The sequence below is a fragment of the Pseudomonas sp. 910_21 genome (assembly GCF_052850735.1).
This window is the reverse complement of record NZ_VXCY01000001.1, coordinates 856,123-1,078,599: the sequence shown is the minus strand read 5'-3', so window position 1 is coordinate 1,078,599 and position 222,477 is coordinate 856,123. Positions and strand designations below refer to the sequence as shown.

General features: G+C 61.6%; 197 protein-coding genes, 3 tRNA genes, 1 other RNA gene and 4 pseudogenes (1 of these 205 only partly in view). 112 read left to right on the top strand and 93 right to left on the bottom strand.

Features of this window, described 5'->3' with window-relative positions; all coding sequences use genetic code 11:
• Positions 1-102: 102 nt before the first annotated feature.
• The 6 genes from recC to FW796_RS04945 all read left to right on the top strand — a co-directional run bounded on the left by recC (position 103) and on the right by FW796_RS04945 (position 11,794).
• The gene (gene recC, locus FW796_RS04970) at positions 103-3,555 is read left to right on the top strand and encodes an exodeoxyribonuclease V subunit gamma (protein ID WP_446439090.1); all 3,453 of its coding nucleotides are present in this window, start codon (positions 103-105) and stop codon (positions 3,553-3,555) included.
• Complete coding sequence (recB, locus tag FW796_RS04965; RefSeq protein WP_446439089.1) at positions 3,552-7,244, top strand: exodeoxyribonuclease V subunit beta; 3,693 nt, start codon at positions 3,552-3,554, stop codon at positions 7,242-7,244. The genes recC and recB overlap by 4 nt, the downstream gene beginning before the upstream one ends.
• Positions 7,241-9,322, top strand: coding sequence for an exodeoxyribonuclease V subunit alpha (recD, locus tag FW796_RS04960; protein WP_404938186.1), 2,082 nt, complete (start codon positions 7,241-7,243; stop codon positions 9,320-9,322). Before recB ends, recD begins: the two co-directional genes overlap by 4 nt.
• A gap of 116 nt (positions 9,323-9,438) precedes the next feature.
• Positions 9,439-10,020 (top strand): YfiR family protein, encoded by a 582-nt coding sequence (locus FW796_RS04955; protein ID WP_404939907.1) that lies wholly within the window; start codon positions 9,439-9,441, stop codon positions 10,018-10,020.
• The gene (locus FW796_RS04950) at positions 10,017-11,285 is read left to right on the top strand and encodes a diguanylate cyclase domain-containing protein (protein ID WP_346633727.1); all 1,269 of its coding nucleotides are present in this window, start codon (positions 10,017-10,019) and stop codon (positions 11,283-11,285) included. The genes FW796_RS04955 and FW796_RS04950 overlap by 4 nt, the downstream gene beginning before the upstream one ends.
• A gap of 14 nt (positions 11,286-11,299) precedes the next feature.
• Positions 11,300-11,794 (top strand): OmpA family protein, encoded by a 495-nt coding sequence (locus tag FW796_RS04945; RefSeq protein ID WP_015634043.1) that lies wholly within the window; start codon positions 11,300-11,302, stop codon positions 11,792-11,794.
• Positions 11,795-11,838: 44 nt separating this feature from the next.
• Here FW796_RS04945 and FW796_RS04940 read toward each other — a convergent pair whose 3' ends face one another.
• On the bottom strand, positions 11,839-12,789 hold the full coding sequence (locus tag FW796_RS04940; protein WP_337154236.1) for a LysR family transcriptional regulator: 951 nt from the start codon (positions 12,787-12,789) through the stop codon (positions 11,839-11,841).
• 148 nt (positions 12,790-12,937) lie between these two features.
• Between FW796_RS04940 and FW796_RS04935 the strand changes: the two genes are divergently transcribed.
• Together FW796_RS04935 and mmsB are read left to right on the top strand one after the other, a co-directional pair.
• The gene (locus tag FW796_RS04935) at positions 12,938-14,464 is read left to right on the top strand and encodes a CoA-acylating methylmalonate-semialdehyde dehydrogenase (protein ID WP_346633725.1); all 1,527 of its coding nucleotides are present in this window, start codon (positions 12,938-12,940) and stop codon (positions 14,462-14,464) included.
• Positions 14,465-14,474: 10 nt separating this feature from the next.
• Positions 14,475-15,365, top strand: coding sequence for a 3-hydroxyisobutyrate dehydrogenase (mmsB, locus tag FW796_RS04930; RefSeq protein WP_446439088.1), 891 nt, complete (start codon positions 14,475-14,477; stop codon positions 15,363-15,365).
• 116 nt (positions 15,366-15,481) lie between these two features.
• Here mmsB and FW796_RS04925 read toward each other — a convergent pair whose 3' ends face one another.
• From FW796_RS04925 to FW796_RS04915, 3 genes are all read right to left on the bottom strand, one after another.
• Positions 15,482-16,000 (bottom strand): RES family NAD+ phosphorylase, encoded by a 519-nt coding sequence (locus tag FW796_RS04925; RefSeq protein WP_346633723.1) that lies wholly within the window; start codon positions 15,998-16,000, stop codon positions 15,482-15,484.
• Positions 15,997-16,482, bottom strand: a complete 486-nt coding sequence (parS, locus tag FW796_RS04920; RefSeq protein ID WP_346633722.1) for a type II RES/Xre toxin-antitoxin system antitoxin — start codon at positions 16,480-16,482, stop codon at positions 15,997-15,999. Before parS ends, FW796_RS04925 begins: the two co-directional genes overlap by 4 nt.
• A gap of 125 nt (positions 16,483-16,607) precedes the next feature.
• Positions 16,608-16,952 (bottom strand): cupin domain-containing protein, encoded by a 345-nt coding sequence (locus FW796_RS04915; RefSeq protein WP_102861021.1) that lies wholly within the window; start codon positions 16,950-16,952, stop codon positions 16,608-16,610.
• A 275-nt stretch (positions 16,953-17,227) separates the two neighbouring features.
• Here FW796_RS04915 and kynB point away from each other — a divergent pair, with 275 nt between their 5' ends.
• The 3 genes from kynB to pdxR all read left to right on the top strand — a co-directional run bounded on the left by kynB (position 17,228) and on the right by pdxR (position 20,511).
• Positions 17,228-17,869, top strand: a complete 642-nt coding sequence (gene kynB, locus FW796_RS04910) for an arylformamidase (protein WP_346633721.1) — start codon at positions 17,228-17,230, stop codon at positions 17,867-17,869.
• Positions 17,870-17,974: 105 nt separating this feature from the next.
• The gene (gene kynA / locus FW796_RS04905) at positions 17,975-18,826 is read left to right on the top strand and encodes a tryptophan 2,3-dioxygenase (RefSeq protein WP_123723289.1); all 852 of its coding nucleotides are present in this window, start codon (positions 17,975-17,977) and stop codon (positions 18,824-18,826) included.
• A gap of 185 nt (positions 18,827-19,011) precedes the next feature.
• Complete coding sequence (gene pdxR / locus FW796_RS04900) at positions 19,012-20,511, top strand: MocR-like pyridoxine biosynthesis transcription factor PdxR (protein ID WP_446439087.1); 1,500 nt, start codon at positions 19,012-19,014, stop codon at positions 20,509-20,511.
• A gap of 14 nt (positions 20,512-20,525) precedes the next feature.
• On the opposite strand, the gene FW796_RS04895 is transcribed toward pdxR, so the two are convergent.
• The 5 genes from FW796_RS04895 to antA all read right to left on the bottom strand — a co-directional run bounded on the left by FW796_RS04895 (position 20,526) and on the right by antA (position 26,321).
• Positions 20,526-21,734, bottom strand: coding sequence for a benzoate/H(+) symporter BenE family transporter (locus tag FW796_RS04895; protein ID WP_446439086.1), 1,209 nt, complete (start codon positions 21,732-21,734; stop codon positions 20,526-20,528).
• 183 nt (positions 21,735-21,917) lie between these two features.
• Positions 21,918-23,318, bottom strand: coding sequence for an amino acid permease (locus tag FW796_RS04890; RefSeq protein WP_233323814.1), 1,401 nt, complete (start codon positions 23,316-23,318; stop codon positions 21,918-21,920).
• 79 nt (positions 23,319-23,397) lie between these two features.
• A complete protein-coding gene (antC, locus tag FW796_RS04885; RefSeq protein ID WP_446439085.1) occupies positions 23,398-24,420 on the bottom strand; it encodes an anthranilate 1,2-dioxygenase electron transfer component AntC in 1,023 nt (340 codons plus the stop codon).
• Positions 24,421-24,438: 18 nt separating this feature from the next.
• Entirely contained in the window at positions 24,439-24,930 is a 492-nt protein-coding gene (antB, locus tag FW796_RS04880; RefSeq protein WP_446439084.1) for an anthranilate 1,2-dioxygenase small subunit, read from the bottom strand.
• A gap of 2 nt (positions 24,931-24,932) precedes the next feature.
• Positions 24,933-26,321 (bottom strand): anthranilate 1,2-dioxygenase large subunit, encoded by a 1,389-nt coding sequence (gene antA, locus FW796_RS04875; protein WP_404938190.1) that lies wholly within the window; start codon positions 26,319-26,321, stop codon positions 24,933-24,935.
• Between the two features lie 336 nt (positions 26,322-26,657).
• Between antA and FW796_RS04870 the strand changes: the two genes are divergently transcribed.
• Complete coding sequence (locus FW796_RS04870; protein WP_446439083.1) at positions 26,658-27,671, top strand: AraC family transcriptional regulator; 1,014 nt, start codon at positions 26,658-26,660, stop codon at positions 27,669-27,671.
• A gap of 201 nt (positions 27,672-27,872) precedes the next feature.
• On the opposite strand, the gene FW796_RS04865 is transcribed toward FW796_RS04870, so the two are convergent.
• A complete protein-coding gene (locus FW796_RS04865; protein WP_102878281.1) occupies positions 27,873-28,346 on the bottom strand; it encodes an Lrp/AsnC family transcriptional regulator in 474 nt (157 codons plus the stop codon).
• Between the two features lie 188 nt (positions 28,347-28,534).
• On the opposite strand from FW796_RS04865, the gene kynU reads away from it, so the two are divergent.
• Together kynU and FW796_RS04855 are read left to right on the top strand one after the other, a co-directional pair.
• On the top strand, positions 28,535-29,785 hold the full coding sequence (gene kynU / locus FW796_RS04860; RefSeq protein ID WP_346633716.1) for a kynureninase: 1,251 nt from the start codon (positions 28,535-28,537) through the stop codon (positions 29,783-29,785).
• 110 nt (positions 29,786-29,895) lie between these two features.
• Positions 29,896-31,309, top strand: a pseudogene (locus FW796_RS04855) (amino acid permease); the annotation flags it as partial.
• A 708-nt stretch (positions 31,310-32,017) separates the two neighbouring features.
• Here FW796_RS04855 and FW796_RS04850 read toward each other — a convergent pair.
• The 3 genes from FW796_RS04850 to FW796_RS04840 form a co-directional block, all read right to left on the bottom strand.
• Positions 32,018-32,389: a MerR family transcriptional regulator gene (locus FW796_RS04850; RefSeq protein WP_346633715.1), complete on the bottom strand. Its 372-nt coding sequence runs from the start codon at positions 32,387-32,389 to the stop codon at positions 32,018-32,020.
• Positions 32,390-32,451: 62 nt separating this feature from the next.
• Positions 32,452-33,027, bottom strand: coding sequence for an NAD(P)H-dependent oxidoreductase (locus FW796_RS04845; protein ID WP_346633714.1), 576 nt, complete (start codon positions 33,025-33,027; stop codon positions 32,452-32,454).
• A 56-nt stretch (positions 33,028-33,083) separates the two neighbouring features.
• The gene (locus FW796_RS04840; protein WP_404938193.1) at positions 33,084-33,965 is read right to left on the bottom strand and encodes a LysR substrate-binding domain-containing protein; all 882 of its coding nucleotides are present in this window, start codon (positions 33,963-33,965) and stop codon (positions 33,084-33,086) included.
• Between the two features lie 214 nt (positions 33,966-34,179).
• Between FW796_RS04840 and FW796_RS04835 the strand changes: the two genes are divergently transcribed.
• Entirely contained in the window at positions 34,180-34,944 is a 765-nt protein-coding gene (locus FW796_RS04835) for a sulfite exporter TauE/SafE family protein (protein WP_446439082.1), read from the top strand.
• On the opposite strand, the gene FW796_RS04830 is transcribed toward FW796_RS04835, so the two are convergent.
• On the bottom strand, positions 34,934-35,248 hold the full coding sequence (locus FW796_RS04830) for a putative quinol monooxygenase (RefSeq protein WP_446439081.1): 315 nt from the start codon (positions 35,246-35,248) through the stop codon (positions 34,934-34,936). The genes FW796_RS04835 and FW796_RS04830 overlap by 11 nt on opposite strands.
• Positions 35,249-35,451: 203 nt before the next feature.
• Here FW796_RS04830 and FW796_RS04825 point away from each other — a divergent pair, with 203 nt between their 5' ends.
• The 8 genes from FW796_RS04825 to FW796_RS04790 all read left to right on the top strand — a co-directional run bounded on the left by FW796_RS04825 (position 35,452) and on the right by FW796_RS04790 (position 44,955).
• On the top strand, positions 35,452-36,042 hold the full coding sequence (locus FW796_RS04825) for an NAD(P)H-dependent oxidoreductase (protein ID WP_346633710.1): 591 nt from the start codon (positions 35,452-35,454) through the stop codon (positions 36,040-36,042).
• 75 nt (positions 36,043-36,117) lie between these two features.
• Positions 36,118-37,029 (top strand): LysR substrate-binding domain-containing protein, encoded by a 912-nt coding sequence (locus tag FW796_RS04820; protein ID WP_446439080.1) that lies wholly within the window; start codon positions 36,118-36,120, stop codon positions 37,027-37,029.
• A gap of 220 nt (positions 37,030-37,249) precedes the next feature.
• The gene (ggt, locus tag FW796_RS04815; RefSeq protein WP_404938195.1) at positions 37,250-38,917 is read left to right on the top strand and encodes a gamma-glutamyltransferase; all 1,668 of its coding nucleotides are present in this window, start codon (positions 37,250-37,252) and stop codon (positions 38,915-38,917) included.
• Between the two features lie 212 nt (positions 38,918-39,129).
• On the top strand, positions 39,130-40,575 hold the full coding sequence (locus FW796_RS04810) for a SulP family inorganic anion transporter (protein WP_346633707.1): 1,446 nt from the start codon (positions 39,130-39,132) through the stop codon (positions 40,573-40,575).
• A gap of 216 nt (positions 40,576-40,791) precedes the next feature.
• Positions 40,792-42,141 (top strand): GntT/GntP/DsdX family permease, encoded by a 1,350-nt coding sequence (locus FW796_RS04805; protein ID WP_346633706.1) that lies wholly within the window; start codon positions 40,792-40,794, stop codon positions 42,139-42,141.
• Positions 42,142-43,002 carry a MurR/RpiR family transcriptional regulator gene (locus tag FW796_RS04800; protein ID WP_346633705.1) on the top strand — a complete coding sequence of 287 codons (861 nt, stop codon included), beginning with the start codon at positions 42,142-42,144 and terminating at the stop codon, positions 43,000-43,002.
• A 1-nt stretch (position 43,003) separates the two neighbouring features.
• Positions 43,004-44,470: an N-acyl-D-amino-acid deacylase family protein gene (locus FW796_RS04795; protein WP_404938196.1), complete on the top strand. Its 1,467-nt coding sequence runs from the start codon at positions 43,004-43,006 to the stop codon at positions 44,468-44,470.
• 116 nt (positions 44,471-44,586) lie between these two features.
• Positions 44,587-44,955 carry a glyoxalase superfamily protein gene (locus tag FW796_RS04790; protein WP_123727367.1) on the top strand — a complete coding sequence of 123 codons (369 nt, stop codon included), beginning with the start codon at positions 44,587-44,589 and terminating at the stop codon, positions 44,953-44,955.
• Positions 44,956-44,961: 6 nt separating this feature from the next.
• Here the strand turns inward: FW796_RS04790 and gliR are convergent, their stop codons facing one another.
• The 3 genes and pseudogenes from gliR to FW796_RS04775 all read right to left on the bottom strand — a co-directional run.
• Complete coding sequence (gene gliR / locus FW796_RS04785) at positions 44,962-45,990, bottom strand: AraC family transcriptional regulator GliR (protein WP_404938197.1); 1,029 nt, start codon at positions 45,988-45,990, stop codon at positions 44,962-44,964.
• 172 nt (positions 45,991-46,162) lie between these two features.
• Positions 46,163-46,867: a methyl-accepting chemotaxis protein gene (locus tag FW796_RS04780; RefSeq protein ID WP_446439100.1), complete on the bottom strand. Its 705-nt coding sequence runs from the start codon at positions 46,865-46,867 to the stop codon at positions 46,163-46,165.
• Positions 46,868-47,068: 201 nt separating this feature from the next.
• Positions 47,069-47,947: pseudogene (locus FW796_RS04775) on the bottom strand (methyl-accepting chemotaxis protein); the annotation flags it as partial.
• Positions 47,948-48,441: 494 nt separating this feature from the next.
• Between FW796_RS04775 and pmrG the strand changes: the two are divergent.
• Positions 48,442-49,119, top strand: coding sequence for a lipopolysaccharide core heptose(II)-phosphate phosphatase PmrG (gene pmrG / locus FW796_RS04770; protein WP_446439079.1), 678 nt, complete (start codon positions 48,442-48,444; stop codon positions 49,117-49,119).
• Between the two features lie 53 nt (positions 49,120-49,172).
• Here pmrG and FW796_RS04765 read toward each other — a convergent pair whose 3' ends face one another.
• From FW796_RS04765 to FW796_RS04755, 3 genes are all read right to left on the bottom strand, one after another.
• Complete coding sequence (locus FW796_RS04765; RefSeq protein ID WP_123727372.1) at positions 49,173-49,757, bottom strand: DUF2589 domain-containing protein; 585 nt, start codon at positions 49,755-49,757, stop codon at positions 49,173-49,175.
• 75 nt (positions 49,758-49,832) lie between these two features.
• On the bottom strand, positions 49,833-50,489 hold the full coding sequence (locus tag FW796_RS04760) for a DUF2589 domain-containing protein (protein WP_346633700.1): 657 nt from the start codon (positions 50,487-50,489) through the stop codon (positions 49,833-49,835).
• An 81-nt stretch (positions 50,490-50,570) separates the two neighbouring features.
• On the bottom strand, positions 50,571-50,954 hold the full coding sequence (locus FW796_RS04755) for a transcriptional regulator (protein ID WP_102861053.1): 384 nt from the start codon (positions 50,952-50,954) through the stop codon (positions 50,571-50,573).
• Positions 50,955-51,122: 168 nt separating this feature from the next.
• On the opposite strand from FW796_RS04755, the gene FW796_RS04750 reads away from it, so the two are divergent.
• The gene (locus FW796_RS04750; protein WP_346633699.1) at positions 51,123-51,680 is read left to right on the top strand and encodes a pesticin C-terminus-like muramidase; all 558 of its coding nucleotides are present in this window, start codon (positions 51,123-51,125) and stop codon (positions 51,678-51,680) included.
• Between the two features lie 42 nt (positions 51,681-51,722).
• Here the strand turns inward: FW796_RS04750 and FW796_RS04745 are convergent, their stop codons facing one another.
• The 4 genes from FW796_RS04745 to FW796_RS04730 all read right to left on the bottom strand — a co-directional run bounded on the left by FW796_RS04745 (position 51,723) and on the right by FW796_RS04730 (position 54,916).
• On the bottom strand, positions 51,723-52,181 hold the full coding sequence (locus FW796_RS04745) for a hypothetical protein (RefSeq protein WP_446439078.1): 459 nt from the start codon (positions 52,179-52,181) through the stop codon (positions 51,723-51,725).
• Between the two features lie 85 nt (positions 52,182-52,266).
• Entirely contained in the window at positions 52,267-52,815 is a 549-nt protein-coding gene (locus FW796_RS04740; RefSeq protein ID WP_346633697.1) for a hypothetical protein, read from the bottom strand.
• 148 nt (positions 52,816-52,963) lie between these two features.
• The gene (locus FW796_RS04735; RefSeq protein ID WP_446439077.1) at positions 52,964-54,430 is read right to left on the bottom strand and encodes an ArnT family glycosyltransferase; all 1,467 of its coding nucleotides are present in this window, start codon (positions 54,428-54,430) and stop codon (positions 52,964-52,966) included.
• A 126-nt stretch (positions 54,431-54,556) separates the two neighbouring features.
• Entirely contained in the window at positions 54,557-54,916 is a 360-nt protein-coding gene (locus tag FW796_RS04730; protein WP_404938199.1) for a winged helix-turn-helix transcriptional regulator, read from the bottom strand.
• A gap of 106 nt (positions 54,917-55,022) precedes the next feature.
• Between FW796_RS04730 and FW796_RS04725 the strand changes: the two genes are divergently transcribed.
• Entirely contained in the window at positions 55,023-56,039 is a 1,017-nt protein-coding gene (locus FW796_RS04725; RefSeq protein ID WP_446439076.1) for a zinc-binding alcohol dehydrogenase family protein, read from the top strand.
• Positions 56,040-56,200: 161 nt separating this feature from the next.
• Here FW796_RS04725 and FW796_RS04720 read toward each other — a convergent pair whose 3' ends face one another.
• On the bottom strand, positions 56,201-56,689 hold the full coding sequence (locus FW796_RS04720; RefSeq protein ID WP_346633692.1) for a hypothetical protein: 489 nt from the start codon (positions 56,687-56,689) through the stop codon (positions 56,201-56,203).
• Positions 56,690-56,774: 85 nt separating this feature from the next.
• On the bottom strand, positions 56,775-57,245 hold the full coding sequence (locus FW796_RS04715) for a hypothetical protein (protein ID WP_346633691.1): 471 nt from the start codon (positions 57,243-57,245) through the stop codon (positions 56,775-56,777).
• Between the two features lie 365 nt (positions 57,246-57,610).
• Between FW796_RS04715 and FW796_RS04710 the strand changes: the two genes are divergently transcribed.
• A complete protein-coding gene (locus FW796_RS04710) occupies positions 57,611-57,928 on the top strand; it encodes a hypothetical protein (protein ID WP_011059155.1) in 318 nt (105 codons plus the stop codon).
• 47 nt (positions 57,929-57,975) lie between these two features.
• Here the strand turns inward: FW796_RS04710 and FW796_RS04705 are convergent, their stop codons facing one another.
• Complete coding sequence (locus FW796_RS04705) at positions 57,976-58,758, bottom strand: helix-turn-helix domain-containing protein (RefSeq protein ID WP_446439075.1); 783 nt, start codon at positions 58,756-58,758, stop codon at positions 57,976-57,978.
• Between the two features lie 115 nt (positions 58,759-58,873).
• On the opposite strand from FW796_RS04705, the gene FW796_RS04700 reads away from it, so the two are divergent.
• From FW796_RS04700 to FW796_RS04690, 3 genes are all read left to right on the top strand, one after another.
• The gene (locus tag FW796_RS04700) at positions 58,874-59,758 is read left to right on the top strand and encodes an EamA family transporter (protein ID WP_446439074.1); all 885 of its coding nucleotides are present in this window, start codon (positions 58,874-58,876) and stop codon (positions 59,756-59,758) included.
• A 156-nt stretch (positions 59,759-59,914) separates the two neighbouring features.
• The gene (locus FW796_RS04695; protein ID WP_346633688.1) at positions 59,915-61,555 is read left to right on the top strand and encodes an ArnT family glycosyltransferase; all 1,641 of its coding nucleotides are present in this window, start codon (positions 59,915-59,917) and stop codon (positions 61,553-61,555) included.
• 70 nt (positions 61,556-61,625) lie between these two features.
• On the top strand, positions 61,626-62,081 hold the full coding sequence (locus FW796_RS04690; RefSeq protein ID WP_346633687.1) for a GNAT family N-acetyltransferase: 456 nt from the start codon (positions 61,626-61,628) through the stop codon (positions 62,079-62,081).
• A 157-nt stretch (positions 62,082-62,238) separates the two neighbouring features.
• Here the strand turns inward: FW796_RS04690 and FW796_RS04685 are convergent, their stop codons facing one another.
• The 3 genes from FW796_RS04685 to FW796_RS04675 form a co-directional block, all read right to left on the bottom strand.
• Positions 62,239-63,294 carry a YkvI family membrane protein gene (locus FW796_RS04685; protein ID WP_446439073.1) on the bottom strand — a complete coding sequence of 352 codons (1,056 nt, stop codon included), beginning with the start codon at positions 63,292-63,294 and terminating at the stop codon, positions 62,239-62,241.
• Positions 63,295-63,396: 102 nt separating this feature from the next.
• Entirely contained in the window at positions 63,397-63,774 is a 378-nt protein-coding gene (locus tag FW796_RS04680) for a RidA family protein (protein ID WP_446439072.1), read from the bottom strand.
• Positions 63,775-63,800: 26 nt separating this feature from the next.
• Entirely contained in the window at positions 63,801-64,937 is a 1,137-nt protein-coding gene (locus tag FW796_RS04675; protein ID WP_446439071.1) for an NAD(P)/FAD-dependent oxidoreductase, read from the bottom strand.
• A 165-nt stretch (positions 64,938-65,102) separates the two neighbouring features.
• On the opposite strand from FW796_RS04675, the gene FW796_RS04670 reads away from it, so the two are divergent.
• The gene (locus FW796_RS04670; RefSeq protein ID WP_446439070.1) at positions 65,103-65,732 is read left to right on the top strand and encodes a helix-turn-helix domain-containing protein; all 630 of its coding nucleotides are present in this window, start codon (positions 65,103-65,105) and stop codon (positions 65,730-65,732) included.
• Between the two features lie 98 nt (positions 65,733-65,830).
• On the opposite strand, the gene FW796_RS04665 is transcribed toward FW796_RS04670, so the two are convergent.
• Complete coding sequence (locus FW796_RS04665) at positions 65,831-66,268, bottom strand: GNAT family N-acetyltransferase (protein ID WP_041774060.1); 438 nt, start codon at positions 66,266-66,268, stop codon at positions 65,831-65,833.
• Positions 66,269-66,561: 293 nt separating this feature from the next.
• The gene (locus FW796_RS04660; protein WP_015634094.1) at positions 66,562-67,110 is read right to left on the bottom strand and encodes a GNAT family N-acetyltransferase; all 549 of its coding nucleotides are present in this window, start codon (positions 67,108-67,110) and stop codon (positions 66,562-66,564) included.
• Positions 67,111-67,266: 156 nt separating this feature from the next.
• Here FW796_RS04660 and FW796_RS04655 point away from each other — a divergent pair, with 156 nt between their 5' ends.
• Positions 67,267-68,121, top strand: a complete 855-nt coding sequence (locus tag FW796_RS04655; protein WP_404938203.1) for a helix-turn-helix domain-containing protein — start codon at positions 67,267-67,269, stop codon at positions 68,119-68,121.
• 507 nt (positions 68,122-68,628) lie between these two features.
• Here FW796_RS04655 and ssrA read toward each other — a convergent pair.
• From ssrA to FW796_RS04620, 7 genes are all read right to left on the bottom strand, one after another.
• Positions 68,629-69,022, bottom strand: a transfer-messenger RNA (tmRNA) gene (gene ssrA, locus FW796_RS04650).
• A gap of 88 nt (positions 69,023-69,110) precedes the next feature.
• Positions 69,111-69,398, bottom strand: coding sequence for a hypothetical protein (locus tag FW796_RS04645; RefSeq protein WP_041115918.1), 288 nt, complete (start codon positions 69,396-69,398; stop codon positions 69,111-69,113).
• 213 nt (positions 69,399-69,611) lie between these two features.
• Positions 69,612-72,422, bottom strand: a complete 2,811-nt coding sequence (locus FW796_RS04640; RefSeq protein WP_446439069.1) for an FAD-binding and (Fe-S)-binding domain-containing protein — start codon at positions 72,420-72,422, stop codon at positions 69,612-69,614.
• A complete protein-coding gene (locus tag FW796_RS04635; RefSeq protein ID WP_446439068.1) occupies positions 72,419-73,090 on the bottom strand; it encodes a LutC/YkgG family protein in 672 nt (223 codons plus the stop codon). Before FW796_RS04635 ends, FW796_RS04640 begins: the two co-directional genes overlap by 4 nt.
• Positions 73,090-74,544, bottom strand: coding sequence for a LutB/LldF family L-lactate oxidation iron-sulfur protein (locus tag FW796_RS04630; protein WP_446439067.1), 1,455 nt, complete (start codon positions 74,542-74,544; stop codon positions 73,090-73,092). Before FW796_RS04630 ends, FW796_RS04635 begins: the two co-directional genes overlap by 1 nt.
• Positions 74,541-75,365, bottom strand: coding sequence for a (Fe-S)-binding protein (locus FW796_RS04625; RefSeq protein WP_446439066.1), 825 nt, complete (start codon positions 75,363-75,365; stop codon positions 74,541-74,543). Before FW796_RS04625 ends, FW796_RS04630 begins: the two co-directional genes overlap by 4 nt.
• Positions 75,366-75,507: 142 nt before the next feature.
• Positions 75,508-77,202 carry a lactate permease LctP family transporter gene (locus tag FW796_RS04620; protein WP_446439065.1) on the bottom strand — a complete coding sequence of 565 codons (1,695 nt, stop codon included), beginning with the start codon at positions 77,200-77,202 and terminating at the stop codon, positions 75,508-75,510.
• A 261-nt stretch (positions 77,203-77,463) separates the two neighbouring features.
• Between FW796_RS04620 and FW796_RS04615 the strand changes: the two genes are divergently transcribed.
• Positions 77,464-78,231 (top strand): GntR family transcriptional regulator, encoded by a 768-nt coding sequence (locus FW796_RS04615; RefSeq protein ID WP_053149011.1) that lies wholly within the window; start codon positions 77,464-77,466, stop codon positions 78,229-78,231.
• 81 nt (positions 78,232-78,312) lie between these two features.
• Here the strand turns inward: FW796_RS04615 and smpB are convergent, their stop codons facing one another.
• Positions 78,313-78,795, bottom strand: coding sequence for an SsrA-binding protein SmpB (gene smpB / locus FW796_RS04610; RefSeq protein ID WP_025131431.1), 483 nt, complete (start codon positions 78,793-78,795; stop codon positions 78,313-78,315).
• Between the two features lie 117 nt (positions 78,796-78,912).
• Between smpB and FW796_RS04605 the strand changes: the two genes are divergently transcribed.
• The 3 genes from FW796_RS04605 to FW796_RS04595 are packed head-to-tail and all read left to right on the top strand — an operon-like array spanning position 78,913 to position 81,065.
• Positions 78,913-80,316, top strand: coding sequence for a sodium-dependent transporter (locus tag FW796_RS04605; protein WP_346633742.1), 1,404 nt, complete (start codon positions 78,913-78,915; stop codon positions 80,314-80,316).
• Between the two features lie 7 nt (positions 80,317-80,323).
• Positions 80,324-80,758, top strand: coding sequence for a type II toxin-antitoxin system RatA family toxin (locus FW796_RS04600; RefSeq protein ID WP_346633677.1), 435 nt, complete (start codon positions 80,324-80,326; stop codon positions 80,756-80,758).
• Positions 80,751-81,065, top strand: a complete 315-nt coding sequence (locus FW796_RS04595) for an RnfH family protein (RefSeq protein WP_446439064.1) — start codon at positions 80,751-80,753, stop codon at positions 81,063-81,065. The genes FW796_RS04600 and FW796_RS04595 overlap by 8 nt, the downstream gene beginning before the upstream one ends.
• A 59-nt stretch (positions 81,066-81,124) precedes the next feature.
• Here the strand turns inward: FW796_RS04595 and FW796_RS04590 are convergent, their stop codons facing one another.
• Positions 81,125-81,652 (bottom strand): outer membrane protein assembly factor BamE, encoded by a 528-nt coding sequence (locus FW796_RS04590; protein ID WP_102861073.1) that lies wholly within the window; start codon positions 81,650-81,652, stop codon positions 81,125-81,127.
• 98 nt (positions 81,653-81,750) lie between these two features.
• On the opposite strand from FW796_RS04590, the gene fur reads away from it, so the two are divergent.
• On the top strand, positions 81,751-82,155 hold the full coding sequence (gene fur / locus FW796_RS04585; RefSeq protein ID WP_011059185.1) for a ferric iron uptake transcriptional regulator: 405 nt from the start codon (positions 81,751-81,753) through the stop codon (positions 82,153-82,155).
• A 94-nt stretch (positions 82,156-82,249) separates the two neighbouring features.
• Here the strand turns inward: fur and recN are convergent, their stop codons facing one another.
• Positions 82,250-83,923, bottom strand: a complete 1,674-nt coding sequence (recN, locus tag FW796_RS04580; RefSeq protein ID WP_346633675.1) for a DNA repair protein RecN — start codon at positions 83,921-83,923, stop codon at positions 82,250-82,252.
• A gap of 250 nt (positions 83,924-84,173) precedes the next feature.
• Between recN and grpE the strand changes: the two genes are divergently transcribed.
• The 8 genes from grpE (at position 84,174) to FW796_RS04540 (ending at position 94,674) form a co-directional block, all read left to right on the top strand.
• Entirely contained in the window at positions 84,174-84,740 is a 567-nt protein-coding gene (gene grpE, locus FW796_RS04575; protein WP_346633674.1) for a nucleotide exchange factor GrpE, read from the top strand.
• Positions 84,741-84,842: 102 nt separating this feature from the next.
• Positions 84,843-86,759, top strand: coding sequence for a molecular chaperone DnaK (gene dnaK, locus FW796_RS04570; RefSeq protein WP_123727411.1), 1,917 nt, complete (start codon positions 84,843-84,845; stop codon positions 86,757-86,759).
• Positions 86,760-87,080: 321 nt separating this feature from the next.
• Positions 87,081-88,205: a molecular chaperone DnaJ gene (gene dnaJ, locus FW796_RS04565; RefSeq protein ID WP_123727412.1), complete on the top strand. Its 1,125-nt coding sequence runs from the start codon at positions 87,081-87,083 to the stop codon at positions 88,203-88,205.
• Positions 88,206-88,215: 10 nt separating this feature from the next.
• Positions 88,216-89,022, top strand: coding sequence for a 4-hydroxy-tetrahydrodipicolinate reductase (gene dapB / locus FW796_RS04560; protein ID WP_015634113.1), 807 nt, complete (start codon positions 88,216-88,218; stop codon positions 89,020-89,022).
• A 257-nt stretch (positions 89,023-89,279) separates the two neighbouring features.
• Positions 89,280-90,416 (top strand): glutamine-hydrolyzing carbamoyl-phosphate synthase small subunit, encoded by a 1,137-nt coding sequence (carA, locus tag FW796_RS04555; protein WP_446439063.1) that lies wholly within the window; start codon positions 89,280-89,282, stop codon positions 90,414-90,416.
• A gap of 130 nt (positions 90,417-90,546) precedes the next feature.
• Positions 90,547-93,768, top strand: coding sequence for a carbamoyl-phosphate synthase large subunit (gene carB, locus FW796_RS04550; RefSeq protein WP_123727413.1), 3,222 nt, complete (start codon positions 90,547-90,549; stop codon positions 93,766-93,768).
• Positions 93,765-94,241 (top strand): transcription elongation factor GreA, encoded by a 477-nt coding sequence (greA, locus tag FW796_RS04545; protein WP_011059193.1) that lies wholly within the window; start codon positions 93,765-93,767, stop codon positions 94,239-94,241. Before carB ends, greA begins: the two co-directional genes overlap by 4 nt.
• A gap of 28 nt (positions 94,242-94,269) precedes the next feature.
• Entirely contained in the window at positions 94,270-94,674 is a 405-nt protein-coding gene (locus FW796_RS04540) for an MFS transporter (RefSeq protein ID WP_346633741.1), read from the top strand.
• Between the two features lie 12 nt (positions 94,675-94,686).
• Here FW796_RS04540 and FW796_RS04535 read toward each other — a convergent pair whose 3' ends face one another.
• Entirely contained in the window at positions 94,687-94,995 is a 309-nt protein-coding gene (locus FW796_RS04535; protein WP_102861082.1) for a YhbY family RNA-binding protein, read from the bottom strand.
• A 104-nt stretch (positions 94,996-95,099) separates the two neighbouring features.
• Here FW796_RS04535 and rlmE point away from each other — a divergent pair, with 104 nt between their 5' ends.
• The 18 genes from rlmE to FW796_RS04445 all read left to right on the top strand — a co-directional run bounded on the left by rlmE (position 95,100) and on the right by FW796_RS04445 (position 112,111).
• Complete coding sequence (gene rlmE, locus FW796_RS04530) at positions 95,100-95,729, top strand: 23S rRNA (uridine(2552)-2'-O)-methyltransferase RlmE (RefSeq protein WP_047283886.1); 630 nt, start codon at positions 95,100-95,102, stop codon at positions 95,727-95,729.
• A gap of 201 nt (positions 95,730-95,930) precedes the next feature.
• Positions 95,931-97,835 carry an ATP-dependent zinc metalloprotease FtsH gene (ftsH, locus tag FW796_RS04525; protein ID WP_060837486.1) on the top strand — a complete coding sequence of 635 codons (1,905 nt, stop codon included), beginning with the start codon at positions 95,931-95,933 and terminating at the stop codon, positions 97,833-97,835.
• A gap of 8 nt (positions 97,836-97,843) precedes the next feature.
• The gene (gene folP / locus FW796_RS04520; protein ID WP_446439062.1) at positions 97,844-98,695 is read left to right on the top strand and encodes a dihydropteroate synthase; all 852 of its coding nucleotides are present in this window, start codon (positions 97,844-97,846) and stop codon (positions 98,693-98,695) included.
• Between the two features lie 16 nt (positions 98,696-98,711).
• Positions 98,712-100,049, top strand: coding sequence for a phosphoglucosamine mutase (gene glmM, locus FW796_RS04515; RefSeq protein WP_199010586.1), 1,338 nt, complete (start codon positions 98,712-98,714; stop codon positions 100,047-100,049).
• Positions 100,050-100,115: 66 nt separating this feature from the next.
• Positions 100,116-100,871, top strand: coding sequence for a triose-phosphate isomerase (gene tpiA, locus FW796_RS04510; RefSeq protein WP_025131413.1), 756 nt, complete (start codon positions 100,116-100,118; stop codon positions 100,869-100,871).
• A 4-nt stretch (positions 100,872-100,875) separates the two neighbouring features.
• A complete protein-coding gene (gene secG / locus FW796_RS04505; RefSeq protein ID WP_015634120.1) occupies positions 100,876-101,259 on the top strand; it encodes a preprotein translocase subunit SecG in 384 nt (127 codons plus the stop codon).
• Between the two features lie 29 nt (positions 101,260-101,288).
• Positions 101,289-101,374 (top strand) — tRNA-Leu (locus FW796_RS04500).
• A gap of 96 nt (positions 101,375-101,470) precedes the next feature.
• Positions 101,471-101,547 (top strand) — tRNA-Met (locus FW796_RS04495).
• Positions 101,548-101,677: 130 nt separating this feature from the next.
• The gene (gene rimP / locus FW796_RS04490) at positions 101,678-102,136 is read left to right on the top strand and encodes a ribosome maturation factor RimP (RefSeq protein ID WP_041120545.1); all 459 of its coding nucleotides are present in this window, start codon (positions 101,678-101,680) and stop codon (positions 102,134-102,136) included.
• A 47-nt stretch (positions 102,137-102,183) separates the two neighbouring features.
• Positions 102,184-103,665 carry a transcription termination factor NusA gene (nusA, locus tag FW796_RS04485; protein WP_346633670.1) on the top strand — a complete coding sequence of 494 codons (1,482 nt, stop codon included), beginning with the start codon at positions 102,184-102,186 and terminating at the stop codon, positions 103,663-103,665.
• Between the two features lie 27 nt (positions 103,666-103,692).
• Positions 103,693-106,221: a translation initiation factor IF-2 gene (infB, locus tag FW796_RS04480; protein WP_346633669.1), complete on the top strand. Its 2,529-nt coding sequence runs from the start codon at positions 103,693-103,695 to the stop codon at positions 106,219-106,221.
• A 159-nt stretch (positions 106,222-106,380) separates the two neighbouring features.
• On the top strand, positions 106,381-106,782 hold the full coding sequence (rbfA, locus tag FW796_RS04475) for a 30S ribosome-binding factor RbfA (protein ID WP_016967778.1): 402 nt from the start codon (positions 106,381-106,383) through the stop codon (positions 106,780-106,782).
• 3 nt (positions 106,783-106,785) lie between these two features.
• Positions 106,786-107,703 carry a tRNA pseudouridine(55) synthase TruB gene (gene truB, locus FW796_RS04470; protein ID WP_058438936.1) on the top strand — a complete coding sequence of 306 codons (918 nt, stop codon included), beginning with the start codon at positions 106,786-106,788 and terminating at the stop codon, positions 107,701-107,703.
• A 115-nt stretch (positions 107,704-107,818) separates the two neighbouring features.
• A complete protein-coding gene (gene rpsO / locus FW796_RS04465; protein WP_011059205.1) occupies positions 107,819-108,088 on the top strand; it encodes a 30S ribosomal protein S15 in 270 nt (89 codons plus the stop codon).
• A 197-nt stretch (positions 108,089-108,285) separates the two neighbouring features.
• On the top strand, positions 108,286-110,391 hold the full coding sequence (pnp, locus tag FW796_RS04460; RefSeq protein ID WP_346633668.1) for a polyribonucleotide nucleotidyltransferase: 2,106 nt from the start codon (positions 108,286-108,288) through the stop codon (positions 110,389-110,391).
• A 119-nt stretch (positions 110,392-110,510) separates the two neighbouring features.
• Positions 110,511-110,586, top strand: a tRNA-Thr gene (locus FW796_RS04455).
• A gap of 282 nt (positions 110,587-110,868) precedes the next feature.
• Positions 110,869-111,390 (top strand): hypothetical protein, encoded by a 522-nt coding sequence (locus FW796_RS04450; protein ID WP_446439061.1) that lies wholly within the window; start codon positions 110,869-110,871, stop codon positions 111,388-111,390.
• 424 nt (positions 111,391-111,814) lie between these two features.
• Positions 111,815-112,111, top strand: coding sequence for a DUF6388 family protein (locus FW796_RS04445; RefSeq protein WP_185073817.1), 297 nt, complete (start codon positions 111,815-111,817; stop codon positions 112,109-112,111).
• A 40-nt stretch (positions 112,112-112,151) separates the two neighbouring features.
• Here FW796_RS04445 and nadC read toward each other — a convergent pair whose 3' ends face one another.
• Positions 112,152-113,000 carry a carboxylating nicotinate-nucleotide diphosphorylase gene (gene nadC / locus FW796_RS04440; RefSeq protein WP_346633666.1) on the bottom strand — a complete coding sequence of 283 codons (849 nt, stop codon included), beginning with the start codon at positions 112,998-113,000 and terminating at the stop codon, positions 112,152-112,154.
• Between the two features lie 363 nt (positions 113,001-113,363).
• On the opposite strand from nadC, the gene FW796_RS04435 reads away from it, so the two are divergent.
• The 5 genes and pseudogenes from FW796_RS04435 to FW796_RS04415 form a co-directional block, all read left to right on the top strand.
• Positions 113,364-115,592: a DUF1631 domain-containing protein gene (locus FW796_RS04435; RefSeq protein WP_404938221.1), complete on the top strand. Its 2,229-nt coding sequence runs from the start codon at positions 113,364-113,366 to the stop codon at positions 115,590-115,592.
• 63 nt (positions 115,593-115,655) lie between these two features.
• Positions 115,656-116,216, top strand: a complete 561-nt coding sequence (ampD, locus tag FW796_RS04430) for a 1,6-anhydro-N-acetylmuramyl-L-alanine amidase AmpD (RefSeq protein WP_346633664.1) — start codon at positions 115,656-115,658, stop codon at positions 116,214-116,216.
• Positions 116,213-117,049 (top strand): regulatory signaling modulator protein AmpE, encoded by an 837-nt coding sequence (ampE, locus tag FW796_RS04425; RefSeq protein WP_446439060.1) that lies wholly within the window; start codon positions 116,213-116,215, stop codon positions 117,047-117,049. The genes ampD and ampE overlap by 4 nt, the downstream gene beginning before the upstream one ends.
• A gap of 187 nt (positions 117,050-117,236) precedes the next feature.
• Positions 117,237-118,376 (top strand): annotated as a pseudogene (locus tag FW796_RS04420) (HAMP domain-containing protein); the annotation flags it as partial.
• Between the two features lie 339 nt (positions 118,377-118,715).
• Positions 118,716-119,234: pseudogene (locus tag FW796_RS04415) on the top strand (methyl-accepting chemotaxis protein); the annotation flags it as partial.
• 18 nt (positions 119,235-119,252) lie between these two features.
• Here the strand turns inward: FW796_RS04415 and FW796_RS04410 are convergent.
• Entirely contained in the window at positions 119,253-120,044 is a 792-nt protein-coding gene (locus tag FW796_RS04410) for a TatD family hydrolase (RefSeq protein WP_346633661.1), read from the bottom strand.
• A gap of 3 nt (positions 120,045-120,047) precedes the next feature.
• Positions 120,048-121,043, bottom strand: a complete 996-nt coding sequence (gene cra / locus FW796_RS04405; protein WP_446439059.1) for a catabolite repressor/activator — start codon at positions 121,041-121,043, stop codon at positions 120,048-120,050.
• Between the two features lie 302 nt (positions 121,044-121,345).
• Between cra and ptsP the strand changes: the two genes are divergently transcribed.
• The 4 genes from ptsP (at position 121,346) to FW796_RS04385 (ending at position 128,077) form a co-directional block, all read left to right on the top strand.
• A complete protein-coding gene (ptsP, locus tag FW796_RS04400) occupies positions 121,346-124,207 on the top strand; it encodes a phosphoenolpyruvate--protein phosphotransferase (protein WP_346633659.1) in 2,862 nt (953 codons plus the stop codon).
• Positions 124,207-125,148, top strand: a complete 942-nt coding sequence (gene pfkB / locus FW796_RS04395; RefSeq protein WP_041115950.1) for a 1-phosphofructokinase — start codon at positions 124,207-124,209, stop codon at positions 125,146-125,148. Before ptsP ends, pfkB begins: the two co-directional genes overlap by 1 nt.
• Before the next feature lie 11 nt (positions 125,149-125,159).
• Positions 125,160-126,902 (top strand): PTS fructose-like transporter subunit IIB, encoded by a 1,743-nt coding sequence (locus FW796_RS04390; RefSeq protein WP_346633658.1) that lies wholly within the window; start codon positions 125,160-125,162, stop codon positions 126,900-126,902.
• Positions 126,903-127,696: 794 nt separating this feature from the next.
• Complete coding sequence (locus tag FW796_RS04385) at positions 127,697-128,077, top strand: DUF6124 family protein (RefSeq protein ID WP_446439058.1); 381 nt, start codon at positions 127,697-127,699, stop codon at positions 128,075-128,077.
• 108 nt (positions 128,078-128,185) lie between these two features.
• On the opposite strand, the gene FW796_RS04380 is transcribed toward FW796_RS04385, so the two are convergent.
• The gene (locus FW796_RS04380) at positions 128,186-129,265 is read right to left on the bottom strand and encodes an MFS transporter (RefSeq protein ID WP_446439057.1); all 1,080 of its coding nucleotides are present in this window, start codon (positions 129,263-129,265) and stop codon (positions 128,186-128,188) included.
• 280 nt (positions 129,266-129,545) lie between these two features.
• On the opposite strand from FW796_RS04380, the gene FW796_RS04375 reads away from it, so the two are divergent.
• Entirely contained in the window at positions 129,546-131,087 is a 1,542-nt protein-coding gene (locus tag FW796_RS04375; RefSeq protein ID WP_446439056.1) for an alkaline phosphatase D family protein, read from the top strand.
• A 159-nt stretch (positions 131,088-131,246) separates the two neighbouring features.
• Here the strand turns inward: FW796_RS04375 and FW796_RS04370 are convergent, their stop codons facing one another.
• Positions 131,247-133,778, bottom strand: coding sequence for a PepSY domain-containing protein (locus FW796_RS04370; protein ID WP_446439055.1), 2,532 nt, complete (start codon positions 133,776-133,778; stop codon positions 131,247-131,249).
• A gap of 155 nt (positions 133,779-133,933) precedes the next feature.
• Positions 133,934-136,240 carry a TonB-dependent receptor gene (locus FW796_RS04365; protein WP_446439054.1) on the bottom strand — a complete coding sequence of 769 codons (2,307 nt, stop codon included), beginning with the start codon at positions 136,238-136,240 and terminating at the stop codon, positions 133,934-133,936.
• A gap of 208 nt (positions 136,241-136,448) precedes the next feature.
• Here FW796_RS04365 and FW796_RS04360 point away from each other — a divergent pair, with 208 nt between their 5' ends.
• Positions 136,449-137,129 (top strand): Fe2+-dependent dioxygenase, encoded by a 681-nt coding sequence (locus tag FW796_RS04360; protein WP_346633654.1) that lies wholly within the window; start codon positions 136,449-136,451, stop codon positions 137,127-137,129.
• Between the two features lie 3 nt (positions 137,130-137,132).
• On the top strand, positions 137,133-137,933 hold the full coding sequence (locus FW796_RS04355; RefSeq protein WP_446439053.1) for a tetratricopeptide repeat protein: 801 nt from the start codon (positions 137,133-137,135) through the stop codon (positions 137,931-137,933).
• A 119-nt stretch (positions 137,934-138,052) separates the two neighbouring features.
• Here FW796_RS04355 and wecB read toward each other — a convergent pair whose 3' ends face one another.
• The 6 genes from wecB to FW796_RS04325 all read right to left on the bottom strand — a co-directional run bounded on the left by wecB (position 138,053) and on the right by FW796_RS04325 (position 144,807).
• Positions 138,053-139,141, bottom strand: a complete 1,089-nt coding sequence (gene wecB, locus FW796_RS04350) for a non-hydrolyzing UDP-N-acetylglucosamine 2-epimerase (protein WP_346633652.1) — start codon at positions 139,139-139,141, stop codon at positions 138,053-138,055.
• A 366-nt stretch (positions 139,142-139,507) separates the two neighbouring features.
• A complete protein-coding gene (locus tag FW796_RS04345) occupies positions 139,508-140,671 on the bottom strand; it encodes a type III PLP-dependent enzyme (RefSeq protein ID WP_346633651.1) in 1,164 nt (387 codons plus the stop codon).
• 678 nt (positions 140,672-141,349) lie between these two features.
• Positions 141,350-142,507 (bottom strand): osmoprotectant ABC transporter ATP-binding protein OsmV, encoded by a 1,158-nt coding sequence (locus tag FW796_RS04340; RefSeq protein WP_346633650.1) that lies wholly within the window; start codon positions 142,505-142,507, stop codon positions 141,350-141,352.
• Entirely contained in the window at positions 142,504-143,157 is a 654-nt protein-coding gene (locus FW796_RS04335; RefSeq protein ID WP_346633649.1) for an ABC transporter permease, read from the bottom strand. Before FW796_RS04335 ends, FW796_RS04340 begins: the two co-directional genes overlap by 4 nt.
• 15 nt (positions 143,158-143,172) lie before the next feature.
• Positions 143,173-144,066 (bottom strand): glycine betaine ABC transporter substrate-binding protein, encoded by an 894-nt coding sequence (locus FW796_RS04330; protein ID WP_446439052.1) that lies wholly within the window; start codon positions 144,064-144,066, stop codon positions 143,173-143,175.
• Positions 144,067-144,090: 24 nt separating this feature from the next.
• On the bottom strand, positions 144,091-144,807 hold the full coding sequence (locus tag FW796_RS04325) for an ABC transporter permease (RefSeq protein WP_346633647.1): 717 nt from the start codon (positions 144,805-144,807) through the stop codon (positions 144,091-144,093).
• Between the two features lie 349 nt (positions 144,808-145,156).
• On the opposite strand from FW796_RS04325, the gene FW796_RS04320 reads away from it, so the two are divergent.
• Positions 145,157-146,740 carry a peptide chain release factor 3 gene (locus FW796_RS04320; protein WP_346633646.1) on the top strand — a complete coding sequence of 528 codons (1,584 nt, stop codon included), beginning with the start codon at positions 145,157-145,159 and terminating at the stop codon, positions 146,738-146,740.
• Between the two features lie 335 nt (positions 146,741-147,075).
• On the top strand, positions 147,076-147,321 hold the full coding sequence (locus tag FW796_RS04315; RefSeq protein ID WP_346633645.1) for a hypothetical protein: 246 nt from the start codon (positions 147,076-147,078) through the stop codon (positions 147,319-147,321).
• Between the two features lie 106 nt (positions 147,322-147,427).
• On the opposite strand, the gene FW796_RS04310 is transcribed toward FW796_RS04315, so the two are convergent.
• From FW796_RS04310 to FW796_RS04260, 11 genes are all read right to left on the bottom strand, one after another.
• The gene (locus tag FW796_RS04310; RefSeq protein WP_346633644.1) at positions 147,428-148,399 is read right to left on the bottom strand and encodes a peptide ABC transporter ATP-binding protein; all 972 of its coding nucleotides are present in this window, start codon (positions 148,397-148,399) and stop codon (positions 147,428-147,430) included.
• Complete coding sequence (locus FW796_RS04305; RefSeq protein ID WP_346633643.1) at positions 148,399-149,367, bottom strand: ABC transporter ATP-binding protein; 969 nt, start codon at positions 149,365-149,367, stop codon at positions 148,399-148,401. Before FW796_RS04305 ends, FW796_RS04310 begins: the two co-directional genes overlap by 1 nt.
• Before the next feature lie 10 nt (positions 149,368-149,377).
• The gene (locus tag FW796_RS04300) at positions 149,378-150,289 is read right to left on the bottom strand and encodes an ABC transporter permease subunit (RefSeq protein WP_011059232.1); all 912 of its coding nucleotides are present in this window, start codon (positions 150,287-150,289) and stop codon (positions 149,378-149,380) included.
• An 11-nt stretch (positions 150,290-150,300) separates the two neighbouring features.
• Positions 150,301-151,311, bottom strand: a complete 1,011-nt coding sequence (locus FW796_RS04295) for an ABC transporter permease subunit (RefSeq protein ID WP_346633642.1) — start codon at positions 151,309-151,311, stop codon at positions 150,301-150,303.
• A 73-nt stretch (positions 151,312-151,384) separates the two neighbouring features.
• Positions 151,385-152,980, bottom strand: coding sequence for an ABC transporter substrate-binding protein (locus FW796_RS04290; RefSeq protein ID WP_446439051.1), 1,596 nt, complete (start codon positions 152,978-152,980; stop codon positions 151,385-151,387).
• A 78-nt stretch (positions 152,981-153,058) separates the two neighbouring features.
• Positions 153,059-154,465, bottom strand: a complete 1,407-nt coding sequence (locus FW796_RS04285) for an OprD family porin (RefSeq protein WP_346633640.1) — start codon at positions 154,463-154,465, stop codon at positions 153,059-153,061.
• Between the two features lie 166 nt (positions 154,466-154,631).
• Positions 154,632-156,218 (bottom strand): ABC transporter substrate-binding protein, encoded by a 1,587-nt coding sequence (locus tag FW796_RS04280; RefSeq protein ID WP_346633639.1) that lies wholly within the window; start codon positions 156,216-156,218, stop codon positions 154,632-154,634.
• A gap of 307 nt (positions 156,219-156,525) precedes the next feature.
• Positions 156,526-158,151, bottom strand: a complete 1,626-nt coding sequence (locus FW796_RS04275) for an ABC transporter substrate-binding protein (RefSeq protein WP_346633638.1) — start codon at positions 158,149-158,151, stop codon at positions 156,526-156,528.
• A 113-nt stretch (positions 158,152-158,264) separates the two neighbouring features.
• Complete coding sequence (locus tag FW796_RS04270) at positions 158,265-158,702, bottom strand: hypothetical protein (protein WP_446439050.1); 438 nt, start codon at positions 158,700-158,702, stop codon at positions 158,265-158,267.
• A 263-nt stretch (positions 158,703-158,965) separates the two neighbouring features.
• Positions 158,966-159,529, bottom strand: coding sequence for a helix-turn-helix domain-containing protein (locus FW796_RS04265; protein WP_123727445.1), 564 nt, complete (start codon positions 159,527-159,529; stop codon positions 158,966-158,968).
• A 222-nt stretch (positions 159,530-159,751) separates the two neighbouring features.
• A complete protein-coding gene (locus FW796_RS04260; RefSeq protein WP_346633636.1) occupies positions 159,752-160,468 on the bottom strand; it encodes an SIMPL domain-containing protein in 717 nt (238 codons plus the stop codon).
• A 239-nt stretch (positions 160,469-160,707) separates the two neighbouring features.
• Between FW796_RS04260 and FW796_RS04255 the strand changes: the two genes are divergently transcribed.
• The 3 genes from FW796_RS04255 (at position 160,708) to FW796_RS04245 (ending at position 164,348) form a co-directional block, all read left to right on the top strand.
• Positions 160,708-161,970, top strand: coding sequence for an ATP-binding protein (locus FW796_RS04255; RefSeq protein ID WP_123727447.1), 1,263 nt, complete (start codon positions 160,708-160,710; stop codon positions 161,968-161,970).
• On the top strand, positions 161,963-162,523 hold the full coding sequence (locus FW796_RS04250) for a response regulator transcription factor (protein WP_025132017.1): 561 nt from the start codon (positions 161,963-161,965) through the stop codon (positions 162,521-162,523). The genes FW796_RS04255 and FW796_RS04250 overlap by 8 nt, the downstream gene beginning before the upstream one ends.
• Before the next feature lie 97 nt (positions 162,524-162,620).
• Complete coding sequence (locus tag FW796_RS04245; RefSeq protein WP_346633635.1) at positions 162,621-164,348, top strand: ABC transporter ATP-binding protein/permease; 1,728 nt, start codon at positions 162,621-162,623, stop codon at positions 164,346-164,348.
• 97 nt (positions 164,349-164,445) lie between these two features.
• Here FW796_RS04245 and FW796_RS04240 read toward each other — a convergent pair whose 3' ends face one another.
• Entirely contained in the window at positions 164,446-164,637 is a 192-nt protein-coding gene (locus FW796_RS04240) for a hypothetical protein (RefSeq protein WP_446439049.1), read from the bottom strand.
• Between the two features lie 13 nt (positions 164,638-164,650).
• Positions 164,651-166,291 carry a phospholipase gene (locus tag FW796_RS04235; RefSeq protein ID WP_446439048.1) on the bottom strand — a complete coding sequence of 547 codons (1,641 nt, stop codon included), beginning with the start codon at positions 166,289-166,291 and terminating at the stop codon, positions 164,651-164,653.
• Positions 166,292-166,457: 166 nt separating this feature from the next.
• Between FW796_RS04235 and FW796_RS04230 the strand changes: the two genes are divergently transcribed.
• Positions 166,458-167,399: an AEC family transporter gene (locus tag FW796_RS04230; protein WP_346633632.1), complete on the top strand. Its 942-nt coding sequence runs from the start codon at positions 166,458-166,460 to the stop codon at positions 167,397-167,399.
• 67 nt (positions 167,400-167,466) lie between these two features.
• Here the strand turns inward: FW796_RS04230 and FW796_RS04225 are convergent, their stop codons facing one another.
• The 6 genes from FW796_RS04225 to gatC all read right to left on the bottom strand — a co-directional run bounded on the left by FW796_RS04225 (position 167,467) and on the right by gatC (position 172,633).
• On the bottom strand, positions 167,467-167,847 hold the full coding sequence (locus tag FW796_RS04225; protein WP_346633631.1) for a carboxymuconolactone decarboxylase family protein: 381 nt from the start codon (positions 167,845-167,847) through the stop codon (positions 167,467-167,469).
• Entirely contained in the window at positions 167,844-168,908 is a 1,065-nt protein-coding gene (locus tag FW796_RS04220; protein WP_446439099.1) for a calcium/sodium antiporter, read from the bottom strand. Before FW796_RS04220 ends, FW796_RS04225 begins: the two co-directional genes overlap by 4 nt.
• Positions 168,909-168,958: 50 nt before the next feature.
• Complete coding sequence (locus FW796_RS04215) at positions 168,959-169,348, bottom strand: septal ring lytic transglycosylase RlpA family protein (protein ID WP_446439047.1); 390 nt, start codon at positions 169,346-169,348, stop codon at positions 168,959-168,961.
• A gap of 73 nt (positions 169,349-169,421) precedes the next feature.
• Positions 169,422-170,867: an Asp-tRNA(Asn)/Glu-tRNA(Gln) amidotransferase subunit GatB gene (gene gatB / locus FW796_RS04210; protein WP_011059248.1), complete on the bottom strand. Its 1,446-nt coding sequence runs from the start codon at positions 170,865-170,867 to the stop codon at positions 169,422-169,424.
• 10 nt (positions 170,868-170,877) lie between these two features.
• Positions 170,878-172,329: an Asp-tRNA(Asn)/Glu-tRNA(Gln) amidotransferase subunit GatA gene (gatA, locus tag FW796_RS04205; protein WP_346633630.1), complete on the bottom strand. Its 1,452-nt coding sequence runs from the start codon at positions 172,327-172,329 to the stop codon at positions 170,878-170,880.
• A gap of 16 nt (positions 172,330-172,345) precedes the next feature.
• The gene (gatC, locus tag FW796_RS04200) at positions 172,346-172,633 is read right to left on the bottom strand and encodes an Asp-tRNA(Asn)/Glu-tRNA(Gln) amidotransferase subunit GatC (protein ID WP_317071465.1); all 288 of its coding nucleotides are present in this window, start codon (positions 172,631-172,633) and stop codon (positions 172,346-172,348) included.
• A gap of 210 nt (positions 172,634-172,843) precedes the next feature.
• Here gatC and mreB point away from each other — a divergent pair, with 210 nt between their 5' ends.
• From mreB to tldD, 8 genes are all read left to right on the top strand, one after another.
• A complete protein-coding gene (mreB, locus tag FW796_RS04195; protein ID WP_002555108.1) occupies positions 172,844-173,881 on the top strand; it encodes a rod shape-determining protein MreB in 1,038 nt (345 codons plus the stop codon).
• Positions 173,882-174,023: 142 nt separating this feature from the next.
• Positions 174,024-175,121: a rod shape-determining protein MreC gene (gene mreC, locus FW796_RS04190; RefSeq protein ID WP_346633738.1), complete on the top strand. Its 1,098-nt coding sequence runs from the start codon at positions 174,024-174,026 to the stop codon at positions 175,119-175,121.
• Entirely contained in the window at positions 175,121-175,612 is a 492-nt protein-coding gene (gene mreD / locus FW796_RS04185) for a rod shape-determining protein MreD (protein ID WP_123727456.1), read from the top strand. The genes mreC and mreD overlap by 1 nt, the downstream gene beginning before the upstream one ends.
• A 43-nt stretch (positions 175,613-175,655) precedes the next feature.
• A complete protein-coding gene (locus tag FW796_RS04180) occupies positions 175,656-176,261 on the top strand; it encodes a Maf family protein (RefSeq protein WP_346633629.1) in 606 nt (201 codons plus the stop codon).
• A 56-nt stretch (positions 176,262-176,317) separates the two neighbouring features.
• On the top strand, positions 176,318-177,775 hold the full coding sequence (rng, locus tag FW796_RS04175; RefSeq protein ID WP_123727458.1) for a ribonuclease G: 1,458 nt from the start codon (positions 176,318-176,320) through the stop codon (positions 177,773-177,775).
• Positions 177,776-177,850: 75 nt separating this feature from the next.
• Positions 177,851-181,654, top strand: a complete 3,804-nt coding sequence (locus FW796_RS04170) for a YhdP family protein (protein ID WP_446439046.1) — start codon at positions 177,851-177,853, stop codon at positions 181,652-181,654.
• A gap of 58 nt (positions 181,655-181,712) precedes the next feature.
• Positions 181,713-182,552 carry a carbon-nitrogen hydrolase family protein gene (locus FW796_RS04165; protein ID WP_346633627.1) on the top strand — a complete coding sequence of 280 codons (840 nt, stop codon included), beginning with the start codon at positions 181,713-181,715 and terminating at the stop codon, positions 182,550-182,552.
• 26 nt (positions 182,553-182,578) lie between these two features.
• On the top strand, positions 182,579-184,021 hold the full coding sequence (gene tldD, locus FW796_RS04160) for a metalloprotease TldD (protein WP_041115974.1): 1,443 nt from the start codon (positions 182,579-182,581) through the stop codon (positions 184,019-184,021).
• A 48-nt stretch (positions 184,022-184,069) separates the two neighbouring features.
• Here the strand turns inward: tldD and yjgA are convergent, their stop codons facing one another.
• Positions 184,070-184,591: a ribosome biogenesis factor YjgA gene (gene yjgA / locus FW796_RS04155; protein ID WP_123727460.1), complete on the bottom strand. Its 522-nt coding sequence runs from the start codon at positions 184,589-184,591 to the stop codon at positions 184,070-184,072.
• Between the two features lie 108 nt (positions 184,592-184,699).
• Between yjgA and pmbA the strand changes: the two genes are divergently transcribed.
• From pmbA to FW796_RS04125, 6 genes are all read left to right on the top strand, one after another.
• Positions 184,700-186,046 carry a metalloprotease PmbA gene (gene pmbA / locus FW796_RS04150; protein ID WP_404938232.1) on the top strand — a complete coding sequence of 449 codons (1,347 nt, stop codon included), beginning with the start codon at positions 184,700-184,702 and terminating at the stop codon, positions 186,044-186,046.
• A gap of 236 nt (positions 186,047-186,282) precedes the next feature.
• The gene (locus FW796_RS04145) at positions 186,283-186,678 is read left to right on the top strand and encodes a FagA protein (protein ID WP_102861146.1); all 396 of its coding nucleotides are present in this window, start codon (positions 186,283-186,285) and stop codon (positions 186,676-186,678) included.
• The gene (locus FW796_RS04140; RefSeq protein ID WP_404938233.1) at positions 186,671-188,047 is read left to right on the top strand and encodes a class II fumarate hydratase; all 1,377 of its coding nucleotides are present in this window, start codon (positions 186,671-186,673) and stop codon (positions 188,045-188,047) included. The genes FW796_RS04145 and FW796_RS04140 overlap by 8 nt, the downstream gene beginning before the upstream one ends.
• Before the next feature lie 26 nt (positions 188,048-188,073).
• On the top strand, positions 188,074-188,523 hold the full coding sequence (locus FW796_RS04135; protein ID WP_404938234.1) for a hypothetical protein: 450 nt from the start codon (positions 188,074-188,076) through the stop codon (positions 188,521-188,523).
• Position 188,524: 1 nt separating this feature from the next.
• Positions 188,525-189,136: a superoxide dismutase gene (locus tag FW796_RS04130; protein WP_404938235.1), complete on the top strand. Its 612-nt coding sequence runs from the start codon at positions 188,525-188,527 to the stop codon at positions 189,134-189,136.
• Positions 189,137-189,169: 33 nt separating this feature from the next.
• Positions 189,170-190,063: a ZIP family metal transporter gene (locus FW796_RS04125; RefSeq protein WP_213664737.1), complete on the top strand. Its 894-nt coding sequence runs from the start codon at positions 189,170-189,172 to the stop codon at positions 190,061-190,063.
• Between the two features lie 29 nt (positions 190,064-190,092).
• Here the strand turns inward: FW796_RS04125 and FW796_RS04120 are convergent, their stop codons facing one another.
• The 10 genes from FW796_RS04120 to FW796_RS04075 form a co-directional block, all read right to left on the bottom strand.
• Positions 190,093-190,365, bottom strand: coding sequence for an HPr family phosphocarrier protein (locus FW796_RS04120; protein ID WP_041115979.1), 273 nt, complete (start codon positions 190,363-190,365; stop codon positions 190,093-190,095).
• A gap of 16 nt (positions 190,366-190,381) precedes the next feature.
• Positions 190,382-191,239, bottom strand: a complete 858-nt coding sequence (rapZ, locus tag FW796_RS04115) for an RNase adapter RapZ (RefSeq protein WP_011059266.1) — start codon at positions 191,237-191,239, stop codon at positions 190,382-190,384.
• 2 nt (positions 191,240-191,241) lie between these two features.
• The gene (gene ptsN / locus FW796_RS04110) at positions 191,242-191,706 is read right to left on the bottom strand and encodes a PTS IIA-like nitrogen regulatory protein PtsN (RefSeq protein WP_011059267.1); all 465 of its coding nucleotides are present in this window, start codon (positions 191,704-191,706) and stop codon (positions 191,242-191,244) included.
• A 12-nt stretch (positions 191,707-191,718) separates the two neighbouring features.
• Positions 191,719-192,024, bottom strand: coding sequence for a ribosome hibernation-promoting factor, HPF/YfiA family (hpf, locus tag FW796_RS04105; RefSeq protein WP_016966642.1), 306 nt, complete (start codon positions 192,022-192,024; stop codon positions 191,719-191,721).
• Positions 192,025-192,149: 125 nt separating this feature from the next.
• Positions 192,150-193,643 (bottom strand): RNA polymerase factor sigma-54, encoded by a 1,494-nt coding sequence (locus FW796_RS04100; protein WP_102861151.1) that lies wholly within the window; start codon positions 193,641-193,643, stop codon positions 192,150-192,152.
• 182 nt (positions 193,644-193,825) lie between these two features.
• Positions 193,826-194,551, bottom strand: a complete 726-nt coding sequence (gene lptB / locus FW796_RS04095; protein WP_011059270.1) for an LPS export ABC transporter ATP-binding protein — start codon at positions 194,549-194,551, stop codon at positions 193,826-193,828.
• The gene (lptA, locus tag FW796_RS04090; RefSeq protein WP_123727467.1) at positions 194,551-195,096 is read right to left on the bottom strand and encodes a lipopolysaccharide transport periplasmic protein LptA; all 546 of its coding nucleotides are present in this window, start codon (positions 195,094-195,096) and stop codon (positions 194,551-194,553) included. The genes lptB and lptA overlap by 1 nt, the downstream gene beginning before the upstream one ends.
• The gene (gene lptC, locus FW796_RS04085; RefSeq protein ID WP_346633622.1) at positions 195,083-195,655 is read right to left on the bottom strand and encodes an LPS export ABC transporter periplasmic protein LptC; all 573 of its coding nucleotides are present in this window, start codon (positions 195,653-195,655) and stop codon (positions 195,083-195,085) included. The genes lptA and lptC overlap by 14 nt, the downstream gene beginning before the upstream one ends.
• A 9-nt stretch (positions 195,656-195,664) precedes the next feature.
• Complete coding sequence (locus tag FW796_RS04080; protein WP_346633621.1) at positions 195,665-196,189, bottom strand: KdsC family phosphatase; 525 nt, start codon at positions 196,187-196,189, stop codon at positions 195,665-195,667.
• Positions 196,189-197,163, bottom strand: coding sequence for a KpsF/GutQ family sugar-phosphate isomerase (locus tag FW796_RS04075; RefSeq protein ID WP_346633620.1), 975 nt, complete (start codon positions 197,161-197,163; stop codon positions 196,189-196,191). The genes FW796_RS04080 and FW796_RS04075 overlap by 1 nt, the downstream gene beginning before the upstream one ends.
• Before the next feature lie 264 nt (positions 197,164-197,427).
• Here FW796_RS04075 and FW796_RS04070 point away from each other — a divergent pair, with 264 nt between their 5' ends.
• From FW796_RS04070 to hisC, 10 genes are all read left to right on the top strand, one after another.
• Entirely contained in the window at positions 197,428-198,237 is an 810-nt protein-coding gene (locus FW796_RS04070) for an ATP-binding cassette domain-containing protein (RefSeq protein WP_123727471.1), read from the top strand.
• Positions 198,237-199,034 (top strand): lipid asymmetry maintenance ABC transporter permease subunit MlaE, encoded by a 798-nt coding sequence (gene mlaE, locus FW796_RS04065; RefSeq protein ID WP_123727472.1) that lies wholly within the window; start codon positions 198,237-198,239, stop codon positions 199,032-199,034. Before FW796_RS04070 ends, mlaE begins: the two co-directional genes overlap by 1 nt.
• The gene (gene mlaD, locus FW796_RS04060; RefSeq protein ID WP_011059277.1) at positions 199,034-199,501 is read left to right on the top strand and encodes an outer membrane lipid asymmetry maintenance protein MlaD; all 468 of its coding nucleotides are present in this window, start codon (positions 199,034-199,036) and stop codon (positions 199,499-199,501) included. The genes mlaE and mlaD overlap by 1 nt, the downstream gene beginning before the upstream one ends.
• Before the next feature lie 11 nt (positions 199,502-199,512).
• The gene (locus FW796_RS04055; protein ID WP_346633619.1) at positions 199,513-200,166 is read left to right on the top strand and encodes an MlaC/ttg2D family ABC transporter substrate-binding protein; all 654 of its coding nucleotides are present in this window, start codon (positions 199,513-199,515) and stop codon (positions 200,164-200,166) included.
• Positions 200,163-200,468, top strand: a complete 306-nt coding sequence (locus FW796_RS04050) for an STAS domain-containing protein (protein ID WP_346633618.1) — start codon at positions 200,163-200,165, stop codon at positions 200,466-200,468. The genes FW796_RS04055 and FW796_RS04050 overlap by 4 nt, the downstream gene beginning before the upstream one ends.
• Positions 200,469-200,585: 117 nt before the next feature.
• Entirely contained in the window at positions 200,586-200,825 is a 240-nt protein-coding gene (locus tag FW796_RS04045) for a BolA family protein (protein ID WP_011059280.1), read from the top strand.
• Between the two features lie 22 nt (positions 200,826-200,847).
• Positions 200,848-202,113 carry a UDP-N-acetylglucosamine 1-carboxyvinyltransferase gene (gene murA / locus FW796_RS04040; RefSeq protein ID WP_102861160.1) on the top strand — a complete coding sequence of 422 codons (1,266 nt, stop codon included), beginning with the start codon at positions 200,848-200,850 and terminating at the stop codon, positions 202,111-202,113.
• A gap of 126 nt (positions 202,114-202,239) precedes the next feature.
• Complete coding sequence (gene hisG, locus FW796_RS04035; RefSeq protein WP_011059282.1) at positions 202,240-202,875, top strand: ATP phosphoribosyltransferase; 636 nt, start codon at positions 202,240-202,242, stop codon at positions 202,873-202,875.
• 154 nt (positions 202,876-203,029) lie between these two features.
• Complete coding sequence (gene hisD / locus FW796_RS04030) at positions 203,030-204,358, top strand: histidinol dehydrogenase (protein ID WP_011059283.1); 1,329 nt, start codon at positions 203,030-203,032, stop codon at positions 204,356-204,358.
• Between the two features lie 2 nt (positions 204,359-204,360).
• Complete coding sequence (gene hisC / locus FW796_RS04025) at positions 204,361-205,413, top strand: histidinol-phosphate transaminase (protein WP_446439045.1); 1,053 nt, start codon at positions 204,361-204,363, stop codon at positions 205,411-205,413.
• Positions 205,414-205,509: 96 nt separating this feature from the next.
• Here hisC and FW796_RS04020 read toward each other — a convergent pair whose 3' ends face one another.
• The 3 genes from FW796_RS04020 to algW form a co-directional block, all read right to left on the bottom strand.
• Positions 205,510-206,238, bottom strand: coding sequence for a DUF4198 domain-containing protein (locus tag FW796_RS04020; RefSeq protein WP_404938237.1), 729 nt, complete (start codon positions 206,236-206,238; stop codon positions 205,510-205,512).
• A gap of 12 nt (positions 206,239-206,250) precedes the next feature.
• On the bottom strand, positions 206,251-208,356 hold the full coding sequence (locus FW796_RS04015) for a TonB-dependent siderophore receptor (protein WP_446439044.1): 2,106 nt from the start codon (positions 208,354-208,356) through the stop codon (positions 206,251-206,253).
• 85 nt (positions 208,357-208,441) lie between these two features.
• Positions 208,442-209,596, bottom strand: a complete 1,155-nt coding sequence (gene algW / locus FW796_RS04010) for a Do family serine endopeptidase AlgW (RefSeq protein ID WP_346633613.1) — start codon at positions 209,594-209,596, stop codon at positions 208,442-208,444.
• A 102-nt stretch (positions 209,597-209,698) separates the two neighbouring features.
• Here algW and FW796_RS04005 point away from each other — a divergent pair, with 102 nt between their 5' ends.
• The 3 genes from FW796_RS04005 (at position 209,699) to cysN (ending at position 213,530) form a co-directional block, all read left to right on the top strand.
• Entirely contained in the window at positions 209,699-210,457 is a 759-nt protein-coding gene (locus tag FW796_RS04005; protein ID WP_123727477.1) for a Nif3-like dinuclear metal center hexameric protein, read from the top strand.
• Positions 210,458-210,704: 247 nt separating this feature from the next.
• Positions 210,705-211,622, top strand: coding sequence for a sulfate adenylyltransferase subunit CysD (gene cysD / locus FW796_RS04000; RefSeq protein WP_011059289.1), 918 nt, complete (start codon positions 210,705-210,707; stop codon positions 211,620-211,622).
• Positions 211,623-211,631: 9 nt separating this feature from the next.
• A complete protein-coding gene (gene cysN / locus FW796_RS03995) occupies positions 211,632-213,530 on the top strand; it encodes a sulfate adenylyltransferase subunit CysN (protein WP_346633612.1) in 1,899 nt (632 codons plus the stop codon).
• Positions 213,531-213,657: 127 nt separating this feature from the next.
• Here the strand turns inward: cysN and FW796_RS03990 are convergent, their stop codons facing one another.
• Genes FW796_RS03990 through FW796_RS03980 form a run of 3 tightly spaced genes read right to left on the bottom strand, consistent with a single transcriptional unit; the run spans position 213,658 to position 217,059 of the window.
• The gene (locus FW796_RS03990) at positions 213,658-214,563 is read right to left on the bottom strand and encodes an acyltransferase (RefSeq protein WP_346633611.1); all 906 of its coding nucleotides are present in this window, start codon (positions 214,561-214,563) and stop codon (positions 213,658-213,660) included.
• On the bottom strand, positions 214,564-216,663 hold the full coding sequence (gene pta, locus FW796_RS03985) for a phosphate acetyltransferase (protein ID WP_346633610.1): 2,100 nt from the start codon (positions 216,661-216,663) through the stop codon (positions 214,564-214,566).
• 57 nt (positions 216,664-216,720) lie between these two features.
• The gene (locus FW796_RS03980; protein ID WP_346633609.1) at positions 216,721-217,059 is read right to left on the bottom strand and encodes a DUF3565 domain-containing protein; all 339 of its coding nucleotides are present in this window, start codon (positions 217,057-217,059) and stop codon (positions 216,721-216,723) included.
• Between FW796_RS03980 and FW796_RS03975 the strand changes: the two genes are divergently transcribed.
• The 3 genes from FW796_RS03975 (at position 217,028) to FW796_RS03965 (ending at position 219,407) form a co-directional block, all read left to right on the top strand.
• Positions 217,028-217,513: an FKBP-type peptidyl-prolyl cis-trans isomerase gene (locus FW796_RS03975; protein ID WP_123727481.1), complete on the top strand. Its 486-nt coding sequence runs from the start codon at positions 217,028-217,030 to the stop codon at positions 217,511-217,513. The genes FW796_RS03980 and FW796_RS03975 overlap by 32 nt on opposite strands.
• Positions 217,514-217,634: 121 nt before the next feature.
• A complete protein-coding gene (locus tag FW796_RS03970) occupies positions 217,635-218,117 on the top strand; it encodes a glutathione peroxidase (RefSeq protein ID WP_102861170.1) in 483 nt (160 codons plus the stop codon).
• 186 nt (positions 218,118-218,303) lie between these two features.
• On the top strand, positions 218,304-219,407 hold the full coding sequence (locus tag FW796_RS03965; protein WP_402890618.1) for an NADH:flavin oxidoreductase: 1,104 nt from the start codon (positions 218,304-218,306) through the stop codon (positions 219,405-219,407).
• On the opposite strand, the gene FW796_RS03960 is transcribed toward FW796_RS03965, so the two are convergent.
• Together FW796_RS03960 and cysZ are read right to left on the bottom strand one after the other, a co-directional pair.
• On the bottom strand, positions 219,404-220,684 hold the full coding sequence (locus FW796_RS03960; RefSeq protein WP_446439043.1) for a glycosyltransferase family 4 protein: 1,281 nt from the start codon (positions 220,682-220,684) through the stop codon (positions 219,404-219,406). The genes FW796_RS03965 and FW796_RS03960 overlap by 4 nt on opposite strands.
• Positions 220,685-220,729: 45 nt before the next feature.
• The gene (cysZ, locus tag FW796_RS03955) at positions 220,730-221,479 is read right to left on the bottom strand and encodes a sulfate transporter CysZ (protein ID WP_346633606.1); all 750 of its coding nucleotides are present in this window, start codon (positions 221,477-221,479) and stop codon (positions 220,730-220,732) included.
• 310 nt (positions 221,480-221,789) lie between these two features.
• Here cysZ and trxB point away from each other — a divergent pair, with 310 nt between their 5' ends.
• Positions 221,790-222,477, top strand: partial view of a thioredoxin-disulfide reductase gene (gene trxB, locus FW796_RS03950; RefSeq protein WP_060837566.1) — the 5' portion only. 275 nt of this gene lie beyond the right edge of the window; the window shows 688 of its 963 coding nt (coding positions 1-688); it begins with the start codon at positions 221,790-221,792; the stop codon falls past the right edge of the window.

Sequence of the window (222,477 nt, the reverse complement as noted above, 5' to 3'; positions counted from 1 at the left end):
TGCAGCAGTTTCTCTTCCGCTGTTTGCTCGGTCCGGCTGCCACCACCCCGTGACAGTGCTAAGGTTCCGGCCTAGCTTTTTGCATTCTCCAAGGAAGCCTTTATGCCGGACGCTTCGTCCCTCAACCCTGGTTTCATGGTGGTTCACGGTAACCGCCTGGACGAGTTGCGCAGCCTGGTGGTCAGCTGGATGCGGCGTTACCCGCTGGCCCCTCTGGAAAATGAAATCGCCCTGGTGCAGAGCAATGGCATCGCCCAATGGTTGAAGTTGGCCCTGGCTGAAGATCCTGAAGAGGATGACTCCGGCGGCTGTGGCATTGCCGCCGCCATCGATGTGCAGTTGCCCGGCAGCTTCATGTGGCAACTTTATCGCCTGGTATTGGGCCGGGACGAAATCCCACCTAAATCCCTTTTGGACAAAGCCCCGCTGACCTGGCGTCTGATGCGCCTGCTGCCAGAACTGATCGATGAGCCCCACTTCGAACCCCTGCAGCGCTTCCTGACCCACGACAGCGATTTGCGCAAACGCTACCAACTGGCAGAGCGCCTTGCCGACCTGTTCGACCAATACCAAGTCTATCGGGCCGATTGGCTTGAGGACTGGGCCGCTGGACGGCATTCACTGCGTAACGTTCGTGGCGAAGCCAAAGCCCTGACCCCGGCCAACTGCTGGCAAGCCGAACTGTGGCGAGCACTGCTTCTGGATGTGGGTACCGAAGGCATGGCCCAGAGCCGAGCCGGAGTCCACCAACGCTTTATCGAGCGGATCCATAACCTGGACCAAGCTCCCATTGGCCTACCGTCACGGGTGATCGTTTTCGGTATTTCTTCCTTGCCGGCCCAGGCCCTGGAGGCTTTGGCCGGATTGGCCCGTTTCAGTCAGGTGCTGCTCTGTGTGCACAACCCCTGTCGCCATCACTGGGCGGACATCGTTGCTGACAAAGATTTGCTGCGCCATCAGTACAAGCGCCAGGCGCGCAAAGCCGGTATGCCACTGGCCCTGGACCCGCAAACCCTGCACCAGCACGCCCATCCGCTGCTGGCCGCCTGGGGCAAGCAGGGACTTGATTACATCAACCTGCTAGACAGTTACGACGACCCGAACAGTTATCGCACGGCTTTCCGCGATGGCCGCATCGACCTGTTCAGCGACAGCCAGCCACGCACCATGCTCCAGCAACTGCAGGACGATATCCTCGAACTGCGTCCCCTCAACGAGACCCGCGAACTGTGGCCCGAAGTCGATCTCCAGCAGGACCAGTCAATCCGTTTTCACGTTGCCCACAGTGCCCAGCGCGAAGTGGAAATCCTCCACGACCAGCTCCTGGCGCGCTTCAGCGCCGAGCCCGACCTGCGACCTCGCGACGTCATCGTCATGGTCCCCGATATCGACAGCTACGCCCCGCATATCCGTGCGGTATTCGGCCAGTTGGAGCGTGATGACCGGCGTTTCATCCCCTTTACCCTCACCGACCAGGGCCAGCGCGGTCGTGACCCGTTGCTGATCGCCGTCGAACACCTGCTCAAACTCCCGGATAGTCGTTTCCCTGTCAGTGAGATTCTCGACCTGCTGGACGTCCCAGCATTGCGTGCGCGTTTTGGTGTCGATGAAGCCGACCTGCCCACCTTGCACCGCTGGATCGAAGGTGCCGGCATCCGTTGGGGCATGAACGCCGAGCAACGTGCCGAACTGGGGCTGCCCCAGGAGCTTGAGCAAAACAGCTGGCGTTTCGGCCTGCGACGAATGCTCCTGGGATACGCGGTCGGTCGTTCCGATGCCTGCGACGGCATTGAGCCTTATGACGAAATCGGCGGCCTGGATGCAGCGCTGATCGGCCCCCTGGTCGCACTGCTGGATGCCCTGCAGATTGCCTACCAGCAGCTCACCCAGCCAGCTGTGCCGGCCCAATGGGGCGAGCGTCTGCAGCACTTGCTGGAGCAGTTCTTCCTGGCCAGCACCGAACATGACGACTACCTCCTGGGCCAGCTCGAGGACCTTCGGGAAAACTGGCTGGAAACCTGCGACTCCGTCGGTCTGCAAGATGAGTTGCCCCTGACCGTGGTGCGGGAAGCCTGGCTGGCGGGCCTTGATCAGGGCCGCTTGTCCCAGCGCTTCCTTGCCGGCGCCGTGAACTTCTGCACCCTGATGCCGATGCGTGCAATCCCCTTCAAGCTGGTGTGCCTGCTGGGCATGAATGACGGTGACTACCCCCGGGCGCAACCGCCCCTGGACTTCGACCTGATGGGCAGCGACTACCGCCCCGGGGACCGTTCACGACGCGAAGACGACCGCTACCTGCTGCTCGAAGCTTTGCTCTCGGCCCGGGACCAACTCTATGTCAGTTGGGTTGGCCGCAGCATCCGCGACAATAGCGAACGGCCTGCCTCTGTGCTGATCGGCCAGTTGCGCGATCATCTGGCCGGCGGCTGGCGACTGGCGGACGCGCAGCAATCCCTGCTCGATGCCCTGACCCAGGAGCACCCGCTGCAGCCCTTCAGTGCCCGCTACTTTCATGACAATGATGTCCTGTTCAGCTACGCCCGGGAGTGGCAGGTACTGCATCAGGCCCCGGCAGAAACCGCCGCCACCGAACGCCTCGAGCCTTACGTACAGGATGAACCCTTGAGCCTGGCCCAGTTGCAGGATTTTCTGCGCAACCCGGTACGGCACTTCTTCAGCCAACGGCTCAAGGTGTTTTTCGAGGCCATGGAAGCTCCCTTGGCTGACGAGGAGCCTTTTGTCCTCGACGCCCTGCAACGCTACAGCCTCAGCGACAGCTTGCTGGAGGCTGCATTGAGCGATGCCGCGCACCCGGATCAGGCCTTGCAGGCCCAGGCGCAAAGGCTGCAGGCCAGCGGTCTGTTGCCCATGGCCGGTTTCGGTGAATGCCTGCAGCGCGAACTCATGGAGCCCCTGCCGGACTTGCTGCAGCGCTACCGGCAACTGCTGGATCTATGGCCAACGCCGGTCACCAGCGCATTGCCTGTCAGCCTGGAATTGCAGGGCGTGCGCCTGGAAGGCTGGTTGAGCCACCTGCATCAACGGGCGGATGGCGGGCTATTGGCCGTGACCACCATTCCCAACGGCATAGGTTCGATCAAAACCCGCAAATGGCACCGCCTGATCAAGCCCTGGATCAACCACCTGCTGGCCTGCGCCAGCGGCTACTCCCTGACCACCGCGTTGGTGGCCAGCGATGACAGCCTGTTGCTACCGCCTTTGGAACAGGATCAGGCTCGGGCGATCCTCGGCAACCTGCTGCAGGCCTGGCAATCGGGCATGCGCCAGCCACTGCCGGTGGCCGTCAAGACCGCCTTCGCCTGGCTGGGGCAGACCGACCCGGACAAAGCCGCCGCCGCGGCCCGCAAGACCTACGATGGCGATGGCCAGAACAGTGAAGGCGAGCGTCGGGAAAGCCCGGCACTGGCTCGGCAATTCGCCGACTACAACGCCCTGATTGCCGATGAAACCTTCAGCGGCTGGGCCGAGACACTCTATCGGCCCCTGCTGGACGCTCCCTGGCGTTCGGCCCTCGGCGAGGAGGCCGGCTCATGACTCAACAAGCCCCCCTGGCCCTGGCTTTCCCGCTACGGGGCAGCCAACTGATCGAGGCCAGTGCCGGTACCGGCAAGACCTTCACCATCTCCGCGCTCTACCTGCGTCTGGTGCTGGGCCACGGCGGCGACTCCGCAGGCTTTGGTCGCCAATTGCTGCCGCCGCAGATCCTGGTGGTGACGTTCACCGATGCCGCCACCAAGGAATTGCGCGAACGCATCCGCACCCGTCTGGCGGAGGCTGCACGCTTCTTCCGTGATGAGACCAGCGCCCCCGACAGCCTGATCGTCGAGCTGCGCGAGCAATATCCCGCCGAACAATGGGCCGCCTGCGCCAACCGCCTGGACATCGCCGCGCAGTGGATGGATGAGGCCGCAGTCTCGACCATTCACAGCTGGTGCCAACGCATGCTCCGCGAGCACGCTTTCGACAGTGGCAGTCTGTTTACCCAGACCCTGGAAACCGACCACAGCGATCTGCTGGGTCAGGTGTTGCGCGATTACTGGCGGTTGTTCTGCTATCCGATGCAGGGCGATGCGCTGAACTGGGTGCGCTCCAACTGGGTCGGTCCGGCCCAATTGCTGCCTCGGGTACGCGCGATGTTCGGCAGCGAGCGTCGTGAGCCGTCGGAACAGACCCCCAGCGAATTGATCGAAGCCTGCCTGCAGGAACGCCGGGAAGCCCTGGTACAACTCAAGGCACCCTGGCGGCAATGGGCGGTGGAGTTGCGGGATATCTGCCTGCAAGGCGTTGCCAGCAAGAGCGTCGACGGCCGCAAGATGCAGGCCCGCTTCTTCGAGCCCTGGTTTGAAAAGATCATTGCCTGGGCCGAGGACGAATCCGTCGAGCAGTTGGATATTGGCACCGGCTTCACCCGCCTGACTCCAGACGGGATGAGCGAAGCCTGGAAAGGTGAAGCTCCGCAGCACCCGGGGCTCGATGCCATGGCGGGACTCAAGGCCAGCCTTGACGCCTTGCCCAGCCCCGACGCCGCAGTCTTGCAGCATGCTGCGCAGTGGGTCGGTGCGCGTTTTGAAGAAGAGAAGCGTCGCCGCGCCGAAATGGGCTTTGACGATATGTTGCTGCGTCTGGACAACGCCCTGCAAAGCGACGGTGGCGAGCGTCTGGCGACTCTGATTCGCGAGCAGTTCCCGGTGGCCCTGATCGACGAGTTCCAGGACACCGATCCGGTGCAGTACCGGATCTTCGAAAGCATCTACCGTATCGAGGCCAACGACCCCGAGACCGGGCTGTTCCTGATCGGCGACCCCAAGCAAGCGATCTATGCCTTCCGTGGCGCCGACATCTACACCTACCTGCGAGCCCGCCAGGCCACCACGGGACGCTTACATACCCTGGGCACCAACTTCCGTTCCAGCCAGGCCATGGTCAGCGCGGTCAACCATGTGTTCCTGCAAGCCGAACAGCGGCAGCAAGGGCAGGGGGCCTTCCTGTTTCGCGAAGAGGATGGCGAGAACCCGGTGCCCTTCCTGGCGGTAGCGGCTCAGGGCCGCAAGGAACGCCTGCAGGTGGATGGCCAAGCGGTACCGGCGCTGAACTTCTGGCAACTGCCCTCGGAGCAGCCGCTGTCCGGGGCCCAGTATCGCCAGCAGCAGGCCGCGGCCTGTGCCAGCGCCATTGTCGATCTGCTCAATGGCGGTCAGCAGGGCCGTAGTGGTTTTGCCCGCGATCAGCAGGAACTCAAGGGGTTGTTGCCGGCGGATATCGCCATCCTGGTCCGCGACGGCAAGGAGGCCCAGGCGGTGCGCGGCGAACTAGCCGCCCGCGGGGTGCGCAGCGTGTATCTCTCGGACAAGGACTCGGTGTTCGCCGCCCAGGAAGCCCGGGACCTGCTGGTGTGGCTCAAGGCCTGTGCCGAGCCGGATGTGGAGCGCCCGCTGCGGGCCGCCCTGGCCTCCCTGACCCTGAACCTGTCCCTGGTGGAACTGGAGCGGCTGAACCAGGATGAACTGGCCTGGGAAGCCCGAGTCATGCAGTTTCGCGGATACCGGACGATCTGGCGCAGCCAGGGCGTGCTGCCGATGCTCCGACGCTTGCTCCATGACTTCCAGCTGCCCCAGGCGCTGATGGCCCGCAGCGACGGCGAGCGGGTGCTGACCAACCTTCTGCACCTGTCTGAATTGTTGCAGCAGAACGCTGCGGAACTGGACGGTGAACAGGCGCTGATTCGCCATCTGGCCGAGCATCTGGCGCTGTCCGGGCAGGCCGGTGAAGAGCAGATCCTACGCCTGGAAAGCGACGAGCAACTGGTCAAGGTGGTGACCATCCACAAGTCCAAGGGCCTGGAATACCCCTTGGTGTTCCTGCCCTTCATCTGCTCCACCAAACCGGTGGATGGCAGTCGTCTGCCGCTGCATTACCACGATGCAGCCGGCAAGGCCCAGGTCAGTTTGCGACCGACGCCGGAGCTGATCGCCCAGGCCGACGAGGAGCGCCTGGCGGAGGATCTGCGTCTGCTCTACGTGGCCCTGACCCGGGCCCAGCATGCCTGCTGGCTGGGAGTGGCCGACCTCAAGCGCGGCAACCACAGCAGCTCGGTGCTGCACTTGTCGGCCCTGGGCTACCTGCTTGGCGGCGGTGCTCTGTTGGGCGAGTCCAAGGGATTGCTGCGCTGGCTCCTGGACTTGCAGCAAGGCTGTGAGGCCATCGGTGTCAGCGAGCTGCCTGCGGCCGATGACCAGTGCTTCTACCCGCCGCGCAATGACGCCAGCCTGCTGGCCCCGCTGCAGCCGATTCGACGCGCGGCGGAGAACTGGTGGATCGCCTCCTACAGTGCCTTGCGCATCAGCGATACCTTGGGCGCAGGCAACACCGAAGCGCCGGAAAATCCCCAGGCACAGAAGCTCTTCGACGATGAGCGGCTGGACCCCGAGGCCCCTCGGGAAGTCGCCGCCAGTGGTGGCGATATTCACCGTTTTCCCCGGGGCCCGAATCCCGGCACCTTCCTCCACGGTCTGCTGGAATGGGCCGGGGAGGAGGGTTTTGCCGCCGCCCCTGAGGTGATCGAGGATGCCATCGCCCGCCGTTGCAATCGGCGCGGCTGGCAAGGCTGGATTCCGACCCTCAGCGATTGGTTGCAGCACTTGTTGCAGGCATCCCTGCCGGTGGGGGACGGGCAACCGCCAGTGGTGCTGGGGCGACTGACCCAGTACCGGGTCGAAATGGAGTTCTGGTTTGCCAGCCACAAGGTCGACGTGCTCAAACTCGACGAGCTGGTGCGCCAGCAGACTCACCAGGGCGCGCCTCGAGTCACCGCCGAGCCGGTGCTGCTCAATGGCATGTTCAAGGGCTTCATCGATCTGACATTCGAACATCAGGGCCGCTTTTACGTGGCCGACTACAAATCCAATTGGCTGGGCGTGGACGACGCGGCCTACACCGAGCAGGCCATGGAACAATCGATTCTCGACAACCGCTACGACCTGCAATACGTGCTCTACCTGCTGGCGCTGCACCGGCAGTTGAAGGCCAGGCTGGCGGACTACGATTACGATCGGCACATCGGCGGCGCCTTGTATCTGTTTTTGCGCGGCAGCCGCTCCGCGAGCCAGGGCGCGTACTTTGCCCGGCCGCCACGGCAGTTGATCGAACGCCTCGACCGCATGTTCCAGGGCCAGTCCGAGCCGCCCAAGACCGAGCCCGCCTGGGAACAGGGAGTGCTGTTATGACCCAGGATCTGTTTGCCGAGTTGGCCGAGCCGCCAGCGCCCCAGTTTGACCTGGCGCCCCTGTCTCGCGCCGAAGACCTGCTGTTGTTGCTTGAGCGTTGGGTCGAACGCGGCTGGCTGCGGGCCCTGGACAAGGCCTTCGTCGGCTTCCTCCATGAGCTGGACCCCGGCTGCGATCCGTTGGTGCTCATGGCCGCGGCTCTGACCAGTCACCAGTTGGGTCATGGGCACGTCTGCCTGGACCTGTTCGAAACCCTCAAGGAGCCGGATTTCGCTCTGTCGCTGCCGCCGGAAGGGGATTCGCAAGGCGGTGCCACGGTGCTGCCTTCCCAGGTGTTGGCGAATCTGGAGGGGGCTCACTGGTGCAAGGTCCTGGCCGGCAGCCGGCTGGTGGCCCTGTCGGCGGATCACGGCGAGGCATCCCAGCAGCGGCCGTTGGTGCTGTCCGGAAAACGCCTGTACCTGCGGCGTTACTGGGCCTATGAACGGCGGATCGACAACGCCCTGCGCCAGCGCCTGGCGTCGACGGAGGCGACTCCGGAGAATCTGGCCCAACGCCTGGACGGGCTATTTGGCCCGGCCAAGGCTGCAGGGCCCATCGATTGGCAGAAACTCGCCTGCGCGCTGGCTACCCGAGGCGCCTTCAGCATCATCACCGGTGGCCCCGGCACTGGCAAAACCACCACCGTGGTGCGTCTGCTGGCATTGCTCCAGGCTCCGGCGGTGGAGGCGCGCAAACCCTTGCGCATTCGTCTGGCGGCGCCCACTGGCAAGGCCGCGGCCCGCCTCACCGAGTCCATCAGCCTGCAAGTGCGGTCCCTGGCAGTCGCCGACGAGGTACGGGAAAAGATCCCCAGCGAAGTGACCACGGTGCACCGCTTGCTGGGCAATCGCCCGGGCACCCGGCATTTCCGCCACCACGCCGGCAACCGCCTGCCCCTGGATGTACTGGTGGTGGACGAAGCCTCGATGATCGACCTGGAAATGATGGCCAATCTGCTGGACGCCTTGCCCATTCATGCACGCCTGGTGTTGCTGGGAGACAAGGATCAACTGGCCTCGGTGGAGGCGGGTGCGGTGCTCGGTGACCTGTGTCGTGATGCCGAGGCCGGCTGGTACAACCCGCAGACTCGCGCCTGGCTGGAAGCGGTCAGCGCGGAGAACCTTGGCGCCAGTGGCTTGCAGGAAGACACCGGGCATCAGCATCCCCTGGCGCAGCAGGTGGTGATGCTGCGCCACTCCCGGCGCTTTGGCGAAGGCAGTGGCATTGGCCAGCTGGCGCGCTGGGTCAATCAACAGCAGGCCGAGGAGGCGCGGCGCCTGCTGGCGGCTCGCAGCCATGCGGACTTGTACGGCCTGAGCCTCAAGGGCGAGCAGGACCGGGCCCTTGAGCGGCTATTGCTGGAGGGCCACGGCGAGGGGCCACAAGGCTATCGGCATTACCTGAATGTGCTGCGCAGCCAGCGTCCGCCCGCGGACACCGTCCTGGAAGACCGCCGCTGGACCGATTGGGCGCGCAACGTCCTCCAGGCCTTCGACCGCTTCCAGTTGCTCTGTGCGGTGCGCAAGGGGCCGTGGGGCGTCGAAGGACTGAACCTGCGGGTCACTCAGGCGTTGTTCAAGGCTCGCCTGATCGACAGCGACCAGCAATGGTACGAAGGTCGTCCGGTGCTGATGACCCGTAACGACTATGGCCTGGGCCTGATGAATGGCGATATCGGCATCGCCCTCAAGCTGCCGGAACATGAGGGGCCGCAAGCCGGGCGTCAGGTGCTGCGGGTGGCCTTCCCGCGCAACGATGGCCAGGGCGGGGTACGCCTGGTGCTGCCGAGTCGACTCAATGACGTGGAAACTGTCTACGCCATGACCGTGCACAAGTCCCAGGGCTCGGAGTTCGCTCATACTGCGCTGATTCTGCCCGATGCCCTGAACCCGGTGCTGACCAAGGAACTGATCTATACAGGTATCACCCGGGCCAAGGATTGGTTCAGCCTGATCGAGCCTCGGGCCGGGGTGTTTGAAGAGGCGGTGCGGCGTAAGGTCAAGCGTCTTAGCGGGTTGATGCTGGAGCTGGACTGAGGCCTATGTCCCGCTCCAGTACCCAGCACCGTTTCGGGGCGCTGGGCTCGCTGCATTTTCCCGGGCTGTGCTATCGTTGCGGCATCATTTCCGTGAAATTCAAAGAGAATCCCTGCATGGACGTGGCTGTCTTCAGGACAGAGCGCATTTTGGGGTGGAGGCAGTGTGTACTGTCGACCATTCTTTGCCTGTTCAGTCTGTTTGCCATTGCGCAGCCAGAATCGTCAGCCTCCACCAGCCTGGCTGAACAGCGGGCCAAGGCGGTGACGCAAGTAGTGCTGGGCATCCTCAGCTACGCTCGCTGGCCGGTGGAACCTGCAGAACTGCGCCTGTGCGTGGTGGGCCCGACCGAATACACCGACGATCTGCTCAAGGGCACCACCCAGGCTACCGGCCGTCCGGTGCTGGTGCGCCGCCTGTTGGCCAGCAGCCCGGCAATCGTCAGTGAGTGCGACTCGATCTATGTCGGCAAACTGAGCAATGATGAACGCACCCGCCTGTTCAATTCGCTGACCGGCCAACCCGTGCTGAGCATCAGCGAGGGTGGCGATCAGTGCACCGTGGGCAGCCTGTTCTGCCTGCGGGTCAGCGACAACCAGGTGTCGTTCGAGGTCAACCTGGATTCAGTGGCCCGCAGCGGGGTGAAGATTCATCCCAGCGTGCTGCAACTGTCGCGTCGTCGCCCGGCGGCCCCATGAGTTGGTTCAAGCCCAACGCCCGCCCCACCCTGCGGTCGGTCATAGGTCGCGGCCACCTGATCGTCGCCCTGCTGGCGATCTCCATGGCCAGCCTGTCCCTGACCTTCCTCGGAGTCCTGGCACTGCGGGTTTATGCCGATCACAACCTGCACCTGATTGCCCGGTCCATCAGCTACACCGTGGAAGCTGCCGTGGTGTTCAACGACAGTGTGGTGGCCACCGAGGCGCTGGCCCTGATTGCCTCAACCGAAGAGGTGGCCGATGCCAAGGTCTATGACAGCCAGGGCCGTCTGCTGGCCAGTTGGCAACGTCCGCAAAGCGGTCTGCTGACCAATCTGGAAATGCACGTTGCCAGTGCGATCCTGGAAAAGCCCATCAGCTTGCCGATCCTTCATCAGAACCGGGAGGTGGGCAGCGTCAATGTCACCGGCCATGGCGGCAGCCTGCTGCGCTTTCTGCTCAGTGGTCTGGTGGGCATCGTGTTGTGCACCGCCTTGAGTGCCTGGATGTCGCTGTACCTGGCACGCCGGCAACTGCGAGGGATCACCGGGCCCTTGCGCAGTCTGGCGGAAGTGGCTCACGCGGCCCGGCGCGAGCGGGCCTTCGATCAGCGGGTGCCGCCTGCGGAAATCGCCGAACTGGACAACCTCGGCAACGACTTCAATGCCCTGCTCGATGAACTGGAAGCCTGGCAGACCCACCTGCAAAGCGAGAATGAAACCCTGGCTCACCAGGCCAGTCACGACAGTCTGACTGGCCTGCCCAACCGAGCGTTTTTCGAGGGCCGGCTGATTCGTGCTCTGCGCAGTGCCAACAAGCTCAACGAGCGTATGGCGGTGCTGTTTCTCGACAGCGACCGGTTCAAGGAAATCAACGACAACTTCGGTCACGCTGCCGGCGATGCGGTGCTGGTGGCGGTGGCCACGCGAATTCGTGCGCAGCTACGCGAAGACGATCTGGTGGCCCGTCTGGGCGGCGACGAATTCGCCGTGCTGCTCAGCCCGCTGCACCGGCTTGAAGATGCCCAACGCATCGCTGACAAAATCATCCACAGCATGGACGTGCCGATTCAATTGCCTGGCAACTTGTCGATCATGACGTCGCTGAGCATCGGCATTGCCGTGTACCCGGATCATGGCGTGACTCCCGGCAGCCTGTTGAACGCTGCCGATGAAGCCATGTACCAAGCCAAGCGCGGTTCGCGAGGCGGGCAACACACAGTGGGGGCGGAGCTCCCTATCGTTCAGGTACAAAACAGGAGCTAATTCCCTTGTTCTCAATGACGCAACGTTCGGTTCGACTGTTCAGCACCCTGGTATTCATGGCCCTGCTGGCCCTGGCGGGCTGCCAGAGTGTGCCGCCCAAAGGTCTGACCCCGAAACAGATCGCGGTACTGAAACAGGAGGGCTTCGAACTGACGGATGAAGGCTGGGCCTTCGGCCTGTCGGGCAAGGTGCTGTTTGGCAGTGATGTGGAAACCTTGAACCAGGCCAGCACCGAGATCGTCCAGCGCATCGGCAAGGCGCTGCTCAGCGTCGATATCCAGAAGGTCCGGGTCGATGGCCACACCGACGCTTCGGGCAAGGAAGCCTACAACGTGCAGCTGTCCGTGCGCCGGGCCAAGAGCGTGGTCAAGGTGCTGACCCAGGTCGGCATGCGTGAAGAAAACATCCAGTTGCGCGGTCTTGGCAGCAGTGAGCCAGTGGCCTCCAACAGCACCGTGGCCGGACGCACCGAGAACCGTCGGGTGTCGATCGTGGTGATCGCCGACTGATCGGCGACCCACATCGTTGCGGTTGTCGTTGCGGCCGCTAAGGATCAGGGGGCGGCGAACAGCATGCTGCGACTGTCCCCCATCAGCAGCGGCCGATTCTGCTCGGTCACCTCGCGGATGTAATCCCACAACAGGGTGATCCGCTTGAGCTTGCGCAGATCCTCCCGGCAGTACATCCAGAATTGCCGGGTCAGGTTGATCTCCTTGGGTAGCACCGGCAGCAGGCGCGGGTCCTGGGCGGCCAGGAAGCACGGCAGGATCGCCAGGGAGCGGCCCTGCTGCGCCGCCACGTACTGGGCAATGACGCTGGTGCTGCGCAGGTTGGCGCTGGCCCCGGGCACTACATTGGCCAGGTACAGCAGCTCGGAACTGAAGGCCAGGTCATCCACATAGCTGATGAATTGATGCTCGCTCAGGTCGCCGGGGCGGCGGATCGGCGGGTGGCGGTCGAGGTATTCCTGGGTGGCGTACAGCTGCAGGCGGTAGTCGCACAGCTTGCAGCACACGTAGGGCCCGTGCTCCGGGCGTTCCAGGGCAATGACGATGTCCGCCTCGCGCTTGGACAGGCTGATGAAGTGCGGCAGCGGCAGGATGTCCACCGAGATCGCCGGGTAGGCATCGAGGAAATGGCTCAGCTGCGGGGTGATGAAGAAGCTGCCGAAGCCTTCGGTACAGCCCATGCGCACATGCCCGGACAACGCCACGCCTGAGCCCGAGACCTGCTCGCACGCCATATGCAGGGTGCTTTCGATGGACTCCGCATAACCCAGCAGGCGCTGGCCCTCGGCGGTCAGAACAAAGCCGTTGGTGCGAGACTTTTCAAACAGCAGGGTGCCCAGGGCAGTTTCCAGCGAACCGATGCGCCGCGACACCGTGGTGTAGTCCACCGCCAGGCGTTTGGCCGCGCTGCTGGCCTTGCGGGTGCGCGCCACTTCGAGGAAAAACTTCAGGTCGTCCCAGTTCAGGGTGCTTAGCGAGGTGATGTTTTTTTGCATGATGGACCGGTTTTTATGTGCGTTCTTATTAGGTATTTGCACATCTATACTCCAAAAACCGTCCGACACCAACTCGCGACAGCCCCTCTTTCAAGGCGCTTGCCCGCCTTGGTTCCCTGCATAAGAACTCAAGAAGTCAGGAGACCCCATGAACGCATCCCTCAAGCCCGACGGCACTACCCTGCAACAGGTCAAACTGCTGATCGATGGTGAATGGGTCCAGTCCCAGAGCCAGGAATGGCACGACATCGTCAACCCGGCGACCCAGGAAGTGCTGGCCAAGGTGCCCTTTGCCACTACCGCTGAAGTCGACGCCGCGATCGCCGCGGCCCAGCGTGCCTTCCAGACCTGGAAACTGACCCCGATCGGCGCGCGGATGCGCATCATGCTCAAGCTCCAGGCCCTGATTCGCGAGCATTCCAAACGCATCGCCGTGGTCCTCAGCGCCGAGCAGGGCAAGACCATCGCCGACGCCGAGGGCGACATCTTCCGCGGCCTGGAAGTGGTGGAGCATGCCTGCTCCATCGGCACCCTGCAGATGGGCGAGTTCGCCGAGAACGTCGCCGGCGGCGTGGACACCTACACCCTGCGCCAGCCGATCGGCGTGTGCGCCGGGATCACCCCCTTCAACTTCCCGGCGATGATTCCGCTGTGGATGTTCCCGATGGCCATTGCCTGCGGCAACACCTTCGTCCTCAAGCCTTCCGAGCAGGACCCGCTGTCCACCATGTTGCTGGTGGAGCTGGCAGTGGAAGCCGGGGTGCCGGCCGGTGTGCTCAACGTGGTGCACGGCGGCAAGGAAGTGGTGGATGCGCTGTGCACCCATAAGGACATCAAGGCCGTGTCCTTCGTCGGTTCGACCGCGGTCGGCACCCATGTCTATGACCTGGCGGGCAAGCACGGCAAGCGCGTGCAATCGATGATGGGCGCCAAGAACCACGCCGTGGTGCTGCCCGACGCCAACCGCGAACAGACCCTCAATGCCCTGGTGGGCGCCGGCTTCGGCGCTGCCGGTCAGCGGTGCATGGCCACCTCGGTGGTGGTGCTGGTGGGCGCCGCGAAACAATGGCTGCCGGACCTCAAGGCCCTGGCGCAGAAACTCAAGGTCAACGCCGGCAGCGAGCCCGGCACCGATGTGGGGCCGGTGGTCTCCAAGCGCGCCAAGGCGCGGATTCTGGAGCTGATCGAAAGCGGCGTGAAAGAAGGCGCCAAGCTGGAGCTCGATGGCCGCGGCATCCAGGTCCCGGGTTACGAGCAAGGCAACTTCATCGGCCCGACCCTGTTCTCCGGGGTGACCCCCTCTATGCAGATCTACACCCAGGAAATCTTCGGCCCGGTGCTGGTGGTGCTGGAGGTGGACACCCTGGATCAGGCTATCGCCCTGGTCAACGCCAACCCCTTCGGCAACGGCACCGGCCTGTTCACCCAGAGCGGCGCGGCGGCGCGCAAGTTCCAGAGCGAAATCGACGTCGGCCAGGTGGGTATCAACATCCCGATTCCGGTGCCGGTGCCGTTCTTCAGCTTCACGGGCTCCCGTGGCTCCAAGCTCGGTGACCTGGGCCCCTACGGCAAGCAAGTGGTGCAGTTCTACACTCAGACCAAGACCGTCACCAGCCGCTGGTTCGACGATGACAGCGTCAACGACGGTGTGAATACCACCATCAGCCTGCGTTGAGGAGCCTGACATGAACATTGCATTTATCGGCCTGGGCAACATGGGCGCGCCCATGGCCCGCAACCTGATCAAGGCCGGGCATCAGCTGAACCTGTTCGACCTCAACCAGAGCGTGTTGGCGGAGTTGGCGCAACTGGGCGGGCACGTCGCTGCCTCGCCCAAGGCGGCTGCCGAAGGTGCCGAACTGGTGATCACCATGCTCCCGGCTGCAGCCCATGTGCGCAGTGTGTGGCTGGGTGAAGACGGGGTGTTGGCGGGGATTGGCCGCGGTGTCCCGGCGGTGGATTGCAGCACCATCGACCCGCAAACCGCTCGCGAAGTGGCCGCCGCAGCTGCCAAGCACGGCGTGGCCATGGCTGATGCGCCGGTGTCCGGCGGCACCGGTGGGGCACAGGCCGGGACCCTGACCTTCATGGTCGGCGCCAGTGCCGAGCTGTTCTCCACCCTGCAACCAGTACTGGCGCAGATGGGGCGCAACATCGTGCATTGCGGCGAAGTGGGCACCGGGCAGATCGCCAAGATCTGTAACAACCTGCTGCTGGGGATCTCGATGATCGGCGTCAGCGAAGCCATGGCCCTGGGGGATGCCCTGGGCATCGACACCCAAGTACTGGCGGGGATCATCAACAGCTCCACCGGCCGTTGCTGGAGTTCCGATACCTACAACCCGTGGCCGGGAGTGATTGAAACCGCTCCGGCATCCCGCGGCTACACCGGCGGCTTTGGTGCCGAGCTGATGCTCAAGGACCTGGGGTTGGCCACCGAGGCCGCCCGTCAGGCTCACCAGCCCGTGGTGCTGGGTGCCGTGGCCCAGCAGCTGTATCAGGCCATGAGCCAGCGTGGGGAAGGCGGCAAGGACTTCTCGGCCATCGTCAACAGCTACCGCAAGCCGCAATCGTAAACCGACGGGGGCGAGCGCCCTCGCCTCGATGCTTGCATCAACTCTTCGAACACAGCCCCTTCAACAGGGGCATTTGCGGGAATCTGCGTCGGGCAGGTTCCCGCTTTTTTGTGGGTTCAGTTCGGGCGATTGGCAGCGGTGTGCGCAGGAGGGTTGAGACGGGTGTCGAGGCCGAAGCGCTCCTGGATCACCACCTGATACAGCCCTTTGGCCAGCAACGGATTGATCAGGATGTTCCAGCTGTGCCGGGACACCGATGAGGGCACCAGCACGAATGGATGGTCGGCCAGCAACTGGTCGGCGAATTTCTGCTGGCCGGCACTGGGGATGCCCGGGGTCAGCCAGTTGGGATTGGGCAGACTGCGTTCATCCACGCGATAGATCGCCGACGGGTCCTGGATCAGGGCGCCGGTGAGGACATGGGGCACGTTATCGAGTGCGGCGAAGCCCTTGTGCACCGCCACTTCGAGAATCGCCGTGGCGGGGTCGGCGCTGCCATACACGGCCTTGACCCCTTTGGAGTTCCAGCGACCGCCGCACAGCTCGGCACCGATGCCACTGTCCCAGCTGTCGGCGTGCCGGGCGGCGTCCAGTCGCCAGAAATGAATCTCGCTGCTGCCCGGAATACTGATCACTGATAGACCCCGTATTCCAGGCGGGTGAGGAACTCGTCCACCAGTTCGAAGCCGATGGGGTTGGTCAGCAGATCCACCGGTTTATGGCCGTCGAGGCCCATCACCGGCTTGGCCATCCAGTCCTGTGCCTCTTCACTGCTGCCGAAGACGTCCTGGGCCTTGGCCAGCACCTGGGCAAAACGTACCGCGCGGGCACTCTGCTCCGGGTTCAGGGGTTCGTCCGGGGTTTTCAGGCGCCGATGCAGGGTGCGTTCGGAGAGGCCGATGATCTTGGCCAGCACCTGTTCGTCCTTGAGCATGGGCACCGAGGAGACGAACTTGATGATCGCCGTCAGGGGGATGCCTTCTTCGGTCAGGCGATAGATCGAAATGCGGTCGTCAAACCGTGCCCGGCCACCCAGGAGGATGTCCGAAGACTGTTCTTTCAATACCAGTTTGCCCCGCCGCTTGGGGGGGATGCCGGTGCCTGTCAGCGCAACCATGGGTGCTACTCCTGCCTTTGCCATTTGGCAGTGATTATATAGACATTTGGCGGGGTGCGTTGAGTTGAGTGGCAATGCCGGAAGGGGAGCCCGAGTCGAGCGGGCTCCCGGTGAGTGTGCGGGGTTCAGGCAAACACGAAGTACTTACGCACGGTTTCCACCACTTCCCAGGTGCCTTTCATCCCGGGTTCCACTACGAAGATATCGCCGGCACGCAAGTGGATGGGATCGCGGCCATCCGGGGTGATCACGCAGTACCCTTCCTGGAAATGGCAGTACTCCCACTTCTCATAGGCCACCCGCCACTTGCCCGGGGTGCAGATCCAGGTGCCCATGATCTTGCTGCCGTCCTCGCTGGTGTAGGCGTTGAGGTTGACGGTGTGGGGATCGCCCTCGAGTTTTTCCCATTTGCAGGCGTCGAGGACGGGCAGCGGATGGGTATCGCGCAGAACGGTAATGGGTTGCGACATGCTGTGCTCCTAGCGGGCAGAGAACTGAAGACGCACCCTATAGCGCCCGACGTTCAGGGGGATGTCTGTTCTCGACCTCGGGGTATCCAGAAGCGCAATGCGAGGGCCGCTATCGGTTGCGGATAACGGGCGGCTGACGGTTGAAACATTCCCTCGACAAAGGGCGGTTTTTTAGCAGGATTTGCGAAATATCTGACGATGCCCGAGTTATTTCGCAAGAATCTTTACCGGTATCGCTCGTATCATTCAGTCCGGAGTGACCGAGAGCCGCACGAATGGAAAATACACCACGCTGGTGGGATATCAGCCCGCCTTTGAGTACCGCGACCCCGACCTGGCCGGGGGACACGCCGTTCCAGGAGGAGCGCGTCTGGCAGTTCGGGCCCGAGTGCCCGGTGAATGTCGGGCGGGTGACCCTGTCGCCCCACACCGGCGCCCATGTCGATGCGCCCCTGCATTACCGGCCGGATGGCCTGCCCATCGGCGAAGTGCCGCTGGATGTCTACATGGGCCCGTGCCGGGTCCTGCATTGCCTGGACAGTGGCGCCCTGGTGCAGCCCGAAGCCTTGCTCGGGCGCCTGGACAACCTGCCTGCGCGAGTGTTGCTGCGCACTTATCCACAGGCTCCGCTGAGTGCCTGGGACCCGGACTTTACCGCCGTTGCTCCAGCCACTGTCGAGCTGCTGGCCAGCCTCGGCGTGCGCCTGATCGGCATCGATACCCCGTCCCTCGATCCCCAGCAATCCAAGACCATGGATGCCCACAACACCGTGGCCCGCCATGGCATGGCGATCCTCGAGGGCGTGGTGCTGGATGAGGTTGCCGAAGGCGACTACGAACTGATTGCCCTGCCACTGCGCTTCGCCCATCTGGACGCCAGTCCGGTACGGGCGATCCTACGTCCCCTGGCCGATTGATTCCTACAATAAATACACAGCTGGCCGTCCGCGCCGTTGTGCATCCCGCCCCGGGTTGCACAGCCTGCGGGTGGTAACCGCTGCCTGAGGCGAGGAGCCCACGCCATGAGCCAATGTCCTTTTTCAAGCAACCCACCGGATGAATGGCATAACGCCGAGCTGAATTTCTCCGATTCCATGAGCTACGGCGACTACTTGGACCTGGGGCGCATCCTCAGCGCCCAGCATCCGCTGTCGCCGGACCACAACGAGATGCTCTTCATCATCCAGCACCAGACCTCGGAGCTGTGGATGAAGCTGATGCTGCACGAGCTCAAGGCCGCCCGCGAGCAGGTGCGCCAGGGCCAGTTGCCCCCGGCGTTCAAGATGCTGGCGCGGGTCTCGCGGATCTTCGACCAACTGGTGCATGCCTGGGCGGTGCTGGCCACCATGACGCCGTCCGAGTACAAGTCGATCCGCCCGTACCTGGGCCAGTCCTCGGGTTTCCAGTCGTTCCAGTATCGGGAAATCGAATTCATCCTCGGCAACAAGAGCGCGGCGCTGCTGCGGCCCCACGCCCACCGTCCCGAGCTGCTGCAATCCCTGGAAGCGTCGATTGCCACTCCGTCCATGTATGACGAAGCGATTGCCCTGATGGCCCGCAGCGGCTTGAGCATCGACCCGGCGCGCCTGGCGCTGAACAGCACCACCACGACTCAGCATGACCCTTCGGTGGAAGCGGCCTGGCGCGAGGTCTACGCCAACCCTTCAGCCTATTGGGACCTGTATCAGTTGGCGGAAAAGTTCATCGACCTGGAGGATTCCTTCCGCCAGTGGCGCTTCCGTCATGTAACCACCGTGGAGCGCATCATCGGCTTCCAGCCCGGCACCGGCGGCACCGAAGGCGTGGGCTACCTGCGCAAGATGCTCGACACCGTGCTGTTCCCCGAACTGTGGCGGGTTCGATCCTCGCTCTGATCGTTCTGTTCACTTAAGCCAAAACGGCGCGCCCTCACCTGGGGACGCGCCGTTTTTGTTGGGCTTGCCTATTGCCACATTCTTCGTTCGCCGGTTGCGAAGGTTGCAGCGGCTGACACGAGAGTCGTTGTACCGATAAAGTGGCCGCCATTTATGCGCCACTTTCATCTGACCAGGCAGACCACATGTCCCGAACCTTCGAGCTTGAAACCCTGAAGATGCGGCTCAGCGACCCTGAGTTCGCGCCCCTGGACCTGCACCAGCGCATTCAGCGGGCCTTGCGTGGCCTGATCCTCGACGGCGCCCTGGGCCCCGGGTTGAAACTGCCGGCCAGTCGGGCCCTGGCCAAGTCGCTGGCGGTATCCCGGGACACCGTGGAGAACGCCTATGTGCAGTTGCAGCGCGACGGTTTTATCCAGCGTCGCGAAGGCTCGGGGAGTTATGTCTGTGAAACCATCGGTGCTCAGTTGCGCGGCTCGGCCCGCCGCCGCCAGCAGTTGCAGGGGCCGCCGGGGCACAGCCCAGAGCCTGGGGCGGGCTTGAGCCGGCGCGGCGCGCTGCTGTTGCAAAGGGGCGGCGTCAGCGATCAGCAGGCCGTCACCGCCTTTGCTACCGGACTGCCGGAAACCCGCAGCTTCCCGCTGGACGTCTGGGAACGCCTGCAACGCCAGGCGTTGAAGGATTACCGCGCCAATGTACTGCTGCATGGCGATCCCCAGGGCGCACTCCCCCTGCGCAAGGCCATTGCCGCCTACCTGAACCTGGAACGCGGAGCCAAGGTGCAGCCCGAGCAGATCCTGGTGCTGAGCAGTACCCGCCAGGCGCTGTTTCTGTGCGCGCAACTGCTGGTAGACGCTGGCAAGCCGATCCTGCTGGAGAACCCGGGCTACTTCGGCGCACGCAAGGCATTCGAGGCCGCCGAGGCGCGGATCGTGCCCATTGATGTCGACAGCCAGGGCATTCGTACCGACTTGCTGCGGGCCGACCGCAGTGGCGCCCGCTGTGTCTATGTGACGCCGTCCCATCAGTACCCCACGGGCGCCACCTTGTCCCTGGAGCGTCGCCTGGAACTGACCCGTTGGGCCGCCGAGCAGGAGAAATGGATCATCGAGGACGATTACGACAGCGAGTTCCACTACGACGGTTTACCCACCGCCTGTGTCCAGGGCCTGGACCCGTATCAGCGCACCCTCTACATCGGCACCTTCAGCAAGACCCTCTACCCGGGCCTGCGCATGGGTTACATGGCCTTGCCCTGCGAGCTGGTGAGCGCCTTCAGTGCTGCCCGCAGCATCATCGACGGGCACACGCCGCAGATCCTCCAGCTGACCCTGGCGCGGTTCATGGAAGAGGGGCACTACAACGCCCATGTGCGGGCCATGCGCAAGCTGTACGCCGGACGTCGGCAAGCCATGCTCGATGCCATCGGGCGGCATTTGCAGGGCATTGCCGTGGCCTTGCCGCCACCGGGCGGGTTGCAGATTCCTTGCCTGCTGGAGCCCGGCTGGAGCGAAGCGTTGACCCAGCAACGAGCCGCCAGGGCCGGTATCCAGTTGCCGGGGCTCAGCCGGCTCTATGCCGGTGAGCAGAAGCAGCAAGGCTGGTTGTTGGGCTACGCCTCGTTGAGTGGCCATGAGATCGAAGCGACCATGGCGCGCCTGGCCCAGGCCCTGAGAAAGGCCTAGTCAGACGCTGGCCTTCAGGGTTTGGCGGCACGGGCGGCCAGCAGATTGACCCGGCCATGGATCAGCAGGTGCACGGTCAAGCCGGCCACCAGTCCCCAGAAGGCGCCGCCGACCCCGAGCAGGGTGACGTTGGCCGCGGTGGCGAGGAAGGTGATCAGCGCCGTTTCCCGGGTTGCTCCGTCGGCCATGGCATTAGCCAGGCTGCCGCCGATGGCTCCCAACAGCGCCAGGCCCGCCAGGGTGGTGACAAAGGCCTTGGGCAGCACCGTGAACAGGGTCGCCAGGGTCACGCCGAAGGTTCCCACGAGGATGTAGAACACCCCGCAGGCAATGCCGGCGATGTAGCGCTTTTTCGGGTCCGGGTGCGCGTCCTCGCCGGTACAGATCGCCGCGGTGATCGCCGCCACGTTGAAGGCGTGGGCGCCGAACGGTGCCATCAGCAGCGAACCCAGGCCGGTGACCGTGAGCAGTGGGTTGGCGCTGGTGCTGTAGCCGTCATTGCGCAGCACCAGCATCCCGGGCATGTACTGGCCGGTGAGGGTGATGACGAACAGCGGCAACGCCACTCCGAGCAAGGCTTGCAGGGAGAACTGCGGCGCGGTGAATACCGGTACTGCCAGGCTCAAGTGCACGGCAGAAAAGTCGATCCGCTGCTGAGCGATGAGCAGCCCCAGGCCGATGACCAGGATGCCCACCACGGCAAAGCGCGAGGTGAAACGCCGCAGCAAGGCGTAGGACACCAGCAGCACGATCACCAGCAGCGGATCGGCACTGGCGCCGCCAAAAGCATTGATCCCGAACTGCAACAGGATGCCCGCCAGCAGGCCGGCGGCGATGCCCTTGGGGATCATCCGCACCAGTTTGTCGAAGGCCCCGGACCCGCCCAGAACAATGAAGCCCAGGGCCGAGATCAGGTAGGCACCGATCACCTCGGCATAGGGCGTGAACGGCATCACGGTGGCCAGGAACGCCGCGCCGGGGGTGGACCAGGCGGTGATGATCGGTGCCTTGTAACGCAGGCTCAGCCACAGCCCGGTCAGGCCCACGCCCACCGACACCGCCCAGACCCAGGAGGCCGTCTGGGCCGGTGACAGCCGCGCCAGTTCGGCAGCCTGGAACACCAGGACAAAGGTCCCGCCGTAGTTCACCAGCACTGAAATCAGCGCCGCCACGGTGGGCGAGAAAACATCGGTCCAGCGCAGGCTTGCTGCAGTTCTGTTCATAAGCCGCTCTCCATCGAGGAACAGGCTCCCTGGCTCATGTGCCGGGAGGGAGTCGATTCTAGATAGGGGGCGGACTGTTGTTTCAGGCCGCATTTGCCGTAATTGGCAGACCGCTTTTGAGCCGTCGACAAAAAAGCCCGACCTTGATCAGGCCGGGCTTTGGGGGTGTTGCAACCCTGAGCCTTAGTGCAGGGCGGGCTGCCCGGCCTTGCGGGCATGACTCAGGCGATAGAAGCCCCAGATCACCAGGACCCACACCGGAATCGCATACACCGAGGCGCGAATGCCCGGGATCATCCACATCACGCCGACGATCATCACCATGAACGCCAGGCACAGGTAGTTGCTCAGTGGCGACCAGAAGGCCTTGAACGACGGCACCACGCCTTGCTCGGCCATGGCCTTGCGAAAGCGCAGGTGGGTCAGGCTGATCAGTGCCCAGTTGATCATCAGTGCCGCCACCACCAGGGCAAACAGCAGCTCCAGTGCTTCGTGGGGCGCCAGGTAGTTGACCAGTACGCAGAGCAGGGTGATCAGCGCGGAAATGCCCAGGGCCAGAATCGGCACGCCTTGCTTGTTGAGTTTCATCAGCGCCTTGGGTGCATCGCCCTGTTCGGCCAGGCCGTAGAGCATGCGGCTGTTGCAGTACACGCCGCTGTTGTACACCGACAGCGCCGCGGTCAGGACCACGAAGTTGAGGATCTGCGCCGCCGCATCACTGCCGATCAGCGAGAAGATCTTCACGAAAGGGCTGCTGCTGTAGGCGTCGCCGCCGGCGTTGAGGCTCACCAGCAGTTCATCCCATGGATACAGCGACAGCAGTACCGCCAGGGCGCCGACGTAGAAGATCAGCACCCGGTACACCACCTGATTGATGGCCTTGGGGATCACTTTGCGCGGTTCCGCGGCTTCGGCGGCGGTGATGCCCACCAGTTCCAGGCCGCCGAAGGAGAACATGATGAAGGCCATGGCCATCAGCAGGCCGGTGCCGCCATTGGGGAAGAAACCGCCGTGGGACCAGAGATTGCTCACCGACGCCTGGCTGCCGCCGCTGCCGCTGAACAGCATGTAGCAGCCGAGGACGATCATGCCGACGATGGCCACCACCTTGATGATGGCGAACCAGAACTCGGCTTCACCGAAGAACTTCACGTTCATCATGTTGATCAGGTTGACCAGCACGAAGAACACCGCGGCGCTGACCCAGGTGGGAATTTCCGGCCACCAGAACTGCACGTACTTGCCCACCGCGGTGAGCTCGGCCATGCCCACCAGGACATACAGCACCCAGTAGTTCCAGCCCGCGAGAAAGCCGAAGTAACCGCCCCAGTACTTGTGGGCGAAGTGGCTGAAAGAACCGGCCACTGGCTCCTCGACGATCATTTCCCCCAGCTGGCGCATGATCAGGAAGGCAATGAAACCGGCAATCGCATAGCCGAGGATCATCGAAGGTCCGGCGGACTTGAGCACCCCGGCCGAGCCGAGGAAGAGTCCGGTGCCGATCGCCCCGCCCAGGGCGATCAACTGAATATGGCGGTTCTTCAAGCCACGCTTGAGTTCACCTTGCTTCAAGGTCTGATCCACTAAATTGCGCTCTCTTCTAGTTGTTATCAGGACCGATCCCAGGCTGAACAGGACCGATCGCGGCTGAATGCTGACGGAATCAGATATTACTCTCGGTAAACCGCTCGTAATACAGCTGAACGCGGTTAAGTTGCTGTTCTTGCAGCCAGATCCGGATCGAATCGACCATCGGTGGCGGCCCGCAAACGTACAGGTCAGTGTCGTTGTCCCGCAGTTCGCTGCTGTCCAGGTGCTCGGTGATGTAGCCGCGCTTGCCCGACCAATCCGGGTCGGTGTCGCTGATTACCGGGGTGAAGCGAAACGCCGGCAAGCGCTCGCCCAGTGCCTGGATACGCTCCAGTTCGCACAGATCGGCACTGTGGCGCACGCCGTAGTACAGATGCAGTGGTTGCTGGCAGCCCTGCTCGACGATCTGTTCGAGCATCGCCAATAGCGCCGACAGTCCGGTGCCGCCGGCCACTAGCACCAGCGGACGGCTGATCTGGCGCAGGTAAAAGGCCCCCAGCGGCGCCTCCAGCGCAATGCTGTCGCCCACCAGGCAACGCTCGCGGATGTAGTTGCTCATCACCCCGTCGGGTAGCAGGCGGATCAGGAACTGCAACTGGTTGTCCGCCCCCGGCCGGTTGGCGAAGGAGTAGGCCCGGCTGCTGTCGGTGCCAGGAATTCGCAGGCGCGCGTACTGGCCGGGGAGAAACTCCAGCGGTGCCTCGCTGCTGCCCAGGTCCAGGTGGAGGATGGCGGTGCTGTCCGACACTTGGCGCACATCGATCACCGAGCCTGTGCGCTGCAGCGGATCGGCGCTGTGGCACAGGCTGGAATCGAAGTCGAAGTAGAACGCCGCATCCGACTGCACCCGGGTCTGGCAGGTGAGCATCTTGCGTTGCGCCAGGTCCTGGGGCGAGAGGGCCTCCTCGTCCACATAGTCCTGGCTGTACTGGCCCGACTCGCAACGGCCCTGGCAGGTGCCGCAGACCCCTTCGCGGCAGTCCAGGGGGATCTTGATGCCGTTGCGCAGGGCGGCGTCGAGCAATATTTCATTGGCCTTGACCGGGAAGAACAGGGTCTTGCCGTCGGCAAAGCTGAACGCGACCTTGTGCGTCATGAAGAAATGTCCGTCGAGTCAGAGGTGGTAGAAATCGAGCACCGAGTTGATCGTGTCGTTGAGCAGCAGCACGTGCTTGCGCTGGATCAGCCAGCTGTCGCCGTGGGGCTTGAGGTCGTAGGTGGCGTGGCCATAGAAGTCCTCGGAGGTGGCTAGGCGATAGAACAGCGTGTGCCAGTTCAGGCGCACCTGCAGATGGCCGTTGTCGCCCTCGACGATCCGCAGGTTGCTGACCATGTGCAGGGTGCGCGGCATGGGAATGGTCGAGGCCGCCTTGCCGGTGCGCAGGCGGAATACCCGGTCCTCCAGCCCCGACCGGTTGGCGTAGTAGATCAGTGACATCTCGCGCTTCGGGTCCTGGGTGTAGACGTGTTCCGAGTCCCATTGCGGCAGGTGGAACTCGCTGTCCACGGCGAACAGCTGCAGGTAGGCGTCCCAGTCCTGGGCGTCGCAGAGTTCGGACTTGCGATAGAAGAATTGCTCGATCTGGTACTGCAATTGCGCATTCATGCTTACACCTCACGCAGTTTCAGGGGCTGGCGCTGCAGGCCGTCGAGGAGGAACTTCTGCCAGTTCCGGTGCTGGTTGACGTACAGCCCCTCATGGGTGATTTCGGTGCCGGTCATGGCCGGCTGGATGCCCAGGTTCTCGCTGTTGGCGGTGGGCCCGCTGACCCAGCGGTGATGGCCGCGCGAGACATCGCTCCAGCGCTCCAGGCGCCCCTGGAAACCGCGCTGGGCTTCGCGAAATTCCACCAGGTCGTCCGGCGTGCCCATGCCCGAAACGTTGAAGAAATCCTCGAACTGGCGGATGCGGTTTTCCCGGTCGGCGTCGCTCTCGCCCTTGACCCCGATGCACTGGCTGATGATCTCGGTCTTGTTCCAGGCAATGGGGCGGATGATCCGCAACTGCGAGCTGATCTGGTCAAGAAAGAACAGGCTCGGGTAGATGTTCAGGTTGCGCAGGCGGTGCATCATCCACTCGGCCTTGGCCTGGCCGTGTTCTTCCACCAGGCGCGGCATGATGCTGGCGTAACCGGAACGCACGGCCGGGTTGGGCATCTCGCTGAACAGCACGCTGTGGCCGTTGTTGAAGGCGAACCAGCCGTCGTCGGTGCTGGCGTCGCCGGCGCCCAGCTTGCTGTAGTCCAGGGTGGCGCTGCTGCCGGTGCCGTTGTCGCTGTTGACCTGCTGGCGGTGCTGCACCGTGGCCACGTAGTTGTAGTGCACGGTGCTGACGTGATAACCGTCCAGACCGTTCTCGTTCTGCAGCTTCCAGTTGCCGTCGTAGGTGTAGGCCGACTTGCCCGGCAGCACCTCCAGTTCACCGTCGGGGGACTGGGCGACCATCATGTCGAAGAAGATCCGTGCATCGCCGAGGAAGTCTTCCAGGGAATTGTCGGCAGCCACGTCCAGGCTGATGAAGACAAAGCCCTTGTAGCTGTCGATGCGGGCCTTCTTCAGGCCACGGGTGGCCTTGTCGAAACCCTCGTCGTATTCCCCCGGCGCCTTGACCTTCACCAGGCGCCCGTCGCTCTTGTAGCACCAGGCGTGGAACGGGCAGGTGAAGGTCGACTGGTTGCCCTTGCCTACCCGGGTCAGGGTAGTGCCGCGGTGCTGGCAGGCGTTGATCAGGGCATTGAGCCGGCCTTCGCCGTCACGGGTGATGATCATCGGCTGGCGCCCGGCACGCATCGTGATGAAGTCGTGATTGTTGGGCAGTTCGCTTTCGTGACAGGCGTAGATCCAGTTCTTTTCGAAGATCAGCTCCATCTCCAGATCGAACAGCTCGGGTTCGGTGAACATCTCCCGGGCGATCCGGAACACCCCGTCCGCGGGGCGAAAATCCAGGCAGCTGTGGATGAAGTCTTGCCACTGCTCGACGTTTCTTGCACCACTCATGAGTCGGTACCTTTTTTATTCAGACCAATCGGGTGCCGTCATTAGAGAGAGTGCAGGGCGCCGGTGGCTATCCGCTTAGTCGGCCAAGGCCATCCACAAAATTGCCTGGGTAGCCTCTACCCACAATCGTGCGGATAAGCGATCGACGGCTGCATCGCGGGGCGCTGATCGGCTACTGTGAGTCCTGCCAAAGAGGACGAGGGGGCGGGGTTATCCACTTAGTTGGCGATTGCTATCCACTGGGTTGGCAGCATCGTCGGCTGGCGCAAAACTTGCCCTGTCACACAAGACGCGCCGTCAGAGCGCGCTGAATAAAATTGCCGTGGGTGCGCCGTGATGAATAGCAAGGCTGATGGGCTGTTTCGCGAGATTCGGATCGATCGTTATGACCTCGAAGGGGCCAGGAACTGGATGGCGGGCATCTGCGGCCCCCACCGTCTGGAAACCGCGAACCCCGAACGCATCCGTTTTCACCACAGTGCCAATGTGCTCAGGTCGCGCTCCACGACCCTGGGCATCATCGAGTACGGCACCGATGTGGTGGTGGATATCGAGGACACCGAGCGCTTCAGCAGCTACAGCCTGAGCCTGCCCCTGTGCGGCGAGCAGGAGCTGAGCAAGGACGGCCGCCTGCTGCGCTCGGATCGTGGCCAGGGAGTGATCATTGCCCCCAACGAAAGCCAGGTACTGGCCATCTCCGGAGACTGCCGCAAGTTGCAGGTGGTGATCTCCCGGCCGGCCATGAGCGAGGCCCTGGAAACCTTGCTGCAACGTCCGGTGCAGCAGCCGCTGCGCTTCGAACCGGCCATGGATGCACTGCATGGCGCCGCCGCGGCCTGGTGGCGCATGGCCCATCACTTCATTGGCGAACTGGCCCAGGGCAACGAGCTCTACGAGCAACTGGCCTTCACCCGGGAAATCGAAAGCTCCCTGATCAAGGGCCTGATCCTGGCCCAGCCCAACAACTACTCCACGGAGTTGCGGGCGATGCTCGGGGTCAAGCTGCCGCATTACCTGGTGCGTGCCCGCCAGTACCTGCACGAGCATGCCCGGGAGGCGGTGCATCTGGAGGACCTGGAAGCCGCCGCCGGCGTTTCGCGCTTCAAATTGTTCGAGGCCTTTCGCAAGTACTTCGCCCTGTCGCCCATGGCCTATCTCAAGCGCCATCGGCTCAATGGCGTGCGCCAGGACATTCTCGAACGCGGCGCGGCGCGCAATATTTCCGAGATTGCCCTGGCCTGGGGTTTTACCCACCTGGGGCGGTTTTCCGCGGAGTACCGCAAGCTGTTCGACGAGGCGCCGAGCGCCACGGCCCAGCGCCACCAGGCGCGGCGCCCGGTGGGGTTCTAGGCTCTGTACGAAAACTACCTGCACTTCGATCAGACTGCGCACTGCGCGCCTTCGGCGCTACGTAGAAACAGGCTCGTGCGCGAGTCCGATCGAAATGCTCATTTAGGCCCCTAAAGTCGAACGCGACCCCGGCCGTTCCTCGCCTGTTTTTGCCTTGCCTGATCTTTGCTCGGCGAGTTTTCGTACAGACCCTAGGACGGGCTACTTGCGCAGCACCAGATCCAGCAGGCCGTCCTGTTCCTTGATCTTCTGCAAGACGATTTCCGAGCGGATGTCGGTGACCCCGGACGCGCGGTTCAGGTGATTGACGATGAAATCCGAGAAGTGCTTGAGGTTGCGCGCCCGGATGCGCAGCACGTAGTTGCTGGCGCCAGTGATCACGTAGGCGGCGACCACTTCCGGCCATTGCTGGACCTTGCTGATAAACGTCTCGTGCCAGCCTTCCACGTCCTGGCGCAGGGACACATGGACGATGGCTTCCAGCTCGATCCCCAGGCGCTCGGCGTTGAGCTGAGCGCGGTAGCCGCTGATGATGCCGTCGCCTTCGAGCATGCGCAGGCGGCGCAGGCAGGCGGAGGGTGAAAGGGCGACTTTCTCCGCCAGTTCCTGATTGCTGATACGCCCATCCTGTTGCAGGAAGTGCAGGATGCGCAGGTCGGTGGAGTCGAGGGTCATGGCTGGCATAAATCCGCGTTTTTTATTGGAGGATTAGAATTTTATTCGAGAGTAGTACGGTAACGCGCTGCACTTTGCACGAAAATTCTCCGCGGCTTCGTCCATTATTTCCTGAGTTTGCGGGTTGCCCAGACCCCGTGCCCGGCCCACGCAAGGCGGGCATGACATTGACCAAGACAGGACTTCCAATGATCGATAAAAACCACTGCCTGCGTCTCGATGAACAGGACCCACTGGCGCCGTTGCGCCAACAGTTCGCCTTGCCCGAAGGCGTGATCTACCTCGACGGCAACTCCCTGGGTGCTCGCCCTGTGGCCTCCCTGGAACGGGCCCGGCAAGTGATAGAGCAGGAGTGGGGCGACGGCCTGATCCGCAGCTGGAACAGCGCCGGCTGGCGCGACCTGCCCCAGCGCCTGGGGGACCGCCTGGCCCCATTGATCGGCGCCGGTAGCGGCGAAGTGGTGATCACCGACACCACCTCCATCAACCTGTTCAAGGTCCTCAGCGCCGCCCTGCAGGTGCAGGCCGAGCGCGCCCCCGAGCGGCGGGTGATCGTTTCCGAAAGCAGCAACTTTCCCACCGATCTGTACATCGCCGAAGGCCTGACCCGGATGCTCCAGCAGGGCTACTCCCTGCGCCTGGTAGACAGCCCGGAACAACTGCCGGCGGCGATCGACCAGGACACGGCGGTGGTGATGCTCACCCACGTCAACTACAAGACCGGCTACATGCACGACATGCAGGCCGTCACCGGGCTGATCCACGAAGCCGGCGCCCTGAGCCTCTGGGACCTGGCCCACTCGGCGGGCGCGGTGCCGGTGGAGTTGAACCGCAGCGGCGCCGACTACGCCATCGGCTGCACCTACAAATACCTCAATGGCGGTCCGGGTTCGCAAGCCTTCGCCTGGGTCGCTCCTGCCCTGTGCAATCTGGTGACCCAGCCACTGTCCGGCTGGTTCGGCCATGCCCGGCAGTTCGACATGGCCACCCATTACGAGCCCAGCAACGGCATTGCCCGCTACCTGTGCGGCACCCAGCCAATCACCTCCCTGGCCATGGTCGAGTGCGGCCTGGAAATCTTCGAACAGACCGATATCCAGAGCCTGCGGCGCAAGTCCCTGGCCCTGACCGACCTGTTCATCGAACTGGTGGAACAGCGTTGCGCCGGCCATGACCTGAAGCTGGTGACTCCGCGGGATCACGCCAAGCGCGGCAGCCACGTGAGCTTCGAACACCCCGAAGGCTACGCAGTGATCCAGGCCCTGATTGCCCGTGGTGTGATTGGCGATTATCGCGAGCCGCGGATCATGCGTTTCGGCTTCACCCCGCTCTACACCCGCTTCAGTGAGGTCTGGGAAGCGGTGCAGATCCTCGGTGAAATCCTCGATGAAAAAACCTGGGCCCAGGCGCAATTCCAGGTGCGTCACAGCGTGACCTGACCGGGCTCCTGCTTCCTGGTCGCCGCAGCCTGCGGTGATCAGGACAAGCGGCACAAGGATGGGCCGTCACATCGTTCATACGTGCACACAACAATAAAGAGGCACTCAAAGTGACCACCTCCAACAAGGGTTTCGAAGCGATTTCCAATCGCGAGCACGGCCTCAGGCGTCAGCTGACCGCCGGCCAGATGAGCATGATCGCCATTGGCGGGGCCATCGGCACCGGCCTGTTCATGGGCAGTGCCTACGCCATCGGCTATGCCGGCCCCAGCGTGCTGTTGAGCTACGCCATCGGCGCGCTGATCACCCTGCTGCTGATGGGCTGCCTGGCGGAAATGACCGTGGCCCATTCCACCTCCGGTTCCTTCGGCGCCTATGCCGAGTTCTACATCAGTCCCCTGGCCGGGTTCCTGGTGCGCTATGCCTATTGGGCGGCCATCGTGCTGGCGGTGGGCGCCGAGGTCACGGCCATTGCCATGTACATGAAGTACTGGTTCGCCAACGTCCCGGAATGGGTGTGGATCGTTTCCTTCTCCAGCGTACTGGTGCTGCTCAACGCCATCAGCGTGAAGACCTTCGGCAACTTCGAATACTGGTTCTCTACCATCAAGATCGCCGCCATCGTCGGTTTCATCCTCCTGGCGGTGTACGTGGTGTTCGGCTCCGGCAATCCTGACTACGGCGTGCACAACTACACTGCCCACGGCGGCTTCTTTCCCAATGGTTTCGAAGGCATGTGGATCGCGGTGATCGTGTCGATCTTCAGTTACCTGAGCGTGGAAATGATCGCGGTGGCGGCAGGGGAGGCCAAGGACCCGCAACGTGCGGTGAAGCAGGCGTTTCGCGCCACCATCGTGCGGCTGGTGGTGTTTTACCTGCTGACCCTGGCTCTGATGCTGGCCATCGTGCCCTGGGTCCAGGCGGGCAAGGCCCAGAGCCCGTTCGTTACGGTGATGCAGACTATCGGTATTCCCGGAGCCACCGGGGTGATGAACTTCGTGATCCTGATCGCGGCCCTGTCGGCGATGAACAGCCAGCTCTACATCACCACGCGGATGATGTTCAGCCTGTCCCGCGCCGGCTTTGCGCCAAAGTCCATGGGCGCCCTGAGCAAGACCGGGATTCCGCTGAATGCCTTGCTGCTGTCCAGCTCCGGTATCGCCCTGGCGACCCTGATCAACGTGCTGTACCCGGAGAGCTCATTCGTTCTGATGATGGCGATCTCGATGTTCGGCGCGATCTTCACCTGGTTCATGATCTTCCTCACCCACTACTGCTTCCGCCGTTATCACCAGCGTCAGGGTGAACAGCAACTGTCGTTTCGCATGCGTCTGTTTCCCTACAGCACCCTGCTGGGGCTGGTACTGATGGGAGCGGTGATGATCACCACCTTCTTCACCGAGGCGTTCAAGATGACCCTGGTGTTCGGCGTGCCCTTCCTGCTGTTGCTGACCCTGGTCTACTACCTGTGCTTCCGTAAGCCCAGGACGGTCGCCGGACTGTCCGAGGTCTGAGGCCACGCCTCCCGGATGTCCAGCAGCTTGGCCTGCTCTCGTACGTATAGCTCGTACGTATCGGTGGAGGCCGGTGTACCGGCCGATCACCCCATTCGTAGGCTTCGCATCTTGGTCGATACGATTCTCCGCGAGCTGAGCGATCTGCTGGACACCCGCTATGCGGACGCTGGGTGGCCGTCGATTCCGTCTGAGCGGATTCTCCGGGCATCGCGGGTGCAGGTTGTGTATAGCGTGCGTAGTGAGCGACTAAGGAGGGTGGTTAGGTCTCGCCACCTTGCGACGCTGGGTCACCTGGGCCTTAGCGGCTTACAATGTGATCCGCCTGGGCGCAATCGCTGGTTGGTGGCAGCCATCCCCTACTTGAGTTGTGGTGAGTGTCGCGCTTGCGACGAACGAGCTGACTTGAAAATCGAAAGCCTTCAAAGGTGCTGCGCATGACAAATTGGCAACGTGGTGACTTAGTCGAGCTAGACGGCCTTCTTGCGGTCGTGGTCGGCATTGAGGGGGACCCAAATGTCCCCGAGGAACACATCGCAGCTTGGTTTGGTGCCCCAAGTTGCATCCGAAAGTCTGAGGGCGGAGCTGGTGGAGCGAGTCCGGAGGTCTGGACGGTGCCAGCGTACTTGTTCGTGCGAGCCGCTGAGCCTGATTGGCGTCACTAATTAATTGAGTTTTCTATCGGAATGCACTTTTCTGCTCCTTTCTCAACGACCCGCTAGAGGCTGCCCAGGGGGCACTCCTCGCGAGCCTGTTGCAGGCTGGTCTCGAAGACTTCGAGCCGGCTCTGCAACTGCTGCAAGTCATCGATCTGTTGTTGCAGCTCGCGCCTCTTTTGCGCCAGGGCGGCCTGGGCCCGATCCCAGGGGAACGCCTGGCCCGCGTGCGTGGCGAACACCTGCTGCAATTCCTTGAGCTTGAAACCCAGCTGCTGGGCGCACTTGATGAACATCAGCTGTTCGACGCTCTGGGCGTCATACAACCGATAGCGGCCCTGGCGCGGCGCGGCCGGCAGCAGGCCGATGGCTTCGTAATGGCGGATGCTCTTGACTGTGGTCCCGGACAGTTGCGCGGCTTGGCCGATGTACATGAAAACTCCTTGTTCAGTACCGGTTGCGGGCGGTGGACGGCGTTGCGCATTATCCGGCGGATTCACAGCCTGGCAAGGTACTGCGCCTGCATCAGCCAATCGGCCTTGCGCTCTTCACTGGCGTCCAGCACCGGGCCAAAGGTCAAGGTGCGCAGCGGCTTGATGCCACAGAAGGCCAGGGTGGTGCGGCGCATCTGCTGCAAGCCGGGCATGCGATAGAACCAGCGGAAATACCAGGGCGGGGTGTCCATGGTCACCAGCAGGTGGGCGGTGCGGCCCTTGAGCAGTTGCTCGGGAAAGGCCTTGCCGGGGCGGTACTTGAAGGCGAAGCCCGGCAGCAGTACGCGGTCGAGAAAACCCTTCATCAGGGCCGGAATCCCGCCCCACCAGATGGGGAACACCCAGGTCAGGTGTTCGGCCCAGAGGATGTCGGCCTGAGCCTGTTGCAGATCGGTCTCCAGGGGCTGGATCTGCCGGTAGCCTTCGCGCAGCACCGGATCGAAGTGCAGGTCGCCGAGCCTGAGCTGGCGCACTTCATGACCGGCCTCTTGCGCTGCCTTCACGTAGCGCTCGCTCAATGCCGCGCACAGGCTGTGGCGCGAAGGGTGGCCGAGAATCACCAGGATGCGTTTGCTCATTGCCGTGGTCCTTGAGGAATAAACCTCAAGGCTAAAGTCTGCCCCTAAGGGGAGAGTCAAGGCGGCAGCAATGCCGCGCACAAACCTTGGGCATACAGCGGCAGTGCCGCGAAGTCGCGGGCGCACAACAGCAACCGGCGACGGGCCCAGGCTTCGCTCAAGGGGCGCGACTGCAAGGGCAGGTGACGGTTGCGCTCCAGGGCCGCCAGGGGCACCAGCGCCAGCCCGGCACCACGGGCCACCATGCGCAGCAGGGCGTCGAAACCTTCGGCGCGGATGCGCAGTTGCATGCGTCGTCCCAGGTGCAGGGCCTGTTCCTCCAGATACACCGCCAGGGCGCTGTGGCTGGCCAGGCCCACGTAGTCGTGGGCCAGGGTGTCGCTGAAACTGGGGGTGGGCTGCAGGCTCAGTGGGTGATCCAGGGGCATCACCAGGACCAGCGGATCATCACGCAAGGGTCGGCTCATCAGCCCCTGGATATCCACCGCGTCGGAGACGATACCCAGGTCTGCCGCGCCCTGGCGCAAGGCGTGGGTGATGCGCTGGCTGGGCAGTTCCTGCAGGTCGATATCCACCTGGGGATGGTTGCACAGGAAGTCCGCCAGCAACTCTGGCAGGTACTCGCTGAGGGCGGTGGTGTTGCACAGCAAGCGCACTTGCCCCTTGATTCCCTTGGCGTATTCGGCGAGGTCCTGTTGCAGGTGTTCGGCGTACAGCAGCAGCGTGCGGGCATGTTGGGCCAGGGCCTTGCCGGCGGGTGTCGGGCTGATGCCGCGGCGCCCGCGTTCGAGAAACTCGATGCCCAGGGAGGCTTCCATGGCGCGGATTCGAGCGCTGGCGGCGGCCAGGGACAGATGGCTGCGAGCGGCCCCGGCGGTGATGTTGCCGGCCTCGAGAACGTTCAGGTACAGCCGCAGGTCGATCAGATCGAAGTGCATGAATGATTCCCCAACCAGCAGTTTCTTATGCAGGAGCCGACTTGCCGGCGAAGAGGCCTTCGGATTTTGCACCGGGCTTGAGCGCGCCTTCGCTGGCAAGCCAGCTCCTACGGATGTGTGGGCAATAGGTTTTGTATGTGCCTATTGCCTGACAAGAGGCTGGCTCAGTATATGGCAGATTTCCAGCTCGGCGAGCAGGGCGCAGGATAGGCCCATGAACAGCTCTCTCGCGTTTTATCAGAATCTAGGCATGGCCCTTTCTCTGCTGGTCATCGGCACCTTCGTACTGGCCGGCATGGTCAAGGGGGTGATCGGTCTCGGGCTGCCCACCATTGCCATGGGCTTGCTGGGGTTGGCTATGGCTCCGACGCAGGCTGCGGCCTTGCTGATCATTCCGGCGACCCTGACCAACCTCTGGCAACTGGCCTTTGGCGGGCACCTGCCGGCCTTGTTCAAGCGTCTGTGGCCGATGCTGCTGGCGATTTTCGTCGGCACTGCAGCCGGTTCCCTGTGGCTGGGCCTCGATGGCGGGCATGGGGTGGTGCGGGGGCTGGGGGGCGCCTTGCTGCTGTATGCGCTGAGCGGTCTGTTGCTGCCGAGCTTGCGGCTCGCCCCTGTCCATGAGTGCTGGCTGGCACCGTTGTGCGGGCTGATTACCGGCGTCATCACCTCCGCCACCGGGGTGTTCGTGATCCCGGCGGTGCCCTATCTGCAGGCTCTGGGCTTGAACAAGGAGCAGTTGGTGCAGGCCCTGGGCCTGTCGTTCACCGTCTCGACCCTGGCCCTGGCCGCCGGCTTGCTGTGGCGTGGCGCCCTGGGCAGCGCTGAGCTGGGGGCTTCATTGCTGACCCTGGCCCCGGCGCTGTTGGGCATGTGGCTGGGGCAATGGTTGCGTCAGCGCATCAGCGCGCTGCTGTTCAAGCGGGCGTTCTTTATCGGCCTGGGGCTGCTGGGTGGGCATTTGTTGATCAGTGGCTAGCTGAGGTCGCGCTGAGCATGTCAATGGCGCGGATTTCGAAGTCCTGCTCCAGGTAGTCCATGCGGGCCTCAAGGAACTGCCGCATGTGCGGCAGGTTGGAGTGGATATCCAGCGCCTCCTGGGAGGCCCAGACCTCGTAGAAAATGAACAGGCTCGGGTCCTGCCGGTCCCGCAGCATGTGGTATTCGATGCAGCCTGCTTCGGCGCGACTGGCCGCCACGTGCCCGAGGAAGAAGGCTTCGAAAGCGTCGGCGCGCTCGGGACGGGTCTTGGCGTGGAGGATAAAGGCCTGGGGCGTGGACATGCTGTAAGCGCTCGCTGCGTTGGAGGATGTTGAAAATTCTAAGGCAACAATCCGCTGTCGATTCGTGCGTTTGAGTCAAATGTATTTTGAACAACCCGGGCTTATTCTCCGGCCCTTGCCTGATTACCCTGCCGCCATCGTTTTCAATCTTCACAGCCCGCCGCTACCGATGCGCAACGGGTTGTTCCCGATGAGGCTGGATCATGAAAAAAGTACTGCTGCTCAATGGCGCCAAGCAATTCGCCCACTCCGATGGCCGCTACAACGCTACCCTGCACGACACCGCCCTGGCGGTACTGGATCGTGGCGGCCTGGAGGTCAAGGTCACTCACATCGACGAGGGCTATGACATCCAGGAGGAAGTGGCGAAGTTTCTCTGGGCTGACGTGATCATCTATCAGATGCCCGGCTGGTGGATGGGGGCGCCGTGGATCGTCAAGAAGTACATCGACGAAGTCTTCACCGAAGGCCACGGCAGCCTCTACGCCAGCGATGGCCGGACCCGTTCCGACGCCTCGCAGAAGTACGGCAGCGGCGGCCTGATCCAGGGCAAGCAGTACATGCTGTCGCTGACCTGGAACGCACCGCAGCAGGCCTTCGACGACCCCAGCGACTTCTTCGAAGCCAAGGGCGTGGACGCGGTGTACTTTCCATTCCACAAGGCCAACCAGTTCCTCGGCATGAGCGGTCTACCGACCTTTCTCTGTGTCGACGTGATGAAGCGCCCGAACATCGAAGGCGACGTGCAGCGTTACGCGGAGCACCTCAAGGCGGTGTTCAATCTCCCGGGCTGAATCCGGCTACTATTGAGAGCCTTGAGGCCGGCCTCTGGTTTTGCGGGGGCCTACCACCGCTGATAAAGGACTCCTGTGAAAGCCCGATCCGACGAGTTGCAAGTGTTCGTCTGCGTCATCGAGTGCGGTTCGATTTCCGCCGCCGCCGAGCAATTGGCCCAGACCCCTTCGGCGGTCAGCCGCACCTTGTCGCGGCTGGAGGCCAAGCTCGACACCACGCTGATCAACCGCACCACTCGGCGCATGGACCTGACCGAAGAAGGGCGCTATTTCTTCGAGCAGGCCAAGCTGATTCTCGACCAGATGGACGAGCTCGAAGAGCGCCTGTCCTCGCGCCAGCGCAACCCGTCCGGGCGCCTGCGGATCAACGCCGCGGCGCCCTTCATGCTGCACGCCATCGTTCCCTACGTGGCCGAGTTCCGGAGCCTGTACCCGGATATCCAGCTGGAGCTCAACAGCAACGACCTGATCATCGACCTGCTGGAGCAGAGCACCGACATCGCCATTCGCATCGGCGTGTTGGCGGACTCGACCCTGCATGCCCGCTCCCTGGGCTGCAGCCCGCTGCATATCCTCGCCAGCCCGGACTACCTGGCCCGCCACGGCACGCCGCAAAGCGTGGCCGAACTGGCCGAACACACCTTGCTGGGCTTCACCCAGACCGAGACTCTCAATCACTGGCCATTGCGCCATGTGCACGGTGACCGCTGGCAGATCCAGCCGAGCATCAGTGCTTCCAGCGGCGAGACCCTGCGCCACCTGGCGCTGGAGGGGCAGGGCATTGCCTGCCTGTCGCATTTCATGACCATCGACGACATCCGCGCCGGGCGCCTGCAACCGGTGCTGGCCTCGTTCAACAGCGGTTATCGCCAGCCGATCAACGCGGTGTACTACCGCAACTCGCAACTGGCCCTGCGCATCCAGTGCTTCCTGGATTTCATCCAGGGCAAGCTGGCGGACTACGCCAACCCCCAGTTCCAAGGCTGAAGGCTTCCCCGTTCCCTGCCTGTCCCTCGTAGGAGCCGGCTTGCCGGCGAAGGGGCCCTCGGATTTTGCGCAAGTCTCGAAATCGCCTTCGCTGGCAAGCCAGCTCCTACGGTCATCCATGTTTGTGGGTTGGGACGGGTGTACTGCGATTGGCGATTGCCCAAACCCAGGTTCCGGGCCTATGTTCTTGCCGTTCGATAACAAGAAAAGGAAGGACCTTATGCGCATTCTGTTGTTCAAGTCCCTGGCCCTGACGGCCGCCATCGCCGCCAGCAGTTCGGCTTTTGCCGTGACCCTGGAAGGCGGTGCGGTGGCCGCGCCCAACCAGTACGGCGCCGATGTCGCGGCGCAAATCCTGAAGAAGGGCGGTAACGCGGTGGACGCCGCGGTGGCCACGGCCTTCGCTCTGGCAGTGACCTACCCCGAAGCCGGCAACATCGGCGGTGGCGGTTTCATGACGATGTACGTCGACGGCAAACCCTACTTCCTCGACTACCGGGAAACCGCGCCCAAGGCCGCGACCCGGGACATGTACCTGAATGAAAAGGGCGAGGTGATCGAGAACCTGAGCCTGGTGGGCGCCCGCGCCGCCGGGGTGCCGGGCACGGTGATGGGCCTGTGGGAAGCTCACCAGAAGTTCGGCAAGTTGCCGTGGAGCGAGTTGATCACTCCGGCCGTGGGCTACGCGAAAAACGGCTTCAAGGTGGCGGACAAGCAGTACCAGTACCGCGAGGATGCGTTGAAGCTGTTCAACGGCACCACCAACTTCGGCGACTACTTCGGCAGCATGAAGCCGGGTGAAACCTTCCGTCAGCCGGAGCTGGCCGCCACCCTGGAACGCATCGCCGACCAGGGCGCCAAGGAGTTCTACAGCGGCAAGACCGCCGACTTGCTGGTGGCACAGATGCAGGCCGACAAAGGCCTGATCACCAAGCAGGACCTGCAGGACTACAAGGTCCAGTGGCGCCAGCCGCTGCAGGTCACCTTCCGCGGCAACACCCTGTACACCGCACCGCCGCCCAGTTCCGGCGGGGTGGCTCTGGCGCAGTTGATCAGCATCAAGGAAGAGCGCGCTGCAGACTTCAAGGGCGTCGAGTTGAACTCGGCCAAGTACATTCACCTGTTGGCGGAAATCGAAAAACGCGTGTTCGCCGACCGCGCCGACTACCTGGGCGATCCGGCGTTCTCCGAGGTGCCGGTCAAGCAACTGACCGACCCGGCCTATCTGAAAAAGCGCGCCGCCGAGGTCAACCCGAATGCCATCTCGGCCACCGAAAAAGTGCGCCCCGGGCTTGAGCGGCACCAGACCACTCACTTCTCCATTGTCGATGCCCAGGGCAACGCGGTGAGCAACACCTACACCCTGAACTGGGATTACGGCAGCGGTGTGGTGGTCAAGGGCGCAGGCTTTCTGCTCAATGATGAAATGGACGACTTCAGCGCCAAGCCAGGCGTAGCCAACGCCTTCGGCGTGGTGGGTGGCGATGCCAACGCCATCGCCCCGGGCAAGCGCATGCTGTCGTCCATGAGCCCGAGCCTGGTGACCCGCGACGGCAAGGTCACCCTGGTGCTGGGCACCCCCGGTGGTTCGCGGATCTTCACCTCGATCTTCCAGGTGCTGAACAACCTCTATGACTACAACCTGCCCCTGGAAAAAGCCGTGGCCGCGCAGCGCGTGCATCACCAACTGCTGCCCAAGGACACGATCTACTACGACGCCTATGCGCCGCTCACCGGCAAGGTCGCCGATGAGCTGAAAACCATGGGCTACACCCTGGAAGACCAGGGTTGGGAGATGGGCGATATCCAGGCGATCCGGGTCAACGGCACCCAGCTTGAAACCGCTTCCGACCCACGCGGCCGCGGTGTCGGCAAGGTCGTCAAATAACCGCTGAACCCCGGTAGGAGCCGGCTTGCCGGCGAAAGGGCCCGTGAATCTGATGCCAGATCCAACGGCCTCTTCGCTGGCAAGCCAGCTCCTACATTCGTTGTGCAGGCTCCGACGGCCGGCTGGTCGCCGGAGGCTCAATTCCGTAACATTCCCCGCCTTCTTTCCGCTCTCCCAGGGCCGCGTCCGTCGGTCCGCCTATCAGGTCAATCATGAAAGCAAAACGTCTGCGTGCCGATGTCCTGGCCGGACTCACAACCTCGTTCGCCTTGTTGCCCGAATGCATCGCCTTCGCCCTGGTGGCCCATCTCAATCCATTGATGGGCCTGTATGGCGCCTTCTTCATCTGCACCCTGACGGCACTGTTTGGCGGTCGGCCGGGCATGGTGTCCGGCGCTGCCGGTTCCATGGCGGTGGTGATCGTCGCCCTGGTGGTGCAGCACGGGGTGCAGTACCTGCTGGCCACGGTGTTGCTGGGCGGGCTGGTGATGGTCGCCTTTGGCCTGCTGCGCCTGGGCAAGCTGGTGCGCATGGTGCCGCACCCGGTGATGCTGGGTTTCGTCAACGGCCTGGCGATCGTCATTGCCCTGGCTCAGCTGGAGCATTTCAAGAGTGGTGAGCATTGGCTCAGCGGCCAGCCGCTGTACCTGATGGCCGGGCTGGTGGCGCTGACCATGGCCATTGTCTACCTGCTGCCACGGCTGACTCGGGCCGTGCCGCCGGCCCTGGTGGCGATTCTCGGCGTGGGCTTGCTGGTGTACCTGCTGGGCCTGCCGACCCGCACCCTGGGTGACATGGCCCACATCGCCGGTGGCCTGCCGAGCCTGGCGCTGCCCCAGGTGCCGTGGAACCTGGAAACCCTGGGCATCATCGCGCCCTACGCGTTCCTGATGGCCATGGTCGGCCTGCTGGAAACCCTGCTGACCCTGAATCTCACCGACGAAATCACCGAGAGCCGCGGCTACCCGGACCGCGAATGCGTGGCCCTGGGCGCGGCCAATGTGGTTTCGGGAATGTTCGGCGGCATGGGCGGCTGCGCGATGATCGGCCAGACCGTGATCAACCTCAGTTCCGGTGGCCGCGGGCGCTTGTCCGGGGTGGTGGCCGGGGGGCTGATCCTGCTGTTCGTGCTGTTCCTGTCGCCGCTGATCGAGCGCATTCCCTTGGCGGCGCTGGTGGGGGTGATGTTCGTGGTGTCGCAGCAGACCTTTGCCTGGGCCTCGTTGCGGGTGATCAACAAGGTGCCGATGAACGACGTGCTGGTGATCCTCGCCGTGACCGTGATCACAGTGTTCACCGATCTGGCCATGGCGGTGTTCTGCGGCATTGTGATCGCGGCCCTCAACTTCGCCTGGCAGCAGGCCCGGGAGCTGTACGCCGATGCTCACCTGGAGGCCGACGGCAGCAAGCTCTATCACTTGCACGGCACCTTGTTCTTCGCTTCCACCACGCCGTTTCTCAATCAGTTCGACCCGGCGGGTGACCCGCAGCAGGTGACCGTCGACTGCCGCCACCTGAGCTTTGTCGACTACTCGGCCGTCGCCGCCTTGAAGACCTTGCGCGAGCGCTATGCCAAGGCTGGCAAGCAGCTACGGGTGCTGCATCTGTCGGAGCGATGCAAGAAACTGCTGAAACGGGCCCGGGTGCAACACGACTGAGGCCTGCGGGCGAGTGAGAGAGCTCGCCCGTTTTTCAGTGATAGGGGGTGAAAATACCCACTGCGGATTTTCATCGTCGCCGCTTTTGCATAGCTGTTCGCGACAAAGCCTGCCTCTTTACGAAAATTAGTTTCACTTGGCTTGAGACTCATCTCCTTAAGTGATTAATGAGTTTCACAACCATTCCAAAGTGACACTGTCTTCAAGGAGGAACCCATGGCTCCTGCATCGGGTTACTGGCTGCTGGGCTACGCCGCAGTCGCCATCATTGCGCTGATCGTGCTGATCGCTCGCTACCGACTCAATCCCTTTATCGTCATCACTCTGGTGTCCGTCGGCCTGGCGTTGATGGCCGGCATGCCGCCGTCCGGCGTGGTGGGTGCCTATGAAGCCGGGGTCGGCAAGACCCTGGGCCACATTGCCCTGGTGGTGGCCCTGGGCACCATGCTCGGCAAATTGATGGCCGAATCCGGCGGTGCCGAACAAGTGGCGCGGACCCTGATCGATCGTTTCGGCGAGCGCAACGCTCACTGGGCCATGGTGTGCATTGCCTTCCTGGTGGGGCTGCCGCTGTTTTTCGAAGTGGGTTTTGTGCTGCTCATCCCCATTGCCTTTACCGTGGCGCGGCGGGTGGGGGTGTCGCTGCTGATGGTGGGCCTGCCCATGGTCGCCGGGCTGTCGGTGGTCCATGCCCTGGTGCCGCCCCATCCGGGGGCGATGCTGGCGGTGCAGGCCTATCAGGCGTCGGTGGGGCAGACCCTGCTGTACGCGCTGCTGATCGGTGTGCCCACGGCGATCATTGCCGGTCCGGTGTATGCCCGGTTTATCGTGCCGCACATTCATCTGCCGGCCGAGAACCCCCTGGAGCGTCAGTTCATTGCCCGTGAGCCGCGCCTGCGCCTGCCGAGTTTCCGCCTGACCATGGCCACCATCCTGCTACCGGTGGTGCTGATGCTGATCGGTGGCTGGGCCAACCTGCTGGCGGAACCCGGCACCGGGCTCAATCAGTTCCTGCTGTTTATCGGCAACTCGGTGATCGCCCTGCTGGTGGCCACCCTGGTGAGTTTCTGGACCCTGGGGCTGGCCCAGGGCATCAACCGTGAATCGATCCTCAAGTTCACCAACGAATGCCTGGCGCCCACGGCCAGCATCACCTTGCTGGTAGGTGCCGGTGGTGGCCTCAACCGGATTCTGGTCGACTCCGGGGTCACCGAGCAGATCGTCGGCCTGGCCCATGAATTCCAGCTGTCGCCGCTGTGGATGGGCTGGTTGTTCGCGGTGCTGATGCGGGTCGCCACCGGTTCCGCCACCGTGGCCCTGACCACCGCTTCCGGGGTGGTGGCGCCGGTGGCCGTCGGTCTGGGTTATCCCCATCCGGAGTTGTTGGTGATTGCCACCGGGGCCGGTTCGGTGATTCTGTCCCACGTCAACGACGGTGGCTTCTGGCTGGTGAAGGAATACTTCAATATGACCGTCATTCAAACCTTCAAGACCTGGACCGTGCTGGAGACGCTGATTTCGGTGATCGCCTTTGGCTTGACCCTGGGACTCGCGGAGCTGTTGTAGATGGACATTCTTTATCAGATCCGTTCGCGCCTGGATGACTTCAGCGCCGGGGAAGGGCGGATCGCCCGCTTGCTGCTCGACGACGTGGGCTTTGCCGCCTCCGCCAGCCTCGACGAACTGGCCCAGCGCGCCGAAGTCAGCGCCGCCACCCTGTCGCGCTTTGCCCGCAGTGTCGGTTGCCGCGACCTGCGCCAACTGCGTTTGCAACTGGCCCAGGCCAGCGGTATCGGCAGCCGCTTTCTCGACCCGGCCGGGGCGCCCGAACAGTCCGGTTTCTACCGGCAGATCCTGGGCGATATCGAGTCTGCGCTGCATCAGCACCTGGCCGGTTTCGAGGAGGCACGGTTTGCCGATGCGGTGCGCTTGCTGGGGCGGGCACGGATGATCCACGCCTTCGGCATGGGCGGCTGCTCGACCCTGTGCAGCGATGAACTGCAGGTGCGCCTGGTGCGCCTGGGCTACCCCATCGCCGCCTGCCACGACCCGGTGATGATGCGGGTCACCGCCGCCGCCCTGGGGCCGCAACACGCAGTGATCGCCTGTTCCCTGACCGGCCTCACCCCCGAGTTGCTGGAACCGGTGGCCCTGGCCCGCAACTACGGTGCCGGCATCCTCGCCATTACCCTGCCCGAGTCACCCCTGGCCCAACTGGCGGACGTGGTGCTGCCCCTGCATAGCGCCGAAACCTCATTCATCTACAAACCCACCGCGGCCCGCTACGGCATGCTGCTGGCCATTGATGTGCTGGCCACCGAGCTGGCCCTGGCCCTGCCCGATGACAGCCAGGAACGCCTGCGGCGAATCAAGCTGGCCCTGGACCATTACCGGGGCGGCGACGACTGCCTGCCCCTGGGAGACTGACATGCGCTATGACACGTTGATTCGCAATGCCCTGATCATCGACGGCAGCGACCGCCCGGGCTATCCCGCCGATTTGGCGATCGGCGACGGTCGCATCCAGCGCATCGGCGAGCTGTCCGCCGCCACGGCCGAGGAAGAGATCGATGCGAGCGGCCGGGTCCTGGCCCCGGGCTTCATCGATGTGCACACCCACGACGACACCGTGGTGATCCGCCAGCCGCAGATGCTGCCCAAGCTCAGCCAGGGCGTGACCACAGTGATCGTCGGCAACTGCGGGATCAGCGCTGCGCCGGTGAGCCTCAAGGGCGATCCGCCGGACCCGATGAACCTGCTGGGTCAGCGCTCGATGTTTGTCTATCCACACTTTCGCGACTATCGCGCGGCGGTGGATGGGGCGCGCCCGGCGGTGAACGTCGCGGCCCTGGTGGGCCACACGGCGCTGCGCAGCAACCACCTCTCGGACCTGCATCGCACCGCCAGCGCCGCCGAAATCGCGGCCATGCGCGAGCAACTGCGCGAAAGCCTGGAGGACGGCGCCCTCGGCCTGTCCAGCGGGTTGGCCTATGCCAGCGCCTTCTGTGCCGAGACCGATGAAGTGCTGCAACTGGCCCAGGAGCTGACGGCGTTCGGGGCGGTGTACACCACTCACCTGCGCAGTGAATTCGAACCGGTGCTGGAGGCCATGGATGAAGCCTTTCTGATCGGCCGCGCGGCCCGGGCGCCGGTGATCGTCTCCCACCTCAAATGCGCCGGCGCCGGCAACTGGGGCCGCAGCCCACAACTGCTGGCGGCCCTGGAACAGGCGGCCCAGGACCATCCGGTGGGCTGCGATTGCTATCCCTACGCCGCCAGTTCCTCGACCCTGGACCTGAAACAGGTCACCGATGCCTATCGCATCACCATCACCTGGTCCACGCCGCACCCCGAACAGAGCGGTCGTGATCTGAGCGAAATTGCCGACGAGTGGGGCGTCAGCCTGCGGGTCGCCGCCGAGCGCCTGCAACCGGCGGGGGCGGTGTACTACGGCATGGATGAAAACGATGTGCGACGCATACTCGCCCATCCACTGTCGATGATCGGCTCCGATGGCCTGCCGGAAGACCCGTTCCCCCATCCGCGGTTGTGGGGTGCCTTTCCCCGGGTGCTGGGCCACTTCAGTCGCGACCTCGGCCTGTTCCCGCTGCACACCGCGGTGCACAAGATGACCGGGCTTTCGGCTGCACGGTTCGGCCTGCACCAGCGTGGCGAAATTCGCCAGGGGCACTGGGCCGACCTGGTGCTGTTCGACCCGGCGCGGGTGCGCGACGTGGCCGATTTCAAGCACCCGCAACAAGCGGCGGAAGGGATCGACGGGGTTTGGGTCAATGGCGTGCGCAGCTATGCCGAGGGCCAGGCCAACGGTCAGCGCTCGGGACGTTTCTTACCGCGGGAGGGGGATTTGCGCCGGGGCTTCGCATCCGCAGTCTGATTCTTTGATCTTCATCACAGTGATGGCGCTGTGCTATTAAAGAATCCTTGCGCGGCGCCGAAGTGCTGGGAATCGCCGCCTGTATAGTCGGCTTATTTCAGTCAGGGAGTCGTGCAATGAGCTTTGGCAAAACCACCCCCATCCTGCGGATCTTCGATGAAGCCAAGGCCCGGGAGTTTTACCTGGACTTCCTGGGCTTCAACCTCGATTGGCAGCACCGCTTCGAGGACAACTTCCCGCTGTACATGCAGGTGTCCCGGGGCGAGTGCGTGCTGCACCTGTCCGAGCATCACGGCGATTGCACCCCGGGCGCGGCGTTGCGGATCGAGACCGACGAACTGGAAGCCTTCCAGCAGCAATTGCTGGCCAAGGAATACCGGTTTTCCCATCCGCAGATCCAGGCCATGCCCTGGGGCAGCCAGGACATGACCATCAGCGATCCGTTCGGCAATCGGCTGGTGTTCACCAACGCCATCAGCGTCTGACCGGGCTCAGGCCTTGCCGGCGCTCAGCGCGGCCTGACGAAACTGTCCCGGGGTCAACCCGGTGCGGCTCTTGAAACTGCGGTGAAATGAACGCGATTCGGTGAAGCCCAGGCAATCGGCGATCCCTTGGATCGACAGCTCGCTGTGGCGCAGATAGTGCTCGGCCAGCTCCTGGCGCAAGTCATCGAGAATCTGTTGGTAGGACGTGCCGGCCTGTTGCAGCTGGCGCTGCAGCGTGCGCTCGGACATCTGCAGTTGTTCCGCCACCTGCTCCTTGCGCGGCAGGCCATCCTTGAGCAACTGGCGCAATACGTTCTGCACCTGCAACGCCAGGGGCGCATCGGCCAGCGCGGCCATCATCGCCTGGGCGTGATCCTCCAGGGTCTTGAGCAGCCGCGCATCGGCCTGGCGCAGGGGCAACTGCAGGTATTGCAGCGGCGCCACCAGGGCCGAGCAGGCTTGCCCGAACAGCACCGGACAGCCGAACAAGGCCTCGTACTGCGCCACCTCGGCCGACTCCGGCAGCGAGTGCTCGAACCACACTGCACTGGGTGAGAGCTGCGAGTCGGCGATCCAGCGCGCATACAGCAGCCAGGAGGCGAGCACGTTTTCCACCAGGTGCCGGCGAATGTCCGGGCGCCGATGACGACAGCTCCAGATCAGCCGCACCTGATCGCCCGCCACCTCGGCCCGGCTGGTGCCCATGTCCCCCACCAGCTTCTCGAACGGCATGATGCGGCCCATGGCCTCGCCCAGGGTGGCGCAGTTCATGGTGATGTAGCCCAGCACATTCCAGGAGTTGGGTTTGACGAAGCGCGCCGAATTGAGCCCGAACAGCGGATCGCCGGAATGCTGGCAGAAGTAGTCGAGCAAACGCTCATGGACCTCCACCGGCAGGCGCAGACTGGTGTCGTTCAACTGCGCGGCCTCAAGCCCCGCCGCCGCCAGCGCCGGTGCCGTGGCGATACCCAACTGCTCCGCATAGAGCAGATATTTGAGCAAGGGTGGGACCGAGGTAAAACCGAGGCTGGGCATTGGGGTTTCCTGGTGACAGATCCTTCGGACAGCAGGACGCAGACCCGGAAAGGTAAGGGCAAACCCTGATGGGTGTAAATGCTCGGCGCGAGGGATGGGTGCCTTTCGCCGGCAAGCCGGCTCCTACAAGGGTCTGTAGGAGCCGGCTTGCCGGCGAAGGGCGCGCCGCGGATCAGACGCGGAAGTGGCTGACCATCATTTGCAACTGGCCGCCCAGGCGCGCCAGTTCAACACTGGAGGCGGCGGTTTCGTCGCTGGCGGCGGCGGTCTGTTCGGACACGTCGCGCACGTTGATGATGCTGCGGCTGATCTCTTCGGCCACGGCGCTCTGTTGCTCGGCAGCGGCGGCGATCTGCTGGTTCATCGATTGGATGTTGGACACGGTGCGGGTGATGCTTTCCAGCGAGGCGCCGGCCTTGCGGGTCAGCTCGACGCTGCTGTCGGTGAGGCTGCGGCTGTTGTTCATCACCGTGGCCACTTGCTGAGTGCCGTTCTGCAGGCCGGCCACCAGTTCCTCGATCTCTTCGGTGGACTTCTGGGTGCGCTGGGCCAGGGCCCGTACTTCGTCGGCGACCACGGCAAAACCACGACCGGCTTCACCGGCACGGGCGGCTTCAATGGCGGCGTTCAGTGCCAGCAGGTTGGTCTGTTCGGCCACGGCCTTGATCACGTCCATGACGCTGCCGATCTTGTCGCTTTCCTGTTGCAGCACGGTCATGGCGTCGGTGGAGCGCACCACTTCACTGGCCAGGCGCTCGATCTGCTGGATGGCCTGGGCCACCACTTTGTCGCCTTCGCGGGCTTCACCGTCGGCGGCGGCCGCGGCCTGGGAGGCTTCTTCGGCGTTGCGCGCGACTTCCTGCACGGTGGCGGTCATCTCGTGCATGGCGGTGGCCACCTGGTCGGTCTCGACTTTCTGGCTGTTGACCCCGGCGCTGGTTTCTTCGGTCACGGCGGACAGTTCCTCCGCGGCGCTGGCGATCTGGGTCACGCCGTCGCGGATGCCACCGATCAGTTCGCGCAGGGTCACGCCCATGCGCACGATGCCTTGCTGCAGCACGCCCAGTTCGTCGCGGCGGGTCACTCGCAGGTTCTCGGTGAGGTCGCCGGAAGCGATGCGCTCGACCACGGCCAGGGTTTCCTGCAGTGGACGGGTAATCTGCCGGGTGATGATGACGGCAGCCAGTACGCCGACCAGCAGGGCCAGCAGGGTGCTGATCAATTGCAGGCTGCGGGCCTGGGCGCTTTCGATGTCGCGGCGCTCCAGCTGGATCTGGTAGAGGGCGTCGCTGCGGCTGACGATGTCGGCGCCCTGGTCGGTCATTTCCTTGCGCGCCTGCACGGCGTCGGTGAAGGCGACCTTGAAGGCCTGCAGCGAGCTGCGGTAGCCGCTCAGGGCCGTTTCCAGCTGTTGCAGGGCATCACGCTGGGTGATGCTGAAATGGCTCTTGAGCTGATCCATTTCGGCAATCGCCGCGTTGAGCTGGGTGACGGCTTTCTGTTCGGTGTCCGGGTTGTTGGTGGTGACGTAGCCGCGCACTTCATAGCGGGCTAGCTGGAAGGCTTCCTTGGCCTGGGTGATGGCCTGGAATTGTTCGAAGCGCTCGTCGCTCAGGGGCAGTTGCTTGACCCAGGTGTTGATGCCGTTGATCAAGTCATTGGCGCGTTCGGCGTTCTGGTTCATCGCCAGGCGCGCAGCGTCGCCAGTGCGGTAGGCGTTGCGCATCTTGTTCAGCGAGTCCTGATAGGCGCTGATGGTCGCGCCCAGGCCTTGCAGGAGCTTGATGTTTTCCGGGCTCTGGAACGAGGTCAGGAGTTTTTTCTGCTGGGCGCTGAAATCGTCCAGGGTGTTCTGCACGCCCTGGGCGGCGGTTTCGTCGCCGTTGGCCAGCATGTACTGCAGGCGGGTGACCCGCAGCTTGGTCAGGCCGCTGTTGAGCTGGGTGATATCGCTCATCCAGTTACTGCGGTCGATCAGGCTGCCCAGGCTGGTCCAGCCGGTCAGTGCCAGGACGCTGGTGAGGGCCAGGACCAGGCCGAAGCCCAGGCCCAGCTTAAGGTTGACGCTGATGTTGGCAAACCAACTGCTCATTGAATTCCTCCAGGAACGTAGCTCTTCTTGATCTTGAGTTGGCTGGAAGATTGTTGTTGTTGGTGACCAGCAAGGTGTTTTGTAGGGGGTGTATCGGCGGGATGTGCCATAGCTGAAACGATTTCGTCGGCATTGTCCCAAGACAATGTTTTAGGCGATGGACGGTTATTTTGCGGGATGAACCGCCAGTCCGTTGAGCTTTTTTTCACATTGATTTCACCGCTCCCCCACGCCGCCCACCCTAGAGTCGGTCCGGTTGCTGCCAGAGTGACCGGCAGCGCTCAATTGTCATCCGGGTTCTGTAGCCTCGCTACGTGCTGCTCAACACCTCGGATCATCCTCAAAGGGGCGGCAGGACTGTGGCTACAAGACTCGTGCTGGCGGTGGCCAAGCGTCCGCCTTTATGGCGTTCCCTGGTTCGTTACAAGAACACACTGGCGCTGCTGCTGGGCGGTTTGCTGCTGCTCCCCTTGAGTCTGTACCTGTTCAAGCCGGCGGCGGTGCCTGACCTGGCCCAGGGCAACGTGGCCGGGATCAAGGCCTTGACCAGCAGCTGGGCCAAGGGCGACATGATCGTCCTGGTGCGTCATGTGGAGCGTTGCGATCGTTCCAGTGCCGCCTGCCTCGGCCCGGCGGACGGCATTACCGATCGAGCGCGGGAGGTGGCGGTGAGCATTGGCGCGCGCTTCGAGCAGTTGGGCCTGGAACGCACCGACATCTATAACAGCCCTTCGACCCGTACCGCGCAGACGGCCGGCTATATGTTCAGCAAGGTCAGCAGTGGTGACGGCTGGCTGTACAACTGCAAGAACAGCATGCTGCGCGACGTGCTGGCGCATAAGGTAGCCGGCCGCAATCTGGTGCTGGTGACCCACAGTGAGTGCATGGACGAACTGGAGAAACAACTGCAACTGTCGACCCCGACCCTGGGTTACGGCGCCTCGCTGTTCGTGTCCACCGATACCCTCAACGGGGCGCCGAAAATGCTCGGGATGATCGAGGCCAGTGACTGGCGTTCGGTAAACCTCAAGCCCTGACGGCCCCGGGGAGCCGGCCGTCGCGGTCAGCCGGGCGAGGCGGGCAATCGGGCTCAGGGGGCCATCAGGTCCGGATCGGCGGGCGGGGTTGTCGCGGGGGGCAGCGTGCCGGGCGCAGGACTTTCATTGATCCGCTGCGGACTGATCAGGTTGGTGAACTCTTCGATCAGGCGCTGGATCGCTTCTGGCGGCTCGCAGTCGCGAAACTCCATGCTGATCTGTACTTCGTCCGGGTCGCGCTCCTGGCCTTCGCGCTTGCCGCTGCCGAAGGTGACGAAAAACTTCTCGCTCTGCAGCTCGCCATTCTCCAGGTCGTGGCTGGCTTTCTGCAGTTCGGTGCCCTGCATGCGCACCGACAGGTCGACGGTCATCTTGTGCAGGGCCAGGCCCTTGGGCGAGACCAGGGCAATCAAGGGGACGTTGATGATGTGCTGTTCGTTGAGCGCCACCTCGACCATCTTGGCCTTCATCGGCGTACCCAGGTCGTTGACGTTGTAGTCGAAGAACTGGTCGAACAACTTGATGTATTGCTGGGCGATCAGGTTGTGGGTCGCGGCGGCGGCCTGGTGCATGCCACGGGTGATGTGGCTCAGGTCGCTGGCGGACATGGGCTCCTTGCGACGGGAAAAAAACGCCATGGATCATGCTCCTTGTTCGATGGCTGAAGTGCCCCGCCGTGGCGGCGGGGCGGGTGGCTGGGTCAAGCGTGGCTGTCAGGGATTGGCGCCGCTTTTTTCCGCCGGTGCATCGGGCATTTTCAGCGCGTTGGCGGTGGGCAGCTTGTCGGTGTCGGTGGCGGTGGCACTCGGCAGCATCACCGGTTTGGTGGCGGCGTCGGTGAGGAAGTCGATGACTCGCATCAGGGCTTCCGGTGGGTCCTGGCGGATGATCTTGGTGCTGATGGCGTAGCGTGCCCGGGTGTCGGTCTTGCGGGTCTGCGTGGATTTGTGGCTCGCCGCGCCCTTGACCGAAACACTGAACGGGCCCCAGCCCATCTTCGCCTCGAAACTGCCGGAGGCTTCGGTGGAACTGGTGTCTTCAGCCATCTGGCTGATGGTCAGCTCGAACTCGATGGAGCCTTCCTCAATGGTGATGTTGGGGTGACTGATGGCCGCCAGCAGCGGGATGCGCATCGATTTCTTCACCGTACCCTTGTAGACGCCCTGGTCATCCACCAGGGTTTCGTCGTAGTCGAACTGCACCGATACCGCCTGGCCGTTCTGGATACACACACCCATGAGGAAGTCCGCATAGGCTTTGCTCGCGGCGACCTGCGCCTGGATCATTGCCATCAGCGGACCGGTGATCATCTTGTCCAGGGGCAGGGCGGCAATCACGCCGCCGATCAAGCCCTTGTCGATATCTGGCATGGTCAATCTCCTTATCGTTTATGCGCGAGTTGCGCCCTTGCACCTTAAGCAAGCCAACGCCGCCGATTCAGCGGGAATCGATTACCGGTGAGTGTTGGCTTCCAGGCGGCGGATGTTGCCGATCTGCCGCAGGCTCAGGCCGTACTTGTCCGCCAGGACGCTGCGGGAGATGCCTCCCAGGCTTTCCAGCTGGATGTGCTGGTTGCGGATCTGCCGGCAGAAGTGGTCGGCCTTGGGGATCTCCAGGGCCAATCCGGCGAAGCGTTCGATCAGGGCGTTGAGGGCATCGGGAGGCAGGATCAGCGCCAGCGAAGTGCGTTCGGCGTGCTTGGGGATGTACTTAGGACGGCCGCCGTATTCACGCGTCAGGCGGTAGGCGTTTTCCAGGCCGATGCAGTCGATGAGGGCCTGGAGCGAATGGGGTAGCTGGCGAATATCGATAAGGCTGAGGTCTTTCACGTCCATTTGGTACCTCCTTGGAATTATGGATACAGCTGGTTCGATCCTAAGGAGGTGTGTCGTCCTCTGTTCAGTGGGAAATTTCCCCCCTATTAAAGGGAACTATTACATTCTGACGTTGTATCGGTCGCTGGTGATGCACTGGATTTTCTTCAACTGGAGGAGGAAATCCCCATGTCACGCTATGCGATTGATTTCAGTTTTATCGCCGCTCTGGAGGGAGCTGGCATTACCCGCGGTTATGTGCCCAATCCGGACAAGAGCAAGAGTGGCGTCACGGTGGGCACCGGCTTCGATCTGGGGCAGCGTGGGGTGAAGGATCTGCAGGCGCTCAATCTGCCGGCGGATCTGGTGCGGCGCTTGACGCCCTATCTGGGCCTGACGGGGCCCAAGGCCAAGGCGTTTCTCGATGACCAGCCCTTGACCATCGGCAGCGACGAGGCCGAACTGATCGACGAGGCGTACAAGGCGCCCTTCGTCGATCGTCTGGCGGCGAGCTACACCAAGGCCAGCGGGGTGGATTTCGCTCAACTGCCGGCACCGATGCAGACCGTGATCGCTTCGGTGGCCTTTCAGTACGGCGACCTGGCCAGCCGCACGCCGAACTTCTGGGCCCAGGTGGTGGCCCGCGACTGGTCCAGTGCCCTGGCCAACCTGCGTAACTTTGGCGACAGCTACGGCACCCGCCGGCACAAGGAGGCCGATCTGCTGAGCTCGCAGCTCGGTTCATGATCCGTTGCCGCCCAGGCTACCGGCCTGGGCGGCTTGCCGGTTTCAGAGGCAGGGGATGATTTGCAGCAGGCTTGCGCTGCCCATGTAGCTGCTGTCGTCGGGCCGTGTACCGGTGGGCAGCGAGCGCCAATCCACCAGCAGGCACAGCGCCTTGAGGGACTTGCCCTTGGCCTGGCCGATGGGGGTGGAAAACTCATAGCGGTACTGCGCCTGAGTGGTGTTCTGCGGGGTCACGCTGCTGGCATTGATCAAGGTGCTGCGAGCCATGTCCGGCAGTTTGTCCTGGGTGATGGTGAAGCGCGGTTGTTCTCCCGCCGTATCGAAAACGCCCTGGTCCCGGGCGCGCTTCCACAGCTGTTGCCATTGGCTGCTGCCGGCGGTGGTGCTCAGGGTCGCGGCGTAGGCCTTCAGGGTTTCGGCTGGGGTGCTGGTGGTGTCCAGGGCGTGGGCGGCGCCGGCCAACAGGCTCAGTCCGATGATCAGTGAACGCAGAATCAACATGGGGCAACTCCTTTTCCAGGCCGCAAGGGCCCGACACGAACACAGGGAAGATCCCGGCGACAAGCTATCGCCGGGGGGGCAAGGCTCAGCGGGCGTCGAGGTAGTCCCAACGCAGGCCTTCCTTGTTGTTTTTCGCTGTCAGCTCCTTGGCCACGGTGTTCTCGATGGCGTTGACGTTGATGTTTTCCACTTCAAGGATATTTTTGTCCGCCAGTTGTTTGCGGAACTCGGCCTTGTTGGTGAGGAACTGGCAGGCGTGCCCCAGTTCATGCATCAGCACCAGGGCCGGGGACAGGCGCTCGACCCGATCACTGGCGAACAGCGCCAGGAATTTCTGGAAGTTGCTCAGATCCGGCTGTTTGTATTTCTTCTCGATGGCGTACACCTGGGACTTGAGGTTCCACACCACGCGGCCGGCGGAAGTGGTGGAGCTGGTTGCCGGTGGAATCCAGCGGTCGGTCTTGTCCGCCGCCGCCGAGTTGGTGACTTCCACGGTCAGTTCTTCTTTGACGGCGATCAGCTCGTCGAGGAGGAAGTTGGCCAGGTCGGATTGGCGCAGGTAGTGGCAGGCATCGTCGAAACGCTTCTGGGCAACGGCCTGATCCATGGTGGAGGTGGTAACGGTGATGGTCATGACTGACTCCTTTGGGGGGAATGCCCGTCGTTGGGCAGGAGTCATGGTTTCAAGGGCGGCAGGCGGGTATCAGCGGGAAAGGGTTCAAGGGGTATGGGCGGAGGGGATGGGCAAACGGCACCTGATTCAGGTGCCGTTTTTTTGCGCTTCAGCCAGCGGGCGCCAGGTTGACGAAGTAGTAGGCCTGGCGACCGACCATGATCGTCTGCTGGATCTGCAGCGGCGGCTTGGGCGCCTCGGCGCCACCGAGTACCGCCATGTGCTGCGGCGACTCGCTGAGAAAGGCCTTTAGCTGCGCCTCGGTCTGCAGGTCCTTGAGCAGGCGTCGGGTGTAGAACACGCTGGCCCCGGCGATGCGTTCGTTGGCTTGATACAGCGCCAGCTGATGACCGCTGGCCTGCAAGGCCATGATCTGCTCGGTCACCGGGACGAACGACAGTTTGCGATCGGCCTTGGGCGCGGCCCACTGCGCGTTGGCCAGATAGCCGCCGATTACCAGGGCCATGAGCGCTATCAGCAACCCTTTGCGCTGGCGCCCCACGGCACTCCAGAAACCCGTGCCCGGGGCTCGTTGGGCCAGGCGTTGGTAGAGCACCGCGCCATATTCCGCCGCCAGTACCGCCGCGGCCGGAGTCAGGGACATCAGGTACACCGTGCGCTTGCTCGACGCCAGGCACAGCAGGGTGAACTGCGCCAGCAACCAGAGGCTGAAAAACAGCAGGTAGCGGTTCTGCACCAGGGTTTTACGGAAGTGCCACAGCCCCAGGTAGACCAGGATGTTCCACGGCAGGAAGGCCTGGGGCAGCTTGGCCAGGTAGTAATAGAACGGCTCGTAGTGCCCGGCCTCTTCAAAGGAGCCGCCGAAGCGCCCGACGCTGTTGGTCCACAGCACTTCCCCCAGGGCCTGCAGGCCGCCGCGCTGGTAGAGCAGGTACAGCCAGATCATCAGCGGCACCAGCCCCAGCAGGGTCAGCAACCCGGGGCGCAGCCAGTGGCTGAAGGTGAAGCGCTTGTCGATCAGGCTGTCGGCCAGCAGGTAGGCGAAGATCACCACCCCCGGCATGGCCAGGCCCAGCACGCCCTTGCTCAGGGTGGCGATGGCGATGCCGACGGCGAACGCCAGCCAGGCCAGCAGCGCTGGTTGCTGCGCGGCCTGACGTCGATGGGCCTGGAAAAACGCCAGCAGGGCCAGGGTCACTCCCAGGCTGAGCAGGGCATCTTCACCCACGCCGCGCACGTTGCTCCAGTAACTGGCCATGGTCGCCAGCATCAGCCCGGCCACTGCGGCCAAAGTGGCTGGCCGGCCGAAGCGACGCAGCATGGCGTACAGCAGCATCACGCTGAACAGCCCGGCAAAGGCCGAGGCCAGGCGCACCGCCAAGGGCGTGCCGCCGAAGGCGCGGATGGCGCCGGCGTCGAGCCACAGGCTCAGGGGTGGCTTTTCCAGGAACGGCGTGCCGAACAGGCGCGGCGTCACCCAGTCATCATCCAGGTGCATTTCCATGGCGATCCCGGCGACCCGGGCTTCGGTGGAACCTTGCAACTGGTGGTTGCCCAGGGCGAAGAAGAACAGCAGGCAGGCCAGCAGGAACAACAGCGGAGCGGGTCGTGACATGAATTTTGCGCCGGCAGATCGAGGGGCGCAGCCGGAAGGCTGCGGGCAAGCGCAAAAGTATACGGAGGCAACTCTTAACAAATTGTGAACAAGTAGGGGGAAAAGGTGCGGTTCGGTCTTGACGACTCAGTCGGACCTGCTCGGGTGGTTTTGCTGTTGGCGGCTGATGCGTCCTCGACCCCAGGTCGACAGCGCCTCGATCACCGGTTGCAGGGATTGCCCTTCTGCGGTCAGGCGATACTCCACCCGCGGCGGCACCTCGGCATACACCGTACGCGACACCAGGCCGGCGGCTTCCAGGTCCCGCAGTTGCTTGGTCAAAAGGCGTTGTGAGATCCCCGGCAGACGCCGCTGCAGCTCGTTGAAACGCAGGAACTCGTTGGCCAGCAATTGATGCAGGACCACGCCTTTCCAGCGGCCGTCGATCAGGTCCAGGGTGACCTCCACCGGGCAGCCTGGAATGTCCTGGTAGTGCTTGTTCTTCATTGCCTGACGACCCTTTTGCGTAGCTGGTACGCAAAAGTACCGTACTTGTGCGAGTGGGGCATGAAGGATTTAAGTGTGCGCTTTGCGTCGTCAAGGAAGTGTTGCAATGAAGGCCATCGTCTACCTCAAAGGTTCGCACCTGTCTGATCCTCAAGCCCTCTGCGAGGTGCAACTGGAGCCGCCGCCACTGGAACCGCATGACCTGCTGGTGGCGGTTGAAGCGGTGTCGGTCAACCCCCTGGATACCAAGGTACGCGCCGGCAAGGTGGCGGTGCCCGACGGTGTGCGGACCCTGGGCTGGGACGCCAGTGGCGTGGTCCGCGCGGTGGGCAGCGCAGTGACCCTGTTCGCCCCGGGGGATGCGGTGTTCTATGCCGGCACCTTCACCCGGGATGGGGCCAATGCCGAGCTGCACCGGGTGGACGAACGCCTGGTGGGGCACAAGCCGGGCCGCCTGTCCTTCGCCCAGGCGGCGGCCATGCCACTGACCTCGCTAACCGCCTGGCAATTGCTCTTCGAGCGCCTGGGTCGGGTGCCCGGCGACCTCTCTGAGCAGGGCACGCTGTTGATTGTCGGCGGTGCCGGTGGCGTGGGCTCGGTGCTGATCCAGCTGGCGCGCCAGCTGACCGGGATGACCGTCATCGCTACTGCTTCGCGGCCGGACAGCCGCCAGTGGTGCCTGGACCTGGGGGCTCATCAGGTGCTGGACCATTCCCATTCGCTGGTGGCGCAACTGGCAGCCCTCGACCTGCCGTCGGTGACCCACATTGCCGCCCTGAGCCACACCGAACGGCACTATGCCGAGCTGGCCGAGATCATCGTGCCCCATGGCCACATCGCACTGATCGACGATCATGAGTTCTTCGATGCGGTGCCGCTCAAGGCCAAGAGCGTGTCCCTGCACTGGGAGATGGTATTCACCCGCGCCCTGTTCCAGACCCCGGACATGATCGAGCAGCACCGGATTCTTGAGCGGCTGGCGCAACTGCTGGATCAGGGTGTGATTCGCAGCACCTTGAGCGAGGTGTTCGGCCCCTTCACCGTCGACAACCTGCGCCGGGCCCATGCCCGCGTCGAGCAGGGCGGCTTGCTGGGCAAGGTGGTAGTGGCCCGCGACGCCTAGCCCTGCGCCTCCTTGTAGGCGCTGGCTGGGGTGGCGCTGATCTGGTGTTGGCTTGGTAGGCGCTGGCTTGCCAGCGAAGGCCTCATCACGTCTGGCGCAGGGCCGGAGGGCCTCTTCGCCGGCAAGCCGGCTCCTACGGGAGGGGGGGCAGGGAGGGCTGATCAGCGCAGGTGGCGGCCGCTGCGCCACCAGAAGATACCTCCCAGAAAAGCCCCCGAGCAGCCGAACAATGGCGCCAGCGGCAGGTAGCGCGGCAAACCGTCGGGTAGCGGTTCATCCTCGTCTCGGTCGGTGTAGAAGCTGGAGGGGGCCAGGCTTGCCACCACGGGAATGGTCGGCATCGCCGCCAGTGCCCCGCAGAACAGGTAGATCAGCACATTACGCCAGGCAAAACGCTGGGCCAGCCAGAAGAACAGGGCGCAGGGCAGGGCCGTGATAATGCCGATCAGCACGCCACTGACGACCAGGGTCAGCAGGCCCACGAATAGCGTCTGGAGAATGATGTCTGCGTTCAACGAGCCGGCGCCGGCCAGCATTGCCAGCATGATCAGCAAGGCCAGGACCACGGCCAGGGCCGTGACGCCGATGAAGTAGGCGGCGAACCAGTCTTCAGGGTGCACGGTGCGAAGGGCTGGAGTTTTTGCAGGCATGGGAGACATCGCTTCTTGAGGTGAGTGACAAGGCTGGGATCGTGGGCGCTTTCTTCGCCGGCAAGCCGGCTCCTACAGGAGGGAGTCAGCGCAGGTGCCGCCCGCTGAGCCACCAGAACATCGCTCCCAGAAAGGCCCCGCAACCAGCGAACAAGTGCGCCAGCGGCAGATAGCGCTCAAGGATGTTGACGCCGTACGGGAGGTTGAAAAAACCGGGAGACAGGCTCACCACCATGGGAATGGTGGGTAGGGCCGCCAGGGCTCCACCCAGCAGGTAGATCCACAGGTGGCGCCAGGTGAAACGCTGGGCCAGCCAGAAGAACAGGATGCAGGGCAGGGCGGCAACGACGCCTATCACGACCACGCTCACCAGCAGCACCACCACGCTGAAAGTCAGCGCGCTGGACAGCTCGCTCCACGGGTCCCGGCTGCTGATCTGCACGATCAGGTTGACCAACAGCGTCAGGACCACGGCCAGCGTCGCGACGCTGATGAAATAGGTAGCGACCCAATCAGAGGGCTGGACGGTACGAAGAGGTTTGGACGGCTGGGGCATGGGGGCAATGGCTTCAGGCAGAGGATGACCGGACCCAGGCTATCGGCAACAAGGTGTTTTGATTGTGGAGTTTGCGTGGTTTTTTCGCGGTGAATGCGCGTGACGGATGACGCCGGGGGAGCAAATCCCTTATACAGGCAGCGGCCCGTCGACAGTTCACGGGCCCGGTTTGCATCACCCACCCAGAAGGAGATGGACATGTTCAAGTTCCTGACTATGACCGAGTTGCCCCGTACCCCTGCGCATCGTGATTCAGGCTCCGTCAGCGGAGCGATCAATGCCTGGGAGCTGAAAAATCGGGCTCTCAATACGAAGGGGTTTGTCACATGTCCAAAGAATTACTCGGAGTTTCTGCTGTAGGGCTGATGGTGCTGGGCGAGTTCTGCGCCATCTACAGTGAGGTGGTGGTGGCGCGGCTGGCCCATTCCGGTAACACCTCGGGTGCCGAACTGGCGTTGCCGGTGCTGATCATGTGCCTGGGCGGTATCTGCCTGCTGGCGGCCTACTGGCTCGGCTATGTGGCGGTGGGTGATATCTGGATCATCACCGTGGTCTCGGTGACATCGCTGCTGCTCCTGGAGCCGCTGGTGATCTGGGCGCTGTTCCAGCAGGCGCCCGGCCGCGGTGCCTTGATCGGCTTTTGCCTGGGGGCGCTGGGGATGTTGTCTGCTGTGTTTCTGTAGCGGCGCGCAGGCCCGGCCTGGCAGGCAAGCTGCCGGGCCCGGGTCTTTCACACCCGGCCCTGGGCAAAGTAGCGACTGGGCGGCTCGCCCAATACCTTGCGAAACACACCGCTGAACGCGCTTGGGCTGCTGTAGCCCAGGTCGGTGGCAACCCGGGTGATGGGTTGTCCCTGGCCCAGGCGTTCCACTGCAGCCAACAGGCAGGCCTGCTGACGCCATTCGACGAAACTGATGCCGCTGTGTTGCCGGAACAGGCGGGTGAAGGTGCGGCGGCTCATCCCGGCGCGCTCGGCCATGGCATCGATCCCCAGCTCCAGCGACGGTTGTTCCAGCATTTCCCGGCAGACCCTGGCCAGGCGCGGCTCGGACGGCAGTGGGGCGTTGAGGCACAGCGCCGGCATGGCGGCGATTTCATGCAGCAGCAGGTTCATGAGCTGGCCCTGCGCGCTGTCCTCGGCGTAGAGAGCGGGGATGTCCACGGCTCGCAGCAGCAACTGGCGCAGCAGTTCCGACACCTCCAGTACCTGGCAATGTCCGGGCAAGCCCAGGTTCTTGATGGCCCGGGGACGCACATAGGTGTTGAGCATGGTCACCGGCCCGCTCATGTGCATGGCATGGGTCACCCCGGCCGGCACCCAAATGGCCCGCTGTGGCGGCACCACCCAGTTGCCCTGCTCGGTGTAGACGCTGATTACCCCGGTGGCGGCGTAGGCGAACTGCCCGCGTCGATGCTGGTGTTCGGCGAAGTGCTGGCCGTCCGCATAGTCGATGGCCGTGACCAGCGCATCTCGGGGGATGTTTTCGTAGGGGTCGATATCGATAGGGTGCATGGCCCGAATTTACTGATAGTTGACCTGATACTGCAAGCGGGCCATGGCTTCACGCAGCGATAGTGCGGCCCTGCCCCGGGATGTGCCCGGGGCCGCCTTTTGTGGATCGCGCGACATGCAGAAAAAACACCTGTTCCTGGCACTCCTGGTGACGGCCTTGTGGGGCCTGAACTTCCCCATCACCAAACTCGGCTTGGCCAGTGTCGATCCGTTGCTGCTCACCGCCCTGCGTTTCACCCTGGCGGCGCTGCCCTGGGTGTTCCTGGTGCCGCGCCCGTCAGTGGCGCTCGGCTGGCTGGCGGCCTACGGGCTGATATTCGGGGTGGCCATGTGGGCGCTGATCAACCTGGGGATCGATCAGGGTGTGGCTCCGGGCACGGCTTCGCTGTTGATCCAGTTCAGCGCCTTTTTCTCCCTGGGCTGGGGCGTGTTGCTGTTCGGCGAGCGCCTGCGTCTGCAACAGGTTCTGGCCACGGCCATTGCTCTGTGGGGGCTGCTGCGGATCATCGGCGACAGCCCTGGGCACGCCACCAGTCTGGGTTACGCCTTGCTGTTGGTGAGCGCGTTCAGCTGGAGTGTGGGCAACGTCATCATCAAGCACTGCGGGGTTCGAGAGGTGTTCGCCTTCGTGGTCTGGGCCAGCCTGTTTGCGCCGTTGCCGCTGCTGGCGTTGACCTGGATAAGCCATGGGAGTGCGCCGTTTCTGCAACTGGCCGGGCAGGTGTCCGTCAGTGCGGCCTTGTCCCTGATGTTCCAGGTCTATGCCGCAACGCACTTCTGTTACTGGGGCTGGAACCTGTTGTTGCGTGAGTATCCGGTCTCCCGGGTGGCGCCCTTGTCGCTGCTGATCCCGGTGTTCGGCATGGCCGGTTCGGTGTTGATCCTGGGGCAGCGGGTCGGGGTCGAGGAGGGCATATCCATGGGCCTGATCCTGCTGGCGCTGGCAGTGGGGCAGTTCAACTGGCGCCGGTTTACGACCCTGCGCCGCAGCTCCGTGTAACCGCAGCCTCGCGGACTCGACAGCGGCAACAGTCAGCTGGGCAGAACGGCGGCGTGGGGATTTTCATCCCTGTTCAGGCACCGTTCAGGGGCTGCGCGCGCAACATGTTCAGCCTTATGCCGCGCCCTTGGTGCGGCGCTTTCTGGTGGGGCGAAGATGGTTCGAGAAACGCGTTTAGGGATTGAGTCCTGGGGTATCTACCTGGTGGCCCTGTTGCTGTTCACCTTTGGCATCTGGGACGAGCAGCCCCAGGGCTTCGACGGCCGCTGGGCGCTATTTCTGCAGGAGATGTTCCGCCACGGCGCGAGCCTGTTCCCGACCACTTACGGCCAGCCGTATCCAGACTATCCGGGCACCGCGACCTTCTTCAGCTACCTGTTCGCCCAGGCCTTCGGCGCCCCCAATCACCTGGCCAATATCCTGCCCACCGCGCTGGCCTCGGCCGGGGTGCTGGCGCTGCTGTATCGCCTGCTGGCGCCTTCGGGGCGCACCTGGGCACTGCTCGCGGTGTTGCTCACGGCGCTCACCAGCCAGCTGTTGGACAAGTCCCGCTCGGTGTGTCTGGACCAGATGGTTTCGCTGCTGTGCCTGGGCGCTTTCTACCTGCTGCACAGCGGCGAGCAGCGTGGCTCGCGGCTGCGGCCACTGATGGTGCTGCCGCTGTTCGTGCTGGCCTTCGCCATTCGCGGGCCCTTGGGGCTGGTGGAGGTCTGCGGCGTGGTCTGCACCTATTGGCTGCTGGGCGAGAGTCGTACCCAGGAGGCGCGCCGTATCTTGTTCAAGCGCGTGCTTGGCTACGGTTTCAGCGGCCTGCTGTTGCTGGCTGCCTGTTGGTGGCTGTTACTGAAGCTGGCTTATGTCAGTGGCGGCGAGGCCTTTGTGCAGCAGGTCTACCACATGCAGGTGGGCGGGCGCCTGGATGAGAGTGGCGAGCCGTTCTACTTCTACTTCCAGTTGGCCCTGTACCGCTATTTCCCCGTGGTGCCCCTGGCCCTGGTGACGTTGTGGATGCTGCGCCGCCAAGTGTTCCGGCGCCATGCCGACCCGCAACTGCGCCTGGTACTGCGTCTTGGCGCCTGCGGCCTGATGATCCTGCTGGGCTTGTCGGTGCCACACTTCAAACGCGCCTATTACATCTTGCCCATGGTGCCGATGTTCGCCGCGGTGGCGGCCTATGGCCTGCTCATGATCCGGGGCAGGCTGGACAAGGTGCGCAGCGCCTACCTGTGGCTGGTGGGGTTGCTGCCGGGGGTGTGCATCCTGGTGCTGTTCGTCCTGCGTCACAACTGGCACAAGCACGGTTACTGGCCGCCGGTGTCCATGCCGTTGCTGATCGCGATCTTCGCCGTGTTGCAGCTGCTGGCACTGTATGGCTGGCGCAAGACCCTGGGCAGTTTCGGACGGCGTCTGGTGCTGCTCAGCGGCTTGGCCCTGGCGGCGCAATGGACGCTGCTGGTGGCGGTGGTGGACCCGGCCAAGGATCTGCAGTTCGACACTAAGGCCTTCGTTTCCCAGGTTGAGCAGTTGCGCCAGGCGAGCCCCGGGCCGCTGGTGTTCTTCAACCTGGGCCAGGACACCTGGGCGGTGCGCTACATGATGAACCTGGACCGTGACGAGCAACCGCTGTTCGTCAGCGGCGACGACCCCGGGCACCTGGATGCGCTGCCTCACGACTCCTGGGTGATCATCGCGCGCAAGGACCGGGGGCTGCTGGATAACACCTCGCTGGAGAATCAGCTGCCGGTGTTCGAAGGGCGGCTCAACGACAACCCCTGCCTGGTGTTCCAGTTGCAGTAAGTGCTTGGCTGCGCGTGGGATGGGCCGTATTTTTGACCACTGTGATCAACGCGACAACCAGGGAGTGGTCATGGAATGTCAGGTTCGTCCGGCCGTAGCAGCCGATGCCGCGCGGGTCAGCCAGGTGATCCTGGCGGCCTTGCTCACCAGTAATGCCCAGGACTATCCCGCCAGTGTGATCGAGCGGGTCAAGGCCAGTTTCACCACCGATGCCGTACGCCAACTGATGCAGCGCCGGCAGATGTTTGTCGCCCTGGTGGACGGCGAGTTGCTGGGCACCGCCAGCCTCGACGGGCGCGCGGTGCGTTCGGTGTTTGTCGACCCGGCGCACCACGGCCATGGCCTGGGCCGGCAACTCATGGCGGCGGTCGAGCAGGCGGCGCTGGATGCGGGCTTGACCTCGCTGGTGGTGCCCTCGTCGGTCACCGCCGAAGGCTTTTATGCCCGCTTGGGCTTTGTCCGGGTGCGCGAGCATTACGAGGGCGAGGAGCTGACGCTGATCATGGAACGGGCCCTGTCCTTGTAGGAGCGAGCTTGCTCGCAATGGGCGTTAACGATAACGCGGGTTCGCTGGGGAAATGCGGCGCTCTGGGGATTTTCGCGAGCAAGCTCGCTCCTACAGTGCCGGGTTGAACTCAAGGCACCTGGGATACGCCCCGGGTGCCTGCCCCATCGAACGGCGCCTACGCTACCACCACCCGCCGTGGTCGCAGCCAGCCGATCACCACCGCGGCAATCAGCAGGAACCCCAGGTAGCCGAAGAACGGATAGACCTGCCCCACCAAACTGATAAAGCCCACCAGGCTGCCGACAAACGCCAGGGTGCCGGCGGCTATCGAACCTAGGCGGAACTGTCGGGTGCCCGCTGGAAACAGCCGCGCAGAGAAGGAGTACAGGGTGCCCACGGCGGTGTTGAGGATCATGCAGAAGATGATCAGCGCCATCAGCAATCCAAGCGCCGGGGAGACTTCGCTGGCGATCGACAGCATGGGCATCGGCAGGTCCGCCACGCTGTCCAGGCGCGACAGCAGGCCCAGGCTCATCACCAGCATCAGCAGGCCCAGCAGCGCGCCGCCGAAAATGCCGCCCCACATTGCCTGTTTCTCGCCCTTGGCCGCGCCGCCCATGATTGCCAGGATCGGCACCCCGGCCACGATGTTGTAGGACACGTAGAGCAAGGCGCCCAGCAGCCAGTGGCTGGCGCCGGCTTCTTGCTTGGCCGCCAGTTGATTGAGTTCACCGAAGCTCAGGTCACGGGTGGCGGCGCCATACAGCGCGACGCCGACCGCGGTGATGATCAGGAAGGGCGTCACCGCGCCGATCATGCCGATGACCTTGTGCACGTCCAGGCACACGATGGCGACCACGATCAGGGTCACCAGCACGCTGCCGGCGATGGCCGGAATACCGAACTGCTGTTCCAGCAGGGCACCGCCGCCGGCCAGCATCACCACGGTCACGGCGAACATGAAGAAGGTAATCATCAGGTCCACCAGGGCGCCCAGGTGTTTGCCGCACAGGGCCTGCACCACGTCCTTGTGCGACGCCGCCCGCAGGCGGCTGCCCATGCTGGCCAGGGCCATGCCGAGGAAGGTGAACAGCGCGGCGCTGACCACCGCACCCGCCAGCCCCCAGACGCCGAAGTCGACGAACATCAACAGCAGTTCACGACCGGAGGCGAACCCCGCGCCGACAATCACACCGACGAAGGCGCCGGCGATCTTCAGACTTTCTTTCATGACGATTAGCCTCGATTTGTTGTTGTTATGTGGGGTGGACCACCCCGGCATTCATGGCCGTGGTGGTCCTGGGCATCGCACTTGAGGACTGGGGCGGGTGACTCAGTTTTCGCCGACCCAGGCCTGGACTTCGATCTCGACATCGACCCCCAGCGCCAGTTGGGCGCTGACGGTGGAGCGCACCGGGAAACCGTTCTTGAAGTGACGCTGGTAGACCTCGTTGAAGCCGGCGAAGTGCTGCATGTCGGTGAGCCAGACGGTGCTCTTCACGACTTGGTCGAAGCTGGCGCCGCACGTGGTCAGGGTTTCGCCGATGCGCGCCATGGCGGCCTCGGTTTGCACGCGGATGTCGCCGTGCACCACTTCGCCTTCGGCGCTCATCGGCACCTGGCCGGAGAGGAACAGAAAGCCGCCGACGCGGATCGCCCGGGAGAAGGGGTAGGGCAGGTGGCTGGGGTAACGCTGGATGTCATTGGACATGGCAAGGGCCTCGTGGGCTGGGTGGGTTAACGCAAGCGAGCGGGAGCCAGGGCCTGGGCATCGACGCCCTGGCTCAGCAGTTCTTCGGGGACCGGTTGCCCCAGCAGCAGGGCGCAGGCCAGTTGCGAGACGCCGGCCGCCGACTGGATGCCGTAGCCGCCTTGGGCGGCGAGCCAGAAAAAGCCTTCGCAGTTGTCATCCCAGCCCACCACCAGATCGCCGTCGGCGACGAAGGAGCGCAGGCCGGCCCAGCTGTGGCGCGGGCGGCGGATGCTCAGGGAGGTGACGTTCTCGATGTGGTAGATGCCGGTGGCGATGTCCAGCTCTTCGGGCATCACGTCCTGGGGCGGCACCGGGTCGGCATTGGCCGGGGAGCCGAGCAACTGGCCGGCATCGGGCTTGAAGTAGAAGCTTTCGTCGATGCCGATCACCGCCGGCCAGCGGCTGAAGTCTTCATCCGGCGGGCCGTCGAAAGTGAAGGCGCTGCGCCGGCAGGGCTGCAGGCCGATGGGGGCCACGCCGCACAGCTGGGCCACCTCATCGACCCAGGCACCGGCAGCGTTCACCAGATTGCGCGCCTGCAGGGAACGGCCATCGCTGAGTGTGAGGTTCCAGTGGCGGTCTTCGCGGCTGGCTTCGACGATCTGTATGTCGCACTCCAGCTGCCCACCGGCCCGGCGCATGGCCCGCAGGAAGCCCTGGTGCAGGGCGTGCACGTCCAGGTCCTGGGCGGCGGTTTCCAGCATCGCCCCGGCGACGGCGTCGGGGCGCAGGCAGGGTACCAGGGCCCGGGCCTGCTCGGCCGTGATCAGGCGCACATTGGCGGAGCGGGCGCGGGTTTCATCGTAGGTTTGCTGCAATTGGTCCAGCTGTTCCTCGCTGGCGACGTACAGACAGCCACGGGGTTCCATCAGCGGGTGTTCGCAGAAACCTTGCGGCGGCCGCTGGTAGAAAGCCCGGCTGGCGCGGGTCAGGGCCTGGATCTGCGGAGTGCCGTAGGCCTCCATGAACATCGCCGCCGAGCGCCCGGTGGCGTGATAGCCCGGCTGCGATTCACGTTCCAGCACCAGCACGCTGGCCTGCCCGGCCAACCGATAGGCCAGGGAAGCCCCGGCAATACCGGCGCCGATGATGACGAAGTCGAAGCATTGGTTTGCGTGCATGCCGGGGTTCCTGAATCGCTGGGAAATGACAGGGGTTAAAATTCTCACATACGAGAAATGTAAGATATGAGAATTTTCCAGTCAACCCGCAGTCATGGGTTAATATTTCGCCACGTGCCCCGGCCAGCGTCGCGGTTGCCCTTATTTGCCTGACAGAGAGCCCCAATGAGTTCCGACCGAGCCCAGCCCGCCTCGAGCTCCCACGCCCATCCACTGATCGACCGAACCCAGGTCGGCGCCCGCCTGCGGACCATTCGCAAAAACCAGAAGCTGACCCTCAAGCAGCTCTCGGAACGCTCCGGCGTGGCGCTGTCGACCTTGTCGAAAATGGAGCTGGCCCAAGTCTCGGTCAGCTACGAAAAACTCGCCGCCGCGGCCCGCGCCCTGGGCGTCGACATTGCCCAACTGTTCACCCCGGCGCCGAACCTGATCCAGACCGGCAGCGCCCAGGTGCAACCGACCGTGGTCAGCACCACCATCGCCGACGCCCCCGGCTACAGCACCGGCAACTACGACTACCACCCCATGGCCGGCGACTTCCCCGGACGCAGCATGACCCCCATGTACGCACGGATCTTTGCCCGCGAGCTGCAGCAGTTCGAGGATTACATCCGCCACCCCGGGCAGGAATTCGCCCTGGTGCTGTCGGGGCGGGTGCGGATTCAGTTTGAGACCGGAGAGGCGGTGAGCATCGGATCGCAGGAGACGGCGTACTTCAACAGCAGCGTCGGCCATATCTACCTGGCGGAAGGGGAGGAGGATGCGGAAGTGATGGTGGTGATGTCGGAGCGCTGAAGCCCCTGATCATCCTCTGCGCCCTCCTGAGTCATAGGCGGTTGGAGTTGAAGGTAATTAGAACTGTTGTGCAAAGCCCGGATTGTATTTGGTGCAGTTCAAATCCTGATCCTCGCCAGCATATCTTCGCCGTCTGCATCCATACCAACCTCGACAAACCCGAAACTGGAGTAAAACCCTTTAGCTACGATGTTGTTGGGGTTGTAGCAAATTTCAATTTCTTTCAAATCTGCGATCTGTTTTATTTCATGTAGGGCGAGGCCCAGCGCTACTCTACCGATGGATTTTCGCTGATGTTCTTTGTCCACCATAAAGCGCCAGATAGAAACTTTGCCTTTTGACTCTTGTACCCACATAAAGAAGCCTACAGGCTCTCCATCCGCGATTATGGCGCGTGTGAAGTAACCTGGGTTGTACGCAGCCTCAACGAGCGACCAGGTATTACTTGCCACGTAGTCTTCCTGCTCTTCAGTGACCTCCAGTTCACAAATCGCTTCATAGTTTTTTTGCGTTACTTGGGTAAGTGAGATTTTCATAAGTCTCCTGAACTGGGGTGTTGATAAGGCTCAATTAACTTTCACGGACATTCAGTTCCTCCTGCGCCTTCGCCAGCAGCGCGGCGAAAAGTGCGGCGCTGTCCTGCGGCAGGCTTCGCACTCTAGCTGTTGCAGTTCGCGGCAGTGCTGGGGCGGCGGGGGATTCCGGTTAGCTCTCCGTGCAGTTCCAAGTAAGGTTTGAACTCCTCTGCGGCGTTCGTGCGGTTTACGTCGTCACCAGACTGCGTCCGTCGGTTGTGGCCGCCGTACACCGGTACCTTTGGTTTGTGTCCTTACTCTTTCGTATGGTCCAGCCATTCTTGGTAGGTGATACGGCTAATGTGTTCTGTCCGATAGTCTTGGAGGAACTGGTTGTATTTGTTTTCTTCCGTGTGATGAAAGCGAAAGCCACACTTGGATTGAGCAGCATAGGACTGGATGTTGTTGGCGAAGTAACCACACCAAAGTGCTTTGAGATTCAGGTTTTCAAAGGCGTGTCGCATCACCTCACGCACGGCTTCCGGAGTCAGGCCTTTGCCCCAGTACGGCACACCGATCCAGTAGGCGATTTCACCTTCCTGCTCACTGATTTCAAAATTGCTGTTGCTGCCTATGAGAATGCCCACACAACCGACAGCACGGCGATTTTCCTTCAGTTCGACCGCGTACACCTCGGGGTGATTGAAGACCGTACGGATGATGTCGGCACTGTTCTCCACACTGGTATGGGGGGGCCAGCCAGCGATGGGACCGACTCGGGCGTCTTTGGCATATTCGTATAGATCGGCGGCGTCTGTGGCCTGCCAGGGGCGAAGCAAGAGTCGTTCTGTTTCAAGTGTCATGTCCTGTACCCGAATGGATTGGTTCGTTCGGGACAGAGTATTGAGAGACAGATCAGCGGTACACGCCAGTACCTCGGCTTTTTCGGTACTTTTCGAAACAGCTGCGCCAAGCGGTGATAGGATTTTGGCTCTTGTTTGTTGTAGCGCTGGGTCACTATGCATCACATTCCGAAACTTTCCGCTCCTGACGACTCGATGCGGATGGGAGAAACCACGCTAGCGGAAGGGCAAGGTTTACCGCTCTCCTTCGGTCACGCTTACTTGACGCTACTGGTATGCCTCTGCGGTAGTGCCCACTTCACACTTAACTTCAAAGAACATGCGGTTAGGCGCGGTGCTGTGATGCTGCTGGCTGAGGACACTATTGCCTTGCTCAAACGTCGCTCGCGCCGCTTCAAGGTGTTTTTCTGCCTTATGCCGAAAAGTTTTGCCGCAGAGGTTGCCTACCCACTGCCCAATACCTTGTTCGTATTTCTGCATGACCATCCTCATTGCGTTCCATCCAAGGACGACATGCCGCTGATAGAGAGCTGGGTGACACAGATGCGGAACATTGCGCAGACCTGTCCCACCTACCAACGCATCATGTTGCGCAATCAGCTGCAGAACCTCTTTTTGAAAATAGCCGAGCAACTTCCAGCCAACCAGATAGAAAACAGGGGATTCAGCCGGAAGGAAATGCTCAGTTGGCGCTTCTGGGAATTGATAGGCAAACATTGTGTGCGCCACAGAGATGTGAAGTTCTACGCCGACGCACTGAATATCACGCCGTTCTACCTGTCGCAGTTGACCAAAGCGTTTTTCAATGACACTCCCAAGGGCCTGATCGATCGGCAGGTAACCTTGGAGATCAAGGCTCTTCTTTCATACAGTGACTTGGCTATTGGCCGTGTGGCCGACGAATTGAACTTCGTCGACGCGTCTTACTTGTGTCGCTACTTCAAGCGCCAAACGGGAATTTCGCTCTCCCGTTATCGTAAGCACAAGAGGGAGGAGGGGGGGCAGGACTGACCTGCGGTCGAAATGGAGGAGGGAAGGCGCACTACATTTTGATTACATATATAGCGTTCGCTTGAGGTCGGCTGCCGCATTTCGCAGCAAGCAGCATTCGGCAGACTCTGTTGAGAATCGGGCTGCCTAAACGGATTGAATAGTGACCGGTTAAAACGCTTTTTTTGCAAACGACTAACTGAATTCTGAGTTCGGAAGCCTCTGCCGAAGTAAAGAGTTCGACTTCGGACGCATAATTTTCTTCTGCAGGAACCATGGGCGACTTTTTCAACGGAGTCAGCCAAATGCAGTCACTCGAATGCGTCTACTAAACCAGGGCGGTTCAGCACTCCATGACATCATTCGGTACTCCAAAAACTACCCCTGACGGGCTTGGAGTACCTTGTGGAATACAAGAAGGTGTGGATTTTGTCGGACGTCTGTGGACGCTAATAGACGCCAAGGCCCTGTATTTTCTGGATTTCAGGCACAAAAAAAGACGTCTGTGGACGTCTTTTCTTGTTCAGTTGGTGGAGCCGGGGGGATTTGAACCCCCGTCCGCCAGTACTCCGCTGTCGGTACTACATGCTTAGCCGTGTCTATTGAGTTAACCCTCAGCGACCCGACGGGCAGGGTGCTTTGGGCGAGTTGTGTAAGTTTTAGCCGCTTCGTCCACAACGTACTGCACGGCGATTCTGTTCTATATGACAATCATTTTGGGTTTACAGACATCCCCTGATGATTGCTGGACCCGAAGGTACCAGGGGGGAAGGGCTAAGGCTGCTTACGCAGCGAGAGCGTAATCCCCGTAGGTTTCGTCATTGGCAACTATAGGAAGTTGCAACAGTGGATTTACGAGTTCTGTTACCAACTCGGCATGCACCTAAAGTTTCGCAACCGGCGTCGAATCCTAAACGGCCCCGAACCTGTTGTGCATTACCAACAGGTGGGCGGAGTTTACGCTAACCGAGGCCAGAAGGCCAACCCGAAGGTTGGCCCAATGCATCGGCCTACTGATCGCCCTTTGTATTGTTCTGCAATTGCTGGATCGCCTGGGTGGTCAGGGAGATGCAGTTCTTGGTGCCTTCCTCGGTGCCTTTGGCGTGTTCGGCGGTGGCTTGCTGGACCTTGGCGTCGATGTCGCTGCTCAGGTCCGAGCTCATGACTTCGGTGCTGACTTTGGCATCCTTGATCTTTTGCAGGTTGATCTGGCACAGGTCCTCTTGCCCGGCGGCAAACACCGGGGAGGCCAGCATCGCGGCGGTGATGAACAGTCCAGCCAGTGCAGAACGCTTCATGGTTATCTCCTTGATCGCAGGGGCTCGGTGCCTCCGGTCAACGGGGCAGGCTGCCGAGTGGGGCTAAGCCCTTTGTTGCGGGCCTAGAAAATGGACTCTAGCCGCGCGCCGGGGTTCTGTTTTTTTTTGCGATGAAATGGAAAAGCCATGGGCGCCTTGCGCCAGGCACAAAAAAAGGGGCGAAAACGCCCCTTGGTTGCGCGGTTCGATGGCTCAGACCGCCTTGGCCCGAGTCACCCGATCCACCAGGTAGACCAGCCCGTGATAGTCGATCCCGCCATGCTGGCTGAGGCCGATTTCACAGGTGCGGCTGGTGGAAATGCCTTCGCTGCAATACTGCACCGCGTCCTTGAGGCTGCGCAGGGAGTGGGCATTGAGTTCCGGGGTGGTGAAGCCCTTGTCGCCGGCGAAACCACAGCAATGGATGCCTTCGGGGATCACTACGTTGTTGCTGCAACGCCGGGCCAGTTCGATCAGGGCCTGGCTCTCGCCCAGGTGCTGGGTGCTGCAGGTGACGTGCACTGCGATCGGCGCTTCCTGCGGCGTGAACTCCAGGCGCTCCAGCAGGTGGGTGCGGATGAAGCGCACCGGGTCGTAGAGGTCCAGGCGCACGTCCCCCAGGTCCTGCACCAGGCGCAGGGTGCAAGGGCTGGTGTCGCAGTAGATCGGGTCGAGGCCGCCCCGGCTGGCGTGGAGCAGGGCGCCGATCAGTTCCTGGCGCTTGTCCTCGGCCTGGGTGGCGTAGCCCTTGGAGGCGAACGGCTGGCCGCAGCAGAGGTTGTCCAGGTTGTCCGGCAGCACCACTTGATAGCCGGCCTTCTCCAGCAGGCCGCGGGTTTTCTCGTAGAGCGAGCTTTGCTCCTTGTCGCCCGCCGCTGGCCCCATGACCCGGGACACACAGGCCGCCAGGTACACCACCCGCGGCCGCGCATCGCTGACGCTCGGGCTGAAGCGAATGGCCTTTTCCGGCTGCGGCATGGCGTTGCTCCACTGCGGCACCCGGCCTTTGGACAGACGCGTCAGGCTCGCCGACAGCTTGCTCAGACGCGGCGCGCCCAGGAGCATGCGCGCACCGTTGGCCACGTGCAGGGTGAAGCGGGCGCCCTGCAAGGTGGTGGCGAAGTGTGAGCCGAGCCAGTCGGCGGTGCCGTTATGGGTGGCGTGTTCACTGCGCAGTTTCTTCACCAGTTCGCCGGTGTTGATACCCACCGGGCAGCGTTGGGCGCAGAGGCCGGTGGCGGCGCAGGTGTCGATGCCTTGGTATTGATAGGCCGCTTCCAGCTCGGACGTATCGATGCCGGCCCGTTTACGCGCCTGGATATCACGCCAGATGACGATGCGCTGGCGCGGGCTCAGGGTCAGCCCCTTGGACGGGCACACTGGCTCGCAGAAGCCGCACTCGATGCACTTATCCACAATCTCGTCGGCCGCCGGCAGTGGCTTGAGGTGCTTGAGGTGGATCTGCGGGTCTTCGCTGAGCACCACGTCCGGGTTGAGGATGCCGTTGGGGTCCAGCAGGCGCTTGAGTTGCCACATCAGCTGGTAGGCATCGCTGCCCCATTCCAGCTCGACGAAGGGTGCCATGTTGCGCCCGGTGCCGTGCTCGGCCTTCAGCGAACCGCCGAATTCCACCGCCACCAGTTGCGCCACGTCGTCCATGAACGCCTGGTAGCGGTTCACTTCCTCGCTGCTGTTGAAGCCCTGGGTGAAGACGAAGTGCAGGTTGCCCTCCAGGGCATGGCCGAACAGGATCGCTTCGTCGTAGTGGTGCTTGTCGAACAGCTCGATCAGGCGGTTGACGCCGATGGCCAGCTGCTCCACGGGGAAGGTCACGTCTTCGATGATCACCGTGGTGCCGGTCTTGCGCACCGCGCCCACCGCCGGGAAGGTGTCCTTGCGGATCGCCCAGAGCTTGGCGTTTTCCTGCGGGTCTTCAGTGAAATCCACCTGCTTTTCCACCGGGAAGGCGGCCAGGGAATTCATGATCTGCGCCAGTTGCTCGTGCAGCAGCGACGAGGATGCGGCGCGGGACTCGATCAGCAGCGCGCAGGCGTTGGCCGAGAGTTGCTGGACGAAGGCCGGCATGCCGGGCTTGTCCTGCACCGAGCGCAGGCTGCGGCGGTCGAGCAGTTCCACCGCCGACACCGGCTGGCTCTTGAGCACGGTCACCGCATTGCAGCAGGTGTCCACATCGGGAAAGACGATCAGCGCCGACGCCTTGTTCGGGTGGTCGATCACCGTGTCGTAGGTCACCGCGCTGATAAAGCCCAGGGTACCTTCGGAGCCCACCAGCAGGTGGCTGAGGATACCCAGAGGCTCGTCGAAATCCACCAGGGCATTGAGGGACAGACCGGTGGTGTTTTTCAGCCGGTATTTGTGGCGGATCTTCGCTGCCAGTTCGCTGTTGGCGCGGGTACTGCGGCCCAGTTCGGCCAGGCGCTCCAGCAACGGACCATGGCTGGCGCGGAAGGCGGCGATGCTGGCCTCATCCTCGGTATCCAGACGCGTGCCATCGGCCAGTACCAGGCGAATGCCGGCCAGGGTGTGGTAGGTGTTCTGTGCGGTGCCGCAGCACATGCCGCTGGCATTGTTGGCGACGATGCCACCGATCTTGCAGGCGTTGATCGAGGCCGGATCGGGGCCGATCTTGCGCCCGAAAGGTGCCAGCCAGGCATTGGCCTGGGCGCCGATCACACCAGGCTGCAGACGAATCTGCGTACCCTGATGGCGAATCTCCTTACCGTTCCAGTTATCCCCAAGAACGATCAGCACCGAGTCGCTGATGGCTTGCCCGGAAAGGCTGGTGCCCGCCGCGCGGAAGGTCACCGGCACCCGGTCGCGCTGGGCCAGCTGGAGCAGGGTCACCACTTCATCTTCGGATTCGACGCGAATCACCAGCTTGGGGATCAGTCGATAGAAGCTGGCGTCGGTGCCGAAGGCCAGGGTCGAGAGCGGGTCGTCGAAGCGCCGCTCCTGAGGGATCAGTTGCTGGGCATCACGCAGAAAAGCGGCCGGTAGGCTCATTGGTCCTCCAGGATCAGCACCACCAGGTCTTTCGGGCCGTGGGCGCCGTAAGCCAGGACTTGCTCGATATCAGCGGTCTTCGACGGGCCGGACACAAGAAGCGCGTTGGTCGGCATGCCGGCGGCCCAGTTCATCTGTTGCTGCACCTGATAGAAGTTGTCGCGGATCTCGCTGGCCTTGAGCAGGGCAAAATGCACCGGCGGCACCAGGCTCATCAGCCGCGGCTCTTCCCGGGTCGGCCAGAGGATCAGGCTGCCGGTGGCGGCGATGGCGCCCAGGGTGGTGGTGAGGCTGGCCGGGGTGTCGTTGAACAGCTCGGCTTTCCATTCTTCCACCGGGCGGTCGTAGGCCTTGAGCGCCGGCAGTTGCGGCCGCTCGGCCCAGTACTGGGTGACCCGCTGGCCGTGGGGCGTGCTCGGGGCGATCAGCAGGCTGGGCAACTGGCGTTCCTGCAGCAGGCGGGCCAGCAGCTCCGGCCAGTCGGCGGCGGTGCTCAGGTGGATTTCGGTGTGCACCGCTTCCATCTGTTTGCGCAGTTGCGGGATGCGTTGTTCAGCCGTGTAGGTGTAAGGCTCGGTGACCAGCGCCTCGTCGAAGTTATCCACAATCGGCGTGGTGCCGCTCAGGCTGTTGCGCAGTTTGGCGAGGATGTTGTGTTTCGCGCTCATCAGCGGTCTCCCTGCTTGTCCAGGTGCTCACGGGCCAGATCATGCAGCGACCGGGCGGCGGGTTTTGGCGCACTGTGGTTCTGCGTCCAGGGGCCGACCTTGCTCGGGGTGAGGGCGCGCAGCCGGGTGGCGGCCAGGGTGAACAGGCGATACAGGCGCGGTGAGCTGTTGAGGCGGGCCCAGGCGTTCCAGATGAAACGTTCCTTGCGCGAGTACTTGCTGCCCTGGCCGCGCATCACTTGATGTGGGCTGTCCGGGGCCTTGACGTTCTCTTCCCGCAGGCGCCGCAGCAACGCCGGAATCGGGATCTTCACCGGGCAGACTTCGCCACAGGCGCCGCACAGCGACGAGGCGCTGGGGTGATCGGGAACCTTGGCCAGACCGACCATGTGCGGGGTAATGATCTTGCCGATGGGGCCCGGGTAGACCTCACCGTAGGTGTGGCCGCCGACCCGGGTGTAGACCGGGCAGTGGTTCATGCAGGCGCCGCAGCGGATGCAGTTCAGGGTCTGGCGCAGTTCGCTGTCGGCAAACGCCTGGCTACGACCGTTGTCCAGCAGCACCAGGTGCACTTCCTGGGGGCCGTCGAGCTCATGCTCTTGGCGCGGGCCGGAGATCATGTTGACGTAGGTAGTGATGGGCTGGCCCAGGGCCGAGCGGGTCAGCAGCGACAGCAGGGGAACCACGTCTCGCAGGTTCTCGACGACTTTCTCGATCCCGGTGACGGCGATGTGCACTGGCGGCACGGTGGTGGACATGCGCCCGTTGCCTTCGTTTTCCACCAGCAGCAGGGTGCCGGTCTCGGCCACGGCGAAGTTGACGCCGGAGACGCCGATGTCGGCTTCGAAGAACTTCTGCCGCAAGACCTTGCGACCGATCTGAATGAGTTGGTCAACGTCCTTGGTGTACTCCACGCCGAGTTTGTCGTGGAACAAGGACGCGACCTGACCGGCATTCTTGTGGATCGCCGGCATAATGATGTGTGAAGGCTTCTCGTGGTCGAGCTGGACGATGAACTCGCCCATGTCCGACTCAAGGCATTCAATGCCTTGTTCAGCGAGGACATGGTTCATTTCCATCTCTTCGCTGACCATCGATTTGCCCTTGATCACTTGCCGCGCCTCGTGAGCGCGGATGATCGAGAGGACGATGCCATTGGCCTCGTCCACCGTTTCCGCCCAGTGCACTGTCACACCGTTGCGGGTCAGGTTCTGTTCCAGGCGCTCGAGCAGGTCGGGCAGCTTGGATAACGCCCGGGCGCGAATCGCGTTGCCCAGGGCGCGCAGGTGTTCTCTTTCGTGGGCATCGCTGAACGAGGCCGCACGCTTGGCCATGAGTGAATCCATGGCACTGCGAAAGTTGTTTCGCAGTTGTTGGTCACCCAGGGCCTGGTGGGCCCGGGTGCGAAAATCGTCCGCCAGCGTCGTGGTCGGAATCAGCTCTGGGGTTCTCATTGTGCACCTCCAGTACGTTGCCAGAGGAAGCTCGCCAGGTGCTGGCCGCGCAATGCATCTTGCTGTTTCTCCAGCGCGCCGTTGATGTTCATCAAGCAGCCGCAATCGGCACTCAGTACCTGATGCGCGCCGGATTCCTTCAGCGCCCGGGTCTTGTCCGCGACCATGGCGCCGGAGATGTCCGGCATTCGGACGCTGAAAGTCCCGCCAAAGCCACAGCATTCGCTTTCGTGGCTGTGTTCTACCCGTTCCACATTGCTCAGCTGTGACAGCAACTCACGGCCGTGCAGGTGGGTGTTCATTTCCCGGCGTGCCGAGCAGGAGGTGTGCAAGGCCACCTTGACCGGAGCGCCACTGTCCTTGAGCTGCACTTTGCACACGTGCAGGAGGAACTCGGCCAGTTCATAGGTGCGGGCGGCCAGGGCCTGCACTTGTTGCAACGTCTCGGGCTCGTCCTTGAACAAGTCCGCGTAATGCTCGCGCAGCATGCCCGCGCAGGAACCCGACGGCACCACCACCGGATAGTCGCCGGCAAACAGCGCCAGTTGCGAGCGGGCCACGGTGCGCGCCTGTTCGGTGTAACCCGAGGTGTAGGCCGGTTGTCCGCAGCAGCTTTGCCCTTGCGGGTACTCCACGCGAATGCCTTCGCGCTCCAGCAGGTGAATCGCGTCCATCCCGGCTTCGGGATAGAACAGGTCGACCACACAAGTGCCGAACAGGTAGACCCGCGACGGTTTCGCGCTGGGGTACTGCCGGGGTTCGGCCAGCGGCGGTGCGACACGGGTCGCATTGGGCACGGCGTTGTAGAAAAGCTCGCTCATCAGGCGTGTCTCCGGGTGGTCCCGGTTATTCGTCCGTCGCGGCGGCTGAAAGATAAACCAGCAAGCTTTCAGCAGCCTTGCAGACCGGGTGGTGAATGACTGACGCCGCGGGTGAGGGCGGCGTCGGCTCTTTCGGTGTCGCTTAGTGCACCAGCATGCCGGTGAACCAGTAGGCCTGGGCCAGGGTGATCAGACCGACAATAGTGGCAAAGAACAGGCTGTGCTTGAGGGTGAAGCGGAACAGGTCGGATTCCTTGCCCACCAGGCCGGTGGCGGCGCAGGCCACGGCGATCGATTGCGGCGAGATCATTTTGCCGGTCACGCCGCCACTGGTGTTGGCCGCGACCAGCAGGGTGTCATTGACCCCGATCTGGTGCGCGGTGGTGGCCTGCAGCGAACTGAACAGGGCGTTGGACGAGGTATCGGAACCGGTGAGGAACACCCCGAGCCAGCCAAGGAACGGCGAGAAGAACGGGAACGCCGCGCCGGTGGCCGCCAGTACCAAGGCCATGGTCGACGACATGCCCGAGTAGTTGGTGACGAAGGCGAACGCCAGCACCATGCCGATGGAGAGAATCGGCCAGCGCAGCTCGTAGAAGGTCTCTTTCAAAGTGGTCAGACCAGTTTTGAAGTTGATCTTCAGCACCAGCATGGAGATCAGCGCGGAGAAGAAAATCGCCGTGCCAGTGGCGGAGATCGGGTCGAGCTTGAATACCGCCGGGATGGCGGTGGGGGTGGTCACGATCGGCGCCATCTTGATCACCAGCTGATCCAGGTGCGGGATGGCGAAGTTGAACACCCAGCCGTACATCGAGCCGCCGGCCGCGAACATCGCCTTGAAGGGCTTGAGGGTCCAGATGGTCACCAGCACGGTGAGGATCAGGAACGGCGACCAGGCCTTGAAGATCTGGCCCAGGCTGTAGGGCGAAGCGACGGTGTTGCGTGGCTGACCGAAGCCGCCGACGCTGGCGGTAACGGCTGCGCTGGAGGTGGCACCGGCGATCTGTGCACCGGCGGTGCGCTTGGGCTGCCAGATTTTCAGGAACAGGGTCAGGGAGATCAGACTGGCCAGGGCCGAGGTGATGTCCGGCAGTTCCGGGCCGATGAAGTTCGAGGTGAAGTACTGGGTAATGGCGAAGCTCAGGCCGGCTACCAGCGCGGCGGGCCAGGTCTCTTTGACGCCGCGCAGGCCGTCCATCATGAACACCAGCCAGAACGGCACGAACAGCGACAGCAGCGGCAGCTGGCGGCCAGTCATGGCGCCGATCTTGAAGGCGTCGATGCCCGTCACCTGGCCGGCGACGATGATCGGAATCCCCAGGGCGCCGAAGGCCACGGGCGCGGTGTTGGCGATCAGGCACAGGCCGGCGGCGTACAGCGGGTTGAATCCCAGACCCACCAGCAGGGCGGCGGTGATTGCCACTGGTGCGCCGAAGCCTGCCGCACCTTCGAGGAAGGCGCCGAAGCAGAAGCCGATCAGCAGCACTTGCAGGCGCTGGTCGTCGGTGATCGACAGCACCGAGCTGCGGATGATTTCGAACTGGCCGCTCTTCACGGTCAGTTTGTAGAGGAATACAGCGGCGACAATGATCCAGGCGATGGGCCACAGACCGTAGGCAAATCCATAGCCAGCGGCAGCGAGGGCCATGTCGGCGGGCATCTTGAAGGCGAAGATCGCCACCAGGATCGACAGGGCCAGGGTGATACTCCCGGCGACGTGTCCTTTGAGACGGAACACGGCCAGAGCCAGGAAGAAGAACACGATCGGGATAACGGCGGCGAGGGCGGACAGGCCGAGGCTGCCAAGCGGGCTATAGAGCTGTTGCCAGGTTTGCATAATGGGGTGGCCCCTAATTGTTGTTGGTCAGGCACTGCGAGCGTCTTGGTAAATTGGTAAGACCAATTTACAAGCGCTGTTGGCTAGGGTAAAAGCCTTGTGCGTGGTGTGTCAATTTGCCGCCCTAAAACTTTTGTCGAATGCGCTATGGCGCGGGCATCTGATCGGTGCAAAAGGCCTCGTTCTGCTAGGTGTTGGCGCGCCGCGAATAGGCCAGAATAGAGCCCCCCGGCGAAGGGTCGGGAGGGTGGAGAGTGAGTTATGGGGTTTGATCAGATACGCCAGCGCCGTTTGTCCGACGATATTGTCGAGCGTCTGGAAGGGATGATTCTTGAAGGCACCTTGAAGGCTGGCGAGCGGCTGCCGGCCGAGCGGGCACTGGCCGAGCAGTTCGGTGTCTCTCGGCCCTCACTGCGCGAGGCGATCCAGAAACTCACGGCCAAGGGGTTGCTGATCAGTCGTCAGGGCGGTGGCAACTATGTGGTGGAATCCCTGGGCTCGACCTTCAGCGATCCACTGCTGCACCTGTTGGAAAACAACACGGATGCCCAGCGCGATCTGCTGGAGTTTCGTCATACCCTGGAGGCGTCTTGCGCTTACTACGCGGCGCTGCGCGCGACGGCGGTGGACCGTGAGCGGCTGACTCAAGCCTTCGAGGAGTTGCAGGATTGTTATTCCCGTTCGGACGATATCAGTCGTATCGAGGAAGGCGCGGCGGATGCCAAATTCCACCTGGCAATTGCCGAGGCCAGCCATAACGCGGTGTTGCTGCACACCATTCGCGGGCTGTTCGACCTGCTCAAGCGCAACGTGGTGACCAACATCGGTGGCATGTATAAACAACGCACGGAAACTCGCGACATGCTGATCAGTCAGCATCGCGATCTGTACCTGGCGATTATTGAAGGGCGCGCTGAGGAGGCTCGGGAAGTCTCCAGCCGGCACATTCTTTATGTGCAGGAGGTGCTTGAGGAAGTGCGTCAGGAAGTACAGCGAGTGGCCCGGGCCGAGCGGCGCAAGGGCATGTAATGCAAATCGCCGGCAAGTCGGCTCCTACCTGGGTTATGTAGGAGCCGGCTTGCCGGCGAAAACGACCTCAAGGCAGGAAGATCAGTCTTCCTTGCCCTTGGTCCGCACCGCGCGCTGCAGCTCACGATCGGAATCGCGCTCGCGTTCGGTATGACGCTTGTCGTATTCCTTCTTGCCCTTGCCCAGTGCGATTTCACACTTGATCAGGTGCTTGCTCCAGTAGAGCGAAAGGCACACGCAGGCGTAACCCTTCTGCTGCACGGCGGCAAACAGCTTTTCCAGCTCTCGCTGGTTGAGCAGCAGCTTGCGCGAGCGCGTCGGGTCGGCGATGACGTGGGTGCTGGCGGTGGTCAATGGCGTGAAGTGGCTGCCGAGCAACCAGGCTTCACCATCCTTGAGCAGCACATAACTGTCGACCAGCTGTGCCTTGCCTGCACGCAGACTCTTTACTTCCCAGCCGGCCAGGACCATGCCAGCCTCGAACCTATGTTCGATGAAGTAATCGTGACGCGCCTTTTTATTTTGCGCGATGGTCCCTGTTGGGTGTTTCTTCTGTTTAGCCATAGGGGCGGCATTATAGGGAGTTGCGCGCGCGTCGGCTACGGTGACGCAGCGTGCTTGAGCAGGTTGATTGAATCCCGGACAATGCGGCCTCTTTTTTTTCGGTTGGGCGCGTTAACGATGTCGACAGACAGGGTCTCTGTCCACGGCGGCTGGGCAAGCCGCTGGGTCTTTATACTCGCTGCAACTGGTTCGGCCGTGGGCCTGGGGAGCATCTGGAAATTCCCCTACATGGTCGGTGTCTATGGTGGTGGTGCCTTTGTCCTGGTGTTTCTGGCGTGTATTGCGCTGATCGGGTTGCCGGTGATGCTGGCGGAAACCCTGATTGGCCGTCGTGCGCGACAAAGTCCGGCGAATGCCCTGAAGGTGCTGGCCCTGGAGGCCGGGCACTCGGCCAAGTGGTCCTGGGGCGCCTTTGCCGGAATGATCACGGCGCTGCTGATTCTCTCCTTCTATAGCGTGGTGGGTGGTTGGTCCCTGGACTACATCATCGATATGGGGCGTGGCGACTTCCAAGGGGTTGCAGCGGACCAGGTCGGGGCATATTTCTCTGCAGTGACTGCCGATCCCTGGCGCCTGACTTTGTGGCACACGCTGTTCATGCTGCTGTCGGCCTGGGTGATTGCCAAGGGCGTCGTGGCCGGGCTTGAACGCAGTCTGCGGATCATGATGCCGCTGCTGTTCGTGATGCTGTTGGTGCTGCTGGGCTACAGCATGACCACCGGGCATTTCATGCAGGGCCTGCATTTCATGTTCGACTTCAGCCTGGACCGGCTATTGGATGGGCTGTTGCCGGCCATGGGGCATGCGTTCTTTTCCCTCAGCGTGGGGGTTGGCTCGATCATGATCTACGGGGCCTACATGCCCAAGCATTCATCCCTGGCCGGCACCGTGGTGGGGGTGGCGCTGCTGGATACCTTCGTTTCTCTGGTGGCGGGGATGGCCCTGTTCCCTATCGTATTCGCCGCCGGGCTGAATCCCAGCGAGGGGCCGGGGTTGATGTTCATCAGCTTGCCGTTTGCCTTCGGCAATGTGGCGTTCGGCCAGCTTATGGGCGTAGTGTTCTTTATCCTGGTGGCGATTGCGGCCTGGAGCTCGGCCATTTCCTTGTTGGAGCCGATGGTGGCTTATCTCGTCGAGAAGACTAAAATCCGCCGCGGCTGGGTGACATTCTGGCTGGCGTTCAGTTGCTGGTTCGTGGGATTGGGAACGGTGTTCTCTTTCAACATCTGGCAGCAGGCCAAATTCTTCGTGAACGAAGGCGGTGTTTTTCATCTCTATCGATGGGGCGCGGCCGGCGGTCTGGATTTCTTTGGCGTGATCGACTTTTTCACCTCGCGGATCATGTTGCCTCTTGGCGGTTTGTGCTTCGTGGTATTTGCAGGTTGGGTGATGGGCCGTGAGGCGGTTCGTGACGAGCTGTCACTGCGCAGTCCGCTGCTGTTCGCCCTGGCCTTGTTTTTGATGCGCTATGTGGCGCCCGTCGGCATTCTTGTGGTGTTTGCCGCCCAGTTGTGGAAATGAAGCTCACATGACGACCCATATTCAACGTTCGGCCCTTTTGCCCTATCCGGCGCAGTTCCTGTATGACCTGGTCAATGATGTGGCCCGGTACCCGGAGTTTCTTCCCTGGTGTTCTACTGCCGAGGTGCTGGAAAGCAGTGAACAGCGTATGCGTGCCAGTCTAGCGGTGGCCAAGGGCGGCATGAGCCAGCGTTTCGTGACCTGCAATACCCTGGTGCCGGGGCAGTCGATCGAGATGAATCTGGAAGAGGGGCCGTTCAATCAGCTGCATGGCCTTTGGGTGTTCAAGCCGTTGGGGGAGAAGGCCTGCAAGATCAGCCTCGATCTGTCGTTCGACTACGCCGGGCCGTTGGTGCGTGCCACCCTGGGGCCTCTGTTCAATCAGGCGGCCAATACCCTGATGGATGCATTCTGTCAGCGGGCCAAGCAACTGCATGGTTGAGCCTCTGATTGCCATAGAGGTGGTTCACGCTGCTGTCGACCGCCAGGTACTGGTCAATGTGCAAGTGCCCCAGGGTTCGACCCTGCTTGCAGCGCTGGAGGCTTCTTCTATAAAGGAGCATTTTGCGGAGCTGGATCTGGCGGAGTGTCCGCTGGGAATCTTCGGAAAGCAGGTTTCCGATCCTGGGCAGTATGTGGTTCAGGCTGGAGATCGAATTGAAATCTATCGTCCGCTGCTGGCAGATCCGAAAGAGGTGCGGCGTCTGCGTGCTGCCAAGGCGGCCGAGGCTCGTAAGCGTGAGCAGTGATCGTTAGCGACAGCCAATAAAAAGCCCGGGCATGCCCGGGCTTTTTTATTCGCCACAAATTATTGCGGAGAAGTATCCAGTGGTTCAGGTGTAGGCACTGGTACGGTTTCGACGCCATCCACATCTTTCTGGATCTGGTCCAGCAGCGAGCCTGGTTTGACCGGCTTCTCGGCTTTGGGCTTCTCGGCGTTCTCGGCAGGGGCGGTAACGGTGTTGCCGCTCTCCTTGCCCAGCAAGGCTTCGTCGCGGCTCACGCCTGGCATGAAGTCACCGGCCAAGCTGACCAGTTGGTCGTTGCCGTTGAAGATCAGGCTCACGCGTTCCTGTTGGCGTTCACCGCCACCAGGCTGCAGGCTGTAGAGATAATCCCAGCGATCGGCATGGAACGTGTCGGTCAGCAGAGGGTTGCCCATGATAAACCGTACTTGCCGTCGGGTCATTCCGGGGCGCAACTGGTCTATCATGTCCTGCGTGACGACATTGCCCTGCTGGATGTCGATTTTGTAAACCCCGGGGAATGAACAACCGGCGAGTGCGAGCAGTCCCACGAAGGTGAAACTGGTTAGCAAGAGCTTGGTGTTTTGCATCGGTGGGCGACTTCCACTATCTTGGCTGGGACAACGTAAACCCCGATCATACCCGCATTAAGAGAAGCTGCGAAGCAGCATCGGCGAGAAAGCTGACCATGGTTGAAAATAGCGAACTACGTAAAGCCGGCCTTAAAGTGACTCTGCCACGGGTCAAAATTCTACAAATGCTCGATTCCACCGAGCAGCGGCACATGAGCGCTGAAGATGTCTACAAGGCGCTGATGGAAGCTGGTGAGGATGTGGGTTTGGCCACGGTTTACCGTGTACTGACTCAATTCGAAGCAGCCGGACTGGTGGTGCGCCATAATTTTGATGGCGGTCACGCTGTATTCGAGCTGGCGGATGGCGGTCACCACGACCATATGGTCAACGTGGAGTCTGGCGAAGTGATCGAGTTCTTCGACGAAGAAATCGAAAAGCTTCAGAAGGCGATTGTCGAAAAGCACGGTTTCGAGTTGGTGGATCACAATCTTGTGCTGTATGTGCGCAAGAAGAAGTAAGCCCCTCACGCGACTTTCATAGTCGTGAAACGATCGAAGGCGACCTTAGGGTCGCCTTCGTGCTTTGTGTCTATATAAAAGCAGTGCTTGAGACTCAAGCCTTGGTGGTCACTACCATTTTCTTGGCGTGGGCCAGGGACTCCTTGGTCAAATCGATGCCGCCCAGCATTCGGGCAATTTCCTCGACCCTTTCATTTTTGCCCAGCTTGGAAACGGCGGTGTGAGTCGCGTTGTTGCCGCGTACCTTGTGCACGAACAGATGCTGATGCCCCTGGGCGGCGACTTGTGGCAAGTGGGTAACGGTCAGCACCTGGCCGCGCTCTCCGAGACGCCGTAGCAATTGGCCGACGATCTCCGCGGTCGGGCCTCCGATCCCGACGTCGACCTCGTCGAATACCAGGGTTGGAACGCGGGAGGTTTGCGCGGTAATCACTTGAATGGCCAGGCTGATGCGTGACAACTCGCCACCCGATGCAACCTTGGCCAGGGCCTTGAGTGGTTGTCCGGGGTTGGCGCTGACCAGCAGTTCAACCTGTTCCAGGCCATTGGGCAGCAGCTCATCGCTGGTGTTGGCTCGCAGTTCGATGGTGAAGCGCCCGCCAGGCATGCCCAGGCGCTGAATTTCCAGCTCCACTGCACTGGCCAGGCCAGTCGCCGCTTGCTGGCGCAATTGGCTCAGCTCCTGGGCTTTTTCCTGGTAGTGCCGGGCGAAGGACTGCAATTCTTCGCCAAGCCGCTCAATGGACTCATCGTTGGCGTCCAGGGTCTCTATTTCATCCAGCAAGGTCTGCTGCATGGCGGCCAATTCGAAGGGTTGGATGCGATGTTTGCGCGCCAAGGTGTAGATCGAGTCCAGTCGCTCTTCGAGTTGTTGCAGGCGTGCCGGGTCGGCATCGAAATGATCAAGAAAGCGATTTAGCTCACCCACCGCTTCTTCTACCTGGATCTGAGCGCTGGCCAATAGATTGGTGGCTTCCCCTAGCGAGCCCGATGCATTGCCGATGCTGGACAGGCGATTGAGGCTGACGGTCAACGCGTTGAGGACATTGCCGGAATCACTTTCGCTGCATTGCTCCACCACCTGCCGGCAAATGCCCAACAGGGTTTCAGCGTTGGTCAGGTTCTTGTGTTCCTGCTCCAGATCCTCGAGTTCGTTTTCCCCCAGGCCGAGGTTCTCCAGTTCTTCGAGCTGATAGCTGAGCAGTTGGTGACGAGCTCGTTGCTCATCGCCGGAGTTGGACAGGCGTTCCAGCTCCTGGCGGGTCTGGCGCCAGCGTTGGGCGGCCAACTGCACCTGGCGGGCGAGATCGGTAGCGCCGGCGTATTCATCCAGCAGGCGCCGGTGGGTATCGGTCTTGAGCAGTGACTGGTGCTCGTGCTGGCTGTGGATATCGATGAGCAGTTCGCCCAGGGCCTTGAGGTCTCCGAGCGGGCAGGGCGTACCGTTGATATAGCCACGGGAGCGTCCTTCGGCGGTGATCACCCGGCGCAGTATGCAGGGGCCGTCGTTGTCCAGATCGCGTTCGGCCAGCCAGCTGTGGGCCTCGGGAATATCCGCCAGGTCGAAGGTGGCAAGGATGTCGGCCTTGTCGGCGCCTGGCCGTACCACGCCACTGTCGGCGCGATCGCCCAGGGTCAGGCCGAGCGCATCGAGCATGATCGACTTGCCGGCGCCGGTTTCGCCTGTAATGACGCTCATCCCGCGATCCAGTTCCAGATCCAGGTGTTCGACGATGGCGTAATTGTGTACGGACAGGTGCACCAGCATTAAGGCCGCTCCCAAACTAGATGTCTGGTTATTTATACAGTGTTTTGTTTCGGGCTGACAATGCTTTCCCTTAGCTCGATTTGCTTGGTCGTTCTGGCTTTTTAGTGCGCCCGGTAATGTCTGCATACAGGATTTATCGGGTCGGAATGACTTTTGCTGTGGCTGCGGACTTGAACCCTGAAAATGCGACCCCATATAGCTGGGCAGAAGAGTGAGCCTGGCTCACAGACGATATTGAAAGGAGAATTTCATGGCTGACGAACAGACGCTGGATACGCAAAATCTAGACGCCAATCAGGCTCCCGAGACTTCGGGTGAAGACCTGACGGCTCGTGTACAAGTGCTCGAAGAGCAACTGGCTGGTGCGCAGGATCAGGCTTTGCGTGTTGCAGCCGATCTGCAAAACGTCCGCCGCCGCGCCGAGCAGGATGTGGAAAAGGCTCACAAATTTGCTTTGGAGAAGTTTGCCGGTGACCTGTTGCCAGTGATCGATAGTCTGGAGCGTGGCCTGGAACTGTCCAATCCGGACGACGAAAGCATCCGCCCAATGCGTGAAGGCATCGAGCTGACCTTGAAGATGTTCCACGACACCCTCAAGCGTTATCAGTTGGAAGCCATCGATCCTCACGGCGAACCGTTCAACGCTGAACAGCATCAGGCCATGGCCATGCAGGAAAGCGCGGATGTCGAGCCAAACAGTGTTCTCAAAGTGTTTCAGAAGGGCTACCAGCTCAATGGTCGCCTGCTGCGCCCGGCCATGGTCGTGGTCAGCAAGGCCCCTGCACCGATTTCGCCTTCGATTGACGAAAAGGCTTGAAAACGGCTGTAGAGCCCCCATTTATCAGTCAAGCGTTTAAGTGCTACCGCAGTTTGCCACCACAGCTGCGGCATCCAAATCCAAAGTTTCGGGAGAGTTAACATGGGCAAGATTATCGGTATTGACTTGGGGACCACCAACTCGTGCGTCTCCATTCTTGAAAACGGCAACGTAAAAGTTATCGAAAACGCTGAAGGCGCGCGTACCACGCCGTCGATCATCGCGTACGCCAACGATGGCGAGATTCTGGTAGGTCAGTCGGCCAAGCGTCAGGCTGTCACCAACCCGCACAACACCCTGTACGCAGTTAAGCGTCTGATCGGTCGTCGTTTCGACGAAGAAGTTGTGCAGAAAGACATCCAGATGGTCCCTTACAAGATCGTCAAGGCTGACAACAACGACGCCTGGGTTGAAGTGAACGGCCAGAAAATGGCTCCGCCACAGATCTCGGCTGAAATCCTCAAGAAAATGAAGAAGACCGCCGAAGACTACCTCGGTGAAGCAGTGACCGAAGCGGTCATTACTGTTCCGGCCTACTTCAACGACAGCCAGCGTCAGGCCACCAAGGACGCCGGTCGCATCGCCGGTCTGGACGTCAAGCGCATCATCAACGAACCAACCGCAGCCGCTCTGGCTTACGGCATGGACAAGGCCAAGGGCGATCACACCGTGATCGTTTACGACCTGGGTGGCGGTACTTTCGACGTTTCCGTGATCGAGATCGCTGAAGTCGATGGCGAGCACCAGTTCGAAGTACTGGCTACCAACGGTGACACCTTCCTGGGTGGTGAAGACTTCGACATCCGTCTGATCGACTACCTGGTTGATGAGTTCAAGAAAGAAAGCGGCATGAACCTCAAGGGTGACCCGCTGGCCATGCAGCGTCTGAAAGAAGCTGCTGAAAAAGCCAAGATCGAGCTGTCGTCGAGCCAGCAGACCGACGTCAACCTGCCGTACATCACTGCAGATGCCACCGGTCCTAAGCACTTGAACGTGAAGATCTCCCGCGCCAAGCTGGAATCTCTGGTTGAAGACCTGGTTCAGCGCACCATCGAGCCATGCCGTATCGCTCTGAAAGACGCCGGTATCGACGTCGGCGCGATCAACGACGTGATTCTGGTCGGCGGCCAGACCCGTATGCCGCTGGTACAGAAAACCGTAACCGACTTCTTCGGTAAAGAAGCCCGTAAGGACGTCAACCCGGACGAAGCTGTTGCCATGGGTGCTGCGATCCAGGGTGCGGTACTGGCCGGTGACGTGAAAGACGTGCTGCTGCTGGACGTCAGCCCGCTGACCCTGGGTATCGAAACCATGGGTGGCGTGATGACCGCGCTGATCGAGAAAAACACCACGATTCCTACCAAGAAATCGCAAGTGTTCTCGACTGCCGACGACAATCAGGGCGCAGTGACCATTCACGTGCTGCAGGGCGAGCGCAAGCAAGCCGCGCAGAACAAGTCCCTGGGCAAGTTCGACCTGGCCGACATTCCACCTGCTCCACGTGGCGTGCCGCAGATCGAAGTGACCTTCGACATCGACGCCAACGGCATCCTGCACGTAGGTGCGAAGGACAAGGCTACCGGCAAGACTCAGTCGATCGTGATCAAGGCCAACTCGGGTCTGTCGGATGAAGAAATCCAGCAGATGATCCGTGACGCTGAAGCCAACTCGGAAGAGGATCGCAAGTTCGAAGAGCTGGCCACTGCCCGTAACCAGGGTGATGCGCTGGTGCACTCGACTCGCAAGATGGTGGCTGACGCCGGTGACAAAGTAACTGCGGAAGAGAAGACCGCGATTGAAGCTGCCGTGGTTGCCCTGGAAGCCGCTGTCAAAGGCGACGACAAGGCTGCTATCGACGCCAAGGTCGAAGAACTGTCGAAAGTCTCGGCCCCGGTTGCTCAGAAGATGTACGCCGAACAGGCTCAGCCTGCTGAAGGCGCTGCACCGCACGCCGAGTCTGCTGAAAAAGCCGACGACGTCGTCGATGCCGAGTTCGAAGAAGTAAAAGACCACAAGTAATGGCTTGTTGGTCGGCCGGTTGACTGCCTTCGGGCGGTGACTGGTAGGATGTCGCCGCGCGGGAGCTTGCTCCCGCGTTGGCGTGTCTGGAGTCAGCGAATTTTGATGGCGTACAACCTTCGTTTGTGCGCTGGCGGTCGGGTCGGAGAAGCTCCTGCTTTCCGGCTGCGATGACCGCAATTATCGACCTGCAACCGGGTCGTCTATCCAAGACCAGGATCGTTGAATTGACGTGAGTTGGGTCCGGGCCTGTATTGGGGCTCAGCGAGTTTGGCAGAGCTCAGGAGGGTTTGCCGGACGTCCTTAAGAGTGCAAAGACTTATGGCAAAGCGTGACTATTACGAAGTATTGGGTGTGGAGCGTGGCTCCAGCGAAGCGGAGCTGAAAAAGGCTTACCGTCGCCTGGCGATGAAGCATCACCCGGATCGTAATCCCGGCGACAAAGCGTCGGAAGACATGTTCAAGGAGGCCAACGAGGCCTACGAAGTGCTGTCCGACTCCAGTAAGCGTGCAGCTTATGACCAATATGGTCATGCCGGTGTCGATCCGAGCATGGGTGGCGGTGGCGCCGGTTTTGGCGGTCAGAACTTCTCCGATATCTTCGGAGACGTGTTCAGTGATTTCTTCGGTGGCGGTCGCGGCGGTTCCCGTGGCGGCGCGCAGCGCGGTAGCGATCTGCGTTACACCCTGGAGCTGAATCTGGAAGAGGCGGTGCGTGGCACCACGGTGAATATCCGTGTGCCGACACTGGTCAATTGCAAGCCGTGCGATGGTTCGGGTGCCAAGAAAGGCTCGTCGCCTGTCACTTGCCCGACCTGCGGTGGTATTGGTCAGGTGCGGATGCAGCAGGGCTTCTTCTCGGTGCAGCAGACCTGCCCGCGTTGCCATGGCCAGGGCAAGATCATTTCCGATCCGTGCGATTCGTGTCACGGCGAAGGTCGGGTCGAAGAGTACAAGACGCTGTCGGTAAAAGTGCCGGCGGGTGTCGATACCGGTGACCGTATCCGTCTGTCCGGTGAGGGTGAGGCGGGGACTCAGGGTGGTCCGACCGGTGATCTGTATGTGGTGATCAATGTGCGCGAGCACGCGATCTTCCAACGTGACGGCAAGCACCTGTTCTGCGAAGTGCCTATCAGCTTCGTTGATGCGGCGCTGGGTGGCGAGCTGGAGATTCCGACCCTGGATGGTCGGGTCAAGCTGAAGATCCCTGAGGGAACCCAGACCGGCAAGCAGTTCCGGATTCGTGGCAAGGGCGTTGCTCCGGTGCGTGGCGGCGGTGCCGGCGACCTGATGTGCCGGGTTGCGGTGGAAACGCCAGTGAACCTGAGCCGTCGTCAGCGCGAGTTGCTGGAAGAGCTGCGCGGTTCGCTGGATGGCGACAATTCGCACTCGCCGAAAACCACGGGTTGGTTCGAGGGCGTCAAGCGCTTCTTCGGCGACCTGTAAGGAGTAATGCATGCGACGTATAGCAGTGATGGGCGCCGCGGGGCGCATGGGCAAGACTTTGGTCGAGGCTGTGCAGCTGCGCTCGCCGCTCTCCGGGCTGACGGCAGCTATCGTTCGTCCTGGCAGTTCGCTGGTGGGTGCGGATGCAGGTGAGCTGGCGTCCCTGGGGCGTCTTGGCGTGTCGATGTCCGATAGCCTGGAGAAGGTTGTCGATGAGTTTGATGTGCTGATTGATTTCACCTTGCCGGAAGTGATGCTCAAGAACCTGGCCTTCTGCCGTAAGGCGGGCAAGGCCATGGTGATTGGTACTACGGGTTTGGGTGCCAAGGAAAAGCAATTGCTGGCCGAGGCGGGCAAGGAGATTCCCATCGTCTTCGCTGCCAACTTCAGTGTTGGGGTGAACCTGTCGCTGAAGTTGCTGGACATGGCGGCTCGGGTGCTGGGTGATGATGCGGACATCGAAATCATCGAGGCTCATCACCGTCACAAGATCGATGCGCCTTCGGGCACAGCCCTGCGCATGGGTGAGGTGATTGCCAGTGCCTTGGGGCGCGATCTGCAACAGGTTGCGGTCTATGGTCGTGAGGGGCATACCGGTGCGCGTGAGCGCGAAACCATCGGTTTCGCCACTGTGCGTGGTGGTGACGTGGTGGGGGATCACACTGTGCTGTTCGCCACTGAGGGCGAGCGCCTGGAAATCACCCACAAGGCCTCCAGTCGCATGACCTTCGCCAAGGGGGCGGTGCGTGCCGCTCTCTGGCTGGATGGTCGTGAGGCAGGTCTTTACGACATGCAGGATGTGCTGGATCTGCGTTGAGATCCATCTGAAGTGGGGTTGAGGTTGTGCCTTGACCCCTGCTTCAAACCGCTAAGCGATGTTCTGTCGCATTCCTCTGCCTTTAAGGCTCATTAGCGGTGGACCGAAAAAGCCTTTTTCTGTAAGCTACAGCTTTAGTGTGTCCACTAAAAGCGCGCAGATAATTCGACGAAGAAGCGGGGTGACGTGTCTATACGTCATTCCGCTTTTTTGCAACCTGCGATCGCCCTTTCAGGCTCTATTTACGGGAGGTCTTCTTGACTAAGCCAGCCATACTCGCCCTTGCTGATGGCAGCATTTTTCGCGGCGAAGCCATTGGAGCCGACGGTCAAACCGTTGGTGAGGTGGTGTTCAACACCGCAATGACCGGCTATCAGGAAATCCTTACCGATCCTTCCTACGCCCAACAGATCGTTACCCTGACCTATCCCCACATCGGCAACACCGGCACCACGCCGGAAGACGCCGAGTCCGACCGCGTCTGGTCGGCTGGCCTGGTCATCCGTGACTTGCCGCTGGTGGCCAGCAACTGGCGTAACACTCTGTCTCTGTCCGATTACCTGAAAGCCAACAACGTCGTGGCGATCGCCGGTATCGACACCCGTCGTCTGACCCGCATCCTACGTGAGAAAGGTGCTCAGAACGGCTGCATCATGGCCGGTGACAACATTTCCGAAGAAGCGGCGATTGCAGCGGCTCGCGGCTTCCCGGGCCTGAAAGGCATGGACCTGGCGAAAGTCGTCAGCACCAAGCAAAGCTACGAATGGCGTTCGACTGTCTGGGATCTGAAGACCGACAGCCATGCCACCATCGAGGCTGCCGACCTGCCTTACCACGTCGTTGCCTACGACTACGGCGTCAAGCTGAACATCCTGCGCATGCTGGTGGAGCGCGGTTGCCGCGTTACCGTGGTGCCTGCCCAGACCCCGGCAAGCGAAGTTCTGGCCCTCAAGCCTGACGGCGTGTTCCTGTCCAACGGCCCGGGTGACCCCGAGCCATGCGACTACGCGATCAAGGCCATCAAGGAAATCCTCGAGACCGAGATTCCGGTATTCGGTATCTGCCTGGGTCACCAACTGCTGGCCCTGGCTTCCGGTGCCAAGACCCTGAAAATGGGTCACGGTCACCACGGCGCCAACCACCCGGTCCAGGACCTGGACACCGGCGTGGTCATGATCACCAGCCAGAACCACGGTTTTGCGGTGGATGAAGCTACGCTGCCGGGCAATGTCCGGGCGATCCACAAGTCGCTGTTCGACGGCACCCTGCAGGGTATCGAGCGTACCGACAAGAGCGCGTTCAGCTTCCAGGGCCACCCTGAAGCCAGCCCGGGCCCGAACGATGTGGCGCCGCTGTTCGACCGCTTCATCAACGAGATGGCCAAGCGACGCTAAGCGTTCGCCTTGAAAGTGTAGCGAGCAGCGCCTGAGGGCGGCCCCGGCGAGTCCGGCGGAATCCCCTCAGGCGCCTCAGAGAATGTTCAAGACGGCTTGCCGACTGACCTGCGGATTTGAGTGACAACCCATGCCAAAACGTACAGACATTAAAAGCATCCTGATTCTTGGCGCTGGCCCGATCGTGATCGGCCAGGCCTGTGAATTCGACTACTCCGGCGCCCAGGCCTGCAAGGCTCTGCGCGAAGAGGGTTACCGGGTCATCCTGGTGAACTCCAACCCGGCCACCATCATGACCGACCCGGCCATGGCCGACGCCACCTACATCGAGCCGATCAAGTGGCAGACTGTTGCCAAGATCATCGAGAAAGAGCGTCCGGACGCGCTGCTGCCAACCATGGGCGGCCAGACTGCTTTGAACTGCGCTCTGGACCTGGAGCGCGAAGGCGTTCTGGAGAAGTTCGGCGTAGAGATGATCGGCGCCAATGCCGACACTATCGACAAGGCTGAAGACCGTTCACGCTTCGATGCGGCCATGAAGTCCATCGGCCTGGCGTGCCCACGTTCCGGTATCGCTCACAGCATGGAAGAGGCCAATGCGGTCCTCGACAAGCTGGGCTTCCCTTGCATCATCCGTCCGTCCTTCACCATGGGCGGCACCGGTGGCGGTATCGCTTACAACCGTGAAGAGTTCGAGGAGATCTGCGCCCGCGGTCTGGACCTGTCGCCGACCAAGGAACTGCTGATCGACGAATCGCTGATCGGCTGGAAAGAGTACGAGATGGAGGTGGTCCGCGATAAGAAGGACAACTGCATCATCGTCTGCTCCATCGAAAACTTCGACCCGATGGGTGTGCACACCGGTGACTCGATCACCGTAGCTCCGGCACAGACCCTGACCGACAAGGAATACCAGATCCTGCGTAACGCCTCCCTGGCGGTACTGCGTGAGATTGGCGTGGAAACCGGCGGTTCCAACGTGCAGTTCGGCATCTGTCCGAACACCGGCCGCATGGTCGTGATCGAGATGAACCCGCGGGTGTCCCGTTCCTCGGCGCTGGCCTCGAAAGCCACTGGTTTCCCGATCGCCAAGGTCGCGGCCAAGCTGGCGGTGGGTTACACCCTGGACGAGCTGTCCAACGACATCACCGGCGGCAAGACTCCAGCCTCCTTCGAGCCGTCAATCGACTACGTCGTGACCAAGCTGCCACGCTTTGCCTTCGAGAAATTCTCCAAGGCTGACGCGCGCCTGACCACCCAGATGAAGTCGGTGGGTGAGGTCATGGCCATCGGCCGGACCTTCCAGGAATCCCTGCAGAAAGCCCTGCGAGGTCTGGAAGTCGGTGTTTGCGGCCTGGATCCGAAACTCGACCTGAGCAACCCGGAAAGCATGAACGTGCTCAAGCGCGAGCTGACCGTGCCGGGCGCCGAGCGTATCTGGTACGTGGCTGACGCCTTCCGTGCCGGCATGACCGTCGAGCAGATCTTCGGCATGAACATGATCGATCCTTGGTTCCTGGTGCAGATCGAAGATCTGATCAAGGAAGAAGAGAAGGTCAAGACCTTGGGGCTGTCGGCTATCGGCCGCGACCTGATGTTCCGCTTGAAGCGCAAAGGCTTCTCCGACCAGCGTCTGGCCAAGCTGCTGGGTGTGACCGAGAAGAACCTGCGTACTCACCGCCATAAGCTGGAAGTGTTCCCGGTCTACAAGCGCGTCGATACTTGCGCCGCCGAGTTCGCTACTGACACCGCTTACCTGTACTCGACTTATGAAGAAGAGTGCGAAGCCGCACCTTCGAGCCGTGACAAGATCATGATCCTGGGCGGCGGTCCAAACCGTATCGGCCAGGGTATCGAGTTCGACTACTGCTGCGTACACGCTGCACTGGCGCTGCGCGACGATGGTTACGAAACCATCATGGTCAACTGCAACCCGGAAACCGTTTCCACCGACTACGACACCTCCGATCGCCTGTACTTCGAGCCAGTAACCCTGGAAGACGTGCTGGAAATCGTCCGCGTCGAGAAGCCAAAGGGCGTGATCGTTCAGTATGGCGGCCAGACTCCGCTGAAGCTGGCTCGTGCCCTGGAAGCGGCCGGTGTGCCGATCATTGGCACCAGTCCTGACGCCATCGACCGTGCCGAAGACCGTGAGCGCTTCCAGCAGATGGTTGAGCGCCTGAACCTGCGTCAGCCGCCAAACGCTACTGTGCGCAGCGAAGACGAAGCGATTCGTGCCGCGACCAAGATCGGTTATCCGCTGGTGGTGCGTCCGTCCTATGTTCTGGGCGGCCGGGCGATGGAAATCGTCTACGAGGAAGAAGAGCTCAAGCGCTACCTGCGTGAAGCGGTGCAAGTGTCCAACGACAGCCCGGTGCTGCTGGACCACTTCCTCAACTGCGCCATCGAGATGGACGTGGATGCGGTCTGCGACGGCACCGATGTGGTGATCGGCGCGATCATGCAGCACATCGAGCAAGCCGGCGTTCACTCCGGTGACTCCGCGTGCTCCCTGCCGCCGTACTCGCTGCCGGCGCACATCCAGGATGAGATGCGTGAGCAGGTCAAGAAAATGGCCCTGGAGTTGGGCGTGGTTGGCTTGATGAACGTACAGTTGGCCCTGCAGGGCAATGAGATCTACGTTATTGAAGTGAACCCGCGTGCTTCCCGCACCGTGCCTTTCGTGTCCAAGTGCATTGGCGTCTCCCTGGCGATGATCGCGGCTCGTGTGATGGCTGGTAAGACCCTGAAAGAGCTGGGCTTCACCAAGGAAATCATCCCGAACTTCTACAGCGTCAAGGAAGCGGTGTTCCCGTTCGCCAAGTTCCCGGGCGTTGACCCGATCCTCGGCCCAGAGATGAAGTCCACCGGTGAAGTCATGGGTGTGGGCGATACCTTCGGTGAGGCGTTCGCCAAGGCCCAGATGGGCGCCAGCGAAGTGCTGCCGACTGGCGGTACCGCATTCATCAGCGTCCGTGACGATGACAAACCTCTGGTTGCAGGCGTTGCCCGTGATCTGATCAACTTGGGTTTTGAAGTGGTCGCTACTGCAGGCACTGCCAAGCTGATCGAAGCGGCCGGCCTGAAAGTGCGTCGTGTGAACAAGGTGACTGAAGGTCGTCCGCATGTGGTCGATATGATCAAGAACGACGAAGTCACCCTGATTATCAACACCACTGAAGGCCGTCAGTCGATCGCTGACTCTTACTCCATTCGTCGTAACGCCTTGCAGCACAAGATCTACTGCACCACCACCATTGCTGCTGGCGAAGCTATCTGCGAAGCGTTGAAGTTCGGTCCAGAAAAAACCGTGCGTCGCTTGCAGGATCTACACGCAGGATTGAAGGCATGAATAAATACCCAATGACCGTCCAGGGCGCTCGCGCCCTGGAAGAAGAGCATGCTCACCTGACCAAGGTCGTGCGTCCGAAGCTCAGCCAGGACATCGGTACGGCCCGCGAGTTGGGTGACTTGAAGGAAAACGCTGAATACCATGCTGCGCGTGAACAGCAAGGCATGGTCGAGGCGCGGATCCGTGATATTGAAGGCCGTCTGCAGAACTCGGTGGTCATCGACGTCACGACCATTCCTCATACTGGCAAAGTAATCTTTGGCACCACGGTCGAGATCGCCAACGTCGAGACCGACGAAAGCGTGACCTACCAGATCGTTGGTGAGGACGAGGCTGATATCAAGCTCGGTAAAATCTCCGTCGGCTCGCCGATTGCCCGCGCCTTGATTGCCAAGGAAGAGGGTGATGTGGTGGCGGTCAAAACGCCTGGCGGCGTTATCGAGTATGAGATTGTCGAAGTCCGTCACATCTGAAAGAAGGCGCCCGCTGCATGCGGGCGCCATGCTTTGGCAACTGACCCAGATGTTGTGGGTCGGCGGCTTGTGGTTATTGCATCTTGGCTTGCTTCCCGCTCTGAGCCAGATTGGCCTCGCCCCCTTGCTCATCGAAGAGATTTCGATGCTGCTCAGTGCGTTGTTGGTGGGCTTTTCGGCGGCGTGCCTGGTTCTGCAGGCGCTGGTACTGATTCAGTCCGAAGGGCTGAGAAGTCTTTGGCGTGATGTTCGAGGGCAACTGCTGTTGATGGCAATGTATGCGTGCGGGATGTATTTCACTGTACGAATTCTGTTGCCGGAAGCTCAACGCTGGCAGTTGTTCAGCTATCTGGTTCTGGGCTTTTCCGGCTTGATACTGGTGCTGCAGCCGGTGCCAGGATGGGGTGGAAGGGTGCGCCAGGCACACCCTTGACCCGAGTCGGCGTCAGTTGAAACGATGGACGTTCGACAATTGCTTGTTTACCTTGGCGTTCTTGCGGTAGATCAGCGCCATCTTGCCGATGACCTGCACCAGATCCGCTTTGCCGGCCTTGCACAGTTCGGCAATGGCTTCCAGGCGCGATTCGCGCTCGAGGATGTTGAGCTTGATCTTGATCAGCTCGTGATCGCTCAAGGCGCGTTCAAGTTCGGCTAGCACACCTTCGGTCAAACCGTTGTCAGCCACAGTCAATACTGGTTTCAGATGGTGGCCAATGGATTTGTACTGTTTCTTCTGCTCTTGAGTGAGCGGCATAATCTGACCCCTGCGTCTGATCTTGTAAAAAGCGGCGGCCAGTTTACCCGAGCGAGTCCGGGACCGCCCAGTTAATCACGACCCGTTTTATTTTGAGGTGGCCCGTGGCCCGTTCCAAAACTAGCCATAACTGGCTGAAAGAGCACTTCAACGACCCATTCGTCAAAATGGCGCAAAAAGATGGGTATCGTTCCCGTGCCAGCTACAAGCTGCTGGAGATCCAGGAAAAGGACCGCCTTATCCGTCCTGGCATGAGTGTTATTGACCTGGGGGCTGCCCCGGGAGGCTGGTCGCAGGTGACCAGTCGTCTGATTGGTGGTCAAGGGCGATTGATCGCCTCGGATATCCTGGAAATGGACAGCATTCCCGATGTGACCTTTATTCAAGGGGACTTCACCGAGGATGCGGTGCTGGCACAGATTCTCGAAGCAGTCGGAAATTCAGAGGTTGACCTTGTGATTTCCGATATGGCCCCCAATATGAGTGGATTAGCGGCCGTGGACATGCCTCGTGCGATGTTCCTGTGCGAATTGGCGCTGGATCTTGCGGGTCGAGTATTACGTCCAGGTGGTGATTTTCTTATCAAGATCTTCCAAGGTGAAGGATTTGATGAGTACCACAAGAGCGTTCGGCAGATGTTCGAGAAGGTGCAGATGCGCAAACCGACATCGTCCCGTGACCGTTCTCGGGAGCAATACCTGCTGGGGCGTGGCTTCCGTGGTCGCAGTGAGTAAGTAAGGATTTTGACTGGGGTGATAGGATTTTCGTATTTCGCCCCGTCAGATTAAACGCATATTGTGTAGTCTAAGTTTCACATAGGGTTACAGACAGCGCCTGCCAGAGCTGTAGGTAATGTAGTAAGTTAGGCCGGTGAATATCATGCGAAGCGCGCGCCAGTAGCGGAGCTTGCTTCAGAGGGTAGTTAATTGAACGACATGGCAAAGAATCTGATCCTTTGGTTGATCATCGCTGCCGTCCTTGTGACGGTGATGAACAACTTCTCCAGCCCTAACGAGCCGCAAACCCTCAACTACTCCGACTTCATCCAGCAAGTTAAGGATGGCAAGGTCGAGCGCGTAGCTGTTGATGGCTACGTTATTACCGGCAAGCGCAACGATGGCGACAGCTTCAAAACCATTCGTCCTGCCATTCAGGACAATGGCCTGATCGGCGATTTGGTGGACAACCATGTCGTGGTCGAAGGCAAGCAGCCTGAGCAGCAAAGTATCTGGACCCAATTGTTGGTGGCCAGCTTCCCGATCCTGGTGATCATTGCAGTCTTCATGTTCTTCATGCGGCAAATGCAAGGTGGCGCAGGTGGCAAGGGTGGGCCGATGAGCTTTGGCAAGAGCAAGGCGCGTCTGCTCTCTGAAGATCAGGTGAAAACCACTCTGGCTGACGTTGCTGGTTGTGACGAGGCCAAAGAGGAAGTTGGCGAGTTGGTGGAATTCCTGCGTGATCCAGGCAAGTTCCAGCGTCTGGGTGGTCGCATTCCTCGCGGCGTGCTGATGGTAGGCCCGCCGGGTACTGGTAAGACCTTGCTGGCCAAGGCCATTGCGGGCGAAGCCAAGGTGCCGTTCTTCACTATTTCCGGTTCCGACTTCGTCGAGATGTTCGTTGGTGTCGGTGCCAGCCGCGTTCGCGACATGTTCGAACAGGCCAAGAAACATGCTCCATGCATCATTTTCATCGATGAGATCGACGCTGTCGGTCGTCACCGTGGCGCCGGCATGGGCGGCGGTCATGATGAGCGTGAGCAGACCCTCAACCAATTGCTGGTTGAGATGGACGGCTTTGAAATGAACGATGGCATCATTGTTATCGCCGCCACTAACCGTCCTGACGTGCTCGACCCAGCGCTGCTGCGTCCCGGTCGTTTCGACCGCCAGGTGGTGGTTGGCCTGCCGGATATTCGCGGTCGCGAGCAGATTCTCAAGGTTCACATGCGCAAAGTGCCGATGGGCGAGGATGTTGCCCCGGCAGTGATCGCGCGTGGTACACCGGGTTTCTCCGGTGCCGACTTGGCAAACCTGGTGAACGAGGCCTCGCTGTTCGCGGCTCGTACCGGTAAGCGTATTGTCGAAATGAAGGAATTTGAACTGGCCAAGGACAAGATCATGATGGGCGCAGAGCGCAAATCCATGGTCATGTCCGAGAAAGAAAAGCAGAACACCGCTTATCACGAAGCCGGCCACGCCATTGTCGGTCGAGTCGTGCCTGAGCATGATCCGGTCTACAAAGTCTCGATCATCCCTCGCGGTCGGGCATTGGGCGTCACCATGTTCCTGCCGGAAGAAGATCGCTACAGCCTGTCCAAGCGAGCCCTGATCAGCCAGATCTGCTCGCTCTATGGTGGCCGTATCGCAGAGGAGATGACGCTGGGCTTTGACGGTGTGACCACCGGTGCATCCAACGACATCATGCGCGCCAGCCAGATTGCTCGGAACATGGTCACCAAGTGGGGGCTCTCCGAAAAACTCGGTCCGCTGATGTATGCGGAAGAAGAGGGCGAAGTATTCCTGGGTCGCAGTGCAGGCAGCCAGCATGCCAGCTTGTCCGCCGAAACAGCGAAACTGATCGACTCTGAAGTGCGCAGTATCATTGACCAGTGCTACGGCACTGCCAAACAGATCCTTACGGACAACCGTGACAAGCTGGACGCCATGGCGGACGCCTTGATGAAGTACGAAACCATCGATGCCGATCAGATTGACGACATCATGGCGGGGCGTACTCCGCGTGAACCTCGTGATTGGGAGGGCGGTTCGGGTACTACTCCTCCAGTAGTGCAAAACGAACGTCCGGAAACACCCATCGGCGGCCCTGCTGCCGACCACTAAGGTTTTAAATGACTTCTGTTCCTTCCTCCACCCGGTTGCCTTGCGGCAACCGGGTTCTTGATTTGGCCCGTGCGCATGTCATGGGCATCTTGAATGTAACCCCCGACTCCTTTTCCGATGGCGGTCGCTTCAGCCAGTTGGATGTCGCTTTGCGACATGCCGAGGCCATGGTTGCCGCCGGTGCTACGCTGATCGATATCGGCGGCGAGTCAACTCGGCCAGGTGCCCGGGCGGTATCGCCGCTGGAGGAGCTGGAGCGCGTTGCCCCTGTCGTCGAGCGAATTCATCGCGAACTGGACGTGGTTATTTCCGTTGATACCTCAACCCCGGCAGTGATGCGCGAAACTGCACGTCTGGGGGCGGGGCTGATTAACGATGTGCGTGCATTGCGCCGTGATGGCGCTCTGGATGCAGCAGCTGCCACAGGCTTGCCGGTGTGTCTGATGCATATGCTCGGGGAGCCGGGCGATATGCAGGACAATCCGCATTACCAGAATGTCACTCAGGAAGTGGGTATCTTTTTGGCCGAGCGAATGGTGGCGTGTGCGGCCGTCGGGATTGGCGCTGAACGGATTGTTCTCGACCCGGGCTTTGGCTTTGCCAAGACCCTGCAGCACAATTTGAGCCTGTTCAAGCATATGGAAGCCCTGCATGCCCTTGGGCGCCCCCTTCTGGTTGGGGTTTCGCGCAAAAGCATGGTTGGCCAAACCTTGAATCGACCTGTGGCTGAGCGATTGCACGGCAGTCTGGCGCTCGCGGCATTGGCGGTGACCAAGGGGGCGAAAATTATCCGCGTTCATGATGTCGCCGAGACAGTGGACGTTGTGCGAATGATTGCGGCAGTGGAATCCGCCGAATAAGAACGATGGAGTACTTATGACTAAGAAATACTTTGGCACCGACGGCATTCGTGGTCGTGTGGGCGAATTCCCGATTACTCCCGATTTCATGCTCAAGCTCGGTTGGGCGGCTGGCATGGCCTTTCGCAGCATGGGTGCCTGCCGCGTGTTGGTAGGCAAGGACACGCGTATCTCTGGGTACATGTTCGAGTCAGCTCTTGAGGCAGGACTGTCCGCGGCCGGTGCGGATGTAATGCTGCTGGGGCCGATGCCGACTCCGGCGATCGCCTATCTGACGCGCACTTTCCATGCGGAGGCCGGGATTGTCATCAGTGCTTCGCACAATCCCCATGATGACAACGGCATCAAGTTCTTCTCGGGTGAGGGCACCAAGCTGCCTGACGAGGTGGAGTTGATGATCGAAGAGTTGCTGGATGCACCGATGACCGTGGTGGAGTCGAGCAAGCTCGGCAAGGTGTCGCGGATCAACGACGCATCAGGGCGCTACATTGAGTTCTGCAAGAGCAGCGTGCCATCGAGCACCAGTTTTGCCGGCTTGAAGGTCGTCCTGGACTGCGCTCATGGTGCCACCTATAAGGTCGCGCCGAGTGTATTCCGCGAGTTGGGCGCACAAGTCACGGTTCTGTCTGCGCAGCCTAATGGCTTGAACATCAACGAGAACTGCGGTTCGACTCATATGTCGCAATTGCAAGCGGCGGTCCTGGCCGAGCACGCGGATCTGGGTATTGCCTTTGATGGCGATGGTGACCGGGTGCTGATGGTCGACCAGACCGGTGCAATTGTTGACGGTGATGAACTGCTGTTCATCATTGCCCGGGATCTGCATGAGCGTGACAAGTTGCAAGGCGGTGTGGTCGGGACGCTTATGAGCAATTTGGGGCTGGAGCTGGCTCTGGCGGATCTGGGCATTCCTTTTGTCCGGGCCAATGTAGGTGATCGTTATGTGATTGCCGAACTGCTGGAGCGTAACTGGTTGGTGGGGGGGGAAAACTCCGGGCACATTGTGTGCTTCCGGCATGCCACGACGGGTGATGCGATCATTGCAGCATTGCAGGTGCTGATGGCGCTCAAGGCGCGTGGTGAAAGCCTGGCCCAGTCACGCCAGGGGCTGCGCAAGTGTCCTCAGGTGCTGGTCAATGTTCGCTTTGCCGGGGGGGATAACCCGGTTGAGCATCCTGCCGTGAAAGAGGCCTGTGAGCGTGTCACTGCTGCGATGGCGGGGCGTGGACGGGTTCTGCTGCGCAAGTCCGGTACCGAGCCTTTGGTGCGTGTTATGGTCGAAGGTGACGATGAAGCACAGGTTCGCGCTTATGCTGATGAGCTGGCAAAACTGGTTGCTGAAGTTTCTGCCTGATTTCGGCTTGCCAGTGTTGTTTTGGTTGGGTAACATCTGCGCCCACTTTGACCGACGAGGTACAGCATGCGTCGCCCTATGGTAGCTGGTAACTGGAAGATGCACGGTACCCGCGCCAGCGTCGCTGAGCTGATCAATGGCCTTCGTCATCTGGCCTTGCCAAGCGGTGTTGATGTCGCGGTTTTCCCGCCTTGCTTGTATATCAATCAAGTGATTGATGGCTTGAAAGGTAAGTCGATTTCGGTCGGCGCGCAGAATTCTGCGGTGGAATCCATGCAAGGTGCGTTGACGGGCGAGATCGCCCCGAGTCAATTGGTGGACGCAGGTTGTTCCCTGGTGCTGGTTGGGCACTCCGAACGCCGCCTGATAATGGGCGAGCGGGACGCGACTCTCAACCGCAAGTTCGCGGCGGCACAGGCTTGTGGTTTGAAGCCGATTCTGTGTGTAGGGGAAACCCTGGAGCAGCGCGAAGCTGGGAAGACTCTAGAGGTTGTCGGGCGTCAGCTGGGCAGCATTATCGAGGAGTTGGGTGTTGGCGCGTTCGCCAATGCTGTTATCGCTTACGAGCCGGTCTGGGCCATTGGTACCGGGCTGACTGCAACGCCGCAACAAGCGCAGGATGTGCACGCAGCCATCCGCGCGCAGTTGGCGGCAGAGAATTCTGAAGTGGCACGAGGAGTGCGGCTTCTATACGGCGGCAGCGTGAAGGCGGCCAATGCGGTCGAACTGTTCGGCATGCCGGATATCGATGGGGGGCTCATTGGTGGAGCTTCCCTGAATGCAGATGAGTTCGGTGCGATCTGTCGCGCCGCGGGAAACTGAAAAAATGCTGGAAACAGTCGTAGTCGTTTTTCATCTGCTGGGTGCCCTGGGCGTAGTTGCTCTGGTTTTGCTGCAGCAGGGTAAAGGTGCGGATGCTGGCGCGTCTTTCGGTGCAGGTGCTTCAAATACTGTGTTCGGAAGCCAAGGTTCCTCTACCTTTCTTAGTAAGTTTACTGCTATACTTGCCGCCGGTTTCTTCATAACCAGCTTGGGGTTAGGTTACTTTGCTAAAGAGAAAGCTCATCAGCTGACTCAAGTAGGTTTGCCAGATCCAGCAGTGCTTGAAGTACCAAAGCAAAAACCGGCTTCTGATGATGTCCCGGTGCTCCAAGAGCAAAAGTCGGCCAATAGTGCGACTGACGTACCTCCAGCTCCAGAGCAGAAGTAAGAAGAGTTTCACGCAGTAACGTAGTCTATGCCGAGGTGGTGGAATTGGTAGACACGCAACCTTGAGGTGGTTGTGCCCATAGGGTGTAGGGGTTCGAGTCCCCTTCTCGGTACCAATTATCAGGAGAGCCCGCTGTTGCGGGCTTTCTTGTAGGTGGAAGGTTACATTGACCCAAAAAGGGATCAGTCGTATACTTCCGCCCCAGCTTTGTCGCGGGGTGGAGCAGTCTGGTAGCTCGTCGGGCTCATAACCCGAAGGTCGTCGGTTCAAATCCGGCCCCCGCAACCAGTTTTAGCGGAGCCCCTTTTCAGGGGCTTTTTGTTAGCTGGACACTTTATAACGCCGCTATTCAACGGCGTTTCCGGGATGGGCGCTTCGCCCATTTTTTATTTGCACAAGCATGCACGAGGGGGTTCAGGTGTCGAGCAAGCTAGAACAGTTGCAGGCCTTGTTGGCCCCGGTGGTCGTGGCCCTTGGCTATGAATGCTGGGGTATTGAGTTTTCGGCTCAGGGTCGCCACTCATTGTTGCGCGTTTATATCGATAAAGAAGGCGGTGTGCTGGTGGACGATTGCGCCATCGTCAGCCGTCAGATCAGCGGTGTTCTCGACGTAGAAGATCCGATCTCCGTTGAGTACACCCTTGAAGTTTCCTCTCCTGGCATGGAACGCCCACTGTTCACTCTTGAGCAGTTCGCCAAGTATGTCGGTGAGCAAGTGAAGATCAAGCTGCGCTCGCCCTTCGAAGGTCGGCGTAATTTTCAGGGCCTTCTCCGCGGGGTGGAGGAACAGGACGTCGTGGTGCAGGTGGATGACCATGAGTTCCTGTTGCCGATCGATATGATCGACAAGGCCAACATTATTCCCAGTTTTGACTGAGACGCGGATCCCGCGGATCCAATGGCTTGCGAAAGGCGAGGCGTACGATGAGCAAAGAAGTACTGCTGGTTGTTGAGTCGGTATCCAATGAAAAGGGTGTACCGGCAAGCGTGATTTTTGAAGCGCTGGAGCTGGCCCTGGCCACTGCTACCAAAAAGCGTTTTGAAGACGAAGTGGACCTGCGTGTGGAAATCAATCGCCACACCGGTTCCTACGAGACTTTCCGTCGCTGGACGGTGGTCGAAGAAGCCGATCTGGATGATCCAGCGGTGGAAACCTGGCCGAGCAAGGCCCACGAGACTCATCCCGAAGCCAAAGTCGGTGATGTGATCGAAGAAAAAATCGAATCCATCGAGTTCGGCCGCATCGCTGCACAGACTGCCAAGCAGGTCATCGTGCAGAAAGTTCGCGAAGCCGAGCGCGCACAGGTGGTTGATGCCTATCGCGAGCGCCTGGGAGAAATCATCTCCGGCACCGTGAAAAAAGTGACACGTGACAACGTGATCGTTGATCTGGGTAACAACGCTGAAGCGTTGTTGGCCCGTGAAGACATCATCTCCCGTGAGACTTTCCGGGTTGGCGTGCGTCTGCGTGCGCTGCTCAAGGAAATCCGCACCGAGAACCGCGGCCCGCAGCTGATCCTGTCGCGTACCGCACCGGAAATGCTGATCGAGCTGTTCCGTATCGAAGTGCCGGAAATTGCCGAAGGCCTGATCGAAGTAATGGCCGCCTCCCGTGATCCGGGTTCGCGCGCCAAGATCGCAGTCCGCTCCAAAGACAAGCGCATCGACCCGCAAGGCGCGTGCATTGGTATGCGCGGTTCGCGCGTCCAGGCCGTCTCCGGCGAGTTGGGTGGCGAGCGTGTGGACATCGTCCTGTGGGACGAGAATCCTGCGCAGTTCGTGATCAACGCCATGTCGCCGGCTGAAGTCGCGGCAATTATCGTTGACGAAGATGCCCATGCCATGGACATCGCCGTTGGCGCAGACAATCTGGCTCAGGCCATCGGTCGCGGTGGTCAGAACGTGCGTCTGGCTAGCCAATTGACTGGCTGGACCCTGAACGTGATGACCGAATCGGACATCCAGGCCAAGCAGCAAGCAGAAACCGGCGACATCCTGCGCAATTTCATCGACGAGCTGGAAGTTGATGAAGAACTGGCACAGGTGCTGGTAGATGAAGGCTTCACCAGCCTGGAAGAGATTGCCTACGTACCGCTGGAAGAAATGCTCAACATCGACGGCTTTGACGAAGACATCGTCAACGAGCTTCGCGCTCGGGCCAAGGATCGCTTGTTGACTAAAGCCATCGCTACTGAGGAAAAGCTGGCAGACGCCCATCCGGCCGAAGACCTGCTCTCGCTTGAGGGTATGGACAAGGATTTGGCGATGGAACTGGCGGTGCGCGGCGTAATTACCCGCGAAGACCTGGCCGAGCAGTCTATTGACGACCTGCTCGACATCGACGGCATTGACGATGATCGTGCCGGCAAGTTGATCATGGCCGCCCGAGCCCACTGGTTCGAGTAATTAGGCGCGGCCTGAGGAGAGAAGTGCATGACGCAAGTCACGGTGAAACAACTGGCCGATGAGGTCAAAACACCGGTAGAGCGCCTGCTGCAGCAGATGCGTGAGGCAGGTCTGCCGCACACCGCCGCCGAGGAACATGTGAGCGACAGTGAGAAGCAGTCGTTGCTGACTCATCTGAAAAGCAGCCACAAGGCGAAAGTGGAAGAACCACGCAAAATTACTTTGCAGCGCAAGACCACCAGCACCCTGCGTGTCGCTGGCAGCAAGAGCATCAGCGTTGAAGTGCGCAAGAAGAAAGTCTTCGTGCAGCGCAGCCCGGAAGAAATCGAAGCCGAGCGTCAACGCGAACTGGAAGAACGTCGCGCAGTAGAAAATGCTGCCCGTCAGAAGGCTGAAGAAGAAGCCAAGCGTCGCGCCGAAGAAGAAGCGCGTCGCCAGCCTGCTCCAGTTGCCGAAACTGCAGTCGCTGACGCGGTTGCAGCCCCGGCTTCTGCGCCAGTTGCCGCCGAGCCTGTGCAAGACGCCCCGGTAGCCGCTCCGGCTCCTGTGGCTGACGTGCGCAAGAAAGACGAGCAGCGCCGTCCGGACAAACCACGTGCAGACGATAACAATCGTCGCGGCAGTGGCGATGGTGAGCGCAAAAACGCTCCGCATCGTGCTTCGGTCAAGGAGAAGGCGCCTGCGCCGCGCGTTGCCCCACGTACCACCGACGAAGAAAGCGATGGCTTCCGTCGTGGTGGTCGCGGCAAGGCCAAGCTGAAGAAACGCAACGCTCACGGTTTCCAGAGCCCAACCGGCCCTGTCGTGCGTGAAGTGAAGATCGGTGAGACCATCACTGTTGGCGATCTCGCCCAGCAGATGTCGGTCAAGGCTGCTGAAATCATCAAGTTCATGTTCAAGCTGGGCACTCCAGCCACCATCAACCAGGTTCTGGATCAGGAAACTGCCCAGCTGGTTGCTGAAGAACTGGGCCACAAAGTGACCCTGGTCAGCGACACCGCCTTGGAAGATTCCCTGGCCGAGTCCCTGAAGTTCGAAGGTGAAGCGGTTGCCCGTGCGCCGGTCGTGACTGTAATGGGCCACGTTGACCACGGTAAGACCTCGCTGCTGGACTACATTCGTCGCGCCAAAGTCGCCGCGGGCGAAGCTGGTGGTATTACACAGCACATCGGTGCCTACCACGTAGAAACCGAGCGTGGCATGGTCACCTTCCTCGACACCCCTGGTCACGCCGCGTTTACCGCCATGCGTGCCCGTGGTGCCAAGGCTACCGACATCGTGATCCTGGTGGTTGCAGCGGACGACGGCGTGATGCCGCAGACCATTGAAGCCGTTCAGCACGCACAGGCAGCCGGCGTACCGCTGGTAGTCGCCGTGAACAAGATCGATAAGCCAGGCGCCGATCTGGACCGTATCCGCAGTGAACTCTCGGTTCACGGCGTGACCTCGGAAGATTGGGGTGGCGATACTCCGTTCGTACCGGTTTCCGCGAAAATGGGTACCGGCGTCGACGACCTGCTGGAAGCCGTCCTGCTGCAGGCTGAAGTACTGGAACTCAAGGCGACTCCTTCGGCCCCAGGTCGTGGTGTCGTGGTGGAATCCCGTCTCGACAAGGGCCGTGGCCCGGTAGCGACCGTGCTGGTTCAAGACGGTACCCTGCGTCAAGGCGACATGGTACTGGTCGGCTCGAACTATGGCCGCGTGCGCGCCATGCTCGATGAGAACGGCAAGCCAATCAAGGAAGCCGGTCCTTCCATCCCGGTCGAGATCCTCGGCCTGGACGGTACTCCGGACGCTGGCGATGAGATGAGCGTAGTGGCCGACGAGAAGAAAGCCCGTGAAGTGGCTCTGTTCCGTCAAGGCAAGTTCCGCGAAGTCAAGCTGGCCCGTGCTCACGCCGGCAAGCTGGAAAACATCTTCGAAAGCATGGGCCAGGAAGAGAAGAAGACGCTGAACATCGTCCTCAAATCCGACGTCCGTGGTTCGTTGGAAGCTCTGCAAGGCGCTCTGAACGGCCTGGGCAACGACGAAGTGCAAGTGCGTGTAGTGGGCGGCGGCGTCGGTGGTATCACCGAGAGCGACGCCAACCTGGCACTGGCCTCCAACGCTGTACTGTTCGGCTTCAATGTGCGTGCTGATGCCGGCGCACGGAAGATCGTCGAGCAGGAAGGTCTGGATATGCGTTACTACAACGTGATCTACGACATCATCGAAGACGTCAAGAAAGCCCTGACCGGTATGTTGGGCAGCGACGTTCGGGAGAACATCCTGGGTGTTGCCGAAGTTCGCGACGTGTTCCGCTCGCCGAAGTTTGGCGCGATTGCCGGTTGCATGGTCATCGAAGGTGTCGTGCACCGTAACCGTCCAATCCGTGTACTGCGTGAAGACATCGTTATCTTCGAAGGCGAGCTGGAATCCCTGCGCCGCTTCAAGGATGACGCTTCCGAAGTACGTGCCGGCATGGAATGCGGTATCGGCGTGAAGAGCTACAACGACGTCAAAGTCGGTGACAAGATCGAAGTCTTCGAGAAGGTCCAGGTTGCTCGCAGCCTCTAACTCGCGCACTTCAAGAGCCCTGGTGGCCCGTAGCATGTCCATGCACGGCATCGCCAGCGGCCTCTAAACGCAACGCCCGGTCTGGCTCCTGCCAGGCCGGGCGTTTGCCGCTTTCAGACCACACGGCTTTCGCCGTGAGGCAGTAACAGGTAACAAGACATGGCAAAAGAATACAGCCGTACCCAACGTATCGGTGATCAGATGCAGCGCGAACTGGCGCAGCTGATCCGTCGCGAAGTCAAAGATCCACGCGTCGGCCTGGTGACTATCACCGCCGTGGAAGTCAGCCGCGATGTCGGTCATGCGAAGATATTCATCACCGTGATGGGCCAGGAAAACGCCGAAGAGATCGCCCAGAGCATCAAGGTGCTGAACTCGGCGGCAGGTTTCCTGCGCATGCAACTGGCCAAGGAAATGAAGCTGCGCAGCGTGCCGCAACTGCACTTCCATTACGACGAAAGCGTGGCCCGCGGGGCGCACCTGTCGGCCCTGATCGAGCGTGCCGTGGCTGAAGACAGCCAGCATGGCGACGCGCCTGCCCCTGAAGACGCCAAGGAGTAAGCGGTGGCTCAGGTCAAGCGTATCCGTCGTAACGTCAGCGGCATCATCCTTCTGGACAAGCCGCTGGGCTTCACCTCTAACGCGGCCCTACAGAAGGTCCGCTGGTTGCTCAATGCCGAGAAGGCCGGTCACACCGGCAGTCTCGATCCGTTGGCCACTGGCGTCCTGCCGCTGTGCTTCGGCGAGGCCACCAAGTTTTCGCAATACCTGCTCGACTCCGACAAGGGTTACGAAACCCTGGCGCAGTTGGGCAAGACCACCACCACTGCGGACGCTGAAGGCGAAGTTTTGCAGACCCGCGAAGTGACCGTTGGTCGTGCCGATATCGAAGCGGTATTGCCGGAATTTCGTGGCGAAATCAAACAGATACCGCCGATGTACTCCGCCCTCAAGCGTGATGGCCAGCCACTCTACAAACTGGCTCGTGCAGGGGAAGTGGTGGAGCGCGAACCGCGTTCTGTTACTATTGCGCGCTTGGAATTACTCGCCTGCGAAGGCGACACTGCCCGCCTGGCGGTGGACTGCAGCAAAGGCACCTATATCCGTACCCTGGTGGAAGATATCGGTGAAAAACTCGGCTGTGGTGCTTACGTTGCAGAACTGCGGCGGACCCAGGCCGGACCTTTCAGCCTGGCCCAGACGGTCACTCTGGAAGAGCTGGAAGCAGTGCACGCCGAAGGCGGCAACGAAGCGGTTGACCGCTTCCTGATGCCATCGGACAGCGGCTTGCTGGATTGGCCGCTGCTGCAGTTCTCGGAGCACAGCGCGTTCTACTGGCTCAATGGCCAGCCGGTACGTGCCCCGGATGCACCGAAGTTCGGCATGGTGCGGGTACAGGATCACAACGGTCGCTTCATCGGTATCGGTGAAGTGAGCGAAGACGGGCGCATCGCGCCGCGTCGACTGATTCGGTCAGAATGACCGGACGAGGGTGGCTGTTAACAGGCACGGTCACTACTCATTTATAGATACAGGGATTTGTCCCTGGCCTGTTGAAACTGTTCTTGAACAGTTTCCTGATATAAGGATTGCCCACATGGCACTCAGCGTTGAAGAAAAAGCTCAGATCGTAACCGACTACCAGCAAGCTGTTGGTGACACTGGTTCGCCAGAAGTGCAAGTTGCACTGCTGACCGCCAACATCAACAAACTGCAAGGTCACTTCAAAGCCAACGGTAAAGACCACCACTCCCGTCGTGGCCTGATCCGCATGGTAAACCAGCGTCGTAAGCTGCTGGACTACCTGAAAGGCAAAGACCTGAGCCGTTACAGCACCCTGATCGGTCGTCTGGGTCTGCGTCGCTAATCAGCGATTGCGCTATGAGGTTGGTTGTTTGCCATGCGTCAGCGGTTTTTCCGCCGGCGTATGGCAGGCTTCCAGCCTCAAGTTTTATCTGCTGCACTGTTTTACCTGGACAATAAAGGCTGGGCCGATTCCCCGCATTGCCCAAGAATTTCGCAAGAAGCAAGTTTCCCCAAGAGCCACAAAGAAGGTAGGACACCGTGAACCCGGTAATCAAAAAATTCCAGTTCGGTCAGTCGACCGTAACCCTCGAGACTGGCCGTATCGCCCGTCAAGCCTCCGGCGCAGTATTGGTCACCGTTGACGACGACGTCAGCGTATTGGTGACCGTGGTTGGCGCCAAGCAAGCGGATCCAGGCAAGGGCTTCTTCCCTCTGTCTGTGCACTACCAGGAAAAGACTTACGCTGCCGGTAAGATCCCTGGCGGTTTCTTCAAGCGCGAAGGCCGTCCTTCCGAGAAAGAAACCCTGACCTCGCGTCTGATCGACCGTCCGATCCGCCCTCTGTTCCCAGAAGGCTTCATGAACGAAGTGCAGGTTGTCTGCACCGTGGTTTCCACCAGCAAGAAGACCGATCCGGACATCGCTGCGATGATCGGTACCTCGGCTGCCCTGGCCATTTCCGGCATTCCTTTCGACGGCCCGATCGGCGCCGCTCGTGTGGCTTTCCACGAAAGCACCGGCTACCTGCTGAACCCGACCTACGAGCAGCTTCAGGCATCCAGTCTGGACATGGTCGTGGCCGGTACCGAAGAAGCCGTCCTGATGGTTGAATCGGAAGCCAAAGAGCTGACCGAAGACCAAATGCTGGGCGCTGTACTGTTCGCCCACGATGAATTCCAGTCGGTGATCAAGGCTGTCAAAGAGCTGGCTGCCGAAGCTGCCAAACCTACCTGGGACTGGGCTGCTGCTCCAGAAGCCACCGAACTGCTGGGTGCTATCCGTGCCGAGTTCGGCGAAGCCATCTCCCAGGCTTACACCATCACCGTCAAGGCTGACCGTTACGCTCGCCTGGGCGAGCTGAAAGACCAGGTGGTCGCCAAGCTCTCCGGTGAAGAAGGCCAGCCTTCCGCTGCCGACGTTAAAGCCGCTTTCGGCGAGATCGAATACCGCACCGTTCGCGAAAACATCGTCAACGGCAAGCCACGTATCGACGGCCGCGACACCCGCACCGTACGTCCGCTGAACATCGAAGTCGGCGTACTGCCCAAGACTCACGGTTCGGCCCTGTTCACCCGCGGCGAAACTCAGGCCCTGGTGGTTGCGACCCTGGGTACTGCCCGTGACGCACAGCTGCTGGACACCCTGGAAGGCGAGAAGAAAGACCCCTTCATGCTGCACTACAACTTCCCTCCGTTCTCGGTGGGCGAGTGTGGTCGCATGGGCGGCGCTGGTCGTCGTGAAATCGGTCACGGCCGTCTGGCTCGTCGTTCGGTCCAGGCCATGCTGCCAGCCGCTGACGTGTTCCCTTACACCATCCGCGTAGTATCGGAAATCACCGAATCCAACGGTTCCAGCTCCATGGCCTCCGTTTGCGGTGCTTCCCTGGCGCTGATGGACGCTGGTGTACCGATGAAGGCACCGGTTGCCGGTATCGCCATGGGCCTGGTTAAAGAAGGCGAGAAGTTCGCCGTCCTGACCGACATCCTGGGTGACGAAGACCACCTGGGCGACATGGACTTCAAGGTAGCCGGTACCGCCAAAGGCGTCACCGCGCTGCAGATGGACATCAAGATCAAGGGCATCACCGAAGAAATCATGGAGATCGCCCTGGGCCAAGCCCTGGAAGCTCGCCTGAACATCCTCGGTCAGATGAACCAGATCATCGGGCAGTCCCGTACCGAACTGTCGGCCAACGCACCGACCATGATCGCGATGAAGATCGACACCGACAAAATCCGTGATGTCATCGGTAAAGGCGGCGCCACCATTCGTGCGATCTGTGAAGAAACCAAGGCTTCGATCGATATCGAAGACGACGGTTCGATCAAGATCTTCGGCGAAACCAAGGAAGCTGCAGAGGCCGCGCGTCAGCGCGTTCTGGGCATCACCGCGGAAGCCGAGATCGGCAAGATCTACGTCGGCAAGGTTGAGCGCATCGTCGACTTCGGCGCCTTCGTCAACATCCTGCCGGGCAAGGACGGTCTGGTGCACATCTCCATGCTGAGCGACGCTCGCGTTGAGAAAGTCACCGACATTCTGAAAGAAGGTCAGGAAGTGGAAGTGCTGGTACTGGACGTGGACAACCGCGGCCGTATCAAGCTGTCCATCAAAGACGTGGCAGCAGCCAAGGCTTCGGGCGTTTAATCACCCTTTAGCCTTACGCTGAACAAGCAAGCGCCCCGACTGGTTCGGGGCGTTTTGCTATCTGCGATAACAGCCTCTCGGTTGCCGGCCCAAGGCGCGGGTGCTAGTTTTTAGCCCACGCCGGTGTAGCTCAGTCGGTAGAGCAGCGCACTCGTAACGCGAAGGTCGCAGGTTCGATTCCTGTCTCCGGCACCAGATATCGAGTTTTGAGCGGTTTGCGAATGTACGGCCCCTCCAGCAAAGTCCGCCTAGCGCTGAATGAGTGCCCTCGAAAGATACTTCTCTAAGAAATGCCGGTAGGCAGGTTTAACTTGTTTTGAGTTCGTCGGTTGTATCCATAAGTCCTTATTGAAAGTCTCTGTGGCTTGTTCTGGAAGTTTTAGATGCTGCTGTTCTATTCAGTAGGCAGTGCTGTAGTTTGTTGTTGATTGAGCGGTATTGCCCATAATGACGCCCGGGAATCATGGAGTGTTCAGCGTGAAGAAGTGGAAGTTGGCGTTAATCGGAATAGTGTCTCTGGCCCTTGCAGCCTGTGAGAAAGCCCCTTCGTATGAGTTTGAGGGACAGTACTTTGCAACGGAGGGCGAAGAATGCACCACTCCAGCGAATGCGAAAGATCGTGAACAATATTATTTGGAAATAACCAAAGATGTACGGGGCACAGGCGTATTGTACTCAGCTAATTTTCCAACAGCTTCGAAGGCTGGGCTGCCTGTTGTCAGTGCGCAAAGCGTCTCACCCAATGACGATAACGAACTGATTTTTAACTTCTATGAGCCTAAGGCATCCGCGACACCTGCTGAAGCTAGAAGATTTAATATCGTGCTCTCCGTTATTCCTAATCAAGGCAAGGAAGGACACTTGTGGGTGACCAAGGCTGAAATGAATATTGCCAGCAATGGGACAGTTCAGAAGTACGACATCCTAGAAAATCTAAGAAGATTTTTCGAGCTCGGCAAGGCAGGCGTTTGCTTGAGAAAAGGAACAACTACGGGCTGAGTGCAAATAGCACTTTCTTGTGAACCGGCGTGAGCCAATCGCCAGAGGCCAAGGCCAAGGCCAAGGTCATGGGGATGAGGTATTCACCTGCCTTCGTGATTACCTTGGCGTTTGTAAGCTTTTCTTTGTCGTTGCCAATCTTGGTTTTCTAGGGCGTAACCTTGTTTCCTGAGGTTTCTGGCGAGTCTGTGTCTGGTGATGGTCCGCAAATCCGCCGATTTCTCTCTCATCGCTGCATCAGGTCATATAAATCGTCGGCCAAAGGTCCTATATTCGGTTTCTGTCTGAGTACCAGCATGCTGTTTTCAGATGATCCCGAATGGTTCTGAAGGCCAGATAAATCGGCGGTTGCAACGATTTTTTGCGGCAGAGAGATCCCAACGATCCAGATCCATCTTCCATTCCCACGATCAGAGAGAACGAGATGATTCCTAAAGAGGCAAGAATCGACGTAGCGCTTGAAAGGTACCTGGCTGCCACGCCTTCCTTGCAAGAAGAAATCAACGCCCTGAGCCCCGAAGAACAGAAGCAGCAGGCGCAATGGGCCTTTGAGGATGAGGCGGAGTCTCGCGGCATCGAGCCGTGGGAGCTGGTGCTCGATCTGGTGGCCGAGACACCGGAGGAGTTGAAGGCCATGCGCCTGGAAGTGCATCAGGAGGTTGCTGAAGCGCTGGGCATGGACCTTGAGGATTATCTGCAGCTCAACGAGATCGACAGTTGAACCCGACGCCAGCCTTAACCAGGCTGGCGTTTTTCATGGATCAGATGCTCAAGCGCATGGACAGGTCCAGGGCTTTCACATCCTTGGTCATGGCACCGATGGAAATGTAGTCCACCCCGGTTTCGGCAATCGGGCGCAAGGTGCTTTCGTTGATTCCCCCGCTGGCTTCCAGCTTGGCCTTGCCGGCATTCAGGCGCACGGCCTCGCGCATATCGTCCAGGCTCAGTTCATCGAGCATGATGATGTCGGCACCGGCTGCCAGCGCTTCCTTCAATTCCCCAAGACTTTCCACTTCCACTTCCACCGGCTTGCCCGGGGCGATCTTGTGGGCGGCGCTGACGGCCTGGGCGATGCCGCCACAGGCTGCGATGTGGTTTTCCTTGATCAGGAAGGCGTCATACAGACCGATGCGGTGGTTGTGGCAGCCACCGCAGGTGACCGCGTACTTCTGGGCCAGGCGCAGGCCGGGAAGGGTCTTGCGGGTATCCAGCAGCTTGACCTGGGTATCGGCGACAAAGTCGGCCAGATATTGGGCGCGGGTGGCCACGCCGGACAGCAGTTGCAGGAAGTTCAGCGCGCTGCGTTCGCCGGTGAGCAATGAACGTGCCGGGCCTTCCAAGTGGAACAGCGCCTGGTTGGGTACCACTCGCTCGCCGTCAGCCACTTGCCAGTGCACGGCAACCCGCGGGTCCAGCTGGCGGAACACCGCATCCACCCAGGCCGTACCGGCGATGACCGCCGCTTCGCGAGTGATGATGGTGGCTTTGGCCAGACGTTCGGCCGGGATCAACTGCGCGGTGATGTCGCCGCTGCCGATGTCTTCCAGTAACGCGCGGCGCACGTTGGCTTCTATTTCGGCGGTCAGGTCGGCGAGGCGTAGATTCGGCATAACGGGCTCCACAAACTAAGTGCGCCGATTATAGGGGCATGGGATCGGCGAACCCAAGGTGGCAAATGTCGGCGAGCCTTTGACGAACCTGTCTTTCGTCGCTTTGTCTGATGGGTATGAGTGAATTTTCTCGTTGGTCTGAGGGTTATTTCCGGATAGGCGACAGAGTCTGCTGGCGTAAGAGGGGACTTTTACAAGATAATATGACTTGTAATTGACGTCATAGCTTTGACGTATCTTTGGCTCCCCCTTAAATAAAGTGCAGTGGAATGCATTTGCTTCCGCTGAGAGCCGACTGTGAGCGTCGTCGGCTTGACTGAACCTTGATCTCGAACCGAAGAAACACCTTTCCAGGAGGCTTGGATGCACAACGACGGGAATGTAGTGCCTTTGCACAAGGCGGCTACAGATCAGGCGACCGCTTCGCCGCTTGCCCGCCTGCCGGTGATTCTGCTTCAGGTTCGAGACAAGGCCGCCCAGCAGTTGCGTCACGGTTTGCAGGAGTTGTTCGATAACGCCGACGACACGCTGTTCGAGATGGCCGATCGGGCACAGAACAACGTTGAGCAGAACACCCTGTTTGAAGCCATGCGCGACCTGCGCTTGAAGCGCAAAAGCATCGAACGCGGTTTTCTGGAGAAGTTTTTCGAAGCCTTCGCCGGTCTGGTGCAGTACGACCCGGCCCTGGTCATTCCCCATGCAGTGGCTTACGACCCTTCTCTTGACCCTTCCCAGGATGACCTGGAAAAGACCGTGGCCGTGGATGCCATGGTGGCCAAGGTTCTCAACCGGGACGGCTTCGCCCTCGGGCAACTGACGGCGCGCCTGGGCGTGCTGCTGGGCCGACGCTTGGCGGATGCGGAAAATCCTCTGGCTCCGGCGCTGCTCTGTGAGTACTTCCTCCAGGCCGGACGCAGCCTGGGGGTGGAGATCAAGGTCAAGTTGATCATCCTCAAGCTGTTCGAACGGTACGTGCTCAGCGATGCCGAACTGCTCTATGGCGAAGCCAATCAGCTGTTGATTGCCACCGGAATCCTGCCAGAGCTGATGCCGGCCCCAGCGCGTCGGGCCTCCGATCGAGCCCAGGCTGAAGCCCAGACCGCCACCGTCGATGGCAGTGGGCACAAGCCGGGCCAGAGCCCGCTCGACGAGAGCGTGCAGGAAGTCTTCGCGGCCTTGCAGACACTGCTCCTGCATGTGCGCGGCAGCGTTGCACCGACCCTGGAGGCCAGCGCCGAAACCCAACCGATTTCGACCCGTGACCTCATGCGCCTGCTGTCCCATTTGCAGCAGTACGTGCCGGCCCCCAGTGCCCAGGAAGATTTCGACCTGCGCAATCAGCTGGAACAACTGCTCACCCGGGTCAGCGTCAAGAGCGGCAAGTCCCGGGTCGTGGATGTTGCCGACGAGGACGTGATCAACCTGATCGCCATGCTCTTCGAGTGCATCCTCGACGACCGCAACCTGCCGGAGTCCCTCAAGGCGCTGATCGGACGCCTGCAGATTCCCATGCTCAAGGTGGCGGTGCTGGACAAGAGTTTCTTCAGTCGCGGCAACCACCCGGCGCGGCGCCTGCTCAATGAAATCGCCGCTGCCGCGATGGGCTGGGGCGGCTGCGATGATCATCAGCGTGACAGCCTGTACTTGCGTATCGAGCAGGTGGTGCAGCGCCTGCTGAGCGAATTCACCGACGACCCGGCGATTTTCTCCGAGTTGCTGGCAGACTTTCTTGCCTTCACCGCCGATGAGCGGCGCCGGGCGGAGTTGCTGGAGCAACGTACCCGGGATGCCGAGGAGGGCCGGGCCAGGGCGGAGCTGGCGAGACGGCGGGTGGAGCAGGCGCTCAACGAAGCGCTGCTGGGCAAGGTGCTGCCGCAGAAAGTGGTGGATTTTGTTCGCGATGCCTGGAGCCAGGTGCTGTTGCTCAGTTGCCTGAAGCACGGTGATGATTCTGCCGAGTGGCACACCGCCGAGGGGACCATGAACGAGCTGATCTGGAGTGTGCAACGCCACGAGCAGCCGGATACCGCGATGCGCTTGCTGGCCCTGGTGCCGGGACTGCTCAAGGGCCTGCGAGACGGCTTGAGCGGCGCTGCTTTCGATCCCTTCGCCACCAGCGAGTTCTTCAGCCAACTGGAGCTTCTGCATCTGCAGGCATTCGAGCGTGAAGCCCTGGCACCGCAACAGCGAGTGGTGACCCTGGAGGCCGAGCATACCGACCTGATAGTGGTGGCCCAGGAGATCGTCCTGCCCAGCGCCGAAGAAGGCCCCCTGGAAGCAGCGCCTCTGGTCCTGCCGGCGAATGACCCCAGCGTGCTGCAAGTGGAGCAGCTGCGCTTGGGGGCCTGGGTCGAGTTTCAAGAGGACGAGGACAATACCCTGCGCTGCAAACTGGCGGCGATTGTCCCCCATCCCGTGGCCAAGTACGTATTCGTCAACCGCACCGGGATGAAGGTCCTGGAGCGTACGCGCATGGGCCTGGCCCTGGAGTTTCAGCGTGGCTCGGTGCGGGCGCTGGACGATACCTTGCTGTTCGACCGAGCCCTGGAATCGGTGATCGGCAATCTGCAGCGACTCAATCACGGCAAGTGATCGCAACCCGAGGGGGTAACGCGGCATACTGGGCCACTCAAGGCTTTAGTTGAAGGAGTCGGTATGCGGCTGGACCCTGCCACGGGTTGGTGTCACGGCGTACGGCACTGCCCGTCAGTCAATTTCAATGAACGCCCGGCAGGCGAGATCTCCCTGTTGGTGATTCATAACATCAGTCTGCCGCCGGGGCAGTTCGGCACCGGCAAGGTGCAGGAATTCTTTCAGAATCGCCTTGATGTCACAGAGCATCCTTATTTTTCCGGGATCGCCGACTTGCGCGTGTCCGCGCATTTTCTGATCGAGCGTGACGGCGCGGTCACCCAGTTTGTCTCTTGTCTGGACCGGGCCTGGCACGCGGGAGTGTCGAGCTTCGAGGGGCGGGACACGTGCAACGACTTTTCCCTGGGCATCGAACTGGAGGGCACTGACGAACTGCCTTTCACCGACGCCCAGTACCGCTCCCTGAGTGCCCTGACCGAACAATTACAGGCGGCTTTCTGCGCCATCACACCACAACGGATTTGTGGTCATAGCGACATCGCCCCCGGGCGCAAGACCGACCCGGGCCAGGCTTTCGATTGGGCACGCTATCGTGCCGCCTTGGAGAAGGGGGAAGGACAATGAGTTTTCTGGTGTTGCTGCTGGCGGTGTGGATCGAGAAGTTCTCGGCCTTGCGTCAGCGGGTGCAGCGCGATGGCTGGTGGCTGAAGGAGTTGGCGCGCCTGGAGGCCAGCCCGCGTCTGGCGGGGCATCCATGGTGGCTGTTGCTGGTGCTGGTGTTGCTGCCGGTGGCCTTGCTCGGTCTTTTGCTGCTGGTGCTGGAACCTGTCACCTACGGGCTGCTGGCCCTACCGGTGCATTTGCTGGTGGTGATCTACGCCCTGGGCCGCGGCGACTTGCTCGGTGGCCTCGGACCGTTTCGCGATGCCTGGCGCCGTGAGGACCTGCAAGCGGCGGTGCATGTGGCCAAGCGTGATCTGAACATTGGCGCCGACAGTGGCGAGCAACTGCTGGAGCGGGTCCAGGGCTACCTGCTATGGCAGGCCTTCCAGAGCTTCTTCGCGGTGATTTTCTGGTATTTCCTGCTGGGTCCGGTGGCTGCCTTGAGCTATCGCTTGCTGGCCCTGGCTGCGGACAACGGCAAGAACCCTGCCCTGGTGGAGCGTGCGGCGCAGTTGCGCCATGCCTTCGACTGGTTGCCGGTGCGCCTGCTGGCGGCGAGCTTCGCGCTGGTGGGCAACTTTGTTGCCGTGAGCCGGGTGATGCTCCACGAATTGCTCAATTGGCACATCAGCGCTGCGCAACTGGTGGAGAAGGTCGGCCTGGTGGCCGCTGAAATTCCTCCTCCTTTGACCGGGCCCGAAGGTATCAACAGCCTGGACCGCATCTGGGAGCTGCTGCTGCGGGCGGCCGTGCTCTGGTACGCCGGTTTTGCCCTATGGACCGTTCTTGTCTGACGTGGCGAGGGTCCCCTGGATGCCGCGCTAGCGGTTAACTTTAAGTTACAAAACCTCCCCCGGAATTGAGCTATACAGACGGAGCGCCGAATAGTGGCTTTCTGCTGCCTTCGCCTGCCTGCCCATAACAATAAAAGAAAAGGGAGACTTCCTTGTGAAGAGCTTGCTCTATCCCGCTGTCGCGCTGATGAATCGCCTGAGCTTCGGCATGAAGTTCAGTCTGATCAGCGTGCTGTTCTTTCTACCCATGCTGGTGACCAACTTCTATCTGGTGCGCGACTCCTACCGGGAGTTCCAGGGCACCCGGGTCGAGCTGCAAAGCCTCGACTTGCTGGGCAGTAGCCTGAGCCTGCGCCGGGACCTGGAGACCCTCAACAATCTGGTGCAAATCAACGCCAGCCTCGGTCAGTCCGGCAAGGCCGGGGATCTGGAGGGCAAGATAGTCGCCCTGGAAAAGTCCGTGCTCGAGCGCATGCAGGCTCTTCAGGCTGTCACCGTCGATCCCCAGCAGGTCGAGGTGTTCAATGCCAAGCGCGATGAGCTGGTGGCGGCCTTCAAGGCCCAGCAGGTGGAAAGTTCGCTGCTGAACAAAAGCGGGCTGATCGGCAAGCTTCTGGGCAGCGCGCAGCTGTTCAGTCAGATCATCGCCAGCCAGTCGGGCCTCAGCCGCGACGGCCAGGGTGACATCCGCCAGCTCAGCGACCTGATCACCAGCATCACCCCGCAAGTCACCCAGACCCTCGGAGAAGGTCGGGCCATGGGCGCCTATTCCCTGGGCCAGGGCTTTCTCAACTCTTCATCCAGCACCCGTTTCGATGAACTGCTGGTGCAGATCGAAAAGCTTCAGGCCGAGTACGGGCTCAAGCTGCAGGATGCGCTGGGCTCCAGCCGCGCCGCCCACGACGCGCTGGACAGCCTCGCCAGTGCCAGCAAAGGCAGCCTCAAGCAGGCCAGCGAACTGTTCGAAGAGCAGGTGGTGATGGCCGATACCCTGGACGCGCCCTGGCAGGGTTTCTACGACCAGATCAGCAGCCTGATGGCACAGACCTATCAACTCAACGAAGGCACCTTGAAGTTCCTCGACATCGAGTTGCAAAAACGCCTGGAGCAGAACCGTAGCCACATGGTGCTGCTGGTGGCGGCCCTGGCCCTGGTGTTCCTCTCGATCGTCTATCTGTATGGCGGTTTCTATGCGTCGACCCGCACCACCTTGCGGCGTCTGGGAGCGATGATGGACAAGGTGGCGGCGGGGGACATGACCGTCACCTTCACCGCCCACAGCCGCGATGAGTTGGGAGAACTGGGCAGCGTGTTCAACGGCACAGTGCGCAAGATCCACGACCTGATCGAACGGGTCGGCCACACCGTCAGCGAAGTCGAGCGCCAGGCCGGGCAAGTGGAAAGCGTCTCGGCCCAGAGCAACCAGGCCGTGGCCGGCCAGCGCAGCCAGATCGAACAAGTGGCCACGGCCATGAACCAGATGTCCGCCACCTCCCAGGAAGTGGCTCGCAGCGCGGCGGCGGCGGTCAGCAGCGCCCATAGCGTCAATGATGAAACCATCAGTGGCCGCGGTCTGGTGGAGTCCCAGCAGGGCAGCATTGCCCGGCTCGCCAGCGAGATCGATCAGTCGGTGCTGGTGATCAACCAGTTGGCCAGCGACAGCCAGGCCATCAGTCGGGTGCTGGAGGTGATCAAGAGCATTGCCGAACAGACCAACCTGCTGGCCCTGAATGCCGCCATCGAGGCCGCCCGCGCCGGCGAGCAAGGCAGGGGCTTTGCCGTGGTGGCCGATGAAGTGCGGACCCTGGCCAAGCGGACTCAGCAATCCACCGAAGAAATCGAGGAGATGATCGGCAAGCTCCACGGCGGCGTCAGCGCGGCGGTCAAGGCCATGGGCAGCAGTCACGCCATGGCCAATGGCACGGTCGACCAGTCGGAAAAGGTTCAGCAGGCCTTGGAAAATATCCTGGGCGCGGTGGGCATGATCGTCGACCAGAACCAACAGATCGCCGCCGCCGTGGAGCAGCAGACGGCGGTGGCTCACGACATCGACCAGAACATTGTCGAGATCAATCGTGCCGGTGAACGCACCGCCGAGGGCGCGCACCAGACCGAGGATGCCAGCCGCCAGCTGTCGGCCCAGGTAGTGCAGTTGAAACAGCTGATTGGTGCGTTTCGCGTCTGACCGGGGAGGGGGCGATCGTTATGGCGCGCTTGAGGGCCAGCCGAACAGCTCGCAGGCATTGCGGGTGCTGGCGCTGGCCAGTTGCTCGGGAGCGATGCCGATGATGTCTGCCAGGGCGGTGCAGATCGCCGGTAAATGCTGCGGGCTGTTGCGCTGGCCGGGAAACATGGCGGGCGCCATGTCCGGCGAGTCGGTCTCCAGCACCAGGGACTCCAGGGGCAGGTCGGCGAGGACCTTGCGCAAGCGCAATGCCTGAGGCCAGGTAGCGGCGCCGCCCAGGCCCAGCTTGAACCCCAGCTTGATGTATTCCCGGGCTTCCTCGCGGCTGCCGGCAAAGGCGTGGATGATCCCGCCACGCTTGAGTTTGAACGCCTTCAAGGTGGCGATCACCGCCGCATGGCTACGCCGCACATGGAGCAGGGCGGGCAGCTGGAAATCGGCTGCCAGTTGCAACTGCGCTTCGAACAGCGACTGCTGGCGTTCGCGGTCCAGTTGCGCCAGAAAGTAATCCAGGCCGATTTCGCCCACCGCGCATAGCTGCGGATGCCCCGCCAGTCGCGTCAACCAGTCCCCCAGTTGCTTGAGGTCGGCGGGCTGATGATCGTCCAGATAGACCGGGTGCAGGCCAAAGGCGGCGTATAACTGTGGGTCGCACTGCACCAGATCCCAGACGCGCTGCCAATTGGCCTGATAGACCCCCAACACCACCATTCGCGAGACGCCCCGGGCGCGGCTGTCGGCCAGCAGCGCCTCACGGTCATTGTCGAAATCCGGAAAATCCAGATGGGTGTGGGTGTCGATCAGCTCCACGGTTCAATCCTGCTGGATACGCTGTTTGAAGGTCCGGGCAATGGCTTGGACGCCGGGCTGGTATTGCCCCTCTTCGATGGCGGCCAGGGCCAGTTGCAGGGCTTTCTCGGCGATCAGTGGGTGCTGTTGGGCCATGGCGTTGACCGGCAGCGGCAAGAAGTCCAGCAGTTGGGTATCACCGAAGGTGCCCAGGCGCAGCGGGCGGGATTTGAGCGGGAAGTCGTGCAAGGCGTCGAACACGCCCTGCAGCAGCACATAGGATGTGGTCACCAGGGCATCCGGCAGATGGCCCAGGCGCTGCAGCAGCTCTTCCATCAACTGCCGGCCGCAATCACGACTGAAGGCTTCGCCGTGCTCGATCAGCACTTCGCCACCGAAGCCTTGCAGGGCCTGGCGGAATCCGGCGGCGCGCTCCTGGCTGATGCTCAGCTCCGGGCGGGCGCCGATCAGCACGATCTGCTTGGGTTCGGGCTGCAACAGGCTCTGGGTCAGGTGCAGGCTGGCTTGCAGGTCGTCGCTGATCACCGAGCAGAACAGCTCGGGCGGCATCACCCGGTCGATGGCGATGATCGGCAGGCCCTGGGCCTGCAATTGCTGGTAGCTGTCATCTTCCGGCGGCAGGCAACTGGCGACGAACAGCGCATCGCAACGCCGAGCACGGAACAGCTGGAGCAATTGCCGCTCGCTGTCCGGTGCGTCGTCGGAGCTGGCGATCAGCAACTGATAACCCCGGGCCCGGGCGCCTTGCTCCAGCAACTTGGCGATCCGCGCGTAGCTGGGGTTTTCCAGGTCCGGGAGAATGAAACCCAAGGTCCGGGTGTGCCGGCTGCGTAAGCCGGCCGCCTGGGGGTTGGGCGTGAAGCCGTGTTCTTCCACCACCGCACGCACCCGTTCCACGGTGGCGTTGCTGATGCGTTGTTGTTCGGCCTTGCCGTTGATGACGTAACTGGCGGTGGTGACGGACACACCGGCCAGGCGAGCGATATCACTGAGTTTCAACCCGGGATTTCCTTGTTTTTGGTGCTTGCCCCGATATTTTCGCCAATCCTACCTGATCTGGGCAGGCGACCAACGTCGGAACCGGCAATCGACCAGAAGGACTACAAGGCACTGAGATTATCGAGTAACGTACCAATCTTGCTAGATTAAACGTTTCAGCTGGCGTATTTTCTAGGCAAAAGCGCAAACGGAAAATCACCCCTGCCAGGTAATGAGTCCCGTTTGTGGCCATAAAGACGCCTACGCTGCTTACTTAAAACAATACCTAGCGCCGCCACCTGCCGCGCTAAATAGGAGAAGCCATGCTCGAGCTCACTGTAGAGCAGATATCCATGGGCCAGTCGGCTGTGGATAAGTCCGCGGCGCTGCATTTGCTGGCCGACAAACTGGTGGCTGACGGCCTGGTGGCCGAGGGTTACCTGGCCGGTCTCAAGGCCCGCGAGGCCCAGGGCTCGACCTTTCTTGGCCAAGGCATCGCCATTCCCCACGGCACTCCGGAAACCCGCGATCAGGTCTTTGCCACCGGCGTGCGCCTGCTGCAGTTTCCCGACGGCGTGGATTGGGGCGATGGGCAGATCGTTTACCTGGCCATCGGCATCGCGGCCAAATCCGACGAGCATTTGCGACTCCTGCAACTCCTGACCCGCGCCCTGGGTGAAACCGACCTGGGCCAGGCCCTGCGTCGCGCCAGTTCCCCGGAGGCCCTGCTCAAGCTGTTGCAGGGTGCGCCCCAGGAACTGGCGCTGGATGCGCAGATGATCGGCCTCGGGGTGGCGGCGGAAGACTTCGAAGAACTGGTCTGGCGTGGCGCCCGTCTGCTGCGCCAGGCCGAGTGCGTGAGCAACGGCTTTGCCGCGGTGCTGCAACAGGTCGATGCGTTGCCCCTGGGCGACGGCCTGTGGTGGTTGCACAGCGAGCAGACCGTGCTGCGCCCGGGGTTGGCCTTTGTCACCCCGGACAAACCCATCCGCTACCTGGGCCAGCCCCTGAGCGGCCTGTTCTGCCTGGCCAGCCTGGGGGAGGCCCATCAAGCGTTGTTGGAACGCTTGTGTGCGCTGCTGATCGAAGGCCGAGGCCAGGAACTGGGCCGTGCCACCAGCCGCCGTGCGGTGCTGGAAGTGCTCGGCGGCGAGTTGCCGGCGGACTGGCCCAGCGCCCGTATCGCCCTGGCCAATGCCCACGGCCTGCATGCCCGCCCGGCCAAGGTGCTGGCGCAATTGGCGAAAAATTTCGAGGGCGAGATCCGCATCCGCATCGCCGACGGCAAGGATTCGGCCGTCTCGGTAAAAAGCCTGAGCAAGCTGCTGAGCCTCGGTGCCCGACGCGGCCAGGTGCTGGAACTGATCGCTGAACCGAGCATTGCCGCCGACGCTTTGCCTGCTTTGTTGGCGGCCATCGAAGAGGGGCTGGGCGAGGAGGTTGAGCCACTGCCGGCCGTCAGCGCCCCTCGGGAAGAACAGCAGGAAGTCGTGGTCCCGCTCAGCGCGCCGGCCTCCGGCAGCCTGATCCAGGCCATCGCCGCCGCTCCCGGCATCGCCATCGGCCCGGCCCATATCCAGGTTCAGCAAGCCATCGACTACCCGCTGCGGGGCGAGTCCACCGCTATCGAGCGCCAGCGCCTGCAGCAGGCCCTGGCCGAAGTGCGCCAGGACATCGACGGCTTGATCCAGCGCAGCCAGGCCAAGGCCATTCGCGAGATCTTCATCACCCACCAGGAAATGCTCGACGACCCCGAGTTGACCGACGAAGTGGACACCCGCCTCAAGCAGGGCGAAAGCGCTGAAGCGGCCTGGATGACCGTGATTGAAACTGCCGCCAAACAACAGGAAGCCCTGCAGGACGCCTTGCTCGCCGAGCGTGCCGCCGACCTGCGGGACATTGGCCGCCGGGTGCTGGCGCAACTGTGCGGCATCGAAACTCCCGCCGAGCCGGACCAGCCCTACATCCTGGTGATGGACGAAGTCGGCCCCTCGGACGTCGCGCGCCTCGATCCGACCCGGGTCGCCGGCATTCTCACCGCCCGCGGCGGCGCCACCGCCCACAGCGCCATCGTTGCCCGGGCCCTGGGGATTCCGGCCCTGGTGGGCGCGGGGGCCAGCGTGTTGCTGATCAAGTCCGGCACGTCCTTGCTGCTGGACGGCCAGCGCGGTCGCCTGCATGTGGACGCTGATAGCACGACCTTGCAACGGGCGGCCGAAGAGCGTGACAGCCGCGAGCAGCGGCTCAAGGCGGCCGCCGAACAGCGCCATCAACTGGCCCATACCACCGATGGTCATGCCGTCGAGGTGTTCGCCAATATCGGTGAAAGCGCCGGTGTCGCCGCCGCCGTGGAAAACGGTGCCGAGGGCATCGGCCTGCTGCGCACCGAACTGATCTTCATGGCCCATCCCCAGGCTCCGGACGAAGCCACCCAGGAAGCCGAATACCGCCGCGTACTCGACGGCCTCGCCGGGCGTCCGCTGGTGGTGCGCACCCTGGATGTGGGCGGCGACAAACCGCTGCCTTACTGGCCGATCGCCAAGGAAGAAAACCCCTTCCTCGGTGTGCGCGGCATCCGCCTGACCCTGCAGCGGCCACTGATCATGGAAGCGCAATTGCGCGCCTTGCTGCGCTCGGCGGACAACCGTCCACTGCGGATCATGTTCCCCATGGTCGGCAGCGTCGAAGAATGGCGTCAGGCCCGGGACATGACCGAGCGTCTGCGCCAGGAAATCCCCGTGGCCGACCTGCAACTGGGGATCATGATCGAGGTGCCGTCCGCCGCCTTGCTGGCGCCGGTGCTGGCCAAGGAAGTGGACTTCTTCAGCGTCGGCACCAACGACCTGACCCAATACACCCTGGCCATCGACCGCGGCCACCCGACGCTGTCGGCCCAGGCCGACGGCCTGCACCCGGCGGTGCTGCAACTGATCGACATCACCGTGCGTGCCGCCCATGCCCACGGCAAGTGGGTCGGGGTCTGCGGCGAGCTGGCGGCCGACCCGCTGGCGGTGCCGGTGCTGGTGGGCCTGGGGGTGGATGAACTCAGCGTCTCCGGACGCAGCATCGCCGAGGTCAAGGCGCGGATTCGCGACCTCAGCCTGACTCAGGCACAAACCCTTGCTCAACAGGCTTTGGCCGTCGGCAGCGCCAACGAAGTGCGCGCCCTAGTGGAGGCCATGTAATGGCGAAGATTCTCACCCTGACCCTCAACCCGGCGCTGGACCTGACGGTGCAGCTGGCGCGCCTGGATGCGGGGCAGGTCAACCGCAGCGACGCCATGCACACCCATGCCGCAGGCAAGGGCGTGAACGTGGCCCAGGTGCTGGCCGACCTCGGTCATCAACTGACCGTCAGCGGCTTTCTCGGGGAAAACAATCCACAGGCCTTCGACGCCTTGTTCGCCCAGCGCGGCTTTGTCGATGCCTTCATTCGTGTGCCCGGCGACACCCGCAGCAACATCAAACTGGCCGAAAGTGATGGGCGCATTACCGATATCAACGGTCCTGGGCCGGTGGTCAGCGCGGCTGCGCAACAGGCCTTGCTTGAGCGTCTGGAACAGATCGCTCCCGGGCATGACGCGGTGGTGGTGGCTGGCAGCCTGCCGCGAGGCGTCAGTCCTGAGTGGTTCCAGGCACTGCTGCTGCGCCTGAAAAACCTCGGCCTGAAAGTTGCCCTCGACACCAGCGGCGCCGCATTGCGCGCCGGTCTGGCCGCTGGGCCCTGGTTGATCAAGCCCAACACCGAAGAGCTGGCGGACGCCCTCGGCAGCCCGGTGGTGTCCGTGGCGGGGCAAGCCGAGGCGGCGCGCCTGCTGCGCGCCCAGGGCGTGGAGCACGTGGTGGTGTCCCACGGCGCCGAGGGGGTCAACTGGTTCAGTGCTGCACCGTCCTTGCAGGCCCTGCCGCCCAAGGTCAGCGTGGTCAGCACCGTGGGCGCCGGCGACTCGCTGCTGGCGGGCATGCTCCACGGCCTGCTCAGCGCCCAGCCGTTTGAACAGACCCTGCGCACGGCCACGGCGATTGCCGCCATGGCCGTGACCCAGATCGGTTTCGGCATCAGCGACAGGGTGCAACTGGCCCGGCTGGAGCAGGGGGTGCGCGTGCATCCCCTCCTAGAACAATAAGAGGGTTGCGTATGAAGTTAGCCATAGTTACCGCCTGCCCCAACGGCATGGTCACCAGCGTGCTCTGCGCTCGCCTGCTGGACGCCGCGGCCCAGCGCCAGGGCTGGAGCACCAGCGTTGAAGTGCACGATGAGGCGCACCCGGAACGCCAACTGTCAGCGGCCACCCTTGAAGCCGCCGAGTGGGTGCTGGTGGTCAGCACCGGGCCTGTGGATATGTCGCGCTTTGTCGGCAAACGGGTGTACCGCAGCAGCCCGTCCCAGGCCTTGCAGGATGTCGATGCAGTGCTGCGTCGCGGCGCCGAAGAGGCCCAGGTCCATGTGGCCAGCGAGGCCAGTGCCGAGCCCGTGGTCGAGGCGGGCAAACGCGCGCCGCGATTGGTGGCGATCACTGCGTGCCCGACCGGCGTGGCGCACACCTTCATGGCCGCCGAGGCCTTGCAGCAGACCGCCAAGCGCCTGGGCTACGACCTGCAAGTGGAAACCCAAGGCTCGGTGGGCGCCCGCAACCCGCTGAGCGCCCAAGCCATTGCCGAGGCCGACGTGGTGCTGCTGGCGGCGGACATCGAAGTGGCCACCGAGCGTTTTGCCGGCAAGCGCATCTATCGCTGCGGCACCGGCGTGGCCCTGAAACAGTCCGAGGCGACCCTGAACAAGGCCCTGGCCGAGGGCCAGCTGGAGTCCTCCGCGCCAGGCGCCCAGGCACCGGCCAAACAGGAAAAGACCGGGGTCTACAAACACCTGCTGACCGGGGTGTCGTTCATGCTGCCGATGGTGGTGGCGGGCGGTCTGATGATTGCCCTGTCCTTCGTCTTCGGCATCACCGCATTCAAGGAAGAGGGCACCTTGGCCGCGGCCTTGATGCAGATCGGCGGCGAGACCGCCTTCAAGTTGATGGTGCCGCTGCTGGCGGGTTACATCGCCTACTCCATCGCCGACCGACCAGGGCTGGCACCGGGAATGATCGGCGGCATGCTCGCCAGCACCCTGGGCGCGGGTTTCATCGGTGGCATCGTCGCCGGCTTCCTCGCCGGTTATGCGGCCAAGGCGATCAATAAATATGCGCGTTTGCCACAAAGCCTGGAGGCGCTGAAGCCGATCCTGATCATCCCGCTGCTGGCCAGCCTGTTCACCGGGCTGGTGATGATCTACGTGGTGGGCAAACCCGTGGCGGGCATGCTCGAAGCCCTGACCCACTTCCTCGACAGCATGGGCACCACCAACGCGATTCTGCTGGGCGTGCTGCTGGGCGGCATGATGTGCGTGGATTTGGGCGGGCCGATCAATAAGGCGGCCTATGCGTTCTCGGTAGGACTGCTGGCTTCCCAGAGTTATGCACCGATGGCCGCGACCATGGCCGCGGGCATGGTGCCGCCCATTGGCTTAGGGATTGCCACCTTCATTGCCCGACGCAAATTTGCCCAGACCGAGCGTGAAGCCGGCAAGGCAGCCCTGGTGCTGGGCCTGTGCTTTATCTCCGAAGGGGCGATTCCGTTTGCCGCCAAAGACCCGTTGCGAGTGATCCCGGCGAGCATCGCCGGCGGCGCCCTGACCGGGGCCTTGTCGATGTACTTCGGCTGCAAACTGATGGCGCCCCACGGCGGCCTGTTCGTCATGCTGATCCCGAATGCCATCAACCACGCCCTGCTGTATCTGCTGGCGATTGTCGCGGGCAGCCTGCTCACTGCGGTGGTGTATGCGGTAGTGAAACGGCCCGAGGCGGTGGAGCTGGCCCTGCAGCCCGCCTCTTCGTAGGAGCCGGCTTGCCGGCGAACAGGCCCTTGAGCCCTGTGCCATTCCGGCCCACGCCTTCGCTGGCAAGCCAGCTCCTACGGAGGAGAGCGCGCCACCGCAGTTCCGTAGGAGCCGGCTTGCCGGCGAATAGGCCCTTGAGCCCTGCGCCGTTCCGGCCGACGCCTTCGCTGGCAAGCCAGCTCCTATGGAGGAGAGCGCGCCACCGCAGTTCTGTAGGAGCCGGCTTGCCGGCGAACAGGCCCTTGAGCCCTGCGCCGTTTCGGCCGACGCCTTCGCTGGCAAGCCAGCTCCTACGGAGGAGAGCGCGCCACCGCAGTTCCGTAGGAGCCGGCTTGCCGGCGAATAGGCCCGCAAGCCCTGCGCCGTTCCGGCTGGCGAAGACGTCCCAAGCCGGGCTCGCCCTTTTTTCTCGCTGCTCAACCTCGGCGCACCTGCTATTGCAGGCTGCGCCCCGGGCTTATTGCGGCTTTCTCCAGCGGCTACCGTCGGCCAAGTCTCTTTCTTTTGTAAGGGGTTTCCGAGACACTCCTTGGCGCTTGCGGCTGGGTACTCGGCTCAATAGGCTCGGTTCGTCACTGAATATTCAGTGATCGGGTTTAGCCGCCTGATTCCAAGACACGCAAGTATTGCCCCTGTCCCGGTTGGCTTTTGACCTGCCGAGTTCTGTTATGGCAGCTGTGCGTGGGGCGCCCTTGGGTGCGCCGGATTTCTTGGACCGGTCTGCTAACCCGCGTACAGCTGCCACCTTACGTTTAGCAGCGTCAGGTGGTGGCTCCACCCCAAGGAGCTGCACCATGAAAAAGATCGTCCCCGATCCACCTGTTTGCCATCCTTCTTCCCGTCGTAATCCCGACCACGATTTGGCCAACGAAGTCGTTCGCCATGCACTGGCCAGCACTCGCGTAAACAGCTCGTTGATCGCGGCTCTCCACCACACCGCCGCGGGTCCGGCGGGCACCGATTCGCCCTTCACTGTCCGCCCCGGCATCAGTGCCGAAGAAGCCTTGCTCCACGTTTCCATGCTGCTCAAAGCCGCCGAAGAGGTGTCCGACGAGATCACCGAACACGCCAGCGGCATCGAGCGTGGCCTGATCTGGTCCCTGGTGCATTCAGTGGAAATGGCCCGTGGCGTGGTCGATGCCTTGCTTGATGGCAATCGTCGTTCTTCCAGCTGAGTCGCTGCTGCAGCGCAGGGAAGGCTTGCTCCCATTCGGATGGCTAAAGCGTTAGGGCATGGCCAGTGGGAGCAAGCGTACGCCAAGGTAGCGGCACTCAATCGGCCTTCATCGACGCAGCAGCAGGCCGACGAAAATCGCGCCGGCCACGCCCACGGTAATCATCAAGCCATGGGGGCTGAGGTAGGACACGCTGGCACCGGTTACCACAGGCCCTACTACGCTGCCCAAGGTGTAGAACAGGGCGATGGCGGTCATGGCCGTGGATACTTGCTGTTCGTCGACCCGGTCACCGGCCTCGATGACTGCCAGGGTGTTCATTCCGCCAATGGCGCCCCCCCAGACAAACACCAGCACGGTTGTCAGCCAGGGCACCGATTGGCTGAGCGGCAGCGCCAGGGCGCCGGCCAGGAGCAGCAGACCGCATACCCGTTGGCTGGTCTTGTAGGCGCTTTTGTCCGCCAACCAGCCGATGGGCAGTTGCAGCAGGGTGCCGCCCGCGCCGAACACTGTCACCAGCAGTGTGGCAGCGGTCAGCAGATAGCCGGCCGAGAGGCTGTACCCCGCAAGGAAAGACAGTGACGAGGTTTCGGCAAAACCCGCCAGGAAGGCCCCACACAACGCCACGGGAATGACGCGGAACAACTGGCTGCGGTGTTTTTCACGGGGTGTCTGTGGCTGGCAGTCGTGGCCTCTCAGAGTCAGGGCCAGAGCGGCGGATATGCAGATCAGCACGGCGCAGGCGTAATACGGGGCCGGGCCGTTGACGCCGAAGACCACCAGCAACAGTGGGCCAATGGCGATGCCCAGGCCCATGAGGGTTTCATGCACACCGATGGCTCGGCCGCGCTCGCTCTTCGAAGCGACGGCGACGATCCAGGTGTCGCAGGCGATCCAGCGCAGGATCAGGCCGATGCCCAGGACGAAGTTCAGGGCGAACAGGCCGATCAGATTGTGGGTCTGGCTCATGCCGATCAGGGCCAGGATGCTTAACAGCGCACTGAGCAGGTTGGCCCTGACCAGCCCCAGGTGCCCGAGCAGGCGCGGGACGACGCGGTACAGCAGTAGGATCGCCAGCCATGAGGCGCTGATGATCAGGCCGATCTGCGCCGGTTCCACGCCTTGCTGCTCCAGGGACAGCGACAGCAGCGGGGTGATGCTGCCGATCTGCACTACTTGGGATAGCACTGACAGGCTGTTGATTTGCGTTAGTACCCACCAGCGTTGCCTGTTGCTGTACTCGAGGCTCGGGTGTTCCATCGATAGAGGGCCTGGGGAGGTGGAAATATGCACCGCCTGGGGCCGTGCCTGAGCGCTCGGTTATAGCATCCACTGGCGGGGAGGTTTGGAATTACGAATTCTAATTTTATAGCTCGCAGGAATAGCCGGCACTGGAAAGAAGCCTCTGTCACACCCCCTTCATCCCCACTGACTAAGGTTGCCTTTTGACCATTGTCAGGGAGTCACCATGAGCGAGTTCAACCTCGGCCGTCGTCGGGTCATGCAAATCGCCGGGGCGGGGCTGTTGCTGCCGAGCCTGGCGCCGGCGGTGATCGCCTCGGTCAAGGATCGGCCGCAGCTCACCGATGGGGTGCAGTCCGGGGATCTGCTGGGGGATCGGGCGATGATCTGGAGTCGCAGCGACCGCCCGGCGCGGATGGTGGTGGAGTGGGATACGCGCAGCATGTTCAGCAACCCTCGGCGTTTCATCTCGCCCCTGGCCGATGCGCGGACCGACTTCACGGCGCGGGTGGAGTTGACCGGGTTGCCGGCCGATCAGGCGATCTTTTATCGGGTGACCTTCGAGGACGCCCAGTCTGGCGTGGTCAGTGAACCCTGGTTCGGCCATTTGCGCAGTGCGCCGGCGCAACGCCGGGATATCCGTTTTGTCTGGAGCGGTGACACGGTGGGCCAGGGCTTTGGCATCAACCCGGACATCGGTGGTATGCGCATCTATGAGGCGATGCGCCTGCGTCTGCCGGACTTTTTTATCCACAGCGGCGACACCATCTACGCCGACGGCCCGGTGCCGGCGCAGTTGACCGTGGAAGACGGGCGCATCTGGCGCAATATCACCACCGAGGCCAAGAGCAAGGTGGCTGAAACCCTGGACGAGTACCGGGGCAACTACCGCTACAACCTGATGGACGACAACCTGCGCCGCTTCAACGCCGAGGTGCCGCAGATCTGGCAGTGGGACGACCATGAGGTGGTCAACAACTGGTCGCCGAGCAAGCAGTTGGACGAACGTTACGTGACCAAGGACATCCAGACCCTGGTGGGCCGCGCGCGCCAGGCGTGGCTGGAGTATTCGCCGATGCGCCGGCAGAGCGCCGATGGTGGCGGACGGATTTACCGCAAGCTCAGCTATGGGCCGTTGCTGGACGTGTTCGTGCTGGATATGCGCAGTTATCGCGGCCCCAATGACGACAACCTCGGCGGCGAGAAACCCTTCCTCGGCCGTGAACAACTGGACTGGTTGAAGCGCGAACTCAAGGATTCTTCGGCCCAGTGGAAAGTGGTGGCGGCGGACATGCCCATTGGCCTCGGTGTGCCCGATGGTGAAGTCAGCCCCGGGGTGGCGCGTTGGGAGGCCGTTGCCAACGGCGACCCGGGGCCGGCCCAGGGGCGTGAGCTGGAGATTGCCGAATTGCTGGCGCATCTGCGCAAGCATCAGGTGCGCAACCATGTGTGGCTGACGGCGGACGTGCATTACTGCGCGGCCCACCATTACCACCCGGATCGCGCGGCGTTTCAGGACTTCGAACCGTTCTGGGAGTTTGTTGCCGGCCCGCTGAATGCCGGGAGTTTCGGGCCCAATGTGCTGGATAAAACCTTCGGCCCGGAAGTGGTGTTTCAGAAGGCGCCGCCTGCACAGAACACTTCGCCCTTTGCCGGCTTCCAGTTCTTTGGCGAAGTGCAGATCGATGGGCAGACGGCAGAGCTGAAGGTGATCCTGCGGGACCTGGATGGCGTGGCGGTGTACGAGCACAACCTGCAACCGGTGTAACCCTCCTCGACAACGCCCCGTCCCGGAGCCGGCTTGCCGGCGAATAGGGTTTTGAGCCTTGCGCCGTTCTGACGGGCGCCTTCGCTGGCAAGCCAGCTCCTACGGAGGATGCAGCACGATGGGTGTAGGAGCCGGCTTGCCAGCGAAGCGTCTGAGGCCTCAGTAAACGTCGCGGCGATAGCGACCCTGTTCGATCAGGCGTTCGACGTGGTCTGCGCCCAGCACTTCATTGAGCACTTGATCCACCCCCGACGCCATGCCCTGCAAGCTGCCGCAGATGTAGATCGCGGCGCCATCGTCCAGCCATTTTTTAAGCTCGTCCGCCGCCTGGCGCAGGCGGTCCTGGACGTAGACTTTCTCGGCCTGGTCCCGGGAGAACGCCAGGTCCAGGCGGCTCAGGTCGCCGCGGGTCAACCATTCCTGCAGTTCGTCCTGGCAGTAGAAGTCATGCTCGGCATTGCGCTCGCCAAAGATCAGCCAGTTGCGTTGCTGGCCCTCGGCGATCCGCGCCTTGAGCAGGCTGCGCAAGCCCGCCAGCCCGGTGCCGTTGCCCAGCAGAATCAGCGGGCAAGGTTCGGCCGGCAGGTGGAAGCCGCTGTTGCGTCTGACCCGCAGGCTGATGCTGGCGCCCACTGGCGCGTGTTCGGTCAGCCAGCCGGAGCCGATGCCCAGGCTGCCGTCGGCGTGGCGTTCCTGGCGTACCAGCAGCTCCAGGCAACCGTCGGCAGCAATCGAGGCGATGGAGTATTCGCGCATGCTCAAGGGCACTAGGGCGTCTACCAGGGCTTGGGCATGCAGCCCCACCAGATGGCTGCGGTTTTCCGGCAGTTGGCGGCTGCCCAGGGCCTGTTCGAGGCTTTCTTCCAGGCCGTCGAGCTGTACCTTGCTCTCACCGCAAAGGCCCAGGCCGTTGAGGAAGTAGTCGACCATCCATGGGCTGTTGCGTGGCATGACTTCCACCAGGTCGCCCGCTAGCCAGCTACTGGTGCTGGGGGCCAGCAACTGCAGCAGGTAGACTCCGGAACCGCTGCTTTCAGGGTTGAGCAGGGTGCGGGTGTTCAAGGTCCAGTTGTCGAAGGCCGGGGCCTGCCACAGGTCCACGGGAGCCTGTCCGGTCAGTTGGCCCAGTTGCTGTTGCCAGTGGCGCAGGGCGTAGGTGTCGCCGCTGTCCACTTCGATGGGGGCGAACAGGGTGTTGCCGCCCTGGCTCGACAGCCAGTCATGCAGGCGCCGGGCAAAGCCGCAGAAGTGCTGATACTGGCGGTCGCCGAGGCCGAGCACGGCGTATTGCAAACCCGCAAGCGGCAGCTCGCGGCCCAGCAGTTTGCGTTCGAAGCCCCTCGCGCTGTCCGGGGCTTCACCGTCGCCGAAAGTGCTGACTACGAACAGCGCGCGTTGGGCGCTGCGCAGATCCTGTTCGCTGAGGCTGGCCAGCGACTGGACCTTGGCGCTGACCCCGGCAGCTTGCAATTGCCCGGCCGTCTGCCAGGCCAATTGTTCGGCAAAGCCGCTCTGGCTGGCGAAACCGATCAGCCACGCCGAGCCATCGTCGGCGGCGCTTTCCAGGCCTTGGCGAGCGTTCTTGATCTGGCGCTTTTTGCGACGCCGGTCCAGGTACAGCAGCCAGCCGGTGACGAAGAACAGCGGCATGCTCAATGAGGCCAGGGTCAGCACTATGCGTCCGATCAGGCCGAAGTAGCTGCCCACGTGCAGGGCGTAGACGCTGGTGAGCAACTGCGACTTGAAGCTCTTGTCGGCGTAGCGGTCATGACGGCTGATGACCCCGGTGGCGGGGTCCAGGGTCAGCTGGTTCAGCGCTCGATCGTGGGGCGAGTCCTTCAACAGGTAGAACACCGTCGCCGGTTGACCGGCCACTGGCGGCATGCGGATGTTGTAGCCGCTGAGGTCCTTGCCGGCGGCGCTGTAGATGCTGCTCCACATGGCGTTGTAGTCCGCCAGCGGCGCCTGGCCCTTGGGCGGTGGGCCGCCGCGACCGCCGCGCTGGCGTTCACTGTGTGGCGAGTCGGAGAGCAGTTTGGTCAGGCCCTCTCTGTACCAATCGTAGGACCAGTACAGGCCAGTGAGGGCGAACAGCAGATAGAACAGCAGGCACCAAGTGCCGAACACCGCGTGCAGGTCCCAGTTGAAGCCGCGACCTTTCTTGGCCCAGTCCAGGGTCAGCCACACGCGCCAGTTGCCGACCTGGCGCGGCCAGCGCAGGTACAGGCCGGACAGGCAGAAAAAGATCAGGATCAGGGTGCAGGCGCCGGTGATCTGGCGGCCGGTGTCGCCGATGGCCAGGAAACGGTGCAGTTGCAGCATGAAGCCGAAGAAGTCCTGGCCGACGGCGTCGCCCATGAATTCGCCGGTATAAGGATCGAAGTAGCGCATCTGGCCACGACGTTCCCCCGGCGGCGGGGTGAAGAACACCCGTGCGGCGTTGCCACTGTCGGTTTCCACCCAGAGCATGGACACGGTCTTGCCTTCGGCGGCCTGGATTTTTTCCACCAGTTCGGCGGGCGGCAGCACTCCGGCGGGGAGCTTGTCGACTTGCAGCACCGATGGGTTGAGGGCGCGCAGGATCTCGTCCTGGAACGACACCGTCGCCCCGGTGATGCCCATCAGGGCCAGGATCAGCCCCGCGCTGATGCCGAAGAACCAGTGCAGCTGGAACAGGGTTTTCTTCAACACATCGACCGCCTTGTACGTCCAGAGAGGTGAAACACGGCGCGCATTATGCCGTGGGTTGTCGAGAAGCATTCTTTCTTACACGCAAAAGCCCCAGGCATTGAAATGCGCGGGGCTTGGCTGCCTGTGGCCGGGGCCACAGGAGGGGCTGCGTTGGATCAGAAGTGGAAGTTGGCACTCATCAGGGCGGTACGGCCGGCCGCCTGGTTGGCGAAGTGCGACGCGTAAGCCTTGTCGTAGTAGGTCTTGTCGGTCAGGTTCTGTACGTTCAACTGCAGGTCGACGTTCTTGGTCAGCTTGTAGCTGGCCATGGCGTCGTAGCGGGTGTAGGACGGTACGTACACGGTGTTGCCGGTGTCGCCGTAGACATCGTCGACGTAGAACGCACCGCCACCGACGGTGAGTTTCGAGGTGATGGCGTAGGTGCTCCACAGGCTGAAGCTGTTCTTCGGCGTGTTGGGCATTTCATTGCCTTTGGCCGAGGCCGCACCTGCGGTGATCACGCCGTTACGACCGGTCAAGCCTGGATCAACCAGCTCGCTCTTGAGGTAGCTGTAGCCAGCGAAGACTTGCCATTTGTCGGTGATCTTGCCGCTGGCGCCCAGTTCCAGGCCGTCGACACGGGACTCACCGGCGTTCTGGTAGGTCAGTGCGTCCACCAGGACGCGGGTGTTTTTCTTCTCGGTACGAAATACCGCCGCGGTGAGGGACATGCGGTCGTTGAGCACGTTCCACTTGGTCCCCAGTTCATAGTTGACCGTCTCTTCAGGTTGCAGGTCGCTGGTACTGGCGCCGGCAGCCAGGGGGTTGCCCTCGGCACCTTCGCCCACCAGCGCGCCGGCCGGGGTAGCCGAGGTGGCGTAGGAGGCGTAGACACTGCCGTTGTCGGTTGGTTTCCAGACCAGGCCGGCCTGCCAGTTCCAGAACTGGCTGTCGTCTTTGAGCTTGCTTCTGGCCTTGACCGTGGCAGTGGGGACCGCGTTGGTGTTGGCCACGGTGTCGAAGGTGTCGTAGCGCAAGCCGACGTTCAGCAGCCATTGCGGGTCCAGCTCGATGGTGTCGAAGACGTAGGCGGCACGGCTGGTGGCCTTGGTGTTGGTGCCGTTGTAGTTGCGTGCAACGCTGCCGGTCCAGGCGTCGTCCGGGTTCGGATTGCCCAGTGAGGTGCAACTGCCGCCGCTGTTGCCCACTTTGTTCGTGGTACAGGTCGGGTTGCTGTTGGGGCTGACGGTATAGCTGCTGACACGGGTTTCTTCGCCCGTGAACTCAAGCCCGGTGGAGTAATTGTGCTTGAAGCCCAGTGCGTGGAATTCGCCAAACAGATCGGTCTGGTTGGTGGTGGTTTCCGTGGTCGAGACGCGGCTGTTGGCGCGACGCCATACAGTGCCATAGCGGTTGACGTTGAACTTGCTGTCGTCCGGCTGGGTGAGGACATAGTCCTGCCCGGTGCTGCCGTGGCGCAGAGTGTTCTTGAGCGTCATGGTGTCGCTCAAGTCATGCTCGATGGAGAAGGTGCTGATGTCTGCGCGGGTCTTGCGGAAGTCGCGGTCCTTCAAACCGTAGAAGTTGCTGCTGTCGCCGCCGTCGGTGGGTTTGTCGTGGCCGTGGGCCGTGGCGCTCGCGGAACTGTAGCCGTAGGGAATGCCCGAATCCGGCAGGTCGTCGCTTTCCATGTGGTAGTAGCTGAGGTTGACCCGGGTCGGGGTGCCCAGGCCGAAGGTCAGCGACGGTGCCACGCCCCAGCGGTCGTAGTTGACGGCGTCACGACCCGCCACATTCTGTTCGTGGCTCATCAGGTTCAGACGGAACGCGGCACCCTCGAGGAACTGCCGGTTGACGTCCAGGGTGTAGCGTCGGGTCTGGTCGGAACCGTAGGTGAATCCACCGTTGAGGAAGTCTTGCTGCTTGGGCATCTTGCTGGTCAGGTTCAGGCTGCCGCCCGCGGAGCCACGTCCACCAAAGGCCGAGTTCGGACCTTTGCTCACTTCAATGGTTTCGATGTCGAAGATCTCGCGGCTCTGGCCACCGGTGTCACGCACACCGTCGAGATAGGTGTCGCCCTGGGCGTCGAAACCACGAATGAACGGACGGTCACCTTGAGGGTTGCCACCTTCACCGGCGCCGAAGGTGATGCCCGGTACCGTGCGCAGTGCGTCTTGCAGGGAGGTGGCAGCGGTGTCCTTGAGGACCTGCTGCGGAACCACGGTGACCGAGCGCGGTGTATCCACCAGTGGCGCGGTGTATTTCTGTGACGACGCCTTTTCCTCCTGGTAGGACGTGCTGTCCTGGGCCTCACCGGTAATGCTGGTGGCCTCCAGAGCAATGGCTTTGCCCGAGGTCTTCTGGTTGGTGTCTTCAGCGGCCTGGGCCATATGGCCCGCGGAGCCGGCGGTAATCGCCACGCCAATCGCAGACGCCAGCAGGCGTGGTGAACTGACAGCGGATGGTGGTTGTTGGCGTGACATGGTGATTCCCCTCCCCAAGGATTTGAGGCCGCGGAATATAGGGGAAAGAAACAATTGTTATCAATTGCGAAACATTACTATTCGCACTGAATTTACATTCTTTACAATTTATCCTTACGGTTTTTGCGTTCTCGTTCGTCTGTCGGGTTTTACACAGTCAATAAGAATCAATATCATTGACGGCCTTTCGCTGCTCAGGTACCTGGCCATGTTGCTGCATATCCCCGGCGTGTTCACCCGTGATGAAGTGGGGCGTATCCGTGAAGCCCTGGAGCAGGCGGACTGGGCGGACGGCAAGATCACCGCCGGGTATCAGTCGGCCAAGGCCAAGCACAACCTGCAGTTGCCCGAAGGCCACCCGCTGGCCCAGGAGATCGGTGCAGCGATGCTTGATCGCCTGTGGCAGAACCCCTTGTTCATGTCCGCCGCCTTGCCGCACAAGGTGTTCCCACCCTTGATCAATTGCTACACCGCCGGCGGCAGTTTCGACTTCCACATCGACAACGCCGTGCGCCAGCCCAAGGGCAGCCCGGAGCGGGTGCGCACGGACCTGTCGTCGACCCTGTTCTTCAGCGACCCCGAGGATTACGACGGCGGCGAGCTGGAGATCCAGGACACCTACGGCCTGCAGCGGGTCAAGCTGCCGGCGGGGGACATGGTGCTCTACCCCGGCACCAGCCTGCACAAGGTCAACCCGGTGACTCGCGGCGCTCGCTACGCCTCCTTCTTCTGGACCCAGAGCCTGGTGCGCGAAGACAGCCAGCGGGCCTTGCTGTTCGAAATGGACGGGGCGATCCAGGAACTGACCCGAGATATGCCCGAGCACCCTTCGCTGATCCGCCTGACTGGCACCTATCACAACCTGCTGCGTCGCTGGGTCGAGGTGTAAGCCGTGACTTTTCAACTTCGCCGCGAGGAAGTCCTCGACGGCGCGCAACTGAGCGCCATGCTCCAACAGAGCCCGGCCCGTGCGGCCCAGGCGATACTGGTGGCGGCCCGGGAAGGCCTGGTGGATGCCCAGGCGCTGCTGGGGCAGATCCTCCTCGATGGCCACGGTATCCAGCAGGATCAACCCCTGGCCTTGCGCTGGTTCGAAATCGCCGCCCAAGGCGGCCACCTGATGGCGCGCAACATGCTCGGCCGCTGCCATGAGCACGGGTGGGGTTGCCCGGCGGATGCAGCCAATGCTGCACGGCACTATCGCCAAGCCGCGGAAGCGGGGCTGGATTGGGGCTTGTACAACTACGCCAACCTCCTGGCCACTGGTCGTGGTGTAGAGCAGAACCATGCCTTGGCCCTGGACTGTTATCGTCGTGCGGCGGGCTTAGGCCATGCCAAGTCAATGAACCTGCTGGGGCGTTACCTGGAGGAAGGGGTGGTGTGTCCGGCCGATCCCGAAGCGGCGTGGGACTGCTACCGACGCTCGGCCGAAGGCGGGGATTTTCGCGGACAGTTCAGCTATGCGGCGGTGCTGGCGGATGCCGGTCGTATCGACGAAGCCGTGGATTGGCTGCAACAGGCCCTGGCTGGCGGCAATTTGAACTTCCTCCGAGTGGCTCGTTTTTCGTTGTTGAGCGCTGCTCATCCGGAGGTCAGAGATATGGCTGGGGAGTATTTTCAGCGCGCGGCTGAGCTGGGGGATAAGAGCGATAGAGCTGAGCTGGCTGCTTTTTCCAATGTCGCCAGGTATTGAGGGCAACACTGGCCTTGTTGGCCGGTAGATCTAAAGGTGGTTGCAGGGACGTTTTCCGTCCCTGAACAATCCTTGAGCTGCGAGTAAAGTGAGATACAGGCTGACCAGAAGGCGCGGTCTCAAGCTCCCATTATCAAGTGCTTGATAATTGCCTGGCTTGCACTTCCGTTCCCGTAGGGGGCGCTCTGGTCGCCGTTCTGGCCGTCCTTCAACTGTGCGAAAGCATTCAGGATACGAGCTTCGGATGCACCCACCACATGGTTCCAACCGAGGGCCACTGTTTCAACCCACTCGGTTTCATCGCGCATGGTGATGCAAGGAACCTGATAGAAAAACGCTTCTTTCTGGACGCCGCCGGAGTCGGTGAGAATCACCTTGGCTGCCTGTTCGAGTGCCACCATGTCCAGAAATGCCAGGGGCTCGACGATCGTGAGCTTTTCCAATAGATGTTGCAGCTTGTGGTCATTGACCAGTTTGCGTGTTCGAGGGTGCAGTGGCAGAACCACTGGTAGTTCTGTACTGATGGCTGCGAGTGCCGAGAGGATCGCATTCAGTCGTTCAGGCGAATCAGTATTTTCAGCGCGATGGCAGGTGGCCAGGGCAAAGCCCTTCTCGGACAGGCCCAGGGTGTCGAGGATTCGGCTGTTGCTCCGTGCCCGATCACGGTAGTAGAGGGCCACGTCATACATGACATCGCCGACGTTATGGACGCCTTGAGTGATGCCTTCCTGTGCCAGGTTATCGACTGCCACTACCGTTGGGCACAGCAGCAATGTCGAGACCCGATCGGAGAGAATCCGGTTGATCTCTTCCGGCATGCGCATGTTGAACGAACGCAGGCCAGCCTCGACATGAGCGACTGGAATATGCAGTTTCGCCGCTGCCAGCGCTCCTGCCAGGGTCGAATTGGTATCTCCGTAGATCAGAACCCAGTCGGGTTTCTCGTCCTGCAGGATTTGTTCGATGCCTTCAAGCATGCGGCCGGTCATGGCCCCGTGTCCCCCGCCCGATACTTCCAGGTTGTATTTCGGAGCGGGAATCTCCAGCTCATCGAAAAACACCTGGGACATGTTCGGGTCGTAGTGTTGGCCAGTGTGGACCATGATTTCTTGCAGTTGGTCAGGGTGTTTGAGGATCTCTCGCGAGACTGCTGCGGCCTTGATGAACTGAGGGCGTGCGCCGACGATGGTGATGATTTTACAGGTCATGCGTTAATTCTCTTTTCAAGGCGTTCACTATGGCTATTCAGAGCCTTCACTGAGATACCGATAATTTGGCAGGCTCATGATTCGAAGAGCAAGGCTATTGCTTGCTTTGGCTGAGTGTGGCAGTGCTTGATCGCCGGTTTGGTGAATTCGGAGAGTTTACGGTGACGGGTCCGAATGGTGCTGGCGATATCGCTGCAACACGTCCTGTCATGCCGTTCTCTCAGGGCGAGAGGTGCTACGGCCACCTAGCGAGCTGGGCACTCCAGCGAAACCCCAACGGCGCTGTAGTTCGCTAGTAGATCAAAAAAGCCCATGACAAGTCATGGGCTTTCACTTACCGCTTGCCGCTGGTCACTTGCAGCTTTCTTACAGATAGTAGGCCTTCAGCGGCGGGAAGCCGTTGAATTCCACCGCGCTGTAGCTGGTGGTGTAGGCACCGGTAGACAGCCAGTACAGGCGGTCGCCGATGGCCAGGTTCAGCGGCAGGCCGTACTTGTAGTTCTCGTACATGATGTCGGCGCTGTCGCAGGTCGGGCCGGCGATGACCACTTCTTCGACTTCACCTTTTTTCTCGGTCCAGATCGGGAACTTGATGGACTCGTCCATGGTTTCGATCAGGCCGGAGAACTTGCCCACGTCGGTGTAGACCCAGCGCTCCACGGCGGTGCGGGATTTGCGCGCCACCAGCACCACTTCGCTGACCAGGATACCGGCGTTGGCAATCAGCGAGCGGCCCGGTTCCAGAATGATTTCCGGCAGGTCGTCACCGAAGTCTTCCTTCAGGAAGCGGATGATTTCCTCGGCGTAGGTTTCCAGGCTGTTGGTACGGGTGATGTAGTTGGCCGGGAAGCCGCCACCCATGTTGATCAGCTTGAGCTCGATGCCGTCTTCTTCCTTCAGGCGCTCGAAGATCACCTTGACCTTGGCGATTGCCGCGTCCCAGACGCTGATGTCGCGCTGTTGCGAACCCACGTGGAACGATACGCCGTAAGGCACCAGGCCCAGGTCGCGGGCGAGGATCAACAGGTCCATGGCCATGTCGGTCTGGCAGCCGAATTTGCGCGACAGCGGCCAGTCGGCGGTGGTGGAACCTTCGGTGAGGATACGCACATAGACTTTCGAACCCGGGGCGGCCTTGGCGATGTTGCGCAGGTCGGCTTCGGAGTCGGTGGCATACAGACGCACGCCCTTCTCATAGAAGTAGCGGATGTCCTTGGATTTCTTGATGGTGTTGCCGTAGCTGATATTGGCCGGGTTGACGCCGCGGCCCAGCACCTTGTCCAGCTCGTAGATCGAGGCGATGTCGAAGCTCGAGCCTTTTTCGTGCAGCAGGTCGATGATCTCGGCAGCCGGGTTAGCCTTGACCGCGTAGTAGACCTTGGCGAATTCGAAACCGGCGCGCAGGTCGTCGTAGGCCTTGGAGATCATCTGGGTGTCGATGACCACGAACGGGGTTTCTTGCTGGTCGGCGAAGGCCTTCATTTTCTGAAAGGTTTCGCGCGCGAAATAGTCTTCGACGTTAATCGACATGCGTTGGGAGCTCCTACTGGCAAACGTTGGTAATCAATGGGTTTAAGGACAGGTCATGGATGACACCGCCTTGTGAACGTCCTCCGTATCCCCACTTTGGTTCGCCTACTTCCCAAGGCATGTCGCCGAAAGCAAAAAGGCCATGGGAAAGTTGCCCTTGGCCTTGCTGTCTCGTCGTCAGTACTTGAGCCGGATGGATCGTTTCCAGCATGGACGTTCGGCGCGAACTTTAGGCGGTGAGGGGCCTGAGATCAACAAAAAATGTCGCGTTTTTGCACTTGTCTGACGTGCGTGACGGACACCTCTCTTTGTAGCCGACACAGATGACGGGCAGATGTTCCCGAAGAATTCACGGGTGTTAAAAATACCTGCACGTTCGACGCTTTTGCGTGCCAAGTGGCTGGTAAGTATGAAATCGTCAACATCGGCGACGTTAGCGGCGAGAGGCGGGTGTGAGGGGGATTTTGGCTGTTTGGGAAGGTGTCGCCGGACAGCATTCACGGGGGGTGGCTGTTGATATTTTTTTCCGACGCGTTGGCGGGCAAAAAACCTTGTGGCGAGGGAGCTTGCTCCCGCGGACTGCGCAGCAGTTCCACTCTTTTTTGCCAAGAGGGTCCGCTTCGCGGCCCAGCGGGAGCAAGCTCCCTCGCCACAGGTTCGTTATTGGCTATTTATTGATCAGGCAACCACCGCTTCAGCCGGCGAGACGATATTGGTCTTCATCCCCCGTGAACGCCCCGAGCTCAGGTAGGCAGCAATGGATTCCTGGGTCACTTCCCCAAGGAACACCCGTTCGGCATCCATTACCGGCAGCCACGAACGGTTGAACTCGTACATGCGCGACAGAAGAATCCGCAGGTGTTCGTCATAGGCAGCGGTGGCGTTGAACTCCCGCAGGAACTGCGCGCAGGTGCCGGTCTGACGGTGCAGGTCGCGACGACGTACATAACCCAGGGCCTTGTTCTCGGCACAGGTCACCACCACGTAGCGGCGGTCGTGTTCGTCCATCAGTTCCAGGGCATCGGCCACTGGGGTTTCCGGGCTCACCGACGGTGCGTTGTCTGCGGCGTCTTCGGCTTTCACCAGCAGCAGGCGCTTGAGGGTGCTGTCCTGGCCAACGAAATTGCTGACGAAATCGTCCGCCGGGTGCGCCAGCAGGGTGTCCGGGTGGTCGATCTGCAGCAGCTTGCCGGCGCGGAAGATGGCGATCTTGTCCCCCAGCTTGATGGCTTCATCGATGTCGTGGCTGACCATGATCACGGTCTTGTTCAGTGCTCGCTGCATCTCGAAGAATTCGTTCTGGATCATCTCGCGGTTGATCGGGTCCACCGCGCCGAAGGGTTCATCCATCAGCAACAGCGGCGCATCCGCCGCCAGGGCGCGAATCACCCCGATGCGCTGTTGCTGACCACCGGACAGCTCTCGCGGGTAACGGTGCAGGTACTGCTTGGGCTCGAGCTTGATCATGCTCATCAGCTCGCGGGCGCGGTCGTGGCATTTCTGCTTGTCCCAGCCCAGCAGCTTGGGCACCACCACGATGTTTTCCTCGATGGTCATGTTCGGGAACAGGCCGATCTGCTGGATCACGTAGCCGATGTTGCGGCGCAGGGTTACTTCGTCCAGGTCGGTGGTGTCTTCGCCGTTGATCAGGATCTTGCCCGAGGTGGGCTTGATCAGGCGGTTGATCATTTTTAGCGTGGTGCTCTTGCCGCAGCCGGACGGCCCGAGGAACACGCAGATCTCGCCTTCATTGACGGTCAGGCTTACCGAGTCGACGGCTTTGACATCTTTGCCGTTGCTGCGAAAGGTCTTGGTCAGGTTTTGAAGTTCGATCATTTCAGGAGTCCTTTTGGAGTCAGCGAGCGTTGCAGCCATTGCAGAAGCAGGTCGGCGAAGATGGCCAGAAGACTGACCAGCACCGCGCCGACGATCAGCATCGACATGTCGCTGCGGCTGATGGAGGCAAGAATGAGTACGCCCAGGCCGCCGGCGCCAATGGTGGCGGCGATGGTCATGACGCCGATGTTCATCACCACGGCGGTGCGCACCCCGGCGAGGATCACCGGCACCGCGATCGGCAGTTCGACCATGCGCAGGCGCTGGCCGAAGGTCATGCCGATGCCGCGGGCAGCTTCGCGGATACCCGGCTCGACACCGGTCAGCGCCAGGTAGGTGTTGCGCATGATCGGCAGCAGGGAATAGAGGAACACCGCAGTGATGGCCGGCAGCGGCCCCAGGCCCTGGCCGAACTTGGAGTAGAACGGCAGCAACAGGCCGAACAGGGCAATGGAAGGAATGGTCAGCAGCACCGTGGCGCTGGCCTGCAGGGGCCCGGCGAGGGAGGGAAAGCGGGTCATCAGAATGCCCAGGGGGACACCGAAGACAATCGCCAGGGTCACGGCGATACCCACCAGGGTGATGTGTTGCCAGGTCAGGTGCAGGACCTGGGTCCAGTCAAGATGGGAAAAGGCGTTTAAAAATTCCATGTCTTCTCCTCTCTATTAGTTGATCGGGTGTTGGCGCAGAAAATCGGCGGCCACGGCGGAGGGGCTTTCATGGTCAACGTCGACTCGCGCGTTCAACTGACGCATGGTTTCGTCGTCGAACAGGGCCGCCAGCGGCTTGAGGTCGGCGGCCAGTTGCGGGTGGGCGTCGAGATAAACCTGACGCACCACGGGCGCTGCGGTGTAGTCCGGGAAGTAATGCTTGTCGTCTTGCAGCAGCTTGAGCTTGAAGGCGTTGAGGCGGCCATCGGTGGTGTACACCAGGCCGGCAAACACCTGGCCATTGCGCAAGGCGGTGTAGACCAGGCCGGCGTCCATTTGCCGGGTGTTTTTGCGGGTCAGGTTCATGTCATACAGCTTGACCATGCCGCCCATGCCGTCGGAGCGGTTGGCGAACTCGGTGTCCAGGGCCACCAGGCGGTTTTCCTTGGGGTTTTCGGCCAGGGCCTTGGTCAGGTCGCTGATGCTGTTGATCTGGGGGTGTTCCCGGGCCACGTTCTCCGGCAGGGCCAGGGCGTAGGTATTGCTGAACTTGGACGGCGACAACCAGACCAGGCCTTTTTTCGCGTCGAGTTCTTTCACTCGGGCGTAGGACTGTTCGCTGTCGAGTTTCTCGTCGATGTGGTTGTAGGCCACCAGCGAGACCCCGGTGTATTCCCAGATCAGGTCCAGCTGTCCGCTTTCCTGGGCACTGCGGGCCAGGTTGCTGCCCAGGCCGCCGGTAACGCGGGTGTCGTAACCCTTGCTGCGCAGGTACTGGGAGGTGATTTCCGCCAGCAGGGTCTGTTCGGTGAAGACCCGGGCACCAATGCGGATCAGCGGTTTTTCCGCGGCTTGCACCCATCCGGAAAAAAGCAGGATGCAGCCGAGTATCAGGCTTGTTTTTTTCATGTTCATTCCTTGGCGCTTACGGACTTAGGACGGGCGCAGACCACGTTCCAGCCAGAGGCGGCTGGCCAGGGTTACCAGGCCGTCGAGGAGCAAGGCCAGCAACGCGGTACAGGCCGCGCCGAGCAGCAATTGCGGCTGATTGTTCAGGGCTATGCCGGGGAAGATCAGGCTGCCCAGGCTGTTGGCGCCGATCAGGAAGGCCAGGGGCGCGGTGCCGACGTTGATCGCCAGGGCTACCCGTACGCCACCGATGATGATCGGCACGGCATTGGGCAATTCGACTTTCCACAGCACTTGGCGTGGCGTCATGCCGATGCCGACCGCCGCTTCCTTGAGGGAGCCCTGGACGTTTTTCAGGCCTTCATAGGTGTTGCGCACGATGGGCAGCAAGGAGGCGAGGAACAGAGCGAAGATGGCCGGGCCACTGCCGATGCCGAGAATCCCCAGGGCGATGGCCAGGACGGCCAGAGGGGGGACGGTGTTACCGATGTTGAACACTTGCATGAAGCGTTCGGCGCGTCCGACCATGCTCGGGCGGCTGAGGAAGATGCCGGCGGGGATGCCCACTAGCAGTGCGGCGAGCATGGACGCCAGGACCAGGAACAGATGAGCTTGCAGGTAGAACAACAGATCGTCGCGGTAGTGTTCGATCGTACTGATGCCGATCCAGTGGATCAGCAGGGCCAGGAGGGCGATTACCGCAACCCCTCCTATCAGCCCTTTGCCATAGCGAATAGCCACAGGCGGACTCCTTTTGTCGGTCGGCGGGTACTTTCCCGTGTGGCAGGGCCATTCCTGGCTGCCGGGAAAGTACGCGCGAAAAGCAGCTCGTCGAGTGCCGGCAGAGCGGCGGTTGAACGAGCCATGAGCGCAGCTTCGTCAAGCTAACTTGCTGATATTTCAGCCCCTGACAACAGCGCGTGACAGGGGAGTGGACGTCTCCACGTTTTAAAAGGTTCCATACTTGGCAGCATATAGCCACCGTTTATCTGCCTTGCGGTGGTTTGGGCGACGGGGGCAGCGGTGGCCCGCGAGGCTTTGTCTGGGCTATAATCTGCGCCCTTTTTTGATCACCGCCAGGCGATTTCCCATGACCAAACAGGCCGCCGAAGTCGCGAAACGCCGCACTTTCGCCATTATTTCCCACCCGGATGCGGGTAAGACCACCATCACCGAAAAGCTCTTGCTGATGGGCAAGGCAATTGCGGTGGCGGGCACCGTCAAATCGCGTAAGTCCGATCGCCATGCCACTTCCGACTGGATGGAGATGGAGAAGCAACGGGGTATTTCCATTACCACGTCGGTCATGCAGTTCCCCTATCGCGAACACATGATCAACCTGCTGGACACCCCGGGCCACGAAGACTTCTCGGAAGACACCTATCGCACCCTGACCGCGGTGGACTCGGCGCTGATGGTGCTCGACGGCGGTAAGGGCGTTGAGCCACGGACCATCGCCCTGATGGACGTCTGCCGCCTGCGGGACACGCCCATCGTCAGCTTCATCAACAAACTCGACCGCGACATTCGCGATCCGATCGAGCTGCTGGACGAAATCGAAGCGGTACTGAAGATCAAGGCCGCGCCCATCACCTGGCCGATCGGTTGCTACCGCGACTTCAAGGGTGTGTACCACCTGGCGGGCGACTACATCATCGTCTACACCCCGGGCCACGGCCACGAACGCACTGAAACCAAGATCATCGAGAAACTCGACTCCGACGAAGCCCGCGCCCACCTGGGTGACGAGTACGAGCGTTTCATCGAGCAACTGGAGCTGGTGCAGGGTGCCTGCCACGAGTTCAACCAGCAGGAGTTCCTCGACGGTCATCTGACTCCGGTGTTCTTCGGTACCGCCCTGGGCAACTTCGGTGTCGATCACGTTCTCGACGCCGTGGTGGACTGGGCGCCGTTGCCGCTGCCCCGTGAAGCCAACGAGCGCGCCGTGGCGCCCCAGGAAGAAAAATTCAGCGGTTTCGTGTTCAAGATCCAGGCGAACATGGACCCCAAGCACCGCGACCGTATTGCCTTCATGCGCATCTGCTCGGGCAAGTACGAGAAGGGCATGAAGATGCGCCACGTGCGTACTGGCAAGGACGTGCGCATTGGCGACGCCCTGACCTTCTTCTCCTCCGAGCGTGAGCAACTGGAAGAGGCCTATGCTGGCGACATCATCGGCCTGCACAACCATGGCACCATCCAGATCGGCGACACCTTCACCGAAGGCGAGGCCCTGGGCTTTACCGGTATCCCGCACTTCGCCCCGGAACTCTTCCGCCGCGTGCGCCTGAAGGACCCGCTCAAGTCCAAGCAACTGCGCCAGGGCCTGCAACAGCTGGCCGAAGAGGGCGCGACCCAGGTGTTCTTCCCGGAGCGCAGCAACGACATCATCCTCGGCGCTGTGGGTGTGCTGCAGTTCGATGTGGTGGCCAGCCGCCTGAAGGAGGAATACAAGGTGGAGTGCTCTTATGAGCCGATCACCGTGTGGTCTGCCCGTTGGATCGAATGCAGCGACAAGAAGAAGCTGGAAGAGTTTTCCAACAAGGCGGTGGAAAACCTGGCGTTGGACGGCGGCGGTCACCTGACCTACCTGGCGCCGACCCGGGTCAATCTGGCGCTGATGGAAGAGCGCTGGCCGGACGTGAAATTCCGCGCCACCCGCGAACACCACTAAGTTCGCCTGCGACACCCCAAGCCCCGCTGTGCAGACAGCGGGGCTTTTTGTTGCGCTCAGGATAGGCCCGCCGCCCCGTAGCAGCTGGCTTGCCAGCGAAGGCTACGGACGCGGCGGTGCATGGCTTGCGGGCCTCTTCGCCGGCAAGCCGGCTCCTACGGGTTGTGGTGTATTTCAGGGAGCGCCGTTAGTCGGAAGGGCCCGGTCGGCTCGGGTATCGATAGCCTGCTATCTGGAAAAGCCGGGATATCGGGACTAGGTTTCAGACAGTGCTGCGACCTTCACAAGGTTGGGCGCAGCCTTTGATGATTCACCTGTGAAGGATGGAATCGGCTATGAATATTTTCCAACGCACGCTGTTGCTGATCAAAGTGCTGGTGATGCTGTCGCTCGGAACCTCGGCGGCCTGGGCCCACAACCTGCTGGAGGTCAAGGAACCGGGCTTTTCGTCGACCATAAGCGAACCGGTACAGATGCTCGCCAAGTCCGAGTCGGAGCCGGGGGATGAAGGGCAGGGGGGCAGTTCGGGGGATGACGATCAGACCACCGACGATGACGACGATGGCGACAGCCAGGGCTAAAAGAAAACCCCTGGCAACGGACTGATGCGCAATCCGTTGCCAGGGGCGGGTGGAACACTGTACAGGCGCTCCCGGACCGTTTCGGGAGCGCCTTTTTCATGTCCGCTTAAACCACAAACTGCTCGGCGTAGTGGCAAGCCACCTGACGGCTGTCGAGCTGGCGCAGGGCCGGCTCTTGCGTGCTGCAACGCTCGGTGGCGTAGGGGCAGCGCTTGTGGAAGGCGCAGCCCGACGGCGGGTTCAGTGGGTTGGGCAATTCGCCGACGATCTTGATCTTCGGTTTGTCCGGGTCCGGGTGGATGGTTGGGGTCGCCGACAGCAGCGCCTGGGTGTAGGGATGCAGGGGGCGGGTGTAGATGTCCTCCTTGGGGCCCATTTCCACCGGCCGGCCGAGGTACATCACCAACACTTGGTCGGCGACGTGACGCACCACCGCCAGGTTGTGGGAGATGAACACGTAGGCAGTGTTGAACTCCTGCTGCAGGTCCATGAACAGGTTCAGCACCTGGGCCTGGATCGACACGTCCAGGGCCGAGGTCGGCTCATCCGCCACCAGCACCTTGGGCTGCAGCATCATGGCCCGGGCCAGGGCGATGCGCTGGCGCTGACCACCGGAGAACATGTGCGGGTAGCGCTGGTAGTGCTCGGGGCGCAGGCCCACCTGTTTCATCATCGCCTGGACTTTCTCCCGGCGTTCGGCGGCGGACAGCTTGGTGTTGATCAGCAGCGGCTCGGCCAGTTGGTCACCGATCTTCTGCCGCGGGTTGAGCGAGGCATAAGGGCTCTGGAACACCATCTGCACGTCTTTGCGCAGTTGCTTGCGCTGGGCCTTGTCGGCGCCGGCGACTTCCTGGCCGGCGATTTTCAGCGAGCCCGAGGAGGGTTCTTCGATCAGGGTCAGGGCCCGGGCCAGGGTGGACTTGCCGCAGCCGGACTCGCCGACCACGGCCAGGGTCTTGCCGGCTTCCAGTTCAAAGGACACGCCGTTGAGGGCGCGCACGGTGGCATGGCCCTTGAACAGGCCACGGGACACTTCGTAGTGACGGGTCAGGTCGCGGGCGGTAAGAACGACGGCCATTACGCCACCTCCTGATTCAGCGGGTAGAAGCAGCGCACCAGGCTGGCGGCTTTTTGATCGAGGCTCGGACGCTGCTGACGGCAGTTGTCCTGGGCGTAGGGGCAGCGCGGCGACAGCAGGCAGCCCTGTGGTCGGTCGTAACGCCCGGGGACGATACCGGGCAGAGTCGAGAGGCGGGTGGCGCCCAGGCTATGCTCGGGAATCGCCGCCAGCAGCGCTTCGCTGTAAGGGTGAGCGGGGATGTCGAACAGCTCCGGTACCTGGCCGACTTCCACGGCTTGCCCGGCGTACATCACGCACACGCGCTGGGCGGTTTCGGCCACGACGGCGAGGTCGTGGGTGATCAGCACCAGGCCCATGTTCTGTTCTTTCTGCAGGTTGAGCAGCAGGTCCATGATCTGCGCCTGGATGGTCACGTCCAGGGCGGTGGTGGGTTCGTCGGCGATCAACAGCTTGGGCTCGCCGGCAATCGCCATGGCAATCGCCACCCGTTGGCTCATGCCGCCGGACAGCTGGTGCGGGTAGGCGTCCATGCGGCTGGCCGCGCCAGGGATCTCGACCTTTTCCAGCAGCTCGATGGCGCGCTTGCGCGCCGCCTTGGCGGACATCTTCAGGTGCAGGCGCAGCACTTCCTCGATCTGAAAGCCTACGGTGTAGCTCGGGTTCAGCGCGGTCATCGGGTCCTGGAAGACCATGGCCAGGTCCTTGCCGACGATCTGCCGGCGCTGGCGGGCGCTGAGCTTGAGCATGTCGCGGCCGTCGAAGCTGAGGGCGTCGGCGGTGACGATGCCGGGGTGCTCGATCAGCCCCATCAGCGCCATCATGGTCACCGACTTACCCGAGCCGGACTCGCCGACGATGGCCAGCACTTCGCCCTTGTCGACCTTGAGGTCGAGGCCATCAACCACCGGCACCGCCGTGGCATCGCCGAAGCGTACGTTGAGATTCTTGATTTCTAGCAGTGACATGGGAATCTCCTCAGGCGGCGTTCTTGAGTTTCGGGTCCAGCGCATCGCGCAGGCCGTCGCCCATCAGGTTGATTGCCAGCACGCTGAGCAAAATGGTCAGACCCGGCAGGCTCACGACCCACCAGGCGCGTTCGATGTAGTCCCGGGCCGAGGCCAGCATGGTGCCCCATTCCGGAGTCGGCGGTTGCACGCCCAGGCCGAGGAAGCCCAGGGCGGCGGCGTCGAGGATCGCCGAGGAGAAGCTCAAGGTGGCCTGGACGATCAGTGGCGCCATGCAATTGGGCAGCACTGTGATGAACATCAGGCGCGGCAGGCCTGCACCGGCCAGGCGTGCTGCGGTCACGTAGTCGCGGTTCAGTTCGCCCATCACCGCGGCACGGGTCAGGCGCACATAGGACGGCAGGGACACCACGGCAATGGCGATCACGGTGTTGATCAGGCCTGGGCCGAGGATGGCGACGATGGCCACGGCCAGCAGCAGCGATGGCAGAGCCAGCATGATGTCCATCAGGCGCATGATGGTCGGGCCCAGCAAACGCGGGAAGAAACCGGCGAACAGGCCCAGGAGGATGCCCGGGATCAGCGACATCACCACCGATGACAAGCCGATCAGCAGCGACAGCCGCGAGCCCTGGATCAGGCGCGACAGCAGGTCGCGGCCCAGTTCGTCGGTGCCCAGCAGGAACTGCATCTGCCCGCCTTCGAGCCAGGCCGGCGGCGTCAGCAGGAAGTCGCGGTACTGCTCGCTGGGGTTGTGCGGCGCCACCCAGGGGGCGAACAGTGCGCAGAACACGATCAGCAGCATGAACAGCAGGCCGGCTACCGCGCCCTTGTTGCGGGAGAAGTGCTGCCAGAATTCTTTGTAGACGGACGGATAGAGCAGGCTTTGATCGACTGCTACTGAGGAAGTTGGAGTGCTCATTAGTCTTGATCTCAGCGCTGGTGACGGATGCGTGGGTTGGCAAAGCCGTAGAGGATGTCCACCACGAAGTTGACCATGATCACCAGGCAGGCGATCAGCAGGATGCCGTTCTGCACCACGGGATAGTCCCGGGCGCCGATGGCTTCGATCAGCCACTTGCCGATCCCCGGCCAGGAGAAGATGGTTTCGGTCAGCACTGCACCGGCCAGCAGGGTGCCGACTTGCAGGCCGACTACGGTCAGCACCGGAATCAGCGCGTTGCGCAGGCCGTGGACGAATACCACCCGGGCCGGCGACAGGCCCTTGGCCTTGGCGGTGCGGATGTAGTCTTCACGCAGCACTTCGAGCATCGAGGAGCGGGTCATCCGCGCGATCACCGCCAGGGGAATGGTGCCCAGGACAATGGCCGGCAGAATCAGGTGGTGCAGGGCGTCGAAGAAGGCACTGGTGTCCCCGGCCAGCAGGGTGTCGACAAGCATGAAGCCGGTCTTGGGCTCGATGTCGTAGAGCAGGTCGATGCGCCCGGACACCGGGGTCCAGCCCAGACTCACCGAGAAGAACATGATCAGGATCAGGCCCCACCAGAAGATCGGCATCGAATAGCCCGCGAGGGAGATGCCCATGACCCCATGGTCGAACAGGGACCCTCGCTTGAGGGCGGCGATCACCCCGGCCAGCAGCCCGAGCACGCCGGCGAACAGCAGGGCGGCCATGGACAGTTCCAGGGTCGCGGGGAACAGCGAAGTGAATTCGCTCCACACACTGGTGCGGGTGCGCAGGGATTCGCCCAGGTCACCGTGGGCGAGCTTGCCGATGTAGTCCAGGTATTGGGCATACAGCGGTTTGTTCAATCCAAGGCGTTCCATTGCCTGGGCATGCATCTCGGGGTCGACCCGACGTTCGCCCATCATGACTTCCACGGGGTCGCCGGGAATCATGCGTATCAAGGCGAAGGTCAGCAAGGTGATGCCGAAGAATGTGGGGATCAACAACCCCACACGGCGGGCAATAAAACTAAACATCTTCTGAAATACCTCAATCAGCCGGTTAGGCGTTCCCGCCACCCTTGGGGTCAAGGGCGGCGGGCGTTTCTTATCACTTCACTTGGGTGGTCGCGAAGTTGTTGGTGGTCAGGGGGCTCTGGTGGTAACCCTCGACGTTCTTGCGCATGGCGGTGAACATCTTCGGATAGGCCATGGGAATCCACGGTTGATCCTGTTGGAAAATCAGCAACGCTTTTTCATAGAGCTCTGCGCGTTTGGCAGGTTCAGCGTCGGAACGGGCCTGGTCGATCAGGTCCTGGAATGCCTTGTTGCACCAGCGGGCGTAGTTTTCGCCGTTTTTCGCTGCGTCACAACTCAGGTTCGGGGTCAGGAAATTGTCCGGATCGCCGTTGTCACCCGCCCAGCCGGCCGACACCATATCGTGTTCGCCGTTTTTCGCACGCTTGAGCATCTCGCCCCACTCCATGACGCGGATGTCGAGCTTGAGGCCGATCTTGGCCAGGTCGGCCTGCATCATCTGGGCGCCCAGCAGGGGGTTGGGGTTGGTCGGGCCTCCGCCATTGCGGGTGAACAGGGTGATGACCGTGCCATCCGGCACGCCGGCGTCCTTGAGCAGGGCGCGGGCCTTGTCCAGGTCCCGGGCCGGGTTCTGCAGGCTGTTGTTGAAGCCCAGCAAGGTCGGAGGATAAGGGCCGGTGCCCACCAGGGCGTTGCCTTTGCCGTACAGGCTGTTGACGTAGGCTTCCTTGTCAAAGGCGATGTCGATGGCCTTGCGCACTCGCACGTCGCTCATGTACTTGCGTGTGTTGTTCATGGCGATGTAGCCGGTGGTCATGGCAGCCAGCTCGTCGACCTTGAGGTTGGCGTCGGCCTTGATGCTGGGGATGTCGTCGGGTTTGGGGTACAGGGCGATCTGGCACTCGTTGGCCTTGAGCTTCTGCAGGCGCACGTTGTTATCGGTGGTGATCGCCAGCACCAGCGGGTCCGCCGGCGCCTTGCCCCGGAAGTAGTCCGGGTTGGCCTTGAAACGTACCTGGGCGTCCTTGGCGTAGCGGGTGAAAACGAACGGGCCGGTGCCGATGGGCTTGCTGTTGAGGTCGCCGGTCTTGCCTTCCTTGAGCAGCTTGTCGGCGTATTCCGCCGGGAATATGGAAGAGAAGGCCATGGCGATGTCGGCCAGGAACGGGGCCTCGCGGCGGGTCAGGGTGAAGACCACGGTGTGGTCGTCAGTCTTCTCGACGCTTTTGAGCAGCTCCTTGAAACCCATACTTTCGAAGTAGGGGAAGCCGACGCTGGACTTGTCATGCCAGGGGTGCTTCGGGTCCAGTTGACGCTGGAAGCTCCAGAGCACGTCGTCGGCGTTCATGTCGCGGGTTGGAGTGAAGTAGTCGGTGGTGTGGAACTTGACGCCTTTACGCAGGTGGAAAGTGTATTGCAGGCCGTCCGGGCTGATCTCCCAGGATTCCGCCAGGGCGGGCTGGATGTCGGTGGTGCCGGGCTTGAAGTCCACCAGGCGGTTGAAGATGGTTTCCGCCACCGCGTCGGCAGTGACTGCAGTCGTGTACTGGACCATATCGAAGCCTTCCGGGCTGGCTTCGGTACAGACCACCAAGGGTTTGGCTGCGGCGCCCATGGCAACGCTCAGCAGTGCGGCGCCCATGGCCGCTCTCAGGGGAAGCATTTTCATCAAGAACCCTCTGCAATCAATTGAACCAGATTAGCTTGAACGGCGGATTCGTCATGAATCCGCCCTTCAACTGGTGGGTTAGAGAATATTGAACGGGATGGTGGTGACCAGACGGAACTCGTTGATATTGCCGTCGGCCTGGTTCTCGCTGGCGCGGTGAGTGGTGTAGGTCGCCCGGATCGCCGTGGCTTTGAGCGGACCACTCTGTACGGCATAGGATGCGCCGATGCCATATTCATAGTGGTGTTCGCCGTCCATGGTGCGTACGCCGTAGACGGTGCCGTCGGCTTTTACGCCGCTGTAGGCGGTGCCGTTGTAGTGGGTACCATCGATGCCCCAGCCGCGAGCCTGGTAGATATTGAACTTCAGGCCGGGCACGCCGTATTCGGCCATGTTCAGGCCGTAGGCGATCTGGAAGGATTTCTCGTTCGGGCCGTTGAAGTCCGAGAGCAGGGAGTTGGCCAGGTAGATGCCGTTGGTTTCGTGCAGGTAGTCGAAGTACTCGTTACCGTTAATTTCCTGGTACGAGAAGGTCAGGCTGTGGGCCTGGTGGGTCAGCCCCAGGGAGAGGGAGTAGGTATCGTTGTCGATGTTCCCCATCTCTTTCTTGCCGGTGTCGACGGTCTTGTAGTAGTTCAGGCCGGTGGTCAGGCTCAGTACCTGGCTATCACCCAGCTCATGGGTGGCGCCGAAGTAGTACTGGTTCCAGAAGTCTTCCACCTTGGAGGCGTAGAGGCTGGTCTTCAGGCTTTTCAGCGGCTGGTAGTTGACACCGACAAGGCTGACGCGATCGGTCTCGGCGCCATTGGTGTTGTACTCGGAGCGGAATTTCGAAAGGCTCTGCTCGGTCCGTGGCGATACCCGGTCGAAGGTGCCGGCGTCGAACGACAGGTTGTTGAATTCTTCGCTGTGGATGCTCACCCCTTCAAAGCTGGAAGGCAGTGGACGGTTGCCGATGACATCGACGATTGGCGTGCTGAAGTTCTGCCGGCCGGCGGTCAGGGTGGTGTTCGAGACACGGAACTTGACGTTGGCCAGACCGAGCTTGCTCCACTGGCCTACGGCGTCGCCGTCGGAGTGGGTCAGGGTGCGGTTGTTCTTGCCGGCGATGTCCTTGCGGTCACGATCCAGGGCAATGGCGTTGTAGGCCGCGACTTCGGTGCTGACACCCACGGTGCCTTCGGTGAAGCCCGAGGTGTAGTTGAGGATGGTGCCCTGGACCCAGTTGATACGGCGTGGGGTCGAGGTGGGAACGCCATTGTGGTTGTACGAGAAACGGTCATTGCGACGGTTCAGCTCGTTGGCGTACCAGTTGCGGGTGCTGCCCGACAGGCTCTGCCCTTCGATGAAGCCCTTGGTTTCAGCCTGGGCCTTGGTGCTGTTCAGTTCAGTCGGGACGAAGTCCTGGCTGACATTCTCCGCATAGGCCGTGGCGGTGATGCTACTGATAGCCAAGGCTAACAATGCGCTGCTGCTCAGTTTCATGGGTGAAGCTCCTTTGTTTTCTTTTTTAGATGCCGGTTTTTTTGGGCCGGCTGGTTTTTGGAACTCATTCATGGCATCGCAAACGTTTGCACGCGGCTCAATCGCCGAATTCAGGCAAAGCGCCTGCGTGAGGGCGAGAATCGCCCTCAGGGTTTTGGCTCATCGGTTATGGGGCTAGGCCGACACCTGAAAAGGAGTTGCGGCCGAAGGGACTGACCTTGAAACCCTCGACTTTCGCGCTTAACGGCTGGTTGATCGTCGAGTGGGCCACAGGCGTGATCGGCACTTGCTGCTTGAGCAACTGCTGGGCCTGCTTATAGAGCTCGGTGCGCTGTTCACGGTCGGTGACGACCTTGGCTTGCTTGATCAGCGTGTCGTACTGCGGGTCGCACCACATGGAGTAGTTGTTGCCGCCGATGGCGTCACAGCTGTACAGGGTGCCCAGCCAGTTGTCCGGGTCACCGTTGTCTCCAGTCCAGCCGATCAGGCTGATGTCGTGTTCGCCGTTCTTGGTGCGCTTGATGTACTCGCCCCATTCGTAGCTGACGATCTTCACCTTGAGGCCGATCTTCGCCCAGTCGGACTGGAGCATTTCGGCCATCAGCTTGGCGTTGGGGTTGTAGGGGCGTTGCACGGGCATGGCCCAGAGGGTGATTTCCGTGCCTTCCTTGACCCCGGCAGCCTTGAGCAGCTCGCGGGCCTTTTCCGGGTTGTAGGCGGCGTCCTTGATGGTCTCGTCGTAGGACCACTGGGTGGGCGGCATGGCGTTCACCGCCAACTGGCCGGCGCCCTGGTACACGGCATTGAGAATGCTGTGCTTGTTCACCGCCATGTCCAGTGCCTGGCGCACTTCGAGGCGGTCGAAGGGTTTGTGTTGCACGTTATAGGCGATGTAGCCGAGGTTGAAGCCGGGCTTCTCGATGACCTGCAGTTTTGCGTCGTTCTTCAGGGCATCGATGTCGGCGGGACGCGGGTGCAGGGTCACCTGGCATTCGCCGGCGCGCAGCTTCTGCACGCGTACCGAGGCATCGGTGTTGATGGCGAAGATCAGCCTGTCGAGCTTGACCCGGCTCGGGTCCCAATAGTGCGGATTGGCGGCGTAGCGGATTTGCGAGTCTTTCTGGTAGCGCTGGAATACGAACGGCCCGGTGCCGATGGGTTGCTGGTTGATCTGGCTGGGAGTGCCGGCCTTGAGCAGTTGCTCGGCGTATTCGGCGGAGAGGATCGCGGCAAAGCTCATGGCCAGGTTCTGGATGAACGCGGCGTCCACGGTGTTGAGGGTCATGACCACGGTCAGTGGGTCGGTTTTCTCGACCTTGGCGATGTTCTTGTTCAGGCTCATGCCGTTGAAGTAGGGGAACTCCGTCGGATAGGCCTTACGGAACGGATGTTCGGCGTCGAGCATGCGATTGAAGGTGAACAGCACGTCGTCGGCGTTGAGGTCGCGGCTGGGCTTGAAGTAAGGAGTGTTGTGGAACTTCACGCCTTCACGCAGGTGAAAGCTGTACTTGAGGCCGTCCTCGGAAATGTCCCAGCTTTTGGCCAGGGCCGGCAGTACGTTGGTTGCGCCTTTCTCGAACTCCACCAGGCGGTTGTACAGCGGCTCGGCGGCATCGTTGTCGGTGGCGGTGGTGTACTGCGCGGTGTCAAAGCCTGCGGGGCTGCCTTCGGAACAGAACACCAGGCTGCGGTCGGCAGCGCTGCAGATCGAACTGGTGGCCAGCAGGGCCGAGAAAATCAACGAATGACGCATGACGGTCCATCTCCATTTTTTGTTGTGATGATCAATGGACCATGGCTCCTTCCTGGAGCCTGTACAGGCCATTGATGCCAAACCATGGCTGCAGCAAATGCCCACCGACAGACGCAGTTTTGCCATGCCTCGACGTTAGGAGCCGATGGCTGGGGCGTATATGCGCTGTACCTGAAAGCCTTGTAGGAATCGGCTCTAAATTCGAGCGATCACGTACAAAGGGATGCGATCTCGACCCCAGGGCCGGACGCTTTCAGGGGGAGCGGTAACACAACGGCGACGTCATCGACGTCGCCGTTGCACAACCTTATTTGCCGATGCCTACGCCGTAGAAGGAGTTCAAGCCAAAGGGGCTGATCTTGAAATCCTGCACGTTGGCGCGCATGGGTTGGAACACCGTCGAGTGAGCGATAGGTGTCATCGGAACGGCATCTTTGAGGATGTGTTGCGCCTGCTTGTACAGCTCGGTGCGTTTGGCCACATCCGAGGTGGCCTTGGCTTGCTTGATCAGTGCGTCATAAGGCTTGTCGCACCATTTCGAGAAGTTGTTGCCGTTCATTGCATCGCAACCGAACAGGGTGCCGAGCCAGTTGTCGGGGTCACCATTGTCGCCGCTCCAGCCGATGATCATCGCCTGGTTTTCGCCGCCTTTGGAGCGCTTGATGTACTCGCCCCACTCGTAGCTGACGATGTTGACCTTGAGACCGATCTTGGCCCAGTCGGACTGCAGCATCTCTGCCATCAGCTTGGCGTTCGGGTTGTACGGACGCTGTACCGGCATGGCCCACAGGGTGATCTGGGTGCCTTCCTTGATGCCGGCCTCCTTGAGCAGCTGCTTGGCTTTCTCGGGATCGTACTTGGCATCCTTGATGGTGGTGTCGTAGGACCACTGGGTCGGCGGCATGGCGTTGACCGCCAGCTGGCCGGCGCCCTGGTAGACCGAGTCGATGATCTGCGGCTTGTTGACGGCCATGTCCAGCGCCTGGCGAACCTTGAGGTCAGCCAGCGGGTTGGCGTCGGTGCGGCCCTTGAGCACCGGCATCACGTTGTAGGCGATGTAGCCCAGGTTGAAGCCTGCCTGTTCAGGCATCTTCAGGGTCTTGTCTTCCTTGAGCGCCTTCAGGTCGGCCGGACGCGGGAAGAGGGTGACCTGGCATTCGTTCTTCTTCAGCTTCTGGATGCGCACCGATGGGTCGGTGGTGATGGCGAAGATCAGGTTGTCGATCTTCACGTCTTCAGGCTTCCAGTAGTCCTTGTTGCCGGTGTAGCGGATGTTGGAGTCTTTCTGGTAGCTCTTGAAAACGAAGGGGCCTGTGCCGATCGGCTTCTGGTTGATATCGCTGGTCTTGCCTTCCTTGAGCAGCTTGTCGGCGTACTCGGCGGACTGGATGGAGGCAAAGCTCATGGCCAGGTTCTGGATGAACGCGGCATCAACGGTTTTCAGGGTGAACTTGACGGTCTTGTCGTCGACTTTCTCGACCTTGGTGATGTTGGTGTCCATCCCCATGTCGGTGAAGTACGGGAATTCGGTCGGGTATGCCTTACGGAACGGCATGTCCTTGTCGATCATGCGGTTGAAGGTGAACAGCACGTCGTCGGCGTTGAAGGTACGGGTCGGGGTGAAGTACGGCGTGGTGTGGAACTTGACCCCTTCGCGCAGGTGGAAGGTGTAGGTCAGACCGTCGTCCGAGATGTCCCAGCTGGTGGCCAGGCCCGGAATGACTGCGGTGCCGCCACGTTCGAACTGGCTGAGGCGGTTGTAGAGGGTTTCGGCTGAGGCGTCGAAGTCGGTTCCGGTGGTGTACTGGCCAGGGTCGAAACCGGCCGGGCTCCCTTCAGAGCAGAACACCAGGTTAGTCGCCGCGTGGGCGAAGGGTGCGCTGGCCAGCAAGCCGGCACTGACTAAAAACGGAAGGACTGCTTTTTTGAACATGGTGGCCTCATGATTTGTTGTCATTTTTGGTGTAGAGGGCGACCTTGTGAGTCGACCCGCCGATACTTATGCAGCCCTCATACCCATTGCAAGATGCAGGGCCGACACAAGTCTCAAAGAGTGGAACGAACGTACACGAATGACGCATTTGTATAAATATTGACGCATTTGACCGATTGCGCCGGTTTTTTCTGGTGCGTGCGTTGCTTCTCCATTGGGCAAACGGGGCTGTTCGTGCCCCTGGTTGGTGCGTCAATGGAGCGGGTGCCTACTGGCTTGCGCTTGAACCGCCAGGCCTTTTCAGGCTGGCGCAAATCTGCGACGCATCCGGCTGACCGGATGGCGTAGGGCGATGGAATGGGGGAGGCCGTGGGAGACGGTTGCCCGGGACCTTGCAGGCGACGGCGGGTGGTCAGCGCATCGTCGGCGGTGTTGAAGTCGCGGCTCGCAGTGAAGTTGTCACTGTGGAGGTTGCTGCTGGCATGCGACAGGCGTGGGTCGAGGATCAGCCCCGCTGTCTGCCAAACCTGGAGCGGAAAGGTCTTACGCATGCAAACCTCATTTTTTCTTTTTCTAGGGCATATCTGAGGATTGGCCTTGTGGGCCGCGGTAACTCGCCTTTCTATGGGGCGTGGATGCAGCCCCATGGACCCTGTGCGGCGATGGCGATCGCTTATTGTGTTGTTGATTGTCGATTCGCCGATGCCGAAATTAAGTCATGCTGAAATCGTGGTCAACGAAAATTAAGCCTGACTAACATTTCTCTTGCGCACAGGTGTGTCTGTGAGGTTCGGCAGGCGCCTGCGCGTGGGGCTTACGCCGCCGAATGGTCGTCGAACAGACCCATGGTCGTGACAGTCAGGACTTCCGCCGGGCCGCTGCCGACATTGGCCAGGCAGTGGGTTTTGGTCGAGTCGAAGTGCACCGAGTCGCCGGCGCCAAGGGGATATTGGTGACCCTCGATGGTGTAGACGATCTGCCCTGAAAGAACGTAGGAAAACTCAGAGCCATCGTGGGAGATCAGTTCCGACTGGTAGCCCACCGGGATGTTCATTTTCACCGCGTTGATCAGGTTGCCGGGAAAGGAACTGGACAGTCGCTCGTAGGCCAGTGGCTGGCCTTCGATGGTGTAGCGCACCCGCTTGCCGTCGTGGGAGTCGGGTTGCGCCTGGGTTGGCTGGTCGAACAGAGCGTTCAGCGGAACGTTCAGAGACTTGGCAATGTTGACCAGGGAAGAGATCGAGACACCGGTGAGATTGCGTTCCGCTTGGGAGAGGAAACTGGCGGTCAGGCCAGACTCACTGGCAATTTGGCGCAGGGTTTTCTTGGCGGCGCGGCGATAGCGACGCAGGCGTTCGCCGATGCGATCTGCGGTCATTGGAGAGACTCTTATAGGAAAGGAGCAGTATACCCGGCGCACGACCATGACGCCTGACAGGCGCAATACCGAGGTGCGTAACTTTAGCATCACCACAGTGGCCGAACGCACCCACCCAGAGCTGAGTTCATCGGCTGCGGGTTGAAATGCCTGGTCACGAAAAACGGCGGCGACCTCGTTTTGCACTAGAGGTTACCGCCGTTGGGGGACGCTGGGAGAAGTTTACGGCATCAGCACTTCGATGGCGCCGTCGGCGGTCATGCTGACCTGGCTGGTGCCGGCCTCGACTTCCGGAGTCACTGGCGCCGAATCCATGCTGGCGGCCTTCATCATCATCGGTGCTCGCAGGTAGGGCTGTGGATAACCGTTGCTGTTGAGGTTCAGATTGACGATTTTGTATCCCTTGCCGCCCAGGGCTTCGGTGGCCAGTTGCGCACGGGCCTTGAATGCTTTGACCGCGTCCTTGAGCAGGGCATCTTCGCTGGCCTTGCGGGTCGGGTCGGCGATGGCGAAGTCCATGCCGGCCATTTTCAGGTCGCCCAGCAGCTCACCGGTGAGCTTGGACAGGGCGGCGAAGTCGGAACTTTCCAGGCGCAGTTCGGCGCGTTCGCGCCAACCAGTGATCTTCTGACCCTTGCCGTCGTAGATCGGGTAGCTGTTGCGGCTGCCCTGGCGCAGGGTCACATCCTTGACCTGGCGGGCCTGACCCAGGGCCTTGTTCATGGTGCTGGTGATTTCTGCGGCGAGCTTGGCCGGGTCGCTGTTCTGCGATTCGCTGTAGAGGGTCACGATCATCAGGTCCCGTGCCACTTCCTGACTGACTTCGGCACGCAGGGAAATCTGGTTGTAGTGCAGTTCATCGGCGGCCAGGGCGGGCAGACTGGTGAGGGTGCCGGCGCTGAGGGCCAGAAGGGCGAGGCTTCGACGGAAATGCTGCATGGAAACTCCTTGAGTGCGGTCCGCAGGATCAGCTCAGAGCCTGCGTGAAACGTTCAGACAGTGTCGGGCTGCGGCAAGTTTCAAGCCGCAAGCTGCGTGTTGAGAGCCAATACGCTTGTAGCTCAAAGCTTGCAGCTTGCCACTGTTTTTCTGTGACGCTTTGCCGCAGTTTTGCCTGTGGCGGGGGCTGCTTGGTTATACTCCCGCCGATTGCCCTGGAGCGCTCATCAGGAGAGCTCATGCTCGCCCCCGTAAAATTATTGTCTGCCACTCGTCAGAACCTCTGGCGCCTGACCTTTATCCGTACCCTGGTTCTGGCTGCTCAGGCCGGTTCGGTGGGGCTCGCCTATTGGCTGGAATTGTTGCCGCTGCCCTGGTTGCAACTGGGCGTCACTCTGATGTTTTCCATGGTGCTCTGTGCCTTCACCGCCATCCGCTTGCGAACCTCGTGGCCGGTGACGGAGCTGGAATATGCCCTGCAACTGGCCTGCGACCTGTTTATCCACAGTGTGCTGCTGTATTTCTCCGGCGGCTCTACCAACCCCTTTGTCTCCTATTACCTGGTGCCCCTGACGATCGCCGCCGTGACGCTGCCCTGGCGCTATTCGGTGGTGTTGTCGGGTATTGCCCTGACCCTCTATACCTTGTTGCTGGCGCGCTTCTACCCCTTGCAGACTTTCCCCATCGCCCGGGAAAACCTGCAGGTCTATGGCATGTGGCTGAGTTTTGCCCTGGCGGCGGCGGTGATCACCTTCTTCGCTGCACGCATGGCCGAAGAACTGCGCCGTCAGGAAGAGTTGCGGGCGATCCGCCGTGAAGAGGGCCTGCGCGATCAGCAGTTGCTGGCCGTGGCGACCCAAGCCGCCGGCGCCGCCCATGAGCTGGGTACGCCGCTGGCGACCATGAGCGTACTGCTCAAGGAAATGCGCCAGGACCATCCCGATCCTCTGTTGCAAGATGACCTCAGCGTGCTCCAGGATCAGGTCAAACTGTGCAAGGAAACCTTGCAGCAGTTGGTACGTGCCGCTGAGGCCAATCGCCGTCTGGCGGTGGAAATGCAGGAAGTCACCCAGTGGCTGGACGAGGCGTTGAACCGCTGGCACCTGATGCGCCCTGAAGCCAGCTATCGTTTCCACCTGCTGGGTGAGGGACCGGTGCCGCGCCTGGCGCCGCCGCCGGACCTGACCCAGGCCTTGCTCAATCTGTTGAACAATGCAGCCGATGCCTGCCCCGAAGGCTTGGAAGTGCGCCTGGACTGGGACGCGGAAAACCTCACCATCAGTATTCGCGACCACGGTGCCGGAGTACCCTTGGCCATCGCCGAGCAGATTGGCAAACCGTTTTTTACCACCAAGGGCAAAGGCTTCGGCCTGGGCCTGTTTTTGAGCAAGGCCAGCGTGACCCGCGCCGGTGGCTCAGTGAAACTCTACAGTCATGAGGAAGGCGGAACGCTCACCGAGCTGCGCCTGCCCCGTGCCGCCCGAGGAGACGACCATGAGTGAAGAGATCCAAGTCGAAGGCGAAGAACTGCCGCATTTGTTGCTGGTGGATGATGACGCCACCTTTACCCGGGTGATGGCACGCGCCATGAGCCGCCGGGGCTTTCGCGTCAGTACCGCAGGTTCCGCGGAAGAGGGTCTGACCATCGCCCAGCAGGATCTGCCGGACTACGCCGCGCTGGACCTGAAGATGGATGGCGACTCCGGGCTGGTGCTATTGCCCAAGCTGCTGGAGCTGGACCCGGAAATGCGCGTCCTGATCCTCACCGGCTATTCGAGCATCGCCACGGCGGTGGAGGCTATCAAGCGCGGCGCCTGCAACTACCTGTGCAAACCCGCGGACGCCGATGATGTGCTGGCCGCGCTGCTCTCCGAACATGCGGACCTGGACACCCTGGTGCCGGAAAACCCGATGTCCGTGGACCGTCTGCAATGGGAGCACATCCAGCGCGTGCTGACCGAACACGAAGGTAATATCTCCGCCACTGCCCGGGCCCTGGGCATGCATCGCCGTACCTTGCAGCGCAAACTGCAGAAGCGTCCCGTCCGTCGCTGAACCGCGACTGAATGAATGTCGCTGGACACCGTGAAAAAGCGAGCCGATCTACTAAGATCGGCTCAACGCTTGTCCCTCTCCCTATCGAGCCACAACGATGAATCAGAACGCTGAGTACTCCGCGGTCAACGATGCTGTGCGCGGTCAATTCTTTCGCCGGGTCTGGGCCATGATTACCCCTTACTGGCGTAGTGAAGAGAAGAACAAGGCCTGGCTGTTGCTGATCGCGGTGATTGGCCTGTCGCTGTTCAGTGTTGCCATCTCGGTGTGGATCAACAGTTGGTACAAGGACTTCTACAACGCCTTGCAGAAGAAGGATGAGGCGGCCTTCTGGAGCCTGATCCTGTATTTCTGCGGGATCGCTGCGGTGGCCATTCTCGGTGCGGTGTATCGCTTGTACCTGACCCAGATGCTGACCATCCGCTGGCGCGCCTGGTTGACCGAAAGACACTTTGCCCGTTGGCTGGGCAACAAGAACTACTACCAGCTGGAGCAGGGTGGCTACACCGACAACCCCGACCAGCGGATTTCCGAAGACCTCAACAGTTTCACCACCAACACCTTGTCCCTGGGCCTGGGGTTGATCCGCAACGTGGTCAGCCTGGTGTCCTTTTCCATCATTCTCTGGGGAGTGTCCGGCAGTATCGAGGTGATGGGCTACACCATTCCCGGCTATATGTTCTGGTGCGCCCTGGTGTATGCGGCGGTCGGCAGTTGGCTGACCCACCTGATCGGGCGTCGCTTGATTGGCCTGAACAATCAACAGCAACGTTTTGAAGCCGACCTGCGTTTCTCCATGGTGCGAGTCCGGGAGAACGCCGAGAGCATTGCCCTTTACGACGGCGAGAAGAACGAAAACCAGCGTCTTAGTAGCCGTTTCAGCAAGGTCTGGCACAACTTCTGGGACATCATGAAGGTGTCCAAGCGCCTGACCTTCTTCACCGCCGGTTATGGCCAGATCGCGATCATCTTCCCGTTTATCGTCGCCGCGCCGCGCTACTTCGCCGGCAAGATCGAACTGGGAGAGCTGATGCAGATCAACTCGGCTTTCGGCAATGTCCAGGAAAACTTCAGTTGGTTTATCAGCGCCTATTCGGACCTCGCCGCCTGGCGCGCTACCTGTGACCGTCTGTTGAGCTTCCGTCAGGCCATGAGTGAAAACGAGGAGCGTCCTCCGGCGATTGACGTGCAACACCAGGGCGAACAATTGCAAGTGCGTGATCTGGGCCTGGATCTGGCGGACGGCCGTCATTTGCTGGCCGGTGCCCAGATGACCGTGAGTCCTGGCGAGCGACTGATGCTCAGTGGTCGCTCCGGCAGTGGCAAGAGCACCCTGCTGCGGGCCATGGGACGGTTGTGGCCGGCGGGGCACGGCAGCATCTTGCTGCCGAACCAACGCTACCTGTTCCTGCCGCAGAAACCCTACCTGCCCATTGGCAGCCTGCGGGAAGCCTTGAGTTATCCACAGTCGGGCGACAGCTATCCCGAGGAGCGTTATGCACAGGTCCTGGAAACTTGTCGCTTGCCCCACCTGGTGGCGCGTCTGGACGAGAGCAATCACTGGCAGCGCATGTTGTCGCCGGGGGAGCAGCAGCGGCTGGCGTTTGCCCGTGCGTTGCTCTATGCGCCGCAATGGCTGTACATGGACGAAGCCACATCGGCCATGGACGAGGAAGACGAGGCCACGCTGTATCAGGCCCTGATCGACCAGTTGCCGGGCTTGAGCATTGTCAGCGTTGGCCATCGCAGCAGCCTCAAGCGCTTCCATCCACGGCACGTTCGTATCGAGCAAGGGCATCTGCTGGAGCAGACTTTCACGGCTTGACGGCGGGCCGGGCGCTGGCATCAAGCCCAGCGCCTTGCACAGCTGGTGCAAGGGCGCTGAGCCGTTTCGCGGGCGAGTCCGCTCCTACAGGGGGCGATCAGGCCTGGTGCAGGATCGAGCGGTCCACACGCACGGCCAATTGGCCATTCCCCGGTTTGGCGTTGAAGGCCACGTTGCCGTGTTCATCCACGCTGGCCCGGGCGATGGGGGCGCCATCGAGCAGCAGTTCGAGCGGCGCGTCCTTGAGGGATTGCCCGGAGGCCAGTTGCAGTTTCAGGTTGATAGCCATGGTGATTTCCTTATCAGGCGTTACGGTCGATGAAGCGGTTGGCGTTCTTGTCGATGGAACCGATCAGCTCCGGTGAGCCACCGCGAAACTGACGGAACACATTGCGTCCGGTGGCGCTGCTGTTGCTGGTACCCGCCGGAATGTTCAGGGTGGGCTGGAAGCTGTCGCTCAGTTCCATGTAGGCCGACCATGGACCTATATAGGACTCGTTCAAGCCGTTGGTTTCGCTGAGGGCGTAGCGCACCGCCTGGCCAGGGAGCCAGTTGGGCTCGCTGGGGGTGTGGCTTTGCCAGCCGTCGGCCAGGATCGTTGGGACCGCACTCGGGGTTTCCAGGTAGCCCGTCGGTTTGTTCGGGCTGTAGTTCTTCAGCAGCAGGTAGGTGCTCCAGCCCCACCAGTTGTCGATGGTCTTGCTGTCATTGAGATTGTTGACGTCGCTGCGGCGCAGCACTTTGTCACCGCTCATCACGAACAGTGGCGAGAAGTTGCTGCTCTTGGCGGCATTCAGGTCCGGCAAGGCCTTGAGGGCCGCGTAGCTGGCGGGCGCCGGCAGGTTGCCGCTGAGGTAGCTGGTGAAGATCTCGTCCGCCGAACGCTGCACTGCCAGTTTCACCTGCTGGCGATTGCGATGATCGACGCTGTCGAAATAACGTTTGTCGCCGTAGGCGTGCCAGCGGTCGCCCTGGGCGTTACTGACATTGAGGCCGAACTTGCTGTCCTCGTCGTGCATGAAGCGGGTAATCAGCGATCCCAGGTCGCTGGGGGTGACCACTGCCGCCACCTGTTTACGTGGCACTCGTACATGGCCGGCAGAAAACAGGTCGGTGAGAAAGTGGTCGGCGAAGGCGTTCATTGCGTAGGCCAGTTCCAGTTGCTTGTCGTCGGCAGTCTTGCCTGCCAGTACCGCTTGTTGCAGGGCTGCTGTGTGCCCGGCGATATACGCCGCCAGGGCCCACTCGCCAAAGTGGTCGGCATTGTTGGCCGCAAGCTTCAGGTAGCGCCCCAGAGGGAACAGGGCGGAGACCACGCTGCCGCCGCCGGTAATCCGGTTCCACTCTTCAGACAGGGTATCGCCCAAGGCGTCATAGGCTTCGTGGGGCTGTTTGCCGTCGCGGATCGCCTGGTTGGCGGCGACGATTTCCTTCTGCATTACCGCGAGGATCTGCCGTGCTTCGTCTTTCGCCGCCGGCAGTACCGCCAGGGAGTTGAAGGCCGCGGTAAAGCGTTGCACTCGATCAGCCGGCGTCGCGCCTTCGCAGATCGGTTGCTCGGGAATGCCGTAGAAATCGCCGCCCAGGGCAACCACCTGGCCGTAGGTCAGAGCCAGTCCGTTGGGCAGGTGCAGTTCGACCTGCCACGCGGGAATGGCCGGGGCATCCTTGACGAAGCGCAGCAGGGTGCTGTCGCCGATGGCGGTGTGTTCGCCGCCCTCGAAACGCAATTGGGGCAGGCCCCTGGCGGATTTTTGCGGGGTGTGGGGCAGGTCTTCCGGGCGGTGGTATTTGATGGTGTGGTGGCCGTCGGCGACCAGCACCAGGGTCTCGCCATCGCCGGAAATGGCGATGCCTTGTTCAGTGAACAAGCGGTCCAGGTCGGCAATGATCTTGCCGGCCTGTTGTGGCTGTTGCTGCGTCTGTGCAGAGAGTCCTGACATTTCTAGCTCCTTGATATGTCATGGTTATGTTTGTTTTAACTGTATGTATATACAGTTGTTCTGAGCATAATTGAAAATGACGCGCCGTCAAGAAGGCAGTTACGCGAGGGAGGGTTGATTGGATTATCATTAGCGCCCTAACGACAGGCTCAAGGTCCACCCGCGCATGCTGGCTATCTTTTTCGAAACCCTGACGATTACTGCGCCGGTGTTTGCGATGCTGTTTCTTGGGCTGCTGCTCAAGCGGGTGGGGTGGATCAATGACAACTTCATCCATACGGCGTCGGCCCTGGTGTTCAACGTCACCATGCCGGCGTTGCTGTTTCTCGGCATTGTCCATGCCGACCTGCATGCCTCATTGAAGCCTGGCGTGCTGATCTACTTTTCAGTGGCCACCCTGGTCTGTTTTGCCCTGGCCTGGGGCTGGGCCATCTGGCGTTGTCCGAAGGTGGATCGGGGGATCTATACCCAGGGGGCATTTCGCGGCAATAACGCGATCATCGGCCTGGCCCTGGCGGCCAGCATGTATGGGGATTACGGGATTTCCCTGGGGGCGCTGCTCGCTGCGTTGGTGATTCTTTACTACAACACCCTGTCGACGGTGGTCCTGGCGGTCTACAGCCCGGCGATCAAGTCCGACCCCTGGAGCATCTGCAAAAGTGTGTTCAGCAACCCGTTGATTGTCAGCGTGCTGGTGGCTGCACCGTTTGCCTACTGGCAGATCAGCCTTCCCGGCTGGCTGGAGACTTCGGGCAAGTACCTGGCGCAGATGAGCCTGCCTCTGGCGCTGATCTGCATTGGCGGCACGTTGTCCATGGCGGCCTTGCGCAACAGTGGGCGGATGGCCATGAGCTCCAGCCTGTTGAAGATGGTCAGCCTGCCGACGCTGGCGACCTTTGGCGCTTGGTTATGCGGTTTTCGTGGGGCGGAACTGGGGATTCTGTTTCTGTATTTCGGCAGTCCGACTGCGGCAGCGAGCTTTGTCATGGCCCGGGCGGCCAATGGCAATCATGAGCTGGCGGCAGCCATTATCGTCATCACCACGGTGATGGCGGCAGTGACCACCAATATCGGGATCTTTGTGTTGCAGTGGGGTGGGTGGATCTGAAGCTGTTCGCCGGCAAGCCGGCTCCTACAAAACGAGGTAGGAGCCGGCTTGCCGGCGAAGAACGGGTTCACTGCGGTGGCTGATAGGCGTCAATCACTTCCTGGGCTGCGCGAAACGCATCGATGGCCGCTGGTACCCCGGCATACACCGCGCAATGCAGCAGCGCTTCACGTATCTCTTCCACGGTGCAGCCGTTGTTCAGGGCGCCACGCACGTGGCCCTTCAACTCCTGGGGACACTTGAGCGCAGTCAGGGTTGCCAGGGTGATCAGGCTACGGGTTTTCAACGGCAGGCCATCACGGTTCCACACGCCGCCCCAGGCGTGTTCGTTGACGAATTCCTGCAGCGGTTGGGTGAATTCGGTGGCGTTGCCCAGAGCACGGTCGACGAAGGCGTCGCCCATTACTTGGCGACGCATTTGCAGTCCGCTTTTCTTGTTCTCGCTCATGGCGTTTCTCTCTTGTGTTGGCGGCGCCAGGCTCTTAGCGAACTGAGCAGCAGAAACGCCACCAGCGCTGGCAGGACGAAAAACAGCATCAAGTGTTCCAGCTTGCCCGCCAGGGGCATGCCCGTGGTGAACGACACCACGTGCAGCCCATAGGCCAGGTACAGGCCGAGAAACAGCAAGCCTTCGGCCCGGGTCACGCGATACCCCGAATAAAATACCGGCAGGCATAGCACCGCGACGCCAAGCATCACCGGCAAGTCGAAATCCAGGGCGTTGGGCGAAACCGAGAGTGGCGTCGGTGCCACCAGTGCGGTAAACCCCAGGACCCCCAGCAAGTTGAAGAGATTGCTGCCGATGACATTGCCCACGGCGATATCCCGCTGGCCCCGCAAGGCGGCGAGCAGCGAAGTGGCGAGCTGGGGCAGGGAAGTGCTGACGGCAATCACCGTCAGTCCCATGACCCGCTCCGACAACCCCAGGTCGTCGGCCACAGTGACGGCGGCACCCAGTAGCAAGTGTCCGGCGAAGACCAGCAGCCCCAGGCCGATAAGCACCATCAGCATGCTGCTGAACCTGGGCGCAGAACCGCGTTGGCCGGCTGGAGTGGGCAGGTGATGGCGTGCCGAGTGCCGCGACTGGCGCAACAGCAGGAGCAGATACAGCACCAGGGCCGCCAGCAGGATGACACCGTCGGAGGGGGTGAGGCGCTCGTTGTAGGCCAGGATGAACACCAGCAGGCTGGCACCGATCATCAGCGGGATGTCCAGACGCACCAGCTGTCGCGATACCCGCAGCGGAATGATCAGGGCCGAGAGGCCCAGAGTCACCAGGATGTTGAAGATGCTGCTGCCGATCACGCTGCCCACGGCGATATCGGTGTTGTCGGCCAGGGTCGCCTGCAGGCTGATGGCCATCTGAGGCGCGCTGCTGCCGAAGGCGACGATGCTCAGGCCCATGATCAGCGGGCGAACATGCAGGCGCGCAGACAAACGCACTGCGGCACGCACCAGCAACTCGGCGCCGGCAATCAGCATCACCAGGCCGCTGATGAGTTGGATCAGGCTGAGCAGGGGCAGTTCGGCAAAGGCGGTAATGGCTCGGGCTCCGTCGGTCAGTCGCTGAGGGCTTGGATGCGTACTTTGGCGGTGCCGCTGCGCAGCATGTCGAGCTGTTGCGCGGCAGCGCGGGATAAGTCGATCAGGCGGCCGCGGGTGTGCGGGCCACGATCGTTGATACGGACCACGACGCTTTTGTCGTTGCCCAGGTTGGTGACTTGCACTCGGGTGCCGAACGGCAGTTCGCGATGGGCCGCAGTGAGGCCGTTCAGATCGAAGGGTTCGCCGCTGGCGGTGCGTTTGCCGTGATGGCGGGCGCCGTAATAGGAGGCTGTCCCGGTCTGGTCATAACCTCGAGGGTCGATGATATGGCTGCTGGCGCAACCCGTGAGCAGAGCGAGCAGGGAGCTGGCCACGAACCAGGGACGGGGAACAATCCTATGCAAGAGCTGGCTTGCCAGCGAAGACGGGCTTGCATCCCCGCAGTTTCGACTGACAAGCCAAGGCTGCATTTTTCGATCAGCCTTCGAGCTTGCTTTTCAGCAGCTCGTTGACTTGTTGCGGGTTGGCCTTGCCCTTGGAGGCCTTCATCGCCTGGCCGACGAAGAAGCCGAACATCTTGCCGCGTTTGGCCTCATCGGCGGCGCGGTACTGTTCGACCTGTTCGGCGTTGGCCGCGAGCATCTCATCGAGCACCGCAGAGATCGCGCCGCTGTCGGTGACTTGCTTGAGGCCACGCTTGTCGATGATCTCGTCGGCATTACCTTCGCCGTTGGCCATGGCTTCGAACACGGTCTTGGCGATCTTGCCGGAGATGGTGTTGTCCTTGATCCGCAGCAGCATGCCGCCCAGTTGTTCGGCCGAGACCGGTGCCTCGTCGATTTCCAGGCCTTGCTTGTTCAGCAGGCTGCCCAGCTCGACCATGACCCAGTTGGCGGCGAGCTTGGCGTCACCGGCAATGCTGGCGACCTTCTCGAAGTAGTCCGCCTGCTCACGGCTGGTGGCCAGGACGCTGGCGTCGTAGACCGACAGACCGAACTGCTCCTGGAAGCGTTCGCGTTTCTGCGGTGGCAGTTCCGGCAGGGTGGCGCGTACCTGATCGAGGAAGGAGTCTTCGATGACCACAGGCAGCAGGTCCGGATCGGGGAAGTAACGGTAGTCGTTGGCTTCTTCCTTGCTGCGCATCGGACGGGTCTCGTCCTTGTTCGGGTCGTACAGGCGGGTCTGCTGGATCACTTTGCCGCCGTCTTCGATCAGCTCGATCTGGCGACGGATCTCGCTGTTGATCGCCTTCTCGATGAAGCGGAACGAGTTGACGTTCTTGATCTCGCAGCGGGTGCCGAACTCGACCTGGCCCTTGGGACGGATCGAGACGTTGCAGTCGCAACGCAGGGAGCCTTCGGCCATGTTGCCGTCGCAGATACCCAGGTAGCGCACCAGGGCATGGATCGACTTGACGTAGGCCACGGCTTCCTTGGCGCTGCGCATGTCAGGCTCGGAAACGATTTCCAGCAGGGGCGTGCCGGCACGGTTCAGGTCGATGCCGGTGGCACCGTTGAATTCTTCATGCAGGCTCTTGCCGGCGTCTTCTTCCAGGTGCGCGCGGGTGATTCCGACGCGTTTCATCGTGCCGTCTTCCAGGGGAATGTCCAGGTGGCCCTTGCCGACGATCGGCAACTCCATCTGGCTGATCTGGTAGCCCTTGGGCAGGTCCGGGTAGAAGTAGTTCTTGCGGGCGAACACGTTGTGCTGGCCGATCTCGGCGTCAACCGCGAGGCCGAACATCACCGCCATGCGCACCGCTTCCTGGTTCAGCACTGGCAGTACGCCGGGCATGCCCAGGTCGATCAGGCTGGCCTGGGTGTTGGGCTCGGCACCGAAGGCGGTGGAGCTACCGGAGAAAATCTTCGATTGAGTGGTGAGCTGGGTATGAATCTCCAGCCCGATCACGACTTCCCATTGCATGTGTGTCTCCTCAGAAGCCGGTTGGGGTGCGGGTGTGCCAGTCAGTGTTCAACTGATACTGGTGCGCAACGTTGAGCAAGCGGCCTTCCTGGAAATACGGGGCGAGCAGTTGCACGCCTACCGGCAAGCCGTCGACGAAACCGGCCGGCATCGACAGGCCTGGCAGGCCGGCGAGGTTGGCGGTGATGGTGTAGACGTCTTCCAGGTACGCAGCGACCGGATCGCTGCTCTTGGCGCCGAGCTTCCAGGCCGGGTTGGGCGTGGTCGGGCCGAGGATGATGTCGACTTCGTTGAACGCGGTCATGAAGTCGTTCTTCACCAGGCGCCGGATTTTCTGCGCCTTGAGGTAGTAGGCATCGTAGTAGCCGGCGGACAGCGCGTAGGCACCGACCATGATCCGGCGCTGGACTTCGCTGCCGAAGCCTTCGCCACGGGAGCGCTTGTACAGGTCTTCCAGGTTTTCTGGGTTCTCACAGCGGTAGCCGAAGCGCACGCCGTCGAAACGCGACAGGTTGGAGGAGGCTTCCGCCGGGGCGATCACGTAGTACGCAGGAATCGCGTGCTGCATGTTCGGCAGGCTGATTTCCTTGATCACCGCACCGAGCTTTTCCAGCTCCTTGATGCTGTTGTGGATCAGTTCGGCGATGCGCGGGTCGAGACCGGTGCTGAAGTATTCCTTCGGCACGCCGATGCGCAGGCCCTGCAGCGAGCCGCTGAGCCCGGCGCTGTAGTCCGGCACCGGTTCATCGATGCTGGTGGAATCGTTCGGGTCGAAGCCAGCCATGCCTTGCAGCAGGATCGCGCAGTCTTCGGCGGTGCGAGCCAGTGGGCCGCCCTGATCGAGGCTGGAAGCGTAGGCGATCATGCCCCAGCGGGAAACGCGACCGTAGGTCGGCTTCAGGCCGGTGAGGTTGGTGAAGGCGGCGGGCTGGCGGATCGAGCCGCCGGTGTCGGTGGCCGTGGCGGCTGGCAGCAGGCGCGCAGCGACCGCCGCGGCGGAACCACCGGAGGAACCGCCGGGCACGTGTTCCAGGTTCCACGGGTTTTTCACCGCGCCGTACCAGCTCGACTCGTTGGCCGAGCCCATGGCGAATTCGTCCATGTTGGTCTTGCCCAGGGTCACGGCCCCGGCAGCGGCCAGCTTGGCGACCACGGTGGCGTCGTAGGGCGCCTTGAAGTTGTCGAGCATCTTCGAGCCGCAACTGGTGCGGATGCCCTGGGTGCAGAACAGGTCTTTATGGGCGATCGGCGCGCCCAGCAGGGCACCGCTCTCACCATTGGCGCGACGTTCGTCGGCGGCCTTGGCCTGGGACAGCGCCAGGTCTTCGGTGAGGCTGATGAAGCTGTTGATCTGCGGATCCAGCTGGGCGATGCGCGCCAGCAGGGTCTGAGTCAGTTCTACAGAGGAGAATTTCTTGTCGGCGAGTCCGCGGGCGATCTCGGCCAGAGTCATGTGATGCATTGCAGGCTCTTTCCCTTTAGTCGATGACTTTCGGAACCAGATACAGGCCGCTTTCGACCGCTGGTGCGATGGACTGATAAGCCTCGCGATGATTGGACTCGGTCACAACGTCTGCGCGCAGGCGCTGGCTGGCTTCCAGTGGGTGGGCCAGGGGCTCGATACCGTCGGTATCGACTGCCTGCATTTCATCCACCAGCCCGAGAATGCTGTTCAGGGCGGAGGTGATGTGTGGAAGATCGCTTTCATTGAGCTTGATGCTGGCCAAATGAGCGATTTTTTCCACGTCGGAGCGTTCAAGCGCCATGGGATTCTCCAGTGGAAAACAGAACGGATCTCGTCCGTGTGTTAGATTGTCGGAACACTACCGCATTTCTACGGTCTTATGGCCGCGATTGTGGGGGTTGGTGCACAGAAAAGCGGCCAATTTAACATATTGGCGCCTTGCCCAAAATCCCTGTCGTTGTTAGAGTTTGCCGCACTTTTTTACCCACGCGTTGCCTAGGGTCCCTTTCCCATGTTCAAGAAACTGCGTGGCATGTTTTCCAGCGATCTTTCCATTGACCTGGGCACTGCCAACACCCTTATTTACGTGCGCGAGCGCGGTATTGTCCTGAATGAACCATCGGTTGTGGCCATTCGGACCCACGGTAATCAGAAAAGTGTTGTGGCGGTTGGTACCGAAGCCAAGCGCATGCTCGGTCGTACTCCGGGCAACATTGCAGCCATTCGTCCGATGAAGGATGGCGTGATCGCCGACTTCAGCGTCTGCGAAAAGATGCTGCAGTACTTCATCAACAAAGTTCATGAAAACAGCTTTCTGCAGCCCAGCCCTCGTGTGCTGATCTGTGTTCCATGCAAGTCCACCCAGGTTGAACGTCGTGCCATCCGTGAGTCGGCCCTTGGTGCCGGTGCTCGTGAAGTGTTCCTGATCGAAGAGCCAATGGCCGCTGCGATCGGTGCCGGCCTGCCGGTTGAAGAAGCCCGTGGTTCGATGGTCGTGGACATCGGTGGTGGTACCACTGAAATCGCCCTGATCTCCCTGAACGGTGTGGTTTACGCCGAATCCGTACGTGTTGGTGGCGACCGTTTCGACGAGGCCATCATCACCTACGTGCGTCGCAACTACGGCAGCCTGATCGGTGAATCCACCGCTGAGCGCATCAAACAGGAAATCGGTACCGCCTATCCAGGCGGCGAAGTGCGTGAAGTTGACGTACGCGGCCGTAACCTGGCTGAAGGCGTGCCACGTGCCTTCACCCTGAACTCCAATGAAGTGCTGGAGGCTCTGCAGGAGTCCCTGGCAACCATCGTTCAGGCGGTGAAAAGTGCCCTGGAGCAATCGCCTCCGGAGCTGGCTTCGGACATCGCCGAGCGCGGTCTGGTGCTGACCGGTGGTGGTGCGTTGCTGCGTGATCTGGACAAGCTGCTGGCCCAGGAAACCGGTCTGCCGGTGATCGTTGCCGAAGATCCGCTGACCTGTGTTGCTCGCGGCGGTGGCCGTGCATTGGAAATGATGGACAAACACACCATGGACCTGCTCTCCAGCGAATAACTTCGCTGGTTGCATCTATGCTGTTGCGCTCACAGGCAGCACTTTGCAGTGCTGCCTGTGGCGTTTATCTTCTGTCAATCTGCATCCAGGCCGGTTTGATGCCGTATGAATAAACACAACATTTGCCTGGGAGGAGCGGCTTATTAAACCGCTTTTCGCCAAAGGCCCCTCATTGGGCGTGCGCCTCCTGGTGCTGGTCGTACTGTCGGTCGCACTGATGGTGGTCGATGCCCGCTTCACACTGCTCAAGCCAGTGCGTAGCCAGATGTCGCTGGTGTTGATGCAGTCCTACTGGATCACCGACCTGCCGCAGCGGCTATGGCAGGGCGTTGCCAGTCAGTTCGGCAGTCGCACCGAGCTGGTCGCCGAAAACGAAAAACTCAAGACCGAAAACCTGCTGCTGCAGGGGCGCATGCAAAAGCTCGCAGCCCTGACCGAGCAGAACGTGCGTCTGCGCGAATTGCTCAACTCTTCGGCACTGGTCAACGAGAAGGTCGAAGTGGCCGAGTTGATCGGCATGGACCCCAACCCCTTTACCCATCGCATCATCATCAATAAAGGTGAGCGTGACGGCGTATTCCTCGGCCAGCCGGTGCTCGATGCCCGTGGCTTGATGGGGCAGGTGGTGGAGTTGATGCCTTATACCTCGCGCGTCCTGTTGCTGACTGACACCACCCACAGCATTCCGGTACAGGTCAATCGCAACGGTCTGCGGGCCATTGCCAGTGGCACTGGCAACCCGGAGCGCCTGGAGTTGCGCCACGTGGCCGACACCGCCGATGTCAAGGAAGGCGATTTGCTGGTCAGCTCGGGCCTCGGTCAGCGTTTCCCCGCGGGATATCCGGTGGCCACGGTCAAGGAAGTGATCCACGACTCCGGTCAGCCATTCGCCATTGTGCGTGCAGTGCCCACTGCCGCGTTGAACCGCAGCCGTTATCTGTTGCTGGTGTTCAGTGATCCGCGCACTGCCGAAGAGCGGGCCAATGATGCGGCCCAGGCCCAGGAAGCCCAGGACCAGCAGGGTGGCAATAGCACCCCGGTGGTGCCGGCCACGGTACCCAAGCCTGCGGTGGCTCCAGCCGCGACCGCAGCACCGGCCACCGCTCCCGCGACTGCACCGGCGACTCCGGTCAAGCCGGCAGTCCATGCTCCGGCCAAGCCGGTCAATAAACCTGTGGTGAAACCGGCGGCGGCCAAGCCTCCGGCTGCGGCACCGGCCACCACCGGAGGAAGAGAATAATGGCGGGTAGTACCTATTCGCGAAATGGCTGGATTGTCTGGCTGACGTTTCTGATCGGCATGCTGCTCAGCGTGTCGCCGTTGCCACAGTTCATGGAAATCCTGCGCCCGCTGTGGTTGGCCCTGCTACTGGCCTTTTGGGCCCTGGCCCTGCCGCACAAGGTAGGCATGGTCACGGCCTGGTGCCTGGGGCTGGCGGAGGATGTGCTCTACGGCACGCTCCTGGGGCAGAACGCCTTGATCCTGACCCTGATCACCTTTCTTGTACTGTCCCTGCAACAGCGTCTGCGGATGTTCCCGATGTGGCAGCAGAGCCTGGTAATCCTGGTGATCTTTGGCCTGGCGCAGTTGGTACAACTCTGGCTCAGCGCCCTGACCGGCAATCGCCAGCCGACCCTGGCTCTGGTCCTGCCGGCCCTGGTGAGTGCGCTGTTGTGGCCGTGGGTCAGCTTCGGCCTGCGCGGGTTGCGCCGACGTTTCAAAATCAATTAATTCGGTCAGGCATTGGCCCGCACCTCGACAGGGAGATGTCTTGATGAATCCGCTTTACCTCGCTTCCGGTTCGCCCCGTCGGCGTGAGCTGCTCACCCAGATCGGCGTGCCTTTCACCGCCATCAGTGCGGACATCGATGAAACCCCGCTGGCCGATGAATCCCCTGCTGCCTATGTCGAGCGTCTTGCCCGTGGCAAGGCGGCGGCCGGGCGCGCCCTGATCACCTGCAGCGAATCCCAGGCTCCGGCCTGCGTGTTGGGGGCCGATACGGCCGTGGTGCTGGATGGGCGGATCCTTGGCAAACCGCTGGATCAGGCCGATGCGCTGGCGATGCTCATGGCACTTGCCGGGCGCGAGCACGAAGTGTTGACCGCCATTGCCCTGCTCGACGGCGAACGCTGCGAGTCGCGGGTGGTGCGCAGCCTGGTACGCTTTCGCGCTATCTCTCCTGAGGAAGCGAGCGTCTATTGGGCCAGCGGCGAGCCCCGGGACAAGGCTGGCGGTTATGCAATCCAAGGGCTTGCGGCGGTATTTGTGTCAGGGCTCAATGGCAGTTATTCCGCTGTGGTTGGCTTGCCGGTGTGCGAAACCGCAGAACTGCTCGGCCATTTCGGCATACCCTGTTGGCAAAACCTTCCAGTGCGCTAAAGCGCCGTACCCGACTGCTGCGGCCTTCTATGAACACGCCTGAACGAGACATTGCCATGAGTGAAGAGATTCTGATCAACATCACGCCGATGGAATCACGGGTGGCGGTGGTCGAAAACGGAGTGTTGCAAGAGGTTCACGTCGAGCGCACCCAGCGCCGCGGTATCGTTGGCAACATCTATAAAGGCAAGGTGGTGCGGGTATTGCCCGGCATGCAGGCCGCTTTCGTCGATATCGGCCTGGACCGTGCGGCGTTCATCCATGCTTCGGAAATTTCCACTCGCGAAGGTACGGCGGTGGAGAGCATCAGTGCCCTGGTGCACGAAGGGCAGAGCCTGGTGGTGCAGGTCACCAAGGACCCCATTGGTACCAAGGGCGCGCGTCTGACCACCCAACTGTCGATTCCTTCGCGTTATCTGGTGTACATGCCCCGTACCGCCCATGTCGGCATCTCGTTGAAGATCGAGGATGAAGCCGAACGTGAGCGTCTGAAGCAGGTCGTCAGCGACTGCGTGGCCCAGGAAGGCATCAAGGAGGCGGGCGGATTCATCCTGCGTACTGCCGCCGAGGGCGCCGGCGCCGATGAGATCCTGATGGACATCCGCTACCTGCGCCGGCTCTGGGATCAGATCGGCGCTCAGATCAAGACCATTGGCGCGCCCAATGTGATCTACGAAGACCTTGGCCTGGCGCTGCGTACCCTGCGGGATCTGGTGAGCCCGAAGATCGAGAAGATCCGCATCGACTCCCGGGAAACCTTTCAGAAGACAACTCAGTTCGTTGCCGAGCTGATGCCGGAAATCGCCGACCGCCTGGAACACTACCCCGGCGAGCGGCCGATCTTCGACCTGTACGGGGTCGAGGATGAAATCCAGAAGGCCCTGGAGCGCAAGGTGCCGCTCAAGTCCGGTGGCTATCTGGTGGTGGACCCGGCGGAAGCCATGACCACCATCGACGTCAACACCGGAGCTTTCGTCGGCCATCGCAATCTTGAGGAAACCATCTTCAAGACCAACCTCGAAGCCGCTACCGCCATTGCCCGGCAACTGCGCCTGCGCAACCTGGGCGGGATCATCATCATCGACTTCATCGACATGGAAGACGAGGAGCATCAGCGCCAGGTACTGCGGACCCTGGAGAAGCAGCTGGAGCGCGATCACGCCAAGACCAACATCATCGGCATCACCGAGCTGGGCCTGGTGCAGATGACCCGCAAACGCACGCGCGAGAGCCTGGAGCAGGTGCTCTGCGAGCCGTGCAGCAGCTGTCAGGGACGGGGCAAGTTGAAGACTCCGGAAACCATCTGTTACGAAATATTCCGTGAAATCCTCCGCGAGGCCCGGGCTTATCAGGCAGAAGGGTATCGAGTGCTGGCCAATCAGAAAGTGGTGGATCGTCTGCTGGACGAAGAGTCGGGCAATGTGGCGGAGTTGGAAGGTTTTATCGGCCGTACCATCAGGTTCCAGGTCGAAACCATGTATTCCCAGGAACAATACGACGTGGTGCTGCTCTGATTTCCCGTGTTTTACATCACTGGAAACGGCTGGCTTCAGCTTTTTGCATGACTTTTGCCATGGGAGCCAACTGAAATGGAGCGGCTGATCCGCCTGTTCACCACGCTGATTCGCTGGGGGCTGGGCTTCTGCGCGTTGCTGTTGGTGGTGACGGCCTTGTACGTCAGCCTGGGTCGGGAACTGACTCCGCTGGTGGCTGAGTATCAGGCCGAGCTCGAAGCCAAGTTGCAGCAGACCGTAGGTTTGCCGGTGCATATCGGCAGTCTGGAGGGGCGTTGGAGCGGGCTGTCGCCGATTCTCCTGGCTCACGATGTGATGGTGGGCGAGGGGGCCAATGCCCTGCGTCTGGACCAGGTCAGCGTGGCGCCGGATATGCTCGGCAGTCTCCTGGCTCGTGATTTGCGGGTAGGGCGCCTGGAACTCAGCGGCCTGAGCCTGAGCCTCAAGGAGGGCGCTGATGGCCAGTGGCAGCTGGAGGGTCTGCCGACGCAGCAGGACCAGCCGCTGGACCCCGAGCAGTTGCTGACCCGCTTGCAGCAGGTGGCCGAGCTGTCTCTCTTGGACAGCCAAGTCACCTTGCTGGCGCAGAATCACCCGCCCCTGGCCCTGACCTATGTCGGCCTCAATCTGCGTACAGGTCCTAGTCGTCAACGCCTGGACCTGCGTCTGACCCTGCCGGACGGCCAGCCCCTGGCCATGAACCTGCGGACCCGGATCCGTGCCAATACCTGGCGCGAGGCTCAGGCCGATCTGTACCTGAGCCTGCCGCAAAGCGACTGGTCGCGCTGGCTGCCGGCCCGCCTGACCCGGCAATGGAAACTGTCTGAACTCAAGGCCGGTGGCGAGTTGTGGCTGAACTGGGCCAAGGGCACAGTGCAGAGCGCTGCGCTGCGCCTGAATGCCCCTCAGTTCACCGGAGCCTACGCCGAGCGGACCCCGGTTACCCTGAAGAACCTGGCGTTGAACGCCTTCTTCCAGCGCAGCGAGCAAGGCCTGCAGGTGCAGCTCGACTCCCTGGCGCTGAACCTGGGCGATACTCGTTGGGAGTCGCGGCTGCAGCTGCAGCAAAGCAACGCCAGCGAAAAAACCGAAGAGCTCTGGCATGTACAGGCTGATCGCCTGGACCTGACGCCGATCACGCCGATCCTCGATGCCCTGGTACCGTTGCCGGAAGGCCTGGCCACCACCATCGAACGTTTGAAGGTCACTGGCGGGTTGCGCAATGTGCTGCTCGACTATCGCCCACAGAACACCGGCGACCAACGGCTGAGCTTTGCCGCCAACCTCGACCGGGTCGGCTTCGATGCCTATCACGGCGCTCCGGCGGCGCGAAACGTCAGCGGCAGTATCAGCGGCGACCTGGGCCAGGGCGAGCTGCGCATGGACAGCAAGGATTTTTCCCTGCACCTGTATCCGATCTTCGCCAAGCCCTGGCAGTACATCCAGGCCAACGCCACCCTGACCTGGAAGCTGGACAAGCAAGGTTTCACCCTGATCGCCCCCTACCTCAAGGTGCAGGGAGAAGAGGGCAAGATTGCCGGCGATTTCCTGATCCGGCTGCACTTCGACCACAGCCAGGAAGACTACATGGACTTGCGGGTCGGCCTGGTGGACGGCGATGGGCGCTACACCGCCAAGTACCTGCCCCAGGTGCTCAGTCCGGCGCTGGATGAATGGCTGCGCACGGCGATCCTTAAGGGCGCGGTGGATGAGGGTTTCTTCCAGTACCAGGGTTCGTTGAACCATGACGCTATCGAGGCGGCTCGCAGCATCAGTCTGTTTTTCAAGGTGCATGACGCCGAACTGGCGTTCCAGCCGGGCTGGCCGCACCTGAGCAAGATCAGTGGCGACGTGTTCGTCGAAGACAGCGGCGTACGCATTGTCGCCAGCAAAGGGCAGCTGTTGGACACCAAGGTGCGGGATGTTTTCGTCAACATTCCCCATTCCGTCGCCGGTCAGAGCATCCACATGTTCATCGACGGCAGTTTTGCCGGCGGCCTGGGTGACGGGGTGAAGATTCTGCAGGAAGCGCCGATCGGCACCGGCTCGACCTTTGCCGGCTGGCAGGGCGAGGGCGATCTGCAAGGCAAGCTGAACCTGGACATCCCCCTGGTCAAAGGCGAAGAACCGAAGATCGTGGTGGACTTCAAGACCGACAAGGCCCGCCTCAAACTCAGTGAACCCGAACTGGAACTGACTCAGCTCAAGGGCGACTTCCGCTTTGACAGTGCCAGGGGGCTGAGCGGTACAGGGATCAGTGCCCAGGCGTTCGATCGGCCGGTCACGGCGCAGATCTTTGCCGATGGCAAGCCAGGCAAACCCAATACCCGGGTGGTTGCCAAGGGCCAGGTTACGGTGAAGAAGCTCACCGATTGGTTGAAAGTCAGCCAGCCGTTGCCGGTGTCTGGCGAAGTGCCCTATCAGTTGCAACTGAACCTTGATGGTGCCGACAGCCAATTGATGGTCAGCTCCAGCCTCAAGGGCGTGGCGGTGGACCTGCCGGCGCCGTTCGGCATGGCCGCCAGCACCGGGCGTAACAGTGTGTTTCGCATGACCCTGCAAGGGGCCGAGCGGCGCTACTGGTTCAAATACGGTGAGTTGGCCGACTTCACCTTCGCGGCGCCCAGCGGCAAGTTCGCCGAGGGCCGGGGCGAACTGTTCCTCGGCGACGGTGCGGCCTTGCTGCCTGCGGGCAAGGGACTGCGGGTGCGGGGGATTCTGTCCGAGCTGGATGTGGAGCCGTGGAAAGCGCTGGTGGATCGCTATGCCGGGCAGGACCCGGGGGGCAGTGCCAAGCAGTTGCTCAGCAGTGCGGACTTCAAGGTCGGCAAGCTCAGCGCCTTCGGCACCACGCTGGACCAGGTCAATCTGCTGCTGAGCCGAAAGCCGGCTGCCTGGGAGCTGCAGATCGACAGTCAACAGGCCAAGGGCAAAGTCGGGATTCCCGATGCCAAGGTGGCGCCGATGGTCATCGACATGGCGTATGTGCGTCTGCCGGCTGCCGACCCGGCGGCCCAGGCCGATGAAAATGCACCTGACCCTTTGGCTTCGGTGGACCCGAAGAACGTTCCGCCACTGGATATTTCCATTGCCCAGCTGTTCCAAGGGCAGGACCTGATCGGCCGCTGGGCGCTCAAGGTCCGGCCGACGGCCAAGGGCATGGTCTTCAATGGCCTGGACCTGGGCCTCAAGGGCATGCAGTTGCAAGGCGAGGGGGGCTGGGAAGGCCAGGCCGGTGCCAGCAACAGTTGGTACCGTGGCCGTATTGGCGGCCAGAACCTGGCTGACGTGCTCAAGGGCTGGGGCTTCGCGCCGACCGTGACCAGTGAGGACTTTCACCTGGACGTCGATGGCCGCTGGCCGGGCTCACCGGCCTGGGTGGGCTTGAAGCGTTTCTCCGGCAGCCTGGACGCCACCCTGCGCAAGGGCCAGTTCGTCGAAGTCGAAGGCGGCGCCCAGGCACTGCGGGTGTTCGGCTTGCTCAACTTCAACTCCATCGGCCGGCGCCTGCGCCTGGACTTCTCCGACCTGTTCGGCAAGGGCCTGAGTTATGACCGGGTCAAGGGTGTGCTGGCGGCGAGCAACGGCGTGTACGTCACTCGCGAGCCGATCACCCTGACCGGGCCGTCGAGCAACCTGGAGCTCAATGGCACCTTGGATATGGTGGCTGATCAAGTGGATGCCAAGCTGCTGGTGACCCTGCCGGTCACCAACAACCTGCCGATTGCCGCGCTGATTGTCGGGGCGCCGGCGGTGGGTGGGGCGTTGTTCCTGATCGACAAGTTGATCGGTGATCGCGTGGCGCGCTTTGCCAGCGTCAAATACAACGTCAAGGGCCCGTGGAAAGAGCCGAAAATCACCTTCGACAAGCCGTTTTGAGAATCCTCGATTCACGCCTATGGAGTAGCATGGCGGCCTACCCAATACGGAGTACGCCATGTCTCTTGCGGTGATTCAAATGGTCAGCCAGAGCGATGTTCTGGCCAATCTGCTGCAGGCCCGGGGCCTGCTCGAGCGAGCCGCTGCCGGCGGTGCAACGCTGGCGGTCCTGCCGGAAAATTTCGCCGCCATGGGCCGCCGTGACATGGCAGCCATCGGTCGTGCCGAAGCCCTGGGCGAAGGTCCGATCCTGCCATGGTTGAAACAGACCGCCCGCGACCTCAGGTTATGGATTGTGGCCGGGACCTTGCCGCTGCCCCCCAAGGATCAGCCAGAGGCCAAGTCCAATGCCTGTTCATTGTTGGTGGATGATCAGGGGCAGATCGTGGCGCGTTACGACAAGCTGCATCTGTTCGATGTCGACGTGGCGGACAATCGCGGACGCTATCGTGAATCCGATGACTATGCTCATGGAAACCGAGTGGTGGTGGCGGATACGCCGGTGGGCCGGTTGGGGCTGACGGTCTGTTATGACCTGCGCTTTCCCGAGCTGTATAGCGAATTGCGGGCCGCTGGCGCTGAATTGATTACCGCGCCTTCGGCTTTTACCGCTGTGACCGGCGCCGCGCACTGGGAGGTGCTGATCCGGGCTCGGGCCATTGAAACCCAGTGCTACCTGCTGGCGGCGGCCCAGGGCGGAGTCCACCCCGGCCCCCGGGAAACCTACGGCCATGCGGCCATCGTCGACCCTTGGGGACGCTTGCTGGCGGAGCAGGATCAAGGTGAGGGCGTGCTGCTGGCCGAGCGCGACAGCAGTGAACAGGCGTCCATCCGGGCGCGGATGCCGGTGGTCAGTCACCGGCGCATTTTCTCGCAAGGCGTTCAACGGCTTGCATAAGTACGACGAATTTAAGGCCAAAGCATATGAGCGGGTTGTTGTCCTCAGTCAGTGAACATCTTCTAGCCCCTGGCGGCGTGACCATCGAAAGCTTGCAGGGCGTGCTCGGGGATCTGGCCGGCCCGGGCATCGATGCCGCCGACCTGTATTTCCAGGGGCAGATTTCCGAGTCCTGGTCCCTGGAAGACGGGATCGTCAAGGAAGGCAGTTTCAACCTCGACCAAGGGGTTGGGGTGCGTGCGCAGTCCGGTGAGAAGACCGGCTTTGCCTACAGCAACGCCATCACCCTGGAAGCCTTGGGGCTGGCGGCCCGTGCTGCGCGTTCGATCTCCCGGGCCGGGCAGAACGGCACCGTGCAGGCGTTCTCGACCCAGGACGTGGCGCAGCTTTACGCACCGGACAACCCTCTGGAAGTCATCAGCCGGGCCGAGAAGGTCGAGTTGCTCAAGCGCGTCGATGCGGCGACCCGCGCCCTGGACCCGCGTATCCAGCAGGTCAGCGTGAGCATGGCCGGGGTCTGGGAGCGGATCCTGGTAGCCTCGACTGACGGCGGTCTGGCGGCGGATGTGCGGCCGCTGGTGCGCTTCAATGTCAGCGTCATCGTCGAGCACAATGGCCGACGCGAGCGCGGTGGCCACGGTGGTGGCGGGCGTACCGATTACCGCTATTTCCTCAGCGAAGACCGGGCCATGGGGTATGCCCGTGAAGCGCTGCGCCAGGCCCTGGTCAATCTCGAGGCCATTCCGGCGCCGGCCGGCACTTTGCCGGTGGTGCTCGGCTCCGGCTGGTCCGGGGTGCTGCTGCACGAAGCTGTGGGCCACGGCCTGGAGGGTGACTTCAACCGCAAGGGCAGTTCGGCCTACAGCGGCCGCATGGGCGAGATGGTGGCTTCCAAACTCTGCACCATCGTCGACGACGGCACCCTGGCCGGGCGTCGCGGGTCCCTGAGCGTGGACGATGAAGGCACCCCGACCGAATGCACCACCCTGATCGAGAACGGCGTGCTCAAGGGCTATATGCAGGACAAGCTCAACGCCCGCCTGATGGGTGTGGCCCGTACCGGCAACGGACGTCGTGAGTCCTACGCGCACCTGCCGATGCCACGCATGACCAACACTTACATGCTGGGTGGCGAAAGCGATCCGGCGGAAATCATCGCCTCGGTGAAGAAGGGCATCTACTGCGCCAACCTTGGCGGCGGCCAGGTGGACATCACCAGCGGCAAGTTCGTGTTCTCCACCAGCGAGGCGTATCTGATCGAAGACGGCAAGATCACCGCCCCGGTCAAGGGCGCGACTCTGATCGGCAACGGTCCGGAAGCCATGAGCCGGGTTTCGATGGTGGGCAATGACCTGTCCCTGGACAGCGGCGTCGGCACCTGCGGCAAGGATGGGCAATCAGTGCCGGTAGGCGTCGGCCAGCCGACCTTGAAGATCGATGCGATCACCGTGGGTGGTACAGGGGCATAAGAGAAGAGGGCGCCGGGTGAGCTGCTGGGCAGCTCACCCGTGGAGGACTCAACGCAGACCGCGTTGGGTCTCGTCCAGTTCGCGGATGTACTTGAAGATTTTACGGCTGGAGGCCGGCGCCTTGTTATGGGCCACCTCGTGCTGGGCCTGACGGATCAGGGAACGCAGTTGCTGGCGATCGGCGTCCGGGTATTCACCGACGAACTTCTCCAGTACGTCATCGCCACCGCCTATCAGGCGGTCGCGCCAACGTTCCAGGTTATGGAAGCGTTCGTTGTACTGCCGGGTGGAGGCGTCGAGTTGGTCAAGCAGTTGCAGAATCGCGTCGGTGTCCTGGTCCCGCATCAGCTTGCCGATGAATTGCAGGTGGCGCTTTCGGGCGATATGAGCGACGTGCTTGGGTGCATCCGCCAGGGCCCGGCGCAAGGCGTCGGTCAGAGGCAGTTTGTTCAGCAAGTCAGGCTTGAGAGTGGTAAGGCGCTCGCCGAGATCAACCAGAGCATGCAGCTCGCGTTTGACCTGGGATTTGCTTTTCTCCCCATCGAGGGAGTCGTCGTAAGAATCAACCATGGTGGCAGTCCGCAAAGAAACGCCGCCATGATAACCAGTCGAGGGCCGCTTGTCCGGCCCGGTCGCTCGCCGGCCTTAATCGAAAGCAGAATTTGAGTGGAGAACAGCATGAGTGCAGCACAAAGCGTCGGCCCACAGGCTTTGCCGGCCCTGCAGGAGCAAGTCGAGCAGATCGTTGCCGAGGCCAAGCGCCAGGGGGCCAGTGCCTGCGAAGTAGCGGTGTCCCTGGAGCAGGGGTTGTCGACGTCGGTGCGCCAGCGGGAAGTGGAGACCGTGGAGTTCAACCGCGACCAGGGCTTTGGCATCACCCTCTATGTGGGCCAGCGCAAGGGTTCGGCCAGCACTTCTGCCAGCGGCCCCGAGGCCATTCGTGAAACCGTGGCCGCGGCCCTGGCGATCGCCAAGCACACCTCCGAAGACGAGGCCTCGGGGCTGGCCGATGCATCCTTGATGGCCAAGGACCTGAAGGACTTCGACCTGTTCCACGCCTGGGACATCACCCCAGAGCAGGCCATCGAGCAGGCCCTGGCCTGTGAAGCAGCGGCCTTTGCTGCCGACAGCCGGATCAAGAATGCCGACGGCACTACCCTGAGCACCCACCAGGGCTGCCGGGTGTATGGCAACAGCCACGGTTTCATCGGTGGTTATGCTTCCACCCGCCACAGTCTGAGCTGCGTGATGATTGCCGAGGCCAATGGCCAGATGCAGCGCGACTACTGGTACGACGTCAATCGCCAGGGCCAGTTGCTGGCCGACCCTGCGAGCATTGGTCAGCGTGCCGCCCAGCGCGCAGCTAGCCGGCTTGGCGCCCGTCCGGTGCCGACCTGCGAAGTGCCGGTGCTGTTTTCCGCGGAACTGGCCGGTGGCCTGTTCGGCAGTTTTCTCGGCGCGATTTCCGGTGGCAACTTGTATCGCAAATCATCCTTCCTTGAAGGTGCATTGGGCCAGCAACTGTTTCCCCAGTGGCTGACCATCGATGAGCGTCCGCACCTGATGCGCGCCATGGGCAGTTCGGCGTTCGATGGTGATGGCCTGGCCACTTACGCCAAGCCGTTCGTCAAGGATGGGGAGTTGGTGTCCTATGTGCTGGGCACCTATTCCGGGCGCAAGCTGGGCATGCCGAGCACCGCCAATGCCGGTGGGGTGCACAACCTGTTCGTCACCCATGGCGACGAAGATCAGGCTGCGCTGCTGCGGCGCATGGGGCGTGGTCTGTTGGTGACCGAGCTGATGGGGCATGGCCTGAACATGGTCACTGGGGATTATTCCCGTGGTGCAGCGGGTTTCTGGGTCGAGAACGGCGAAATCCAGTTCGCGGTACAGGAAGTGACCATTGCCGGTAATTTGCGGGACATGTTCAAGCAGATCATTGCCGTGGGTAACGACCTGGAACTGCGCAGCAACATTCGCACCGGCTCGGTGCTGATCGAACGCATGACTGTCGCCGGCAGCTGACCGCCGTCCTGAGTCACCCCAACGCGCCACCTCCCCGGGTGGCGCGTTTTTTTATGCCTGGCGCTTTGTAGAGCTGGCTTGCCAGCGAAGGCGTCCTGACGTCCGACACCAGGCGCAAGAGCCCATTCGCCGGCACGCCGGCTCCTACAAAAGTTGGGCAAAAATCGTACAAGTCAGATTGATTTGATTCTCAATATCATTTAATAATGAAAATCATTATTCAATGAGCCCAGGTCATGAGTTCTGCCTTGCACGAGCAGCCCTACCTCGAAAGCTGGCGCTGGATGAGTCGCCAGATCCGTTGCGCACTGGAACCGGACGAACCGCGTCTGATCGAGCATTACCTCGCCGAGGGCCGCTACCTGGCCTGCTGCACCGCGATGTCGGCCTGGACCGTCGCCGAAACCTCCTTCCGTTTGTTGATCGATACCGCTACCGATACTGCGCTGCCCTGGCACTGGCGAAGCCTGTGCCTGGATCAGGCCTGGCGGCCTTTGCGCGACATGGAGCGGTTGTCTTTGTGCAAGTGCCGGCTCAAGCGCTGGCAAAGCCATGCCTGGCAACTGGCGACCTGCTCGCTGCTGCCTTCCATTCCTCTGATTGAACTGGTGCAAGGATTTCCCGATGAGTAATACCCGTATCGAACGCGACAGCATGGGCGAGCTGCAAGTCCCGGAGCAGGCCCTGTATGGCGCGCAGACCCAGCGTGCGGTGGATAACTTTCCCATCAGCGGGCAACGCATGCCGGCAGCCTTCATTCGTGCGCTGATCCTGGCCAAGGCCGCGGCGGCCAAGGCCAACGTCGAGCTTGGGCAGCTCAGCGCGTCCCAGGGCAAGGCCATCGTCGATGCCGCCCAGGGCTTGCTGGAAGGCGACTTTATGCAGCACTTCCCGGTGGACATCTTCCAGACCGGCTCCGGTACCAGTTCCAACATGAACGCCAACGAAGTGCTGGCGACCCTGGCCAGCCGCTTGTTGGGCGAGCCGGTCAACCCCAATGACCACGTCAACTGTGGCCAGAGCAGCAACGACATCATTCCTACCACCATTCACGTCAGCGCAGCCCTGACCCTGCATGAGCAATTGCTGCCGGCACTGGTGCATCTGGTGGAGGTCATCGAGCGCAAGGCGGTGCAGGTGCACCCCTTCATCAAGACCGGTCGTACCCACCTGATGGATGCGATGCCGGTGCGAATGAGCCAGGTACTGGACGGTTGGGCACAGCAGCTCAAGGCCAATATCGCTCACTTGCAGGACCTGCTGCCGAGCCTGCAGGCCCTGGCTCAGGGCGGCACCGCGGTGGGCACCGGAATCAACGCTCACCCCGAGTTCGCCGCGCGCTTCAGTCAGCAGTTGAGCAAGCTGACCCAGGTGCAGTTCACCCCGGGCAAGAACCTGTTCGCCCTGATCGGCTCACAGGACACGGCGGTCACGGTATCCGGCCAGCTCAAGGCCACTGCGGTGTCGTTGATGAAGATCGCCAACGACCTGCGCTGGATGAACTCCGGCCCATTGGCGGGGCTTGGCGAAATCGAGCTGGAGGGGCTGCAGCCGGGTTCCTCGATCATGCCGGGCAAGGTCAATCCGGTGATTCCGGAAGCCGTGGCGATGGTCGCAGCCCAAGTCATTGGTAACGACAGCACCATCACCGTGGCCGGGCAGTCGGGCAACTTCGAGCTCAACGTGATGCTGCCGATCATCGCCCAGAACCTGCTCGGCAGTATTGAGCTGCTGGCCAACTCCAGTCGCCTGCTGGCGGACAAGGCGATTGCCAGCTTCAAGGTCAACGAACCCAAGCTCAAGGAAGCGCTGTCACGCAACCCGATCCTGGTGACTGCTCTGAACCCGATCATCGGTTATCAGAAGGCCGCAGAAATCGCCAAGACCGCCTACAAGCAAGGTCGCCCGGTGATCGACGTGGCGCTTGAACTCACTGATCTGCCACGCAGCCAGCTTGAGGTCCTGTTGGACCCGGAAAAGCTCACCGCAGGCGGCGTGTAATTCCAACACCGCTTTGGAGGCTCACCATGGAGCACTGGAAACGCACGATCGAAAGGGCCAATCGTCTCTTTATGCAGGGCGAACTGGTGGACGCTCGCGAGTTCTACCTGCAGGCATTGGCCTTGGCCCAGGTGTTGTTCGAGCGCTGGGGGGATGCCGACGAGGCGGTGGCAGCCTGTGTGATTTCCCATCACAACCTGGCAGACCTGCATTTGCGCCTGAACCAACCGGAGGAGAGCGCGGAGTACCTCTGCGCGATCCATCAGCGCTTGCTGCAAACCATGCAGGACAACCGCCTCAGCCCTGCCTTGCGCGAAGCGGCTTTGCGCCAGAGCAGCAAGACCTACGTCGAACTGCTGAATTTCATCGGTGATCACGGTGAGTACCCCCGTACTCATCGTTTGCTGGACAGCAACGTCGCGGGCCTGTCAGCCGACAGCCCGCTAGCCGACAGCCCCTCTTACGGAGCCCATTGATATGTCCTTTACCTTGCCTGCACTGCCTTATGCCTATGACGCGCTGGAACCGCACATCGATGCGCAAACCATGGAGATTCACTACAGCAAGCACCACCAGACCTACATCAACAATCTCAATGCCGCTGTAGAGGGCACTGAATGGGCGAGCTGGGAAGTCGAGAAACTGGTGGCCAGTGTCCAGCAACTGCCGGAAAAACTTCGGGCCGCGGTGATCAACCAAGGGGGAGGCCACGCTAACCATTCGCTGTTCTGGGCGGTCATGACCCCAGCAGGTGGCGGTAAGCCCGAGGGTGCCCTGGGTCAGGCAATCGAGCAGCAACTGGGTGGTTTCGAGAGCTTCAAGGAGGCGTTCACCAAGGCTGCGCTGACCCGCTTCGGCAGTGGCTGGGCCTGGCTCAGCGTGACTCCGGAGAAAAAACTGGTGGTGGAAAGCAGCGGTAACCAGGACAGCCCGCTGATGAATGGCAACACGCCGATTCTCGGTCTGGACGTGTGGGAGCACGCCTACTACCTGCGTTATCAGAACCGTCGGCCGGAATACATCAATGCGTTCTACAACGTGATCAATTGGCCGGAAGTCGCGCAACGCTATCAGGCCGCGATGGCCTGATACCTCCATTCATAACAAGATCTAAGGCCGATTATGGGCACTGAAACACTGGCGATCAGCAGCGGACGGATGTTTCGTTATGCCTTCGGTTCGCTGTTGCTGTTGGCGGGGACCGCGTTGCTGGTGGCTCAAGGGCTGAGCTGGCTGAATCTGGAACCAAGGTTGTTGCGCGCCTTGCAGGGTGGCTCGATCTGCGCATTGGGCACGGCACTAGGGGCGGTCCCGGTGCTGGTGATCCGCAGAATGCCGATGGCCGTGAGCGATACGTTGCTGGGTTTTGGCGCTGGGGTGATGCTGGCGGCGACGGCGTTTTCGCTGATCGTTCCCGGTATTGCCGCCGCTCAAGACTTGGGTTTGTCTGCCTGGGGCTCCAGTGGCCTGGTTTGCGCCGGCATCATGCTGGGTGCCTTTGGTTTGTTCCTGGTGGATCGCAAGGTCTCGGGCGCGAGCCCCGAAGTCCTGGTCGGCACGGCGGAACATCCGGTGATTGCGCCACGCATCTGGCTGTTTGTCTTCGCCATCATTGCCCACAACATTCCGGAAGGCATGGCGGTGGGGGTGTCGGCAGGGGGCGGCATGGCAGATGCGGACAGCCTGGCCATGGGGATTGCCCTGCAGGATGTGCCGGAGGGACTGGTGATCGCACTGGTGCTGGCGGGGGCGGGGATGTCGCGGGTCAGGGCATTCCTGATTGGCGCCGCTTCAGGTTTGGTGGAGCCGGTCTTTGCCTTGCTCTGTGCCTGGTTGGTGAGTCTGGCGCAGGTGCTGCTGCCGCTGGGGTTGGCCCTGGCGGCGGGAGCCATGTTGCTGGTGGTGACTCACGAAGTGATTCCCGAGTCCCGTCGCAATGGTCACGAAAAGCTCGCCAGCCTCGGCTTGTGCATCGGCTTTTGCCTGATGATGGTGATGGATACGGCGCTCGCCTGAGGGGCGCTTGGCGAGTGGCCCGGAGGGGCTTACTCGCCCTCGTCGAAGTAGTTGTTGATCAATGCCACCAGCGCATTCAGCGCTTCCTGTTCCTGCTCGCCTTCGGTCTTCAGATGAATCTTGGTGCCCTTGCCTGCGGCGAGCATCATCATGGCCATGATGCTTTTGCCGTCCACCATGGATTCCGGGCTCCTGCCGGCGCGGATCTGGCAGGGGAACTGCCCCGCTACGCCGACGAATTTGGCTGAGGCACGGGCATGCAGGCCCAGTTTGTTGATGATTTCGATTTCCAGAGCTGGCATCGCGGGGTAGATCCTTTCAGCTAAGGTCGCGGTGGCGAACCTGGACGTTCTTCAGGGATTTTTGCAGGACCTGGCCCAGGCGCTCGGTCAGGTACACGGAGCGGTGGTGCCCGCCGGTGCAACCAATGGCAATGGTTACATAAGCGCGATTGCTGGCAGCGAAACGTGGCAGCCACTTGAGCAGATAGCTGGAGATGTCCTGGAACATTTCCTCGACATCGGGCTGTGCGGCCAGGTATTCGGCCACAGGTGCGTCCAGCCCGGATTGGGCGCGTAGTTCGGGCTTCCAATACGGATTGGGCAGGCAGCGCACGTCGAATACCAGATCGGCGTCCACCGGCATGCCGCGCTTGAAACCGAAAGACTCCACCAGGAACGCAGTCCCGGGTTCGGGTTGGTTCAGCAGGCGCAGCTTGATGGTGTCCCGCAGTTGGTAGAGGTTCAGATTGGTGGTGTTGACCTTGAGGTCGGCCAGATCGACGATGGGGCCCAGCAGCTGGGTTTCATCGTGGATGGCTTCGGCCAGCGAGCGATTGGCACTGCTCAGCGGGTGACGCCGCCGGGTTTCCGAGAAGCGCTTGAGCAGGGTTTCCTCGTCGGCGTCCAGATAGAGCACGTCGCACTGGATATGCCGGCTGCGTACTTCTTCCAGCAACTCGGGGAAGCGCGACAGATGGCTGGGCAGGTTTCGGGCGTCGATGGAAACCGCCACCAGAGGTTGTGCCAGTTCCGTGTGAATCAACGCGCGCTCGGCCAGCTCGGGCAGCAAGCCGGCGGGAAGGTTGTCGATGCAGTAGTAGCCGTGGTCCTCAAGAACATCGAGGGCGGTGCTTTTACCTGAGCCGGAGCGGCCGCTGACAATGATCAAGCGCATGATTACTGACCGTTTTGCTCGTCCAGGACAACCTGATACAAGGCTTCATTGCTGGTGGCACTGCGCAGTCGGTCACGGACTTCCTTGCGATCGAGCATGCTGGCGATCTGCCGGAGCAGTTCCAGGTGTGCGTCGGTAGCGGCTTCCGGAACCAGGAGGACGAACAGCAGATCCACAGGGGCACCGTCGATGGCGTCGAAGTCGATTGGAGCGTCCAGGTGCATCAGCGCACTGATAGGCGACTCGCAGCCTTTGAGGCGGCAGTGGGGAATGGCGATGCCGTTGCCAAAACCGGTGGAACCGAGTTTTTCACGGGCGATCAGGCTCTCGAAGACATCCTGCATCTCCAGATCAGGCACTTCGCGGCTGATCAGGTTGGCAATTTGTTCGAGGGCGCGTTTTTTACTGCCGCCCGGCACGTTCACCAAGGAACGGCCGGGGGTCAGGATGCTTTCAAGTCGGATCATGGGAGGGGAGTGTTAGCGACCCGTGCCTTGGAGAAGGTGGAGTTGCTTTTCCTTATGCTTTTTCAGTTGGCGGTCAAGCTTGTCCGTGAGCAGGTCAATTGCGGCATACATATCGTCATGTTCTGCATTGGCGACGACCTCCCCACCGTGGATGTGCAGGGTGGCTTCGATTTTCTGCTTCAGCTTCTCTACAGCCATGGTGACCTGCACATTGGTAATCTTGTCGAAGTGCCGCTCCAGCCGGTCGAGTTTCTCGCCGATGTAAGCGCGCAGAGGTTCAGTCACTTCGAGTTGGTGTCCACTGATGTTGACTTGCATACAGCTTCTCCTTCGTTGCCAGTGCATAACGCGGCAGGCTGGGTTGCCTGCCACCTAGACCGCGTTTGAAACCGACTTTCGACCTGTTTCAAACACACTCTGAAACGCTGTGGCCAGCCCGGCGGCTACATCAACCGCTTCCGTTCGCTGGAAGGCGCGATCCCAAGGGATTCGCGGTACTTGGCGACGGTACGACGGGCTACCTGAATGCCTTGTGCCTCCAGTAAACCAGCGATCTTGCTGTCACTCAACGGCTTTTTCTGATTTTCCGCAGCCACCAGTTTTTTGATGATCGCGCGGATCGCCGTGGACGAGCATTCGCCGCCTTCGGAGGTGCTGACGTGGCTGGAGAAAAAGTATTTCAGTTCATATATGCCCCGGGGGGTATGCATGAATTTTTGCGTGGTCACACGGGAAATGGTCGATTCGTGCATGCCCACAGCTTCGGCGATGTCGTGCAGAACCAGAGGTTTCATGGCTTCATCGCCGTACTCCAGGAAGCCCCGTTGGTGCTCGACGATCTGAGTGGCGACTTTCATCAGGGTTTCGTTGCGGCTCTGCAGGCTCTTGATGAACCAGCGAGCTTCCTGCAACTGATTGCGCATGAAGGTGTTGTCGGCACTGGTGTCGGCGCGGCGAACAAAGCCGGCGTACTGTGCGTTGACCCGCAGGCGTGGCACGGACTCCTGATTCAATTCCACCAGCCAGCGCTCGTTGTCCTTGCGCACGATGACGTCCGGGACCACGTATTCGGCTTCGCTGGATTCGATCTGTGAGCCCGGGCGCGGGTTGAGGCTCTGCACCAGTTCGATGACCTGACGCAGTTCGTCTTCCTTGAGCTTCATGCGGCGCATCAGCTGGCTGTAGTCGCGACTGCCCAGGAGGTCGATGTAGTCACTGACCAGGCGCTGGGCTTCGCTCAGCCAGGGAGTTTTCGCTGGCAGTTGGCGCAGTTGCAGCAGGAGGCATTCGCCCAGGTTGCGGGCGCCGATGCCGGCCGGCTCGAATTGCTGGATGCGGTGCAGGACGGCTTCGATCTCGTCCAGTTCGATGTCCAATTCCGGATCGAAGGCCTCGAGAATTTCTTCAAGGGTCTCGTCCAGGTAGCCCTGATTGTTGATGCAATCGATCAGGGTCACGGCGATCAGGCGGTCGGTATCCGACATCGGCGCCAGGTTCAGTTGCCAGAGCAGGTGGCTTTGCAGGCTCTCGCCGGCCGATGTGCGAGTGGTGAAGTCCCACTCATCGTCATCGCTGCTGGGCAGGCTGCTGGCGCTGGTCTGGTAGACGTCTTCCCAGGCGGTGTCCACCGGCAGTTCGTTGGGGATGCGTTCGTTCCATTCGCCTTCCTCGAGGTTATCCACCGTGGGGGCGGTTTCCTGGTAGGAGGGTTCCTGGATCTCGGTGTTGGGTTTGGACTCTGTGTTGTCGGCCAAGGGGTCGCTGTTGTCGAAGTCTTCGCCATCTTCCTGGCGTTCGAGCATCGGGTTGGACTCCAGGGCTTCCTGGATTTCCTGTTGCAGGTCCAGGGTCGACAATTGGAGCAGGCGGATGGCCTGTTGCAGCTGCGGTGTCATCGTCAGCTGCTGGCCCATTCTCAGGACTAGCGATGGTTTCATGGCAGGGGCTTAACACCTTATTTGCCGGCGCACATGCGCCATCCACTACAGGGCGCCGGAGCGCCAAACATAAGCAAATTATATGCCTGAAACTGAAGTGTTTGCCTAGAGCGCTGTAACAATAAAATTTGTAGGGATTTATTGTTCCTGGCGCTCTGGCATCTAGCCCGACACCTCAGCCTTTACAGGCGGAACTCATGGCCCAGGTAGACTTCCTTGACCAGTTCGTTGGCCAGGATGGTCTCGGAGTCGCCTTCGGCGATCAGTTGCCCGTCATTGACGATATAGGCGGTTTCACAGATGTCCAGGGTTTCGCGGACGTTGTGGTCGGTGATCAGCACCCCAATGCCCTTGGCCTTCAGGTGGTGGATGATCTGCTTGATATCGCCGACCGAGATCGGGTCCACGCCGGCAAAGGGTTCGTCCAGCAGGATGAACTTGGGGGCAGTGGCCAGGGCGCGGGCGATTTCCACGCGGCGGCGTTCACCACCGGACAGGCTCATGCCAAGGTTGTCGCGGATGTGATTGATGTGGAATTCCTGCAGCAGGCTTTCCAGTTCCTGGCGACGGCCGGCCTTGTCGAGTTCCTTGCGGGTCTCGAGGATGGCCATGATGTTGTCGGCCACCGACAGCTTGCGGAAGATCGAAGCTTCCTGGGGCAGGTAGCCGATGCCGGCGCGAGCGCGACCGTGCATCGGTTGGTGGCTGACATCCAGGTCGTCGATCAGGACGCGGCCCTGATCGGCCTGGACCAGGCCGACGATCATGTAGAAGCAGGTGGTCTTGCCGGCGCCGTTGGGGCCGAGCAGGCCGACGATCTGGCCGCTGTCGATGGACAGGCTGACATCACGCACGACCTGGCGGCTCTTGTAGCTCTTGGCCAGGTGCTGAGCTTTCAGAGTTGCCATTACTGGGCCTTTTGCTCGTCGGTTTTCTTTTTCGGCTGGATGACCATGTCGATCCGCGGACGTGGTGCGGTGACCGAGCTGCCATTGGCGCGACCGGCGTTAGCCACTTGCTTGACGGTGTCGTAGACGATCTTCTCGCCTTCGGTGGTGTTGCCGTCGTTGATGACCTTGGCCTTGTCGATCAGCACGATGCGATTCTGCTGAGCGTGGTACTGGATGGTCACAGCGTAGGCCTGAACCGGTTTCGGGTCGGTCTGCTTCTGCAACTGCTCGAAGTAGGCGAGGTTGCCCACCGACGTCACTACGTCGATTTCGCCGCTCTTGGCTCGGGTGATGGTCACGGTGTTGCCGGTGATCTTCATCGAACCCTGGGTGATGATCACATCGCCCTTGTAGGTGGCCACGCCGTTCTTGTCGTCCAACTGGGCGTCGTCGGCCTGGATGCGGATCGGCTGTTGGCTATCGTTCGGCAGAGCCCAGGCGCTCACGCTTCCCAGTGCTGCGCCCAGACTGAGCAAAATAGGGAGGGTTTTAACGAGCCTCATACTGTCCTCTTACGTTCGATAGCAGGTTCATCCTGCCGTCTTTCAAATACGCTTTCATTCCCTTGGCCGTAGTCACGCCGCCGGCGCCGTCGATTCTAACGGCTTGCTCGGTCTGCGCATATTGCTTCTGCGGGAATACTGTCATGCGGCTGGTGGTGATCAGCAGGTTGCGGTTGTGCTCATCGGTGCGGGAAACCCGTACCGAATCGATCAGTTCGACCTCGGTGCCGTCCGGATTGACTTCGCCTCGCTCGCTCTGGACGTGCCAGGGGAAAGTGGTGCCGCGGTACATCTGCAGGTCCGGTTTGGTCAGCAGCGTCACTTCGCTGGCCTTGACGTGCTCCACTTTGTCCGAGGTCATTTCGTACTGCAGCTTGCCGTCAGGCAGGTACTGCACGCTGCGGGCGTTGATCACGTAATAGTCGATGGCGTTCTCGTCGACCTGCACTACCGGCTTGTCGAGGAAGCGCTCTGGGCTGATGTTCCAGTAACCGACCGCCGCGAACAGCAGGGCGATGATCCCGAATATCAGGATGTTGCGAATCTTTTTACTCAGCATGGGTGGGCTCTATAGGTAAGCGGCGTTGGCTGCTTCAAGGCGGTCCTGGGCTTGCAGGATCAGCTCGCAGAACTCCCGGGCAGCGCCTTCGCCGCCGCGGGCTACGGTGGTGCCGTGGGCGTGCTCGCGGACAAAGCCGGCTGCGTTGGCCACCGCCATGCCCAGACCGACACGGCGGATCACCGGCAGGTCGGGCAGGTCGTCGCCCAGATAGGCGACCTGTTCATAGCTTAGGCCCAGTTGGGCAAGAAGTTCGTCCAGCACCACCAGCTTGTCTTCACGACCCTGGTACAGGTGGGGGATCCCCAGGTTCTTGGCCCGGCGTTCCACTACTGGAGTCTTGCGCCCGCTGATGATCGCTGTCTGCACTCCGGCGGCCATGAGCATCTTGATGCCCTGGCCGTCGAGGGTATTGAAGGTCTTGAACTCGCTGCCGTCTTCAAGGAAGTACAGGCGACCGTCGGTCAGTACGCCGTCGACGTCGAAAACCGCCAGCTTGATGTTTTTACCGCGTTGCAGCAGGTCGGTACTCATTACATCACTCCCGCGCGCAGCAGATCGTGCATGTTCAAGGCGCCGATCGGACGGTCTTCCTTGTTCACCACCACCAGGGCGCTGATTTTATGGTCTTCCATGATCTTCAGTGCTTCGGCTGCCAGCATATCGGCACGTGCAGTCTTGCCGTGAGGGGTCATGACCGAGTCGATGGTGGCGTGATGGATATCGATGGCACGATCCAGGGTGCGGCGCAGGTCGCCGTCGGTGAAGATCCCGGCCAGGCGGCCATCGGCCTCCAGGATCACGGTCATGCCCAGGCCCTTGCGGGTCATCTCCATGAGCGCGTCCTTGAGTAGGGTGCCCCGTTGCACCTGCGGCAGCTCAGTGCCTTCGTGCATCACATTCTCTACCTTGAGCAGCAGGCGGCGGCCCAGGGCACCTCCCGGATGGGAGAAGGCGAAGTCTTCGGCGGTGAAGCCGCGGGCTTCCAGCAGGGCCACGGCCAGGGCATCGCCCATCACCAAGGCAGCTGTGGTAGAGGAGGTAGGGGCCAGGTTCAGCGGGCAGGCCTCATGCTCGACATGCACATTGAGGTTGACGTCCGCGGCCTTGGCCAGCGGCGACTCAGGGTTGCCGGTAAGGCTGATCAACTGGATGCCCAGACGCTTGATCAAGGGCAGCAGGGTGACGATTTCGTTGGTGGAGCCGGAGTTGGAGAGGGCCAGGATCACGTCGTCGCGAGTGATCATGCCCATGTCGCCATGACTGGCTTCGGCCGGGTGGACAAAGAAAGCCGTGGTGCCGGTGCTGGCCAGGGTGGCGGCGATCTTGTTGCCGATGTGCCCGGATTTGCCCATGCCGACCACTACCACTCGGCCTTTGCTGGCCAGAATCATCTCGCAAGCGCGTACGAAATCTGCGTCGATATGGGGCAGCAAGCCTTCTACTGCCTGAAGTTCGAGGCGGATGGTGCGTTGTGCTGACTGAATCAGGTCGCTGGATTGGCTCATGTCTGAAATCGTATAGCCCGATGAAAAGGCGGCGATTATAGCGGTAATGAACAAATCCCTCACGCAAGTTCGTCAGCCTTTATCCGGCTGGTATTGGGATTCATCCGATTATGCCTGTCTTGGACCTGAACGTTCACGGCTTCGGCCTTGGGGGCTCCGTATCAGCAGTGATATAGTTCGCCGCCAGTTCGGCCTGCCCAGGGGCACGTACTCCCGGCAGGGAGCCAAGCGTCCGAGTGATAGGCTGCATCGCAAGGAGTTTAGATGAGTGCCGATAACGCCTACGCGGTCGAGCTGAAGGGATTGTCCTTCAAGCGCGGTACGCGCAGCATTTTCAATAACGTGGATATCCGTATTCCGCGGGGCAAGGTCACCGGCATCATGGGGCCTTCAGGCTGCGGAAAAACCACCCTGTTGCGCTTGATGGGCATGCAGTTGCGGCCCAGCAGCGGCGAAGTGTGGGTCAACGGCCAGAATCTGCCGACCCTCTCGCGCAGTGATCTGTTCGATGCGCGCAAGCAAATGGGCGTTCTGTTCCAGAGCGGCGCGCTGTTCACCGACCTGGACGTGTTCGAGAACGTAGCCTTTCCGCTACGTGTGCATACCCAACTGCCGGACGAAATGATCCGTGACATTGTCCTGCTCAAGCTGCAGGCCGTGGGCCTGCGCGGCGCAGTGGACCTGATGCCTGACGAGCTGTCCGGCGGCATGAAGCGCCGTGTTGCTCTGGCTCGTGCCATTGCCCTGGATCCGCAAATCCTCATGTATGACGAGCCCTTCGTTGGCCAGGACCCCATCGCCATGGGCGTATTGGTGCGCCTGATCCGTTTGCTCAACGATGCCCTGGGCATTACCAGCATCCTGGTTTCCCATGATCTTGCGGAAACCGCGAGCATTGCCGATTACCTCTATGTAGTAGGTGATGGCCAGGTACTGGGGCAGGGAACTCCTGACGAACTGATGGACTCCGACAATCCGCGTATCCGTCAATTCATGAAGGGCGATCCCGACGGCCCGGTGCCGTTTCACTTTCCAGCGACGGATTACCGCGCAGATCTCCTGGGGAAGCGCTGATGCGCAAAATATCGTTAATCGAGAGGATTCGCCTCTTCGGTCGTTCAGGCATCGATGTCCTGGCGGTACTGGGGCGTTCCACGCTGTTCCTGTTTCATGCGCTGCTGGGGCGTGGCGGCATTGGCGGCAGCTTTGGCCTGCTGGTCAAACAGCTGCACTCCGTGGGCGTGATGTCTCTGGTGATCATCGTCGTGTCCGGGATTTTCATCGGCATGGTGCTGGCGCTGCAGGGCTTCAATATTCTCTCCAGCTACGGTTCGGAGCAGGCCGTCGGGCAAATGGTTGCCCTGACCTTGCTGCGGGAGTTGGGGCCGGTGGTGACTGCGTTGCTGTTTGCCGGTCGTGCCGGTTCGGCGCTGACCGCGGAAATCGGCAACATGAAGTCCACCGAGCAACTCTCCAGCCTGGAGATGATCGGGGTCGACCCGCTCAAGTACATCATTGCGCCACGCCTGTGGGCGGGCTTCATATCCCTGCCGTTGCTGGCGATGATTTTCAGCGTGGTGGGTATCTGGGGCGGTTCCTGGGTGGCTGTCGACTGGCTGGGCGTCTATGACGGTTCCTACTGGGCGAACATGCAGAACAGCGTGACCTTCAGTGGTGACGTGCTCAACGGTGTGATCAAAAGTATTGTTTTTGCGTTTGTAGTGACCTGGATCGCCGTATTCCAAGGCTACGACTGTGAGCCCACTTCAGAGGGGATCAGCCGTGCCACTACCAAGACCGTGGTGTATGCCTCGTTGGCCGTACTCGGCTTGGACTTTATTCTGACCGCCTTGATGTTTGGAGATTTCTGATGCAAAACCGCACCCTGGAAATCGGTGTCGGCCTTTTCCTGCTGGCCGGCATCCTGGCTTTGCTGTTGCTTGCCCTGCGGGTCAGTGGCTTGTCTCCGACTGCGAGCACCGATACCTATAAACTTTACGCCTACTTCGACAATATCGCCGGTTTGACGGTCAGAGCTAAGGTGACCATGGCCGGTGTGACCATCGGCAAGGTCACGGCGATCGATCTGGACCGTGACAGCTTCACCGGCCGGGTGACGATGCAACTGGAAAAACGTGTGGATAATCTGCCGACCGACTCCACTGCATCTATCCTGACTGCTGGCCTGTTGGGTGAGAAATACATCGGTATCAGCGTGGGCGGGGAAGAAGCCTTGCTCAAGGATGGTGGAACCATCCACGACACCCAGTCGTCGCTGGTGCTGGAGGACCTGATCGGTAAATTCCTGCTCAATACCGTTAGCAAAGACGCCAAATGAGGAGTTTTTCGATGATCTCTATCTTGCGACGTGGCTTGTTGGTCTTGCTGGCGGCCCTGCCGTTGCTGGCCAATGCGGCAAGCACGCCTTCCGCGCATGATCTGGTGCAGGACACGACCACTCGTCTGCTGGCGGACCTGGCGGCCAATAAAGAGAAGTACAAGCAAAGCCCGAACGACTTCTACAACGCCTTGAACGGTATTGTCGGGCCGGTGGTGGACGCCGATGGCATCTCTCGCAGCATCATGACCGTGAAGTATTCGCGCAAGGCAACCCCGGAGCAGATGACGCGCTTCCAGGAAAACTTCAAGCGCAGCCTGATGCAGTTCTACGGCAATGCCTTGCTGGAGTACAACAACCAGGGCATCACGGTTTCTCCTGCCAAGGATGAAAGCGGTACCCGTACCAGCGTGGATATGCAGGTCAAAGGCAACAACGGCGCGATCTACCCGGTGTCCTACACCCTGGAGAAGATCAACGACGAGTGGAAAGTGCGCAACGTGATCATTAACGGCATCAATATCGGCAAGCTGTTCCGTGATCAGTTCGCCGACGCCATGCAGCGTAACGGCAACAACCTGGACAAGACCATCGACGGCTGGGCCGGCGAAGTGGCCAAGGCCAAGGAAGTCACCGAAGACGCCGCACATAAGGCTGCGCAATGAGCGAGTCCGCCGTACGCCTCGGGGACGCCGGGGAGTTGCTGATCAGCGGTGTGCTGGATTACCGCAGCGGCCCGGGTCTGCGCAAGCAGGGCCAGGCATTGATCAAGTCGAGCCCGGCTGCGGCATTGGTGCTGGATTGCTCGGCAGTGGAAAAGTCCAGCAGTGTCGGCCTGGCCCTGTTGCTGGCCTTCATGCGTGATGCCCAGGACCTCGGCAAGGCGGTGAGTGTGCGTGCCTTGCCCGAGGACATGCGGGAAATTGCCGAAGTATCCGGGGTCACCGAGATCCTCCTCCATCCGTAGTAACCCACATCTATATAGAAGCCCCCCGTCAGAGTCCTGCTATGCGGGGTTCGCAGGCGCGGGGCTTTTTTGTATGATGTCCGACCCGCGCGCACAGGGCGCCGATTGAGGTTGAGCATGCAGGCCAACGAAGTGAAGAGCTTTCTTGAGGGAAAGCTGCCCGGAGCTCAGGTAGAAGTTGAGGGCGAAGGCTGCAACTTTCAGCTGAACGTGATTAGCGACGAACTGTCGGCCTTGAGCCCGGTGAAGCGTCAGCAAAGCATCTATGCCCATTTGAATCCATGGATTGCCGATGGCAGCATCCACGCGATCACTATGAAATTTTTCAGCCGCGCGGCCTGGGCCGAGCGCACCTGAGCCCAAGGGCGTCGAGACTGTTATGGATAAATTGATTATTACCGGCGGCGTTCGCCTTGATGGCGAGATCCGCATTTCCGGGGCCAAGAACTCCGCGCTGCCGATTCTGGCGGCAACCCTGCTGTGCGATGGCCCGGTCACCGTGGCCAACCTTCCGCACCTGCACGACATCACCACCATGATCGAGCTGTTCGGTCGCATGGGCATCGAGCCGGTGATCGACGAGAAACTGAGCGTCGAAATCGATCCGCGCACCATCAAGACCCTGGTGGCGCCGTACGAGCTGGTGAAAACCATGCGCGCCTCGATCCTGGTACTGGGCCCGATGGTTGCCCGTTTCGGCGAAGCCGAAGTGGCCCTGCCTGGCGGTTGCGCCATCGGTTCGCGTCCGGTAGACCTGCACATCCGTGGCCTGGAAGCCATGGGCGCAGTGATCGACGTTGAGGGCGGCTACATCAAGGCCAAGGCGCCTGAAGGCGGCCTGCGTGGCGCGAACTTCTTCTTCGATACCGTGAGCGTGACCGGTACCGAAAACATCATGATGGCCGCCGCCTTGGCCAAGGGCCGCAGCGTGCTGCAGAACGCCGCCCGCGAACCTGAAGTCGTCGACCTGGCGAACTTCCTGATCGCCATGGGCGCGAAGATTTCCGGTGCCGGCACCGATACCATCACCATCGATGGCGTCGAGCGTCTACATTCGGCGATCTACAAAGTGATGCCTGACCGTATCGAAACCGGCACCTACCTGGTGGCTGCAGCCGTCACCGGCGGCCGGGTCAAGGTCAAGGACACCGATCCGACCATCCTTGAAGCTGTTCTGGAAAAACTCAAGGAAGCGGGCGCTGAAGTTACCACCGGCAGCGACTGGATCGAACTCAACATGCACGGCAAGCGCCCCAAGGCGGTCAACGTGCGTACCGCTCCGTACCCAGCGTTCCCGACCGACATGCAGGCGCAGTTCATTTCCCTGAACGCGATTGCCGAAGGCACTGGCGCGGTGATCGAGACCATCTTCGAAAACCGCTTCATGCATGTTTATGAACTGCACCGCATGGGCGCCAAGATCCAGGTCGAAGGCAATACTGCCATCGTCACTGGTACCGAGATCCTCAAGGGCGCGCCAGTCATGGCCACCGACCTGCGGGCCTCGGCCAGCCTGGTGATCTCGGCCCTGATGGCCGAAGGCGACACCCTGATCGATCGCATCTACCACATCGACCGTGGTTATGAGTGCATCGAAGAGAAGCTGCAGATGCTCGGCGCCAAGATCCGCCGCGTACCGGGCTAGTTGCATGGGCACAAGGAGGTGCCCACAGTCGAATCTGTTCCACGTCGAGCCTGTCTTCAGGCTCGACGCATGTCTGGCGCCGTTTGCGTCCGGGCATCAGTCGCCGCATAAGGACTTACGTTACTCATGTTGACCATCGCACTGTCCAAGGGCCGTATCCTCGACGACACGTTGCCGCTTCTGGCTGAAGCGGGCATCGTGCCAACCGAGAATCCGGACAAGAGCCGCAAACTGATCATCCCCACGACCCAGGACGACGTTCGCCTGCTGATCGTACGTGCCACTGACGTGCCGACCTATGTCGAGCATGGCGCTGCCGACCTCGGGGTGGCCGGCAAGGACGTCCTGATGGAGTACACCGGCCAGGGCCTGTACGAACCGCTGGACCTGCAGATTGCCCAGTGCAAGCTGATGACTGCCGGTGCTATTGGCGCCGCAGAACCCAAGGGCCGCCTGCGTGTGGCCACCAAGTTCGTCAATGTGGCCAAGCGTTACTACGCCGAGCAGGGCCGTCAGGTAGACATCATCAAGCTTTACGGCTCGATGGAGCTGGCACCGCTGATCGGTCTGGCAGACAAGATCATCGACGTGGTCGACACCGGAAACACCCTGCGGGCCAATGGTCTGGAGCCTCAGGAACTGATTGCCACCATCAGCTCCCGCCTGGTGGTCAACAAAGCTTCCATGAAGATGCAGCACGCCCGTATCCAGGCGTTGATCGATACCCTGCGCAAGGCAGTGGAATCGCGACACCGCGGCTGATTCACATGCGTGGCCTTGAGCCGCGCCCATCTATCCGCGTCATAGCCAGAATGCTCAGGTGCCCACGCGGATGGCTTGGTAGTCTTGCGGCGCCTGAGCTTTGCAAATCCAAGCTTGCCCTTTTGTGCACTCGCCAATCATTGAGGCCTTCGCTATGACCGCTCCGACTGCAATTCGCCGACTCAACGCTGCCGACCCGGATTTCGCCCGTCATCTGGATCATCTGCTGAGCTGGGAAAGTGTCTCTGACGATTCGGTCAATCAGCGGGTGCTGGATATCATCAAGGCCGTGCGTGAGCGCGGCGATGCGGCGCTGGTGGAGTTCACTCAGCGCTTCGACGGCCTGCAAGTGGCTTCCATGGCAGACCTGATCCTGCCTCGCGAGCGTCTGGAACTGGCCCTGACCCGGATCACCGTGGCTCAGCGCGAAGCCCTGGAAAAGGCCGCGGCGCGGGTGCGCAGCTATCACGAGAAACAGAAGCAGGACTCCTGGACCTACACCGAGGCCGACGGCACGGTGCTGGGCCAGAAGGTCACGCCGCTGGACCGCGCCGGCCTGTATGTGCCGGGGGGCAAGGCCTCCTACCCGTCGTCGGTGCTGATGAACGCGATTCCGGCCAAGGTCGCGGGTGTCACCGAGGTGGTGATGGTGGTGCCGACCCCCCGTGGTGAAGTCAACGAACTGGTGCTGGCCGCCGCCTGCATCGCCGGAGTCGACCGGGTGTTCACCATCGGCGGCGCCCAGGCTGTGGCCGCGCTGGCCTATGGCACCGAAAGCGTGCCCCAGGTGGACAAGGTCGTCGGCCCGGGCAACATCTATGTGGCTACCGCCAAGCGCCACGTGTTCGGCCAGGTCGGCATCGACATGATCGCCGGCCCGTCGGAGATCCTCGTGGTCTGCGATGGCCAGACCGATCCGGACTGGATCGCCATGGACCTGTTTTCCCAGGCCGAGCACGACGAAGACGCCCAGGCGATCCTGGTCAGCCCGGACGCCGAGTTCCTCGACAAGGTGGCGGCGAGCATCGCCAAACTGCTGCCGACCATGGAGCGCGCGGAAATCATCAACACCTCGATCAATGGCCGTGGCGCCCTGATCAAGGTTCGTGACATGCAGCAGGCCATTGAAGTGGCCAACCGCATTGCCCCCGAGCACCTGGAGTTGTCCGTGGCCGACCCGCAAGCCTGGCTGCCGCAGATCCGCCACGCCGGGGCGATCTTCATGGGCCGCCACACCAGCGAAGCGCTGGGGGATTACTGCGCCGGGCCGAACCACGTGCTGCCAACCTCCGGCACTGCGCGCTTCTCTTCACCGCTGGGGGTGTATGACTTCCAGAAACGCTCGTCGATCATCTTCTGCTCCGAGCAGGGCGCGTCCGAGCTGGGCCGAACCGCCTCGGTGCTGGCCCGTGGCGAGTCGCTGACTGCCCACGCCCGCAGCGCCGAATACCGCATCGTCGATGACCAAGACCAGGGGCAATGAACATGAGCAAATTCTGGAGTCCGTTCGTCAAGAACCTGGTGCCCTACGTGCCGGGCGAACAACCCAAGCTGACCAAACTGGTCAAGCTCAACACCAACGAAAACCCCTATGGCCCGTCGCCCAAGGCCCTGGCGGCGATGCAGGCTGAGCTCAATGACAACCTGCGCCTGTACCCCGATCCCAACAGTGACCTGCTCAAACAGGCGGTGGCCAGCTATTACGGGGTGCAGGGCAACCAGGTATTCCTCGGCAACGGTTCCGACGAAGTCCTGGCGCACATTTTCCATGGCTTGCTGCAGCAGGATAAGCCGTTGCTGTTCCCGGACATCAGCTACAGCTTCTACCCGGTCTACTGCGGCCTGTACGGCATCGACTTCGAAGCGGTGCCGCTGGACCCGCAGTTCCAGATCTGCGTCGCTGACTATGCCAAACCCAATGGCGGGATCATCTTCCCCAACCCGAACGCGCCCACCGGCTGTCTGCTGGCCCTGGACGCAGTGGAGCAGATCCTCCAGGCCAGCCCGGATTCGGTGGTGGTCGTGGACGAGGCCTATATCGACTTCGGTGGCCAGACCGCCATCAGTCTGGTGGACCGCTACCCAAACCTGCTGGTGACCCAGACTCTGTCCAAATCCCGTTCCCTGGCTGGCTTGCGGGTGGGCCTGGCGGTGGGGCACCCGGATCTGATCGAGGCCCTGGAGCGGATCAAGAACAGCTTCAACTCCTACCCTCTGGATCGTCTGGCCATTGTTGGCGCAGCAGCGGCCTTCGAGGATCGCGAGTACTTCACCCAGACCTGCCAACTGGTGATCGACAGCCGTGAGTGGGTGATCGCGCAGTTGCAGGCCAAGGGCTTCGAAGTGCTGCCATCGGCAGCCAACTTCATCTTTGCCCGCCACCCGCAGCACGACGCAGCAGGTCTTGCCGCCAAGCTGCGGGAGCAGGGGGTGATCGTGCGTCACTTCAAGCAGGAACGGATCGCCCAATTCCTGCGGATCAGCATCGGCACGCCGGAGCAGAATCAGGCGCTGATCGACGGATTGGGGCAGCTCTAAGCCGCAAGCTGCAAGCTAGAAGCCCAGAGCAAATGCTTGGAGCTTCTCGCTTGCAGCCACAAACTTGCCGCTTGTTGCTGCAGCCCCCGGCTGCCCTCATTCGTGGTGCGGTTCGCCGAGGAAGGTCAGGGAGCTGAACAGTCCGCGTGACGCCACATCCGGGTTGTCCTTGAGCGGCACTTCAAGCTCGGCAGCGATCACGTTCAGGCCTTCATTTCTCACCAACACTTGAGCGCGTCCCTGGGCATCGGTTTCGGTGCTCAGGGTGCTCGGTGCATTGCGGTAGTCTCCAATCAACTTGACCCCGGCCACGGGCTGCCCATCCAGCAGTACCCGCACCGGCAGGCTGTTGCCCTGGCCCACGGTCAGCGGGTCGACTTCCGGCAGAATCAGCAGTTTGAGCTGTTCCAGTTTGGGCAGCTTCGCCCCCGGCTGATAGATCGCCAGGCTGTACTTGAAGGTGTGGGTCGAGGCGATAGCCCCCGGGACTTTACTGCGCCCCTGGTTGATCCAGCGCTTGTCCGCCGTCTGCGACCACGGACCGTTATCCAGTGCCACGGCCAGGGCCGCCGGTGGTTTGAGTGGTTGCAGGCGCGCGTGGTCGGCCAGGCGTTGCACGCTCACCGGAATCATTCTGGCCGCGCCGTCGTAGGCCCAGGCACCGCTGACCTTCTTGGCCTTGAAGGCGTCGTCTTCGGCACCGTGGCCGTAGACCACTTCGATATTGCCGCGGCGCTGTTCGGTCCACAGACCGTGGGCCCAGGCCTGGGTTGTACCCAGCGTAGCGAGCAGGCCCAGCAGGGCGATTGATTTGAGGTTGTGCATGGCGATTTCCGGCTACAGGTTGAGTGTCAGGCTGACGGTGAAGTTGCGCGGCTCGCCGGGGTTGACCCAGTAGTTGCTGTAGGAGCGCTCGTAGTACTTCTCGTCGAACAGGTTGTTCAGGTTCAGGCCCAGGGTCAGGTTATCGCTGGCCTTGTAGTGAGCCAGCAGGTCCAGGGTGCGGTAGGCCGGCAACTCGAAGCTGCCTCCGGCCTCGCCCGAGCGATCGCCGACGTAGGTCAGGGCGGCGCCGACGTCCGAGCCTTTGAACCGGCCGTCCTGGAACTCATAGACGCCCAGCAGGCTGCCACTGTGCTTGGCCACGCCGAGTATGCGGCTGCCGGCAGGGATCGCCCGATCGCCCTTGGTGACCTCGGCATCGATCAGCGCATAGGCACCGATCACCCGAACCGCGTCGGTCAACTGGCCGGTCACTTGCGCATCGAAGCCCTGGCTGCGGGCCTTGCCCATGGCGCGGCTGGCGTCGGTGCCGGGGTCCAGGGCCAGGACGTTTTCCTTGTCGATATGGAAGGCGGCGAGGGTCGCACTCAGGCGTTCGTCGAACAGCTCGCTCTTGATCCCCACTTCATAACCGACGCCTTCCTCGGGCTTGAACGACTTGCCTGCCGCATCCAGCCCGTTGTTGGGCTTGAACGAGGTGGAGGCGTTGGCGAACAGCCCCAACTGCGGAGTCAGTTGATACAGCAGGCCGGCGCGCTGGGTCAGGGCGTCGTGAGTCTGGCGGCTGCGCTTGCCGGTGGTGTGGTCGTCGATCTTTTGCTCGAAGTGTTCAAAGCGGGCGCCGATCATGCCGCGCAGGCGGTCAGTGAAGATGATCTGGTCCTGCAGGTTGAGGGCCTGGCTTTCGACATGCTCGAAAAAGTCCGTGCCGGAGCGTTTGCCGTTGGGCTTGGCCTGACCGTAGATTGGGTCGTAGATATCGACGGCATAGGCGCCGCCGGCAATGCTGGTGACCCGCTCGTTCTTGCGGTAGTTCTCATATTCGCTGCCGATCAGCAGCTCGTGCTGCCAACTGCCGATGTCGAACAGGCCGCGCAGTTCCAGTTGGGTGATGCTGTCGTGCCAGTTGTTATCGCGCTCGCGGTAGCGCCGGTTGACTGTGTGCTGGTTGGCATTCAGCGGGCGGGTTTCCGAGGCAAAGCCCCACAACTTGCCTTCCTTGTAGTGGCTGGCCAGGCGCAGCTTCCAGCTGTCGTTGAGGTGATGTTCCAGGGCGGCCTGGAGCATGTTGTTGTGGTTGTCGATGTTGCCGTCGCTGGGTTCACCGAGGAAGGTCGAGCGCGAGACGCCGCTCCAGCGGTTGTTGGGCGCGACGATGCCGCGGTCGAAGGTCGAGCTGTGACGCACGAATTCGCTCTCCACCAGCAGGCTGGTGTCCGGGTTCAGTTGCCAACTGAAGGAAGGGGCGACGAACACCCGGCGGCTGTCCACGTGATCGCGGAAGCTATGGTTGTCCTCGACTGCCAGGTTCACCCGGGACAGCAGGTTGCCCTGGTCATCCAGTGGAGTATTGAGGTCCAGAGAGGTGCGGTAGCGATCCCAGCTGCCGGCGCTGGACTGCAGGGTGGCGAAAGGCTCGGGCTGGGGTTTCTTGGTGACGATGTTCACCGTGCCGCCGGGATCGCCTCGGCCGTAGAGGCTGGCCGCCGGGCCTTTGAGTACTTCGATGCGCTCGATATTGGCGGCATCCGGGGTGCTGGGATAACCGCGGTTGGCGCTGAAACCGTCCTTATAGAACTCCGAGGTGGTGAAACCACGGATGCTGTACTCATATAGGGTCAGCCCGCCGAAGTTGTTCTGCTTGGAGACTCCGCCAGCAAACTCCAGGGCCCGTTCGACATTGCTGCTGCCCAGGTCCTTGAGCACGCTGGCGGGGATCACGCTGATGGATTGCGGGATGTCACGAATGGCTGTGTCGGTCTTGGTGGCGCTGGCCGAGCGAGTGGCACGATAGCCTCTGACCGGGCCGGTGGCCGATTCGTATTCGGTGGTGATGCGCGTGGTTTCAAGTTCCAGCGACTGCGGTTCTTCGGCGAGCAGGGGGTCTGCCAGCAGGCCTAGGGTCAGGCCTGCCAGGGGGAGGATTTTTCGGGACGTCATCGGGCTGTTCCAATAGCAATATTGAAACAATATAACATGACCAATGAGAATGTATGCTGTTAGCCCGGCATGGCCGGGCGCACATTCACTCTTCTTCTTTGACCGGTGCGGGTGGCGGACGCAGGCCGATTTCTGCGGTCAGCTTGAGCTCCTTGCCGTTGCGCATGACCTGGATCGAGACTTTGTCCGTCGGCTTGATCCGCGCCACCTGATTCATGGAGCGACGACCATCGCCGGCGGGTTCGCCGTCGATGCTGAGGATCACGTCTCCCAATTGCATACCGGCTTTCTGCGCCGGACCGTCGCGGAAGATCCCGGCCACCACGATCCCGGGACGCCCGGCCAGGCCGAAGGACTCGGCCAGCTCCTGGGTCAGCGGCTGCACTTCGATGCCCAGCCAGCCACGGATCACCTGGCCATGCTCGATGATCGATTTCATCACCTCCATGGCCAGTTTGATCGGGATCGCGAAGCCGATGCCCTGGGAACCGCCGGATTTGGAGAAGATGGCGGTGTTGATCCCGGTCAGGTTGCCGTTGGCGTCTACCAGTGCGCCACCGGAGTTGCCCGGATTGATCGCGGCGTCGGTCTGGATGAAGTCTTCGTAGTTGTTCAGGCCCAACTGGTTGCGCCCGGTGGCGCTGATGATGCCCATGGTCACGGTCTGGCCGACCCCGAACGGGTTGCCGATGGCCAGGGCGACGTCGCCGACGCGAACGTTTTCCGAGCGGCCGACAGTGATCGAAGGCAGTTTTTTCAGGTCTATCTTGAGCACCGCCAGGTCGGTTTCCGGATCGCTGCCGATGACCCTTGCCAGGGTTTCACGGCCATCCTTGAGCGCCACCACGATCTGTTCGGCACCGGAGGTCACGTGGTTGTTGGTCAGCAGGTAGCCTTCGGGGCTCATGATCACCCCCGAGCCCAGGCTCGACTCCATGCGCTGCTGCTTGGGCAGGTTGTCGCCGAAGAAGCGTCGGAACTGGGGGTCCTCAAACAGCGGATGCGCAGGCTTGTTGATCACCTTGGTGGTGTACAGGTTGACCACCGCAGGCGCGGCAATCACGACCGCATCGGCGTAGGACACGGGCCCCTGCTGGGTGCTGGTGGTTTGCGGAGCTTGCTGCAGGTTGACGTCCAGGCTGGGCAACCCGACCCATTGCGGATAACGCTGAATAATCAACAACGCGATAAGCACGCCGGCCAGTAGCGGCCAGCCAAAAAAACGCAGAGCCTTGAGCATTGAGCAAGTCCTGGGTGGTTACGAAGGGCTGCGCACGGCCCATAATGTCGCGCATTATACGAGGCCGCGCGCGCCTCTGAACGGGATATTTAGGAGTCTTTTATGGCCGTTGCCCTGAGCACATTGGTGGAAGAAGCGGACCGCTACCTGGGCAGTTCACGCATCGCCGACTACTGCCCCAATGGCTTGCAAGTCGAAGGACGCCCGCAGGTGATGCGCATCGTCAGCGGCGTGACCGCCAGCCAGGCGTTGCTGGACGCAGCGGTGGAGGCCAAGGCCGATCTGGTCCTGGTGCATCACGGTTATTTCTGGAAAGGCGAGAACCCCTGCATCACCGGAATGAAGCAGCGTAGGCTGAAAACCCTGCTCAAGCACGACATCAGCCTGCTGGCCTATCACTTGCCCCTGGACCTGCACCCAGAGGTAGGCAACAACGTGCAACTGGCCCGACAGCTGGATATCACCGTGGAAGGCCCGTTGGACCCGGACAATCCCAAGGTCGTTGGCCTGGTGGGCTCACTCAGCGAGCCCCTGACTGCACGGGATTTTGCCCGGCGAGTGCAGGAAGTGATGGGCCGCGAACCGTTGCTGATCGAAGGCAGCGAGATGATCCGCCGGGTCGGCTGGTGCACCGGCGGCGGCCAGGGCTACATCGACCAGGCGGTCCAGGCCGGCGTCGACCTGTATCTGAGTGGTGAGGCTTCGGAACAGACCTTCCACAGCGCCCGGGAAAACGACATCAGCTTCATTGCTGCCGGTCACCACGCTACCGAGCGTTATGGCGTCCAGGCCCTGGGCGACTACCTGGCCCGGCGCTTTGCCCTGGAGCACCTGTTCATCGACTGCCCCAACCCGATCTGACCCCGTGTAGGGGCCGGCTTGTCGGCGAAAAGGTCTTGAGCCTTGAGGTGCGTCTGAAAGCGCCTTCGCTGGCAAGCCAGCTCCTGCGTCGGCCGTCTGGTCAGGTGTTTTGATGCCTAACCGGGCGGTATATTCATATATCGTTTCGTTCTAGTTGGCGCCCTGATTAGAAGCAGGTCGCTGTGCTAGCATGCCCCGCTCGAACACGGCCCGATGGCCGTCCATAAGAAAGCTTTCGTGAGTAGCCATGGTCGACAAACTGACGCATCTGAAACAGCTGGAGGCGGAAAGCATCCACATCATCCGCGAGGTGGCCGCCGAGTTCGACAACCCGGTGATGCTGTACTCCATCGGTAAAGACTCCGCCGTGATGTTGCATCTGGCCCGCAAGGCGTTCTTCCCCGGCAAGCTGCCGTTCCCGGTGATGCACGTCGATACCCAGTGGAAATTCCAGGAAATGTACAAGTTCCGCGACCGCATGGTCGAGGAACTGGGGCTGGACCTGATCACCCACGTCAACCCTGACGGCGTGGCCCAGGGCATCAACCCCTTCACCCACGGCAGTGCCAAGCACACCGACATCATGAAGACCGAGGGCCTCAAGCAGGCTCTGGACAAGCACGGTTTCGACGCCGCATTCGGCGGTGCCCGTCGCGATGAAGAGAAGTCCCGCGCCAAGGAGCGCGTCTACTCGTTCCGCGACAGCAAGCACCGCTGGGACCCGAAGAACCAGCGCCCCGAGCTGTGGAACGTCTACAACGGCAAGGTCAACAAGGGCGAATCGATCCGCGTGTTCCCGCTGTCCAACTGGACCGAGCTGGACATCTGGCAATACATCTATCTGGAAGGCATCCCGATCGTGCCGCTGTACTTCGCCGCCGAGCGTGAAGTGATCGAGAAGAACGGCACCCTGATCATGATCGATGACGAGCGCATCCTCGAGCATCTGTCCGATGAAGAGAAAGCCCGCATCGTCAAGAAGAAAGTGCGTTTCCGTACCCTTGGCTGCTACCCGTTGACGGGCGCGGTGGAGTCCGAGGCCGAGAGCCTGACGGACATCATCCAGGAAATGCTCCTGACGCGAACTTCCGAGCGCCAGGGCCGGGTCATCGACCACGATGGCGCCGGCTCGATGGAAGACAAGAAACGTCAAGGTTATTTCTAAGGGGCTGTCATGTCGCATCAATCTGATTTGATCAGCGAGGACATCCTCGCGTACCTGGGCCAGCACGAACGTAAAGAGCTGCTGCGCTTTTTGACCTGCGGTAACGTCGATGACGGCAAGAGCACCCTGATCGGGCGTCTGCTGCACGACTCGAAGATGATCTACGAAGACCATCTGGAAGCCATCACCCGGGATTCGAAGAAGGTCGGCACCACCGGTGACGACATCGACCTGGCGTTGCTGGTGGATGGCCTGCAGGCCGAGCGCGAGCAGGGCATCACCATCGATGTCGCCTACCGCTATTTCTCCACCGCCAAGCGCAAGTTCATCATCGCCGACACCCCCGGCCATGAGCAGTACACCCGCAACATGGCCACCGGTGCTTCCACCTGTGACCTGGCGATCATCCTGGTGGACGCCCGCTACGGCGTGCAGACCCAGACCCGTCGCCACAGCTTCATCGCCTCGTTGCTGGGGATCAAGCACATCGTCGTGGCCATCAACAAGATGGACCTCAAGGACTTCGATGAAGGCGTGTTCGAGTCGATCAAGGCCGACTACCTGAAATTTGCCCAGGGTCTGAAGCTGCAGCCCACCAGTCTGCACTTCGTACCGATGTCGGCGCTCAAGGGCGACAACGTGGTGAACAAGAGCGAGCGTTCGCCCTGGTACACCGGGCAGTCGCTGATGGAAATCCTCGAGACCGTGGAAGTGGCGGGCGACCGCAATTTCACCGACCTGCGTTTCCCGGTGCAATACGTCAACCGTCCGAACCTGAACTTCCGTGGTTTTGCCGGCACCCTGGCCAGCGGCATCGTGCACAAGGGCGACGAAGTCGTGGTGCTGCCGTCGGGCAAGAGCAGCCGGGTCAAGTCCATCGTCACCTTCGAGGGTGAGCTGGAGCAGGCCGGCCCCGGCCAGGCCGTGACCCTGACCATGGAAGACGAGATCGACATCTCCCGCGGCGACCTGCTGGTGCATGCCGACAGCGTGCCGCCGGTCACCGACAGCTTCGAAGCCATGCTGGTGTGGATGGCTGAAGAACCGATGCTGCCGGGCAAGAAGTACGACATCAAGCGTGCTACCAGCTACGTGCCGGGCTCGATTGCCAGCATCGTTCACAAGGTCGATGTGAACACCCTGGAAGAGGGGGCGGCCAGTGCGCTGCAACTGAACGAGATCGGCAAGGTCAAGGTCAGCCTCGACGCGCCGATCGCCCTGGACGGCTATGAAAGCAACCGCACCACGGGTGCTTTCATTGTCATCGACCGCTTGACCAACGGCACCGTCGGCGCCGGCATGATCATCGCCCAGCCAGTGGCCCATGGCAGCGCCACCCACCACGGCAAGCTGGCCCATGTGGCCACTGAAGAGCGTGCTCAGCGTTTCGGCCAGCAACCGGCAACCGTGCTGTTCAGCGGCCTTTCGGGCGCGGGCAAGAGCACCCTGGCCTACGCGGTGGAGCGCAAGCTGTTCGACATGGGGCGCGCGGTGTATGTGCTCGATGGCCAGAACCTGCGGCATGACCTGAACAAGGGCCTGCCACAGGATCGTGCCGGGCGGACCGAGAACTGGCGTCGTGCGGCTCACGTTGCCCGCCAGTTCAACGAAGCCGGCCTGCTGACCCTGGCCGCGTTCGTGGCGCCGAGTGCCGAAGGGCGCGAGCAGGCCAAGGACCTGATCGGCAAGGATCGTCTGTTGACGGTTTACGTCCAGGCATCGCCTGCGGTGTGCGCCGAGCGTGATCCGCAGGGGCTGTACGCTGCCGCTGGGGACAACATCCCGGGCGAATCCTTCCCGTATGACGTGCCGCTCAATGCCGATCTGGTGATCGACACCCAGGCGCTGTCGTTGGAAGACGGCGTCAAGCTGGTGCTGGATCTGCTGCGTAAACACGGCGCGATCTAAGCCGTAGCAAAAAGCCCGCAGCCGAGTGATCGGCTGCGGGCTTTTTTGTGCGCTTCAGATAGCGTTCGCCGGCAAGCCGGCTCCTACGGACCTCTGTGTAGGAGCTGGCTTGCCAGCGAAGAGGCCCTCAGGGTTTGGCCGGATACTCGCGATGCAGCACTTCCAGCAGCGCATCCTTGTCCAGCCACTGCTGGTTGATCCAGCCCTGGAATTCCTGGCGATAGGCCGTGTCCTGCTCGTAGTTCTTGCCAATGAACTGCGGCGGAATCTGCACTTCCTCAAAGCGCACCACCACATCCTTGACCCTGCCGCACAGCAGGTCCCAGAAACCGGGGCGTCCAGCGGGGTAGTGGATGGTCACATCGATGATCGATTGCAATTGCTCGCCCATGGCATCCAGGACAAAGGCGATACCGCCGGCCTTGGGTTTGAGCAGGTAGCGGAACGGCGACTGCTGCTGAGCATGCTTGCCCTCGGTGAAGCGTGTGCCTTCGACGAAGTTGAAGATCCCCACCGGGTTGTTGCGGAACTTCGCGCAGGTCTTGCGGGTGGTTTCCAGGTCCTTGCCCTTTTTCTCCGGATGCTTTTCCAGGTAGGCCTTGGAGTAGCGCTTCATGAACGGAAAGCCCAGGGCCCACCAGGCCAGGCCAATCACCGGTACCCAGATCAGCTCCTGCTTGAGAAAGAACTTCAGGGGGCGGATACGCCGGTTTAGCACGTACTGCAAGACCATGATGTCGACCCAGCTCTGGTGGTTGCTGGTGACCAGATAGGAGTGCTGGTAATCCAGGCCTTCAAGGCCGCTGAGGTGCCAGCGGGTGCGGCACACCAGCTGCATCCAGGCCTTGTTGTTGCTGATCCAGGCTTCATGGGTGTGATTCATCAACCAGTGGGTAAAGCGCTGGGTGAGGGCGAAAGGCAGGGCCTTGAAGATCGCCACGCAGAACAGGAACGAGCACAGCAGGATAGTGTTCAGCGCCAACAGGATGGAGGCGATGATCCCGCGCACTACGGCAGGTAGGAATTCCAGCATTTAGACATCCATAGGTCGGTTGGCGGCTTGAATTGCGGTCAGGGCAATGGTGTAGACGATGTCGTCCACCTGGGCGCCCCGGGGCAGGTCGTTCACAGGCTTGCGCAGGCCTTGCAGCATCGGCCCCAGGCTCACGCAGTCGGCGCTGCGTTGCACGGCCTTGTGAGTGGTGTTGCCGGTGTTGAGGTCGGGGAACACGAAGACCGTGGCCTTGCCCGCCACCTGGCTGTTGGGTGCCAGTTGCCGAGCGACGTTTTCGTTGGCCGCGGCATCGTATTGCAGGGGGCCGTCGATCAGTAGCGAGCGCTGGGCTTCATGGGCCAGCAGGGTCGCCTCGCGGACTTTCTCCACTTCTTCGCCACTGGCCGAGTCGCCGCTGGAGTAGCTGATCATGGCCACCCTTGGGGTAATGCCGAAGGCCGCTGCCGAGTCGGCACTCTGCAAGGCGATCTCCGCCAGTTCGCTGGCGCTGGGGTGTGGGTTCATCACGCAGTCGCCGTAGATCAGCACCTGCTCGGGGAACAGCATGAAGAATACCGAGGACACCAGGGTGCAGCCCGGGGCGGTCTTGATCAGTTGCAGGGCCGGACGGATGGTGTTGGCGGTGGAATGAATGACCCCCGATACCAGGCCGTCCACTTCGTCCAGGGCCAGCATCACGGTGCCGATGACCACCGGGTCTTCCAGTTGCTGCTCGGCCATGGGCGCGTTGAGGCTCTTGCTCTTGCGCAGGGCCACCATGGGCTCGATGTAGCGCTCGCGAATCAGGTCCGGGTCGAGAATCTCCAGGCCTTCCGGCAGTTCGATGCCCTGGGCCCGGGCGACCGCGTGAACCTCTTCCGGCTTGGCCAGCAGCACGCAGCGGGCAATGCCCCGAGCCTGGCAGATGGCGGCGGCCTGTACGGTCAAGGGTTCGCTGCCTTCAGGCAGGACGATACGCTTGTTGGCTTCCTGTGCCCGCTGGATCAACTGATAGCGGAACACTGCCGGCGACAGGCGCATTTCCCGCGGAGTGCCGCAGCGCTGGTGCAGCCAGTTGGCGTCCAGGTGGCTGGCGACGAAGTCGGTGATGATTTCCGCGCGCTCGCGGTCATCGATGGGGATTTCCTTGTTCAGGCCATTGAGCTGGTTGGCGGTGTCGTAGGAACCGGTGCTCACCGAAAGTACCGGCAAGCCGGCGTTCAGGGCTCCACGGCACAGCTCCATGATCCGTGGATCGGGCAGGGTGTCACTGGTCAGCAGCAGGCCGGCCAGGGGCACGCCGTTGATGGCCGCCAGGCTCACGGCGAGGATGATGTCGTCGCGATCGCCGGGGGTCACCACCAGCACGCCGGGCTTGAGCAGTTCCACGGTGTTGCGCATGGTGCGGGCGCAAATGATGATCTTGGTCATGCGCCGGGTTTCATAGTCCCCGGCATTGAGCACCTGGGCGCCCATCAGGTCCGCAACGTCACGGGTGCGCGGTGCGTTCAGTTCCGGCTGGAAGGGAATGCAGCCCAGCAGGCGGAAGTCGCCGCTGCGCAGTAACGGTGAGTGCTCCTTCAAGCGGGCGGAGAACGCCTCCATGCTTTCATCGGTACGCACCTTGTTGAGGATCACCCCCAGCACTTTCGGGTCCCGCGGCCCGCCGAACAACTGCGCTTGCAACTCGACCCGGCCGGACAGTTCGGTGAGCACTTCGTTTTCCGGAGCAGAGACCAGGATCACTTCGGCATCCAGGCTTTTGGCCAGGTGCAGGTTGACCCGGGCGGCGTAGCTGGCGCTGCGGGTTGGCACCATGCCTTCGACGATCAGTACATCCTTGCCGATGGCGGCCTGCTGGTAGAGGGTGATGATTTCCTCTAGCAGTTCATCCAGCTGGCCATCGCCGAGCATGCGTTCCACATGGGCCAGGCCCAAGGGCTGCGGTGGTTTCAGGCCGTGGGTACGGGCCACCAGTTCTGTGGACCGCTCGGGGCCGGTATCACCCGGATGCGGTTGGGCAATGGGCTTGAAAAAGCCGACCTTGAGGCCGGCCCGTTCCAGGGTACGCACCAGCCCGAGGCTGATGGAGGTCAGACCCACACCAAAATCGGTGGGCGCGATGAAAAAAGTTTGCATGCGAATTCTCAGAAGGTGCATGGCAAAGGCGACGGTCTAAGGCCGTCTGCCTGCTAGTCAGACGCTAAGGTTATCGTTTCCCGGGTCCTGAGCACACCAGCCGCAGGCAAAGGGCTGGCCTATTTTTTCTGTGCGCTGCCTTGGGTCCAGGACCCAGGCTCGGGATTGCCAGGGCGGCTGGTGGCGCAGGTGCTGGGTGTGGCCGCAGGACAGTTGCGCCACCCAGTGGCCGTCTTCATCCTGATGAAATCCCAGGATTGTCGACGGATTTTTCCCGTTCCGTTGGTCTGGGTTCCGTTCGCTTTCGAGCGATTGCTTCGCTAAACTTGGACGTTCTTCATTCTTATGCAAAAGGTCCCGCCCCATGCTGATCGCCGCCAATAAGGCTGTCTCCATCGACTATACCCTCACCAACGACGCTGGTGAGGTCATCGACAGCTCTGCCGGCGGCGCCCCGCTGGTTTACCTGCAAGGTGCAGGTAACATCATTCCTGGTCTGGAAAAGGCTCTGGAAGGCAAGCAAGTCGGTGACGAACTGAAAGTTGCCGTAGAACCTGAAGATGCCTACGGCGAATACGCTGCCGAACTGGTCAGCACCCTGAGCCGCAGCATGTTCGAAGGCGTCGACGAACTGGAAGTGGGCATGCAGTTCCACGCTTCCGCTCCGGACGGCCAGATGCAGATCGTGACCATCCGTGATCTGGACGGCGACGACGTTACCGTCGACGGCAACCACCCGCTGGCCGGTCAGCGCCTGAACTTCCAGGTCAAGATCGTTGCCATCCGTGATGCCAGCCAGGAAGAAATCGCTCATGGTCACGTCCATGGCGAAGGTGGCCATCACCACTGATTTTCTGCGCTAAGCTCAAGCTTACTGGAGAGGCGCCCGAGGGCGCCTTTTTAGTCCGCGGCTTTTGGCTGTACTGTCGAGAGGCTGTTTTCTGTAAGAACACAGGAATTTGGAGTTCGTCATGAGTGCTTTTCACGACCTTAAATTGAAAGCCCTGGATGGTCAGGAGCTGCCGCTCGCGCCCTTCAAGGGGCAAGTCGTGCTGGTGGTCAACGTCGCCTCCAAATGTGGTCTGACACCACAATATGCGGCGTTGGAAAATCTCTACCAGCAATACAAGGCCCAGGGATTCAGCGTGCTGGGGTTACCTTGCAACCAGTTCGCCGGGCAGGAACCGGGCACCGAGCAGGAGATCCAGGAATTTTGCAGCCTCAACTACGGGGTGACCTTTCCCTTGAGCAGCAAACTGGACGTGAACGGTCCCGAGCGCCATCAGTTGTACCGTTTGCTGGCGGGTGAGGGCGCCGAGTTTCCTGGGGATATCACCTGGAACTTCGAGAAATTCCTGCTGGGCAAGGACGGTCGGGTACTGGCGCGTTTCTCGCCCCGTACCGCTCCCGATGATCCGACAGTGGTCCAGGCCATCGAAAAGGCCCTGAGCTAACCACTGACGGGCACCTCTTTCACGCCGCTGCAATGCGGCGTTTTTGCATCTAAATCACTCAAATCAATAATGCTGTGCAGCGCTATGAGGGGGCAATATTATCCTCATCATAAGTGCGCCGGGGCAGGTACCCGGCGCAGTCTTGTGCGTCGAGTCTCGACTCAAGCCTTTTTGTCGGAGTGCAGCATGCCTGTTCAAGCCTTGTTCAAACCCTTTCAACTCGGCGCGCTGGAGCTGCCGACCCGCGTAGTGATGGCGCCGATGACCCGTTCGTTTTCTCCGGGCGGCGTGCCCAACTCCAAGGTCATCGAGTATTACCGCCGCCGTGCTGCTGCGGGTGTCGGCCTGATCATCACCGAGGGCACCACGGTGGGCCACCAGGCCGCCAATGGTTACCCCAATGTGCCGCAGTTCCATGGCGAGGCGGCCCTGGCCGGCTGGAAGAAGGTGGTGGATGCGGTCCACGCTGAAGGCGGCAAGATCGTTCCGCAACTGTGGCATGTGGGCAATGTGCGGCGCCTGGGCACCGAACCGGACGCCAGCGTGCCCGGTTATGGCCCGACCGAGAAGCTCAAGGACGGCAAGGTGCTGGTGCACGGCATGACCCACCAGGACATCCAGGAAGTGATCGCTGCCTTCGCCCAGGCCGCCAAGGATGCCCAGAGCATCGGCATGGACGGCGTGGAAATCCATGGCGCCCACGGCTATCTGGTGGACCAGTTCTTCTGGGAAGGCGCCAACCAGCGCACCGACGAATACGGCGGCGACCTGGCTCAGCGCTCGCGTTTCGCCATCGAATTGATCCAGGCGGTACGGGCTGCCGTCGGCCCGGATTTCCCGATCATCCTGCGCTTCTCCCAGTGGAAGCAGCAGGATTACAGCGCACGTCTGGTGCAGACCCCGGAAGCTCTGGGCGCCTTCCTCAAGCCGCTGGCAGATGCGGGTGTGGATATCTTCCACTGTTCGACGCGACGCTTCTGGGAACCGGAGTTTGAAGGTTCCGATCTGAACCTGGCAGGCTGGACCCGCAAGCTCACCGGCAAACCCACCATTACCGTGGGCAGCGTCGGCCTGGACGGCGAGTTCCTGCAGTTCATGGTCGACACCGACAAGGTGGCGCAGCCGGCCAGCCTGGAAAACCTGTTGCAGCGTTTGAACAATGAAGAGTTCGACCTGGTGGCCGTGGGCCGTGCCTTGCTGGTGGACCCGGATTGGGCGCAGAAAGTCCGTGACGGCCGCGAACAGGATATCCTGCCGTTCAGCCGTGAAGCACTGATGTCCCTGGTTTAACGCCTGGCTCCGGGCGGTGAGGGGGGCAGCCCCCTTGCCGCGCCGAGAGCCTTTGTGGCGCTGCGTGGTTCCAGCACCGCCTCGATCATCCCTTCGTAATCCGCTGCCGGTGCTTGCTGGCAGGCACTGCGCAACTGATCCTCGAACTGTTCGATCACGGCCGGCCAGCCCTGGCGGCTGGCGTGTTGACGGGCGTTGAGGCGTACCCGGCGCAAGGTTTCCACTTCTTCCAGCAACCAGCTGGCGGCGTCACAGAACGCGCCTTCATCTCCGGGCATGGCCAGCACGCCGTCATAGCCATGGCGGATATGCTGGGCGGCGGCTGCCTGATCGTAGGCGACTACCGCCAGCCCGGAAGCCAGGGCCTCGAGCACCACATTGCCGAAGGTTTCGGTGAGGCTGGGAAACAGGAACACATCCCCCGAAGCGTAATGGGCTGCCAGGGCCTCACCACGCTGACTGCCACAGAACAGGGCTTCGGGCAGGCTCTTTTCCAGGGCCGCCCGTTGCGGTCCGTCACCCACCACGATCAGTTTCATGTTCCGCTGTGGATAAGTGGCCTTGAGCTGCTCGAAGCAGCGCTTGAGCAGGCCCAGGTTCTTCTCCGGAGCCAGGCGCCCGACATGGATCACCGCCAGGTCATCGTTGCCCAGGCCCCAGCGCGTGCGCAGCTCATTGAGGCGTTTGGCCGGATGGAACAGTTGGCTGTCGACGCCCCGGGACAGCAGGGCCAGGCGTTCGAAGTGCCGACGCTCCAGTTCCAGGCGCTGGCTGGCGCTGGGCACCAGGGTCAGCTTTGAGCGGTTGTGGAACCAGCGCAGGTAATGGGTCAGCAAGCGAGTCAGCAAACCCAGGCCGTACTGGGTGGAATACTGCTGGAAGTTGGTATGGAAGCCACTGACCACCGAGATCCCCAGGCGTTTCGCCGCCCGCAGCGCGGACAGCCCCAGTGGGCCTTCGGTGGCGATGTAGAGCACGTCCGGGCGTTGGCGTTTCCAGCGCCGCAGCAGTTTGTGCATCGACGACTGGCCCCATTGCAGCCCCGGATACCCCGGCAGCGGCCAGCCGCGGCACAGCAGCAGGGCCTCGTCGCTGGGGCGGCTCTGATCACATCCCTGGCGCGGGCGCACCAGTTCCACTTGATGCCCACGGGCACGCAGGCCATCACACAGGCGACCAAGGGTATTGGCCACGCCATTGATTTCCGGTGGGAAGGTTTCAGTGATGAGGGTGATGTGCAGAGCTGTCGTCATGGCCTCAGTGTCGACTGAGGCCATGTCGTCATTGTGACGTCTGGATGATGGATTTATGACGCTCCAGCCTTATTTGGCCGGCAGGTTCTCCACCCCTCGCTCACGGACCCAGAACAGCGTGGCCCCGGCCACGGCGGCCGGCATCATCAGGATATTGACGAACGGGATCATCAGCGCCAGGTAGACGATGCCGCCAAAGCCCAGGCTCTGCCAGCGCTTCTGGCGCAGCCAGGCGAGCATGTCCTGCCAGCTCATCTTGTGGTTGTCCGCCGGGTAGTCGATGTACTGGATAGCCATCATCCAGACGCCGAACAGCAGCCACAGCGGCGCGGCGATCAGGTTGACCACCGGGATCAGCGACAGGATGAACAGGCCGATGGCCCGGGGCAGGAAGTAGCCGAGCTTGCGCATTTCCCGGGACAGGGTGCGGGGGATCATGGCGATCAGTTCGCCCCAGCTGAAGGGCGGGAAATCATCGGTGCCACGGACCACAGTTTCGACTTTTTCCGATAGAAAGCCGTTGAAGGGGGCGGCGATGATGTTGGCCAGCATGGTGAAGGTGAAAAACACCATCAGCACCACCAGCACCATGAACAGCGGCCAGAGGATGTAGCTGAGAAAACTCAGCCATTGCGGCAGGGTCGGCATCAAGGTGTCGATCCACAGGCTGAACTGGTGGCCGGCGAAATAGATCAATCCGACGAACAGCACCAGGTTGATCACCAGGGGCAGTAGCACGAACAGGCGCAGGCCGGGACTGAGGACCAGTTTCAGGCCCTCACGCAGGTATTGCGGGCCGGACAGTACGGGGGCGGGCATAGAGTGCTCCGAGCAGTTGGAAAACGCGCCGACCTTACCGGCTTTGCGCAGGGGGCGAAAGCACCGTGAACAGGTCGACATCAACGGTAACAAAGACCCTTTCAAAGGGGCCTGCTGAGGATAGAGACCGCCTATGAGCTGGATTGTTAAACCGTATTTCCTTAATCTTCGCCCCCTCTATACGCTTCACCCATTATTTTTTGGACGGGCGAGTTCAAGCCTTCCCCAAGGTTTCGCCGTCCTTTTTTATTCCAGCCGGCAATCCGGCGTTCCGCGCCAGGTCACCCGGGCCGGTCGATAGGAGTGAGTCATGTCTGAAGTACGCCATTCGCGTGTGATTATTCTCGGTTCCGGCCCTGCCGGTTACAGCGCCGCGGTCTATGCCGCCCGCGCCAACCTGAAGCCGTTGCTGATCACCGGCATGCAGGCCGGTGGCCAACTGACCACCACCACCGAAGTCGACAACTGGCCTGGCGATGTACACGGCCTGACCGGCCCGGCGCTGATGGAGCGGATGCGCGAGCACGCCGAGCGTTTCGAAACCGAAATCGTCTTCGACCATATCAATGCCGTGGACTTTGCCGCCAAGCCTTACACCCTGACCGGCGACAGCGCGACCTACACCTGCGATGCGCTGATCATCGCCACCGGCGCCAGCGCCCGTTACCTGGGTCTGCCTTCGGAAGAAGCGTTCATGGGCAAGGGTGTATCGGCCTGCGCTACCTGTGATGGTTTCTTCTATCGCAACAAGCCAGTGGCTGTGGTCGGTGGCGGTAACACTGCTGTCGAAGAAGCCCTGTACCTGGCCAACATCGCCAGCACCGTGACCCTGATCCACCGTCGCGAAACCTTCCGCGCCGAGAAGATCCTGATCGACAAGCTCAACGCCCGCGTGGCCGAAGGCAAGATCATCCTCAAGCTCAACGCCAACCTGGACGAAGTCCTGGGTGACAATATGGGCGTTACCGGTGCCCGCCTGAAGAACAACGACGGCAGCT

Excerpts from the sequence above, each read along its gene's own strand:
- recC (WP_446439090.1), top strand. The coding sequence starts at position 103 with ATGCCGGACGCTTCGTCCCTCAACCCTGGTTTCATGGTGGTTCACGGT.
- recB (WP_446439089.1), top strand. The coding sequence starts at position 3,552 with ATGACTCAACAAGCCCCCCTGGCCCTGGCTTTCCCGCTACGGGGCAGC.
- recD (WP_404938186.1), top strand. The coding sequence starts at position 7,241 with ATGACCCAGGATCTGTTTGCCGAGTTGGCCGAGCCGCCAGCGCCCCAG.
- FW796_RS04955 (WP_404939907.1), top strand. The coding sequence starts at position 9,439 with ATGGACGTGGCTGTCTTCAGGACAGAGCGCATTTTGGGGTGGAGGCAG.
- FW796_RS04950 (WP_346633727.1), top strand. The coding sequence starts at position 10,017 with ATGAGTTGGTTCAAGCCCAACGCCCGCCCCACCCTGCGGTCGGTCATA.
- FW796_RS04945 (WP_015634043.1), top strand. The coding sequence starts at position 11,300 with ATGACGCAACGTTCGGTTCGACTGTTCAGCACCCTGGTATTCATGGCC.
- FW796_RS04940 (WP_337154236.1), bottom strand. The coding sequence starts at position 12,789 with ATGCAAAAAAACATCACCTCGCTAAGCACCCTGAACTGGGACGACCTG.
- FW796_RS04935 (WP_346633725.1), top strand. The coding sequence starts at position 12,938 with ATGAACGCATCCCTCAAGCCCGACGGCACTACCCTGCAACAGGTCAAA.
- mmsB (WP_446439088.1), top strand. The coding sequence starts at position 14,475 with ATGAACATTGCATTTATCGGCCTGGGCAACATGGGCGCGCCCATGGCC.
- parS (WP_346633722.1), bottom strand. The coding sequence starts at position 16,482 with ATGGTTGCGCTGACAGGCACCGGCATCCCCCCCAAGCGGCGGGGCAAA.
- FW796_RS04915 (WP_102861021.1), bottom strand. The coding sequence starts at position 16,952 with ATGTCGCAACCCATTACCGTTCTGCGCGATACCCATCCGCTGCCCGTC.
- kynB (WP_346633721.1), top strand. The coding sequence starts at position 17,228 with ATGGAAAATACACCACGCTGGTGGGATATCAGCCCGCCTTTGAGTACC.
- kynA (WP_123723289.1), top strand. The coding sequence starts at position 17,975 with ATGAGCCAATGTCCTTTTTCAAGCAACCCACCGGATGAATGGCATAAC.
- pdxR (WP_446439087.1), top strand. The coding sequence starts at position 19,012 with ATGTCCCGAACCTTCGAGCTTGAAACCCTGAAGATGCGGCTCAGCGAC.
- FW796_RS04895 (WP_446439086.1), bottom strand. The coding sequence starts at position 21,734 with ATGAACAGAACTGCAGCAAGCCTGCGCTGGACCGATGTTTTCTCGCCC.
- antC (WP_446439085.1), bottom strand. The coding sequence starts at position 24,420 with ATGACGCACAAGGTCGCGTTCAGCTTTGCCGACGGCAAGACCCTGTTC.
- antB (WP_446439084.1), bottom strand. The coding sequence starts at position 24,930 with ATGAATGCGCAATTGCAGTACCAGATCGAGCAATTCTTCTATCGCAAG.
- antA (WP_404938190.1), bottom strand. The coding sequence starts at position 26,321 with ATGAGTGGTGCAAGAAACGTCGAGCAGTGGCAAGACTTCATCCACAGC.
- FW796_RS04870 (WP_446439083.1), top strand. The coding sequence starts at position 26,658 with ATGAATAGCAAGGCTGATGGGCTGTTTCGCGAGATTCGGATCGATCGT.
- FW796_RS04865 (WP_102878281.1), bottom strand. The coding sequence starts at position 28,346 with ATGACCCTCGACTCCACCGACCTGCGCATCCTGCACTTCCTGCAACAG.
- kynU (WP_346633716.1), top strand. The coding sequence starts at position 28,535 with ATGATCGATAAAAACCACTGCCTGCGTCTCGATGAACAGGACCCACTG.
- FW796_RS04850 (WP_346633715.1), bottom strand. The coding sequence starts at position 32,389 with ATGTACATCGGCCAAGCCGCGCAACTGTCCGGGACCACAGTCAAGAGC.
- FW796_RS04845 (WP_346633714.1), bottom strand. The coding sequence starts at position 33,027 with ATGAGCAAACGCATCCTGGTGATTCTCGGCCACCCTTCGCGCCACAGC.
- FW796_RS04840 (WP_404938193.1), bottom strand. The coding sequence starts at position 33,965 with ATGCACTTCGATCTGATCGACCTGCGGCTGTACCTGAACGTTCTCGAG.
- FW796_RS04835 (WP_446439082.1), top strand. The coding sequence starts at position 34,180 with ATGAACAGCTCTCTCGCGTTTTATCAGAATCTAGGCATGGCCCTTTCT.
- FW796_RS04830 (WP_446439081.1), bottom strand. The coding sequence starts at position 35,248 with ATGTCCACGCCCCAGGCCTTTATCCTCCACGCCAAGACCCGTCCCGAG.
- FW796_RS04825 (WP_346633710.1), top strand. The coding sequence starts at position 35,452 with ATGAAAAAAGTACTGCTGCTCAATGGCGCCAAGCAATTCGCCCACTCC.
- ggt (WP_404938195.1), top strand. The coding sequence starts at position 37,250 with ATGCGCATTCTGTTGTTCAAGTCCCTGGCCCTGACGGCCGCCATCGCC.
- FW796_RS04810 (WP_346633707.1), top strand. The coding sequence starts at position 39,130 with ATGAAAGCAAAACGTCTGCGTGCCGATGTCCTGGCCGGACTCACAACC.
- FW796_RS04805 (WP_346633706.1), top strand. The coding sequence starts at position 40,792 with ATGGCTCCTGCATCGGGTTACTGGCTGCTGGGCTACGCCGCAGTCGCC.
- FW796_RS04800 (WP_346633705.1), top strand. The coding sequence starts at position 42,142 with ATGGACATTCTTTATCAGATCCGTTCGCGCCTGGATGACTTCAGCGCC.
- FW796_RS04795 (WP_404938196.1), top strand. The coding sequence starts at position 43,004 with ATGCGCTATGACACGTTGATTCGCAATGCCCTGATCATCGACGGCAGC.
- FW796_RS04790 (WP_123727367.1), top strand. The coding sequence starts at position 44,587 with ATGAGCTTTGGCAAAACCACCCCCATCCTGCGGATCTTCGATGAAGCC.
- gliR (WP_404938197.1), bottom strand. The coding sequence starts at position 45,990 with ATGCCCAGCCTCGGTTTTACCTCGGTCCCACCCTTGCTCAAATATCTG.
- FW796_RS04780 (WP_446439100.1), bottom strand. The coding sequence starts at position 46,867 with ATGACCGCCACCGTGCAGGAAGTCGCGCGCAACGCCGAAGAAGCCTCC.
- FW796_RS04765 (WP_123727372.1), bottom strand. The coding sequence starts at position 49,757 with ATGGCGTTTTTTTCCCGTCGCAAGGAGCCCATGTCCGCCAGCGACCTG.
- FW796_RS04760 (WP_346633700.1), bottom strand. The coding sequence starts at position 50,489 with ATGCCAGATATCGACAAGGGCTTGATCGGCGGCGTGATTGCCGCCCTG.
- FW796_RS04755 (WP_102861053.1), bottom strand. The coding sequence starts at position 50,954 with ATGGACGTGAAAGACCTCAGCCTTATCGATATTCGCCAGCTACCCCAT.
- FW796_RS04750 (WP_346633699.1), top strand. The coding sequence starts at position 51,123 with ATGTCACGCTATGCGATTGATTTCAGTTTTATCGCCGCTCTGGAGGGA.
- FW796_RS04745 (WP_446439078.1), bottom strand. The coding sequence starts at position 52,181 with ATGTTGATTCTGCGTTCACTGATCATCGGACTGAGCCTGTTGGCCGGC.
- FW796_RS04740 (WP_346633697.1), bottom strand. The coding sequence starts at position 52,815 with ATGACCATCACCGTTACCACCTCCACCATGGATCAGGCCGTTGCCCAG.
- FW796_RS04735 (WP_446439077.1), bottom strand. The coding sequence starts at position 54,430 with ATGTCACGACCCGCTCCGCTGTTGTTCCTGCTGGCCTGCCTGCTGTTC.
- FW796_RS04730 (WP_404938199.1), bottom strand. The coding sequence starts at position 54,916 with ATGAAGAACAAGCACTACCAGGACATTCCAGGCTGCCCGGTGGAGGTC.
- FW796_RS04725 (WP_446439076.1), top strand. The coding sequence starts at position 55,023 with ATGAAGGCCATCGTCTACCTCAAAGGTTCGCACCTGTCTGATCCTCAA.
- FW796_RS04720 (WP_346633692.1), bottom strand. The coding sequence starts at position 56,689 with ATGCCTGCAAAAACTCCAGCCCTTCGCACCGTGCACCCTGAAGACTGG.
- FW796_RS04715 (WP_346633691.1), bottom strand. The coding sequence starts at position 57,245 with ATGCCCCAGCCGTCCAAACCTCTTCGTACCGTCCAGCCCTCTGATTGG.
- FW796_RS04710 (WP_011059155.1), top strand. The coding sequence starts at position 57,611 with ATGGTGCTGGGCGAGTTCTGCGCCATCTACAGTGAGGTGGTGGTGGCG.
- FW796_RS04705 (WP_446439075.1), bottom strand. The coding sequence starts at position 58,758 with ATGCACCCTATCGATATCGACCCCTACGAAAACATCCCCCGAGATGCG.
- FW796_RS04700 (WP_446439074.1), top strand. The coding sequence starts at position 58,874 with ATGCAGAAAAAACACCTGTTCCTGGCACTCCTGGTGACGGCCTTGTGG.
- FW796_RS04695 (WP_346633688.1), top strand. The coding sequence starts at position 59,915 with ATGGTTCGAGAAACGCGTTTAGGGATTGAGTCCTGGGGTATCTACCTG.
- FW796_RS04690 (WP_346633687.1), top strand. The coding sequence starts at position 61,626 with ATGGAATGTCAGGTTCGTCCGGCCGTAGCAGCCGATGCCGCGCGGGTC.
- FW796_RS04685 (WP_446439073.1), bottom strand. The coding sequence starts at position 63,294 with ATGAAAGAAAGTCTGAAGATCGCCGGCGCCTTCGTCGGTGTGATTGTC.
- FW796_RS04680 (WP_446439072.1), bottom strand. The coding sequence starts at position 63,774 with ATGTCCAATGACATCCAGCGTTACCCCAGCCACCTGCCCTACCCCTTC.
- FW796_RS04675 (WP_446439071.1), bottom strand. The coding sequence starts at position 64,937 with ATGCACGCAAACCAATGCTTCGACTTCGTCATCATCGGCGCCGGTATT.
- FW796_RS04670 (WP_446439070.1), top strand. The coding sequence starts at position 65,103 with ATGAGTTCCGACCGAGCCCAGCCCGCCTCGAGCTCCCACGCCCATCCA.
- FW796_RS04665 (WP_041774060.1), bottom strand. The coding sequence starts at position 66,268 with ATGAAAATCTCACTTACCCAAGTAACGCAAAAAAACTATGAAGCGATT.
- FW796_RS04660 (WP_015634094.1), bottom strand. The coding sequence starts at position 67,110 with ATGACACTTGAAACAGAACGACTCTTGCTTCGCCCCTGGCAGGCCACA.
- FW796_RS04655 (WP_404938203.1), top strand. The coding sequence starts at position 67,267 with ATGCATCACATTCCGAAACTTTCCGCTCCTGACGACTCGATGCGGATG.
- FW796_RS04645 (WP_041115918.1), bottom strand. The coding sequence starts at position 69,398 with ATGAAGCGTTCTGCACTGGCTGGACTGTTCATCACCGCCGCGATGCTG.
- FW796_RS04640 (WP_446439069.1), bottom strand. The coding sequence starts at position 72,422 with ATGAGCCTACCGGCCGCTTTTCTGCGTGATGCCCAGCAACTGATCCCT.
- FW796_RS04635 (WP_446439068.1), bottom strand. The coding sequence starts at position 73,090 with ATGAGCGCGAAACACAACATCCTCGCCAAACTGCGCAACAGCCTGAGC.
- FW796_RS04630 (WP_446439067.1), bottom strand. The coding sequence starts at position 74,544 with ATGAGAACCCCAGAGCTGATTCCGACCACGACGCTGGCGGACGATTTT.
- FW796_RS04625 (WP_446439066.1), bottom strand. The coding sequence starts at position 75,365 with ATGAGCGAGCTTTTCTACAACGCCGTGCCCAATGCGACCCGTGTCGCA.
- FW796_RS04620 (WP_446439065.1), bottom strand. The coding sequence starts at position 77,202 with ATGCAAACCTGGCAACAGCTCTATAGCCCGCTTGGCAGCCTCGGCCTG.
- FW796_RS04615 (WP_053149011.1), top strand. The coding sequence starts at position 77,464 with ATGGGGTTTGATCAGATACGCCAGCGCCGTTTGTCCGACGATATTGTC.
- smpB (WP_025131431.1), bottom strand. The coding sequence starts at position 78,795 with ATGGCTAAACAGAAGAAACACCCAACAGGGACCATCGCGCAAAATAAA.
- FW796_RS04605 (WP_346633742.1), top strand. The coding sequence starts at position 78,913 with ATGTCGACAGACAGGGTCTCTGTCCACGGCGGCTGGGCAAGCCGCTGG.
- FW796_RS04600 (WP_346633677.1), top strand. The coding sequence starts at position 80,324 with ATGACGACCCATATTCAACGTTCGGCCCTTTTGCCCTATCCGGCGCAG.
- FW796_RS04595 (WP_446439064.1), top strand. The coding sequence starts at position 80,751 with ATGGTTGAGCCTCTGATTGCCATAGAGGTGGTTCACGCTGCTGTCGAC.
- FW796_RS04590 (WP_102861073.1), bottom strand. The coding sequence starts at position 81,652 with ATGCAAAACACCAAGCTCTTGCTAACCAGTTTCACCTTCGTGGGACTG.
- fur (WP_011059185.1), top strand. The coding sequence starts at position 81,751 with ATGGTTGAAAATAGCGAACTACGTAAAGCCGGCCTTAAAGTGACTCTG.
- recN (WP_346633675.1), bottom strand. The coding sequence starts at position 83,923 with ATGCTGGTGCACCTGTCCGTACACAATTACGCCATCGTCGAACACCTG.
- grpE (WP_346633674.1), top strand. The coding sequence starts at position 84,174 with ATGGCTGACGAACAGACGCTGGATACGCAAAATCTAGACGCCAATCAG.
- dnaK (WP_123727411.1), top strand. The coding sequence starts at position 84,843 with ATGGGCAAGATTATCGGTATTGACTTGGGGACCACCAACTCGTGCGTC.
- dnaJ (WP_123727412.1), top strand. The coding sequence starts at position 87,081 with ATGGCAAAGCGTGACTATTACGAAGTATTGGGTGTGGAGCGTGGCTCC.
- dapB (WP_015634113.1), top strand. The coding sequence starts at position 88,216 with ATGCGACGTATAGCAGTGATGGGCGCCGCGGGGCGCATGGGCAAGACT.
- carB (WP_123727413.1), top strand. The coding sequence starts at position 90,547 with ATGCCAAAACGTACAGACATTAAAAGCATCCTGATTCTTGGCGCTGGC.
- greA (WP_011059193.1), top strand. The coding sequence starts at position 93,765 with ATGAATAAATACCCAATGACCGTCCAGGGCGCTCGCGCCCTGGAAGAA.
- FW796_RS04540 (WP_346633741.1), top strand. The coding sequence starts at position 94,270 with ATGCTTTGGCAACTGACCCAGATGTTGTGGGTCGGCGGCTTGTGGTTA.
- FW796_RS04535 (WP_102861082.1), bottom strand. The coding sequence starts at position 94,995 with ATGCCGCTCACTCAAGAGCAGAAGAAACAGTACAAATCCATTGGCCAC.
- ftsH (WP_060837486.1), top strand. The coding sequence starts at position 95,931 with ATGGCAAAGAATCTGATCCTTTGGTTGATCATCGCTGCCGTCCTTGTG.
- folP (WP_446439062.1), top strand. The coding sequence starts at position 97,844 with ATGACTTCTGTTCCTTCCTCCACCCGGTTGCCTTGCGGCAACCGGGTT.
- glmM (WP_199010586.1), top strand. The coding sequence starts at position 98,712 with ATGACTAAGAAATACTTTGGCACCGACGGCATTCGTGGTCGTGTGGGC.
- tpiA (WP_025131413.1), top strand. The coding sequence starts at position 100,116 with ATGCGTCGCCCTATGGTAGCTGGTAACTGGAAGATGCACGGTACCCGC.
- secG (WP_015634120.1), top strand. The coding sequence starts at position 100,876 with ATGCTGGAAACAGTCGTAGTCGTTTTTCATCTGCTGGGTGCCCTGGGC.
- nusA (WP_346633670.1), top strand. The coding sequence starts at position 102,184 with ATGAGCAAAGAAGTACTGCTGGTTGTTGAGTCGGTATCCAATGAAAAG.
- infB (WP_346633669.1), top strand. The coding sequence starts at position 103,693 with ATGACGCAAGTCACGGTGAAACAACTGGCCGATGAGGTCAAAACACCG.
- rbfA (WP_016967778.1), top strand. The coding sequence starts at position 106,381 with ATGGCAAAAGAATACAGCCGTACCCAACGTATCGGTGATCAGATGCAG.
- rpsO (WP_011059205.1), top strand. The coding sequence starts at position 107,819 with ATGGCACTCAGCGTTGAAGAAAAAGCTCAGATCGTAACCGACTACCAG.
- FW796_RS04445 (WP_185073817.1), top strand. The coding sequence starts at position 111,815 with ATGATTCCTAAAGAGGCAAGAATCGACGTAGCGCTTGAAAGGTACCTG.
- nadC (WP_346633666.1), bottom strand. The coding sequence starts at position 113,000 with ATGCCGAATCTACGCCTCGCCGACCTGACCGCCGAAATAGAAGCCAAC.
- FW796_RS04435 (WP_404938221.1), top strand. The coding sequence starts at position 113,364 with ATGCACAACGACGGGAATGTAGTGCCTTTGCACAAGGCGGCTACAGAT.
- ampD (WP_346633664.1), top strand. The coding sequence starts at position 115,656 with ATGCGGCTGGACCCTGCCACGGGTTGGTGTCACGGCGTACGGCACTGC.
- ampE (WP_446439060.1), top strand. The coding sequence starts at position 116,213 with ATGAGTTTTCTGGTGTTGCTGCTGGCGGTGTGGATCGAGAAGTTCTCG.
- ptsP (WP_346633659.1), top strand. The coding sequence starts at position 121,346 with ATGCTCGAGCTCACTGTAGAGCAGATATCCATGGGCCAGTCGGCTGTG.
- pfkB (WP_041115950.1), top strand. The coding sequence starts at position 124,207 with ATGGCGAAGATTCTCACCCTGACCCTCAACCCGGCGCTGGACCTGACG.
- FW796_RS04390 (WP_346633658.1), top strand. The coding sequence starts at position 125,160 with ATGAAGTTAGCCATAGTTACCGCCTGCCCCAACGGCATGGTCACCAGC.
- FW796_RS04385 (WP_446439058.1), top strand. The coding sequence starts at position 127,697 with ATGAAAAAGATCGTCCCCGATCCACCTGTTTGCCATCCTTCTTCCCGT.
- FW796_RS04375 (WP_446439056.1), top strand. The coding sequence starts at position 129,546 with ATGAGCGAGTTCAACCTCGGCCGTCGTCGGGTCATGCAAATCGCCGGG.
- FW796_RS04365 (WP_446439054.1), bottom strand. The coding sequence starts at position 136,240 with ATGTCACGCCAACAACCACCATCCGCTGTCAGTTCACCACGCCTGCTG.
- FW796_RS04360 (WP_346633654.1), top strand. The coding sequence starts at position 136,449 with ATGTTGCTGCATATCCCCGGCGTGTTCACCCGTGATGAAGTGGGGCGT.
- wecB (WP_346633652.1), bottom strand. The coding sequence starts at position 139,141 with ATGACCTGTAAAATCATCACCATCGTCGGCGCACGCCCTCAGTTCATC.
- FW796_RS04345 (WP_346633651.1), bottom strand. The coding sequence starts at position 140,671 with ATGTCGATTAACGTCGAAGACTATTTCGCGCGCGAAACCTTTCAGAAA.
- FW796_RS04340 (WP_346633650.1), bottom strand. The coding sequence starts at position 142,507 with ATGATCGAACTTCAAAACCTGACCAAGACCTTTCGCAGCAACGGCAAA.
- FW796_RS04335 (WP_346633649.1), bottom strand. The coding sequence starts at position 143,157 with ATGGAATTTTTAAACGCCTTTTCCCATCTTGACTGGACCCAGGTCCTG.
- FW796_RS04330 (WP_446439052.1), bottom strand. The coding sequence starts at position 144,066 with ATGAAAAAAACAAGCCTGATACTCGGCTGCATCCTGCTTTTTTCCGGA.
- FW796_RS04320 (WP_346633646.1), top strand. The coding sequence starts at position 145,157 with ATGACCAAACAGGCCGCCGAAGTCGCGAAACGCCGCACTTTCGCCATT.
- FW796_RS04315 (WP_346633645.1), top strand. The coding sequence starts at position 147,076 with ATGAATATTTTCCAACGCACGCTGTTGCTGATCAAAGTGCTGGTGATG.
- FW796_RS04310 (WP_346633644.1), bottom strand. The coding sequence starts at position 148,399 with ATGGCCGTCGTTCTTACCGCCCGCGACCTGACCCGTCACTACGAAGTG.
- FW796_RS04305 (WP_346633643.1), bottom strand. The coding sequence starts at position 149,367 with ATGTCACTGCTAGAAATCAAGAATCTCAACGTACGCTTCGGCGATGCC.
- FW796_RS04300 (WP_011059232.1), bottom strand. The coding sequence starts at position 150,289 with ATGAGCACTCCAACTTCCTCAGTAGCAGTCGATCAAAGCCTGCTCTAT.
- FW796_RS04295 (WP_346633642.1), bottom strand. The coding sequence starts at position 151,311 with ATGTTTAGTTTTATTGCCCGCCGTGTGGGGTTGTTGATCCCCACATTC.
- FW796_RS04290 (WP_446439051.1), bottom strand. The coding sequence starts at position 152,980 with ATGAAAATGCTTCCCCTGAGAGCGGCCATGGGCGCCGCACTGCTGAGC.
- FW796_RS04285 (WP_346633640.1), bottom strand. The coding sequence starts at position 154,465 with ATGAAACTGAGCAGCAGCGCATTGTTAGCCTTGGCTATCAGTAGCATC.
- FW796_RS04280 (WP_346633639.1), bottom strand. The coding sequence starts at position 156,218 with ATGCGTCATTCGTTGATTTTCTCGGCCCTGCTGGCCACCAGTTCGATC.
- FW796_RS04275 (WP_346633638.1), bottom strand. The coding sequence starts at position 158,151 with ATGTTCAAAAAAGCAGTCCTTCCGTTTTTAGTCAGTGCCGGCTTGCTG.
- FW796_RS04270 (WP_446439050.1), bottom strand. The coding sequence starts at position 158,702 with ATGCGTAAGACCTTTCCGCTCCAGGTTTGGCAGACAGCGGGGCTGATC.
- FW796_RS04265 (WP_123727445.1), bottom strand. The coding sequence starts at position 159,529 with ATGACCGCAGATCGCATCGGCGAACGCCTGCGTCGCTATCGCCGCGCC.
- FW796_RS04260 (WP_346633636.1), bottom strand. The coding sequence starts at position 160,468 with ATGCAGCATTTCCGTCGAAGCCTCGCCCTTCTGGCCCTCAGCGCCGGC.
- FW796_RS04255 (WP_123727447.1), top strand. The coding sequence starts at position 160,708 with ATGCTCGCCCCCGTAAAATTATTGTCTGCCACTCGTCAGAACCTCTGG.
- FW796_RS04250 (WP_025132017.1), top strand. The coding sequence starts at position 161,963 with ATGAGTGAAGAGATCCAAGTCGAAGGCGAAGAACTGCCGCATTTGTTG.
- FW796_RS04245 (WP_346633635.1), top strand. The coding sequence starts at position 162,621 with ATGAATCAGAACGCTGAGTACTCCGCGGTCAACGATGCTGTGCGCGGT.
- FW796_RS04240 (WP_446439049.1), bottom strand. The coding sequence starts at position 164,637 with ATGGCTATCAACCTGAAACTGCAACTGGCCTCCGGGCAATCCCTCAAG.
- FW796_RS04235 (WP_446439048.1), bottom strand. The coding sequence starts at position 166,291 with ATGTCAGGACTCTCTGCACAGACGCAGCAACAGCCACAACAGGCCGGC.
- FW796_RS04230 (WP_346633632.1), top strand. The coding sequence starts at position 166,458 with ATGCTGGCTATCTTTTTCGAAACCCTGACGATTACTGCGCCGGTGTTT.
- FW796_RS04225 (WP_346633631.1), bottom strand. The coding sequence starts at position 167,847 with ATGAGCGAGAACAAGAAAAGCGGACTGCAAATGCGTCGCCAAGTAATG.
- gatB (WP_011059248.1), bottom strand. The coding sequence starts at position 170,867 with ATGCAATGGGAAGTCGTGATCGGGCTGGAGATTCATACCCAGCTCACC.
- gatA (WP_346633630.1), bottom strand. The coding sequence starts at position 172,329 with ATGCATCACATGACTCTGGCCGAGATCGCCCGCGGACTCGCCGACAAG.
- gatC (WP_317071465.1), bottom strand. The coding sequence starts at position 172,633 with ATGGCGCTTGAACGCTCCGACGTGGAAAAAATCGCTCATTTGGCCAGC.
- mreB (WP_002555108.1), top strand. The coding sequence starts at position 172,844 with ATGTTCAAGAAACTGCGTGGCATGTTTTCCAGCGATCTTTCCATTGAC.
- mreD (WP_123727456.1), top strand. The coding sequence starts at position 175,121 with ATGGCGGGTAGTACCTATTCGCGAAATGGCTGGATTGTCTGGCTGACG.
- FW796_RS04180 (WP_346633629.1), top strand. The coding sequence starts at position 175,656 with ATGAATCCGCTTTACCTCGCTTCCGGTTCGCCCCGTCGGCGTGAGCTG.
- rng (WP_123727458.1), top strand. The coding sequence starts at position 176,318 with ATGAGTGAAGAGATTCTGATCAACATCACGCCGATGGAATCACGGGTG.
- FW796_RS04170 (WP_446439046.1), top strand. The coding sequence starts at position 177,851 with ATGGAGCGGCTGATCCGCCTGTTCACCACGCTGATTCGCTGGGGGCTG.
- FW796_RS04165 (WP_346633627.1), top strand. The coding sequence starts at position 181,713 with ATGTCTCTTGCGGTGATTCAAATGGTCAGCCAGAGCGATGTTCTGGCC.
- tldD (WP_041115974.1), top strand. The coding sequence starts at position 182,579 with ATGAGCGGGTTGTTGTCCTCAGTCAGTGAACATCTTCTAGCCCCTGGC.
- yjgA (WP_123727460.1), bottom strand. The coding sequence starts at position 184,591 with ATGGTTGATTCTTACGACGACTCCCTCGATGGGGAGAAAAGCAAATCC.
- pmbA (WP_404938232.1), top strand. The coding sequence starts at position 184,700 with ATGAGTGCAGCACAAAGCGTCGGCCCACAGGCTTTGCCGGCCCTGCAG.
- FW796_RS04145 (WP_102861146.1), top strand. The coding sequence starts at position 186,283 with ATGAGTTCTGCCTTGCACGAGCAGCCCTACCTCGAAAGCTGGCGCTGG.
- FW796_RS04140 (WP_404938233.1), top strand. The coding sequence starts at position 186,671 with ATGAGTAATACCCGTATCGAACGCGACAGCATGGGCGAGCTGCAAGTC.
- FW796_RS04135 (WP_404938234.1), top strand. The coding sequence starts at position 188,074 with ATGGAGCACTGGAAACGCACGATCGAAAGGGCCAATCGTCTCTTTATG.
- FW796_RS04130 (WP_404938235.1), top strand. The coding sequence starts at position 188,525 with ATGTCCTTTACCTTGCCTGCACTGCCTTATGCCTATGACGCGCTGGAA.
- FW796_RS04125 (WP_213664737.1), top strand. The coding sequence starts at position 189,170 with ATGGGCACTGAAACACTGGCGATCAGCAGCGGACGGATGTTTCGTTAT.
- FW796_RS04120 (WP_041115979.1), bottom strand. The coding sequence starts at position 190,365 with ATGCCAGCTCTGGAAATCGAAATCATCAACAAACTGGGCCTGCATGCC.
- rapZ (WP_011059266.1), bottom strand. The coding sequence starts at position 191,239 with ATGCGCTTGATCATTGTCAGCGGCCGCTCCGGCTCAGGTAAAAGCACC.
- ptsN (WP_011059267.1), bottom strand. The coding sequence starts at position 191,706 with ATGATCCGACTTGAAAGCATCCTGACCCCCGGCCGTTCCTTGGTGAAC.
- hpf (WP_016966642.1), bottom strand. The coding sequence starts at position 192,024 with ATGCAAGTCAACATCAGTGGACACCAACTCGAAGTGACTGAACCTCTG.
- FW796_RS04100 (WP_102861151.1), bottom strand. The coding sequence starts at position 193,643 with ATGAAACCATCGCTAGTCCTGAGAATGGGCCAGCAGCTGACGATGACA.
- lptB (WP_011059270.1), bottom strand. The coding sequence starts at position 194,551 with ATGGCAACTCTGAAAGCTCAGCACCTGGCCAAGAGCTACAAGAGCCGC.
- lptA (WP_123727467.1), bottom strand. The coding sequence starts at position 195,096 with ATGAGGCTCGTTAAAACCCTCCCTATTTTGCTCAGTCTGGGCGCAGCA.
- lptC (WP_346633622.1), bottom strand. The coding sequence starts at position 195,655 with ATGCTGAGTAAAAAGATTCGCAACATCCTGATATTCGGGATCATCGCC.
- FW796_RS04080 (WP_346633621.1), bottom strand. The coding sequence starts at position 196,189 with ATGAGTACCGACCTGCTGCAACGCGGTAAAAACATCAAGCTGGCGGTT.
- FW796_RS04075 (WP_346633620.1), bottom strand. The coding sequence starts at position 197,163 with ATGAGCCAATCCAGCGACCTGATTCAGTCAGCACAACGCACCATCCGC.
- FW796_RS04070 (WP_123727471.1), top strand. The coding sequence starts at position 197,428 with ATGAGTGCCGATAACGCCTACGCGGTCGAGCTGAAGGGATTGTCCTTC.
- mlaE (WP_123727472.1), top strand. The coding sequence starts at position 198,237 with ATGCGCAAAATATCGTTAATCGAGAGGATTCGCCTCTTCGGTCGTTCA.
- mlaD (WP_011059277.1), top strand. The coding sequence starts at position 199,034 with ATGCAAAACCGCACCCTGGAAATCGGTGTCGGCCTTTTCCTGCTGGCC.
- FW796_RS04055 (WP_346633619.1), top strand. The coding sequence starts at position 199,513 with ATGATCTCTATCTTGCGACGTGGCTTGTTGGTCTTGCTGGCGGCCCTG.
- FW796_RS04050 (WP_346633618.1), top strand. The coding sequence starts at position 200,163 with ATGAGCGAGTCCGCCGTACGCCTCGGGGACGCCGGGGAGTTGCTGATC.
- FW796_RS04045 (WP_011059280.1), top strand. The coding sequence starts at position 200,586 with ATGCAGGCCAACGAAGTGAAGAGCTTTCTTGAGGGAAAGCTGCCCGGA.
- murA (WP_102861160.1), top strand. The coding sequence starts at position 200,848 with ATGGATAAATTGATTATTACCGGCGGCGTTCGCCTTGATGGCGAGATC.
- hisG (WP_011059282.1), top strand. The coding sequence starts at position 202,240 with ATGTTGACCATCGCACTGTCCAAGGGCCGTATCCTCGACGACACGTTG.
- hisD (WP_011059283.1), top strand. The coding sequence starts at position 203,030 with ATGACCGCTCCGACTGCAATTCGCCGACTCAACGCTGCCGACCCGGAT.
- hisC (WP_446439045.1), top strand. The coding sequence starts at position 204,361 with ATGAGCAAATTCTGGAGTCCGTTCGTCAAGAACCTGGTGCCCTACGTG.
- FW796_RS04020 (WP_404938237.1), bottom strand. The coding sequence starts at position 206,238 with ATGCACAACCTCAAATCAATCGCCCTGCTGGGCCTGCTCGCTACGCTG.
- FW796_RS04015 (WP_446439044.1), bottom strand. The coding sequence starts at position 208,356 with ATGACGTCCCGAAAAATCCTCCCCCTGGCAGGCCTGACCCTAGGCCTG.
- algW (WP_346633613.1), bottom strand. The coding sequence starts at position 209,596 with ATGCTCAAGGCTCTGCGTTTTTTTGGCTGGCCGCTACTGGCCGGCGTG.
- FW796_RS04005 (WP_123727477.1), top strand. The coding sequence starts at position 209,699 with ATGGCCGTTGCCCTGAGCACATTGGTGGAAGAAGCGGACCGCTACCTG.
- cysD (WP_011059289.1), top strand. The coding sequence starts at position 210,705 with ATGGTCGACAAACTGACGCATCTGAAACAGCTGGAGGCGGAAAGCATC.
- cysN (WP_346633612.1), top strand. The coding sequence starts at position 211,632 with ATGTCGCATCAATCTGATTTGATCAGCGAGGACATCCTCGCGTACCTG.
- FW796_RS03990 (WP_346633611.1), bottom strand. The coding sequence starts at position 214,563 with ATGCTGGAATTCCTACCTGCCGTAGTGCGCGGGATCATCGCCTCCATC.
- pta (WP_346633610.1), bottom strand. The coding sequence starts at position 216,663 with ATGCAAACTTTTTTCATCGCGCCCACCGATTTTGGTGTGGGTCTGACC.
- FW796_RS03975 (WP_123727481.1), top strand. The coding sequence starts at position 217,028 with ATGCTGATCGCCGCCAATAAGGCTGTCTCCATCGACTATACCCTCACC.
- FW796_RS03980 (WP_346633609.1), bottom strand. The coding sequence starts at position 217,059 with ATGGAGACAGCCTTATTGGCGGCGATCAGCATGGGGCGGGACCTTTTG.
- FW796_RS03970 (WP_102861170.1), top strand. The coding sequence starts at position 217,635 with ATGAGTGCTTTTCACGACCTTAAATTGAAAGCCCTGGATGGTCAGGAG.
- FW796_RS03965 (WP_402890618.1), top strand. The coding sequence starts at position 218,304 with ATGCCTGTTCAAGCCTTGTTCAAACCCTTTCAACTCGGCGCGCTGGAG.
- FW796_RS03960 (WP_446439043.1), bottom strand. The coding sequence starts at position 220,684 with ATGGCCTCAGTCGACACTGAGGCCATGACGACAGCTCTGCACATCACC.
- cysZ (WP_346633606.1), bottom strand. The coding sequence starts at position 221,479 with ATGCCCGCCCCCGTACTGTCCGGCCCGCAATACCTGCGTGAGGGCCTG.